Below are 230,686 nucleotides of genomic sequence, written 5' to 3'. Positions count from 1 at the left end.
TGGTGCAGCAGAAATGTACCGTTAAACAGATGCGGCACCGCGTAATAACTAAAGTGACGGCGAAAGCCCCGCGGTGTTTTTCAAGATAGTCCCCCGGAAACTGACTTTTCACATCCACAGGATAATCGGCTGGCCGTTTGCCAACAGGGTAATACATGGCCAGTCGGTGAATCAGATCAATGTCTTCATAGCCATGGCCAGAAAATGCCTGACTTGCCGTCAAGGCGACAGAAGCAAGTCACCGGGTGATGTTCGAAAACCTGACTCATTGCGGCAACAGTGAAAAATTACTTCTTGAGAAATTGCTGCTAGAATAGAGTGGCCATGTAAAGTTATATTTAAATCTATAAACGATATAGGGTAATGGCTCGCCATATAATGCTTATTTCCTCATCCAGGAGCGAATTATGAGTAAGGACGATTATTTAGAGTATATTGAAATTGATCAGGCAAAACGTTTTGGAAAACCTACCATTAAGGGAACCAGAATAACGGTCACTGACATACTTGAAATGCTGGCCAGTGGTATGACGCAAGCAGAAGTATTGGATGAACATCCTAACCTTCTGGCAGAACAGGTAAAGGCTGCGTTGCTTTACGCAGCCAATCAGTTATCTGGTGCTGCCTGATGCTATTACTGGACGAAAATCTTTCACCAAAACTTGTTGCGAGAATCAATGATGCATATCCCGGAAGTCTTCATGTTTTGCATTCAAGGCTCGATAACTCACCAGATATCGAAGTCTGGCGTTATGCGAAAAAACAAAAGTTAACCATTGTCACCAAAGATAAAGATTTTCTACACTATGCAATTCAGCATGGCTATCCACCAAAACTGGTGTATCTTACAACAGGTAATGCGAAACTTTCTGTCATAGAATCCGTTCTTTTAGAGAAAGAAGTGATTATCAAATCATTTATCAAATTAGATAAAGAAAGTGTCCTGAAAATTGGCTGATTGTGCAAAAACTTTTCCCCATACATTATTTTCTTGATCCTATATTCGCTGTATATGATTCGTTCCCACGCTCCAGAGGGTGTCGCGAAACCCAAGACAAACAGGTATCATTGTCTTGATATCTGAGTCCTTGAAAGAAGCACTGACCCATCAAACAGAAGTGTACGACACATTACAGGAGCGTCAGGCAAAGCAAAAACGCAGGGGCAAAAAAAACACATCGGACACAAGGATAAGTCCAACAGAGCCAGAAGCCGCCCGCCACAAAATGAAACGGGGCAGAGGGTATGCACAGGCTTATCTTCCCTCTGTGCTAGCTAATGAAGAACGAGTGGTTCTGGCTGCTGCTGTTGATCCAACCAATGAAGCCGCAGTGATCCCTCAGATGATGGATCAGGCAGAACGCATAATAGGCAAAACACCGGAAGAGCTGCTGGTCGACGGTGGTTACTTTACAGACAGCGTGATTAATGACTCGCTGGCAAGAGATGTCAGCCTACTGTGTCCAGAAAGTGGTAATCCGGGCAAGCCTAAAAAGAATCAGAAATTCCATAAAGGCAGCTTCCGATATGAATCGGAAGAGGATGCGTACATATGCCCGGCAGGTCAGAAACTAACGCTCATCTATCGCCCGAGAAATCCGAGCCACTCGAAGGCGCAATGGACTTATGGCGGTGCAGCCTGCAGTGATTGCCCGTTGAGAAAGCAATGCACCACTAGCAAGGCTGGGCGAAAAATCAGGCGCTTTGCTATGGATAGCGTTAAAGATGAGCTGCGCCGGGTTATGGAGCATCCAGCGGCAAAGAAGGCTTATAAGAAACGTCAAGGGATGGTTGAGCCAGTGTTCAGTTATTTACGAACTGTTCAGGGGCTAAACCGCTTCCGCCGTCGGGGATTAGACTCAGTGAAGCTGGAGTTTAACCTTCACCTTCTGGCTTATAACCTGAGCAGGGCAGTAGCCTTTGCTTTGCAGCGTTTATTTACAGTGATTTGGGAAATATTAGCGATCATCCGCACTCAATGGCTAATAATCGCTAGAACCCAAAATTTAAAATTGTCGCATGGGGGTGGCAAGTTTTTTAGAGTTGCCTGCGCTCATGAAACTGTTTAACGGTTTTGCAACACCCTCTGGAGCATGGGAACCAGAGTTTTGCGACAGCCTCTCCAGCGTGGGAATGCATACCCACACTTGAAATCGGACTCTACAACTTGAGATATCGTATGGACTCAGCATGGGAGCCACTGTGTTGCTCTGCTCGGGAACGAGCCATAATTTCAGGGGTTTTCATGATTTTTCCCTGCCGGGTCTTACCACACGGGTTTCTCCGGGTTTCTTCTTTTGGTTACGCGGCATCAAACCTGACTAGCTGACCTGCCTTATCCAGTTTTTCATGCAAGGTTGTCAGGGTTTGGTGGACTGGTGGCCTCCAGGTTTGTGGGCTGTATTTTTTATTTTTGTATGGATGTCCTTTATATACCCCCGTCGAATAGTGCACATTAAAGCGTTGTGCGATTTCAGCCATTGTATAACCGCCTGAGGGATAGACAGCAGTCATTACCTGTTTCCGACTTGGATAATCAGATTCATAAAAACCCGGGCTTTTGCATACAGGTCGTATGTACTTCACTGAGAACGAACCATTGCTCATCAAGGATGGAAAAGACGCTGCCAGAATATATGAAAGCTACTCCCTGAGTAATTACGCAGTTTTTTACAAGTTCACCACCGCTGAACTATTAATGCTCTTTAACAACCGTACAAACCAGACCGGAATGCTTTTCAATTGCACTGAAGTCACGATCCCTGTGCAGAATGGGCAAACCATTGTTTATGGCTGTTACGGCAATAAGGCAATCAATACTTTTTCGAATGGTGACACCCTGTTTCCGCAAATCACGATATAGCTTTGCCGAATCTTTATAATATGCTTCCGGAATAGTGAAGCAGGTCAGGCTTGACATTAACCGCTCAGTTTGACGGTATTGTTTATCGGTTCTTATGCCTTGCAGCACTTCCATTAGTACGACCGGACATATACAGGCATTACCCGTTTGTAACAGATGTTCAAGTGACAACACATGAGCGTTGTTTGCCCCATTGAAGAAATCAATCCATACACTGGTATCTATCATGGTGTCCATTCAGCGAGTTTCCCTCATGCCATCGAGGTTGCCCTCCCAGTCAATTTTGCCTTTTAGGGAGAGCAGTTCTTTTTGCCGCGCTCTGCGAACTAGCTCCTGTAATGCAAAGTTAACCACTTCTTTGCGGATTTTATGGCCAGTCAGGGCTATAGCTTCTTCCATGAGCTCTTGATCAATAACGATGTTGGTTCTTATGCTAGTGCCAGACATATATACACCTATATCAGTAATTAGGGTGTATAAAGAATATACCCTGAATATTGTGGTCACAAGCTGTCTGTATGACTCGTTCCAACGCTCCAGAGGGTGTCGCAAAACTCTAACCACTCGTTCCCACGCTGGGACCCACAGGGCCTAAAAGCATGGGAACCAGAGTTTTGCGACAGCCTCTCTCCAGCGTGGGAATGCATAGCCACACCTGAAAACAGGCTCTACAACTTGAGGTATCGTATGAGTTCAACACAGGAGCCACTATCTTGCCACACCTTGCCACACGTGAGAACGAGCCAAAGAGCCTTAAAAATAGAACAGAGTTAAACGATGTCAACAATCAAGACCTGACCCTATTTCCGCGAGACCTACCCCTTTTTCCCCAGCTTTTCCGCACAAACACACTATCCCCAAAAAACGCCACCGGATTCAAAAACAACTTCCGCCATTTCCGCCAAAAACCACCATGCTTTTTTCTCACACCGGCCTGAAAGCGAAACAGACCAGGATATTCCCCAACCGGAAAGCCATTCAACGTTTGTTGCTCCCGTAACCAGCAAGGAAAATCAGAAAGTACCGTATCAGAGTCAAAAACACCGTTTTTTAAAACAGTTAACATCTCAGCATCTGCCTGAAAGCCCGGCAAAGGTTCTGGCAATGCCGCCGTGGCGTCCTTGAGAATCTCGGCAAAACGAGCTTCATTCTCCTTTCTTTTACGGTGGTATTGAAGAGAGTGGGCAAGGTATCTTGCAGGGCCCAATAGAAAAGGCAGGGCGGTTAATACTAAAACCAACCCAAAAGGTTTGTATATGAAAGTAAACTAGCTAGACTATAAAAGGTCTTAATTAAGTCTTATGGAGGCTATTTAGTATGAAACTCTCACAACAAGTCAAGCCCATCAGCTACCTGAAAGCCAACGCAGCCGAGGTACTGAACCAGCTGCAAGAAAGCCGGGAGCCGCTGGTGATCACCCAGAACGGTGAAGCTAAAGCCGTTATTCAGGATATCTACAGTTATGAAGCATTGCAGGAAGATATCGCCCTGTTAAAACTGCTGGCCCTGGGAAAACGGCAGCTGGCCGACCATCACACCGTTACGGCAGACAGTGTAATGGCTGATATCGATCAACTCCTGGTGGATGATGCTCCTGATAATAACCGGGACCACAACAACGATGAAGAATCACAAAACAGTACAAGGGAATAATCATGACAAAAGTTATTCTCACTCAGGATGCCCGACAGGACATACTGGATATTATCACCTACACCAGAGACCACTTTGGCAACCCCCGGGCAGTGAAATTAAGGCAGACTTTTAATACCGCCTTGCAAAGCCTCAGGGAGCAGCCCTATAAAGGTGCCATAGTTCCGGAACTGACCCGGTTCGGGAATACTGAATATCGGCAATTGGTAAGGAAGCCTTTTCGTATTATTTATCTGGTCACTGAGGACGCAACAGAAAATAACCAGGACATTAACGTTGCCATATTGCTTTGTGCCGATGGGCGGAGAAATTTCAGCACGTTATTGCAAAAGCGGTTGTTCAGGAGTTGAATCCAATTCAAGCTGACTCGTTCCCACGCTTTTAGGCTCCGTGGGTCCCAGTGTGGGTCGGCACTATTACAGGCTTTCATCCTGCTTGCTAAGGAGGAGTTTTTGGACAAGATTACCGCTACAAACGTTGCTGATTTCTTCCTGAACAAGGTCCATACCCATGGCGACGTGATCACCAATAAAAAAATCCAGAAAATGGTTTACTATGCTCAGGCTTGGTATCTGGCTCTCTATGATGAACCTCTCATCGAAGAAGACTGCGAAGCCTGGGTACATGGTTCCGTATACACAAAGCAGTACCATCGTTTCAAGTCTTATACCTGGAATCCAATTTCTTTCGATCCGGGCAAGCCTGAACTTCCGGTAAAAGTCGAACAACATCTCAACGAAATCTACGACACTTTTGCCAGTTTCACCAGCTATCAGTTGGAAATGATGACTCACCAGGAGCACCCCTGGCAAGAGGCTCGCAAAGGGTTGGCACCTGATGATTTCTCAACAGCCACTATTAGCAAAGAGTCCATGAAGTACTTCTATCGGAAGATGGCAGAAGATAATGGCGAAGAAGCGCAAAATACAACCCACTAAACTCCAGAAAAATTATATTCCGACCACGCCCATTCACGAAAAGCATGTCAGCTTTTCGTTTAAGCATTTAGATTTGGGCAATAATAAGTTCTCTATCACAGGTAAAAACGCACGATATGCAATAAGCTAAACCAGAATATATCAGACCAACTACCTCTCAGCTTCCTTTGCCATTACCAAGCGATATTCGGATTCAAGATTGCTCCAGAAATACGCAGGCACACCGACAACTTGCTCAAGCTGAAGAGCCGTTTCTGGTGTGATAGCCTTATCCCCTCTGAGAATCTCATTGATGGCTTGAGGAGGTCGACCCATTCTACGAGCTAACTCTGCCTGGGTAATATCCATCTCTTCAAGCACTTCCTGCAAATACTCGCCTGGGGGAATGGCTAAATCGGACATGTAAGTCTGTTCAGTCATCATTACGCAGTTTTTTACAAGTTCACCACCGCTGAACTATTAATGCTCTTTAACAACCGTACAAACCAGACCGGAATGCTTTTCAATTGCACTGAAGTCACGATCCCTGTGCAGAATGGGCAAACCATTGTTTATGGCTGTTACGGCAATAAGGCAATCAATACTTTTTCGAATGGTGACACCCTATTTCCGCAAATCACGATATAGCTTTGCCGAATCTTTATAATATGCTCCCGGAATAGTGAAGCAAGTCAGGCTTGACATTAACCGCTCAGTTTGACGGTATTGTTTATCGGTTCTTATGCCTTGCAGTACTTCCATTAGTATGACCGGACATATACAGGCATTACCCGTTTGTAACAGATATTCAAGTGACAACACATGAGCGTTGTTTGCCCCATTGAAGAAATCAATCCATACACTGGTATCTATCATGGTGTCCATTCAGCGCGTTTCCCTCATGCCATCGAGGTTGCCCTCCCAGTCAATTTTGCCTTTTAGGGAGAGCAGCTCTTTTTGCCGCGCTCTGCGAACTAGCTCCTGTAATGCAAAGTTAACCACTTCTTTGCGGGTTTTATGGCCAGTCAGAGCTATAGCTTCTTCCATGAGCTCTTGATCAATAACGATGTTGGTTCTTATGCTAGTGCCAGACATATATACACCTATATCAGTAATTAGGGTGTATAAAGAATATACCCTGAAAATTATGGTCACAAGCTGTAGTCTCTTCCAACATGAAATGAGCCTCACGCTTTTGGATCTTTCGTCCATTATTACTGGATGAAAATCATCATGAACACGAGGCTAATTAGTACCCTCCAGCAGGTTCCTCTCCGGTGATCAGCCTACAGGCGCACTCCGAATGTTGTGTAGGCGGTGTCTGGCGTATAGAAGGCATGACTCAGTATCGGGCTTTCCTATGGAACTGCGGGAACTAGTCGTGCGGATGTTAAGGGAGAATCTCAAGTAGAAACCCCACAAGAGACTGAGTACCGAAGCCGCGCACTGGGGCGGAGCCAGCAACCTGTTGAAGGATCACAACAACCTGACCATGTGGGATGAGGTGTTGAATAAAAACAGGGCAAATCATGATATCAAGGTTTAGCAAGTAATACCTGCTGGAAGACAGGTATCCCCCGAGTAAATTTTGGTTAATGAGGAAGCCTGCCTGATGGGAGCGGTATGAATCGAGAGGTTCACGTACCGTTCTGAGAGGGGCTGGCGGGGAAGTTCCGCCGGTCTACTCACCAGAGTTTTGCGACACCTTCACCGTGGGAGCGAGTTGAAAATAGAACAGAGTTAAACGATGTCAACAATCAAGACCGGCCCCTTTTTTTGGTACGTAGCCAGTACCGGCAATTGCGATTAAAGCGGAGCAAGATAAAGCCCCGGGTTTTTCTTGCCAAATAACAAGAGCTAATTATACTTGTACTTTATCACGTACAGGTATATGGAGAACAAAATGAATGTGGTTTCCTACACAGAAATGAGAAAAAACCTCAAAGCGGTGCTGGACAGCGTTGTTAACGACTCGACCCACACAATCATTCACCGGCGTGACGCAGAAGATGCGGTAGTTATGTCGAAAGAAAGTTACGACAGCCTGGTGGAAACGCTTTATCTGCTCTCGTCACCTGAAAATGCCCGTCGGTTGAAATCCGCCGCTGAACAATTCAAAGCCAATAAGGGCATCCAAAGGGATCTGCCTGAATTGTCACTGAACCCCGCCCTGAAGGACGGGGCTTGAGAAAGCTCCCAATTTGGGGTTAGAAGTGACCAGACTCAGCAACCGCAAGGTTGCTACGTTAAGGACGAATGTATAGTTACCGTGGGATGCTTCACCAGTCCCACGCTCTAAGGATAGTGGTTAAACAGTGTATTGAGGGTTAATCACAGTGCTGCTATCAAGAAACCGTCCATTAACATTGTCGAGGTGAACTTTACTGCCGCAAGGCTAGAACGGTGCGTAAGCACCAAATCTAAGGACAACGATGTATGAACCGAGTGTTCGTATTAGACAAAAACAAAAAGCCTCTTATGCCTTGCCATCCGGCAAGGGCAAGAAAGCTATTAGGCAAGGGTAAAGCGGCTGTCTTCAGACGCTATCCTTTCACGATCATTCTGAAAGAGAGAGAAGGTGGTGTTGTTCAACCGCTGGAACTCAAATTCGACGTTGGTAGCAAAACAACAGGCACAGCCGTTGTTGCTGACTGTGATCGTGGAAAGAAAGTCGTCTTTGCTGCTGAACTCCAGCATAGAGGACAGAGGGTTAAGGATTCTCTTGAGTCTCGGCGTACAACACGTCGAGCCAGAAGAAACCGGAAAACCCGCTATAGAAAAGCCCGTTTCATGAATCGAACAAGACCCGAAGGCTGGCTACCGCCCAGCCTTATGAGTCGAGTTTTCAACACCGAGACTTGGGCAAAGAGATTCTGTCTCAAAGCACCCATCAGTGATGTAGCTGTTGAGCGTGTTAAGTTCGATATGCAACTTATGGAGAATCCAGACATTTCAGGACTCGAGTATCAACGCGGCACGTTGTTTGGCACTGAGTTGAGACAATATCGGCTCAAACCGGATAGGGAATTTGTACATTGCATGTCGTACATGCAATGAAGAGAAAGGCGCTATCCACCCTAAGCAGTGGCTTGAATCTATTTCAAAGAAAAAGAACAAGAACAAGCTGGATATAGCCAGAGTCAGAAATGTGACCAACATCCTGAAAGGAAAAAAGGTCAATTGTCTGAAAGATGCTGCTGCTGTCAATACCACAAGAAACGAAACCGCCAGACGTATTCAGGCTATTGGCCTTCCCACTACCTTTGCTACCGGAGGTAGAACGAAGTTCAACCGCACTCAGCAAGGATATAAGAAAGAGCGCTGGGTAGATGCCGCCTGTGTAGGAGAGTCTGGAGCCAGTGTATACATAGCAGAGAGCACAAAACCCTTAATCATTAAGGCTATGGGTAGAGGCTCACGACAAATGTGTAGAGTGGACAAGTACGGATTTCCCCGTACAAAGGCTAAAGGCTCCAAACAAGTGAAAGGGTTTCAGACTGGAGATATCGTCAAGGCTATCGTTCCAGCCGGTAAACGGCAAGGAGCGTATACAGGACGGGTTGCAGTGAGAACGACAGGCTCATTCAACATCAAGACTGAAAGTGACACCATCCAAGGAATTTCATGGAGAAACTGTCAGAAAATTCAGTCTGTGGATGGTTATGGTTACAGCTTGCTCTAACGAGCAAGTCAACATTCCTCCCCGCACTAGAAGTACGGGGTATCCAGTTGAGGTAAAACGATGAGTACCCCGAAAAAAATCACGTTAAGCTGGGCAGAAGAAGCATGGGAAGACTTCCAATTCTGGCTGGACAACGACAAGCCAAAAGCCAGGAAACTAAGAAAGCTCATTAAAGAATGTATGCGTACGCCCTTTGAAGGTACAGGCAAACCTGAGCCCCTGAAAGGTAACTTTTCAGGATTCTGGTCGCGCAGGATTGACCAGGAACATCGGTTGATATACGCCTACGGTAACGATAATCTGTTCATACTCCAGTGCCGCTTCCATTACTGAAACCCTGGTGTTACAAACACAACCCCGGAGTTCTGGCACTGTCAAACCTGCGGCTGCTGAGCAAGCATCCAGTAATGTAGGCCAAAATAATCGGCAATCGCCTTCTGGGTATAACTGCCGGATCGTGCAGGAGGCCATCTTGCAGCAGCAGGCTCGCAGCGATCAAAAAATGGCCGACATGATCCCACGCTTTTAGGCCCCGTGGGTTCCAGCGTGGGAATGCATACCCACACCTGAGAACGGGCTCTACAACTCGAGATGTCGTATGAGTTCAGCATGCGAGCCACTGTTCTGCCACACATGGAAACGAACCAAAGACCCTTAAAAATAGAACAGAGTTAAACGATATTAACAATCAAGACCTAACCCCGGTTCCGCGAGACCTACCCCTTTTTCCCCAACGTCGCCGTGGCGTCCTTGAGAATCTCGGCAAAACGGGCTTCGTTCTCCTTTCTTTTACGGTGGTACTGTCGAGTCAGTGGCCTTGGGTGCCACTGGTGCAGCTGAAAGGTACCCTTAAACAGATGCGGCACCGCGTAATAACTAAAGTAGCGGCGAAAGCCCCGCGGTGTTTTTCAAGATAGTCCCCCGGAAACTGACTTTTCACATCCACAGGATAATCGGCAGGCCGTTTGCCAACAGGGTAATACATGGCCAGTCGGTGAATCAGATCAATGTCTTCATAGCCATGGCCAGAAAATGCCTGACTTGCCGTCAAGGCGACAGAAGCAAGTCACCGGGTGATGTTCGAAAACCTGACTCATTGCGGCAACAGTGAAAAATTACTTCTTGAGAAATTGCTGCTAAACCCAAACCATCTAGAAAACCGGAGTTTAATGGATTGGTACCTAGCGCACCCCGGTATAGGGAAGGTGCGCAATCACAGTCGTTCATTTACCTGTATGACTACGCCCACTACGACATGCCAAGCCCGTCGCTATAAGTAAGATAGTTTTCATTTTTTCTTGCTTACCCATGGTATTAAAAGTCTCCCCTCAACAGTGGCAGCAGACACAAGATTGTCTGCTCCAGCAGTCCATACATGCAGCTCACCCACGTACACGAGAGCGCTTTTCTGCGCTCTATCAAGTGGCACAGGGTTCTTCTGCAACTCAGGTTGCCAAGCAATTGGGGCGGCATCTCGAAACGGTCACTGACTGGATTCACCGCTACAATTCAAAGGGGCCGGAGGCTATGGTTTATAAGCGGACTGGGGGCCGCCCCCCCTTTTGTCAAATTATCAGTAAAGCTGCTGCTTGCCTGATTGACCGGACACTGGAAAAAGCAGCTAACCAGGAAAGTTCTCTTAACTCACCTCGCTGGACGTTGAAATACTTGGTTCAATGGTGTTGGGATTGCTTTCAGGTACGATGTTGCCGTGAGACCATACGACAGGTTCTTAAACGGCAGGGGTATTCATGGAAGAAAGCCAAAAAACTGCTCAACAAGGCTGACTCGGTAAAACGGGCTACCTTTCTTGAAACTTTAAAGCCGTTGCTGTCAGAAGCCACTTTCCAGAAACGCCTGCTGGTCTACATTGACGAAGCTCATATTCATCAAGATGCCGATATTGGCTATGGCTGGTCCCGTAAAGGCGAAAGACTCTGGGTCAGTTCACACTCTCCAAAGCTGGCTGACAAGATCACCTTCTACGGAATCTATTACTACAATTTTGGTCAGGTCAGAATGTGGCCTTATCCCTGTGGGCGGAAAGAGCACACCGTTAATGTTCTGGAACGAATCAGGCAGGAGAACCCTGACAGGAAAATCGACATTGTGTGGGATGGTGCATCATGGCATACCGCACACTTTGTAAGGGACGCGGGGCTACGCCTGAATTTGAACATTATCCAGATGCCAGCCTACAGCCCTGACTTTATGCCTGTAGAAGCCTTATGGCGCTGGTTCCGGGAAGATGTTACATACCATCACTGCCATAAAACGGCAGAAGATCTGCTCGAAGCCGCAAAAAAATTCGTTGAACGTATAAACCGAAATCCTGAAAAAGTAGCTGACAGACTCTGGGTCAAAGATTCTCTTAATGATGAAGAAGAGCGCCTAAGGGCAAACAATCTGTCAGAGTGGTAAAACTCCGGTTTTCTAGATGGTTTGGGTTTAGAATAGAGTGGCCATGTAAAGTTATATTTAAATCTATAAACGATATAGGGTAATGGCTCGCCATATAATGCTTATTTCCTCATCCAGGAGCGAATTATGAATAAGGACGATTATTTAGAGTATATTGAAATTGATCAGGCAAAACGTTTTGGAAAACCTACCATTAAGGGAACCAGAATAACGGTCACTGACATACTTGAAATGCTGGCCAGTGGTATGACGCAAGCAGAAGTATTGGATGAACATCCTAACCTTCTGGCAGAACAGGTAAAGGCTGCGTTGCTTTACGCAGCCAATCAGTTATCTGGTGCTGCCTGATGCTATTACTGGACGAAAATCTTTCACCAAAACTTGTTGCGAGAATCAATGATGCATATCCCGGAAGTCTTCATGTTTTGCATTCAAGGCTCGATAACTCACCAGATATCGAAGTCTGGCGTTATGCGAAAAAACAAAGGTTAACCATTGTCACCAAAGATAAAGATTTTCTACACTATGCAATTCAGCATGGCTATCCACCAAAACTGGTGTATCTTACAACAGGTAATGCGAAACTTTCTGTTATAGAGTCCATTCTTTTAGAGAAAGAAGTGATTATCAAATCATTTATCAAATTAGATAAAGAAAGTGTCCTGAAAATTGGCTGATTGTGCAAAAACTTTTCCCTATACATTATTTTCTTGATCCTATATTCGCTGTATATGATTCGTTCCCACGCTCCAGCGTGGGAATTGTACAGGGTTGGGTCAATGACTATGGGAAGTTTTACCCATCAGAATTGAAGAAGGTTCTGAACTGCGTGGTAGCAACACGGGTTCGGTGGGCTATGGGCAAATGCAAGAAGTTGAGAGGGCGAAAAAGGCGTGCTTCCCGATGTTTGGGGAGAGTCGCAAAGCGAGCCCCGTGGCTAATGGCACGCTGGCGCTTTGGTTGTGTGTTAGCTGCTGGGTGAGAAGAGCCGGATGAAGGGGGACTTTTATGTCTGAATTTGTGGGCAGCTGAGGGGGAGGTTCACTGGGTTGACTCGACTGGGGGTAGCTGGAGAAAGACCAGCTCTTACCCGATTTAAGCGTATACCCGAAGCTATCAATTAGTAATAAAGGTATCTCTTGCTATATTACCTACTGTATTTGTAGTAACTGAGTCAAATGTACCACCAATAACCCCGCCAATTATAGGAACTGATTTTCCTAAGTTGATAGCTCCTTTCTCACCAAATTTTGTAAGCAGTTTAAATCCTACTTTTTGATTAATTGCTGCAATCGTTTTACCAGAGATATTTTTTATTGCATTTGTAGTCAGCTTTTTACCAACGACAATACCAATGTCTTTTAATATGTCTTTTGCAGCATTTCCTGTTAAGCAAGCATAGACAAGTGATTTTACACGATCATCTTTTAAATCATGACCACCCATATGGGCAATTGCTGCAATCATCCTAATCTGAACATACATGACACTTGTGATATTTGCAGGGATGGAAACAGGTATTGTTATTATGCCTCCAAGACCTGTCAGAAAACCAGATGTGCCAGCTTTAGTATTTTGCCAGCGAATTAACGAATTTGCTTTGCTTTTCAGTGTGCCAGAATTTTTAAGATAATCTGCTGCCATTTCTTGAGCTGAATCAAGCCCCGGCACACCATTAACCGCTTTATCATAAGTCCAATCAAGTGCCTTCATAATTTTGCTTTCTGAAATTTCGTTACTCATCTTTTACTCCTCACTGTTCTGCCACACGTGGGAACGAGCCAAAATAAAAAAGCCGATTTAAATAAATTCAAATCGGCTTCTTTATCTCAGGCTACATATTTCAGGCTACATCTCAAACCGCCCAATCAACCAACCCAACAACCCTGCCATCTTCACCAGTCGCAACAAGACACTTTATATGACTAGCTTTCATAGCATTTTCAGCCTCAGAAAGCATTGCATTCTCGGCTATACAAACAGGGTTCTCACTCATTAAATCATTGGCTTTCAAACCAAGAATATTATCATGGCTAGTCATATAACGACGCAAATCACCATCGGTTATGACACCAGCCAGATTGTTATTGTCATCCATAACAATAGCCATGCCAGACCGAGTTTCAGTCATCGTTAAAATAACATCGTGCATTGGAGTAGATATCGTCACCAAGGGTAAACGATCTTTTTCCATGACATCTTTTACACGAGTCAGGAGTCGACGACCCAGACTGCCGCCAGGATGGAATTTTGCAAAGTCGTGCGGTTGGAAATCACGAGCTTTAATCAGGGCGACGGCCAGCGCATCACCAATAGCGATTGCTACTGTTGTTGAAGTGGTAGGTGCCAGATTGTTTGGGCAAACTTCTTCTTTTATAGAGCCGTTCAACACAACGTCAGCATTTTTTGCCAGTGTTGAATCCATGCCGCCGGTAATGGCAATGATCTTGGTACCAAAGCTTTTCAGCGAAGGAATCAGCTTCAGCACTTCATCCGTTTCACCGCTGTATGAAATTAAAACAATAGCATCGGCTTTTTCATCAAAACGAATCATACCCAAGTCGCCATGGAAAGCTTCACCAGGGTGCATGAAAAAGCTCATGGTGCCTGTAGAGGCCAGTGTTGCAGCTATCTTCTTTCCGATCAGGCCTGATTTGCCCATGCCAGAAATGATAACCCGGCCTTTACAGGCAAGCATTAACTGGACAGCTTGCTCAAAAGAATCATCAACGCGCTCACTTAATGCTAAAAGCGCATTACCTTGTTCACGCAGGGCATTGGCCATTATTTGGCGAATATCAATAGTCATTACTTTTCAAACCTTTTCCTCGTTCCCACGCTCTGCGTGGGAATGCATACGTGTGCCGAGCATGTCACACAGCTTGGGGGTGAAAGTCCCCTGTCCAGCCAGATGAGGGCGAAGGACTAGTGAAGCACAAGGTTTGTATCGTGAGGTGCAGGCTGAAGGCAGTGTGGAGCAAAACCGCGAGCCGACGAACAGAAATCAGATATGAGGCTGTTTGCGTGAGGACGAGTCAGCGTATGATGACGAAGTCCATACTCATCCGGACATTCAGGCAGTAGATCTGGCGGTTGTGCGGCGAAGGCGGTGTGACTTACCTCGGGAGGTCTGTGTGGTGTCTGATATTTCGGACTGAGGTCATCGTAAGGTGACTTGACCGCCACACAGAAGTCAGCAGATGGCATAGTAGCTGGCGTATGTCAGTGAAGGCCTGAACGGTACAGAGTGGTGAGTAGTTTCTGTTATTCGATACACTGGACGCAGACAAATCCAGCAAACACTGGAACTCATGCCAAGTGGTCACGGCGGAACCGGAGGCTGCAAGGCTATGAGAGCTGAGGTCGTGTCGGTATCACAGGATTACGAAAGCCCGGCGGGTGGTACTAGACTGATGGAGCGTATCGCCAACCCCAATAATTTAACAAGAGCCTTTCAGCGAGTTAAACGCAATAAAGGCGCAGCAGGGATCGACCGTATGACAGTGGAAGGGTTGTACACCCATCTACAAGAACATGGTCATGAACTGCGACAATGTCTTTTGCAGGGAGAATGGCGTCCTGCTCCCGTAAGGCGAGTACTGATTCCCAAACCGGACGGAGGAGAAAGGCAGTTGGGTATACCAATCGCCTTAGACCGAATGGTGCAGCAAGCGATACAGCAAGTATTGCAGGCCGAGTGGGAACTAAGGTTCTCATCTTTCAGTTACGGGTTCAGGCCGAACCGGTCAGCTCATCAGGCGATTAATCAGGCTCAGTCGTATATCCGAGAAGGATATAACTGGGTTGTGGACATTGACCTGTCGAAATTCTTCGATCGGGTTAACCATGATCGACTGATGGCAAAACTGGCAGTTCACACAGATGACAAGGATGTATTACGTTTAATTCGACGATTCCTACAGTCCGGAGTGATGGAGAACGGGCTGGTAAAACCGCAGACGGAAGGAGTGCCTCAGGGAGGGCCGCTCTCACCTGTGTTGTCTAACATCGTACTGGATGAACTCGATAAAGAGTTAGAAAAGCGTGATTTACGATTTGTACGTTACGCTGATGACTGTCGGGTGTTTGTGCGAAGCAAGAAAGCAGGCGAGAGAGTGATGGCAAGTTTGACTCGTTACATCGAAAGTAAGCTGAAGCTGAAAGTCAACGTTGCGAAAAGTGCAGTTGACAAGGCATGGAGGCGGGCGTTCCTGGGATACAGCTTTACCAGAGATGGCAGGAAGAAGCTGGCAGATAAAACCTGCAAGCGGTTCAGGGACAAGGTCAAACAACTAACCCGCAAAGGCGGGCGGTCACTGGAGCAGAGATTGGAGTCTCTGAATCGCTATTTACGGGGCTGGAAGAACTACTTTCGAGAAGTTGAAACCCGTTCGGAGTTTGAAAACTTTGACTGCTGGATCAGGCGACGATTGAGAAGTTTGCTCTGGTATCAATGGAAGAAAAGTCCGAAGCGATATGCGGAGCTAAGAAGGCGAGGAGTCAGTGAAGAGCTGACGAGGCAGACAGTAGGATCGAGCAAAGGGTACTGGCGGATAAGCCGGAGTCCTGCGCTGCACTTAACATTGCCGAATAGTTGGTTCGATGAATTAGGTTTGATTAGATTATTGGCTGCTTAACTGACCGAAACGCCCAGTACGGACCCGTATGCTGGGTGTTGTGGGAGGAGCGTAGCTGTGAGGCTACGCCCTATCCCGATCTCCCCTGAAAAGCGGACTCTACAGCGTCTTTAGGTATGGGTTCCGCTGGAGTGGAGCATGGGAACCAGGGTTTTGCGATACCCTCAGACCGGGGAACGAGTTGAAAATAGAACAGAGTTGAACGATATCAACAATCAAGACCTAAGCCCAGTTCCGCGAGACCTGCCCCTTTTTCCCCAGCTTTTCCGCACAAACACACTATCCCGAAAAAACGCCACCGGATTCAAAAACAACTTCCGCAATTTCCGCCAAAAACCGCCATTCTTTTTTCTTACACCGGCCTGAAAATGAAACAGACCAGGATATTCCTCAACCGGAAAGCCATTCAATGTTTGTTGCTCCCGTAACCAGCAAGGAAAATCAGAAAGTACCGTATCAGAGTCAAAAACACCGTTTTTTAAAACAGCTAATATCTCAGCATCTGCCTGAAAGCCCGGCAAAGGTTCTGGCAATGTCGCCGTGGCGTCCTTGAGAATCTCGGCAAAACGGGCTTCATTCTCCTTTCTTTTACGGTGATACTGTCGAGTCAGTGGCCTTGGGTGCCACTGGTGCAGCAGAAATGTACCCTTAAACAGATGCGGCACCGCGTAATAACTAAAGTAGCGGCGAAAGCCCCGGTAATCCCCCGGAAACTGACTTTTCACATCCTCAGGATAATCGGCAGGCCGTTTGCCAACAGGGTAATACATGGCCAGTCGGTGAATCAGATCAAAGTCTTCATAGCCGTGGCCAGCAAACGCCTGACGAAAGCCACCCATCGCCAGAAACCATTCACGATTGATCAGTAAACAGCTGGAGGCCAGGGCGATGCCATCCACTTTACATACTTCACCACGAAACCAGGACTCAAACGCCTCTTGGTATAAAGCCTGCTGCAAAACAGGCTTAAAAAATTCCGCCGTAAAATGGGCAGAATAGAGTTGTGAAAGGTAAAGGCAGGGGTACATGCGAAACGCCAGCGGCCCTTCCACGGTCAATTCCCGAACAAAGCCTGATAGCTGATTAATCATTTTCCGGCTGATCAACAAATCCGCATCAAACAGAAAAATATACTGACCGGTTGCATGGGCAACCGCCGCATTACGTACCTGACCCGGAGCGAATACACCTGGCTGAAACTGATGGAAATAGCGCAGGTTGTCCTGCTGTCCATTAGTCAATTTTAAGCGCGTTGATCGTCGCCCCGTATCAAAAACCACGAGTTCGATATCTGGTTGATCTGCAAAACAGGCAATGGCCTGATCAAGACGCTCAATAGAAGCCCGATCACCTGACCGCTTCCGAAAGGGGATAATAACGGAAAGAAGTGTATTCAAGGCCTATTAACCGTTCAACGCCTTCAATACCTGCTCAACCTTCTCCGCCAACACCTGACAGTGCCGGGTAATTTCCGCCTTATCCTCACCTTCTACCATCACCCGAACTACCGGTTCAGTACCGGAAGGACGCAACAATACCCGGCCACAGCCAGCCAGTGCCTGTTCGCATTCGGTAACGGCACGGGTCACTGCAGGAATACGGGTAAGGTCCCGGCGCTCGGTCATAACAATATTGACCAGATGCTGTGGGTACTTGTTCATGCCCTGCTTCAGTTCCGCCAGGGTTTTTCCGGAATGCTGAACCGCTGCCAGTACCTGCAAAGCGGCCACAATACCATCACCCGTGGTGGTCACCTGTCGGCAGATCAGATGGCCGGAGGATTCTCCACCCAGATACCAGCCATTGGCCAGCAGCAACTCATTAACATAACGGTCGCCCACCGCTGCACGGGTAAACGGAATATTGCGCTGGGCCAGGGCGTGCTCCATTCCCAGGTTGGACATCACAGTGCCCACCACACCGCCCTGCAACAGACCACGGTCTTGCAGTGAGCAGGCCATAATAAACAGCAACTCATCACCGTCCAGCTCGGCGCCATTACCATCCACCATAATCAGCCGGTCACCATCGCCATCAAAGGCAATGCCCAGATCTGCACGATGTTCCAGTACTTGCTGCTGCAAATGGTTAATACAGGTGGAACCCAAACCGTCATTAATATTGGTGCCGTTGGGCTCAATACCGGTGCTGATCACCTCAGCCCCCAACTCAGCAAATACCGCAGGCCCCACCTTGTAACAGGCACCGTTGGAGGCATCCACCACAATCTTCAGACCATGCAGATTCAGCCTTGGTTGTACGGTACTTTTGCAAAACTCGATATAGCGACCAGCGGCATCATTAATACGGCGAGCCTTACCTAACTCATTGCAGGGCACACAGCTGAAGGGTTCTTCCAGCATCGCTTCAATCTGAAGCTCAACCCCATCGGGCAACTTCAGACCCTCACCACAGAAAAACTTGATGCCATTATCGTAATAGGGGTTATGGGAAGCACTGATAACAATACCGGCACTGGCGTTGTAGGTATGGGTCAGGTAAGCGACAGCTGGCGTAGGCATTGGGCCTAACAAATACACATCCATCCCCGCCGCCGAAAGCCCGGCTTCTAAAGCCGACTCGAACATATAGCCGGAGATACGGGTATCTTTACCAATCAACACCCGGTTATTGCCCTCGCGCCTTAGTACACGCCCGGCAGCCCAGCCCAGTTTCTGGACAAAATCAGGGGTAATAGGAAATTGACCGACACGGCCACGGATGCCGTCGGTGCCGAAGTATTTTCTAGTCATGAATGATTTAAGCCAATTATGAGCCGTTAGTTTTATATAAACGTCGAATATCAAATAACAAAGGGGGAGTGAGATAGAACAAGCCTTACTTAGTGCCTGTCCGAAAACCCTCAAGCACTTGAAAACATAGGCTTATAGCCCAATATAAGGAACGAAGATTTTCCACAACGAGCCGTTTCCACTTATGCGCCAAACCATCAACCCACAAATGCAGCTTGGCGAGGTTGACATCTCTGCCATCACATTCAACCTCAGGTCAAGGGACGATATTCCTCGATTACTCTTGGCATTGCAGCATATCTGGACAAATATCGAGTTGAGGAACCAGGTTTTTCACGTGCTTGAGGGTATGATAACTGCCGACCAAGGTAACGGGCGCCCCGGAATGGATCTCTGGAGGGTGTTGGTTTTTGGCACCTTGCGGCTGGTCATTAACTGCGACTACGACCGGCTTCTTGAGCTGGCCAACGAGCATGGAACTCTCCGAAAGATGCTGGGCCATGGACCTTATTGTGAGCATCAGTACAAACTGCAAACTTTGCAAGACAATATCTCGCTGTTCACACCGGAAATCCTTGATCAAATCAATCAGGTCGTCGTCAATGCCGGTCACCAGCTGGTAAAAAAAAAGAAGAGCGGCTATGCGCCCGCGCTGACTCGTTCGTCGTAAAAACCAATGTTCACTTTCCGACGGATATCAACCTGCTCAGGGATGCCACGCGCAAGATGATAGAGTGGGCAACCACTCTGTCTTCGGAGCAGCATGAAAGCCTGTGGCGGCAGAGCCGCTACTTGCAGGAGCGGCATAAGAAGAAATTTAACAAAGCCCGCAACCTGAAACGATCCACCTCAGCCGACGAGGCGCTTCGGGATGCCCGGCAGAATGATATTGAAGCGGCCCATGCCGACTATGTTGCCTACAGCCAGAAGCTTATTAGCAAGGCAGAAGTCACCTTAAAGCTCCTGAGAGCACGTACGCCGGGAGACGTGCGGCTAAAAGAACTGGAACGTTGGATAAAAGATTCAGACTACCAGTGTCAGCTGATTGTCCGTCGTGTATTGAACCATGAAAGCATCCCTCATAATGAGAAGGTTTTTTCTTTATTCGAACGTCATACTGAATGGATCAGCAAAGGTAAGGCTGGCACTCCTATGGAGCTTGGCCTCAGAGTCTGCGTATTGCAGGATCAGTTTGGCTTTACCCTGCACCATCTAGTCATGGAAAAACAGACGGACGACCAAGTGACTGTATCTATTGCGGAAGGTGCCAAACAGCGATTTCCCCAAGTATCACAAGTCAGTTATGACCGAGGTTTCTGGTCAAAAGAAAACCTTGAAAAACTGGAAGAGTTTCTCGACCGAGCCGTGTTGCCGAAAAAAGGCAGGTGGTCAGAACAGGACAGGCTTCGTGAGCGACACCCGGAGTTTATCAGGGCAAAAAGGAAGCACTCCGCTGTAGAATCTGACATTAATGCCCTCGAACAGCATGGGCAGGACCGATGCCCGGATACTGGCATTGATGGCTTCCGTCGTTATGTGTCGCTGGCAGTTCTGGGTACCAATCTGCATCGATTGGGGGCCTTGCTGCAAAAGCAGGCAGTCCAGACAAGTAAAAAAGCCGCCTGAAAAGAGAAACGGGCTTGTTGGCAATCAGGTTCACCCTTGGGTGAGGATGCCCTGTGCCCAAAAATCGGGAAGTTGTTCATAAAATGAACAGAAATTAACCAAAAAGTAGCACCCACAAATGAGTAGGCTAAATTTTAATCAAAAAATTTTGGCTGCTGCCTGCTGAATCGGATTATTTGTGGGTTTTCGGGCAGGCACTACTTATTAAAATATCTTGACTTTATTCAAGAATAAAGACCTGACTCTAGTTTCTATTTTCTATCATGCCCGTGAACTTCTTGCATTATAAAATCTAAATCGATCAGACTTTTGATAACTTCAATAGTGCCTCTTGTAACACAAGAAGAAATTATGGAAATTTTCTTCATAAGAAATATAAAACTCAATTTGTTCGACAAGAAAATCCTTCGTCCAGATAACTTTTCCATCTACTATAGAAAGTATTAATATTCTCATCACCTGTAATGCAATACATCGCAAATAATTGATTTATGTGAGTTATGTGATAACCCCACCTTGCGATATTTGGAAAAGTCATACAGGTGTAATGAGTTAAGTCATATGCAGACTTATTTCCTAAATCATACAGAGGAAGAATTTTTTTTAGTGTTAAAAACCCTTTGTTAAAAAGCTCAGCAGCTTTTGAAACTCCATATTGAGAAAGGTCATATAGTCCAATTAAAGAAAAAATAAAACCATTCAATACAAAGCTTGCTGGCGATGTTGGGTACTCTTCATAAAACATATATTGACCATCCCAATATGTTAAAACTCCACCATCCTCAGACTTAACTTCAAAAGGGTTGAGTCCTGCAATGCACGCATTTAGATATTTTTTATTTCCAGTGATATGGTATACCCGTGTTAGAAAAGAGATTGCTAAACCTTGCCCTAAAGCAGATGACCATCCTGAAGACATTGGGTCTGTTCGCCCTAGGTAAAATACATGTTCAAAATATGATTTCCAGCTACCATCAGAAGCCTGATTGAGAACAAACCAATCTGCTACTTTTAACATTTCTTTGTAACAAGGGTTATTGATAATATCTTTACAAAAAGCAATATTTACACTACCTCTGACTCTTAGGTCTGTTATATTTAGATTCGGATCAAGTTTTTTGAAGTCTTCAAGAGAAAGGTATCTGGCACCTTTAATTAATTTGCTGTCTCCTTCATAAACAATAACAGTCTCTTTATTAGAAAGCTTAATGTGAACCCGAAAAATGGATTCTGGCTTTATTTCAATGGATGAAATCAGAGATCCAAACAGTAGCGGCAAAGAATAACCTGTTACTGTTCCTGCCTTTAAACTAATGTTCCCTCTTTCTATAGAGAAATCAATGGAATGCTCTAAATGCCCACCCATATAACATGTATATGGTTTAATAATTTTACCAAACAGTTGAAGACCGTAATGCGCGATAGTTATTGGATAGTGATGTTGATTTCCAGCATAAGTATTAATCGGTATCCCAAACTCATCATCACTAACAATTCTCCATGATTTTACATCAAGCTCACTGAATTTCAAATAATCTTTTGTATGATCATAACTATCTGTACAATACTTAGGAGTGTCGTAACCATAAGAGTGATTTTTTTTTATCAACTTATTAGAAAATATATAATTTTCTTCAATATACTTTTTTCCCTCAAACTCAACGAATTCAAATTCTTTATTAAAAACTTTAATTTTTTCATGCTTCATAAAAACAAACCGCACTCTTTAGAGATGATTTTTGAAAAAGATAAGTCACAGCTTATAATCTCATTGTTTTTCAAACTCTGACTGCTAAATTTTTCCGGATCATAAAAATATGATTTTATACCTTCACTTAGTTCTTGAAATGATTCAGCTCGAGCAAGAACCCCTAACTTTGTACTTAAAAATTCAGGGATAGCAGCTACGTTACTTGAAACAGCTATCAACCCAGATGATCTTGCCTCATCCCTTGAAACTCCTTGCGTATCCATCCGACTAGGACACAAGAAAATGCCATACTCCTTATGCAAAGCAGCAATCTCAGCCTGATTCAAAAAGCGCTTCTCAATAATCACATTACTGAACCTCCGCAAAGGCTCAAGCGTTTCATCAAATAACGGCCCATCACCCACCATACGAAATTCCAGCTCATTAAAGAATGGCTCTTTACTCAATTCCAAAATTGCTTTTACCGCCAGATCATTTGCATACACTTTGGAAGCATAAGGGCGAATAGAGAGAATTTTTTTCCGCTGCTCCGGTGGCTTTGGTATGTAATTGAACAATTTCGTATTAATCGGGTTAGAAATAATGCTGTACTGATCTTTTGGCAACTGAATCAGCAAATCTTCTTCAACACAATTCTTCAGATAATTGGAGACAAAGACCATATGCAAATTATTCGGCATGCATGTCAGCAAAGATAACCAAAATGCATCCCGCTTCTCTCCAACCGTTTTTGCTTTCTCTTTTTCAGCATCGGTTTCATACAGAAATGCTCTGCGACGGTAGGATTGAACATCAGAACCATGACACCAGACAATAATCTTGGTATCAGCAATATGGTGCTGCAATACCTCCCACATGTTAGCATCCAAAAAATGAACCAGTATCGCCTTGTACTGATGACCTGACAGCAGCGCTGCCAAGACTTCTTTACCACCGGTAACCACATCGACATCTTCAAATTCATGGTAGCTAATGTGGGTGTCCGGTTTAAAGCGGAATACATCGCAGTTTAAGCCTTCTTGTTGGTAAGATTTTACCCGGCTATGGACAAACGCATTTTTATAAAGATCATCGTAGCTGGCGTAGTTATTGGTTAGCACCAGGTAATCTCCACAACCCTGCTTTTCGGGAACAGCCGTTGGCTTGGCTTCCAGGTAAAAGTTGCTAACCTCCGCACTACCACCAGCATAAACTCTTAACCCCGGTCGTAAATAGGCCGTACCTTCTGGGAAGACAATCTCAGCATTTTTATTAGCAATAAAAATGGTATGGTTAAGGCGTTGTTTTTTTGCATCCAGAAACAGAACCACCACTTGCAAATTGAGACCCGGTGTCGATTCCAGATGCAGAGTGACCTTACCAGCCACTGCATTTAATTCCGCAGGGGTAAAGTCTTTGTTGCTATACCAGTATTCATGTTTACCATCCGGCAGCTGTGAGACGATTTGCAGTTTATCACTGGCCAGTGCAGCGTCACAGAGGCTTGCCTGCCCCGGTTTAAAACGCTCTGCCAACTCCGCAGGTTTAATGCTTTTTAACTGACTGATATCCAGTGTCGCCGGAGCCATGGCTTCTGCCTGCGCCTGCAAATGCCTGAGGCTGAGCCCCAGATTAATGCCTTCTGGCAACTGGAACTCTGGCAGTGCTTCACAGTGTTCTGCACCATTCTGGCAATAGTTCAGGCTATCGATACTGAACTCTGACCCATTGCTTTTCCAGGTGTACAGCGTTGTTAGCCAACTGCGGAGGGTAACGGAAGGGAGTACGCTTGCTGCAACCATGCTGTGGCGTAGCGTCAATCCCGTTACTTCCCGATACTCAGCCTGAGGGTAGGTTAGCGCCAAGCCATCCTGCCAGCGATAGCAGGCTTTTTTACCGATGACTCTGTGCTGGCAATACCGTGTCGCCAATGCCAAATCGGTCAGGTAGTCGCTGCCATAGAAGTCTTCTGGGACCATCACCGCCAGCCATTGGTTATTGATCCAATGATCGAGCATCATGCCTTCTGCCTGCTGTGGTGTCAGTAAGGTGATTTGCTCAGTTTCTGGAATCCGGGCAGGCTCAAAGCCGGAATAGATAATGGTCAGTGATTTGTGGGCGTAGCTCTGGCGGTTGAAACTTGCCAGAAGACGCTTAAATGTTTCGGGCGTTTTCACATAACTCAGCACTGTAATAGCGGGTAGCAATGTTAATGGTGCCGTGTTGGAGAGTTTGCTGTAAATATAATTTACCCGATCCTGATAGGTGTGTTCCATCAATACCTTGCGAAGTGCCAGCAAACGAAACTGTTTTAGTTTTAATGGCTCGCCAGTGAGTGGTCGCAGGCGGCGAACAATCTCTTCACCGGAATCACTGGTAAAGACCAGATCACCAAACAATAAACGCAAGCCATGGGAGAAGTTGCTAACAGTGATTGTATTGGATGCCAACAGCTCAAACACCCGCCGGGCAAACATGGATTGCGACTGTTTAATTGAATTCAGGTTAATGGCGTAGTTGTATCCTTTATAGGCTTTATCAATCTGCTCATAGGGCAGAGTACCGACAATATAAGGCTGGTACTCCTCAGGGAACATATAGTTGGGGTCGTTCTTGCCAAAATTACGGTCGTAAATATCAATATCCCGATACTCAGGCAGACTCAGCACAAAGTTATTAAGGTCTTTGGTGCGCTCCGGGTATTTAACGTAGTAAGCACCCGCAAAACAGAATTTATCTTGCCGTTGGTACTTCTCAATGGGATTGTTTATAGTGGGTTGTGCGGCAAAGGGCAGAAAATAAACCTGGTTGTGACCCAGTGCTTTTTTATAGTGGCTGATGCAGTCAATATCAGTGGTAAAAATATAGTCGAACAGTTTGGCTGTATTCAGGAAGGTTTCAAAATGAATGGGATCTTCTTTATTCCAGAATAACGTGATGACGTTATGATTTTTACACCACTCAACAATACTGACCAGCTCCTGACTGGTGTGACCAACCTTACTACCCCATAAGTCATGTTTGCCACGCCAGGCCGATTCGATAAATAAAATTTCCGGCTGGAAAGATTTCAGTTCTTTTTTCCAATTATCGGGTGTCAGTTGCAATAATACTGCTTCGGGCGCATAAGACTCATAGGTGAATGTGTCCATAATGCAGGCGATTTTCAGGCTTTGCAGTTTACTGGCTTCAGAGACGGCTGGCAGGTCCTGCAACTCTCGCTTGAGACTTTCCATATCATCCGGTTTTGACAACATTGGCAGCAAGCGTTGCTGATTCAGTAATGCTCTCTCTTCCATAAACTCTCGTCTGGTTTTGGCATCCTGCCGGATACCAAACAGCTTGCCCGGTAAACTGACCAAGTTTCGCCAGCTTTTGGTGGAGTTGACCAGCGCGTTACCTAATAAATAAGAGATATGGTTTTTAACTTTGAGAATATTTTGCTTTTGTTGCAGCAGTTGCTCATTTAACAGGCTGAGTTCCTGCTCTTTTTCACCTAGGGCAATACGGTTTCTCAGATTGTTTCTTTTTAGTTCGCTTAGTGATATTTCACTGGCTTTCATTCGGGCATTTGCAATATACAGCTCATCTTCTTTCTGACGTAGCTGCCCTTCTGCAAGCTCTTTTTGTTGTTGTATCTGTTCAGTATTTTGAACCAGACTCTGATATTCATTCAGTTGCTGCTTTAGCTCACCGTGGGACTGCGTAACATGGCGATATTTAAGCTGGGCTTCACTAAGCTGTTGCTTAAGTATCAGGATTTCTTTATTTAGATTGTCGCCTTGCAACTGTTTTTCTGCCGGTTGCGGTATTTGTGTATTCATAACGTTGTTTGGGAAAAATGAAGCATTGACAACAGCCGCAGCCTGAAGGCGGGCGTTTCTTTTGGCGATTTTTTTGGCTATACGGGATTTGGTTTTTTTCATCAATTGTTCGCGTTTACGAAATCCAATGTGTTAGCTGGATATTCCAACCCAATAAACTGGCTGTGTTTTACCAGCACTACTACAACATCAGCCTGCTTCAATGCTTTATCCAGTGATGATAATTGGATATTTTCAAGGCTGCTGAATTTAGCTGGCAGTTCATGGATATTGGGTTCTACGGCCAGAATATCAAAACCGGCCAGTGCCAGCTCCGTAGTAATTTCCAGAGCAGGGCTTTCACGAAGATCATCAATATCCGGTTTGAATGCCAAACCAAGGCAGGCAATCGTTGGATTTTCAATGCCGTCTACAGCTTTCTCAACCTGTTCGACGACATAGTTTGGCTTGTAGTCATTAATCAGGCGTGCCTGATGAATTATTTTGGCAGTTTCCGAATTCTGGTTAACGATAAACCAGGGGTCAACTGCAATACAGTGTCCACCAACCCCACAACCGGGCTGAAGGATATCGACACGAGGGTGACGGTTTGCAAGTGAGATCAGTTCCCATACATTGATGCCCTGTTTATCACAGATCAGGGACAGTTCATTAGCAAAGGCAATGTTAACATCACGGAAGGCATTTTCAGTAAGCTTGCTCATTTCTGCAGTGCGGGCATCTGTTGCAATACATTCGCCTTTTTTTACAAATAATTTGTAAACAGCTGTAGCGGCTTCAGTGCTGAATGAATCCATACCCCCAATAATGCGATCATTCTCTACCAGCTCACGGATCACCTGGCCTGGCAATACACGCTCAGGGCAGTGGGCAATCTGAATATCGGACTTTTCACCCTCGCTGACCTGATGAGGAAAACTCAGATCTGGGCGAGCTTCTGCAAGCCAGGCCGCCATTTTTTCAGTGGCACCGACAGGTGAAGTTGATTCCAGGACAACGAGATTCCCTTTTTCCAAAACCGGAGCTAATGCCTTTGATGCAGCTTCAATGTACTTCAGATCAGGTTCGTGATCGTCACCTTTAAAAGGCGTTGGTACTGCCATCAGGAAAGCATCGGCTTTTTGCGGAGTGGTGTAAGCTTTCAGATATTCTTTTTCCACACTGCTTTTTACCAGCTCTTCCAGACCTGGCTCAACGATATGGATTTTACCCTGGTTAATGGTATCTACAGCGTGTTGGTTTACGTCAACGCCTACCACTTTAATATTATTACCTGCAATAACAGCAGCAGTAGGTAAACCAATGTAGCCAAGGCCAATAACAGAGATTTTATTGTAGTTCATGCTAGTTGTTTTAGTGAATGGTGATTTTGTGAATGAAAATTAGAAAGTTGAATGGAATTAAGAGTCAAAAAAACTTAATTATTTATTATGCGATTCTTAATTCCTGTTTCATAAACATGCTCATAGAAACATCTTTACCCAGAACAGCCTGTAAAATACGTTGGCTGGATTTTCCATCTCCATACGGATTACTTGCATTGCTCATAACTTGGTAAGCCATCTCGTTATCAAGTAGGTTCTTGACTTCGTTAACAATAGTCACATCGCATGTTCCAACTAGACGAACAGTACCTGCTGTCACAGCAGCAGGTCGCTCTGTAGTATCTCTCATGCATAGAACGGGTTTGCCAAGTGATGGTGCTTCTTCCTGAATACCACCTGAATCCGTTAAAATCAGATAGCTCCGTTTCATCAGGTAGACGAAAGGTAGATAATCCTGAGGTTCTATCAGGTGGACATTCTCAATATTTTTAAGATGACGATTAACAGGTTTCTGAACAGCCGGGCTTAAATGAACTGGATAAATGATTTGTACATCATCACGTTTAGCGAGTTCTTTCAGCGATTTGCAGATGCGTTCAAAGCCATCACCATGGTTTTCTCTTCGGTGGCCTGTTACTAGAATAAGCTTACGTTCTGGATCTATAAATGAAAACTTTGAATCAAGTTCCTTTTTTATATGACTTTCTGACTCATTTTTTTCCGAAACATCTAACAGGGCATCAATAACTGAGTTACCCGTTACGAAAATAGTTTCAGGAGCAATATTTTCAAGAATTAGGTTTTTAAGTGAGCTAGTCGTCGGTGTATAGTGTTGATCTGCAATATCACCTGTTAAACGACGCATACCTTCTTCAGGCCATGGGGAATAGATATTTCCGGTACGCAGACCAGCTTCTACATGACCAACTGCTATCTGTTGATAGTAAGCCGCCAAGGTTGCAGCAAAGCTGGTTGCAGTATCACCATGAACAAGTACACGAGATGGCATAAAGTCTTTAAGCACATCTCTTAGACCTGACAGAATGGCTGTTGTTACATCTGTGAGATCCTGGCCTCGTTTCATAATGTCAAGATCATATTCTGGTTTGATATCAAAGAGATTCAAAACCTGATCAAGCATTTCGCGGTGTTGGCCGGTAACGCAAACTCGCGTATCTAATTGAGCACAGCTCTTGAACTCTTTTACAATGGGAGCCATTTTGATAGCTTCTGGCCTGGTGCCAAAAACTATTAATATTTTTTTCTTTTCAATCATTCAAATGTACCTGGTGGTTTAGAGTTATTATTTAAATACCTAAATCGGAACGGATCTGGTCAAGTCTATGTTGCCAAGTATGTTTTTCCATAACGGTATTATGTAATGCTTTACTGATTTGTGTTTGAAGCGAGTGGTCTTCAAGTAGTGTTCTTGCTTTTATTTCAGCCTCTTTTGCATTGGTTACCTGTAAAATTAAGTCGCCAAAAAAATTAGACATAGCTAGTGATGGGTTGCTAATAATGCAAGCACCTGATGCTGCCAGTTCAAAAACTCTTCGTGAAAGCATGGTTGGTGAGTTTTCGACGGTGTTAATGTTCAAATAGAGAGAGTGTTTCTTATAGAGTCCTGGTACTTTATCAGCAGAGACTCCTGCCGTAACGTATTCATTAAATTCACTTGGAAAACTTGACTTGTTATGCCTTTCCCAAAAACGATCGTATATTACAAGGTCAAAGCTTCGTAACCCTCTTAGTAGTTCGCATGTTACTTTTGATCTTTGGGGTAGTTCATTCGAATAATAACCCCCGGCAAATGCAACCGATTTATCACGAGTCGCATTATTGGCATTTTTGAAAGTTTTCGGGTCAACTGAAAATGGAAGTACATTTATCTGAGAAGCTTCTTTGCCTGGTAACCTATGGTAACGTTCAAGGCTGTTGGAGTCGGTCGTATATATAAAACGAAAAGGAAGAACGGCTTTGCTAAAACGATCAAAATGTACAGGATCCTCTTTATTCCAGAATACAGTCGGAATACTTTTCTTGTTGCACCATTCAACAAGCTTATAAAGGCCGTAGTAATCGTTATCAGGGTAGCTTGCAATCTTTCTTTTCCACCTGTCTTTATAGCCTCTCCAGGCAGACTCAACAAAAAGTAAATCGGGTTTAAAAAAATTCAGTTGCCAGCGCCAGCCAATAGGTGAAGCATGAATCACCTTTATATTAAAGGCTGAATCTAAATACAGTGCTGTTATATCGTCAACAATGGTAGCTATTTTAAGAGGCTGCTTCAATCAGAGATACCCGAATGCAAACGAGATATTTATACATAAGATCAGCGAGTAATAACTATTTGGGAAAAAGGCAAAAAAGAGATAGAAATGTTTAAATACTGCAATGAATACGTCGAGCGTAGTGAAAAAGCAGCAGGGCACCTGGTGATAGCTGCGGAATAGGCCGTTTCAATTATTGACGACACGAAGATTGCTTCAGTGAACCCGCACGTTGCCGAAAAAAACCTCAGTGACGCTGTCGATGAATACCATAGTATTCACCGTGATTTCGACACCTGACCCAAAACTGACGGGCACTCAAAAACCCTGATACTCTTTAATCAAACTTCCCACGCAGAGAGGGTGTTGCAAAACCGTTAAACAGTTTCATGAGCGCCGGTAACCCTAAAAAACTTGCCATCCCCATGCGACAGTTTTAAATTTTGGGTTTTAGCGATTATTAGCCATTGAGTGCGGATGATCGCTAATATTTCCCAAATCACTGTAAATAAACGCTGCAAAGCAAAGGCTACTGCCCTGCTCAGGTTATAAGCTAGGAGGTGGAGGTTAAACTCCAGCTTCACTGAGTCTAATCCCCGACGGCGGAAGCGGTTTAGCCCCTGAACAGTTCGTAAATAACTGAACACTGGCTCAACCATCCCTTGACGTTTCTTATAAGCCTTCTTTGCCGCTGGATGTTCCATAACCCGGCGCAGCTCATCTTTAACGCTATCCATAGCAAAGCGCCTGATTTTTCGCCCAGCCTTGCTAGTGGTGCATTGCTTTCTCAACGGGCAATCACTGCAGGCTGCACCGCCATAAGTCCATTGCGCCTTCGAGTGGCTCGGATTTCTCGGGCGATAGATGAGCGTTAGTTTCTGACCTGCCGGGCATATGTACGCATCCTCTTCCGATTCATATCGGAAGCTGCCTTTATGGAATTTCTGATTCTTTTTAGGCTTGCCCGGATTACCACTTTCTGGACACAGTAGGCTGACATCTCTTGCCAGCGAGTCATTAATCACGCTGTCTGTAAAGTAACTACCATCGACCAGCAGCTCTTCCGGTGTTTTGCCTATTATGCGTTCTGCCTGATCCATCATCTGAGGGATCACTGCGGCTTCATTGGTTGGATCAACAGCAGCAGCCAGAACCACTCGTTCTTCATTAGCTAGCACAGAGGGAAGATAAGCCTGTGCATACCCTCTGCCCCGTTTCATTTTGTGGCGGGCGGCTTCTGGCTCTGTTGGACTTATCCTTGTGTCCGATGTGTTTTTTTTGCCCCTGCGTTTTTGCTTTGCCTGACGCTCCTGTAATGTGTCGTACACTTCTGTTTGATGGGTCAGTGCTTCTTTCAAGGACTCATCATCAGGTGCCTTTTCTAATCGGGCTTTGCTTTCCTCAACCGCTGCGCGAGCTGCTTCTTCTTTGATCAATTTGTAGTTGGAGCAAGCAGCCTCAATTAAGGTTCCATCTCCAGCGACTGAGTCATTTGCTGACCCTGTGCGGTTGAGTACTGACTGAGTTAATGCCTCGAAAAAGGAGCCATTCAGGGCTTCTTGATGCCGGGTGATAAATCGTCCGATATTGGCATGATCCGGAAATATACCGCCACTGACCCACATACAACCCAAATCCATCCGAGCCATTCGCTCAATAAACCTGAGGGAGGTGACGCCATTAATAATTGCATACAAAATCAATCCAGCCATGCAGCGCGGCGCATAAGGTGGGCGACCGGATTCTGCATAGTCTTGCTCAAAAACAGACCAGTCCTGTTCATCCAGTAAGTCTGAAATAACAAAAGGAGTTTTGTCGTTGGTCATCTCCAGATGCTGACGCAACGGATGGCCGGACAAAAAGATCTCGTCAGCATCAGGATGAATAAATCGCCGTGATGAATGGCGGATTGTGCGTAGCTTTTGTCTCTCGGAAGGAGCAGGAGAAAACATATCCTGCTGGGGAGGCTGGTGCACTTTGATTTTTTGTTTGGTTGTCATTGGTCATCACGGGCAAACAGATATCAAGACAATGATACCTGTTTGTCTTGGGTTTCGCGACACCCTCGCAGAGCGTGGGAACGAGGTAGCTTATTGTCGAGTAAGTAAGACTTGGACCATTTCTTTGATGGCGGCAATGTCAGCGCCTTGCTGGTCTAATCGCTCTCCTTGCTGATCCAATCGCTTGCCTTGCTGGTTCAATAGCTCGCCTTGCTGGTCTACTTTCTGCTCAAGCCGATCAACCTTGCTGTCAAGAACCTTAACATCTTGACTCAGCCGATCAACCTTGCTGTCAAGCACCTTAACGTCAGAGCGTGTTCCACCAACAATTCTGACGACATCCGTTAAAGTGTTAAGCTGGTGATCGTACTCGTTATTTTGTTCTTTTTTTGCCGTTGCGTTCATCGTTTTACCTCAATTATCGAATGAGCTATCAGCGTAGCAGAGATTAAGAAACAGGCGCAAAAATTAATAAGGAAAAGTAAAAAGCCAGACCCGTCAAGCGTATGGCTTTTTTCTGCCTTCTACTCCCGCCCCTGCTGCTCCCGAGCTTTCTGATCCAGCGTTTCCATGTGCTTACGCAACCACTCGATAGATTGCTCAAGCTGCCGATCCGTCAGCTCACCGGCCCGGAAACGGCTTCTGAGCCGTCCCATTTCCTCCCGAATCTCTCTCTGTGCCCGTTGCAGCATAAGCACCTGGATCGCCTGTGTTTATCAATGATCACCACCTAACTGTATACTGTGGAGCTTGAGTAGGTAGGCTTCGATCTTATCAGTGATTTTAATCAGTTCGGGAGCCTCAGCCCATGCCATGTTAAGGGCTTCAGCCCGTTGCGACTCAGCTTCTGGGTAGTCGTGCGAAAATGCCTCCCGAATTTCACGCATTTTCCGCCAGCTGTCGGCAGAACTCAGGATCTGTCGCTTTTCCATCCGTGATAACGTGTCTGCCATGTTCAAGCCTTCTTCGTCTTCCATTCGTAGCAAGTTTCTGAAGAGCTTGTTGCCAATACAGTTTTGCAGAACTTCAAATCGAATCCTGAAAGCGTCAAGTTTTTCAGATAGCGCTTCATCTTCCGTCTTGAGTGCTTGAGCGGTTAATGGGAAGTGCTGTTTAAGCCTGCTGAGGGAGGCTTTCATGCGTTTAACGGCTCTTTGGGATTCAGACCAGTTTTGCTCGAAAAGGGATAGATATTTTTTGTTGAGTGGCATTGTTTGTCTCCAAGGTCAGGAGGCTTTGAACTGAGTAGGCTCAACCAACGCCGGGTTATCAATGGCTGCCGGAATCAAGAGATTTGTTACCCAGATTTTTTAACACCAGCTCCAGTGCCTTGAATTCGGAATAGTACTGGTTGATGATATTTTCGTATAACTTCTGGGCGACTTCTTCCTGATAGGCGTCGTATGCCAGGTTTCTACTTGCGATCATGTTCATCCAAATTTCACCCTGTTCGATAAGCCCTTCTTTGAAGGCAAGACGGGTGGTATCCCGGGAGCCGTACATTTTTACAGCTCCTCGTTCAGTGAAAAAGTCTTTCAGGGTGTTCCAGGCCAACTCGTGGGTATAGCCAAAGAATTTGATCAGGCCCAGAATTTCAAGCTTGTTTAACTTGCGGCTGTGGGCCATCTCTACAGCTGTTTGTAATTCGCTCAGGGCGTGCTGGTAGTTATCGAATCGCTGTTGCCAGCGGGTATTTTGTTGTTTGTTCATTTTCTTACTCTGGAAATTTACTACTCATCGTAGCTTTAGATTTTGAGTAAGGAAAGTTTAGAGGGTGTGGACTTTGAGCCAACCATAAAGATTGTGCCCGGCACCCTTCGACTCCGCTCAGGGTGAACGGAATCAAACTCTGGTTCCCATGCTCCAGCGTGGGAACCCATACCTATCTCGCGCTGTAGAGTCAGCTTCTCGGGGGAGGTATGCATTCCCACGCGCAGCGTGGGAACGAGTGTTTGGAGTTTTGCGACAACCTCTGGAGTGGGAGCCAGGGGTTTACGGATATCACAGCCTGGTTGTGCTAGCTGTGAGAGGATGCAGTGCCACCTTACAAGGTAAGCACCACAGCCGTACTCATAGCTATCTGATAAATCACCTGCATAATATCGCTGGTATACTGCATGGTTTTCTCATCCGCCTGCGGCATAACCAGAATCTCATCGCCGGGTTTAACGTCGTGCTTAGCCAGGCCGCTGCTAAACCAGCCATCGTTATACTCAATGCGTGAAATGGTGCCGTCGCTATGGAGAATCAGCACACGGGACTGGTCAGCTTTTTGAGAGTAACCCCCGGCGGCAGACACGTAGTCGTCAATGGTCTTGGTGTTGTCAAAGACCATGGCATTGGGGAACATGACTTCACCGTGCACCTGTACCAGGACGGATTTATTAGGTATAACGATTCTATCCTGGTCTTTCAGCAAGACATCCATGCGGGTTTCGTTCTGGCCTAACAGTACCTGACCCCGTGGTTGTGTCTTACGGGCTCTTTCTACGAATTGCAGGATGGATTGGGCATCGGCTTTTCTGAGGTTTGCTTCGCCGATGCTTTCACTTCTTGCTGACAGTGCCGCTTGTTCAAGTTGTTTCAACTGAACTTCCAGCATGGCTTTCTGGCGTTTTGCCACAGACTCTCGGAACAGTTGCATTGCTGCCATATTGGATCGGTCGTTAGGGGTGAGCCGGGCCATTAAGTCTTTGATGGTGCTGCCATAAGGGAGGATGTAAACAGCCTGGCCATTGTGTTCACCCTCTACGGAAACGCTGATGGTGCCGGGCATTTTGTCTGATACCACGGTGACTTCATCGCCACTCTCCAGTTGCACGTTGGCTATTTCAGTCAGGGGCAGGTATTCCACATTTCGCTTAGCCATCTGGTTTCTGGCGATGCGAACGTGGGTGGCTTCGGGTAAGACACCAACGAGGTTCAGGGCATCTTTTAAAGCAGTCATGCCGTTGGCAAATTCGATCTGGACCGGGTTTTCTACCAGTCCATCAAAAGAGGCGACCCCTTGTCGTGTGTTAACAACCAGTGTGTCACCGTCGCCCAGTTGCACCTGTTCAATAGTGCCTGTGAGCAGAAAGTCGTAGAGGTTAAAGGTGGCTCTGGTCTTGCCGTTTCGTTTTAGTTCGACGTTCAGGTAACTACCAGACTCTGGACGTATGCCTCCGGATTTTGCCAGAAAGGCCAGAATGGAATCGGATGAAAAGCCGCCATAAAGGCCGGGTGATTTCACAAAGCCGGTTACAAACAGTTTCACCGGTTCTGCTGAGTTCAGGCTGGCGTAGACGTTGACGTTTTTCTGGTAAACACTGCGAACCTTTTTCTCGATCACCTGGTTCAGGTCTTTGTTGGCAACGCCTTGCAGTTGTACCGGCCCTACCTGGGGAATAAAGACATTGCCCTGGGCATCGACGGTGAGCTCAACGGTGACTTGGTAAGCGCCCCACATTTGCAGGGTGACTCTGTCGCCAATGGCCAGCCGGTATTCAGGGTTGAAGCCTTTGAATTCTGCCTGTTTGAAACCTTCAAATAAGTTTTGACCGAATACTGTGTGGTGTGTGACGTCTTCGACCAGTTCCGGGCCCACGGTTTGTGATTCCGTGGATTCGGGGATCGCTGTTGTTGCGTAGGCCGACAGGCTCAACATAAGAGCGGCGGCTGTTGTAATGAGTTGTTGTTTCATAAATGGATAGTCTGGGGTATTCATTATTTGTTAGTCACGATGCTCGCGGATAGTGGCGCGAATCATACGGGCCAGCGCAAAAATCATCAGCAACACCAGCAGTATGTTGATAAGGGTGTAGGCCACCTTGGGGTACTTGGCGTCCTGTGCCTGGTACGGGCTACTGACGACAACCAGCTGCTTTAATTTACGGCTTGCCTCGGTGCGTGTGGTTTCCAGGGCTACCAGTGCCGATGTATAGGCTTGAGTCGCCAGGTCCAGATCCAGTTGCAACTCTTGTTGCTGGGCAGCAAGGTCGTTGAGGGAAGTGCTTTCACTGTCCACCAGTTTGTCTTTTTCGGTGATGATTTGTGCCTTAAGTGCCTCGATCCGTTGTTTTAAGGCAACGACCTGGGAGGAGTTCTGGTTCAGGTAGGACGTCAGGGTTTGCAACTCGGTTTCGTTTCTAACCAGTTCCGCCTGTAGCTCGTTCATAATGCCGCTCAGTGCTGCACCTTGTTGCTCGACGCTCAGCAATCCGGTTTCGTTCTGGAAGTTCAGGAGTCTGCGGGTGAAGTCCTTGAGTCTTTGTTCTGCGCGTTCAACTTCTGAGCGGACAAAGGTTAACTGTTCGTTGGCCAGGTTGTGACTGATTTCATTCACAAAGCTTTCGCTTTTTAAAAGAATCTGGTCGGTGACTTGCTTGGTGTATTCGGGTTCAAAACCTTGAACCTCCATTTCCAGCATGCCGTTGGTATCATCGTAGTGAACGGTGATATGGCTGCGGTAATAATCGAGAAAGTCTTCCTGGCTGGCAGACGGGGAGAGTCTGGAGAGCCAGTCGGCGGAGTCGATGTAATGCTGTCTTATATTCAGCTCTTTATTAAGGTGCTCCAGCATGTCGGGTGACTGAATGAAAGTCTCCAGAATTCTTTGGTCATTGCTGGCTTGTGGCGTTATGCCGAACAGGCTCAGGCCTTCCATAGAGGCGCCACCGGAATCGCTTCTCTCGATAAGAAAGCTGGCTTCAGATACATAACGGTCTGAAGCGATCAGGGTGAAGTATAGGGCGCAGAGTAACCAGGGAATAAGCACAATGCCGGTAAACCAGCGCCTGGCCTGACGCCTCAGAAGCGCGGACTTGAGTTTTTTGGCAAGGTTAAGCTGTTTGAGCTTTTTCTTGAACTTTTTCTGAATCGTGTAAGCAGGCGCCTTAGGAGCTTCGCTTTTTTTTGCTTCCTGTTCTTTTTTAGGCGGTGCTTGAGGCGGTGTTTCAATAGTATCTGGCATATCGAGAGAGTCAGGTAAATTTACATGGAGTTATAGGCGGTAATGGCATCATCTATGCTGTCGTGGACATGGATGGAGCCGTCTTTTATATAGATGCCAATGTCGCATTGTCGCTTTAGTTCGTTGATGTTGTGCGAGACAAACAGAAAGTTGGCGATTCCTTTTTTTGCATCAAAGGTTTCGCGACACTTTTCTCGGAATCGTTTGTCACCTACGGCGGTCAGTTCATCAATCAGGTAGTAGTCGAAGTCAAAAGCCATGCTGACTGCGAATGAGAATTTGGATCTCATTCCGGAGGAGTAGCTTTTGAGGGGCATTTCAAAAAAGTCATTCAGTTCAGAAAAGTTTTTGATGTAGTCGATCTTTTCCCTTATCTCGTCTTTGCTTTTTCCGTATATCCGGCAGATAAATTCAGCGTTTTCACGTCCTGTCATACTGCCCTGGTAGCCGGAAAGGCCCAGAGGCCATGATACGTTGCCTGCTATTTTGATACTGCCCTTGTTGGGGTGATCGACTCCGGCCAGCAGTCGCATAAGAGTGGATTTGCCACTGCCGTTGGCACCAAACACGCCGATGTTTTTATCACCGGGCAAAACCAGGTCGACATTTTTGAGTATGTAGTGGCGGCCTTGAGGGGTCGGGTAGTACTTTGTGACGTTATTGAAAGTGATCACTGGGTCAGCATCCTGCGCCAATTAGCCCGGAGCATCAGCAGGCCTAAAGTTAACGATGTTAAGGCCCACATTTCTACGTATTCAAGGCTGAGCAGGCTGGTATCATAGTGGTATGAAAAAGCTGAGCGCATAAATTCAAACACATGGATCAGCGGGTTCCATAGCAAGAGTTCCTGTGCGGCAGACGGCATCTCGTTGATGGAGAAGAATGTGCCAGAGATGAACATAAGTGGTCTGAGTAAGGCGGGTATAATTTTACCAGGCTCAGGGTAAAGCGTATTGATGACGCCAAATATTAAACCTAAACCGAATGCAATGATGCTCAGCAAAAGGTAGGCATAAATAAAAATCAAAGTGTTGATCAGAGTGACTTCATAACCCACCCACCAGGTGATCAAAATGATCCCCGATAAGACGATAAAAGAGGTAACAAATTCCAGTATAAAGCGAGTCAAAAAGGTATCAAAGACTCTTACCTGGCGGTAGATAAGAAGGTTTTTGTTAGCACTAACCGCACTCAATGACTGTGATATGACTTTCCTGAAATACAGAAATGGCGCTATACCGGTGGCTAGAAAAAGTGGTATTGCAAGACCCCCAACAGAGCTTCTTCCACCGAAATAAAACAGCCCCATGAAAACAGCAATATGTAGGACAGGTTCAATAAAGGCCCAGGCTATACCCAGCCGATAGGCCCCAAAACGGGTTTTGAGTTCACGGATCAATAATGCATGTAAAACAGCATACTGAATTTGTAAGGGAGATCTTGTTTGCATCAGCAGAATTGAAGCTTAGATTTGTATCGATTTATATTTAGGCACGCTACCGCCCCTCGGGTTTTGTTCTGCACTTTGTCATAAGAAAATGCTTGAACACGCATATACTGAAACAGCGTGATAGGAAATTTGGGTGGGTGCTATAAGGCTTGTGTTGTGTTTAGGTATATTTACGCACTTGATTTAAGGGTTAAATGCATTGCCTGCTGCTGTCGTGTTTTTGTACAGGAGCGAAGATGAGGTGGGTGGTTAACCCCTTGTATAAAGTCGGAAAAGTATCGGTGTCTTTATTATCGGTATGCATTTTTTTGTCCATGGAATGCAGTTTTGTTGTATGTTGTTTCCGCAATATATACGGTATTAGCCGTATAGTCAATAGGAGTTATTGCTTGTTGGGAGGGGTGGGTGGTCAGGCAGGATTACTGCTCCGTAGCTCTCACTTCTTTGCTACTTTGAAGCTTTCATCCACTAATTCGGGCGTAAAAAGTAATGGGGTTTGGGGCCAGGCAAGAGTGTATTGACACCACTGTTACTGATCTTGTACGTATTTTTGGAAAGTTGGATAAGAAAATAGACGATTACCAGGGCGAGAATCGTCGAGCGTTTTCTGTGCTTACAGTTAATGTTGCTGCGCTGCAATCTGATGTTGTAGAGCTCAAAGCCGATGTCAACACCCTTAAGTCCGACGTTGCGGAACTAAAATCCGATGTCACCACGCTTAAGTCTGACGTTGCAGAACTAAAATCCGATAATGCTGAAATCAAAACAATGCTTAAAACTCTGATTTCTCGTTGATGGTAAGCTTTTTGCGCTTGAACGAAGGGCGCTCAAGCCGAGCGGAGCTTGGGTGCCGTTGTTAGAGGGAATCCATCAATTACACTGTTCGCCGGACTCTACCTGTTGTTTGAGAAGGTTAAAAAACGCTTCAGTGGGTACGCTATCGTCCTGCTCGATCTGTTGCTGACCGGTCGCCAGAATTTTTAGCAGAGCCAGTAATTCCTGTTGTTGTTGTTGCTGGTAGCTGTCGGCATCAAGAATTACAGCACTGGCCTCGCCGTTCTGAGTAATCACCATGGGCTGGCGGTTTTCCCGGATTTCGTTAATCACTGCTGAGGTGTTTTTTTTCAGATAGCTGACTGGCTTGATTTGATCCATTCGCATTTCGTTCTCCTGATGAAGACTTATAAAGTGCCTCTTAAGGCTCTTTATTATCGTAACCCGTGAAAAAACCCGTACTTTTAGTGCGGGGATGTAAACGGGGAAGCCGCCAGGCTTCCTTGTATCAACAATATCAATGTAGCCATTGGCTTTCTGTAGTATAAATATATGGAGAAAAAGGGAAATCGCGTGAAAAAAAATCGTGTCATTCAAATCAACATAGGCAAGCCAACAGACGGACAGACGCAAGTCCGTCTGGAAGCGGCTCGCCTGTGGAATGACATAGTTCGTTTGCACCGATATATCCGTAAACGCCACTGGAAGTGGCCTACCGAGTCTAAAATGAAGGCTCACATCAAAGGCAAGTATGCCCTGCATTCGCAGACCATACAGAAGCTCGTCGAGAAGTTGTACGACTCTATAGATTCAACTCAAACCAAAAGGGAGAAGGGAGATAAGAAAGCCCGTTACCCTTGGAAGTGCAAGAAGAAATTCCAGACGGTGACTTGGAAGCAGTCAGCCATTCGCCGCAAGGGGAATAGGCTGAATCTGTCCAATGGTCGTGGAGTGAAAGGCTTGTCCATCAAAATTCCACTGGATCAATTGCCGCAAGGCAAGAACAAGAAAATAGCTGGCTACACTCGTCTAATAGATAAATGCGAGCAGGGTTCCCGTCGAAGACGGAAACTCAAGGCAGAAAAGGCCAGATATCTGGCACGATACCACAGGCAAGTTCACAACTTGCTGCATCATACCGCAAACAAGATCATCGACTTTGCCGTTGAACGGCAAGCCGGAACATTGGTTGTTGGGGATGTGACAGAAATAGCACGTAACAAGCGTAAGCAGAAAAAGGGATCAAGACGCAGCAACCAGGAGAACAGCGGGAATCCGCTAGGTCGATTGGTTGAGTACCTGACCTACAAAGGCAAGCTGAGAGGGGTTGATGTGGTTAAGATCAACGAATCTTACACCACTCAAACATGCCCTAAGTGCGGTCACAGGCATAAGCCAAGTGGGCGCAACTATAAGTGTCAGGGTTGCGGTTATGTTGCAGCGAGAGACGAAGTCGGAGCCTGCAACATCCTGAACAAATACTTCCACAATGGACGTATAGTTCCTGGTTCGATTCTGCCTACCGGAAACGTAAAGTATCTACGACCGACCTTGCTACGCAAGTCGCCCGTAGTAGTGGCTTTGAATGAGCCTACTTTGCTTGGTACTACCCTTGAATCAGTTTGGGCGTCCGAGGACGCAGGTTTGGTTGAACCGTCCAAACAGAGTCTTGTGGCTTAACCAAGAAGAATCCCCTTCCTTCAGGAAGGGGAGCATTCAAAGGTCTTAAAAGGCGCTTTTTGGCAAGATTGAATCAAGGTTCTTTTCATGTTGGAAGAGACTCCACGTGGTCATAGTGCAATCCCTAGTCTATGCTGTGATTCGGTCTTTGTTAGAGTGAGTCAAACTTCTCTTGCTTTACAGGACTTTTTAGTAGACCTATTATTAGGTCTTCTTGAGATAGTGAGATAGGAGGACGCACAATGGCTAGCCAAATATTAACTGATACTGCTGCGAGCATTTCTGAATTGAAGGCAAATCCTATGAAAGTTGTTGCTAGTGGTGAGGGATTACCTGTCGCGGTACTGAACAGAAACGAACCAGCCTTTTACTGTGTTCCTGCCAAAGCTTATGAAGCTATGATGGAACTCATTGAGGATTTGGAATTATTAGAAATTGTCAAACAAAGGGAAAATGAAGAATCTGTAAAGGTTTCGCTTGATGAGTTATGAGCTTGAATTTAAAAAATCAGCGCTGAAGGAATGGAAAAAACTTAATCCAGCGGTAAGGGATCAGTTCAAGAAAGTTCTGGAAAGAAGATTGGTCGATCCACATGTGCCTTCTGCGCAGGTATCAGGAGCTCCAAACATGTATAAGATCAAGCTCAGACAATTGGGTTACAGGCTAATTTATTCTGTGTCAGAAAAAACCATTACTGTGAGAGTTCTTGCTATTGGCAAGAGAGATAAAAACGAAGTTTATCAGGTTGCTTTATCTCGACTTTTGCAGTGACTCGTTTCCAGGCTGAAGAGGGTGTTGGTAGTTGGTAGAGCACGAGAGGCATCCCAGTTCGGAAAATGATCAGATTCATGCTCCCGGTCACTACAAGGCTCGAAAGGCAAAAGTACGCAAATGTGTGCGCCAACTTCATATCTGAACAGCAGCCAGTAGCTATGATGCAGTAATGTCCTACTGCGTGAACTACTCGCCCCTAAAGGAGCGAGCTTCCAATACTAAGCAAGCTACCGGAGTAGTTACCGTTCTTTTCTTTTTTGACGTTTCACTGCGAGCTGCGGAAGAGGGCTTGCCCTTTCCCGGCTTACATTTCGCTCCACGTCCTTTAGTCAGCACAGGAATTCCTTTGCCAACCAACTCCGTTCCAGAGTCCATGAAAAACTTAAAGGAACGGGTTTGCGCCAGCATTTCGATCAAATCGTTGAAAAATAATGCCTTCATGCCACAATATCCGATAGTTTTGCAACAGTTGCTGACTGGCAAACGCGGGGTTAATGTTTAAAAAAACGGTACAGAGGATGGAGAGGGTTAATGGAGGTTAAAAAACTGACATTACGTAATGTCGGGCGTTTTTCTGAGTTGGAAATTCCGTTGGCTCCGCTGGAGAACCTGAACACTAATGTGACTGTTTTTGTGGGGAACAATGGTACAGGTAAAACTTCAATCCTGCGTTCCCTGGCAACTTCCCTGAGCTGGCTGGTTTCCCGTATTCAAAGCGATAAGAGTGCGGGCAGCAGCGATTCCCGCACTTAATACGACAATGTAAGTATTTTATTCAAATTCGTGCTCAGGAGTTAGCGGCCAGCAAAAACCCTGCACCCCAGGTACATTAACAAGTACTATTGTCCCCTGAAAACCTTGGCTACATTACTTTTCTATGAAGTGTTAATTTGAACCCTACCAGGCTTTAGGGAAGTGGCGGTTAAGAAACTACCGATTCAGGAACGACAGTCATATCCCACTTTGGTAGTTTCGGATTCCTGATAATGTATGGATTTATATCAGTCATTTCTGATTTTCCAAGTCTCACTCCCTTGGGATAAAACTTGTCCAGCAGATTAACCACAGGACTCATCGCTTTCCATGTCATAGTTTCCGTCCATTTCAATACAGTGCTCACTGTATTCAATAACGTCCCACTCCAATGATTTTCCAGCGAAGACCACCTACGTTCGATGGGGTTGTATTTGCTGTGATAGGGAGGATAGTACACCCCATGAATTTTCAGGCCTTTGCTTTGACTGAAACGCACCAGCCTTGAGAGGTACTGAGTGCGGTGACTATTATTTTCCGGACCATTATCGGCAAAAATAACAATCTCCTCTACCTCCGGATTTTCTTCTTTCACCAGATCCCACCACCACTCGAACGCATCGCAGACAAAATCACTGGTTTTGTTCGAATTGCCGTAGAAAATATGGAGTTGGTCGTTTTCAAGATTGAGAATGCCAAAAGGAATCAGTTTACTCTTCGTAGCCATGTCATGATCAAGTGCTTTAACAGGAGCCTTCCCACGAGATTTACCCCCTCTGGAAAAGTCGCCAAGATTAACTGTTGCTTTGCAGTCTATGCTGACTCGCAACGCTTTTTTGTTGTTTTTAGCTTCTTCGTTTATTCGGTGGACGTTTTCAAAAATGGCATCGGTTTCCGGACTTTTTTGGGGTTTGGTTTTTTGTACCCGACGCAGTTTATAGCCCAGGCGATTGAGAATATCATTAATGGTTCGCACTTTGGGAACCTGATCTTCCGCCCAGCCTTTTTCTTCAATGAGCTTTCGATGAACCGCTTTAGCTGTAATGCGAGTATAGGCTAATGTGTTCTTCATCTGTGGGTCTGCCTGGCTTTCCGGTTCAACCAGACTACGGATGTCTTGTTCTAATTGTGGTAGGTTAATTTCTGAACGGCGCTTGCCACATACTTCATAATGGCCAAAGCACTCGAACCCTGTCCGTAGCTCATTGATACCGAGTTCTACGGACTTTCTGCTCCAACCAAACTCTGACTCCGTTAAGCGGGGACTCTCGTAGCAGAGCTTTTTCGACACCTCAGCCATGAAGATTCTTTTTTTCATGCCAGTGAGTTGTTTGGCTGCAAACTTAATGACGTCTTTGGCTTCTTGAGGAATAGCAACAGAGGTAGACATAGCAATCAATGACATAGGAGTTTAAGCTTGCTGCCTACCATACTCCGGTATGATTTTGATCGCCAGTTCCCTTATGCCATATATGAGCGCATCGAACAATTCATCCCAACCTTCGAGCATCCAGGACAGGAATACCCGTGTAATCACCTTCCATAGGTACGTTCGGACGCCCCTCGCTCGCTCCTTCAGCGCCTTTTTGAATTCCGGGCTGGCCATTTCCTGGATTTGATCAACCATGAAGGCCAGGAACGTCAGGTAAGCCAGGTTGGTTGCCAGGTGCTGCTTCCCGTGACCATAGTTGTGTTCAAGGCTGTAGCCTTGGTTTTTCAGGGTGTTAAACGTTTGGTTCTCGATGTGCCAGCGGCAACGACCTCCTCTCATGACAGCTTCAACGGTATCTTTGGTTAACTCAATATCTGTGACCCAGCACCAGGTGTGGCGTTTGCCTTCACTGTCTGTCTCCACGTAATCAAGGACATTGACATTTTGGGTCAACTTGGAGGCATTCAGCGGTACATCATTAGCGAAACGAAACCAGTGCCTGGTTCCTTGCTCTTCATCAATGATTTTATGATAACTGAGCTGTTCCTGGTCACACAGCGCATCCATCGCCTCGATAAGGGATTTGTGGTTGCCATCTTTAGCCACAATGATGAAGTGCCAGCCATAGCTCTTGATCAACTCAATAGTAGGATTGTCAGCAAAAAGCCCATCCAGGAGTATGACCAGTTTTAAATGAGGGTGCTCTCTCTTGACGTGCGCCAGGTAGCGCTTGATGGCATTCTGTTCGCAGTCATTCTTGTTGTCGCCGTCCTGTTGAACAATCGCCTCTGGGGCAAAGGGCATGACGACTTTTTGATCCGGGTGAACAATACAGCCGCCCAATAAGTTGTGGTAGTAAGCTTCATTGGGTTTCCCTTGTTTTTTACACAACACTCTTGGCATCGGCATTTACCTGAGTAGAAGAGGCCGGTGCCATCAACCGGCATCAGGTACCAGTCTTTCAAGTCACCACACTGGTACTCGAAGGCTTTAAGAAGCTTGTTACGCTGAATCAGGGAGAATAACTTCTTGAAGGGCTTGCGAAACTGTGCAGGCTCAATGGGATCAAGCACTTCTCTCATGCGTGTATCACAGGGTACTTTCTGATCTTGGACGTGATACATAGTCGCCAGGTTATGAAGAATAACCGGGTCGGCACGGTCAGAGTCAAAGGTCAGAAGGGAATCGTACTTCTGATGCATCATGGCAAAAGCGGATTTTGCAAAGTTGGGAAAGGGAATCCCATTAGGGCAATGGTTAGGCCGGTGATCTGGAATCTCATCAAGGCACTTGCAAACCTGATCGATTAGGTTTGCTGCGTTAAGGTGTTTGCTGACTTTGGGCATGGCTGTGATCACAAAAGTACGACAGTGTTTTCATGCCTTCAATATAGAGCTAAAAAGTCTGCGAAGTGTTTTTTTTTGAGTGCGCTGGAGGCTATGCGGCTCAAAGGCTTAAAAAAACAGCGGGAATTGCTGCTTTTTTGCAGCTTGACGGTTATGACAAATCTCTGAGTCAGGGCGTTGACTTCAGGCGCTTTTTTGAATGGTTTCGTGAGCGTGAAGACAGCGAAAATGAGTCCGGATTTTCGGATGATATTCTGGAGCAGCTGCGAGAAGTTCTTAAAGAAGATGCAGATACCTGGAAGCGATTGAATGAGCTAAAGGCTTCATCAAAAGATCGACAACTGACCGCTGTCCGCTCGGCTATCTACAAATTTATGCCAGAGTTTTCCAACCTGCGGGTAAGACGCAAACCAAGACTGCATATGTCCATCGACAAAAACGGTGAGACGTTCAATGTTGCCCAGTTATCTCAGGGTGAAAAATCATTGATGGCGTTGATTGGTGATATTGCCCGACGACTGGCGGTGATGAACCCGGCACTGGAAAATCCATTAGAAGGCGATGGCATTGTTCTGATTGATGAAGTGGATATGCATCTTCATCCACAGTGGCAGCGTAGTCTGATTAATCAGCTGACAGTGACATTCCCTAACTGCCAGTTTGTTTTGACGACTCATTCACCACTGGTGATCAGTGACAGTAAAAATGTGCTGACCTATCTGATTGATGCTGATGAGTTAAAAAAGCTGAAGCCATTGTATGGTGAAGATGCCAACACGGTTCTGCTGGATATTATGGATACCGATATCCGGAACAGTGAAATCAATATTCAGCTGAGTCACTGAACCCCGCCCTGAAGGACGGGGCTTGAGAAAGCTCCCAATTTGGGGTTAGAAGTGACCAGACTCAGCAACCGCAAGGTTGCTCCGTTAAGGACGAATGTATAGTTACCGTGGGATGCTTCACCAGTCCCACGCTCTAAGGATAGTGGTTAAACAGTGTATTGAGGGTTAATCACAGTGCTGCTATCAAGAAACCGTCCATTAACATTGTCGAGGTGAACTTTACTGGCGAAAGCCTAGTTCGGTGCGTAAGCACCAAATATAAGGACAACGACGTATGAACCGAGTGTTCGTATTTGACAAAAACAAAAAGCCTCTTATGCCTTGCCATCCGGCAAGGGCAAGAAAGCTGTTAAACAAAGGTAAAGCTGCTGTCTTCAGACGCTATCCTTTCACGATCATCCTGAAAGAGAGAGAAGGTGGAGATGTTCAGCCACTGGAACTCAAATTCGACGTTGGAAGCAAAACAACAGGCATAGCCGTTGTTGCTGACTGTGATCGTGGAAAGAAAGTCGTCTTTGCCGCTGAACTCCAGCATAGAGGGCAGAGGGTTAAGGATTCTCTTGAGTCTCGGCGTACAACACGTCGAGCCAGAAGAAACCGGAAAACCCGCTATAGAAAAGCCCGTTTCATGAATCGAACAAGGCCCGAAGGCTGGCTACCGCCTAGCCTTATGAGTCGAGTCTTCAACACCGAGACTTGGGCAAAGAGATTCTGTCTCAAAGCACCCATCAGTGATGTAGCTGTTGAGCGTGTTAAGTTCGATATGCAACTTATGGAGAATCCAGACATTTCAGGAGTCGAGTATCAACGTGGTACGTTGTTTGGTACGGAGTTGAGACAATATCTGCTGTATCGAGATGGACACAAGTGTTCTTACTGTAAGGGAGTGAGTAACGACCCAATCCTCAACATCGAACATTTCATATCCAGAGCCCTGGGAGGCTCAAACCGGATCGGCAATTTGTACATTGCATGTCGTACATGCAATGAAGAGAAAGGAGCTATCCACCCTAAACAGTGGCTTGAATCTATTTCAAAGAAAAAGAACAAGAACAAGCTGGATGCAGCAAGAGTCAGAAATGTGACCAGCATCCTGAAAGGAAAGAAGGTCAATTGTCTGAAAGATGCTGCTGCTGTCAATGCCACAAGAAACGAAACCGCCAGACGTGTTCAGGCTATCGGTCTTCCTACCAACTTTGCTACTGGCGGTAGAACGAAGTTCAACCGCACTCAACAAGGATACAAGAAAGAGCACTGGATAGATGCCGCCTGTGTAGGAGAGTCTGGAGCCAGTGTATACATAGCAGAGAGCACAAAACCCTTAATCATTAAAGCTATGGGTAGAGGCTCACGACAAATGTGTAGAGTGGACAAGTACGGATTTCCCCGTACAAAGGCTAAAGACTCCAAACAAGTAAAAGGCTTCCAGACTGGTGATATCGTCAAGGCTATCGTTCCAGCCGGTAAACGACAAGGAACGTATACAGGACGGGTTTCAGTGAGAACGACAGGCTCATTCAACATCAAGACTGAAAGTGACACCATCCAAGGAATTTCATGGAGAAACTGTCAGAAAATTCAGTCTGTGGATGGTTATGGTTACAGCTTGCTCTAACGAGCAAGTCAACATTCCTCCCCGCGGGGTATCCAGTTGAGGAAAAACGATGATTCTCATAAGTCACAGCTGTTGCCTTTGACTCCCTTTATGCCCGAGTGCGAAACCGAGTTTGAGTTCAAGTTGAGCGGGCGGGTTACAGGTAAATCGGATCGGGCTGTGGAGGCGATCAAAGTTCTGAACCTTGGTGACAGGGAGCAGAATAATCGCAGCCTGATAGAAAAAAGAAAGCAGCTGGTACATTCGTTGTTATTTATCAATGGCGTTGATCCGTCTGAAGGTTTGGACGATAACGATCTGATCGAAATGGTAGTAGAAGAATTGTCTGAACCAGAGAATGGCAAATTGGAAGCCTTTGCTCCGGTTGCGGTGAATGTGCTGAGGCAGTGGTTGGAATAATCGACAAAAACGCTAAAACTGCCTGTCCCTCGTTCTCACATTGGTCACAGACTTACCCAAGGTTTGCAAAAAAAGTGTCAAGTTAATAGTGCCCCACATGGATAAGCCTGAATACAGGGTCTAGGCTTCCATATCTACAATTCCTGGAAGTCATAAAAATGATTACATTGAAACATGCTTTAACCCGGCTAATCGCCCCTGTATTCCTGTTACCGGCGCTGAGCCTTCAGGCTCAAACCACGGATCAATCAACTACCACCAAAAACCCTTATTCCCCAACACCCACTCCGACCACGTCCTGCGACGCTCTTTCAGGCCAGACGACAGGGGTTCAGCAACGCCTGGACCAGTATAAACACCTTGTTCGAGGACGACAGTGCATTATTCTCAACGCCGACCCGGCAGAAAATGTCGATCAGTTGATCAATCAGGCTCCTGAAAATGCCGTTATACTGCTCTCCTCCAACACGGCGGCCCCGGCAGTAAGGACGCCTTCCGTTTCGGCTTTCTCTGGCAAAACCCCGGTTGAATACTTTGTTGGTAGCGAAATACATTTGAAAAACGGTCAGGACATTCTTGGGGCGGCGGATGACGGCCTTGAAATCGTGCTCAGAGATCGGCCAGAATTTGCAGGCAAACATCTGATCCGGGTGGGAAGCACTGACAACTTCCAGTTTGTCGAAACAAAAGCAAGTCACATAAAACACCTTACCTTCCAGCCCACTCGGGTGAACAGCCATCCCTCCATTGACACCATTGTTTTCGCAGGGTGCTACAACCGGAGACTGGTGATAGAAGATAACGTCTTTCATCTTCCTGCCCGGGCCACCCTTACCCTTGATTGTAAAAAGCCTCTCGATGCATCGGTCAGTCGTCCGGGCCCGGGACTGCTGTTCGCCAAAAACACGCTCATAGGTACAAGCTTCAAACAATCTGGCAGAGCATTTATTCCCGAGCAAGGCATTGCTATTAACCTGCCTGCTATCCGGAATCAGGAAGGGGCATTAGCGGTTACCGGAAACATATTTCGGGGGAAAATGGCCGAAGCGGGTGCCTATAAACTGGGATCCGGAACCGGTATAAACATCAACAAAAACACGGTTGATATTGCCAATTATGGCAACACAGGTCGCGCCGCTTTTCGCAAAGGGGGGTTCGCGCTTTTAGGTCATACCGATACTCATGTAAAACCGCCTGTTTTTAATCTGGCGGGTAATCAGATCCGGGTGTCAGCAACTGCTATAACAGTCGGTGGACGGGTTGGGTTGGCTCTGGCCTGTAACCACCTGCAAGCCGCCAATACATGGTGGCAAATCCAGCAGGAGTTCAGCTTAAAAGCCATTCCGGTATCTTTTGCAGAAGTTGCAGAAAGGTGCGAAAACAATGCAGGTTCAAAGGATGCAGGTTCAAATATTGCTATGCAAGTTCAAGAGACCCGTATCCAAATTACAAACACCTGGACGGCGACACATTATTCCACCAATACCGCCTGCGCCGGGCTGGTTAACCTTGAAGGTCAGTTCTTCTTTGGCTCAGAAGTCTGCCAGACCGTGAATCCACCCTCCAATTCCAGTACTCCTATTCCTACCACTAGCAATACCACCAGGCCCTGCATGACAGGATCGTGCGCCAGAGATATGACCTTGTTAGGTGTTTTTGCGATCCTGGGCTCCGTGGCTTTGGTGTTGACCACGTGAGTCATGTCGCCAATATTTGATATTTAAAAATAGTATATTTTTATAATTTTTAATTACTTTACTCTATATTCATCCACGATAAAGTAGGGCAGACCATCTTGAGGAGGGATACTGGAATGCCCCGGGTTTATAGTGACAATTCACAAGCCATTGGTCAGACGCCTCTGATTAAACTGAACCGTCTGGCACCAGAACATAATATTTTTGTCAAAACTGAATCACGTAATCCTGCAAGCAGCGTGAAGTGCCGAATTGGTGCCAGCATGATCTGGGATGCCGAGAGTTCTGGCAAGCTGAAGCCTGGTGTTGAACTGGTGGAGCCTACCAGTGGCAATACTGGCATAGCTCTGGCTTTTGTTGCGGCTTCCCGTGGTATTCCTCTGACTTTGACCATGCCTGCTTCCATGAGTCTTGAGCGTCGCAAAGTTCTTAAAGCCCTGGGCGCTCATCTGATTCTGACGGAGGCAGCCAAAGGAATGCCCGGTGCCATTGCCAAGGCCACTGAATTAGCGGCAGAAAATCCCGATAAATTCTTGCTGCTGCAACAATTTGAGAACCCGGCTAATCCGAGAATTCATGAAGAGACTACGGGCCCGGAAATCTGGAATGACTTGGACGGGGCTGTTGATATTTTTGTGGCAGGTGTTGGAACTGGCGGCACTATTTCCGGGGTGTCCCGTTACCTCAAGGAGATTCAGAAAAAGAACATTATTTCCGTGGCAGTAGAGCCGGAAGCATCACCGGTGATTAGTCAGTATCTGGCAGGCCGTGAAATCAAGCCTTCGCCCCATAAAATACAGGGTATCGGGGCAGGTTTTATTCCCGCCAATCTTGATCTGCGGTTGGTGGACCAGGTGGAACAGATCTCGGATGACGATGCTATGAACGTTGCCCACCGGTTAATGAAAGAAGAGGGCATTCTTGCGGGTATTTCCAGTGGTGCTGCGGTTGCAGCGGCTCTGAGAGTTGCCTCTCGGCCTGAAAATAAAGGGAAAAATATTGTTGTGATATTGCCTGATTCAGGAGAACGTTATTTATCCACTGCCCTCTTTGATGGCGTATTTACGGAAACTGAAACTACTCAATAAATTAAAAGATTGAATGCTCCCCTTCCTAAAGGAAGGGGATTCTTCTTGGTTAAGCCACACGACTCTGTTTTGACGGTTCAACCGAACTGGCGTCCTCTGATATGGTAAGAGTTTTCCGGACACTTTTTTACGCTGCCTCGGCAAGTTTCTGTTCATACTTGAACGGTGCCAGGTAGCCATTGGCTGAGTGCTTTCTCTGGCGATTGTAAAACACTTCGATATACTCAAAAATTGCTTGCTGTGCCTCCTCTCTCGTCTGAAAATCTTCATGATGAATCAGCTCTGTTTTCAGGGTATGGAAGAAACTTTCAGCTACTGCGTTGTCCCAACAGTTACCCTTGCGACTCATGGTGCAAGTGAAGTCATTAACCTTCAGGAGCTTCTGGTACCGATCTGAAACATACTGGCTACCACGGTCGCTATGGACCAGCAAGCCTGCACCGGGTCTTCAATTGATCCTTCGGGGCTCATAACTGAGAGCATCACGATAGTCAGTTCAAGTAGTAAGGCTGGGCACGATAACCCGGTCAGAATTCAGGTGTGATTGAGGGCAAATGAACAGTAAGACCATATCTGAAGAGGCTTTCAGCTGGTGAACAACACCTGCTGGAATGGTAAAATTATCTCCTGCAACCACTGGCCGGAAGTTAATGCTGTTAGCGTCCTCTATTTTATCGGGTGCGGCAGTGTAAATAACGCCTTCTCCTGAGAGGATGGAATAGATTTCATCACCTTCAATATGGTAGCGACAGCCGACTTTATGGCCCTTTGGTATCTCAGTACAAAAAAGACAGAAATCTTGACCTGATGAGAGAGTGGCAATGGAGATGCCGACGCTTTCGTCTTTTTTGGCCTGTGCTAATGCTTCTTTGATATTGGTGATACTGCTCATGAACGTAGAACCTGTTGCTTGGTTTTGTTGTGTATTGAAATATTGGTTATAAAGTGAGCAATATCAAGTTGTCAGGTGGTTTTTTTTATTACACGTATGTTTTGGCAGGAGTGATATTCAGATTTTTCGGACCTTGGTGAAGAGGGTGTCGATAGCTCCTTCTGTATTCAGCTCTACATCAGCAAAGATGTCCCTTGTTGACCGCTCCTTTTTGGAGCTACCACCATAAAGACCAGCCCGGCTCAAGAAGTTACACTAATGCAAATTAGCCCGTCAGTTTCCCTCGGTAATCATACTACTACAGCAGCATATGTTTGGTTGACAATGTGAGTCGTCAACAACCTCCAAAGCTTTCGTAAATGTTTTCTCGGTGATAGTTTAAATATTCCTTATGCCTTTCTTCGATTCTTGAGAGTTTCATCGACTCATGCAACCCCAGATTTTGCTGATCTTTCCCTAATAATCTATTTGAAATAATAATTTTCCCTGTATCTTCAAAACTAATGTAGCCTTTATCGACAGCAATTCCCGCTGTTTTTTTAAGCCTTTGAGCCGCATAGCCTCCAGCGCACTCAAAAAAAAACACTTCGCAGACTTTTTAGCTCTATATTGAAGGCATGAAAACACTGTCGTACTTTTGTGATCACAGCCATGCCCAAAGTCAGCAAACACCTTAACGCAGCAAACCTAATCGATCAGGTTTGCAAGTGCCTTGATGAGATTCCAGATCACCGGCCTAACCATTGCCCTAATGGGATTCCCTTTCCCAACTTTGCAAAATCCGCTTTTGCCATGATGCATCAGAAGTACGATTCCCTTCTGACCTTTGACTCTGACCGTGCCGACCCGGTTATTCTTCATAACCTGGCGACTATGTATCACGTCCAAGATCAGAAAGTACCCTGTGATACACGCATGAGAGAAGTGCTTGATCCCATTGAGCCTGCACAGTTTCGCAAGCCCTTCAAGAAGTTATTCTCCCTGATTCAGCGTAACAAGCTTCTTAAAGCCTTCGAGTACCAGTGTGGTGACTTGAAAGACTGGTACCTGATGCCGGTTGATGGCACCGGCCTCTTCTACTCAGGTAAATGCCGATGCCAAGAGTGTTGTGTAAAAAACAAGGGGAAACCCAATGAAGCTTACTACCACAACTTATTGGGCGGCTGTATTGTTCACCCGGATCAAAAAGTCGTCATGCCCTTTGCCCCAGAGGCGATTGTTCAACAGGACGGCGACAACAAGAATGACTGCGAACAGAATGCCATCAAGCGCTACCTGGCGCACGTCAAGAGAGAGCACCCTCATTTAAAACTGGTCATACTCCTGGATGGGCTTTTTGCTGACAATCCTACTATTGAGTTGATCAAGAGCTATGGCTGGCACTTCATCATTGTGGCTAAAGATGGCAACCACAAATCCCTTATCGAGGCGATGGATGCGCTGTGTGACCAGGAACAGCTCAGTTATCATAAAATCATTGATGAAGAGCAAGGAACCAGGCACTGGTTTCGTTTCGCTAATGATGTACCGCTGAATGCCTCCAAGTTGACCCAAAATGTCAATGTCCTTGATTACGTGGAGACAGACAGTGAAGGCAAACGCCACACCTGGTGCTGGGTCACAGATATTGAGTTAACCAAAGATACCGTTGAAGCTGTCATGAGAGGAGGTCGTTGCCGCTGGCACATCGAGAACCAAACGTTTAACACCCTGAAAAACCAAGGCTACAGCCTTGAACACAACTATGGTCACGGGAAGCAGCACCTGGCAACCAACCTGGCTTACCTGACGTTCCTGGCCTTCATGGTTGATCAAATCCAGGAAATGGCCAGCCCGGAATTCAAAAAGGCGCTGAAGGAGCGAGCGAGGGGCGTCCGAACGTACCTATGGAAGGTGATTACACGGGTATTCCTGTCCTGGATGCTCGAAGGTTGGGATGAATTGTTCGATGCGCTCATATATGGCATAAAGCCTGGTAGGGTTCAAATTAACACTTCATAGAAAAGTAATGTAGCCAAGGTTTTCAGGGGACAATAGTACTTGTTAATGTACCTGGGGTGCAGGGTTTTTGCTGGCCGCTAACTCCTGAGCACGAATTTGAATAAAATACTTACATTGTCGTATTAAGTGCGGGAATCGCTGCTTTATCGAATGAGCGTAAAACCCCGTCCTTTTAGAGGCTGACTGTAGCCTGTGAAATCAGAAGCCTCGCCTGACAAGGCGGGGAGTGTCACAAAGTATCCAGGTAAACGAATGTGTGTCCAGTAATGTGACATCATGCCCTAACTCTTCAGAGAGCAAGTTCTTAATCTCTCCCATGATCTCGAGGTATATTGAATAGTTCGTAAACGCCAAATAAACCCACGCCCTTCAGAATCAAAAAACCATTTGAAATGATTAGCCTCCCAATATGAGAGGCCAATATGGCAAAGAAAGGTGTTTCTCTACCGGGAGCCGATTGACTTTCGCAAGTCATTTCGTGGGCTTGCTGTGTTGGTTGAACAAGAGCTGGGGCACAACCCCTTTGACGGCTATTTATATGCGTTTACCAATCGGCAGCGTAATAAAATCAAGTGCCTGTACTGGGAAGATAATGGTTTTGTGCTTTATTACAAGAGCCTGTCTGAGGACAAATTCCACTGGCCCAAACCGGACGAAGAGCTGGTTACATTAACCGGGCAACAATTAAACTGGCTGCTGGACGGCTACGATCTCAACGCCATGCAACCCCATAAAAAAAGGCATTATGAGAGTTGTTTTTAGTCGAGTTTTTCAGGGTTTTATGGTAAAATAGCGACCATGAAATCGACCGTCGACACTCTGATTTTTCAGCCGAAATCCGCACTGAGTTTGCCTTTTCATCAAGCTGAAACTAACCCTGAAATGGTCGCCTTATTTAAGGCGATCCATTCCCAGGAAAGTGTCATTCTTGAAAAAGAAAATGCCCTTCTTGAAAAAGACGACATTATTCAAAAGAAGTCAGAGATCATCGATTCTCAAAAAAAACGCATTGCGCAACTGGAAGAATACCTGAGGCTCTCCCGATCCCGCCTGTACGGAAGAAGCACTGAAAAAAACAACAGCCAGGACGACATTTTCAATGAGGTGGAGCTGGAAGGCTGCACCGGTGAGCAAGACGAAGACGAAGCTGAAGATCAGCCAGAGCAAGAGCTTCCAAAACCACGCAAAAAGAAAACAGGGCGCAAGCCATTTTCAGAGTCTCTGCCCAGAGTCCAGGAACGCTCTGAACTCAGCGAAGAAGAAAAAGCCGAAGCCATTAATACCTTCTTTGTCAAAGTCCGTGAAGAGCTTGATATCGTACCGGCCAAAGTTCAGGTAAAAGAAATTCTGCAAGAGAAAGCAGTCTTTCCGGAAGTCGATGAGCATGGACAGGAGAAGCGGGTCATTAAAGTTGCAGAGCTGCCAAAACACCCACTGCCCAAATCTTCACTCTCTGTTTGCACACTGGCCTGGATCATTGTCTCCAAGTACTGCGACGCATTGCCTTTGTATAGGCAAGAGAATATCCTCAAGCGATACGGTGGCTCTGTCACCCGGACGACGATGGCCAACTCTTTAATTCGGTTGTCTACAGAACTAAAATAACGTGTGGGTTTTCATGTTGGAATCACAGGACCTAAAGCATGGGGGCCAGGGAAAATACCCATGACCTACCGTAAACAGACAGGTGTTTTCAGACTCGCGGCAAACCTTTTGCTAATAAACGGATGCTTTGTCCACTAAGGGTGCTGATAGCGTTGCAAACTGTTTTGCAGCGTCAGCAGTGTCCAATCCTTCATGTGCCGACTATTTGTTTCCAACTTAGAGGTTGCTCTGTAGCTTTATCCTCACAGGCTGGCTGGTTTTACCCACAGATATCCCTGAAGAGATAATTTTTATGGCCACCGCAATCACTAGAGTCATCAGTAAGGCCAGGATCAGTTTGGTGCCGTTCAGTCAGATTGAACCATTGATAGTAAAGCTACGACAGCATTACAGCTCTATATTTCCAGGAAAGTTTTCACAGTAAAAGAAATGCTCCGGGCAACACGACAGCATTGGGAGGTGAAGAATAATCTGTACTGGATGTTGGATATCGCCTTTGATGAAGACGCGTGCCAGACCAAAGATGAACACGCTGGTGAAAATCTGTCCACATTGCGACGCATTGCTCTGAATTTCTTGAAGGCCGACATTAGCATTAAAAGGAGTATCAAAACAAAGCGTAAAATGGCAGGGTGAAGCAATAAATACCTTGCTCAGCTACTGAGGTCGTTCATTGTAGGGCTAAATGAGAATGATTTTTCTGGTGCGTAAGCCCTGACGCTTACGTGGGTCGGTTAACTCGTTGAGAAACATGATTAGCGGTTCAGGATTAATAGGCATCAGACGTAAAATTGGAGTATTTTACAGCTTTTTAGCACTGATGTGTTAGCCATGATCAACTCATGATACGGCAGAACTGTTGCTTTGCGCTTCTAAATGAGAATGATTATTCTCATGCGTAAGCCCTGCCATCAATCCCCCAGTTAAACAACTGGTTGGCACGTTCAAGGCTATTCACGGTGTAAACATTTACCTTGTAGCCTTTGCGTTTGTTTTCATCACTAAACTTTTACCATTTTATAAGCGTTTGCCAGGTTCATCCTGAAACAATAAATTGAGTTGGTCGAAGCAGAAATTCAGGAAGCAAAAACTTGGTTTTCTGACTATTTATCAGATGTCGCACGACTATTTTCGAGTCGTGTGAATAATAAAGTTTTGTATAAAAATTGTTATGATATAAATCAATTGCGAACAAAAAAGGTAATTACTTAATAACCGTAGGCAGAACTACCCACCCGTTAAGCTGATTTTTGACGTATCATGTCAGACAGCTGTGAAATTAACCCGGTTTCTGAGAGTCGATCTTTCAGATATCGAGAGAACGACACGCCATGTCTTACTAAAGGATTGGTTGCGAATTTCTCTTTTCAGACTCGCCATTCAGGGACAAATAATAAAGCCTTCTGCTGTTTTACCAGCAGCAGGCTTTATTAAAACAGAATCATTCAACCCATTTTTGCGAACGATCAACTGCTTTTTTCCAGCCTTTGTAGAGCTCAGAGCGACGTTCTTCGCTCATGGCTGGCTCGTACTCACGATCCACAGATACCTGATCTTTCAGTTCATCAATACTGTTCCAGAAACCGACCGCCAGACCAGCAAGATAGGCCGCACCAGCAGCTGTGGTTTCGATAACCCTGGGTCGAACCACGTCAGAGGCCAGAATGTCTGACTGGAATTGCATCAGGAAGTTGTTTTTAACGGCACCGCCATCAACCCGAAGTTGAGACAGTTTAATGCCTGAATCCTGCTCCATGGCTTCGATAAGATCACGGGTCTGATAAGCAATGGATTCCAGGGTAGCACGAACAATATGGTTACGGTTGGTGCCACGGGTCATACCAACAATGGAGCCGCGGGCGTAGGGATCCCAGTATGGAGCACCCAGACCAACAAAAGCAGGCACGACATAGACACCACCAGTGTCTTCTACTTTGGTGGCAAAATATTCTGTATCCGTAGCATCGCGCACCAGTCCCAGCTCATCCCGTAGCCATTGAACAGAGGCACCCGCCATAAATACAGAGCCTTCCAGTGCGTAGGTCACCTTGCCATCGATACCGCAGGCAATGGTAGTCAGCAGGCCACTCCGGGATTGAACAGGTTCTTCTCCGGTGTTCATCAGCAGGAAGCAGCCGGTTCCATAGGTGTTTTTTGCCATACCTTTGTCATGACACATCTGGCCAAACAGGGCAGCCTGCTGGTCACCCGCAACACCGGCGATAGGAATCCGGGTTCCGCCTTTACCGCCGATGTTGGTCTTACCGTAGATTTCAGAGCTGGATTTTACTTCTGGGAGCATGCTGCGGGGAATCTGCATTGCATCAAGCAGTTTCTCATCCCAGTCCAGTTTATTGATATCGAAAATCATGGTGCGTGAGGCGTTGGTCACATCAGTGACGTGGGCGCGACCACCGGTCATGTTCCAGATCAGCCATGTATCAATAGTACCGAAGAGTAGCTCGCCCTTTTCAGCCTTGGCGCGTGCGCCTTCCACATTGTCCAGGATCCACTTGATTTTGGTGCCGGAGAAGTAAGAGTCCAGAACCAGCCCCGTGGTTTCACGAATATAGTCCTCCAGACCGTCGCGCTTCAGCTGTTCACAGATTTCAGTGGTACGGCGGCACTGCCATACAATAGCATTGTGGACGGGACGACCGGTTGTTTTATCCCATACGACAACGGTTTCACGTTGGTTGGTAATACCAATACCGGCGATTTCGTCAGAGCGAATACCTGACTTGGCAAGTACTTCAGTCAGAACAGAGCTTTGGGTGGCCCAGATTTCCATGGCATCATGCTCAACCCAGCCTGGCTGAGGGTAGTGTTGAGTAAATTCACGCTGAGAAACATCAACAATCGCACCAGCTTTATCAAAGATAATGGCTCTGGAGCTGGTGGTTCCCTGATCAAGAGCAACAATATACTTTGCTTCATTAGTCATTTTTAATTCCTTAATTGGATTGTCAATCGTTCTTAGTGGCCTTCAGTCGTACGAATTTCGCATCCGGGAGTGCCACAGGCAAGCTGTTCCATTTGTTTGGAAAGAAGGTTCAGGTAAGTCCAGGCACCGGCCAGGGCGCCGCAGATTGGTCCTAGAATGGGTACCCAAAAGTATGGGTTGCTGAGGCCGCCAGTGAATGCCACGTCACCCCAACCGGCAAAAAATGCAAACAGTTTCGGTCCAAAATCACGGGCAGGGTTCATTGCAAAGCCGGTCAGAGGGCCAAAAGCAACACCGATGACGGCAATCAGAATGCCAATAGCAATGGCTGCCAGGGGACCTTTGGGAGCACCGTTATTTTCATCACCAATAGCCAGGATGCCAATCATCAGAACGGCAGTGATAAAGAACTCTACCAGGAAGGCTTGGGTATTACTGATTAAGGAATGAGGGTAAGTAGAGAAAATACCTGCTGTAGCCAGACTTTCAGACGTTCCTCTTACGATACCATGGGTGGCTTCAAATCCAGTGAACAAATCGCTGTACAGGAAATAAACCAGCCCCGCTGCACAGAATGCCCCCAGAATCTGGGCAACAATATAAGGCAGCACCTTGTTTTTTCCGAAACCTTTAAACACCGCCAGGGCAATGGTTACTGCTGGGTTGATATGAGCACCGGACACGCCACCGGTAACATAAATCGCTATAGCAACACCCATACCCCAGGTAATCGATATTTCCCATTGCCCCAAATCAACACCGGCAAGAACCAGTGCTGCTACGCAACCAGCCCCGAAGAAAATCAGGAGTGCGGTACCGATAAACTCGGCTACACATTCTCCAAATAATGAGTGACGCATACTAGCCCTCTCAGAACAAAGATGTCAGTTATTGTTGAAACGAATTTTTGCATTTTGGAACAAAAGTGTTCAAGCCTTCTCTATTGACTTGAGTCAAAAGAGTGTTCGTTTGTGATTGCGAGTGTTGTTTTTGCCAAATTTGATCGATTTTATAAGCGACACGAGCTTAATTTTTTTCCTTTGAATATGGGCGAATATAAACGAATATTGACGCACCTCAATATCGCTGAAATGTGAACAATATATAGTTCGATGCCAATCAAGCACAATGCGCAACATTTACGTGCGTTTGTTAACTCCTGAGTCGATATTAGGTATCTGGCAAGATGAGAAATATTGAAACCGATGCAGTCGTAATCGGTGGCGGAGCTACCGGTGCCGGCATTTTGAGAGATTGCGCATTACGCGGAATTAAAGCCATTCTTGTTGAACGAGATGATATCGCCAACGGTACAACTGGCCGAAATCATGGCCTACTGCATTCCGGCGCCCGTTATGCGGTCACAGATGGACGCTCTGCAACAGAGTGTATTGCTGAAAATCGCATTCTGAAACACATTGCCAGTCACTGTGTTGAAGAAACAGGGGGGCTTTTCCTGACATTGCCTGAAGATGATCTGGCGTTTCAGGATACTTTTATCACCTCCTGCACGGCAGCAGGTATTGAAACTAAAAAACTGAGTCGCGATCAGGCGCTGAAACTGGAGCCTAATGCCAACCCGGGTATGCTGGGTGCGGTTCGCGTTCCTGATGGCACTCTTGATCCTTTCCGTCTTAGTTCTTCTAATATTCTTGATGCCGTTGAACATGGCGGTCAGTTGTTGAATTACACAAAAGTGGTCGGTCTGATCATTGAACAGGGTGTCGTTAAAGGCGTTAACTGTGTGGATATGAAGACCGGAGAGGCTCTGGCTATCCGCGCACAGCAAACGGTTAATGCAGCGGGTATATGGGGGCAGCAGATTGCAGAATATGCAGACCTTTCCATTAAAATGTTCCCAGCCAAAGGTTCCCTTCTCATCATGGATTATCGGATTAACTCCATGGTATTAAACCGCTGTCGTAAACCGGCAGATGCCGATATCCTGGTTCCCGGCGATACTGTTTCGCTGATTGGCACCACATCAAAAAAAGTACCCTATGAAGATATCGACACTATTAAAGTGGATGACGATGAAATAGATCTGCTCATCACAGAAGGTGAAAAACTGGCTCCCATTCTGGGGAAAAGTCGCATATTACGAGCCTATTGTGGTGTTCGTCCGCTGATCTCAGTGTCTGGTGATACTTCGGGTCGAAACATCACCCGAGGCATTGTGATTCGTGATCACAAAGAAACAGATGGCCTGCCAGGGTTTGTTACCGTTGGGGGAGGGAAGTTGATGACATACCGGCTTATGGCTGAAATGACAACCGATCTTGTCGCCACGAACCTTGGCAGCACCGCCTGTTGTGTCACATCAGAGAAAAAACTGCCGGGAGCAGCCAGAGGGGAACACTCACTACCCGTTAAAGTCAGCGTACCGGTGAGCGCTTCAGCACGTTATCGCCATGGAGAAAGATCGGATGGATTTCTTAATGAGTCCAGTAAATCACAGGCAGTGATCTGTGAATGTGAGATGATCACCAGAGGTGAGCTGGAGTACGCGATCAACAAACTCAATGCCCGTTCACTGGTAGACCTTCGTCGTCGAACTCGTCTGGGAATGGGGCCTTGCCAGGGAGAAGTGTGTGCTTGTCGTGCCGCAGATGTTTTACAGGAATCTTTATCCGTTAAGGGTGAGGTGAATGTGGCAAATGATCTTGATGAATTTCTTCAGGCACGCTGGAAAGGGGTGCTGCCCGTACTCTGGGGAGATGCTCTCAGGGAAGCAGATTTTACCTACTGGACTTATCAAGGGTTGCTGGGTGCGAGCAGCTTAAAGCAGATCAAACACATGGATGAAGAGGTTCCTGACTATGAAGTTTGACAGCCTGGTTATTGGTGGTGGTCTGGCAGGCATGGTGTGTGGTATTCGCTGCGCTCAGGCTGGATTGAAAACGGGCATCGTTAGCAAAGGGGAAAGCGGGCTCTCATTTGCCTCTGGTACGATTGATGTACTCGGGCATGACACAGATGGGCAGGTGTTATTGAATCCGTTTGAGGGTATTGAGCAACTCATTGCTGAAAAGCCTGATCATCCTTATGCAAAAACGGGGATTGATGCGGTAAAGAAAGCATTGAGCTGGTTTCAGGACTTGTCTGGTGAATTTGAAATGCCCTGTTATCCAGTGAGTGAGGGTGTTAATCATCAACGGATTACTGCTTTGGGGGTATTACGTCCTACATACCTTGCTCCAGACTCCATGACGCGTTTGCCGTTAGTAGACACAGCGCGTGATCTAAGACGAATTGCTGTTGTTAATATTGAAGGATTTCGGGATTTTCAACCGGAACTGGCGGCAATGAATTTGCGCAGGTTGCCGGAATTGGCTGGCGTTGAGATGACTGCTGAAACAATCAGGCTACCTTCATCGGTTATGAATGACCGCGATACCAATGCTATGCGTTCTCTGGAAGTGTCCCGGTATCTGGATAATGACAAAGTTTTATCCGTACTGGCACAGCAAATAAAAAAAATCACAGGCCCGGTAGACCTGGTATTAATTCCTTCAGTATTAAGTTTGCATCACGGTATTGAGCGTACCCGACAATTGTCGGAGATGCTGGGTTGCCGGGTCTGTGAACTTGCCACTCTACCTCCTTCTTTGCCGGGCATTCGCTTAGCTAATCGTTTGACACGGCTCTTTAATCGCCTGGGTGGCGTTATGATGCCTGGTGAGCAAGTGCTCGACGGTGAGTTTGTTAATGATCGGCTCGACTCCCTGAATATGGCTCATAACCGCCAGGTCAAATGTCAGGCAGATCACGTAGTTCTGGCAACCGGCAGCTTTATGAGTGGAGGGCTGGCAGCGGATCGTCAGAGGATTCATGAAGCTGTTTTTGGTCTTGATACTAATACTTCTACTCCTCGTAGTCAGTGGGCAAATCAACATTTTCTGGACGCCCATGCTTTTGCCAGCTTTGGAGTGGTCACTGATCAACAGCTGCGGCCTCGAAGAAATGGTCAGACTATAAAAAACCTATTCTGTGCAGGGGGAGTATTGGGGGATGCTCAGCCGTTAGAGGAGGGTAGTTCTGGAGGGATTTCTATAACCACCGGCTGGAAGGTGGCCGAACAGATTATTCAGATCAAAAAGACTCAACAGGGAGAAAACGACAATGACTGTTAATTTGGCCTTGTTGGATACGACGTTTGACCAATGCATAAAATGTACTGTCTGTACCACTTATTGTCCGGTTGCTGAAGTTCAGCCAGATTATCCCGGCCCAAAGCAATCGGGGCCCGATGGTGAGCGCCTTAGAATGAAAGGGACTGCGTTTTATGATGAGTCCCTGAAATATTGCACTAACTGTAAACGCTGTGAAGTAGCCTGCCCATCTGGAGTGGAGATTGGTTCCATTATTCAAAAGGCAAAAGCTCGCTCTGGCCAGCACAAACCCAAGCTGCGTGATTACATTCTCAGCCATACCGACTTTATGGGGGCAGTGGCGACCCCTGTTGCTCCAATAGTTAACGCTGTCACTAAAGTAAAACCGGTGCGACGTATAATGGCTAAAGTGCTGGACATTGATGAGCGTCCAGTCATGCCTGAATACACTCGCAAGACCTTCCGTCAATGGTATGCCAGTGAGTGCCCGGATCAAACCACTTATGACCGCCAGGTCAGTTATTTTCACGGTTGTTACGTTAATAGTAATGACACCAGCGTTGGCCGTGACCTTGTGAAAGTGCTAAATGCAATGGCTATTGGTGTGAGGCTGTTGCAGAAAGAAAAGTGCTGTGGTGTGCCACTTATCGCTAATGGCTTTTTGGATAAGGCGCAGTCTCATGCCAGACTGAATACAGAACAGTTTGCCAATGCGTTGAATGATACATCAGAGTGCGTTATTTCCACTTCATCCAGTTGTGCCATGACCATTCGTGATGAATACCATAGCCTGCTGGGGGTGGATAATCGCAATCTTTCAGATCGCATTTTTTTATTCAATACCTTCCTGGTTAAGGAATTTGAAAAGGGCAATATGCCGGAATTGAAGCCGGTAAATATTAAAATTGCCTATCACAGCCCTTGTCACTTAGTGCGCGTTGGTGGTGTTGTCCTCACAGTGGAAATACTCCGTCGTATACCCGGTGTTGAGCTGCACATGCTGGATCGGCGCTGTTGTGGTATGGCGGGTACCTATGGTTTCAAGAAAGAGAATTATGAGACATCTCAGGCAATAGCAGCACCTTTGTTCGATGAGATAAGATCCATTGATCCCGATTTTGTAGTAACTGACTGCGAGTCGTGCAAAATGCAGGTGGAGTCAGCAACAGAGTATTCTGTGATGCATCCGCTTTCTGTATTGGCACGGGCTTTGGTTTAGCATTAGGGGCTGTTGAGATTATAGCGATAGCTCAGCTTTACGAACCACCCGAAGGGCTAAAGCTTTCATGTCGTTGTTGCGAGAATGGGGTACAGTTATTTACCTGTAAAACCTGAGGTTCTTGTAGGGCTACGTAACCAGCAAGTTAATTAATGGTTGAAGTAACCCTTTGCCCTGGATTCCGGCCTAATGAAAGAACTCAAATAGACCAAGGTGCAAGGGTAAACTTTCCTGAGAAACACCGAATATGACACTCAAAAAAAGCCCTTTGGGAGCATATGAAGAGTACTCAATTGTAAAAACCAGTCTGTCTCTTATGGACTTGTATTCAACCAGCACTCTTTCAGCCTAAACAAACTGAGTCCCTCTTTTCGAAGCATCATGAATAACATCATGATTCTTTGGATTCCCTATTGTCCAACCCCTTCCCTCAGTGTCATCCGACATTCACCACCTCACCTGTGATATGGCAAGAGTTTTCCGGACACTTTTTTACGCTGCCTCGGCAAGTTTCTGTTCATACTTGAACGGTGCCAGGTAGCCATTGGCTGAGTGCTTTCTCTGGCGATTGTAAAACACTTCGATATACTCAAATGTTCATGACCTTATTTCCGGTCACCCCGCACAATGAAAATGATGCATTCGGGCATTTTCACGGCAAAAATTGCTTGCTGTGCCTCCTCCCTCGTCTGAAAATCTTCATGATGAATCAGCTCTGTTTTCAGGGTATGGAAGAAACTTTCAGCTACTGCGTTGTCCCAACAGTTACCCTTGCGACTCATGCTGCAAGTGAAGTCATTAACCTTCAGGAGCTTTTGGTACCGATCTGAAACATACTGGCTACCACGGTCGCTATGAACCAGCAAGCCTGCGCCGGGTCTTCGCTTCCACATTGCCATCTCCAGCGAGTCTGTTACCAGCGTGGCTGTCATCCTGCTTCCCATAGACCAGCCCACTACAGCCCTTGAACACAGGTCTATAAAGACAGACAGGTAAAGCCAGCCTTCTCGGGTCGGAATGTAGGTGATATCACCTGCATAGGCCCGGTCGGGTTGCTCTTGGTTAAAAGTGTGAGTTGTGAAGCGGAGACTCCCCACGAGCCCTTGCTATTCATATGCTGCGGGCAAAAAGAAACCCGTGCCTCTGGGGGAAGAGTACACGGGCTAAGACCATTAGGAGTTAAGAATAGGAGCTTCTAAAAATGGTCGATACAGGGCTGTTTTTGAAAATTGTTCTTACATTGTTCTTACTTTAAAAATACCCTGTTGACTTTCATAAACATCCTTATGTAATATGAAAAACAAATCAGCAAAATCTGATGTCGGGATAGCAACCCCGGTAAACACTAAACGGTGCCCCAACAAAGACGCACCTTCTAAGCGTCTTTTTTTGTGCATAGACACCCAGATTATCCGCGTTATGGCGGGCCGGGTGGGACCCTTCGGGGGCCGGTATCCGTTTAGGCCGGTTGTTGCTATCCCGCCCGGCTTGCCTCCCATGAGATAGCAACCTCCGGAGTCAGGCCAAGAACCTGAACTAAACGGAGGCAGTCATGCCCAAGATCTACCGCCTGGCTATCCTGGCCAGCACCACCGCACCTGCACACACTAACACCGTCGTGCGCTACACCCGAATCACCGCCTGCAGTCACAAGGAAGCCCGCGCCCTTGCCAAGAAGCTGAATGCCCTGGTGTGTGGCTGGAGGGTGGCCGCATGAACGCACTCACCGCTGAACAGATCCTTGAACACCCATTAACCGGGTGCTTGATGCAAAGCCTGAAGAAAGACGCTGACCTCGGCCTGAATGCATTACGCCAAAATAACATGGCGCTGGCCCGCAACATCGAGTTGCAAGCCAGGGGAGGGTTCTGGTTGTGGGTGGAATTTTTTAAACCGGACCTTAAGCCCATGTCCGGTGATGACCATGAATCCATTTGTAACATCGTCCAGGAGGACATCAATAGACTGGTGGAGTCTATTAGTCAGCAGCTGGAGGAAGACGAATCAGGGAGGTGTGCTTGCCATGAATAAGAACGAGATTCTTACGAATGCCCTGTATGCCGTCAATTTCAGGCTGACTGAAGCCCGGAACCAAGTTAACAGTTCCCGTGACCTGGGTGATAAAAAAGTTATCCAGTACTGGGAAAGAGAAGTTGAGATGGCTGAAGCCACTTACCAGGGCTTGCTGGCGATGTGGTCAGATCATATGGATTCTAACCGGAACGGGGAGGGTTGCCCATGAGCCGGGGCGTATTTGTCACCGACGAACAGGTACGCCTGACCGGATCGCCGAACGTGGCCCGGTTCCTGGCCCAGTGCCTGTACTGGTCCAGCATTGAGCTGGTGAAAAACCGACAGGGGTGGTTCTACAAGTCCCGTGAGGAATGGAAGTCCGAGACCTGGTTAAGTCGCTATCAACAGGAAAAAGCCCGTCGCTGGTTGAGGGATGCGGGTCTGCTGCGGGAATCCCGTGAGCGGCGTCAGACGGGCATACGTTTGTGGTTCTGGCTGGACCAGGCGTTGTACAACCAGATGATCAATAACCTGGCTGAAAAGGATGAGTTGGTTGAAACAGGGGATTGTCCTGGTGGCCCTGATGCATTGTACGATAGTTCATTAATGGATGAGCCGGAAAACAATAAGACTGATGTCGTAGAAGAATGTAAAGAAGTATCGGAGAGTAATGTTATAGAAGAATGAAAAACTATAGTACCAATTACACCGTTAAAAGAACTTAAAAGTTCTTTTAAGCCTGAAATTAGTACTAACGTATCAGATAATAATCAAACTGTTGAGACAGAAAACAGTGATGTTTCCTGTGATGCTGATTTTGAAATTGACCTCGACCTGGAGACCTATAAATCCTGCCACCCCTTCATTTATCAATACATGCAGACCCGTGTGTTGTCGGGTCTTGAACAGGACCAGAAGCTGTTTAAATGTTTTTCAATCGATGGCTTTAACCAGGACGTTGTGAACGATCTTGAGGCGTTCATTAACCGCTATGGCCATAAGATCATTGGTTGGTATAAAGAAAACACACCGGTCCGTATAAAACCCATGACCATGGACGATTTGAATTTTGCCATGCGGGTTTCAATAAAATGGGGGGCACCATGATCCAGCTCTGTTTTGAATTTTATTGTGAGCCTGGTTTGCCTGTAAACGACAATGGGTTAACAAAAAAACCGGAATTAACCTTGGATACCCCGGATGAAATTATCACCCGTTTTTACGGAATTCGATTTCTGTCCGGGTGGTTAAAAGTGAAAAATTCAAGACGGTCGTTTTGTTTTTAGCAGGTTATAAAAGCAGCTGTTTTTAATAATCGAAAGTACAAATTATCAAGTACAGGTATAAGCGAATTAGCGAATTTATATTTTTGGCCGTCCAGCCTTACTGGCACTAGGAAAGGTGGTCGGCGAATTTAAAGTTCGAATTATTAAATTTTCGGAGAATTTAATGAAAAACAGGGATTATATTGAGTACGCTGGTTTTATTATTACCCTTGTTTTGAGTGTGGTTTTATCCGTGCTGCTGTTCACGTCAGTCGCCGAAAACCGGTTATCCTGGGTCTTGCTAATGGGTATTGCCGTTGCCCTGGAACTGGGAAAACTGGTTTCAATACACGACCAGTCCCGTTTATTGGCAGGCCTGTTGATCGTGGTGTCGGTGTTCGGTTCAGCGGGTGGATTGTCACGGGCCATGGCGGTTTCTGACCAGCAGTTCATCCGAATTGATGCCCAGCGCCAGGGCCTGCTGGCTGAAATCGAACAGAACAACCAGGCCATTGACCGTTACCTGCAGCTGGACCGGATCCAGTCCGGTGCCAAGCCCCTGCAGCAACGCAACGAATCCCTGCGCCAGCAGCTGGCTGAGTTGCCTCGGGCTGAGGTGTCCGAACTGGGCAGCCTAATCCAGTTACTGGCCGATTTCCTGTCACTGCCCGTGGACTGGGTCCGGGCATCCGTTATTTTGCTCCTGGCCTGCTTGCTGGACGCGCTCATGGTTAATTTCATCCGTTCAGGGATGTTTAATCGGATCAACACACCTGAATTTGACGATGACCCGGATAGAGCAACCTTGGATGATCCAGACCTGGATCATACTGTTGTGGGCGCAGAACCGGTGACGACCCCAGGCAATCATAAACCCGTTAATGTCGAGGCCATGGCCGACAGCTATCCCGCGTTCCGTCGGATGATGTTAAGCGAAAAAGAATTAGGTAATCAGGTGCCTTCACAACGATCCTGCATCCGGGACATAGGGATCCGGGAACGGTTGGTCAGGCAGTATTTTCAACGACTGGTGAAAGAGGGATTGGTTGAAAAAATCGGTCAGAAGTACCGATGGCGACAAGCTGCGGGTTCGGAAATGATTCGGTTGAAATAATGCTGGATAATAAAAAATTGTCAAAACCTGTCCTATAAACTACCATTTTTAACTAACATGGCAAGTAGCGACGCTACAACGCCGACCCGACTACCCCTAGCCACGCAGAGTGGCTTTTTTTGTGCCTGAATGCATCCCCAAACCTTGCCGAAAAGCAGGCTGCCCGTTGACCACCATTGACGCCAGTGGCTACTGCCACAAGCACCTGCACCTGAAAAAGCAGGTCCATCGTCATCGTCGTGGTCGAGATAAACGACCCAGTGCCTGCCATCGTGGCTACGACCGGAACTGGTCAAAGGCCCGAAAATTGTTCCTGATCGACAACCCCCTGTGCGTCCGTTGCGCCGATCGTGGGCTGATCGTGGAGGCCCAGGTGGTCGACCACATCGAACCGCACCGGGGCGACCGCCTGAAATTCTGGGACCGGGATAATTGGCAGGCGTTGTGTACCCGTTGCCATAACCAGAAAACCGCGTCCGAAGACCGGGTTCCGTCCGAAGCCTGGTACTGATCACAACCCGTTTAGCAGCCTGTCCTGGCTGATGGCATTCCTACCTCTTTTGCCATCGTCGCCAGCGATGGGCTGCGTCTTATTAAAGAGGTAAATTCCATTGTGCTGGCGACGCACGATTATTGCATCCGTTCTTACTGTGCTGGCCTGTCTCCTGATGACAGCCTGTGCCCTGGAACCCAGGGTCTTGCGCGATAAACTGGACGAGTGTGACCGGTACCAGTTCGACGCCCTAGTCTACCGAAGGGCACGGGACGGAGCGGTGGTGAAAGTTTTGTGTATCCCTGACGCTGAAGAGATGGACCTGCAGGTGGAGCAGCCCGCCCTGGTCCCCATGCTGATCAAGCGCATGGTGCCCCTACTCAACCAGTAGCCAGATCATACCCAGCCACAGGCCTGCGCTCAGGCTAATCAAGGAACACACCAGACAGGCCAGTGACCAGTGACGGTTGATGCGCCTCACCGTCCTTGTGCAGTCGCACATAAACCACCCGAATTAATGGATTGATGGCTGGTCAGTGTAGGTCTGGTATCAATCACCTGCAAAAAACCCGACAAAATATACGTAAAAGTACGTATAAATAGCATAAATACTTATTTGTATACGTATAAATACCTAATGGGGTAGGGGGTGCCGAAACCTCAGGTTTCCCAACGTAAACCGCCGCCGTGCCCCAGATTTTTATGCGTGCAACTTCGGGCTTTTTTTGTGACCCGCTATTTCACGCAGGTTAAATGGCTTCGGTCTTTCTTCACGGGTGGCTGATCCAGTCCGGTCTTTCGTTCACCATACTGGATAATGCGCCGGTACAGATCGGTTTGCTGTTCAGCCAGGCTGATCAGTTTGGCCAAGTCCTCCCCTGCCGCACCCATGCAGCCATTCATGTAGTAACCGGGTTCAAAAGCCTTGTGCTTCGCCAGAAACGACAGCTGTTCTTTCATCAGTTCAAGGCGATCCTGGAGCAGCCGGTATAGTGCCAGCTGGTCATCCAGTCGTTGGTGGTAGCGTTCAGAGTGGGTCATGGTTTGGCTCCTGTTGTTAAAACCGTGTAACTGATGTAACCCATGTAACCCTAACTAAAACAGCTTTCAGGGTAAGGCTTACAGGCATTTATCAGGGTTACATAAACTGTTTTTTCCTAATGTAACCCATGTAACCCTTACCCTTTGGTTACATGGGTTACATAAAGGTTTTTCCGCTTATGTAACCCAGACTGCTGCTGGCAGGCATTTACCGGATCGCCAGCAATTCATGGACAGACCAAGGAGCCCTTCGATAAATAAAGGCCTGAATAACAATGGCTGCACCTATTCCATTACCAACAAATTTAAAAGCACTGCGTGGAACCCTACAGCCCTGCCGAGTGAATGATAAGGAACCCAAACCACCCAAGGGCATTATTAAAATGCCCAAGGGGCTGACAAAGGAAGAGAAGAGACACTGGAAAGCCATCGCCAACGATTTGGAATCCGCAGGCATCCTGACTGTGCTGGATGTCCAGGCACTGCGCCTGTATTGCCGGGTCTACACCCAGTGGTGCGATGCAAACACAAAGCTGGAATCATTCGGCCCAGTGATAAAAGGATCCCACGGCACCCCAATGCTGTCGCCTTACTTCAAAGTGTCCCGAACCTGCATCGACCAAATGATGGCACTGCTAAGGGAATTCGGCATGACCCCCTCCAGCCGCACCCGGATCCGTTCCGAAAAAGACGAGCCAGACGATGACTTCGAGGTCTGGCAGAAAAAACGGAAGATGTCCCGTGAAGGGGTTTAATGTCGGTCAGCTGGCAGGTCGGTTATCAGTACGCAGTCGAGGTTGACAACGGCGACATACTAGCCGGGAAATACGTCAGAAAAGCCTGCCGCCGGTTCCTGGATGATTTGGAACACGGCCCCGAACGCGGCCTGGTCTTCGATACCGATAAAGCCCAGGACGTTCTTGATTTCTATGATTACGTTCCCCATATAAAAGGGGAGTGGGCAGGCCAATCCATCGTCCCCAGCCCCTGGGAAACACTGATCCTGATCAACCTGTTCGGCTGGGTCTGGGCCGACACCGGCTTACGGCGATTCCGATCAGCGTATATAGAGGTAGCTAGGAAAAACGGAAAAAGCACTTTCGTCGCCCCCCTGGGTCTGTACATGACCAAGTGGGACGGGGAGCCCGGTGCTGAGGTCTACAGTGCGGCAACCAGCCGTGACCAGGCCCGGATTGTTTTCGATACCGCCCGGGACATGGTGCGCAATTCAAAACTGCGCAATTCCATCCAGGCATTCACTCACAGCGTCTGCCATGAAAGCAGCAGCTCAGCGTTCAAGCCGCTGGCTTCTGATTCAGACAGTCTGGAGGGAAAAAACACCCACCTGGCCATCATCGATGAGCTCCATGCCCACAAAAACCGCCGGGTCTACGACGTTTTGGAATTGTCGTGTTCTGCCAGAAGTCAGTCGCTGATACTGGTCATCACCACAGCAGGCGAAGACCTCACCGGGATATGTTACGAAGTCCGAACCTATCTAACGAAGGTTCTCGACAAAGTCTTCGACGACGACACCTGTTTCGGGATCATCTACGCCATCGATGACCCTGAGCAATGGACCGATGAAAAGGTCTGGATACAGGCCAACCCAAACCTGGGCATTTGCCCCAAGCTCGACGACATGCGTCGACTGTGCCAGAAGGCACAGCAAAGCCCCAGCGCCGCCAGTGAATTCAAGCGCAAGCGGTTGGGAGTCTGGGGTGTCGGGGCGTCCGTTTATTTCAACATGGAAGAGTGGCAGCAATGCCCGCACCTGGCTGACGAACACGTACTAAAAACACTGCCCTGTTTCCTGGGCATCGACCTGTCCAGCAAACGCGACATAACGGCCCTGATCGGTTTGTTCCCTCAACCCGACAGACGCTACCAACTCAAAGGCCGGTTCTGGTTGCCAGAAGCCGTGATCGATCCTAAAAAATCCGGCAAGTCTTACCACATCCAAAAACTTTACGCTGCCTGGGCAGAGCAGGGCTGGCTAACACTGACCCCTGGCCAGATCATTGATTACGAATTCATCAAACGCGATGTTATGGACTGGTGCCAGACCTACGACGTGCATCAGGTAGCCTACGATCCCTGGAACGCCACCCAGCTGGCCACCCAGCTATATGAACTGGGAATCCCCATGGTTGAGGTTCAGCAAAGCGTCAAAAATTTAAGCGAGTCAATGAAAGAAGAAGAAGCCGTGATTATTGACCACCGACTAGCTCATGAGCACAGTCCCGCAATGTCATGGATGTGGTCCAACGTGCTAGCCAGAGTAGATAAAAACGACAATGTGTTCCCACAAAAAGACAATGACGAATCCAAGATCGATGGCCCGGTGGCATCTTTCACAGCCATGAACTGTGCCCTGGTCTTTCAGGATGAGAGCTCGGTATACGATGAAGAAGATCTCCTGGTTGTTTGATGTCTTAGGACTAATCGGTGCGACCCTGTTTTTGTTCGGATTGTACATCGCCCTGGGTCTGTCAGCCCTGTTAATTGCTTCAGGTCTGATATTACTGTCTTACGCGTTCCGAATGAGTTATCTGTGCCGTGGCCATTCTGACTAATCTGTTCAGGGCCAGGCCCGCAGCGACCCCAGCCCCGGATCCATCAAACGTAGGAGGGCTGAACCCCAATATCCTGTTCCTGGACAACAACGACAGCGGCATCCGGGTCAGCCAATGGTCCAGCCTGCAGATGTCTGCCGTCTATGCCTGCATACGACTGTTATCAGAAACCATTGCGCAATTGCCCCTAGTGATCAGGAAAAGAACAGCCGACGGATCAGAACTGGCCTATTCACACCCGTTATTTAACATCCTTCACAACACTCCAAACCGATGGATGAGCAGCTTCAGCTGGCGAAACAGCAGCCAGTTCCACGTTTGCGGTTGGGGAAATGGCTACAGCTACATTGTCAGGAATCAGTTGGGTGAACCCAGGGCGTTGTACCCTTTGTTGCCGGATCGTACTTTTCCGCAGCTCATAGACGACCAACTAACTTACTGGACCACCGTCAACGACGCAGGCCTTGAGCTGATTCCTGAAGATGTGATTCATGTCCAAAGCCTTGGGTTCGATGGTTTGGTGGGAATATCACCTATTCACCTGCATCGTGAAGCCGTGGGTTTGGGCATGGCCGCCCAGAAGTTCGGGGCCAAATTATTCAGCAGTGGCAGCCTGCTATCCGGCATCCTGAAACACCCCGGCAAGCTAAAACGCAAACCCGAAAAACCGGACGATCCCAGCCCCGTTGAGCGATTAAGAAAGCAATGGAAGGAACTTTACACCGGCCTTGATAATGCCAACACCGTAGCGGTTTTAGAAGAAGGCATGGAATTCCAAAAAATTGCCATTAACCCGGACGACGCCCAGTTCATAGAAAGCCGCCGATTCCAGATTTCCGAAATCGCCCGAATTTTTAACGTCCCTGGCTATCTCATCAACGACCTGGAAAAAACCACCTTTAACAACCTGAGCCAGCTATCCATGAGTTTCCTGCGCTACACGATCATGCCCTGGATCGTCCGGTGGGAGCAGGAACTCAACAGAAAGCTGTTCCCGAAATCCAGCACCTTTTTCGTCAAATTCAACCTACAGGGTTTGCTGCGTGGCACATTAGACGAACGAAAAGAGTACTACAAAACCGCGATTGAATACGGCTGGCTATCCCGCAATGAAGTGCGCGAGCTGGAAGACCTGAACCGTGTAGAAGGCCTGGACGAATACTTGCGGCCACTCAACCTGGGCAGCGGCCAGATCCCCCCTGAAGAAGAAATACCCACAGAAACCTAATGGTTATTGGCTATGAATGAATCAAAGGAAACCCGGCTGGGCACCATCGAAGTTAGAAGCGATGACGGTGAAAACCGGATTGCCGGTTATGCCGCTGTCTTTGACAAATTGTCAGATAACTTGGGCGGCTTCCGGGAAAAGATTGCCCCCGGAGCGTTTGATTCCGTGATGAACGATGATGTCCGGGCACTGATCGATCATAAATCCCATTTAATCCTGGGAAGGACACGAGCCAATACTTTGCTACTGGAGATCGATGCCACCGGATTGCATTACCGGATTGACCCACCCGACACCCAGTACGCCAAAGACCTGACCGAGAGCATTAAACGTGGGGATATCACCCAAAGCAGTTTTTCTTTCTGGATCGATGAAGATAGTTGGGATGAAGACGACGACGGTCGGGTTGTCAGAACCATTAAAAAATTCAAGCGCCTATACGATGTTTCGCCTGTGACTTACCCCGCTTACCCGGATACCACCGTCGCTGCCCGTTCAATGGAAGCATTTAAACAGTCAGTTACCAATACAGGCAACGTTCTGGCAGAAGAATATTACTGTTTCACCACAGGCCGTCACCTGCAGGCGGCTTCATCAAAATGACAGGAGAACCGTCATGAAAGAAGAACTCAAACGCCTGCAACAAAAGCGGGCTGAACTGGCAAAAAAAATGTGTGACATGGTGGATAAAGCCACAAAGGAAGGCAGGGGTTTTACCTCAGAAGAACGGACAGAATACGACGCTATTCGAAAAGACCTGGAAGACTTGGACCAGCGGATTGAAGACCTGAAAGAAGCCATCGAACTCCAACGATCCATCGAACAACCTCTAAACCCACTGCCCCCAGAAACCCGGGAATATGAACTGGACGACTTCGGCCAACCCATCCGGCCCAAAAAATCCAAAGATGAACGCCAGGATAAAGAACAGCAATATCATGACACGTTTATAAAACTGCTGCGCTCAGGACAACCCGGGATGACCGATTTGTCCCAGGAAGAACGGAAAATTCTAAGGGATCACTGGGTAGCAGAAACCCGAGAACAGGGCACCAGCCCCAACAGCGCCGGGGGCTATTTGATCCCCGTCCTGTTACAAACAAACATTATCGAAACCATGAAAGCCTACGGCGGCATCCGAACCGTGGCAACCATTCTTAACACCAGTGCTGGTGAAGAATTACAATGGCCTACTAACGACGATACCGAAAACGAAGGCGAGCTGGTTGCCGAGCATGACCAGGTGGCCGAAACCGAATTCGAATTCGGCCAGAAAACACTGGGCGCTTATAAATACAGCAGCAAAGTGGTCAAAGTTTCCATTGAGCTGTTGCAGGACTCAGCGTTCGGGTTAGACAGTTTTATCACCCGGAAATTTGGCCAACGCCTGGGCCGAATCACTTCCAAACACTACGCTACCGGGAATGGAACTACCCAGCCAGAAGGTTTGATGAAGGTGGCCACTGTCGGCCACACTTCAACCAGCACAAGTGAAATCAGCTATTCAGATTTGTTGCGCTTAAAACACAGCGTGGACCCCTGGTACAGGAATTCAAAAGCGTGCCGTTGGCTAATGAACGACAGCACCTTGCTAACGTTCAAAGAAATGCTGGACGTCAATGGCCGCCCACTTTGGAAGCCCTCCATTGCCGATGGCACCCCTGCACTCATCGATGGCGATCCCTACATCATCGACCAGGGCCTGGACAGCATCGGGGCAGGGACTATTCCCATGGCTTACGGCGATATGAGCGAATTCACCATCCGTGATGTCATGGGATTCACCATGCACCGGATGACCGAGAAATACATCGACTATGGCCAGATCGGATTCCTTGCCTTCATGCGCACCGACTCAGGTCTAATGGACACCGCTGCGGTCAGGTCCCTGGCCATGGCCGCATCCTACAAAGGCGGAAGTGGAAAAAAAGAAGCCGCATGAAAATCAAGCTACTGGTGCCCATCATCTATCAGAACCAACTTTGCCGCCAGGGGACTGTCATAGAAGTCAACCCCCTGGACGGTGCCAGGTGGGTTCATGAAAAGATAGCCGTACCGGTAACCAGTACCCCGTTCCGGCAAATCATCACCCCTCAAGAATCCAGGGAAAATGACAATGGGCCGGTATAAATGTGGCTGCTCTGTGGGTACACCTTATTTTTGGAGGGACAAAAAAGGGCGACTAACCAGTGCAGGCAATCTGACTGCGGTTACTACCCAGTGCCGGAAATGTAAAAAAATTTACAGGATGAAACATGACTGACCTGCTAGACCTCACGCTGGTTAAACAACACATCCGGTCAGACCGTGACGACGAAGACGATTACTTAAAAGTGCTGGCCGGGGCATCCATCGAAACTTTTCAGGATTTTACCAACCGAACTTTAGTGGACGGGGATACCCTGCCAGAAGACCTGGTCGACGATGAAGTGCCAATGAACCTCACCATCCAGCAGGGCCTGTTATTGCTCATCGGCCACTGGTACGAAAACCGCGAAATGACAACAGAACGACCCCTGACCGAAATCCCCACCGCCACCCATGCCCTGTGGTCCCCTTACAAGTGGTACCACCTGGGTGATGTTGAGGAAAAAACCCATGATGCGAGCCGGTAAGCTGCGCCACCTTATCACCCTGCAGCGCAATGAACCGGAACGCAACAGCATCGGCGACCCCATACCGAACTGGGTCAACTACGCCACCGTCAATGCAGAAGTATCACCCCTGAAAGGCCGTGAATTTTTCGATGCCCAGCAGATCACTTCAGAACTGACAACACGGGTCAGGATCCGCTGGCTGGATGGTGTCAAGGCAGAACACCGCATCCTGTTCCAGGACCGAACACTGGAAATAGCCAGCCCCCCCATTAATGTTGATGAGAAAAAACACGAACTGGTGCTGATGTGCCGGGAGTTGCAGTAACGATGGTCAACGTCACATTTGAGCTGGACGAAAATCTGAAAAAGGAACTGCGTTATATCGACCGAAACCTGGTCAACAAAGCGACCCTGGCCACTTTGCGAAAATTATCCAAACCCGTGTTAAGTGATGAAAAATCTTTAGCCCCTTTCGACACCCAGGTACTGCGTGATGAACTCAGTATTTCCGCGTTCATTAACAACAAAAACCACGATGTAGCCGTCTGTCACGTAGGCCTTTCCAAGAAAAACCACCCCGCCTGGTTAAAGACACGGGGCCTGGCCATGGAATACGGCAACCTGCGGGTCGACCCTCGCCACTTTCTAGCCCAGGCCGCCGACCAGAACCGGGCACCGACTTACAGAGAATTCAGCCAGTTCATGAACAAACACTTGGATAAATTAGTGGCCAAGTCATGACCGACTTGTTGATTGAAGAACAGATAGCAGCCGCATTAGATACCGTCATCCCTGACCAGGCCTGGCCGGTCATATTGCCCCAGAACCCTGAATACCCGGCCATCACCTACCACCGTCTGAATTACGAGATCAAATCCGACCAGTGGAGCCTGAATCCATTACAACTGCGCAATGCCAACGGTCCCCGTTCCCTGTTCCAGGTCGTGATCTACGCACACCCATACACCCTGTGTGCAAAGCTGTTACGGGAAGTCAAGGCGGCACTGGAAACCGTGCCCGGTATGCAGCTCGACAGTGTCCAGGACGGCTATGAATTTGAACAAAGTATCTATGCCATCATCACCGAATGGACAGTCTGGGGCGACCTGGAAACCCGGATACAAGATGACCCCGGCGACTGGCCACTGGTCAAGCCCTACGCCGACGCCATACTGTCCAACCTGACAGCACACTTCACCGACCGTGTGACCACCCTGCGCTTTCATGACCCAGCGCAACGCCCCCTGGTGGCACCGGCCATAATCCTGGACCTGGAATCTTTCGCACTGGGAGAAGACCCCGGCGATGGCCGTGTCCCCGTGCAAGCCAGCTGGACCCTGCATTGCCTGATGCCCCAGTCGGCTGAAAATTCAGAAATTTTGGTGCGAAGCCTGGCTGCCGAAGTCTTTGCCCTGGTCCAGTTCAACAAATGGCAGCTGGGCAAGGAAACGGATTTCCCGGAAAACCTCGATGCCAGCCAGGGAACCTTGTGGCCAGGAATGCATGGCCACAATCACTGGACGGTCAGCTGGGACCAGATGCTCTACGTGACACTGAAAGCAGACAGCACCCCACCGTTCTGCCCGGATGAATGTTATTCATCCTTTGAACCGGCAACCGGTGAAACCTTTGAAGAGTGTTACGAGCTAATAGAACCCGAAGAAACACCATGAGCGATGACATTCTGGATTTGCAACGTCGCCTGATGTCCATGATCCAGCGGGTAACCGTGGATGCCGTGGATACCAACCTTGCAAAAATCCGGGTTCGTTTCATGAACAACACCACCCACTGGATCCCCTGGTCCGTGGGTCGCGCCGGGGGAGTCAGAAAATGGTCAGCACCGCAAGTAGGTGAAGACCTGCTGATGTTGTGCCCCCAGGGGGATACTGAACAGGCCGTCTGTCTTCCTTCTTTTTATAACGTCGATTTCCCAGCCCCAAGCACAGACCCACACGAACACCTAACAACTTATGAAGACGGGGCAGTCATCAACTACAACGATGAAACCCATCAACTGGATGCAACCCTGCCCGAAGGTGCCACCACAAACCTGGTCAGCACCGGCGGCATTAACCTCACCGGCAACCTGACGATCGATGGCAACACCCACAGCACAGGTGCTATTACCTGCGATGCCGATGTCTCCGACGCGACGGGCACGATACAGGCTAATCGTGACATCTTTAACAGCCACAATCACCCCGGCGACTCCGGTGGTACAACCGGCACTCCTAACCAGCAGCAGTAATCATGTACGGCACGGACAAAAACACCGGTGAATACCTCACCGGTATCGATCACCTACGCCAATCAGTCGCTGACATCATCACTACGCCCCTGAACAGCCGGGTCATGATCCGGGGCTATGGCTGCGGGCTGTTCGACAAGATCGATGCCCCCATGAACGGTGAATTTCAAGCCAGGGCGGTGGAATCGATTCACATAGCACTGACCAGATGGGAGCCCCGGCTAAGCCTTGGGAAAGTAGAGGTCACCGGCCATGCCAGCGGCCAGCTTAATATCACCCTGACCGGCTTTATCACCCAGACCCAACACCCCTACACACAGACCCTGGTTGTTCGTCGTGAGTAGTTATACCGCTATCGACCTGTCCCAGCTGCCACCGCCAAACATCGTTGAGCAGCTCAGTTTTGAAACCATCTATGGTCTGATGAAAGACACCCTCAACGGCCAAAAAATTATGACGTTCGACGGCAACAGTCGTGAGCCCGTGGTCGTCGAAGCCGAATCAGTCACAGATGAAAACGGGGATTTGTATTTTCGGGTACCGGCAGTCGTTGAAAAGCTGTTGTACGTGCAGCTGGAAAGTGACCCATCTGCGAAAATTCTGGCTGTCTGTGCGTACCGTGAAAGTCTGTTGCGTCAACGGGTGAATGAAGCCGCCCTGGCCATTATGCTCGCCTACGCCCAGGGCGCTGACCTCGACCAACATGGAGGCAACTACAACTTGCAGCGCCTGGTCATAGACCCAGGCGACCCCAATGCCACCCCGCCAGTTGAGCCAACGTATGAAAGCGATACGGAATTCCGCCGGCGGATTTTACTGGTGTTCGAGTCACTCAGTGTCGCTGGCCCGGCAGGTGCGTACATCTATCACACCCTCAGTGCTGACCCCCAGGTCCTCGATGCCGCCGTAGGAAGCCCAGTCCCTGGTGAAGTCGTCGTTACAGTACAAAGCCGCGAAGGGGATGGCACTGCCGGGCCTGTCCTGTTGGGCAAAGTAGAACGTTACTTGCGTGATGGCGAGATCCGACCACTGACCGACCTGGTCAAAGTCAATTCAGTGGAACCTATTGAATACACCGTGACCGCAGAGCTGGTCATTTATGAAGGTCCAGACACTCAAGTCGTGTTAGATGATGCCATCAGCCGCATCACCGAATACACAAAAAACCAGCACCGAATCGGGCTGGATGCAACGCTATCAGGCATTTACGCCGCGTTGCACACAACCGGTGTCGAAAATGTACTGTTAACGTCACCCACTGAAGATGTCGTAACAACAGACAAACAAGCACCTTACTGCACCGCCATCAACGTCACTTTACACAGCCCGGACAACAGCAGGTTAACAGTCCATGGCTGACTTTTGTTCCCTGCTGCCCCCCAACGCCACTGAATTTGAACGCACCCTGGAGCAGGCCACATCCCGTGTCGGCACCGTGCCCGTTGAAATCCGCAATTACTGGAACGCCGACCTTATACCCAGGAATCTGATGCCCTGGCTGGGCTGGGAATGGTCAGTCGACAGCTGGGACCCAGACTGGGACATCAAAACAAAACGCAATGTACTGCGTGATGCCTTTCGCTACCACCAATACAAAGGTACCCGACAGAGCGTTGTTGATGCCATCAATGACCTGGGCAGCAACATCGATATAAAAGAGTGGTGGCAGTACAGCAACCCGAAAACCCCACACACGTTCGATGCCTTTGTCGATAGTGTATCCGGATCGGGCAGTGGTGAGTTCCAGTATCAACTGATCCATGCCATCGACAATGCCAAACCGGTCCGCAGCCACTACACCCTGACCGTGGCCACTAATGCCTGCGGTTCCCTCAACATCTACGGCTATGGTCGTGTAGCCAGGTTCCAGCGTTTATACCTGCAGGAACACCTGACCTTCAACATCCTTCTCCACCGTTTTGTTCACGTCGTGTGGCCCAGTTTTTGGAATGAATCATGAGCATCCATGATCGAATCGAAGATGCGACTAAACAGCTAGAAACCGACGTTGATCTCACTCACCAGATTGTCCACGGTGATGAAAATACGGTTGTTGATACAGAAGGGGGTGGTGTACCCAGCCATGCCAAGGTAGCCAAGGACACCAATCTTGAAATCATTGCGCTGTTAGAGCCAACCGTTAGTGACATTAATGAACATGCGGCTTTTGTAGAAGGGAAAGCTACTGAGGCGGCTAATAGTGCCACTGCTGCTGATACTTCAGAAGCTAACGCGGCGGACAGCGAAACCGCCGCCGCAGGGAGCGCCACTGCCGCTGCCACGTCAGAGGGTAATGCCGCAACCAGTGCAACAGCGGCAGCCGATTCAGCCAGCGCGGCGGCGACGTCCGAGGGTAATGCGTCGGCCAGCGAAACCGCCGCCGCAGGGAGCGCCACTGCCGCTGCCACGTCAGAGGGTAATGCCGCAACCAGTGCAACAGCGGCAGCCGATTCAGCCAGCGCGGCGGCGACGTCCGAGGGTAATGCGTCGGCCAGCGAAACCGCCGCCGCAGGGAGTGCCACCGCCGCTGCCACGTCAGAAGCTAATGCTGGAACCAGTGCAACGGAGGCCGCCGGTTCAGCCAGTGCAGCGGCGACTTCCGAGGATAATGCGGCAGCCAGTGAAACCGCCGCCGCAGGGAGTGCCACCGCCGCTGCCACGTCAGAAACCAATGCCGGAACCAGTGCAACAGAGGCCGCCGGTTCCGCCAGTGCAGCAGCGACTTCCGAAGATAATGCGGCAGCCAGTGAAACCGCCGCCGCAGGGAGTGCCACCGCTGCTGCCACGTCAGAAACCAACGCCGCAACCAGTGAGGACAATGCCGCCAGTTCCGCCAGCAGTGCAGACACTTCTGAAACCAATGCCGCCAGCAGTGCATCGTCAGCTCAAGAAGAGGCCGATAGAGCCAAGGCGGAGGCTGATAAGGCGGCAGGCATCGCAGAGGGTTTAGCCCAGTTTCAACCTGGAATGACTATGCCCTGGCCCGGACTGTTTGAAAAAATTCCAGACGGATGGATGCACATTAATGGTCAAATTCTGAATATTGCTGATCAGCCTGCTTTGTTTGACGTGCTGGGCAATACCTGGGGCGGGGATGGTGAAACGACCTTTGCCCTGCCGCCTGCGGATCGTTTTCCGATTATGGCAGGTTCGGACTTTGCAGTAGGTGATGCCGACGGAGCATCGACTGCAACCAGCAGTGAGAATGGCAGTCATAGTCACAGTGTTACGATTGACTCAGCTGGGGATCACAGCCATTCCGTAACCATGGATTCGGCAGGCGATCACAGTCATACGGTGACGGTAAACGCTACAACATTAACAACAGATCATTTGCCCAGTCACGCCCACAATTTTACCAAGCCCAGTTATGATACCAGTGGATCGTATAACGGCGGGGCGAACTGGAATATATACAACAATTATAAATACGGTGATCCAACCGTGACGGTGGATGCCGCCGGTGGTTCGGCAGCACACACCCACACAGCCAACACCGGCAACACCGGCAGCCACAGCCACAACGCAGATACTGACAACACCGGCAGCCACACCCACAACACCAGCACCGCCAGCACCGGCAGCCACACCCACACCGTCGACACCGTTCCACCCTACGCCGCCATGGCCTACATCATCAAACTCTGAAACGTTTAAACAATAACCCATCTTCTTACAGGCTAAGAGGATACCTTTTAATGCCCTTCAAAATCTCAAATTTGGAAAACATAGGCCTACCCCTAATCATCACCGACGCAGGCCGTGAAGCCGCCATTGCCGCCGACGACGCCGGTCTGAAACTAAACCTGATAGAAATCGCCATTGGCGATGGCCTATGGCAACCCGAGGGTGATGCAACATCACTACAGAACGAAATAAAACGGATAGATAACCTCGGCGGAAGCGACTTGTCCGACGACGTCATTCATTTAACTGTCACCGATGACAGCACAGACGAATACCAACTGGGTGAGTTTGGACTCTATTCAGACAACGGTGTACTGTGCGCAATCTACAGCCAACAAAAGGAGTACATCAGCGAAAAAATAGCCGAATCCATATTAATGATTTCGGCGGATATGAAACTGGATACCGTACCGCCCGGATCCGTCACTATTACCGGAAACAACTTCCAATATCCCCCAGCCACACCGGATTCCCTGGGTGTCATCAAAGATGCGCCGGACGATGACGCGCCTTACATCAGGCAATCAATGAAATGGCTGCCATTAGCGCCTTTCGTATTCACAACAGGCATGACCATGCCTTGGCCTTGTTTAATAGAAAAAATCCCTGCTGGATGGATGCACATCAACGGCCAGATCCTGAATATTGACGATCAACCGGCTTTGTTCGAAATGATGGGGAATGTCTGGGGCGGCGATGGAGTCAGCACGTTTGCGTTGCCGCCTGCTGATATTTTCCTGCTGATGGCTGGGTCAGTTTTTTCAATAGGTGACATCGGTGGGGCACCGACCGCAACCAGCAGTGAGAATGGCAGTCATAGTCACAGTGTTACGATTGATTCAGCCGGGGATCACAGCCATTCGGTAACCGTGGATTCAGCAGGCGATCACAGCCATACGGTGACGGTGAACGCTACAACATTAACAACAGACCAGATGACTAGCCATCAACATTATACGGGTGAAACACATCAAACAGGGGGAGATCTGACCGGCGGCTTGTTATATCAATCTATGATTGCTGTCGGTGACCAACAGCATGAAGTCACCGACAGGTTGAATGAGGCAACAGGAGGCTCAGGCTCCCACAGCCACACAGCCAGCACCGGCAGCACCGGCAGCCACAGCCACAACGCAGATACTGACAACACCGGCAGCCACACCCACAACACCAGCACCGCCAGCACCGGCAGCCACACCCACACCGTCGACACCGTTCCACCCTACGCCGCCATGGCCTACATCATCAAACTATGAGACGTCACCATGCGCCTAACCATCGTAAAAGACGACAACCTGGTCATTATTGATAAACGAGCAATCCGCTTCGATCTGTCGCCCTTTAAGCTACCTGATAATTTTCATGCGTTGCAATGGTATGGAAAAGAACTGCCCCCCGCAAAACCAAGTTATACGCATGTAATGAATACCGAAACCCTATCAGGAACATTTAAACCTGGTGAAATAGAATTCAATGACGGAACAAATAATAAATTGATTACTGATGTTGATGAGTTCCAGCCCATCATCGACGAATACATGCGCCTGGCCAAAATCGAAGACAACCCATCCGAACCCACAGAATCCGATAAATACAACAACCTGAAAGCCCAAAGAAACAGCTATTTAAGCCAAACCGACTGGCTAATCATGCGCCACACCGAACAATCATTCCACTACGAAATCAAACCCACACTCTCAGAAATTGAATTCCTTGACCTACTCGTGTGGCGACAACAACTAAGAGATCTACCCGAATTTTATAAAACCAGCGACACCTGGCAATGGCCCGACCAGCCAGGTTTCATGCGATCACTGCCGTTGTTCAATTACCCCTGACCACTGTCTATTTATACACCGCCTTCTGGCGGTTTTTTTTCACCCGGAGAACCCTCATGTCAAGCACCGCCTTCCTCCACGGTGTCGAAATCGTCGAAGTCGACACAGGGCCGCGCCCCATCCAAACCGTCAAGTCGTCCGTCATTGGCGTGGTAGGCACAGCCCCTGACGCGTGCCCTGCCGTACCCGCCACAGCCATCGTCGGCAGCGAGCTGACTAATACATCAGTGCTGATGGTTGCCGCATTACCTGGCGTGGTGGGCAATAACATCCAGGTGGTTCTGGTCGATCCCGGTAGCGCCAGTTCGACACTGGCCATCTCAACATCCGGCACCAGGGTTGAAGTGTCGCTGGCCACCGATGGCGACAGTGCTTTAATTTCTACCGCCATCGAAGTCGTCACACTGATTAATGATGCCGATACTATCGTGACCGCCGCCCACTACGGCACATCCGACGGCTCCGGGGTAATGAAAGCGCAGAACCAATTCCTGTCCGGCGGCGCATCCGAACCTTTCCCCTACAACAAACCCGTATTAATCGCCGGTTCCCAGATCGAGGCCGCCAAACTGGGCGACACCGGCACACTGCCCCTGGCCATGACCGCCATCTTTAACCAGGTCGGTGCCATGGTCATTGTCGTCCGGGTAGAAGAGGGCACCGATGACGCAGACACCACCGGGAACATCATCGGCGGTGTCGACGAAAACGGCCAGTACACAGGGATGCAGGCATTCCTCGGCGCTGAATGCGTCACCGGTGTTCAGCCCAAAATACTTATCGCCCCCGGATTCACCGACGACCAATGCGTCGCATCGGCTTTGCAACCCATCGCTGACCGAATGAGGGCCATTGCACCCATCGAAGGCCCTGACACTACTGACGAAGATGTGATTGCTTACAGAAATAATTTCGGCAACAAACGCCTGTACCTTTCCGACCCCGGAGTACTGGCTTTTGATACAGTGACTTCAGAAGAAATCAAGGTAAGCAATTCAGCGTATATCGCCGGACTCATTGCCCGGATCGACAACCAGCTGGGATTTTGGTGGTCCCCATCCAACCAGTTGATCTACGGCATCAACGGCCTGACCCGTCCCGTCGATTTCACATTAGGCGACGTCAACAGCCGCGCCAACTACCTGAACGAAAACGAAGTCACCACCATTATCCAGCAGGATGGCTATCGCTTGTGGGGCAACCGCACCTGCTCTGACGATCCCAAGTGGGCGTTTATCAATGTCGTACGCACCGCCGACCTGCTTAACGATTCACTGCAACGTGAACACTTGTGGGCCGTCGACCACTGCATCAACAAAACCTATATATCCGACGTACAGGCCGGGGTCAATGCCTACATCCGCTCCCTGATCGCCATGGGTGCATTACTGGGCGGCAAATGCTGGCCAGACCCTGAACTGAACACCCCCGAAAAGCTGGCCGCAGGCAAAGTTTACTGGAATTTCGACTTCACCCCACCGGCCCCTGCGGAACACATGACTTTCCAGAGCATCCTCACCGACGACTACTACAGCATCATCACTGCGGAGGCGGCGTAATGGACAGCATCATCAAAAACACCAACCTGTTTGTTGACGGCGTAAATTATGCAGGCAAGGCCGACACCCTGACGCCGCCGGTTCTGACCCGGCTAACGGAGGAATACCGTGGGGCAGGTATGCCTGCGCCCATCGACATCGACATGGGCCTGGAGCGAATGGAGGCCAGCTGGGTCATGTCGGACTACGAATCGAAAGTGGTCGCACTCTGGTGCGTCGGTGACCCCGTCGCGGTCGTGTTCCGGGGTGCCGCAGTCGGTCAGGACGGCACCACAACCGCCATCGTGCTGACCATGCGGGGTTTAATCAACGTGCTGGACCGGGGCGACTGGACACCCGGCGAAAAACCCACCCTCACCGTCACCACCGGCCTGACCTATTACCAGGAAGAAATCGGCGGCCAGGTGCTGCACGAGATCGATCCCGCCGCCTATATCCAGATCGTCAACGGTGTCGATCGCATGGAACAAATCCGAAACGCACTGGCCATATAAATGAAGAGATAGTCATGAGCCAAACATTCAATCTTAAATACCCCATTAAATGTAATGGCGTTGAAACCAGCACCCTAAAAGTGCGACGACCCACCATCGGCGATATGCTGAACAGTACCCAAAATGGCCGCAGTGACCAGGAAGCCGAAATCTGGCTGCTGGCCAACTTGTCATGCGTCAGTCCCGACGACATAAAAACCATGGACCTGGCTGACTACATGAGGATACAGAAAGGCATGCTAAAGATGCAGGATATCGGGGAGACATCTTAAGAAAGGCCGTCATCACCCTGTCAAAGCAAGTCAATTGGACCCTATCCGAAATACTGGCCATGACCGTTGACGAACTATTTCAATGGATCAAGGCGCTACCTTCAGTAAACCGCCATGCCAAGAAACCTATCCCTAAACATTAGCGTCGGGGCCTTGCTAGACAAAACCGTCGGCAAGGTCTTCAAAGAAGCCACCGAATCATCCGAAGAGCTGGGACAGCAGCAGAAAGAGCTGAACCAGCAGATGAAAAAGCTGAATGCAGTCCGGCGCTTTACTGACCAGCTGGAAAAGCTGAAGAAGGAAGCCGAGGCCAGTGGCGACGTCACCGACACCCTGGCACGTCGCATACGAATCACTGAAGCCCGCCTCAGTGCCGCCAGTGATGACGCACGCAAGATGGGGATCAGCGTCAACAACCTGGGGGACGCCGAAGCCAAGCTAAACAGGCAGTTGGAAAAAAACAACGTAGCCCTGCAACACCGGGAGCAGATCGATGCCCGGTCGGAACGGCTGCGTGGTGCCAGAAGCTTTATCGGGCAGCAGGCCATGGTCGCTGCCCCGTCCCTGGGGCTGGCACTGTCAGCGATTACCCTGACCAACAAGCTGACCGCTGAGCAGGCGAACCTGGCACAGGCGGCGGGCATCAGTGCCAAAGAAATGGGGATATGGTCATCCATCATCAGCCAGGTGGGTGGCGATGCGAACGATGTCAGTGACCTGATCCAGGAGCTTAACAACAAGTTTGGTGAATCCAAGGGCTTGGCAGAACAAACAACCGAAGTCAAAGACGCCATGAAAATCCTAAGGCTGGACTTTGAGCAGTTGAAGCGACTAAAGCCGGATGAACAGTTCAAGGCCATCATCAGGCAGGCCCAGAAAATCGGTGGCCAGGGGGCTATATCCGGGGCTGACATATTACTGGGTGGCAAGGCCAAGGAATTCATCGGTTACATCAACAGCTTGCAAGTGCCCTTTGATGACCTGGTTAAACGCCAGGAGCAGCTTTACATAGGCAGTGTTGAAGCCATCAAAGGCGCACAGTCGTTCGGTATTGCCTGGGGGGAACTTAGTTCTACCCTGGGCCAGGCATTTAAGGAATTGAGTGGCCTGGTCGGCACTGAGCTGGCCCCGCAAATGCGACAGTGGGCCGAAGAGCTGTCGACCTGGTTCAAGCAAAACCGCGACGACATCGGCGAGTTTTCCAAAACCCTGGGCACCACCCTGAAATCCCTGACTGCCGGACTGGTCGCCCTGGCCGTCAGCCTGCCAAAAATCGTCGCGGCCATGACCACCCTGTCAGACCTGGTGATGAAATGGTTTGGCCCCGATGAAGAAGACCAGCAACGGCAACAGCAACTGCAGGAGCATGAAGAAGAACAGGCCAGGCGACGCGCCCTTAGAAAACAGCAGGACGATGCCGGGAAACGTCTCAACCGACCTTACGCACCCTTTAATCGCAAAATGGCACAGCAATTACTGGAAGCGCGACAGCCACTTAATAAGCCTGTAACTACTAATCATGCTGATGCTACTGAACAGAAAACGTTGAAGTTAGAAGCCGTTCTTCATCAGCAGTACAAGGAAAACGAACCCATGCGTCGCACACTGCGACACCCCATAGATAATGAACAACAACAAATAAACCAAAGCGCCCAGGATGAAGCCATGCAATTACTGGAGTCCCGACAACCGTCGCACACTGCGACCGTCAACCAGGACAACCGCGTCACCTTCAACATCACCCAGCAACCAGGCCAAAGCGGTGAACAGCTGGCCAGCGAGATCGAACGTCATATCCGTTCTGTCCAGAGCGACCGGGCAACCGCAGACGGCTTCAATCAACCGGAGGCCGTAGCATGATTATGATGATCCTGGGTGCCACCGTGTTCAGCGTCAATGGCAACACCTATGACAAGCTCACCAAGTCAACCAACTTCAGCTGGGCGTCTCAGACGGTGATCGGACGACAACCGGTCTATCAATACCTGGGCCATGGCGAAAACACCATTAATATCGAAGGCAAAATTTACCCCGGTCAATACGGAAGCCGGTTAGAGTTGATGATTCTGGAACAATCCGCAGGCCTGGGCATTCCCATGCCATTTTTTTGCAGCAGCGGGCTGAGCCTGGGGGCCTGGTGCATTACCAGTTTCAAAGAGGTCGACACCTGTTTTATGGACACCGGCGACCCCAGGTCTATCGATTTTACGATCGGCCTGGTGCAATACGCCAGCCTGGCCGATTACCTGACAGAAGTAGCAGGCAACTTGCTAAAAAGCAGCGTCGACAACCTGGGAATTTAACATCTGCTATGCAATACCGAACCGTCCAGAACGACATGCTGGACCACATCTGCTGGCGACACTACGATCGCACCGACGTCATCTTCGAAGTGCTAAACGCCAACCCCGGCCTGTGCGAACAGCCCGAAAAACTGCCATCCGGGTTAATCATTGAATTACCCGACCTGCCCCAACTCCCCTCCCAAATGATCAACATCCCCCTGCAATGACCCCCGACTTTAAAATTGGCGTGGCCAGCTTTAACGACGACGCCACCAACTTGGTCAAGCGTCGTCTATTTCACCTGCAGGTGAAAAAGAACGTCAAAGGCACCGCCGACAGTTTCGAGATCAACCTCAGCGACATCAATCAGCAGCTCATCATTCCCCCGGTGGGCGATGAGGTCACCATCTACATCGGCTATAGCGAAAAAGGTGAGCTCACCAGCATGGGCACGTACACGGTTGATGAGGTCGGCCTGAAAGGCCCACCGGACGCACTGTACTTCAGCGGCAGCACCGAGAAAACCAGCGCAGGCATGAACAACCAGGTCAGCAAAAGCTGGGACGCTGCCACTTTATTAACCGTGGTAGAAAGCATCGCCCAAAATCGTCGGAACAAAAAGGGCGACACCCTTAAAGCCCACGTTGATAAATCCCTTAAAGATATCTGGTTTGATCACCTGGACCAGGTCAACGAAACTGACACGGCGTTCCTGGTCAGATTGGCAAGACGGGTAGGGGGCTTTTACAACTCCGATGGCCACACCATCGGCATCTATGAAGAAGACCAGGGCTACGCCCGTGAAGACGGCACTCAGGCGGACCCGGTGACGCTGTCCCTGCGCGACCTGAGCAACTGGCAGCTAGCCATCGTTAATAAAAGTGAATACGACCACGTCCGGGTCTGGTCCAGGAACCCAAACAGCTCGACTGATAATTCAGAACCCAAATACCAGGAGACCTACTACCCTGACTACACCCCCCCCGCATCGGGTACCGACACCGGCCTGTCTGACGTGCGAATTTACACCATCCAGGATATCCAGAAAGACACCGAAACTGCGCGAAAAATGGCAGAACATAAATACCGGGATCTCAAGCACCAAAGCCAGCAATTAACCATCACCCTGCCCGGCAGGGCCGACCTGGTAGCCGGTGCCCACGTCCACTTTACCGATGCCCGCCCGGAGCTCATGGGTGATGATGGCCAGAAAGTCTGGATACTGAACGAGGTCAGCCATCGTCTGGACACACAAGGTTACGTCACATCAGGCAGCCTGTGGCAACCGATGGATAGCCAGTATTAGTCCTGATGATGGTTAAGGCATAAAAAGGGTACTATTCAGGTTTCAAGTTTCACTGGATATTGAAATGAAATACTGGTTATTCCTGTTTAGTTGGGTAATAGCAGGCGCTGCGGTCGCCGGGGAGTTCAGAACCTGCTCAATCAATCATGGCCAGGTCAGCCAGTGTGGCGGTAAGTACACTGGCACGGCGGTGATTAAGGAAAATGGGGCCTATCGCCAGTGTGAAATCTTTCAGGGAAAAGTATCCGGTTGTGATCAAAAATACAGCGGGCCAGCGGTTATATTAGAAGATGGCATCTATCGACAGTGCCAGGTTCGGATCGGTTCGATTTCAAACTGTGACTTTAGGTTCAGTGGTTCTGTACCTGTTTATACCAATTAAAACGGTTTACTATGAAAAAAATATTACTTTCCCTGGCACTGGTGACAGCTGCTAACAGCGCATTAGCAGTAGGACATAAAATTGTTGCTGAAAGTTTTGCCTGTCAAAGCAAGGATTTTTACTCAAAAACAGCGTTGTATGCTGCCCAGGGAGACAGGGATGCGTTTGTTAAAAGCCTGGGTGCCGGTATATTGACCGGCGAATGCATCATGCTGGAACCGGGTCAGAAAATCTTTATTTCAGACACTGAACTATTGTCTGGCTTGGTCAGGCTTCGCAAGCCGGGTGAGACTGTTGAGTACTGGACTGATGTGTCAATGACAGAATAAATGATAAGACGTGTATAGAAAATCCGAAAATCTATACACGTCTATGCCTACCTGTTCAAATTTTCCCGATTTCTATACATTTTCATATTATTTTTCAGTGTATCCAGCCGGTAATATTCGTCAGCCGCTTCATAGTCAGGTTCGCCATACAGTCGTCTTAGTTTTTCCTCCATATGCTGTTCATGATGGAATCGATTCCGAACAGTATCACCCTTGTAAGCAGTTTTAAGAGTCCAGTGAGATCCAAACCACAAAGCTGCCAGAAAGCCGATCATGAATTCAGCAGTAGATTTTTCGGTATAAATTCCATCACAAGCTCCTGTTTCCATTTCAACGCAAATGTAACCGGTCGGCTTTGTGTTCATAATAAAATCCTCCAGTTGATACCATAAAAACCGTTTTGTCTAGTGTGCAAAATCAAGTTTTTTTGCTCACCATGGTGCCCACCATGGTGCCCACCATTAAGACTGAATACAGTGAACAAAAACGATCAAGCCCTTGGTAACTATGGCTTTAATCACGTAGACAATCTGACGCTAATCTTCATCTGATTCAGATTTCAGATTTAACGACATTTGTCGTCCCCCCCCTCTCTCCCATTCCTGGGAAACTGCCTTTTAATAGACCGCTTAGGCATCAACCCTTTCTTACGCAATTCATAAGCACGGGTCATCACCACCCCGATCGTCCTGCCCAGTGTCAGGGCGACCTGGTCAGGTCCTATCTTTTCGTACATATCAATCAGGTATTGCTGATCCTGTGACGACCAGGGCAGCTTGTGATTCGGATGAAAGTCCGGGTGGTAGTTCATCCGGCCATATCGGTCATAACTTACTTCAGTGTTCATACCATCACCCACTGTGTTGCCTATTCAACGAAACCATATCCGAACATCCCCATCGATATTATCCAGGCAAGTTTCCAAAAAAATCTTTTCTTTATAGAACTTCAAATCATTATTCCAGCTAGACAACCGACCCAGTGCATTCATAATCGCTGTTCGACTGAAAACCCGGTCTTCATTGATACCACTATGGTTATGATATAAATCTTCGCAATGAAGTAGCTGGTAAATAGTTTTATTCGACGAATCAAATGCAGTCCGTTTGAAATAGGCAATTTCTGTTGGAAACTCATCATTATCCTTCGCCGGGTAAGCATGTATTTCATGGCTCATGATCTGCACCTCTTTAGTTTGTCACGAATGACCCTGATCACAGTGCTGCGCTTCATATGTGCCTGCTCATGCCGCAGCAGGCTGTTGAGGTTGGCAGGGTCTTCGACTTTTCGACGGATGTCTTTGATCGCATCCTCGGCACTGCCCCCAAGGATCCGGTCTTCAAAAGTCAGGTTCATACTATCTGACGCCTGATTGCACTTCTGGAACAGTCCAGGAACAGATCCCCCATCTCTTTTAAATTGTCCAGTTCAAACAGCGCCTGCATCAAAATTTTCCGAACTTCCTGTTGCCCCAGTAGCGTCGACGAAACGACAATCATCAGGGTTAAATTTATCTTGGAACTTGAACAATGTGATTCATTAAACGCATGATTGATCAGGTCGGATTTTGGACACAGGATGACGTCGGTCAATAACGTCAGAAAAACGTTACACATACAATTCACGGCATCTTTTATATATTGATCCGGAAGTGGCTTTAAACCACCGGCTGTTAACATAAAACTGTCAACCAGACGACGGAGTAATTTTTGTTCCTGGTCACTTAAATCATTAAACCGAATATTGCTTGATTCATTGTTTGTCATGATACTTTCCGCTTGTTTCGTTCAATAAAAAGCTCGGCCAACCGCCGTGCCCGTTTCCGGATACGGGCCAAAGTACGGACGCAAAGATCCAGCTGTTGCGCTTTCCGGGCAATCGTGCCGGGCCGTCCATACATCATCACCAACAGGCTGACCCGCTCCCCACCCAGTTCAGCAATCATCTTGCTGTTCAGCTGGGACAGTTCGCTGCAAATGTAGCCGTACCACAGAACCCGGGACCCGAACGGGTGGGAGCTCACCGGGTCACGAAAGTGGGCGATGGGGCTGTCACCCGTGCCTTCATACAGCTCATAGGTAATCCGCCAGCCTGCCCAGGCTTCCAGCAGGGCATCGATGGCGTCAGGACGATGGCGCATTCAGCATCTCCCGGATGATGGCCGTATCACAGGCAATGTCCTGCATGGCCATCCAGACGTTTTCGACATACTCCTGGTTGCAGAATGTGCCGTCGTCGTTCCGGCGGGGGCTTCCCTGGTTATAAGCTGATATCACACTGTTCCAGCCTTCGTCCAGGTATCGGCCTGCCAGCCATTGCAAATGGGCGCAACCCCAGTAAACCCCGTCATCAAAACTGCACAGCTCCGGAAATGATTTTCTGAACCCCCTTTCCCTTGCTACTGCCCCCATAACCTGCATTGGCCCCCAACTACACTGCTGTCCATACCATTCCGTGTCCTGGCTGGAAATCGCCTTGTACCAGGGGAAATCATCCGGTGCAGAGTCCTGGTCCATTTCAGCCTGGGTTAAATCACGAAACGGTTCATCTTGATCGACGTCATATAAATACTGATAAGATGGTTCGGCCCGGTAGGCGTACGGATTGCCGTCGCTTTCCACTTTTATGATGCCCTGTACAATCAGCGGCGGAATTTTGAACGCCTGGGCATGATGCCGAATATCAAACGTCTGTATGTTGTTCATGGCTTAACCTTCATAAAATCAGGATGGGTCAGTAAATGACAGAACAGCTCGATGTCCATGCTGAAGCAGCCCCGTACATCGTTTAGCGGAAAATGTAATTGCGGGTGAATCATGACGCGCCAGCACTGGTAATCGGGACGCCAGGCCAGCACAGGAAGTTTATTTAAACGACCAGCGTTGTTGGCTGCCTGGGTCCAACAGTCCGTGATATCCCTGTCTTTAAACCGTCGCCACCGCTTCACCTCAATGCTGAACTGGTCATGCCCCAGGAAGTCATCACCACCCTCACGGCACTGGTCAAGATTACGTTTAAGCTGGATTTGGCCATGGGTCAGCTTATCGACCAGCTGGATAAACTCACGCTCGCCCGTTGCGCCCTTGTCACGACTGAACTTACCCATGGGATGACCATTCGTTCAGTACACCGAACAGGCTCAGGTTTTCAGGCTCAAACTTTCCCAGTCCCTGGCAGATGCCCTGTTGCAAACACGTCACAACATGACTTTTTTCAAAAACAGCCATGTCTTGTTGCAGTTGTTCACGCTGCTGGTCACGGTCAGCTAGCAAGGCCAGGCCTAATGGTTCAGATCGGGATCGACGCGCCCTGGAATAGGCTGCATCACTGTATTTAAGATTGTCCGTTGAATTAAGTTGCATCCGAACCTCCCGCCCGGATGATTCCGGGCTGATGGTTGGTTAGACTTAGGGGCGTCTGCCCCACGGGTTGAATGTACCTTGTGTACACGATGGTCTGTTTGGTAGACTGGTTCCCGCTCGCTTGACTTGGCTAATCACCAGAACTAAGTCGGGAACCATTATTTCCCGATCAGGACAAGCCGCTTTGCCGGGTGTCCTGACTCATAGAAAACCCTATGGGAAAAGGTCAGGGGGCTGCTTAGTTGGCTTGATTAGCGCCCGGCTCCCTGGTTTATCCTTTATCACATCCGCTTTCCTGATTGCTTGTTCCGACGATGCCTGGAGCGAAGCCTCTGACCAAATTTGTGCGAGGTTAGCGAACAAATATTTCAGGTCATCAGACCCGCAATCGGAATGTCTGATCAGGGTGGAAAATGTATCCTGGTCATTGGCTATTGCAGTCAGGCAGGACTCCGATTCACCATCAAAATAGGGATGGTTATCCAGATGGTTATTCATCTTGAACCTCCATTGAGGTTATCATTAAGGTGCTTTCTGGCTGCTTTGGTCAGTCGGTAGGATGGGATGGTTCGTTTATTTTTGTTGGTGATGGGGTATTGTTCGATCAATGGCGGAATATGATTAAGCAGGTACTCAAGACAAGCCTGGATTTGCCCGGACTTCAATTTTCGGCTGAACCAGTTGTGAATGTCAGTCTTTGTGCATTGGCTTGACTTGTCGCTGATACGATATATAGCAAACAACACTTTCCTGGACAACGAGTACGTGGCTTGTGCGGTTTTCTGTTCGCGGATGGAGTTAAAAATGTACACCACGCTTTGTCGGCTATATTCACACCAGGCCAAAGCAGACTGAATATCTGCGACCTGAATCTCAGTGCGACCATTAATAATGGCAAACAGTGACGCCAGGATCAGGGCGTGTAAACGATGACGACGGGTCAGTATCATCACGGTTTCACAATCGGCGCGGTTCAACAGCCGACCGTACTCCCTTTCCCACAGCGTGATTGCGTCATGACTCAGCGAAATCGGGGTTAGGTTCTTCCTGACCTTTCTCCAGTGGGTTTCATGGCTGCCTTTCCTGGCCATTAGAATCCGACTGGCCAGAGTCTCAGCCATCTGGTCTACCGTGTCCTGGTCGATGGGTTCCGGGAACGCTATTTCTTTAACGGGCTGTTGCCACAGGATCAGGAACCGGTTCAACATACCGTTGTTAGCCAACATATTGAATTGATCGTGATTGGACAGTTCCCTGGCGGTGATATGGGCTATTAGGCAGACATGGGGATCACTGACCCGGACTTTATCTCTTTTGGTCAGCGGTTCGATGTTGACCCCGTCGTAAGCGTTGCGCAGAACCATTATCAGGATATTCCCACTGCGTTGGGCCATATTCATGGAATTGGCAAACTCAGGTTCAAAAATCAGCATACGTTTGTCGGTCACTGAAATGGATTTACCTTCACCCTCGCCATCGTCCAAGGCCGCCGCCAGACCCTCCCCGCTGCTAAGACCACCGGAATGCACTTTTAAAAACGGGTAGTCTTTTAAGCCCTTGCTTTTTCCTAACTGAAATTGATTATCCGACATTCACCACCTCACCTGACATTTTCCTGAATTCTGCTATTTATGAGATAAGCAAATATCAGGAAACCCCCTTATGCCTCCCGTTCAATACCGCAGTCAGGTCATGGATCACCTTGGTTTAGTGGCTGGAATGTGCAAAGAGCTTGGAATTGCCGAACATATCGATAAAAGAGCCCCCAAGGTATCTAATGACTGGCATATATCCCATGGTGAGTCTGTCGTTGCCATGATCATCAATGGTCTGGGCTTTACCGGACAATCTCTGCATATGTTTCCCCGGTTCTTCGCCAATAAACCTCTTGATAAACTGATCAGGCCCGGTATTAAGCCTGAGCATATAAACGACAAGGTTCTGGGCAGGACGCTGGATGAACTCTTTGAACTCAATGCCAGTAAAGTCTATTTTGAACTGGCTATCAAGGTCGTAAAACATCTCAAGCTCCCATGCGATGCCCTAAATCTCGACGGCACCAGCATACACGTCGATGGACGTTATAACAGCGACAGCGAAGAGGACGATGAAGACCTCAACTGCATTAGGTTGTGCAAAGGCTACAGTCGTGATCATCGTCCGGATTTAAATCAGGCCATATTGCTTCTGATGACAGAAAACAAAGCAGGCATCCCCCTGTTTATGAAGGCTGCCAGTGGCAATGTAACGGATAAGACCAGCTTCAAACTGGTGGTATCCGAACATCTGAAAAGTTTCAAAGCGGCTTTGGAATCCAGGTACTTCGTCGGTGATGCTGCTCTGTACACCTCAGAAACGGTTAAGGAGCTTGACCAGCAGGATCAGTGGTTCATATCCCGGGTTCCTCTCAATATTGGGGCTAGCAAAGAACTGGTGCAAAGTGCACCGTCACGCGCCATGAAGGCGGTCGAAGGTTTTGAGCATTACGAAGCTGTGGAAGTGTCGTCTGGTTATGCGGATGTGGAGCAACGCTGGGTCATGTTTCGCAATAAGCAAAGCCAGGAGACAGAACAGAAAGCGCTCACAAGGCGTATGCGGAAAAAATCCACCAAAGAATTTCAGAAGCTGGAAAAGCTCAGCAAAAAGGGATTCCGGTGCAAAGCTGATGCCATGGAAGCCTTTAAACAATGGCAGAAACAATCAGAGCTCTGTCAGGCAGAACCTCAGATTACCTCTAAACCCTGCTATAAAGGCAGAGGTCGCCCCGCTGAAGGGGTAGAACCCGATTACCAGGAATATTACATAAGTGGTTGCTGTTCAGTAACGGTGCAAACAAGGCTGGATGCACAAGCCTCTTTGGGGTGCTTTGTGTTGGCTACCAATGATACCGATACTGACCGGCTGAACACTGCTGAATTGTTGAAGACCTACAAATCACAACAACAGGTTGAAAGAGGTTTTCGCTTCCTGAAAAGTCCGGATTTTTTGGTGTCTTCACTGTATCTCAAAAAGCCGGAACGTATCGAAGCACTATTAATGATCATGACTCTTTGTCTGATGGTCTATGCTGCTATCCAGCACAGAATCCGCTATGAACTGAAAAAGCAGAGTCGAACGTTTCCAGACATGAAGAAGAAACCCGGCCAGAATCCGACAGGAAGATGGGTTTTCAGCTGCTTTGAGGGCATTCATGTTTGGGTCATCGACGGGACGGAGAAGCATGTGGTAGGCATCACGGAAAGCCAGTCGACAATCATTTTTATTTTAGGGTCTACGTACCAGTCGATTTATTCCTGATTGGGGTGGTGAATGTCGGGATTATCCAGGTCCAGTGCCAAATATTCTTCTACCCGTTTAAAAATTCGTTTTGGGCCGTGGTTACTGGCACCTTTTCCCAAACCGCTAGGTCCGACCATTAAAACGAACTCATTCAATAAACGCTTTTCATCACCAATGGGTAGATAGATCGTAGGGCCAACCAAGGCCGATACCCGGATCAAAATATTAATGGCAACCGATACCGGAACAGCTTCAGAACATTGTGTACAGGCGTCGACAATAGGTTGGAGCATCCCAGGGAACATCGCCGGTGTGACAACGGGTGGGCTACGGGTATCGTCCGAATCTTCCTCGTTGTCTTCCAAAGTCGAAGGCATGGGCAGCAAGGCATCAAGGATTTTTCGTATACCCTCCAGGTTAATGACGTTGTCAAAATCGTCAGCCATGGCTTTTTACCCACATATCCGACGCATCCATGCCCAGTGGTGGAATCAAAACTTCATCAAAACAACGGTGTGCCATCAGGACAGAGGCCCCAGGACGCCAGGGTCGGCTTTGAGTCGGTTCATCATTGTCCATGACCGCAATCAATCGGCTATCGCGTAGTTGCTGCCTGAAAAATGGAGCCAGGCTGATAAGGTTGCTGACACTGTAGGCAGCTATTACCATTCGACATTGTTCAAACTGGCAATACGTGGCCAAGGCATCAGCCACCCCTTCACAGAGATACACGGTCCAGCTGCTGGATCCCCAGTGTGGCAGCCACCATTGAAAACCGTTTTTAGTCTGCCCGCCCTTCAAAAAACGTTTCTGGCCATCGCACCCAATAAACTGCAAGTTGACCAGCTGGTAACCTGTGTCATACACTGCGCTGACCAACGAATCCTTGTATTGCTTCAGTTTAATAGGGGGAAGTTTTTTCCTGACCAGGTAGGGATGGTCTGGTCTGGCTGGGGCAGATGATTGCCAGATGTTGTGTGCTTTACCAGCAATGGACGAATGGTGATAACCGTCATCATGATGCCTGGTATCGCGTCGAGTCCCAGTGGTGCAAGTTTTGGTCGTGGTGGTATCGATTTCGTCTTTCTTTAACCCCAGGTACTGTGCCACTTGATTAAGGCATTCACTGAAATCCACACCCAGCCGCTTCATCAGCATGGACCAACCATCCCCGGCACCACAGCCCCTGCATAAATGGTAACCGTCATTCACGCTTTTGAATTCGTACCGGTCATGCCCTCCGCAGTTCGGGCATGGCATACCCACTTTGGTCGGGGTGGTTTCGGGTTCTGACAGGCCTGCCAGGTTTTGCAGCAAAATATCCCACTGGCCAGCCGCAGCCTGTTTAACAGTGTCGGAAAACATAAGGCATCACGCTGACGCTTCTGGGGGGAAAATATCACTGGGGTTAATTTTGTTGGTCTCGCACCAGATAAGGATTCGTCGTACAGTGCGATTCCCGATGTTGCGTTCCAGCCGCGACAAAACAGCCGAGTTAATGCCGATTTGTGACGCCAGGTCGTGCTGGGTGAGCTGGTTCTGCATTCGATAGTCCACTAGAAAATGATTGGTGGTCATAGCAATACAAAATCCTGAAAGACAATATCAATGACTAATTTTTAGTAATTAAAATTAGTTAATGCAAAATATTTTTTTTGTCTAAGATAATCATGTCTAAAAACTGAAAGGTGTAATGAAGATGGACTGGCGTGATCGTGTCATTGATTTGATGCAAAAGAAGGGCATCAAAACACGCGTTGATCTCGGTAACAGGGCTGGCATATCGGGTGGGTCACTCAACATGGCGTTGAACGGCACCCATGAGTTAAAACTGACGACGATGGAAAAATTAGCAACTGCCCTGGGCACAACCACAAGGTGGTTATTGTACGGCGATGAGATGGTAGAGGCTCGCCAGGTGCCTTACCTGGAAACAGGTAAGGAAGTGCTTCAATTCATGACCGCCGAAATATGCCCTGAACCCTGTCGTTACATCCAGATTGTTCACGACCTGAATATCACTAACAGGGCCTTTGCATGGCGTAGCAGGAACAATGACATGGAGCCCGTGTTTGAAGTGGGCGACGTGCTGATTATTGACCTGTGTAAGCAGGACAACATACAGATCAACCGACCCACGTATGTCATGGTGGCTGAAGGCAGAGGGCGTTTAGACAACCAAAACGTTTTGAGGCATGAGGATAATATTGTGTTTTACATCAGGAAGCTGACTGACTCTGCGGGTCGTCTTCATTTTGAACCCGTTGATAAACGGTATCCGGTTATTCCACACAAGCCACTGAAGGGTAATGAAAACGATGAGCCGTTCTCGTTTATCACTGGCATTGTTATTCAAAGAATTACTACGTATATGTACGAGCATGACCATTGATCGCGTTGAATTCGACAATGCGCGGGTAAAATTCGCCGACCACCTTTCCTAGTGTCGCAAGGGCTAGAGGTCAAAAAATAACAATTCGCCAGTTCGCCTATAGGTATATGTATTTTTAACAGTATTAGGTATTAAAAAAAATAATTAAAAGACAATTAAATCATATAATTTTTTTTATCTTGAATTTATAAAAAATAAAAACTATTAATTGTTATCGTTTCATTTACGAGAAACGAACATGACTCATTCAGAAATCAACCCCGACGATTACAAACCCGGCACCCTCATCCACAACCACCCGGAACACAAATACCGTTTAGCCCCCGGCTTGTCTTCGACTGAAGTTAAGACTTTTCACAAACAATCCCCCAAACACTACGAACTGAAATACGTCACCCGGCAACTGGAAACCCCCAAAAGTGACAGTATGCTGCTGGGCACCCTGGTGCATTGCCTGGTTCTGGAGCCGCACGAATTTGCACGACGCTATGAACAGGAACTGGATCCGGAGGATTATCCCGATGCCCTGATCACCGTTGAGGACCTGAAACGTTACTGCAAGGAAAACAGTTTGAAAGTCACCGGCTTGAAAGGTGAACTGTCAAAACGGGTAAAAGAACACAACCCGAAAGCGCAAATCTGGGACGACTTAATGAAGGCCCAGAGGACCAGTAAAAAAACCATTGTTAGCAAAATATTGTGGGAAAAAGCCCAAGCCATGGTTGAGGGGGTTGGGTCCAATCCAGACGCGGTGAATTTGCTGTCAGAAGGAAAATCAGAAGTTTCCGTATGGGGTGTGGTATCAATCCGGATTAATAACGAGGAGGAACGTGACACTGTATTGATCAAATGCCGCCCCGATTGGCTTAGACCTGGAATTTGTATTGACCTGAAAACCTGCGCTTGCTCATCGCCAGACTATTTTGCAAAAGACGTTGCCAAATTAGGGTATGACATTCAGCAAGTTCATTATATGGAAACCTTGAAGTCAGCAGGCATCGACTGTGACGACTTCCTGTTTATTGCTGTTGAGAGCGAGCCACCCCACCTGACCCAGGTATATATGATCCCCGATTCAGACATCAAAATAGCCAGGGAACGCTATTTTGAAATCCTGTACCGGATGGAAGAGTGTCGATTTAGTAACCACTGGCCAGGCTACGCCGACCCGGTCAGCTATCTCAAATTGCCAAAGTGGCATCTTAACCAGATGAGGTTGCAGTCATGAGCGATGTATGTGCTGACGACGTTTTAGAAAAATTACTAGACGAATATTCTGTAAATATAGCCGTTGAAGACCCTGACCTTGATCGTAATACTACAGCTACCATCTTTGCTTTGCTCTACATCGCCGACAAACTGGACAGCATCGATACACGGTTGTTGAAACTTGTTACACAACAGAAACAGCAACCAAAAATCAAAACCGCCAATGCAGGCGACCATGATCTTGTATGCGCCAGTGAATTTCCAAGTGATGAACCTTTGGAACCCCTGCCAGAACCCACCTACACCGATGCAGAAAAACAGGGAGCTTTAAATAAAGTTATTGATGTCACCAAAAACTTGCTAGATGAAGTTCGTGCAGAGGAGAACCAGGATGAATGATTTGGCCTTGAAACAACAGAACGTTCTAGGTGACCTGGACCAGCTGGATCGGCTTGAGCGGTTTGCCAACCTGATGGCCAGTGGCCGTTGCACCATTCCCAAAGAATTGCAGGACAATCCTGGTGATTGTTTGGCCGTTGCACTGCAAGCCATGGCCTGGCAAATGAACCCGTTTCAAGTGGCCCAGAAATCGTTCGTCATCAAGGGCAAGCTGGGCTATGAGGCACAGTTAGTAAACGCGGTCATCACCCGTCACGCCCCCATCCAGGGTCGGTTAGAATTCAAATTTTCAGCAGGCTGGGACAGTATCCTGGGTCGTTTCCGGATCGTCAGTGGGCAGCACGGCGACTACCCGGTACCCAACTGGAACCAGGATAACGAGATAGGCCTATGGTGTGAAGTCAGCGCCACCATGAAGGGCGAGGCCGAACCCCGCACCACCCGTGTCGAAATGGTCCAAGCCTACCCACGCCAGTCTACCCAGTGGGCTACTGACCCCAAGCAACAACTGGCCTACGTCACCGTCAAACGCTGGGCACGACTGCACTGCCCGGACATCATCCTGGGAATCTACACCCCGGATGAACTTCAGAACCGGGAGCCCATCGAAAAAGACATAACCCCCAAGGACCGCATCAACGCTAGGATTTCGGAAGGTCAAAAACCAGCCGCCCGCACGGACAGTGACTCACCGTCCGCAGGGGTAGTCATCGACCCAGCGGACGGAGACCCAGTGCCCACCCCCACAGTCAGTAACTCGCCGGTACATAGAGCACCTCAAGAGATCACCCCCAAAGAAGACACACACGATACTGTTGATAAGGGCGACGACCGCCTGTCGCGTGTGCGAAACATCCTGAGGGATCAAAAAGCAGTGCCAGTGCCGGAACCCACCGACCAGGACCGTGAAGCCCTGGCCATGGCCCTGGACAGAATCAAAAGCTGCAACACGCCAGACCAGCTGAAACAATGCGGACAGGATCTGGAGGGCGTGCTGCATCCCGATCTGGCCGATCAGGTCAGGGAGGCGTATAAGCAGCGGCAGGTGGAGTTGAAAGGGCAGCAGTGATGATTAATGGTGTCTTGGCTTGGATGTGTACGTTTATTTTCTGATTGAATGATCAGCATGGGTGGGTATCATGAATATGGCTTGCAACCACTGGGTTCGACTGAAAAAGTATTGCGAGTTAACGGGTGAGACTGAAAATACTTTGAAGAAAAAACGATCACATAATCAGCATGGGTGGGTATCATGAATATGGCTTGCAACCACTGGGTTCGACTGAAAAAGTATTGCGAGTTAACGGGTGAGACTGAAAATACTTTGAAGAAAAAACGATCAAAGGGTCAAATCATCGATGGCTATCATGCAAAACTTGCTGAAGATGGTGCCCTATGGGTAAACGTTGAAAGGATGTCTGAATGGGTAGAAAAGAGCAGTTACAAAAGGTGAGTTATCCTGGTGTCATAGCTAGAGGGAACTGCATTATGATTCAGTTCGTATGGCCAAAGGGTTCACAAAATCAGAAAAAGGTTACATTAAAAGGAATTGAAATTAATGATAAAAACTTAAAATATGCATATGGTCTGCTCACCACAGTAAAAAAAGAAATTGATCTGGGAGTGTTTGAATGGAGAAAACATTTTCCAGATCATAAACTTGCAAAAACAGAACTGAAGGCTCAGGCAGGCTACACAGTTCACCAGTTGCTTGAGGATTACCTGAAGGACTATGCGAAAGATTACAGAGAGTCTATCACTCTGGACAACTACACATACCGAACGCGGACGTTTCTGCAACCAAAATTTGGACACATCCCCGCAGACCATCTTACCGCAGCTCACATTGTTGACTGGGCTATCGAATCCGGAAAGAAGAATCGAACGACAGTAACACTTAAAAGTTACATTGCACCCTTAAGGTCAGCCTATAAATGGGCAAGATCTACAGCGATTCCCGCACTTAATACGACAATGTAAGTATTTTATTCAAATTCGTGCTCAGGAGTTAGCGGCCAGCAAAAACCCTGCACCCCAGGTACATTAACAAGTACTATTGTCCCCTGAAAACCTTGGCTACATTACTTTTCTATGAAGTGTTAATTTGAACCCTACCAGGCTTTATGCCATATATGAGCGCATCGAACAATTCATCCCAACCTTCGAGCATCCAGGACAGGAATACCCGTGTAATCACCTTCCATAGGTACGTTCGGACGCCCCTCGCTCGCTCCTTCAGCGCCTTTTTGAATTCCGGGCTGGCCATTTCCTGGATTTGATCAACCATGAAGGCCAGGAACGTCAGGTAAGCCAGGTTGGTTGCCAGGTGCTGCTTCCCGTGACCATAGTTGTGTTCAAGGCTGTAGCCTTGGTTTTTCAGGGTGTTAAACGTTTGGTTCTCGATGTGCCAGCGGCAACGACCTCCTCTCATGACAGCTTCAACGGTATCTTTGGTTAACTCAATATCTGTGACCCAGCACCAGGTGTGGCGTTTGCCTTCACTGTCTGTCTCCACGTAATCAAGGACATTGACATTTTGGGTCAACTTGGAGGCATTCAGCGGTACATCATTAGCGAAACGAAACCAGTGCCTGGTTCCTTGCTCTTCATCAATGATTTTATGATAACTGAGCTGTTCCTGGTCACACAGCGCATCCATCGCCTCGATAAGGGATTTGTGGTTGCCATCTTTAGCCACAATGATGAAGTGCCAGCCATAGCTCTTGATCAACTCAATAGTAGGATTGTCAGCAAAAAGCCCATCCAGGAGTATGACCAGTTTTAAATGAGGGTGCTCTCTCTTGACGTGCGCCAGGTAGCGCTTGATGGCATTCTGTTCGCAGTCATTCTTGTTGTCGCCGTCCTGTTGAACAATCGCCTCTGGGGCAAAGGGCATGACGACTTTTTGATCCGGGTGAACAATACAGCCGCCCAATAAGTTGTGGTAGTAAGCTTCATTGGGTTTCCCTTGTTTTTTACACAACACTCTTGGCATCGGCATTTACCTGAGTAGAAGAGGCCGGTGCCATCAACCGGCATCAGGTACCAGTCTTTCAAGTCACCACACTGGTACTCGAAGGCTTTAAGAAGCTTGTTACGCTGAATCAGGGAGAATAACTTCTTGAAGGGCTTGCGAAACTGTGCAGGCTCAATGGGATCAAGCACTTCTCTCATGCGTGTATCACAGGGTACTTTCTGATCTTGGACGTGATACATAGTCGCCAGGTTATGAAGAATAACCGGGTCGGCACGGTCAGAGTCAAAGGTCAGAAGGGAATCGTACTTCTGATGCATCATGGCAAAAGCGGATTTTGCAAAGTTGGGAAAGGGAATCCCATTAGGGCAATGGTTAGGCCGGTGATCTGGAATCTCATCAAGGCACTTGCAAACCTGATCGATTAGGTTTGCTGCGTTAAGGTGTTTGCTGACTTTGGGCATGGCTGTGATCACAAAAGTACGACAGTGTTTTCATGCCTTCAATATAGAGCTAAAAAGTCTGCGAAGTGTTTTTTTTTGAGTGCGCTGGAGGCTATGCGGCTCAAAGGCTTAAAAAAACAGCGGGAATTGCTGCAAGATCTAAAGGGCTTTTTAATAATAACCCGTTTACTGAATTTGAATGGCCAGAAGAAACCAAGGCAGTAAAACGGAAAAAAGCAAAAAAGCGTAAACAAAAGAGATTGGATGTATTTAGCAAGGAAGAGATCGAGACCCTGGTATCGCAATGCAAACGTGAACAAGAGGCCAATTTCATTCAGTTTGGGTTCTGGTCAGGACTCCGCCCTGAGGAACTGTTTGCGTTGCATTGGGAAGATATAGATTTTGTAAAAGGAACCGCATTTATCAGTCGTGCAAAAATATACAGGCGAGGATACAAGATCATAGATTACGAGGTAGATACGACAGAAGAATTGAAAGAGGTAAAGACAGGTGAGCTGGGAGAACGGGATCTGATCCTGTTACCCAAAGCTATTGAGGCTCTAAAGGCTCAGAAACAGTGGACAATGACCAGGAGATCATTTGTTTTCCATAACCCTTACTGGGATAAGCCATGGACTAACACTAATCAGCTGGCTAACCGCTTTAAGGAATGTTGTCTTCAGGCCGGTGTGAGGTATAGACGACCGTACATGATGCGACACACGTATGCCAGCATGATGCTAAAACACGGTGAAGACGAATCTTTTGTCGCCAGGCAGCTTGGCCACGTCGACACAACAATGGTTCGCAAGACGTATCGGGAGTTTATCCCTGACACTGGAACCAACAACGGCTATCAGTTCAGAAACGACTGGGAAAGCTATTCAGATCCTGACAACGTTGAGTCTGCAATGAGGTGATTCACCTGATTCAAGGTGAATCATTGTTGAATCACCTCTTTGCGCAACAGCCCTGTAAGCCTTGGGCTGACTGATTATTTAGGGTCTTAGTTTGTTCTTACTTTGTTCTTACTTTGTTCTTACTTTGAGGCAATGATAAACACCGTTATACACTAACTGGAAAATACCACGAAAATCCCCAGTATGCCGCAAACCCTTGCTATTACTGGGGTTTCCCTCGAATTTCAGGCAAAAAGAAACCCGTGCCTCTGGGGGAAGAGTACACGGGCTAAGACCATTAGGAGTGAAACATAGGTACACAATGCAAGTACCAAGGTCATTTTACTGACCGAGACTGATTGGACGTAGGGGGAAGTCGACCGAATCAGTACGTGTAATTATGGTGCAGAATCTAAATGCGTCCACTGAGTCATAAGATCAATTCGAAATAACTAGCTAATTTATTAAGTTCGATGGATTTTCTGTCTGTGACTGCAGTCGTCACGTGTCAGTTTAAGGTGTTTCTGTTATCGAGATTTTCTGAGCCTGAACCACTACTGAGCCCCATCTGTTGTAGCTCTTTCATCTTGTCAGGGGTGACGTAAAGGTCGCCTTCTTTACCTTCGAGGGCACCGTGGCCATGCCAGGGCAGCAATTTATAATCTGAGTGATGGGTGTAATCCAGGAAGGGGTACTTAATAATCTGGAAGTAGGGGGAATAGTCAAAATCACTCGGTGTGCACAGTTTGGGGTTACGCTGGAACAGTTGGACGCCTTTTTCTCCGTTCATCTTCACCAGAGGCAGAATGGGGAAGTGAATAAAACCGAATGCCTCGGCAATCATACTGGAGCAAACGGTTTTGGTTTCATCTCCGGGCGAATGTTGAAATAAACTGGAACGCCAGCGCCTGGGCATAATGGAATAGGGAAAGAAAAAGCGAGCCAGGTCCAGTACATGGCGCACGTTGTAGTCGAGGCCCAGACGGCTCGCAGCGTAGTGAATGACCTGCTGGCTATCGGAGTAGTTTAATCCATTGGGTCGACAAATTCTCAGGTGATCATTTTCATACCGGCTTAGAGGATGTACAACTGTACCAAAACCAAGTTCACTCTCAATGATGAGTTGATCATCCGGAGAGCCATTGTAAGATTCTTTAATGGTCTGTCGAATACGATTATCTTCTATATCATGCAGGCGGCCAACATACAGCATGGCATGGGACCATGGGCTCTGAGTAATCTGTTTGATGACATTGCTGACTCGGGACTTACCTTCAACGAGCACTACATCGCAGGGTTTGAGCTCGTGCCTGATTCTTTCGAAATCACAAAGAGGACGCTTGTCGTCTTCAGGCTGTTGCATGAGCCATTGAGTGAGTAAGCCAGCGAGTGATTTGAAGAGCTGCATGATTTTTCCCTGTTGGTCCTGATCTCAAACAGTCTTGAGCGCTTTTCCATAGCTTGAGTGCTTCACAATAAAGAGTAGCATCGGCCATATCTTTGATTGGATGATGGGTCGTTTCTGCTATTCATCCACTGTCCGCTAAAGATAAATCAGACGGCCTCCTTATTCAGACGATATAATGACTTTGTTGCGTTTATATTTCATCTAAGTGCTGGTGTGTCGCCAAAACAATGACAACAGGTAGAGGGGCCGAGTTATGAGCGATCAACCTATATCTCCCGGTAAGCTGGCTGAGAGCCTGAAGCCTCTTCAAAAACAGCGGGGTTTGCCTCCTGTGCATTTATGGAATCCCGGTTTCTGCGGGGATATAGACATGAAAATCTGTCGGAACGGTGGTTGGCTCTACATGGGGTCCCCCATCGCTCGAGAGTCCATGGTTAAACTGTTTTCTACGATTCTCAGGCATGACGATGATGGTTGCTTTTACCTGGTGACCCCGGTAGAAAAAGTCCGGATTCAGGTGGAAGATGCTCCCTTTGTAGCCGTATCCGTTGAAAGGAAAGGCGGAGGTCTGACGTTTACTACCAACATGGGCGATGAAGTGATTCTGGATCAGGAGCATCCTTTGTGGGTCAACGTTGATCCTTCGACGGGAGAGCCCTCACCCTACATTAGAGTCAGGGCACAGTTGGATGCCCTGATTCATCGGAATGTTTTCTATCAACTCATTGAGATGGCAGAAGACAAGGCCACGGAGCAGGGCATTGAGCTATTCATCAAGAGTCACGGTCAAACTTTCTCTATTGGTAGCGTGAGTACCTGACCTTAGTGTTCGCATAGGATGCATTGTGAAACTATAATCTTGTCGTACGACGTTGAATGTTTGTTATGCAGCTCATTCAGTGCAATGACATTATTCGGATAATACTTGCTATGTTTCCTGTTCAGATCAGTATTCGTCACCAATGGCTTGCTACGGGAGTAGCAACGAAACACCTGTCTGAGTATTTGGTTTGTGGGCGATACCTTAAGGCTCATTCATTCTCAGAAAAAGGGAGGGGTTAGATCAAGTTTTTATCAGTGTTTAATTTAAACGGTTCCATGCCATATTGCTGTAGGGCAGTTTGGCTGTTATCAGTTTTGCATGGTTTTTTATGCGGTGAGTAGTAATCAGGGTGGTTTTATGAAATTAATTGTCTACTTTCTAAATTGTCTGCTGTTACTTTCTTCGTTTTCTTTGTACGCAGACTCCTTTGTGTTCGATAATCCGGATGAATACACTATAAAAGTATCTGATGAATATTCATTGATATACGGTGGGCATGATAGAAATATTTATTTTGGTTTAAATCCAAAAACCTCTTACTATATAGTACGAGTCGATAAGTTTCCGACGCCTATAAATCTAATATTAAATAGCTCCTTAAATGAAAAGTACTATCACGGCGGTTGTAATTATAGCTTCTCACTGAGTAATAGAAATGGATGGGCTTTTGGTGGCGGTAATTATCCTTGCACAAAAGGTCAGGATAATTTAAAAAGTGATGCCCCTCTATTTATTGTCCGAAACGATTCTAATAATCCGGGAGATCCCACTAAACAAGGAGTCAATGTATATCCAGCTATTGCCGCAGTTAAAAACTCTTTTACTGCTGATACTCAACATGGATTTCTCTATCCTGGAAACTCCAGACCGATTACTGAAGACAATATTGTAGTCATAGATTTGTGTATAAAACGTGGTTCAAACATACAAATAGGATTTTTTGATCCTGGCACTGCTGGCTATATAGCCTGTGGAAATGATGTGATCCCTTATGCGGGTAAATATTTATTCATACTGACAAAAAGTAAAACCTGTATTATTGAAAAAATGTTAACTCAGTGAGGCGTGTAAGCGCTTTTAAAGCAGGCACTTACACGCTGGCAGCAGCACTCACATATTCGGGTAGTTGGGACCACCCGTACCCTCTGGAGCAACCCAGGTAATGTTCTGGGCGGGATCCTTGATGTCGCAGGTTTTACAGTGAACACAGTTCTGACTGTTGATCTGGAAGCGTTGCTCGCCAGAAGCTTCATCTTTGACAATTTCATAAACACCCGCCGGACAGTAACGCTGAGCCGGCTCATCGTATTTTGGCAGGTTGTCTTTCAGAGGAATCGAAACATCCGCCAGTTTCAGGTGGCAGGGCTGATCTTCTTCATGGTTGGTGTTAGACAGGAACACTGAGCTAAGACGATCAAAGCTTACGACACCATCCGGTTTTGGATAAGCGATTTTCTTGCTATCAGCCGCTGGCTGAAGCGTTGCATAGTCTGGTGTTTTGTCGTGCAGGGTAAACGGTAGCTTGCCACCAAAAATATTCTGGTCAACAAAGGCAAAGCCGGCACCGATAAAGTTGCCCCACTTATGCATGGCGGGTCCAAAGTTTCTTTGAGCCTGCAACTCCTTGCCCAACCAGGAATCGGCAAAGGCCTGAGCGTAAGAGGTAAGGTCTTCACCACCTTCAGAACCACTGCTGATGGCTTTGAAAACAGCTTCGGCAGCCAGTGTCCCGGACTTCATGGCCGTATGAGAGCCTTTGATTTTGGCTCCGTTCATGGTGCCTGCGTCACAGCCAATCAGAAGGCCACCGGCAAACGTCATTTTTGGCAGGGACTGAGGGCCGCCTTTGGTCAGAGCGCGGGCACCGTAAGAAACCCGTTTGCCACCTTCAAGGAATTTCCTGATGGTTGGGCTCTGTTTGTAACGCTGGAACTCTTCAAACGGACTGAGGTGAGGGTTGGAGTAGCTCAAGTCGGTAATCAGGCCCAGTACCACCTGGTTGTTTTCAATATGGTAAAGGAAGCCGCCGCCGGTTGAGCCACTTTCAGTGAGAGGCCAGCCCGCCGTGTGCACGACCAGGCCTTCAGAGTGGTTCTCTGGCGCAACATCCCAGAGTTCCTTGATGCCAATGCCATAATGCTGAGGGTCTTTACCTTCGTCCAGGTTAAAACGGTTGATAAGTTCTTTGCCCAGTTGGCCGCGGCAACCTTCTGAGAAAAGAGTGTATTTGGCGTGCAGCTCCATACCGGGCATGTAACTGTCTTTTTTCTCGCCACTGGCGGAAATGCCCATGTCGCCTGTGGCAACTCCTTTAACACTGTCGTCTTCGTTGAACAGGATTTCGTTGGCAGCAAACCCCGGGAACACTTCGACACCCAGGCTTTCTGCCTGTTCAGCCAGCCAGCGGCAGAGGTTGCCCAGGCTGATGATGTAATTACCTTCGTTGTGCATGGTTTTGGGGACAAAGGCATCCGGTACTTTTATGGCCTTTTCCTGAGAACTCAGCCAGTAGATATCGTCAGATACGACAGGGGTATGCAGCGGTGCACCTTTTTCTTTCCAGTCGGGGAACAGTTCGTTCAGGGCGGAGGGTTCGAAGACGGCGCCGGACAGGATGTGCGCGCCTACCTCAGATCCTTTCTCAACGACGCAGACAGAGAGTTCCTGACCTGCTTCCTGTGACAGTTGCATAAGACGACAGGCGGCCGATAAGCCGGATGGCCCGGCGCCTACAATGACCACGTCAAATGGCATAGACTCGCGTTCCAAGATAAATATCCTCCCGTACCGGGTTATCACATGGTGATTTTCATACTTTTCATACAATGTTCTTTTTGTTAACCAGCTTGCTATTTTAGCGGGCCGTCATAGTCAGAAGAATTCTCTGGTATGAAAATCAAACGATTGTTTGAATTTTTTCTGCATTATACTGGCTCATACGTAAATAACCAGTATTTACCGGTGTTTAACACCATAAGATCCCGCCGCCGGGGGGTATCGAGTGCTTTCTGATCATTACTGGCGATGAGTCTCTCTGGCGCAAATAGCGCAAGGCATCATAATAGCGGGTTGTGATGGTAGAAGGCACGGGTCAGATACATAGTTCGTTGCGCCTGGTTGATCCTCATCAATCTTAAACATAGGTTTGAACCCTTATTGACCTGCTGTTAGACTCCTCCCTCAGCAGCGCTGTGAAACAATGATAACAATTGATGCTCCGCGCGATGTTTTCGGAGATTTCATGCCTGCCTCACAACCAAGTATCCAGTCATAGTATAAATAAGGAAGGCTGCGAACCCATGAAAATACTTGTAGCCGTTAAGAGAGTCATTGACTATAACGTCAAGGTTCGTGTCAAGGCGGATCATAGTGATGTCGATCTGACGAACGTTAAAATGGCCATCAACCCTTTCTGTGAAATTGCTGTTGAAGAAGCAGTAAGACTGAAAGAAAAAGGTGTTGCCAGTGAAATTGTTGTTGTTTCCCTTGGTACCAAAGAGAGTCAGGAGCAGATACGCACCGCCCTGGCCCTGGGTGCTGACCGTGGTGTTCTGGTGCAAACCGATGAAAAGCCCGGTTCCCTGTCTGTTGCCAAACTGCTGAAAGCCATTGTTGATGAAGAAAAACCTGACCTGGTGATCCTGGGTAAGCAGGCCATTGACAGTGATAATAACCAGACCGGTCAGATGCTGGCGGCACTTGCAGGTATGCCGCAGGGTACTTTTGCCTCTGAACTGACCGTAGAAGAAGGTAAGGCCATTGTTACCCGTGAAGTTGACGGAGGTCTGCAAACCGTCTCCCTGTCACTGCCAGCCGTTGTGACCACCGACCTGCGTTTGAATGAGCCTCGCTACGCTTCTTTGCCTAACATCATGAAAGCCAAGCGCAAACCCCTGGACGTCAAAACGCCTGAAGAACTGGGCGTTGAAGTGATTTCCTCCCTGAACACCCTGAAAGTTGAGCCACCTGCCGAGCGCAGTGCCGGCATTCGTGTGGGCAGCGTTGACGAACTGATCGAAAAACTGAAAACAGAAGTGAAGGTAATCTAATGGCGATTCTCGTAGTTGCAGAACATGATAATGCAGCCTTGGGCGCAGCCACCCTGAATACTGTAGCGGCTGCCCGTCAAATAGGCGATGATGTTCATGTATTAGTGGCCGGCTCTGGCTGTGGTTCTGTTGCCGAAGCAGCAGCACAGGTTGAAGGTGTCAGCAAGGTTCGGGTAGCTGATAATGCTGCCTACGAACATCAGCTGGCAGAAAATGTCAGTCTGCTGGTGGCTGAACTGGGCAAAGGGTACAGCCACATCCTGAGTGCTGCCTGCACCAGCGGCAAAAACTATATGCCTCGCGTTGCTGCTCTGCTGGATGTTGATCAGATATCTGACATTGTTCGTATAGACAGTGCGGATACTTTTGCTCGTCCGATCTATGCCGGCAATGCCATTGCCACCGTTCAGTCAACAGCGGCTGTGAAAGTGATCACTGTTCGTAGTACTGGCTTTGATCCGGTAGCGGCTAATGGTGGTAACGCTGCTGTTGAACAACTGGACAGTGCCCACGATGCTGGCATCTCTTCCTTCGTTAGCGAGGAAATGGCGAAATCTGATCGTCCTGAGCTGGGCGGCGCAGAAATCGTAGTGTCAGGTGGACGTGGTATGGGGAATGGAGAAAACTTCGAGATTCTCTACAAACTGGCTGACAAGCTCGGTGCTGCGGTAGGGGCTTCTCGCGCTGCTGTTGATGCAGGCTTTGTACCCAACGATATGCAGGTCGGTCAGACCGGTAAGATTGTTGCTCCTAACCTGTACGTTGCTATCGGTATTTCCGGTGCGATTCAGCATCTGGCAGGCATGAAAGATTCTAAAGTGATTGTTGCCATCAATAAGGACGAAGAAGCGCCGATCTTCCAGGTAGCCGACTATGGTCTGGTAGCAGACCTCTTTGAAGCCGTACCGGAACTGGAAGGCAAGCTCTGATTTCAAGCTCTGATTTCAAGGTGTGGTATTGCTGCCATTCTTGTAGCAGAATAAGTCTGTTGCACACTGTTAACGTGTGCTCAGGCTTTTTTCTGAAAGTGATAAAATAGAGTGATTTACCATCAGGGATGTGTGAGGTGGATTAGGAAAATAACAACTATAAAAATGCAGGTTGGAGTGTGTCATGATTCGCGTACTGATTGCTGACGATCATGATCTGGTGAGAACGGGGCTGTCCCGTATGCTTTCAGATGTACAGGAATTAACCGTCGTCGGAGAGGCCAGCAGTGGGGAAGAGGCGATTGAAAAATGCCGTAGCCTGAGGCCACAGGTGGTACTGATGGATGTCCGTATGCCCGGTATTGGTGGTCTGGAAGCCACCCGCAGGATCGGTCGGTCATTTCCTGAAATTCAGGTGATTGCTGTAACCGTCTGCAACGATGAACTTTACCCCGCCAAACTGATGGAGGCCGGTGCGGCTGGATACGTGACCAAAGGTATCAGTATTGAAGAAATGGTCAGTACCATCAAAGCAGTGGTTCTTGGCAAGCGTTATATCAGTCCTGATATTGCTCAGCAAATGGCGTTGAAGTCCTTGCACCCGTCATCCGCTTCACCCTTTGAAAAACTGTCCAGTCGGGAAATGCAGATATGCCTGATGATTGTCAGTTGTGAAAAGGTGCAAATCATCTCAGACAAATTGTGTTTGAGTGCCAAAACGGTAAACAGTTACCGTTACCGTATTTTCGAAAAGCTACAAATAAACAGTGATGTGGAATTGACTCATCTGGCGATCCGGTATGGCCTGATTGAAGTAGGGCAGGATGTCGCTTCAATCTCATAGGATACTTTCTCATGAGCTACTTTGCGGTGCAGTTATCAGTAGGTATGAGTGCTTGTTTGTCAGTATACTGTCGTAAAGCAACTGACACTGTTTGTATTCAATGACTCAGGGTGAAGAAAAAGAGCGCTTCGATCACAAGGCTTTTCTAAAGCAGGCTCCCAGGCAACCGGGCGTCTATGATATGCGGGACAATTTGGGGAATACCCTTTATATCGGAAAGGCGAAAAACCTGAAAAATCGTCTGTCCAGTTATTTTCGTCCTACGGGTTTGACCACCAAAACCATGGCGCTGGTCAGTAAGATTCACAGCATAGAGGTTACCATCACCCGCTCGGAGTTGGAGGCCTTGTTGCTGGAACAAAATCTCATCAAAGACCGCAAGCCTCCTTATAACATTCTCCTCAGGGACGATAAATCCTACCCCTTTATTTACCTTTCAACAGAAGATGAGTTTCCCCGCATCGACTATCAGCGAGGTCGAAGTAAAAGCAAGAAAGGCGTATTTTTCGGACCTTATCCCAGCGGAGGCGCCGTGCGGGAAAGCCTGAACCTGCTGCAAAAAGTGTTCAAGGTCAGACAGTGCGAAAACAGCTATTTCCGCAATAGAAGCCGCCCCTGTCTCCAGCATCAAATTCATCGCTGTAAGGCTCCCTGTGTAAACCTGGTCAGCCCGGAAGAGTATCAACAGGATGTGCGGGATACACGACAATTTCTGGAAGGAAAGAGCCAGCAACTCATCCGTAATCTGATCAAAAGAATGGAGAAAGAGTCCGAGGCATTGAGGTTTGAAGAGGCTGCTGAAATTCGGGATCAGATCAATCAGCTCAGGCAGGTTCAGGAGCAACAGTCAGTCAATCGTGGTACGGGTGATGCTGATATCGTTGGTTACAGCAACCAAATGGGCAAGGTCTGTTTTGCGGTGCTGTTTGTTCGCAATGGTCAGCTCTTGGGGCATAAAAGCTACTTTCCGAATTTCAGGCTGGATCATCAGCCAGAAGAGCATCTTTCTGAATTTCTGGCCCAGTTTTATATCAAGCTTGCCCACAGTCGTAATTTCCCCTCTGAAATTATTCTGCCCATCGATTTCGATGATGGCCAGGTGCTTGAACAGGGAATCAGTCAGTTGTCGGGTAAACAGGTCAGCATCAAGCATCGGGTCAGGGGCGAGCGGCAGGACTGGTTGAAGCTGGCAGAGAAAAATGCGCAGCTCAGTCTTCGGGCTGAGCTGGCCGGTAAAACCCATCAACGTAAACGTACAGAGCAGCTGGGCAAACTGCTGAAACTGAAAGAACCGTTAACCCGGTTTGAATGTTTTGATATCAGTCATACCATGGGAGAGGCAACCGTTGCCTCCTGCGTCGTGTTTAACCAGGAAGGGCCAGATAAAAGCCAGTATCGACGTTTCAACATAGCAGGTATCAATCCCGGTGATGATTATGCAGCCATGAAGAAAGCCCTGCATAAGCGTTACAAAAGCCTGGCCGAGCATCCTGAAAGCACGCCTGGTCTGATCTTGATTGATGGTGGCAAGGGACAGTTGAGTATGGCGGAGGAGATCATGTACGAGTTGTCGCTCCAGCATATTCCCTTGTTGGGTGTTGCCAAAGGGGTTTCCAGAAAACCGGGTCTTGAAACACTGATCTATAAAGGCAGGGAACTGTCCACACTGGAAAAGGATGGGGCTCTGTTGCTGATTCAACATATACGGGACGAGGCGCACCGATTTGCCATTACCGGCCATCGACAAAAGCGCAGTATCGCCAGAAAACGCTCAACTCTGGAAGATATTCCGGGAGTTGGTGCTAAACGTCGCTCTGCATTGCTCAAGTTCTTTGGAGGTCGTCACGGCGTAATCAATGCACCTGTAGATGAGCTGGCAAAAGTCGAGGGGATAAGTCAGCACCTGGCGGAACAGATCCATGCTCATTTGCATGGATCGTAGATTCGGGTTTGTACTCTGTCTCCTGACTGTGTAACTTATGCGACAGTCAATATTTTTAACGATAGTCTGTTGAGCCTCCTTCTATACCAGAGCCACAGGGTTGAATGATTGCTCTGGTCGAAGATCTCGATACTGTTTTTACATCGCGGTTAGTTATCTTTGCTATGAATATTCCAAATGCTCTGACGATGCTACGCATTGTTCTGGTTCCTTTTCTGGTCTTGATTTTTTATTTGCCCATTGAGATGCGTTACATCCTTTGTGCCGCCATCTTTGCAGTCGCTTCGATAACGGACTGGTTTGACGGTTATCTGGCCAGACGCTGGAATCAGACTACCCCCTTTGGTGCTTTTTTTGATCCGGTAGCGGACAAGATCATGGTGGCAACCGCATTGTGTTTATTGGTTGATGAATTCAGGGCGGCCTGGATGACCATACCCGCTACGATCATTATTGGCCGGGAAATTGTTATTTCTGCTTTGCGTGAATGGATGTCCGAGATAGGCAAGCGTACCAGTGTGGCGGTGAATATGATCGGTAAGTTAAAAACAGCCGGACAAATGATGGCGATTACCCTGTTACTGTTTGCTCCTGTTCCCCTGGAGTCGATGGTTGGGTATCTCGGGCTGGCACTGCTTTACGTTTCTGCCATCCTGACACTCTGGTCAATGTATGTGTACCTTCGTGCGGCATGGCCTGATCTGACGCCATTCTCTAAGGCTGAAAACTAATTCGTTGCTCCAACCTGTTGACAGCAGCCGAAATATTCTTAAACTACGCATCATCTTCGACGGACACGAAGCCCAAGTGTTTCAGCTACCAGCGGAGATGAATGCGGGAATAGCTCAGTTGGTAGAGCACAACCTTGCCAAGGTTGGGGTCGCGAGTTCGAGTCTCGTTTCCCGCTCCAGTTAAAAGGCGAGTTAGCAAAGCGGTTATGCAGTGGACTGCAACTCCATTTAGACCGGTTCGACTCCGGTACTCGCCTCCAAATTCGAAAAAGCAGGTTAACAAGCCTGTTTTTTTTCGGCTTAAATAGATAAGCTGTTCCTGTCGCCCGGGTGGTGAAATTGGTAGACACAGCAGACTTAAAATCTGCCGATCATTAAGATCGTGCCGGTTCGATTCCGGCTCCGGGCACCACCTCCCAAAAGTCTTCCAGAAATGGCAGGCTTTTTTTGTATCTGTTTTCCACGTTTTTTTACTCTACGGCTACTGCGCCAAGGCCTTGCGCCTAATCCTCCCTATATAACCATTTCTTTTATTGATCATTTGGTAACTTGCTAAACTTCGCTTGTGCCATTTGTGCCACTCATTTTTGGCACTGGGATTGGCACAGAATTCACGCAGTTTTTGTACTCCTCAGAACCACTCATCAGAACAATGCGGAGGTTGTAATGGCCAGGCTTGAAAAAAGAAAAGCGGGCTGGTTGGCCCGGGTCAGGAAAAAGGGCATTGACCAGGCTCGTACATTCGACACAAAAAAAGAAGCAGCCCAGTGGGCTGCCAGTCTTGAGCGAAAAATCGATGAATATGGGAAAAATGCAGAAGAGGTTGCGCGTCATCGGTTGCATCGAAAAACGCTGAGAGAGACGTTTGTTCGATACGTGGATGAAGTCAGTCCGAGGAAGAAAGGCAGGGAAACCGCATTACGGGAGAATCAGCGGTTTCAGCAGATGGCGACCAACCAGAACCATTCCCCTCTGCCTGATTTGATGGATAAACCCATTTCGTCCATCAAGAGTTTTCACATTGCAGAGTGGAAAATGACCCGGCTCAGTACAGTCAAAGAAAGCTCAGTGGCCAGGGAGAAGAACTTCCTGTGTAATGTGTTTAGCATGGCTCGGGAGTGGGGGTATATCGAAAAGTCACCCTTTGCCAGTGTCAAATTTGCCGACGATCGTTCAGCATCAAGGGATCGCAGAGTTTCAGAAGAAGAAATTGAGCAGATGTTTTTTGCGCTGGATCATTGGGAAGATCAAAAGGCGCCCGAAACACCGGCTCAAACCGTGGCACTGCTGTGGAAGCTGTGCATCGAAACGGCGATGAGGCAACAGGAAGTAAAATATCTGGTAGCCAGTGAAATCGACTTTGATAACCGGGTGATCAACCTGTCGGCAGAAAGAACCAAAGAGAAGAAGAAAAAGACACTGGCATTGTCCAGCGAAGCAATCCGTTTAATAAGGTTGGGGAAGACAGAGGATGACTATTGGTTTGCCAGCTCAAAGCTGAACGTAAGCTCTATATTTAGCATCGCTGTCAGAAAAACTCTGATCGACGACCTTGAATTTCGTGATTCCAGGCATGAGGCACTCACCCGGTTATCTGAAAAACTGACACCGTTTGAGTTGGCCAAGCAGGCAGGGCACACCGATATGAACAGGACGCTGAAATATTTCAGAAAAACGGCAAAGGATTTCTCCTGTAAATTAGCTTGAAAATCAACTGGTTCAGAGTTGAAATTCATCGGAAGTCTTTCTTTTGCGGCCAGGTTTTGCAGGCTGTCTTTCTTCCATTTCAGATTGGAAACAATACTTCTGACTCACCCATTCACTGATTTCTGTATTGAGCCAGCGCGGTTTGCTTTTTTGTTTTTTCCCATTGACCTCGACGATTGAAAATCTTGGTTCGGGAAAGTTTGCCTGCTTCACGATGACATTTCGTGTGTAGTTCACTGAGAGATCAAGGAAGTCAGCAATCCGCTTAATGGACCAGAGCTGGTTTTCAGTGTTCATAATCAATTTCACCTACTGAGTGATGTTTTTGTGCTTGCGGAGTGTGAGCGGAATGGCGTTTGCGCTGACGTCATTCCAGTTATCCCGAACAATTAAGGTGCTTTTGTAGTCCTGCTTGCTGATCCACTGAGCTTCGTGGGCTGCGTCAACAATACGGTTATGCAAATCAATGTAAGAACTGACACCCTGGCGAAGCGGAATAATTTCGTCAGGTGGCTTCATCAAGAACAGGGCAGGGTAGGTTTGTATGTTGAGTGTTGGATTGGGCTGTCTGTCGATACGACTGTCAGGCAAATCAGGAATAAACTCGCCATCAGTAGAAAAGGAAATCAGTTTGAAGCTGTATTGCTGGTTTAATGCCATCAACGTCTGAGCCTGCAACTGACAAAGCCTGCATCTTCCCTGATAGTAAAAAACGAGCCCGGCAATTTTCGCTATTTTCCGTAAAACCTGTTCTCTGGCGTGTTGCACCATGTCGTCACTTATTTTGGCGGCCGCTGGGGGTATAGGTCGACGGACGTTTTCATCCAGCAACGGGTCACTTTCAATCACCTGTTTTCCGACACGGGCAAAGCGTTCTGCCTTTTCTTTTATCAGCCTGTCGAGATAGAGGTAGTTGCTGACGTTTTCTTTGCTGGGCAAGTCGATGGCCTTGTCCAGGTAGTGACCGATGTTATTTCTGATCCAGGCGGTTGTCAGCGGTTGGTGTCTTTCGTTTTGATCATTGACTGTGTTCTCGTCAGCGTCTGGCTCAGCAATGCGTTCATACCAGAACCAACCTTCGGAATGGCGATCAAACCACGGCTGGTCAGCTGAAGCAGCGGTTGAAAACAACCCCATATATAGAAGAAAGAACAGCATCAGACTTTCTTCTGCCAGTTGGCCGTCCACCATCCCAGACACAGCGCGGTCAGCCAGGCTACTCCCGGAATCAGTAAGACCGGGAGTGGCAGGGGAATGATGATCAGGTACAGGAACAATCCCGGAATCCATTTTGATGCCCGTCGGCTCCAGAGGTTTTGCAAAGGGCTGGTGTAGTGAAAATCGTGATAACGGATTTTTCGGATCAAAAGACCGTCGATAATAGCGGCAATAAACATCACACCCCAGAAGGGCAGGCACGCCAGTAACACGGAAATCCGGTAGAACAGTTGTCGTATCAGACTAAGGAAGTTCTTAACCACACCCTGAAAAAGTTCCATGGCCTTTGCCAACCCTTCACCCGAGTTTCGATCCGTAGTTGTATGTTCCATAAGAAAGCTATGAATGCCCGATTTTACAATGGTTGCTGCATATAATTGGTTGCCGGTTCCCATGATCCATAGAGCATTCTCCTGCCCCAGCCTTTGAGCATATTGTTGCTTATCGGTAATAAATTTCTGAGTGTCGGGGTTCTGTGTTCTCAGGCAGATCAGGTGATTGCAGTTGTCGATAAATTGTTGGGCAGCTGCTTTCGAGCCTAACTGAGCTTCAAAATCAGCCAGCGTCTGGGTGGCGACGTATAACCGGAATTTTGCCCCCCGGCCTTTGTTAAGCAGGGATAGAAGTTGAGGGCAAAGCACTTCGGCGGCTTCATCGACAAACAGGTTGATCGGTTTATCACTGTTGTCGGAGTAGTTATAGCGATCCCCGGCCACGGCTGCCAGATCCGCCAAGAGTAATTGTCCAATGGCTTTACCCACCATAGGATCAGACAGGGAATCGAGCCCAAAATACATCACTTTGTTTTGCTCGATCAGGTTTGCGGTATGGGTACAGGGTCGCAGGTCGTCTATGTCGGTCGGGTCAGGCGATAACAGTCGCGCCAGTGGACCACCTGTGAGCATCCCAAGGGCAGGCAACAGGGTTGCAATCATTTTTCCGTAATGCGAGCGGTCATGTTCAAACAGTGAGATCAGCCCTTCCACATCGGTGCAGGGCGATTCAGGCACGACCTTATTTCGATAGAAATCTATCCAGCGTCGTGCTTCAGCTTCGGGGTTAGTCTTGGCCTTTACTTCCTTCGTCCGAATGATATCTGCTGCCTGAGCCTGGTGACGGGTACAGACAATAGTAAGCGCTTTAATCAGCAGTCCGGTCACTCCACCTTCAAGCCCTTGACGAATCATGACAAGGGTAGGGCGCTGACCACAGAGCAGATAGCCCTGAACTACTGCATCAACGGCTTTTTGGGCAAAGGCCTGAAACGGTGCATTGTCACCACCGGAGGGCATTAATCCGGAAATCCGGCTGGCCAGCTCACTGGAACGGTTAAAATTTTGCAGCAGATTGATACGAATAGAATTAGCAGGAAAGCCCGGATGAAACTTCATAAACCGGTATTGGTTGCCCGATAGCCCACAACTTCTGAGAGTGTGGCTGGCAAGATCATGATCGCCTTTGGGATCGACGATAATAACGGGTTCATTGCGCAAAACAGCCTGAGTCACCAACAAATCAAAGAGTCTGGTTTTACCGCTGCCCGGGACACCGATCACCATGGTATGCATCTGAATCTGTTCAAGAGGCTGATATAACCGCTCTTCATGCTCTTCCATGCCGTGAATCCAGCCTGCGCCCATGGTGTTTTCTGACTTGGCTGGCAGGTTATCATTTCGTAATAAGTCCCAGGCCCTTTGCCCATGGAGCCGTTGCCATTCAAAGCCCCAACCTAACCAGACACCCTGTTCCCGGTTTTTTGTTTGCAGTAACTGGCATTGTTTCGAGGTCAGTTCTAACAGAGCCAGCTTTTTCCCTTTCAACCGTTGGTGTTGCTGCCATCTTGGCAGAGCTTGTGACAGCCGGATCACCATCATGGTTGCACAGAAAGAAGCGGTCAGGACAAAACCAATTTGCGGCAGTGAGCTGAAAAACGACAAGGTATAGGCGGTAATCATGGCGAAAAACCAGACGACTGCAGAACTCAACTCATAAACGGGCCGCCAGTTTTGCAGATAAGGGCGATCACTGATCATGCTGCTTTCCTGTCATGGATTCTGTTGACAACCATTGTTTGCACTGTCGGGAAATGTCGGGTTGCAGAGCTATGACCAGATGGCCATTACGTCGAAAAACAATCTGGTTTCCTACAGGTCTGAGCCAGCCTCTTTGGTTCCATTGTCTGAGGAGAATATCCGGCTCCGGCGTTTTCTCTGATTTGACCGCATCAGGCCAGGGCAGTAGCAGGCTTTCCTTCGCCCATTTGATATCCTTTGCGTGGAGTTTTCTTATAATCTGCTCAAGCCAGCTTCGTTCATCATCCTTTTCTGCTTCTGGCTGACCCTTAACTTTCACCGGTCTCGTGATCTGGTTAAGAGCCTCCCCGTGTTCGAAATGTAATTTGATGCTTTTCAAACGGGCCAGCTCAACGGCGTGGATGATTTGTGATACGCCATAACCGTTTTTTTGTCCGGTGAGGGCACTGACAAAAGTCTGCCAGAGCATGCCATTATCGCCGTCGGGTTGCAGGATGTTGCAGAATGCTCTGGGAGTCAGCTGCGGCAAAAGGAACAGATTGATGGCCGTAAATTCTTGCGTTAATGGTTTCACGGGATCGGTATCACACTGTTTCCAGTGGGGCGAGTATTGGGTAATGCGATGTTGCTGCAACCAGCTTCCAAGAGGTTGTTGGAAAGCGGGCCATGGTTCTGTTGATTGTTCTGCGGATGATTGTTGAACAACAAGACAGGAGGTCATTCGCCCGCTGTCATATAAAAGTCCGGCGACGCCTGCCATTAGCCGCCATAGCGGTTCTCTTGCTCTACGTTGATCCGGATATAAGTCGTGATCCCGGTGAATTTGTTGCATAGCTGTAACAGACCAGAAAGCAGTTTCCAGCGCATGGCGGATCGCCCCTGCTGGTTCACAATGATGCTGCGGGTGGGCAGGCAGTAGATGGAGCCAGTGGATGAGATGATCCAGTGTCTGGTCAAACAACTGCTGTAGTTCTGCTGGTAAATTCAGCTGCTCATTAAGCTGTTCCACAAGCTTTTGTTGCTGGTGGAGTATTGTCCCGGTGCCTACCTGATAGCCTGCGCAGCCTGAAGCGGGTTGTATAGGTTGACGTGGTTCTGGAGGGTTATTGGGTAATGGAACTGTTTCATCAGCATGATGCGGATGCAACCAGCCATTGATAATGGTCAAAACCTTTGAAGCGGTCATGGTTACAACCCGAAAATGGAATTAATAATGGTGGGCGTCACCTGCAACCCCACGGCGGCACCGACTCCGGTAGCAAAACCGATCAGCGAGTTGCGAGCCATGCCGTAGGCCAGTCCGATCAGGACAAAAGAGATAGACAGCGTTCGCCCCAGGTCTCCCTTGATCCAGCCCACTAAACGGCCATAAATTTCCGCAAAGTCAGTGGAACCTGTGACATTGACAGGATTTGCTGCCTGTAACTCTTGTGGCAGTAAAGAAAGAATAATCAGGGGTGCCATCGTCAGAATCAGCTGCTGGTGTCTCACAATAAATGGTCGTCTATCAGCGGGAAGTTCAAGCATGGTCAGTGACTCCATTAATCATCGGAAGGTGAATAGACAGGAATGGCAGACTGCCAGTGTCTTGGAGCGATATCCGTCATCACCACTCCGCCACTGTGCCAGTTGCCCTGTTTATCAACCCAGGGCGCAATCCAGATTCTCAGGATTTGAGCCGGTGTGCGATTGGGTACCGCTTCGGGGATTACAAGACGAAGGTTGGGTACTGAATGGTTTTTGGGAGGTGGTGGAGTCAGATTTTCAGCAGGCGGTGAATCAGTATCCTGATAAACCTGTCTTGCTGATTTACAAACACCTTTGCCGGGTTCCGGGCAGGCATACTCAGCCTCGCCAACACCCAAGAGTGAGCAGCCCTGGATAGCAGGTACCAGCGAAACCATCAGAAGCAATGCTCTGGTATCGTGTTTACACATAGGTAAAGTCTCGAAAGATTAGTTTTTCAGACCACGGGTGAGAATCAGGTCCACCTTGCGTTCGGCGCTGATCTCAATGACCGGCACCATCTGGTCAGCCAGCTGCAGGTAAAAATCCGCCAGCTTTTCCAATGCTTTATTACTGCCCTTAATCAGCGAGCTTTGCAGGGCTTCACTGCCTTTTAAGCCGGATTGGAACGGAGACTGAATCTCGCCGTTCTTATTGGGAACCACAGACAGGACCGGGACGGGTTTGATATCAAAGGCTTCACTGACACCGCTGAGAAACCCTGCCATAGCGGCCTTGGCCATAACCTGCCCCTGTTTACTGACCAGCCTGCCACGTAATCCGGCTTTGCCATCTTCCCCGGCGATATAACCCTCCAAAGGTCGTTCAATGACTTGTTCCTTGCTGTTGTGTTTGAAAATGCACGACAGGGTTTCACTGCGAAGATAAGCCCGCTCGGAACTCAGGTCGCCATAGCCCGATGCCAGAACAAAGCACTCTCTGACATTAGTGCGGTAGCGATTGGGCAAAATGGCAGAAGCTTTAATGCGGATAAGGACAGGATAAGGTTCACGTCTTGCTCCTTGCCCTGTCGGAACATCCAGCCCGGTGATTAACTGCCCAGAGAGCAGACTTCCTGCCGGTAAGCGTAAAAGCTTTGGTTTATCTTCTGGTTTTGAATTCAGAGTGGTTGCCCGAGGGTTCGTAGCTCCCAATACCCGGATAGGTCTGGGTGGTTGTGGCGTTGCGTCATGGTAAGTCGCGTTATGGTAATCAGGTTCGTTGTAATCGGTTACTGGTGATTGACTGAACTGGTTCCACTGCAAAACATCCGGAACAGGCTCTGGCGCCGAAGGCTCAGGAACAGAGAATGTGGGTTGAACAGGTTGATTCAGCTGGCTAATTTCCTGCCGCAACCTTTCCATTTCTTGCTGGTGGGCTTCATGCAAAGCTTTTTGTTGCTGGTGGATGCGTTCCAGGTCGCCACTGATACGGTTCAGGGTTAACTCTTTGGGTGGTACGCCGGTAAAGTCCACGGACGAGGTGGTTTGCTCCGGGGTTTGGGTAATACTTGAATCCTGCCGTTTACTGGTCATAAAAATCAGGGCAATCAAAATCACCGCACTACCCAGCACAATGCCATAACGCTTTATTCTTGGCGTCAAATAATGGTTGAGGGTATTCATTGCTTGAGAATTAATAAGTCAGCAGGGAAGGGCGCACTGCAGGAGCCGATTCATAATCAGGCGTATTCAGAAGAATAAACAGTTCCCTGCGCTGGCCGGGATGCAGAGTGTTGTTCGGCCACATGGCGACAGCGGCGGTATGGCTGCCCTGACAATTTTTTTCATGGAACGTAAGCAGCTTTTCAGTGGTATTGCGGACTGTGCCCACCAGAACACTAAAGTGATGCCCCTGAACCTGCTGGCCTTTGGAAAAATCAAATATCAGGCCGTCCTGCTGGCAATGCTGAACATTAGATTGATGCAAAACACTCAGTTCATAACCTTCCGGTATCTGTCCCTTCACCAGCTTAGAAAGCACCTCCGTGATAGCCTGCTGATAGTCAGAGGCTTCTTCAAATCGTTTTGCTAATGCCTTGTTATGGTTGATTTTTTGCTGCCATTGTTTGGATAGTGACAGCTGGATTTCTTTGGGAGGAACATCCAGCGGCGTTACCAGTAAAGAAAGGGCATGAGCCTCATTATCGTGAGGGGTGATATACACGACAAAGGGTTCTTCTTGCTGGGAAGAGAGATAAATCACTGAGCCTTCTATCCGAATGTCTGCCTGATCAATAGTGCGAATCTGGGGGGCTGCAAAAGGCGTAACAATCCGGTTCAGATGTAAACGACTGAGGGTTACAGGTTGCTGCTGACCCGGTGATACCTGCAACTTCACTGGCGCAGCTGCCAGAGTCAATGAGCAATACAAATACACAGCAACAACAAGCGCTTTGTTCATAGAGGCATCTCTGAATATAAGGGAGGGTCACTTCAGATCAGATTCAATCCGGATGGCAGCAAGGACAGGCCGATAACGGATCAGGCTGAACTGAAAGGTAAAAGTCTTCTGCCCAGACAGGTGCTGATGGCCTGATGAGAGGGCACTGTTCCCTGTCACTTTCACCTCATGGGTGTTTGCATCAAATTCAAGCTGCAAGGGCTCAAAGCTCAGGGAAACATTATCTTCCCGTAACTGATGGAACTGTTGATTCAATGTTTCATGGACTTGCCGGTACAAATTAGGTGAGAGCAGACTTTGCAGCCTGGATTCAACAAACGACAGATTCTGTGGGTTCAGATTGCCCAACAGCTCAGCCAGAGACAGCCCCAACCATTCGTAATAATTCTGCGAAGCTTCACCGGACTGAATGCCAATCTGTCCATCCATAAACGGCAAGCTTAACTCAACCGCCGGTTTGCGATTCAGGCAGTGGATCAGCAGCAGTGCATTGGTCAGCACCAATAGCAGCAGAATCAACCTGTCTACACAGAGCTGTTGCCGGCATTGTTTCAAACGACGTAGATAGTCTTGAATGGTCATTTTCGGGAAGGGTAAAAGACCCGGACATAAGGGTTAGGCAAGGTTCTGGCTTTCACAAAATAAAACCCCAGCCAGTAAAGTCGGTGGCTTAAGTGACCGTCAGGGTGGCGATCACGAAACCGGCGATAGACACGAATCGCCACCCAGCCCAGAAACATGCCAAGCAACAGCTGGTCGAACCAGATGCCCCAGATCAGGCCCACGGCTACCGGGTAGATTTTATCCAGAGACCAGAACAGGAACTGGATGGGGTCGTTGATGGTGCGGGGATTTCCATGGAGTTTTCCAGAATGTTTGGATGGGATTCGAATATTTCGTTTATTGATATTTCGTTTATTTCGATTAAGCTGTAGTTAAGGAAACAACTTAGTAAATATTCGATCAGGGAATCCTTATGACTACAAAAGACAAACTGACCTTGCCCACCGCCGAAGAGATTGCGATTGCACAAGAGTGCAGCCGGGAGATTTCAGCCTTTCTTGAGACGGGTTCTGAATCTCAGCAAATTGATATCAGCTCTAAGGATGGGGAAAAGCACGCGTTGTCGATTCCTACCAGAGCATTGAGTCTGCTGGTTGATATTCTGGCGCAACTTGGACAGGGTAATGCGGTAAAAATCATCCCGATCCATGCGGAACTGACCACTCAGCAAGCCGCTGATATTCTCAATGTTTCCCGTCCTTATCTGGTCAGAATGCTGGATGAAGGGGAAATTCCTCATCACAAGGTTGGTCGGCATCGTAGAGTCCGTTATCAGGATTTAATGGATTACAAAGCGGCTATAGACGGTAAACGACTCTCAGCTTTGGATGAGTTGTCAGCTCTCTCGCAGATGAACGATCCGGAGTATTAATGGCTTCTCAATTTACTGCTGTTTTTGATGCCTGTGTCCTTTATCCCTCGGTGTTAAGAGACGTACTGTTAAGGTTGGCGATAACAGACACTTTTCGCGCCAGGTGGACTGACAAAATTCATGATGAGTGGACTCGCAATCTGAAAGCCAATCGTCCAGATATCGATGAAAACTACTTGAACAAAACGCGACAGTTGATGAATGTTCATGTCCGGGATGCATTGGTTGAAGGCTTCGAGCATCTGATTGATTCTGTTCAATTACCTGATCAGGATGACCGGCATGTTGTTGCAGCAGCAATTTCCGCCAACGCTGATGTTATAGTCACATATAATCTGAAAGACTTTCCTGATGAAGCCCTTGCCCCGTATGAGCTTCAGGCTATTCATCCTGACAGCTTTATTCATGACCTGATCGACCTGCACCCGGCAGAATTCATTGGTGTCATTCGTTCAGCGAGAGCTGCCTTAAAAAATCCACCACTAACGGTTGATGAGTACCTGGGTAGATTGAGAAAGCAAAGACTGCCGGAAACGGTCACCTGGCTAGAGTCAATGAAGCTCATTTTGTAAGAGGAAAATAGTAAACTCACAAAATTACTGATGGCGCCAGCACCGAAGGAGTAATCAGAACATTGGAGCCAGACGGGCTTATAGCTTTCATACCTTTATCAGCCGTTAGCAAGTGATATTTTCCTACTACTTTTTTAATAAATTGGTAAGGGTATCAATTTTTTTATGGAGCTCATTAACACTTTCTTGAAGGTTCTCTAGAGTTTGCATGTTCTGATAGTCATGGGGATCTAAAGGCTCTCCTCTAAGGATTCTGTGTTTAAAGTCAAAATCAAAACGATAGGATATATCACTAGTAGCTGCTTCACATAGTTGCCCTGCTACCCACATGGGAGGGACTATATCTTCGTGACGATCACTGCGTTGTGATGCTTTAAAAGCTCTATACCAAGAGTCTGCGATAAGTTCATGACCTACTCTTAACTCTTCATAAAAGGGTCGTGTTGAATCTCCAAAATAACTGGAATTCTCTAAGCAGGAGGTATCAACAAAATGCTCAAATAAATTAGCCCAAACGAAGGTTATCGAGTAATTATGAAGATCACGCCAGTCTTTATCTGTTATTTGGTTATAGTTAGATATTACTGAAAGAGCATTAAGGAAATTATCATGCCATAACAAGAACTCATTAAACACCTTACTAAAAAAATACTCATCGTCTTTAGTTGGGTATTTTATTTTATAGTCGATCCAGTCTGAATTTTCCTCCTTTTGTCTAATTAGCTTTGGCAGTGCAGGCATAAAACCTATTTTGTGTAGTGGTTTAAATAATGTCCATAACCCTATTTCGCTTATAAATTCTTCTAAATGACTTCCTCCACCTTCTGCAAAACCATCCATAAACTCATTAATGAAATTTGTCCATAGTTCGATGTTTTTATCACCCCCAAAAATCTCAAGATTATTTAAATCAGCATCTTCGCTGAGACCAACAGCTAGCTTCCAGTGGTTTTTAAATTTATAATCGATCTTATTTTCTTTTTCCCATTTGGACACTAATGCTTGGCTTACACTCATTTTTTTAGCAAGTTGTGCTTGGGTAAGTCCCGCCTCAGCACGTTGTTTCTTAATAAAACCTGATTCTCTTCTCATGATTAATCTCCATATCATAATATTAAGTATGAATATCATTATAATGAAATATCATGATTACGCAATGAGATATTATAATTTATTTGATTAGCCCAAAGGTTTTGACAATCAGTGTTCTGGGTAGAAAAGTTTATCTGCTTCGAAATCTCAAGACAGTTTGCATCCTCTTCAAGCTCAAGTCAGTTCTTCTTTGCCAACAGGTGTTCTGTCCAATCGCCATCGGTACAGAGCTGCTAGCGAGTGGCATCACTAGACTAGGTCAGCCCCCAGTGCGATGGCGACGCGAATAAGCATCTGTTGGGGTTGATCGGCTTGACTCATTTTGTCAGCCCAAATAGTTTTCCAGCCTGCGGATGGCCAGGTTGGGTTCTCTGGTTGACCCATACGGATGGCATTCACCAGAGCCAGTAACATCTGTCATGATTTAATCCTGAAATAAGGGATCTCCTGGTCGGATAGCAATAGTCGGTTTGCCTGCGGCCCTGGGGCGGGTTCTGGTCATGGTAAGGTTCCGGATCGTAGAATCCGGATAAGCCGGCAGAGCCGACTTAAGCAGTTCTTTCAATGGCGACAGGAAAGGGTATCGGGGGTTAAGCTGATATTCTCTGAGCTTGCCAATCAGGTGACTCACCAGAACACCATCTTCTTCAAGCCGGGCAAGTTGCTTTTGCACGGAGTTTGAAGAAATTCCATAAAATTCGGCAATGGCCTTGCCATAACCGGTGCTACGAAGCATCAGATATATCAGGATTTTTTCCTGACTTTCTGCTCGTAGAATGCCTTTCAAAATGAACATGATGCAATACATTTATCTACCAATATATGGTTTATATATACCACTAAATGGTATATATAAACCAAACTTTCAAACGACGCAGATAGTCTTGAATGGTCATTTTCGGGAAGGGTAAAAGACCCGGACATAAGGGTTAGGCAAGGTTCTGGCTTTTACAAAATAAAAGCCCAGCCAGTAAAGCCGGTGGCTCAAGTGACCGTCAGGGTGACGATCCCGGAACCGGCGATAGACACGAATCGCCATCCAGCCGAGGAACATGCCCAGTAGCAGCTGATCAAACCAGATACCCCAGATCAGGCCCACGGCTACGGGATAGATTTCATCCAGAGACCAGAACAGGAACTGGATGGGGTCGTTGATGGTGCGGGGGATTTCCATGATGCTTTCGACTCATTTACCGCCTATACTCTGTAAGACATATTCTTACAGGAGGTGCAATATGGCTCGAACATTAACCATCAGCCTTGGAGACGAACTTCAGGGCTATGCTCAACAGCTGGTCGATTCCGGTGCGTACTCATCCGTCAGTGAAGTGGTTCGCGAGGCGTTAAGAAACCTGAGAGAGCAGAAAGCTTCCTCAAACCTGGAACAATTAAGGGCAATGATTGACGAAGGTGACAACAGCGGTGAACCGGTTGATCTTAAAGTTGAAAAGTTTCTTGCCCAAATGAAAAAACGGTAACCCTTATGCCCCCAAACAAGCAGTACTTGTTCAAGCCTCGTGCGCAGCAAGATTTGGAAGACATATATGACTATTCCGCTAGTGAGTTTGGAGAAGAGCAGGCAGATCTGTATATCCGAAATCTTTTTGATACCTTTCAGCGACTGGCGGAAACGCCGGGCTTTGCCCGCTACCGGGATGACATCAGAAAAGGACTCAAATCTTACCCTGTGAAGGCTCATATCGTTTTTTTCAGAAAAATGGAGAATGGCGTATTAATTGTCAGGGTGCTTCACCAGTCAATGGATTTTCAATCAAAAAAATACTGATCAATTCTGGGCAATGTTCACTGTTGTCGAAGATTTATAGTCTTGGTGTTTTGATAGTGATTGAGACCTAATGGACTAATGCTGTCATATCGGGTTTCCAATCGTTTTTGGCTGTCTTCCCGGTGCTGGTCGAAATCCAGCCTTGAATCTTTGCCTGTCAGCGTTTCCAAATTGAGCTGCTTCAGTGTGTTGGCATTCAATTCCGGCAGTTTGTTTTGCAGTTTTAAAAGTGCCAGCCATTCGCTCAGATCGATTCGATTCCAGTCTACCGTTTGTAAGATTTCGGGAGTGATGCCAGAGCAATCGGGATGCTTGGCAGATCCCCATCCTGTTTTGAGTTGCTTCCTGATCTGAACTTGCAGGATGCGTGATAGAGGGGAACTGAAACAGCAGTAGCTGTTGTACTCCATGCTGCTCAATCCCAAAAACTTGCTTTCCCTATAACTTCCAACCTTGTGGCAGGTTTTCATCTCTCGCTTTGCAGCCAATTCAAATTCGTCAGCTTCACACTTATTGGTGATCTGGATAATCAGTTTGGTCATGGTGTAAGCCGTGTAGATCATGGTGACGGCACTGATCGCTGAGGTGATGGCTGGGTTCATAATGAGGGTTTGTTGGCTGAGCTGACCACCCTGGGAAGCCAGGTTGTTACCAACCGTTCTAAACAGCAGATTGGTGGCATCCTCGCCCAGAATTTTATGGACGACTTCTGCCATCTTTCGCAACAGTTGTTGCTGCATATTGCCGAGCATTGTCTTCTGAGTTTCCTGCGACAGCTCCCCGGCAATGGGCTTGGCGGTTGCGGTTTGGGTATGAACTTCAGCCGGTGTCGGCCAAAGCTTTTCTGTGAGCTTGTCCCAGCTTTTACTCATGTCTGACCACAGATTCTTTGCGGGCTGGCTGAGCTTGTTAATGCCTTGCATCAGCGGTTCCCTCATCTTCTGATAAGAGCCAGTCAGCTGATTGGGAAAATTACCTTGAAGGTGGATTGCTGATTGATCGAACAGGTAGCCCATCAAAAGCAGGTTCATATAACTGGCAAAGTTCACATTAGTAGGCAGGTTACAGCAGTCCACCATATTGAAAATGCCTTGTTTGCAGGTGCAGGACTTGCCACTGAATACCCTGCAACCTGAACCATCCTGATTACACCGCATATCATGGGCCATATGTTTTGCAGCATGGAGACCGCTGACCGCACTGGCAAAGTCGGTGTTATCCGCATCGGTTACATTGGCCTGGCACTCGCCCAACATGCACTGCATGGGTTGACCTTCGCAGTGGATACTCTCTTCGATACCAATCTGGTTCAGGCTACCTGTGTAGCCGCAGTCATATTGCTCTGCGCGGGTATAACAGATGCCAGATTTTTCTCCTAAACAACGGCTGTCCAGAAATTCACAATTAGGATCGTTGGCGTACTGGGCACAGTGGTCATGAGGATATTGTGATGATGTCGTTTTGTAGTAAAAACAATCGGCTTCAGCCCTGGCGGTTTTGCAGTCGGCTGATAATTGCGATGAGAGACTGGGTTGCAAGGGAATCACTTTACCGTGAAGGGTATGTTCTGCATCGCTCATCGTCTCAAGGCACTGGTAAGTCAGGCGGCAAAGTCCATCTTTTTGCCATTGTCGTATTTCGTTCAGCTGATCCAGTGCGGATGAAGGAAGCCAGCGATCCTCTTCTATCAGCTGGCTGATATCAAAATAAAGTCTGATCAGAGCAAAACCTTCGCCATCGTCGCCAACGGAGGTGCGAATTTTGAAAGTGGCCTGACCGTTTGCTGTATTAAAGACACTTTTATCCAGCGAAACCGGGCTGTGCAGATGAAAATTAGCATCCAGCTCACACCTCCCGCGGCTTTCAGGAGGGAAGTCAGGACTGCTCTGCCAGAGCTTTTTATTGTTGATCCAGACTTGCAGCCGATCATCCCAACGGGCTTTCTGGAGCACTGCACGACTTAAAGCCTGTGGTTTGGGTAATGTCACTGTGAAAGACTCTTCCTTGATACAGCAGCGGCAGTGATAGTAGTTATCGGCTCCCGCATCTTTGCCTAACCGAATCTGCAAACAGCCTTCTTGATCTGACGGGCTTTGACAGCTGTTCATGCCAGCCAGCGCTGAGCCAGAAATGTAGTCTGCAAAGGGTTTAAACCGGATGTTTCGATGCAAGGTTGCACTGTTGTCTGTCACCACAGCCCTTGTGCATTCACGAATATCAGGGCTGTGCACTTGATGATCTTTTTTCAACACCAGCTTTTTCTGATAATCACAGCCTTTAAAGTGCTGCCGTAAGCGGGCGATGGTGGCACTCATTTCACTGTTCTTATCATATATGGGATTGCCGTTAGCATCTGTAGGCCGGTGCTTCTGCTTTGACCAGGTATTGGGATGTTGCAGGGCATTAATACTCTGTTCGACAGGGTGGAGAATCTTGTGTTCGTTAGCATCGGGGTAATACCGGTCCGGTGACTGGTTCAGTAAACGCCAGGCTTCACCTTCCGGGGATGGTTCGTTTTCCAGTTGTTGTGCCCGATGTTCACCAAACGACTGCAAGCCATCGAAATTTTCATTCCGATAATAACTTTCCAGCTTCCGACGGTGAGCACTGTCTGAAGGTGTTTCCATCATCAAGTTGGATTCCTGGTTGGCAATAGACTGAGGGTTTCGTGTAATCGCTTCGGATTGCTGGTCAATCTGGTGGAGCCAGGGTGAGCGGGTATGTTGCTCAAATGTTTGAATGGCTTCCTGAGTGGTTTCTGCTACCACGGTGTGAAAGTGGAAAGCCAAAAAAACACCCAGCAGGTGGTAACAGGCAAGCTTTGTCATTGGCTGGCAGTCTGGCAACAATCCCGATACTGCCAAAGCAGATACATAGCGTCGTCTTTAGCCAATGGGTGACGATGCATTCCCCATGTTGCGGCTGAAGCGCCGATCCAGTGGGCTTTTTGTTTTTCCGGCTCAGGCCAGAACATACTCATTTTGTATTGGCTTTTGGGGAGCCAGGGAGTAATCCGGCTGTGGCATTGCGCCTCTTCCCCTACAGTCTTGCTGCCAAGCCCAATCCGGTGAATTTTGGCCAAAGCCCGTGTTGCCAGCAGACTGGTGTTATCGGCAAAGTGCCCGTAGGTGCTGGTAAAACCCGACAGTGGATAAAGCGAGCCCCAGCTACCAGCACACCAGTGTAGATGATCCATAGGTTTTGAGTTCAAAGCGGCTACCCCATCAGCTGTACAGGCATTTATAGCTGCAGGATTGGCATAAGCAGCCAGGTCTGGAGAGAGCAGGGTGGCTAACTCCGGGTGATTCCACGACGGATCAACTTCTGACAAATTCAGCAGATCAAAATCCACCAGATCGCTGGTGCAGCCGCCAATACCGGTATACATATTCAGCATTTCAATCAGTGGCAGACTGTAAACATGGGCGTGGAGATAGGTTAAACCTTTAGGAATATTGGCAGAACCCAGCGTTCCCCAACGACGCTGGTCAACCATCGGCAGTTTATGACCACCCAGTGCCATCAGGCAACCGGGACTGCGGGTAAGTTCAATCAGCTTTTGAGGTCGCCAGAATCCGGTTGTCACGCCGGGGTGAAACATGCCTGTGCTGTCTTCACACATGCATAGCCCGGTGCTGGTTTTAGCTCTGTCGTCAGGTTCTTTGCCCGACCCCAGTTTTGCCAGTCCGATACGGATAGGAAACAGCTCTTTCCAGGGGACAGAATTAATCAGCTTCTCTGACAGAATCGGTACGTTCTGGCACAGGGCTTTTGATGGGTTGTCTGCGGTTTCCTGTGCAAAGGCAGAGGGTGCTGATATGCCCATCAAAGTTCTTGCCCATGACACCACATCAATGGCAGAAAACGGTGATACTGCTGCTGTCATCACTCGCCAGTGATTCAGGCTTTCTGGTGCCATTAATGCGGGCAGGGCAGTCAGTTGAAAGCGATGAATCAGCTCCGGGGGCATGATGTAGATTGGATGTTGATGCCATAGGTCGGGTAGTTTCTGAAACTGTTGTAGTGAGCCACTGACTACTAAAACCAGTGCATCAGGGTATTGCTGTAACCATGGAATCACAGCCTTCGATTGCTGGTGATCGTTGATATCCACGGCAATCATTGGTGTACGCCAGTGACCGGGTATTTTCAGAACTTTGCTGGATTCCTGTCGGCTGGTCGGGAGTTTTGCTCCAAAAGAAAAGGTTTTAGTCTGTAATCGTTTCTGTGTCTTTTGTTGAAGGAGCTGCCAGTTCTGTTGTTTGAGCCGCAGCAACAAATGCTCCAATAAATCCGGTTCGCTGACAGGGACTGTTGAGCCATAGACACCTATATTGCCGCGTCTGCTGGCATGGTATTGGCGCATCATCCATTCAGGTGAAGTAACACCAAAAGCGATCAATTCAGTGTTGCCTTCTACGACAACAGCCATCGCAGGCACATGATTGATATTCTGCTCCCGGAACAAAACAGGATTGATCTGAATATTATTCCCGACACCGGCCTGCTTTATCCGGTATTGCCAGCGGCTGATACTATGAGCCAGATTAGTATCCTTCGCTCCCATTCCACGCACGATGATATTGAAGTTCTCAAGAAATGCCGTCTCCCTCAATAAATCAACCAGAGCCACTTCACCCAGAGCTTCAGATACAAACAGATTAATGGTGAGGGTAGAAGACAGTGCTGTATTAGCGGCTGGCAATAGCAAAATAATCACCAGCCAGAAGGGTGAGAGAGTCATACGTGTTTCAGTTCATCAATCCGCTGGCGAACCTCAGGGCGGGTTAAGTAATGCCAGACCGCTCGTGTTGCCAAAGTATCGGACAGGGCCCGATGCGCTTTGCCTTCCCATTTGTGCAGCACATACTGACTGGCTTTGTTGAGATTCTGCCATTTGTAATCGCCATACCAGGTATTCCATTCACCAAAGTGCTCAGCAAACAGCAGCATGCAACACCGAACGATTTTCGCTGCTCCCAGTTCTGTGCTCAGGTATTGGCTGTCGTATGCCCTGTTGTAGATCACCACTTCCTGATCCTGAAACAGGGTCCGGACTCTGGCCCGTAGCTCATCATAAGTAGGCGCATGAGCCACTGCTTTCGGGCTGACTCCGTGAATCGCCTGAGCTTCCGGCCAGCAATCGTGGTAGGTTGGTCTGACCAGCGTGTTCAGCAGGGCTTCACCACGATCATTGATAATGGCTATTTCAACAATCTCATCTTCTGCGCTGAGGCCGGTGGTTTCAGTGTCAACGTAGATAGTCATACAGCATTCCTGTCGTTCAGTACCTGCATAATGGCATCGCTCAGGGAAAGCCCTCGAGATCGATAAGCCCGGATCGCACTTTCGTCTTCAGGGTGACTGGAATAGAGTAGCTTTTTAAAGGGATTCAGAATCAAACGACCAATTCCGGATCCCTGTTCTGTGAGCACCAGTGCTTCTGAATACTTGCCTTCAACGGTATGCACGGTTTTCAGCAGTTTGTAACCTTCTGGTGACAAGGGTAAGCGTTGCTGCTTTTCTAATTCATTGATAGTGGACAGCTGTTGCTTGAGCAAAAACTGAGTGGCGCTGTTATCCATTGCAGCCCGCCCGGCAGCAGTTTCGTAAAAGTCTTCGATCCGCTGTGCGGCCATCAGGTTGGCCCCATTAAATCGCCGAAAGCGGCGGAAACCATGTTCGATAAATAGCGCAGCTCCCTGGGTGTCCCGCATCAGGTTCCAGGCTTCATCAACCACTACCAACTTTCGGCGACTGACATCGCCAAAGTACATAATCTGCTGGATCAGGTAGATCAGCTCCAGAATCACCACCCGTTGCAAATGTTTGCGGCTGTCCAGGTGCCGGAGTTCAAGCACGGTAAACGACTGATTGATATCCAGCGTATTGTCTCCGCAGAAAAAACGACCGTATTCGCCTTTGGAAGTAAAGGCACTCAGCTGTACGGCCAGATCGGTTATGCGCTCATCCGGGTGTTGCTGTAGTCGCTCCTGTAACAGATCAATGGAGCTATTGGTACCTTCCTGTTCCCAGAGTTCCCGAATCTGTTCACGCAAACTGGCTTCCTGATAAGGGGTCAATGGCTCCCGTGGAGACACCATGGCGATGATCAGTGCCAGCAGAATATCGCCTTCTTCTTCGTAATCATGAACCAGGGCAAACGGATTCATACCGATCTCACTGCCCTGGTCAAAGTCGAGAAACAAACCATCAAAATGCTGGCACAGTTTTTTGTAACCCTCGCCAATGTCCAGTGCCCAACACTGGCCACCACGGATTAGAATATTGCTGATGACTTCGTTGACCAGAACGGTTTTTCCTGCGCCGGAAGTGGCGGCGATAATGGCGTTGTAGTTGCTGTTGGACTCGAATAACGACAGGTTCATCAGTTGTCCACGGCGGGAGACCAGATTTAGCAACGCTTCCTGATGTCCTGACCAGTCATCGAACAGCGGCAACAGCGACACCGCATGACGGGTAGCCAGTGTCTTTTCATGCAGGGCAAGGTTCTGGGTAGCTTTTTGGGCGTTACCGGGCAGGGTGTTGAGAAACATTGGCAGCATAAAATAGGCATCTTCGTAGAGCATAAAACCCAGTTCCCGGTAATAACTGCTGGCATTGGATGACAACATTTCCGCTTCTTTTCGTGAGTCGCAGTAGAGTACCAGTGTAAAAGTCAGCTTCAGGGGCGCATCACCCTGGTTCAATGCTTCAAACAGCACATCAAAATCTTTCTTGCGTTCCATTAACCGTGGTTCGAAGCGGGTAATCGGGCTGGATGATTGCTGGATGGCAATGCGCTGACGATTATTCAGGGAAGTCTGTAGCTGTCGTACAGGAGGAAAATGCAGCAGCACATGAATCTGGGCGTAGCATTTTATGCCCCGGTGTCCGTTCTGACTATCGCCCATATAGTTAAAAGCCAGACCCAAAGCAGCAAAGGGCGGCAGCTGCTTAGCAACCAGTACTTTTACAAAACGTTGTTTTTGTCCTGTGCCGAATACCAGGTGATCAGGGTGGACTTCCAGCGGCGTATCGGGATCAAACACCTGCTCATTCAATGCTAAATCCGATGCTGCAGTAATCTGACTCAAAGCCCAGCGTCCCTGTTCAGGATGATTCACCAGAATCATACAAAGCCGTAACCATTCGTGGTGACTCATGGGAATGGAGGCCAGATTCGCTGTTTCAATACCGCCGGCAAAGGTTTGTCGTAACCGTTTTACCCTAAGCAGGTCTTCGTCTGAAGGCGACAGTTGTCGGATGGGGACTTTAACCGTCATCCATAAAATCCCCCGGCGCAGTTTCTGCTCATTGGTCATCGTTTGGTGAACACCCGCCTGCAATTGCCGGATATTCTGATCCAGCATGGCGGAAAAGGTATTATCCATATGACCTTGCAGGGCAAGCAGCTGTCCAATGGTCTGCATTAAATCAGGACTGGATACCAGGCCACACTGCATCAGGGTATCGTCGGGCCAGTCCTGATTGAGCAGACCATTCAAACGATCATCCAGCCCATTATCCAGTCCGCTGAGTGTCATGCAGAGAAATCCGAAAAACAGGTGATTGTCGTCGCATAGAAACACATGGCTGTCGGGGTCAAAGGCCCTTGTGGTGATCAGCGAGTCTGAAAATTGCTGGGGTTCCGGTGCAGGTACTGGACGCTTGGCAAACATGATTTTGGTCTCAGTTGTGCTATGTTCACTGGACAGAAAAAAGAGAATCTGTCCGGTCATTTTGGCTGTGTAGAATCTGTTTTCATCCCTGAATGGAGGTCGACGTTATGACTTTCTGGCAACGTACCAAGCGGTTTAGCCGTTCTGTAATGGTGCTGGCAATCAGTTGTCTGGTTCTGGAGCAAGTGTTGTACTCGGTTGTGGTGCCTGGTTATTTCAGGGGTGTGCTGGTATCGCCTGTGTTTTGGGGGGTATTTTCTGGTGTGTGCTTTTATCTGTTGTGGAGGCTCGATTCTGATTTTGTGAAAGAAATCTTTACAGTAGAAGACCCACCTTCAGCAGAAGAATTCTATTCAAGAAGTGATTTTATGAGTCCTAATTATTCCCCCTCTTATCGTCGTCTTGTCAGGGGCTATTGACGACTCTCTCCACGTACTCATTTCTCAGGTCTGATAAGATTAGATAGGTCATCTCTCACTTTTATAGCTGATTTTTTGGTGCTTTCTTGGTAACGGCCAACATCACTACCGAATAGCCACTGATTATTTTCCCTTTCACGAGCCTGCAACTGCTCTTTGACTCCTGAGCCAATATGTTCAGGAGCCATTGAGGTATCAAGGTAGTTTCCTTCTTGAGCGTAAAGCGTCTTCCCTCTGAGCAGGGTGTTCACTGATTGGTCATATTCTTTTAGCTCTGGTTGATAAAGACGGTTCATTTCACCAATCAGGCTTAACGCTGTAGCAGTGTGCTCTGGGTGATCCGCAGCATGAGTCAAATGATTAAAGGCGTGAAAGCCTAGCGTTGCCCCATTCTCTCCCCAGCCACGGCTGACTTCTGCTATAGCCTGTCCTAATCGATGGCTGCGGTCTTCGGGCCTGGCACTGCGCTTATGAATTGGATCACGATCTTTAACCAATGAGGAAAATATTACGGCTTGTTTGTCAGTAAGACCATATTCGATAGCTTTGTCATAGGCTTCGTCTGGCATCATATTCAAACCTTTACCCTCGCTGGATGGGTGTCTTCCGAAACTGGATTGAGTCAACAGCTCTGTAATCTGAGATTTGCTTTGATTTGAGTCCTGATATTTACCCGACAATGATTGACTGCCTCTCTGATATGCACCAGATAAAGATTCTGCTTTGTCAGACTGTAATTTCGCTGTGGAGATACGGTGCTCAGCATTCGATGGGTTGATTAAATTTGGAGTAGTCAGTTTTCCAGTTACATTGTCTGATACATTTGGTAATCCTGTCTCTTTCAGAGGCTGGTTGGTCAGAGGTGTCGGTGACAATTTGTCAGGGTCGGTCAAACCAGCTTGTCCCAATGCCTTGCCCAACCGTTCAAGATTTTGTTGGTCAGGAGTATTGAGGTGGCTACAAACCAGAGCAGCTGCCAGTGTTTCTTTCGAATTCGCAAACTGCCCCTGAAAGCGTTGGAAGTTATGATTAACGGATTGAACAAAGCCGGAATCATAGGGAGCATTTTGCAGAGTAGACATTGCATCATCGGATGATGCCAGTTTATTTGCCCAGACTCCCGGATCAGTACTCAAACCCTGACCTAACTGGTGCTGTAGCTGACTGGCTTCTTCATAGCTTTTCTCTGAACTGAGAGCTTCTTGTGCTGACTTCTGATATTGCTGCCTGTCACTGACTCCCAGCTCTTTCATCCAGCTTTCAGAATGACTGTTACTGGCATCCATTGTCATGGCTTTGTTGATTCGTGAATCCCAACTTTTAGAAAAGCTCTCCCTACTCACATGTGCTAATGCCTTCCCGAAATGAGATTGTTGCATGTTAGAATCGGAGCCTTTTTCAGAATGGGCATAATCAGCCCTTAAACCCGTTAACTTGCCAATAACACTGTTTCCAAGCCCACCGCCAGCTTCTAATACTTTACCAACAGCCACATCCCTGGCTTGCTGTGAACTCAAGCCAAAATCCTTTTTTATATCCCTCGCCATATCATTAACAACCTGAGCCACCTGCCCATCACTGGAAGACAAACTATCACTAAACTGCTTCAGTTCTTTAGCATCAAAACTTTCCCCGTACCGCTGATGAAAGGCATGAGTTGTCGCCTGACTGAACGCCATGCCCGCACTTTTTCTGGCAGCATCTTTGGACTGAACAAGACTGGATAGTTGACTACTGACAGATAATGCCGGAACCACCTGATCAATTTGCCCGCGTGTCGCTCCCTGTTGTGGTGCAAGATTCCATCCACTCTGTTGGGTGATGGCTGAACCCGGCATCAGGATATCCGGTGCAGGAATCTTCTCGTTGACGAAATCCCCACTTTGCATTCTTCCGGCAAGGTGCGTGGCAGTGATCGCACTGCCATACAGCAGCATCAATACCAGAGCCGGAGTCGAGGCTGCCATCATGCCACCGACGCCTAACCAGTATTCCAGTATTGGTCCTGCCTCCATAATGCCGCTAAAGCTGGTGATGGGTGCAGACATATTCGCCATGGCACCCCTGGCGACCATAGAAATATAAAGATTGTTGATGGCGAGAACCGGCATCCAAAGTTGAATCCATAGCAGTAGCATCAGGTATTTAAACGCCAGCCGGACACCGAATAACCCCACACAGACCAGCAGCCCCATCAGTGGCGTTACGGCAAATACAAACCCTTCGATGTAGGCCATCATTGCCCGCATACTGCTCAGGAACAAGTGTTGTTCGCCTGCCCACTGAGAGTTTCTTTGCAACAGGGCTTGCTGGGTCATAACAGCGGCTTGGGGTTGCTGCATTTGCTGGAGCCGTTCAACCGTGGCGTCGTGATAAATAGGCAGTAACGCAGAGGCCATCAAAAAGTTGCGGGAAGATTCAGCCTTTTCGCTTAACGCTCTCAGGGAGTCACCCAGTGAAATACCTTCCTGATTGCCCATTTTTGACTGTAACTGCTGGTCAAAAAAGAGCTGAGTCTGTTGCCTCAGCCACAGAAATGCCAGGTTGCAGGTAACGTTTTCACCCTGTGATTGTGGGGTTTTAAAAATCAATGTACCAAAGACGTCCGATGGATATTCCAGCCCGGACAAGATATTCGGATTATCAAACACATCCTCAATGGTTTTACGATTCTGGTCGAGCCCGATCAGGGTGCATTCCTTGATGTAGTTCAGCCACGACCGGGCAAGATGGCGGTGAGTATGAAACCGCTCCATGGCAAAACTCCGGGCTTCCATCATACGAACCAGGCTGGACATATAACCGTTACGAGTCAGTCGTGTGGCATCAGTCGTATGAAAGGTTTGCTCAAAGGTTTCGGTCAGCTTCCAGGTCAGCGATGACAGCATGGAAGCCGTCAGGGCAATGCCAAATGGCACATCATCCACCTTACGGTTGGTGTCGGTATAGACATCGTAGATATCGACGTCGATACCTTTGTATGTCTTGCCCCCGGTGGGCAAACCAAACAGTGCTGAATAAATCAGCAGGCTCAACAACAGATGCTGAAACGCCGGAAACTTGCCTGCTATTAACCCCTGTAAAGCCAGGTAGAATGCGCCGATGGTGAAGCCAATTTTAATGGTGGTAACAAACTCAGGGTCGGAGACCATCATCACAAGGCCGGTCAGAATGTTGTAGAGAAAATTAGCATCTCCGATGCTGTAAACTGTCTCTATCATGGGCTCAGGGAGTGTGTGCCGGTACGGTACTTATGATATTTTTTCGCTTCATACTGGCTGTTCTGATACCGCCCCTGTTGTGCCACCGCCAGCATATGACGGTAATCCTGAATCAATTCACCCCAGCGACCATAGCGTTGCCCGAGTCGGTGTAACTCCTGCTGGAGCTGTTGCCGTGAACTTCTCAAGGTGGTTTGCAGCTGTTCAGAAAACGGATGCTGATCGCCCTCCATATTCACCAGCGCCTGGACTACCTGATGCAAGTCCTCAATAAATTGATGCACGATGTAGAAGGCAATATGGGGTGCAGCCTGAGCAATAAACTGTTTGGCCAGTTGTACGTCAGCCGTAGTCAGGTTACGAATCATGCCTCCAGTTCCGACAGGCAGGCTTTGCAGGATCGAGAGTGGTCGTACTGAACCGGGGGTTCGGGATAAAGCACTGTCGGCATTTTGATCCCAATGATCAGCCACAGCATTCAACAACCGGATTAATTGCTCTGACAATCCGCTAATTTGCTGACCATCCTGTAGTGACAAGGATAAACACGAGTCCCGGTCTCGACAGCGATACAGCCTTGCTTTCTGGCTACCATAAATCAGGTCTTCCACCTTCAGGTGATTACCGACATAGGGAAATAGGGTAGGGCTACCTTCGGCATTTATGGAGACAACAACGGTTCCGGTCAGACTCATGACGGCCTCCTGAAAATCCGGGGTGCTGATCACCGAGGATTTTTTCAAAGCATTCCAAACCAGATTCCCAATCATCTGCTGCTTGCTCTGTTCACTGGCTGACTGGCTCCAGGCTTTCACCGGATCACGGTTTGCCAGTCCTGTACCCGTAAATGCCTGAAAGGTGTCGGCTACATTGGAACGACTGATATTCAAGGAAGCATCCGTCTGGAACTTCTTCATAGCCGCCGGCATAGGCAGGCTGTTAACGATCCCTTGCCCCATACGACAGGAGTTTGAGAACAGGCTGTTCAGGTGCATGATTTTCTCCTGCAAGGCTTCAATGTGCTGATAGGCTTTTTCATTCATGGCACTGATCGCCAGCCCGAGCAGATAACCGGAAGCATTCCCGGCAATATCCCGGATCAGTTTGTTGAACTGTTCGCTATTGATAAACGAGAACGAACCAGCGTACAGGTCAATCCCTCCACAGCCGGCACTGAAATCCGGCGGTACAAAGCCGGTAAGATGAGTTTCATTGATGGATGTGCGGGCATGGAATGATCCGCCAGTAATAACGCCTCGTCGCTGGCTCTGATAAGCTGCCGGAGAGCTGGAAGACGACAGAGTGTTCAACATCTTGTTCAGTTCCTGCTGAAGAGAGCTGGCAGCAGAGCCGCAGGAAAAACAAAGCAACAGCCATAAAAACAGAAATCGGTTCATATCAGACCAGAGGTAATGCTTCCTGGCTATCCGATGCTTCTGAAGACAAAGCTTCAGCCTGAGCCATGACCTGATGACGTACAGAGCGGTATTTTTTATTGCATTCAAACAAAACTTTGGACACCTTCTGCATCCAGGCCAGAATATTCTGTTGATGTTCCTGACGGGTGATCTCTTTTAGCAGCCACTGCTTATCAAATACCTGAACAATCTGGTCAAAGTGGTTCAACAGTTGCTGACAGCAGAGTAGTTGTGGCGTCGAGCATTCAACCGAGATATTTTTCGGATTGGAATATTTCAGGCTGACATTGTCATAAGGCAGCTTTTTTTGCTCCTGTTCATCAAGACACACCAGCAAGTCATCATCAAGGTCATCAAAGGCTTCAGAGATTTCATTAATGGTCTGGGTGAGGGATGCGTCCAGCTCCGGTTTATCCCTGAACACCACTTCCAGCATATAAAACATGCCGCCAAGATTATGGGTCAGCCAGTTTTTCATACTCTGTGCCTGCCGGGTTTGCAGTTCAAGTTCAAATTCAATGACGGGTCGGGAGGAAGTCATTTGAAAGCTCCTGCACCTCGGGCAGCTTCCCATCGTTCCAAGATGTACTTTCGGGCACGCTACCGCCCATTGCCGACCATAGGCATATTAGGCGAACACAGTCCTGTAGCGTGGGTTGAGAAAAAATAGAAGTAGCCTCAGCTGAATTTCTCAGCGGATTCGAAGGTTAAAAAGCAAAAAGAGAAAAAGCATCCAGAAGAATCTGGTGCCAGAAAATAAAATATTTACACGACAATCGATAAGTACTGTACAGAAGCACAATTACCAGTAAAAACAGGCAGAACCCTTGCCATGCAATAGGTGTAAAGATATTCGCCATGTTGCACCCTACTTGTGTGAACATACCGAAGTCATGAACTCAGCTATATTTAGCTGGGTTTTGGCTTCAACGGCAATTTTGATGAACAGATGTCCAAACTGAACAGGTTAACCGGCTCCACCCAGTTAACTGTGCTTACAACAAACTTCCTGTAGATAGCATTCAGAGTTTTTTAGCACAGCGACTAAACAGAAGCACGGCGAGCAGTACTAGAACTGTCGTCTACATCTGTGATGACTTGGAGCCTGACCGAGAATAGCGCCCGTAGCGAGGACGGTAGAAAACCGAATTTTCAGACCAATTTGCTGCCGCCGCAGTAGGGCAGCTATTCTCGGTCAGGCTCCCAGGGTGAGGGTTATGAAATATCAGCAAGCAGGTTCTCAGGAATCAGAGTCTTTGTTGCCTCTGAAAAAAGATTTTATGCCTGCAAAAGTTGCGGACAGATCAGCAAAGCAGTGGTGCTGGTTTGATTATGCAAGCCTTTGGTCGGGCATAGTGATATGCGTATCGGGCTACAGCATAGGAGCTTTGCTGGTTATAAAATACGGGCTCACGATTCAGCAATCTCTGGTTCTGCTTGTCTTGTGTGGTTTTGCTGCATTCGTACTGAGTCTTATGACAGCAGCACCAGGTTATGAGCACAGGGCCAACACGGTGTCATTTTTGTATCAGGCATTCGGCAGAAAAGGAGTGTTACTACCTGTCATAGTACGAATGATGGTGTGCTGTGGTTGGTTTGGGGTTCACTGCCTCTTTGGTGGAATGGCAATACACCTCATCCTGTCAACGATTTCACCGCTATGGATGGACCTTGGTGGTGCTGGTGAAGTTGCGGGCTATTTTATCTTTCTCCTCCTGAATGTTTTTGTTTTCAGGCATGGTTTCAGATCCCTGATTAAGCTTCAGTGCTTCTGTGCTCCCCTACTGCTTATTGTTGGCGTTCTGTTAATGGTATGGGCAAATCATTTAGTGGATTTCAGTGCACTTGGTGCTAATCAGGCTGATTCTGCCTCAGCTGAAAATATGCTACAGGCTGCGGTTATTGTATGTGGTAGCTGGTTCAGTTTTACTTTCTTCATGTCAGACTTCAGCCGATTCAGCAGAAGTAAAGCAGATTATGTTGTAGGCCAATTTATAGGTTTTTATTTAAGTAAACTACTGTTTGGTGCTTTCGGAGTTTTGCTCGGTGCTGCATCTGTTGAGATGACTGGCTTATATCGGTTTGACATAGTTTCTTTGATTAATGAAATTGAAGTGCCGATAGTAAAACTATTGGGATTAATGATAGTCCTCTTAGCAACTTTAACTACAACAGTAGCCGCCTGCCTTGCTACATCTTCTGTAGATTTAGAAAGTCTGGTTCCACGTATAGAAAGACATCGCGCAATTACCATTGTCTCTTTTTTAGCAACTGCGGTCGCACTGCCTGAGCTTTTGTACAAAATGGAATTTATTGCTTATGGAGGATTGATTTCATTATTTACCGATTTCTTAAAAGTTTATTCAAGCATTATTAATGGGATGATTGTTATTTTTCTTCTGAATTATTATGTGAAAAATAGACAGGGTTATAAGCCCTGTGAAGCAAAGCAAGACTACCACTGGAAAGAATGTATATTAAGCATTCTTCTGGTAGTTATTACGTTGTTTGCATTCATCTCAACCAAGTACAGCCTTATTTGTTTTTACTCTGGATTTCTAAATGTTTTTGTAGTGTTGCTGGGATATCTGTTGTTCGACCTTATGAGTAATAAAAAAACGTTCTTGAGTGCTGGATAAGAGGTTTATGAATAAATTAAAAGAAAATATTGCTATCGAATATTCCGCTGGTTTGCTGAAGGTGCTGGCCTGTGCAGGGGAACCCCTTCCCATACAGGTTAGCTTTTCATTTTCTTTTTCATTTCATGAGAGAGGTTTGAAAGTTTTTTTATGGCCGGTCAATCATACTATCAATATGCAACCTTCCATAAATATCAAGTTCAAAGGGGAGTATGGCAACACCTATGACTGTGAAATGATAATAAAGGTTGATGATGCTGGGTACACTGAATTTAAATTATATCCTAAAGGTGTTAGTGCTGTTAAATACACGTATATAATTGATACTGGAAGTAAAGTTGATTTTTCAGGAGATGTGGAAGCCATGGAAACTATGTATCATTATCTTTACATATCTAAGAATGCATTGAAGCTATACAGCAGGTTTCTCGATAAGGAAACAATATTTGATGGGTTAAACAGTTTGGAGATAAAAGAACTTAGGAGGCTTACGAAAATGCTGCATTGTTCCATTCAGGAAAAAAATATCTCAGAGACGAAAAAAATACTATCTCTGTTGTCAAAGTGGGATTTTAAATTATCATGTATTTGATTTGTAATCCTGTTTGAAGTTAATAAGTTTTTCCAAATTAATTTCTCGACGGAAGTCTTTTATAAGTCTTCCCTCGTCATTGAAAATAGCATCGTTTATCCATAGCTGCTCAGGTCTTGCGATGTACATTCTTCTGGTTGTTTTAAAAGGTTTCGAGTTGCTCATCAACTTTAACTTGTCCGGGGTGAGGGTTTTTTTCATACACTCTTTAGAAAATGCCAGCTCATGGTCATCTGTGATTTCTCTTGCCGAAGCACGAATGTAGAGACCTTTACCCTTATATAAAGCATCAGAGGAGTCAAAGATAACAATGAAGACCTGGTCATTACTTTTAATGTTTACTGAATGTACAGATTCTTTTGTGGACGCCCAGTATAAATTGATATGGTCATCTATTGCTACATGAATGGGAGTGTTCCATGGGGCACAGTCCACTCCTGTTGTAGCTATTGAAGCGTAAGGGACTGAGTCGATTATATTCAAAATGATTTTGTAATCCTCTATATAATCATGCATAACTCTTTTCCTGTAAGGTCTTTAGGTAAATAAAGATACCACTGATTTTGTATAGCCAATTCCTTGAGTTGTTCTTTGCTGCTAACACCCATTTTGAATTTTAATGTGTCAATTTGAGCATATATTGTTCTGATGCTCTTGCAGCGAATATAGGCAATTTGTTTCTCATTAAAACCAATAAGGTATAGAAATAAGCTGGTAAACATTGCATCACCAATGCCTTCGGGTGAGCCAATGGTCATAACCATATCTGTCAGTTTGATTTCAAAGGCTGACTGAATTTCTTTCTGTTTTTTTATAAAAATATTGGGTAATAATTTTGCATGCCCATTAAGCCCAGCCACTAAATCACTTTTTATGATCGGTGAGATCGTACAAATACTCGCACGGTAACCTTTATGATATTTGCAGTAATGAACCCCAAAAGTAGAGACAGCCTCTTTTGATACGATTGTTCGATTGTCCTGAACTTCAAACCGATCAGAACAGCTTTCAAATATTTTGTTTGGTATTGACGAGTAATGCCTGCTGACAGCATCAAACTTCTTTGCATTGAGATCATACCAGTTATACCAGGCAGGGTTTACATAACAGAATTGATGGTCGAGATTAAGAATTGCAAACATATCACCAGAGTGATCCATTCTCTTCCGGTCAGTGGCGTCAATATCCATGTTCGATTCCTCATCGTAAATTCAACGGGGTGCAAGGGCATATGAAACAAGGCTACGGGTCTTGCAAAAGGTAAGCGCGAATAGTTGGACAGTGGTTCTAGTACAAAATTCAGGTAGCTAAATAATGCCTGTGCTAAACATTTACTTGAGGAAGAGCAGACAAGTGGGTGGAGCCACTTGTCTGCGATCAAGCTGATTTCGACTCATCGTTGCCGTCTAAAGCCATTTTTCAGCTCACGCTAAATATAGCTGAAATCTGGCTCTGACATAAATTTCGGAGTGTACATCATGCTGTATTTTAGAACGTTCTGCTCAGTTAGCCAGCTTTTCAATACGAAAGCTGTCGTTTGAACTGAGCCTTATTTTTTCATCTCAGATTTAGCATTTCTACATCAGGTTACTATCAGGGTAATCTGATCTTAATAGATTTCTGTGCGCTCCATGCACACAGTATTCCCATTATCCGACGTCTTTGGTCAGCATAAACACTTCCTCACCACTCCACGAAATAGTAAACCGGCGACTGACCCTACAGGCTACCTTCAGGAAAAACAGCTCAACCTGGAATTATTGCGTCAGCTCATCGGACTACGGGTCACCAAAGACCGCTGGTATGGCGACTGTATTGAATACCCCCTGACCAATACCCAAGGGCAGTTATGTGGCTATGAACGAATTTACGCCAGAGGAGTACTTCACAAGCGATGCCCAGATCGCTTTAGCGAAAAGGACAACAAGAAAGTCACCCGTGATACCAGGACCGCGACGTGTTTTGCTCCGGTCGGTATAGCAGTTGATGAGCTGTCTCAATACAGCGGTACACTTCGCATAGTAGGAGGCATGGCGGATGCCGTCAGTGTATTTCTGGCCACCAACGAACCGGTGATCAGTATTGTTGGCGAAAATAATGCGCCCGCTATTGTGACCCTGCTAACAAAGCAGTGGCCCCATCTGAAGAATCAGATGGTGGTGGCTCTGGATCACGACCTGCCAGGAATTTTTGCTTGCCAGCGTACCGGCCTCCAATGGATTGTACCGGTACAGTACGGTGATGACTGGAGTGATGTACGACAGCAACATGGGATAGAAGCTGTCAAACAGCAACTCAGTCAGCCATTGCGACAGCACATCAGACCTGTAGAGCCGGAGAAGGTTCTGATTCAGCCTCACTGCATCGAGGCCATTCGTTACCAGAACTACCAGCGGGCGATCGGCACATTAAAAAATGTAAGCGACACAGACCCTGCACAGGCCGCAGGTGTCGCACTCAAGTTGATTCAACGGTTCCATAAACAGGTGCCTGCCAAGCTGTCTGAACAACAGTTCATGGAAACAATAGCCATGACCTGCCGATTTTGTCTTCATCCTGACACGCTAAAGGCTTTGGCCCATAAGCTCTATGGCTTCAGGCAGCAGGATTTGGATGTTGTTCGGCAAAGCGACAGCTTCTCTGCAAAACTCATCAAGGCTTTAGGAAAACACTATCACCCGATCTCTGGCACGATCAGTCCCCGAACTATTGATCTAAGCCCTGAACAGCTGATCTTTATAAAGGCTGGACATGGGACCGGGAAAACTAAAACATCGAGAGCTTTGGTACAGGCTCTGAGCCAGAAGAGTCCAGCCCGAATTCTATCCATCAATGCCAACCGTGCGCTGACACAAGAAATCGCTGAGAGTTTTGGGCTGGATCATTACCAGAATGTTCACCCTGACGATGCCGCAATGGTGAACAGAATGGCTACCACCATCCATAGCCTGATCAAACCACAGGTGACCCCGGTTTACCGGGATCCGGAAGGTAAAATCAAAAAAATGGATGTATTGATTCTGGATGAGATCACCCAGATTCTGGCAGCATTTGCCAGTGGCCAGATAAGGCAGCCTGACAGCGTATTGTATGCATTGTTGGATTTGATCGAGAAAACTATAGAAGGCGGTGGTTTAGTTCTGTGCATGGATGCGGATTTGTCTTCAGCAGACATACGACAGTTCAGAGAGTGGTATCCGCATTTAACCGATCGAATGGAGGTTTACGAGAAACCCTTTGAAGAAAGGGGAATCAGGGTCCGATTCGGCACTGGCATCAAAGCCAGAAATGCCGTGATCTCAGACATGCTGGACAGGGTAGGGCTTGGTGAGGTGATTACCGTTGCAGCCGACAGCAAAAATCTGGTGAATGACATAAAAGCTCAGATAGAGCAACGCTTCCCGGATAAAGCCTGTTTAGCTATTCATGCTGACAACAGTAGTCGTCCTGAAGAAAAAGCTTTCCTGCAAAATCCCAATGAGGAAGCGAAGAAGTATTCGGTGATTTTGTATTCTCCCGCGATCGTTGGCGGTTTGTCCGTCACCAGCGTAAAACCGAACCACTGCTATGTATTCAGTTACAACAAACTGGATGCCCCAGCGGTGATGCAGCAGATGTTCCGCTTCCGCAAAACCACAGATTTTACCGTAGTCGCTGATTTAATGCCGCCTACAAAAGACTGCGAGGATTTCATACAGCGTATTCACTGCCTTGAACACATGGAGCAATTTGATCATCCGGGTTCCGGCTATGCCGGAGATTACGTGGGATTTGTTGAGAGAATCAGAGCAGACAAGGCTCGACTGTTGAGCCTGGGAGCCAATGCCCTGTGGGATTATCTGGAGCAAAGGAAACTAACGGTAACGCCACTGTCAGACAGTCTTTGCCTCAACAGCGATTACAGCAATACGGCAGATGACTTAAAAGCTATACGACAGCAACACAGAGATGAACTGCCGAAAAAGCTGGTTCAGGCAAAATGCTTAACTGAAATAGAATTTCAGCAATTAAACGCTTTGCCGTTCAAAACGGAAGCTGAACAAATCAGCTGTCAGCGTTACCGGATATGTGGAGGGCTTGGGATTACCCCGTCAGAGCTGACGGAAGCGGATTGCAACTTCTGGCTGGATACAGGGCTGAACAGCCTGAATTACTTTTCCGCTGCCAGAGGCTTTGACGTAATAGAAGATGATCCTGATAACCCCCTCTGCCATCGAAAGTTCCAGTCAATGCTGCAAAAATACCTGCATTACCTGCTGGAACCTTTGTATCAGGCTGACTATGTATTTCTGGATTCCTGGAGCCGGAAGGAAGCCAACGAAGTCGTTGATCGCATTATGGCAATGGACGAGAAAGACCAGTGGGCATTGCAACGTTTGAAACTGATACCCGGTTCCATGATTGCCGGACGTGGTTGCGACCAGAAAATCATACGACCCAAAAATCCTACTGATTATGTAAACAATTATCTGCTGTCAAAACGGTTGGGAATTCAGCACCAGAGCTATCAGGTGCGGGATGGCAAGAACCGGGAATGGCGATATTCGGTTTGCTGTCGGTCTTTGCAACAGATGGAGCGTTATTCGGCGCAAAGAGCGAGAGCTAATGGGCTTAAACAGGTGTCACGGGTCAAGGGGGAATTAGTAAAGACGGAGGCTTTTGGGCGAGCAGCGGGAGGGTTTAGTGATTGGTACTTGAGGCGTTGGCAGGGTAGGGGTGGGCAAAAGGCAGGCAGAATTGGCTTTGATGGTGAAGATGCTTTATCGGGCTTATGTTTGGGAACTCGAAATAGTTGTTCGGTTGATTCGTCGCCTTTGGGGTCGTTGGGTTGGGCTCTCCCTATGCGACACGGTTGATGAGCTGGAGTAGCTTCTGCCCTAGGCAGTGAAAGTATCTAAAGAATAGATCGTTCAGCCTGGGCTGGCTATGGCGGTGGTTTTCTTGGCGCATACGGTAAACGGATTTACAGCAAACGTCTCGCCATTGTGGAGCTGCCCTTCGGCCATATGCAGGAGATGGGACTCACCCGGTACACGGGGCGCTCCAAAGTCAATGCCCTGTAGCAATTGATGTGCGATTTATAAAATCATAATCGCCGTGTACTGCAACTGGATGAGTGGATATGTCGGCGGATCCGATGCTGTTTTATCAAACAGTGGCGTAAACCGAAAACCGGTTATAGAAATCTGATTAAGCCAGGTGTTGATCATATCAAAGTCGCTTCGATAGCGGCCAGTAGCAAAGGGTATTACCGGTTGGTCAAAACGTTTGCAGTGCAGTAGGTATTGAACGACAGTTTACTTACAAACCTTGGGCTTGTTTCTCTGAAAGACTTATGGATCAGGTTTCACCATCCTTGGTGACTAGCGTAGTGTGGACCCGTATGCTATGTAGGGGCTGGAGGTTAGAATCCTCCAGCTACCCGATTTATGGCTAGGCTTCCAAGTGTATAAAGTTCAAATTTTCAATAATGTCTAGCAGTAATCTTGGGTTTGATAGCCCTTTTTCTCTGAGCATTATTAAAAACCAGACTTGATCGTCATTCCTATCTGGAGAAATTACATACTGCCTTAATGCATGTGGGTACTCATCATTGTCTACATCAGACATTAAGTCAAATCGCTGCAATATTGCCGCATGCGACATAACTTCCTCATCACGTATTCTGAGTCGCGTTCTAATTTCTCTTGGATCAAATTCAAGATAATATTCACCAGATGAGCTTAGTATGCAGTGTGCGAGAAGGCTCCTGGTTTGCCTTGGAACTCTTGCAATAATCTTAATTAGATCGTTGACTGTGTTAATAATTTCATCACTACTAACACCGAATTCATGTGTTGGTAAAACATTAACGTTTTTTAATGAAACCGGTTCATATATAAAGGTGCTATCAATAAAACTTTCGGCATCACTCGATGTTAAACCATTTCCTGAATACGCCTTGCTTTCATGCAATCTTTTAATTTCTTGCATTTTTCTAACAGGGTATTTTTGCACATTATCTGTAACTTCATGGTGTGTTGGGCACATCAAAACCAAGTTAGATATATGTCTTCTTTCTTCATTTGTTTGATTTGGATTAAATCTTTCTCCACCACTTTTTGCCGCTTCGATGTGGCAGATTTCTCCAATGAAGTGACCAAATTGATTAAGCAATATTTGTTCACAACTAGGAAATGCACATTTATTACCTGAAAGTAAAAATAATTCCCTTTTTGTTTCAGGTAAGGGTTCAAGTCTTCTTACTTTTTCCATAATTACTCCTTATTTTTTGTGAGAGCCATAACGCCTGCGTTTGGGACGCCGCGACAAGCAGCCTCCCAGTTAGCTTGCTGGCGACAGCACGAACTTCTTAGGCGTTTGATTTAGACAAACAGGTTGATCTTTCTTTTAGCAAATGAAACTTTAACTTGATTGAACCAATCTTTTATTACTTTGGTCGTTTCTACATTGCTTCGACACGGCTTTAGAGTACCTCTCGGTTGCGGTAAATATTTATCTTCTATAGCCCAGTCAAGAACTCTAATAGGTCTTCTATTTTCAATCCAGCCAGTTTCAGACCCATCGTCTTTTACCTCGTACCAACCACCAATAACCTGAACGAGAGCAATTAACTTTGCACCATTTTTTATAGCGACAATATCATTTACTTTAATATTGTTCCGGAAGGAAGCGATTATATGTTCACCTGCTTCCCAATTTCCCAAGCCAATTATTTTTTGGTGTTCAAGTATTGAGAATACGTGATCTTCACCATATAATTTGTCGTCTGGATGCATTTGCATGTGCCAATAATTTACTTCTTTCATAACCTTCTCGTTTACCTCGATATTTATATTTTTTTGCGCCTAATCGGCATAGTGGCTATTCCGGTGCATTCGGCCACTCAGTCCAGTAACATCCGGCTACCCCCCTTTCGGAGCGCAGCGACGCATCGGAATGGAGTTTAGGACTTATGTTCGGACTTTGCCAGTTTTCCCTCTTTCTTACGGAGTGACTCACCCTTCAGGGGAGCCCTGTGAGCGCTGTGAATCAGCCTATCCAGAATGGCATCCACAAGGGTCGGATCACCGATCAGTTCATGCCAGTGCTCGACCGGCATTTGGCTGGTGATCATGGTGTTCTTGAGGTTATGGCTGTCTTCTACAATTTCCAGTAGATCCCGACGCTGACCTTCCGTAAGAGGAGACAGACCCCAGTCGTCTAACAAGAGCAGGTCAGTCTTGGCCAGCGCTGTCATCAGTTTCGGATAACGTCCATCAGCAAGAGCCAGGTTCAAGTCCTGTAGCAACTTGGGTAGCCTTACATACCGGACAGTGTAACCATCACGGCAGGCTTTTTGTGCAAGGGCACAGGCCAGCCAGGTTTTACCCACGCCAGTAGGTCCGGTAATAACGACTAAAAGGACGCCCTTACATTTGACAAACAAACCAGCCTGCCCACTTTTTTCCTGTCGCTGATTTTCAGTTCCGTCAGGAGAGATTATGACTCGTGCGCGAAGTTCTCTGATGGATCCAAGTTCCACCCCTTATTATCACTGTATAGCTTGATGCGTACGCAGAGCGTATTTGTGTAGAGAGTATCATTTAACGCGCAAAAACTACGAGCACCGTCGGCAGTGGGTTGTAGACAAGCTCAGGGAACTGGTTTCAATCTTTTCTATAGAAGTCTGCGCCTATGCTGTCATGTTGAATCACTATTATGTGGTTTTGCATATCAATCAGATGCCTGCCAGAGAGTGGACACGAGATGAAATTTGGATCGATGGACAAGGCTTTTTACAGGGCCGCTTCTGGTTCAGAGGTATCTTGCTGCTGACCAACTGAGTCATTCGGAACTGGCTCGTGTGGATGAATTTGTTGAAGAGTATCGAAATCGTCTAACGAGTATCAGCTGGTTTAACCAATCATGAAGCCCATTAAAAGCACGCTATCAGCGACAAGCCGGTGGCAGGGTGGTCATGGGTTCACGGAATACTTACGGTTCTTATATTACCCGTATTTATGTGTCCGGAGAACTATAACCACTCCACTGAAGCTTATAACGATACTACCGTTCAGAGATTGTCTTCTACTTCATCAGCCAACTTTTGATCCCACTGGAAGTCAATAGAAATTTTTCCATCCCGGTGGAGTGTGTATCTTGCTCTGTTCCAACGGTTACTACCCCCTTCGGTGGTGATTTTGTGCAATTGGTGAAAGTCGACAATAATCCTGCGATCAAAGTTACGAAATTTAAAAGGAGTAAATACGCCCTCGCCCTTATCGTATCCACCTTCCAGGCTTAATGCATCATCACCAGTTCTTTCTGCCGTAATGTGTGCTGTATTCCAGTCTTCTGTGACGTTAGCAGTAATGTTGTCCGCAATGCTTTGGTACAAATCGTCGATTGTCATATTTAAGCCCTTACCCCATTTTCAAAGGATGAAAAATGCTCTTTCCCATCAACTTCATAGAAGACATCAAAAGATGATGGTCGTTTGCTTCCCTCTTCATAAATGGGACGAATTTCCACAGAAACCTGCTTTGGTGGCTCTTCAGCCAACGCAGCAGCCCACTTGTTCTCCATTCTTTTCCACTCACCACGGTTGAGATTAGATTCCATGGGTAACAGGTTGATTTGCTCACCTGGCCCATTAAATATGGAAGCAATCATGTGGCCGCCATCATCACCCTCACGTCCATCCTTGATACCACCGGCTTCAGCGGATTTAATTTGTTGATAGGTGTTCCGATCCTGAGTACTCAGCTCCAGCTGACCGGTCACTTTTGATACCCGCCCCTCACTTTCTGTCTGATAATCATAACCTCCTACCTGATAAGTATGATCGGGCCGCAAAGGCGGTTCATTCAATGCTTGATTCCAGTTGCCTTTTTCACCAGGTGAGAGCCTGGTAACACTACTATTAACCTCCTTCCCATCTTTTACGACGCTTTCAAATGTTGCATCGACGGTGCCCTTACCCTCTGACAGGCTTTCAGATATAGGCCTGTCGAACGCTTTAAGCTCGTCCGGAGTAAGTTCTATTTTCTCAAAAGAGTTAAAAACCGGTGCCTTTTGCTCAGCCGAGAACTCCTTCAGCCTCTGCATATCGTTCATAAAACAACACTCTTTCTAACGTGGTTATTCCAACCTGCATAGAGCTGAACGTAATCTTCACCTCGTTTGCTTATGTGTTTCATAAGAGCCTGCTCTGTCGTCAAAGCAATCTCTGCAGACAATTCACCAAGCTCTTGTCGCAGCAATTGTTGCATACCTTTGTGCAGCTGCTCCAAGTTAGCGGATGTAGTGACGACCCGATCAATACTTGTGTTGCAGTCCAAAATCGTAGCGACAAGGTCAGAGAGTTTGTGGAAGTTACTGTCCTCGTGTATCGGTATGTTCTTCGAGCATTCACTCTCGCTCAAATACCTTGCCAGATTCAGCTTCAGCTGTGTCGGCATACTGCTTTTCACTAAACCATTTTTCAGAGTCTCCACATCAATCGCTGTACCCTCACGACATCGTGGTGAAACGAGCCAGCTTACGACATCCCTGCGAAACTGCTTTTCATGCCAGAGGTCGGGATCATCGGATTGATAATGATAGCTCTGCTCTTTTCCCAGAAAACGATTGACCTTACACAGCACCGGTTCCAGCCAGTCGTTTTGGTAAACTGCAGCGACACCACGAGGCAGTCGGGCCAGTTCATCCAGCTGGTCATCAGACAGTGCGGCCGATCTGCCTGCCAGCTGACGGTCGGACTCATCAGGCAAACGCATAATGACTTTGGTGTTGGTATTACGTATAGCCGATAGGTGAACCGCCGAAGGCGACTGGTCAGCAATGATAAATCCTTCACCATAAGTGCGCATTTCAGCAATGGCATTGGAAATCATCTCTACCGACTTTTCAGCAATATTACTTCCCTCGCCGCCTGAGCTGGTTGAACTTTGAAGAATATTATGGGCTTCTTCAAGCACTGTGACATGCTTTAATGGCTGATTCATCTCTGCCTGTTCCGCACGATACTCACTGAGCTTAACAATCAGTAGCCCCATGATTAATGATTTGGTTTCCTGAGAACCAACCCGGCTCAAGTCCACAATCACGTTGTGGTCGAACAGAACTTCGTTGCTTAGTTCATCTGAAGAGAAAATTTGCCCATTCAAGCCATTAGCCAGTGATTTAACCCTGGTTAGCAATGCGCCTGCGTAATTGCTCTTCAACTCCTGAGAGTAGGAGGAGCTATCAATCACTCGCTCCAGTTGTAGAAGTAAGTCAGCAAAAGTCGGGAATATAAAGCTCTCTGTTTGAGTTTCAGATGTAATCAGATCCCACCCGCACTGCTCATAGCTTTGCAATATGGCATCTTTCAAAATGGCTGGCATCGCAGCATACATGGGCCAGCAGACGTTAAATATTTCGATCAGACGATCAACATGTTCCAGTACATGCGTATCCGGAGGAAATGAAAACGGGTTGATCTTCAGCAGTTCAGTATGTTTATGGTTAGTACCCAACACCCTCACATCCACATGGTGCCCAAAGACGTGCTTGTATTCACCCTTGGCGGGTTCAATCACCATAAATGGAATATTGTGCTGATTCAGCTTGCTCAATAACTGATAGACAGTGTTGCTCTTGCCAGAACCTGTAGCGCCGGTGACAAAAGTGTGGCCTGTGAGATGGTCAATATCCAGCTCAATTTTCTGTGGCAGGTCACTCCACAAGTGTCTAATATGGCCCAGATTAAGGATGCGCTCTGAGCCTGACGTTTTGATACTATCAACCCGCTGAACCGTTCGACCAAAAGCAGCAGCTTCCTGCACAACTACAGTGGAAGTGGAACGCCTTGGCAGGCTGAGCTGCAAGGCCATCTCTTTCCCCGATACCAGGGTGGCCGGTGTCAGGTACTGAATATGTGCATTGCCCTTAAAAGCCGGACTTAATCGAGGATGCATCAGCTGTGCCAACCATGGCGTAATAGACTTAGCCTGCTGATGACTCCATGTTGTCATGGCAAAATCTTCACTATTGGAGTGACTACCCCGGGTTAACCCAAGAAACAGACTGGCAAGGGACTCCGAAGCTGCTGCGTTATCGCTGATAAAGTATGCCGCCGTATGCCAACCCCCATAGGATTTGGCTTCATTGATCCGGTTCAGGTGATGATCAATTTTATCCAGCATGCCCTGCACAGTCTTATCGGTGACTTCATAACTCAGCTGCTGCGTGCTGCCAACAGTCTGACCGATTGAGTGGCTATCCGTTCTGCTGCGAGTATCTGTTGCTGTGGTGGTACGTGAGTGTGCGGTTGATGCGGACGTGGATGACGCATAGCTATCACTGGATGAAGATGAATCTGACGTTCCGGTGGTATGGGTTTTAGCAAACATACTACCGAGCTGCCCTCCCACTACAGCCCCCAGAGGCCCGCCTGCTATCGTACCGCCAGCCACTGCTGCACCTCCCAGCAATAGCCCCAGTTTATCCGGTGAACTCGTACTATCACTGGTAGTATGGGTATGGCTGGTTGATTTGGTATTGGTCTCACTGGAGCCCTTAGTCTCTGTCAGGCCCAAGCTTTCTCCCAGTGACTGACTCAATCCAAGACTGATGCTCTCGTTAATACTCTGGCTATCCTGAAGACCATAGGAAAGCTGTCGCTTAACAATGCTCGATAACTGGGTTGCCACTTGTTCATAGCCGGTGCGTACGGTGTTCAGTGCAGGCATTGAAATGGGTTCGGCAAGAATTAGCCCTTGATAGGCTCTGCCTTCCGCAGCATCAATAAACCGTTCAAGCCCCTGCATAAAGTGCTCCTGATCTTCAGTGGAGAGGGAGGGAACACTACTTACCGCTGTAACTGTGCCGGATGACTCATTAGGCTCACCATTAAGGCCGTTGAGTAATATATTGACGGCATCAGCGTCCATCGGCTCAAGATGGCTACCGGGAAAGTGACCCTTAAACGCTTCCTGAAGCAAATCACCGGCATTTTTACCCAGCATTTGACCAGGCTCACCCCGTGTGCCTATGTATACCAGGGTGTCTTGCTGGTCAGATTTAAGGTATAAAAACACTGCATAACCGGCAGCACCGAGTGCCGTATAAGTCGCGGTGATGCTTTCCAGTACTGACTGTTTGTTCTCTTGTACCAGTCGCTCTACGCGAAAAATTCGCACATCACCAGCACGATTTAATTGGGTGGTGGTTGAGCTGCCAGTGGGGATAACATCATAGTGTTTCATCTCAGCCAGATAGCTTTTGTTCACCAGATCCCGGGTGTTTTCCAGTGCCTGCTGTGTGCGTCGCTGAAACGCGAGCTGCGTCTTTTCCTGAATGGAAAGTGATCCAACGCCTTGAATAGGGTGATTCATAGGGTCACCGTATACTTGAACTGATTAACATTGCCAGAGCAGCAATAGCACCACCGACAATGAGCGCATATTTAAGCCAGCTGTTGTTATTACTTGGCTGGTGAGACGAATCAGGTCGGGGTTGAGAGGTTTGTCTCCCCTCTGAAGCTCTCTGAGCCGTCGGTTGGATCAATGGCTGCGGGGAAGTTTCGTCAATATCAAACACTTGTGCACGTACCTTTACCATATGACTTAGTCGTTCACAGGAAAAATTGGAGTTCGCGTAAACTTCCTGCAAGCCGTAGTAGTCACGATCCCACTGAGTGGGGTCAAGGTTCATAACACGGGCATTGGCATTTTCTTCATAGGGAACAAACAGGTTGGACTTCTGCTTCAGCACCCAGGCAAAGGCTTGCTTGATCTGAGCCGTAGTCAGTCGTCTGTCGTTCATCTCCATAAACAGGGCGTTACGAATGTTAGAAAGGTCTCCGCTGTCAACATGCTTTTTCAAGGCTGCTGAAGGGGTGTAACCAGTTAAATTAACATTTTTAAATGCATTCACAGCAGTACTACTCTCGGAATTTGCCTGATGTTTGGGATTGTTGGTAAATCCCGCAAAGCCTTGTTCTACAAGGTGGCTTTTGACGGTAATAACGTGCTCAATCCGCTCTCGGCTAAAGTTTTTTTTACACAAATGAGCTTGCTTGAAAAAATAACCCGATAGTGGCCAGACGCTCCTATCTTCACTAATCGCTTCTTCTCCGCTGAGTGGCTGATAAGGCTCAAACAGTTCTGGCTTTTCTTGATCAAGCGTATTCAGTGCCAAACGCAGATATTCAGGTGTGTACTCTGAGTTTTCCAGAGACTGCGCAAAAGCTTTTTTAAGCTCACTTGGTGTTCTGCTGTTTTCCTCGTGTAAATCATTAGATCTGTTCATAGTTTCTCCTTCACCGTCCTCAGAACCCGTCTGAGGAGGGCTTGATGGGATTAGAATTGCAAGATATTGGCTACGTCTTGTTTGATTTTCTTGATTCTGAGTTGCTCTTTTTTCGCCTCTTCAATAGCGGCTTCTAACTGGTCACTATGTTTTATCTTGGTCTCGAGATCATCCAGCAACGCATCAAATTTTGCCATGAATTCCCGCTCCATAAATGACAAGTAGTTTTCTACCAACTTGTCTTTATCGGCGTTAATCCGAGCAAGGGCTAAGTCTCTCAAATCGTTGAAATTGGTACGAATGTAAGTCAGACGGTCATTCCAGATATTTTTTAATTTCACAAACTCAACAGTTTTATATTCAGCAACCTGTTCTGTTTTCCACCATGAGAATGGGTTATACCACTCAGACACACTGACCGTGCGATAACCTGAAACCTCTTCCCTGCTTTGAACTTCATCTTCCTGCAAGTCCAGAACCAGTGAGATCGCACCGATAGACTCTTTAAGCATTTTGAAAGCGGGTAGCTCAAGTGCTTTGCTGTCTGGGAAGAGTGAAGCAACATGTTGCTGATACTCTTCTCTTAGTCGATCTTTGATCAGCTCTTGTGAACGGTCAAACGCCTGCTCATAGTTGTTAATGGTTTTCTTAAATGCAAACTCAACGTCACGTGCAGCTGTATCCAGCTGTTGATGGGCAGAGTCTACAGATGCCTCGCCGTCAAAATCTTCACCCAATGTTCGGATCAGTGTGTAAACAGCCGCTTCTATTTCATCAAGCTCGTGCTGCACACCTTCCGGAAGCGCATGCCCTTCCTGCTTGACTTTCTCCTGGTATGCTTTCGTATTGAACCCGCTATCCCGGCGTTTTTTCAACTCTTTAATATCGCGATGTAACTGATCTAATTGCTGCTGATCCAGTTCCATTTTCTGGGTCAACTCTGCTTCCCGAATACCTTCTTTGATCGCTTCGGATAATGCTTCATGAGCCCGGTGAAGCCTCAGCGGAAACGCATACTTTTTTATATATTCATCAATAGTGGCCTCAACGGCAGGCAACCCGCTGCGAAGCATAGCTACCGATGATGTTTTGGTCTCCATGTCATTACGCACCTTGCTTGGCATGGTCGTGTACATGGGCAGATCCATGCTGGCCTCTTCGAGAAACAGGTCCTCAAAACTGCGTTTGTCTCTTCGCTCAGAACGAGTCAGTTCACCTTGCTCTCGGAGCAAATAAGCAAAGCGTGCAGAAATTGGAAAAATATTTGGTTCATCAATGCCGTTATCTTGCAAGTACTTTCTTACACTACCCAACACAGCACCAATGTCCTCACCTTTCTCTGGATCAAAATCGTCCATTTTGTTAATGACGAAAAGAAAACGGTCTTTACTCTGTCTACCGCTTCGGGACATTTCCTCGGCAACCAGTTTTAATAAGCGTCTATCATCGTTAGTGCATAACTGGGTTCCATTAAGAATATATAGAATTAACGGGTTTCTTTTTGAGTCCTGAATGAATCCCATTGTGGTGCGTTCATGCTCTTCATCCTGACTGTTGTTTGGCCCCGGGGTGTCAGTTAGCACCAGGCGAACATTGTCATTTGGCTCCACGGCACGAATATTACCTGTCAATTCAATGGCTTTGGTTTCAGAATTCGAATTCCACTCTTTAAGTAGCTTAGGGTGAACAGCATCGCTCTCCGCAAGGAGCATCCTGTTTTCACCCAGACGCTTACCAGTAAAGCGATCACCGGTAGTTTTATTATCAATAATATGGGCGATTGTGGCCGTGGTCGCCTCATTGGCCGCTGGTAATAGATCTTGCCCCAGCATGGCATTGATGAATGTGGACTTACCCGATGACATTGTCGCTACCACATATGCATCGAAGTTATTATCAAAAGCGGCTTCGAAGTTTCGTTTTGCCTCTGCTCCACTGCTTTCAATGTATTGGGTGAACTTTGGATCTTTTTGCAGTGTTTCCAGAAGCAGTTTAATCTCATCCAACCGTTCTTCCGCTGGTTTGACTGCCTGCCACTCCAGCTCGATAGACATACCTAGCTGTTTAGCCTTTTCGGCCGCTTCCTGCAGATCAATAAAGTCGGATTCAACGCCCTTAAACTTTACAAAGAAGCTGTTGGCGCCATTAAAGATCTCACTCAAATTGTCAAAAATCTTTTCAACCCAAAGCTGCAAACGCTTATGGCGATAGCCCTGAATTTCCAATGATTCCGGTGGTGTTTCGCCATTGATCTGGAAGAGAGTTTCAACGGTGAATGGGTTGTGCTCGATATATATGTAGTTCACATTCGTTACATTCTGGGTAGTTAGTTGACCACCCTTTTTGGGGTTAGAAAGGTCTTCGCTTTTAACATGCTTTTTCAAGGCAGCAGAAGGGGGGTAATCACTTACATCGACATTTTTAAATGCATTCACAGTAGTACTACTCTCGGAATTTGCCTGATGTTTGAGGTTGTTGGTAAATCCCGCAAAGCCTTGTTCTACAAGGTAGCTTTTGACGGTAATAACGTGCTCAATCCGCTCTCGGCTAAAGTTTTTTTTACACAAACGAGCTTGATTGTAAAAATAACCCGATAGTGGCCAGACGCTCCTATCTTCACAAATCGCTTCATCTCCACTGAGTGGCTTATACGGCTCAAACAGTTCTGGCTTTTCTTGATCAAGCGTATTCAGTGCCAAACGCAGATATTCAGGTGTGTTCTTTTCCAGAGACTTCACAAAAGCTTTTTTAAACTTACGTGGTATTCTGCTGTTTGCCTCGTGTAAATCATTAAATTTGTTCATAGTTTCTCCTTCACCGTCCTCAGAACCCATCTGAGGAGGGCTTGATGGGATTAGAATTGCAAGATGTTGGCTACGTCTTGTTTGATTTTCTTGATTCTGAGTTGCTCTTTTTTCGCCTCTTCAATAGCGGCTTCTAACTGGTCACTATGTTTTATCTTGGTCTCGAGATCATCCAGCAACGCATCAAATTTTGCCATGAATTCCCGCTCCATAAATGACAAGTAGTTGTCTACCAACTTGTCTTTATCGGCGTTAATCCGAGCAAGGGCTTTCTTTTTCAAGTTGTCGAAACTGGTACGAATGTAAGTCAGACGCTCTTTCCAGATATTTTTTAATTTCACAAACTCAACAGTTTTATATTCAGCAACCTGTTCTGTTTCCCACCATGAGAATGGGTTATACCACTTGGACACACTGACCGTGCGATAACCTGAAACCTCTTCCCTGCTTTGAACTTCATCTTCCTGCAAGTCAAAAACCAGTGAGATCGCACTGATAGACTCTTTAAGCATTTTGAAAGCGGGTAGCTCAAGTGCTTTGCTGTCTGGGAAGAGTGAAGCAACATGTTGCTGATACTCTTCTCTTAGTCGATCTTTGATCAGCTCTTGTGAACGGTCAAACGCCTGCTCATAGTTGTTAATGGTTTTCTTAAATGCAAACTCAACGTCACGTGCAGCTGTATCCAGCTGTTGATGGGCAGAGTCTACAGATGCCTCGCCGTCAAAATCTTCACCCAATGTTCGGATCAGTGTGTAAACAGCCGCTTCTATTTCATCAAGCTCGTGCTGCACACCTTCCGGAAGCGCATGCCCTTCCTGCTTGACTTTCTCCTGGTATGCTTTCGTATTGAACCCGCTATCCCGGCGTTTTTTCAACTCTTTAATATCGCGATGTAACTGATCTAATTGCTGCTGATCCAGTTCCATTTTCTGGGTCAACTCTGCTTCCCGAATACCTTCTTTGATCGCTTCGGATAATGCTTCATGAGCCCGGTGAAGCCTCAGCGGAAACGCATACTTTTTTATATATTCATCAATAGTGGCCTCAACGGCAGGCAACCCGCTGCGAAGCATAGCTACCGATGATGTTTTGGTCTCCATGTCATTACGCACCTTGCTTGGCATGGTCGTGTACATGGGCAGATCCATGCTGGCCTCTTCGAGAAACAGGTCCTCAAAACTGCGTTTGTCATTTCGCTCAGAACGAGTCAGTTCACCTTGCTCTCGGAGCAAATAAGCAAAGCGTGCAGAAATTGGAAAAATATTTGGTTCATCAATGCCGTTATCTTGCAAGTACTTTCTTACACTACCCAACACAGCACCAATGTCCTCACCTTTCTCTGGATCAAAATCGTCCATTTTGTTAATGACGAAAAGAAAACGGTCTTTACTCTGCTTACCGCCTCGGGTCATTTCATCGGCAACTAGTTTTAATAAGCGTCTATCATCGTTAGTGGCTAACTGGGTTCCATTAAGAATATATAGAATTAACGGGTTTCTTTTTGAGTCCTGAATGAATCCCATTGTGGTGCGTTCATGCTCTTCATCCTGACTGTTGTTTGGCCCCGGGGTGTCAGTTAGCACCAGGCGAACATTGTCATTTGGCTCCACGGCACGAATATTACCTGTCAATTCAATGGCTTTGGTTTCAGAATTCGAATTCCACTCTTTAAGTAGCTTAGGGTGAACAGCATCGCTCTCCGCAAGGAGCATCCTGTTTTCACCCAGACGCTTACCAGTAAAGCGATCACCGGTAGTTTTATTATCAATAATATGGGCGATTGTGGCCGTGGTCGCCTCATTGGCCGCTGGTAATAGATCTTGCCCCAGCATGGCATTGATGAATGTGGACTTACCCGATGACATTGTCGCTACCACATATGCATCGAAGTTATTATCAAAAGCGGCTTCGAAGTTTCGTTTTTCCTCTCCTCCACTGTTTTCAATGTAATGGGCGAACTTTGGGTCTTTTTGCAGTGTTTCCAGAAGCGCTTTAATCTCAACCAACCGTTCTTCCGCGGGTTTGACTGCTTGCCACTCCAGCTCAATAGACATACCTAGCTGTTTAGCCTTTTCAGCCGCTTCCTGCAGATCAATAAAGTCGGATTCAACGCCCTTAAACTTTACAAAGAAGCTGTTGGCGCCATTAAAGATCTCACTCAAATTGTCAAAAATCTTTTCAACCCAAAGCTGCAAACGCTTATGGCGATAGCCCTGAATTTCCAATGATTCCGGTGGTGTTTCGCCATTGATCTGGAAGAGAGTTTCAACGGTGAATGGGTTGTGCTCGATGTATATGCAGTTCACATTCGTTACATTCTGGGTAGTTAGTTGACCACCCTTTTTTGGAGTGGCCTGAGTGATCAGGTGCTGAATGGTGCTAATACCGCTGTAGGCAATCAACTGCTCCACGTAATGGTCAGTGATCGTCAATTCCGGGTCATCAGACGTCACTTCTGTCTTTGGCCGTTGATCAAGCAATCGACGCATGTCGCTTTTGAGTGGCAGCGGGATAAAGCTGGCATCATTTAGCCGGTGGGGATTCTCCCTGAACCGTTCTAACTCCATTGACAACTCCATCCTTTCCCGCCTACCCAGTACTTCATTATTCAGGTGTTTTTTGGCAATGAGAGCAACACGGGCCATCGTCGGCACTATTACAGGATGCTCGAACCCAAGACTCTTCAGGTAGTTACAGGCATTGTTGACGTAATGCCCGACAGCCTCCCCAAGCTCTTCATCCAATTGATCTGCTTTATTCAGTGCGAAAACGATCTTTGCCTTTGGCAATGACTGTCTTATGGTTGTTAATATTTCTGCATCATCCCGGGTTCCCAACTGAGTAGCATTGAGCACATACAAAATAGTACTCGTCTGCTGCTGTTTCAGGGCATCTATGAACACAAACCTATGTTGCTGGTCCTGGCTGTTATTGGCACCAGGAGAGTCGAAAATAGCGTAATCATTCTGCATTTTTTTCTGCTGACGCACTGAAAGCGGCACCGTAATGTCAATGCGAGCAACATGTTCAGCCTGATTCCAAACCTTCAACTGCTCTGGACATACCCTCATACAGGCATCTACTACCAGCCCTTTGGCGCAATAGCTGGCTGAGGCACTCTGAGCATCCTTCAGGTGATAAATGCGGGTGACCTTGGCTGTCGTAGCCTCATTTGCGGAATGCAGCAATTCCTGACCAATGAGCGCATTGATCAAGGATGATTTACCGGCACTCATGGTAGCGGCAACAAATGTATGATTGAGTAACTTTGTCATTTTTCCGAAGAATTACCGATTTTCAGAGGAAGCAGTCAGCCATGCTTGTACATTTTTATGTATGTAGTCGTTTAGCTCTGCCGGTTCAACCACTCGCATTCTGGGCATCCAATACTGAATCAGGGGAGCGATCTGGGTGAAACTTTGAGCCTGAACAGTGACTATCAAAGTGCCATCCGATCTTTTCTCCACTATTTTCTGCTGTGGCAGTAAAGGTTTGCGTTCAAAAAAGAAGGCGATATCAGACATGATTTCCAGAACTGCTTCAAATGAGGGATGTCCGAACCAGATTGAGTTTTGGGACTTAATGTACTTAAGGGTTTCAGGGTTAAAATCGAAGGTTGACTCTGTGATCGTCAGCAGTTTTATACGTGCAAATGAATAGGTCTTCAGTTGTCTATCGCTCTCCGCTGCAAGATACCAGGCTCCACGACTGTGCACCATCAGGTAAGGGTTAACTTCCCGCAGGGTTTCTTTATAAAGGAATTGCACTGTTTTTCTGGCGCTGATAGCTTTTTCAAAGAGTGAGTGAAAGCTCTCGATATAAGCCAGCTCCAGAGGAGGCTCCTGAAAGTGATAGCAATCGCTGTTCCTTCGATTAATAAAGTCTCTTAAGAACTTGGCTGTCTTATGTGGCAGGGCATTTTTTAGCCCAAAGGCGGTGACCAGGTGAACCAGGTCTTTTTCAAAAAACAAAGCATCTGAGTTGGAGGTGAGTCTGTACCCGCCGGAGTCAGGACATTTCTCAAGTACAGAGCTCAGCCGATGAAAATCTCTCTGAATAGTTTTGTTACTGACGCTATATTTTTCAGCAAGTTCCGAGCTGTCGAGCTTTGTGCCGCTCAATGCCTGGATCAGAATATCCGCCAGCCTGTTGGCAAGTGTTTCATGTGTTGAGGTTTTCATACAGCAATAGTGACAACCTAAGTTAATAAACGGCCGTACTATACAACACTCTCTGGACAGGGTGTGTCCTTTAGCACACGATATTTGCAACATTCGTTCAAATATCGTAACTATTCAGCATCAGCAAAGGGTGATCGCAGTAATTCTTCATGGCTATAAGCAGGGCTTCAAAAACATTCTGACCTACACCCACCACTTTGATATATTGACCGGTCATGGTCGCATATATGGAGAGCCTCCCGAATGGTGGTAGCAAGTACCCTTCAGCAGGAAACTACAGATAATAACTCTCAAAACATCTATTGGTGTGAACACCTGCAAAGGCTGGAGATTGATTGGACAGAAACTCTCGGTTACCCCTGCAAGCTGATTGTAAATAGCTGGGAAAATGGCATTGAGTGGTGGTCGGAGCTGGCGGATGAAACTCATCGCCCTGTACTGTTTGCAGAACCTGGCTTGAATTTATTGGCAGTGACCGATAGCCCAGCTATAAGACAGTGGCAATCTACCGTTCCGGAAAACCTGCTCAGTGCTTTGCAACGCTTCCGCCTGTGGAATTTCTCATTACTGCAAATGGCCTGCCAGTGGCAGGAAATGAAGGACTTGCTGATTTCCAATCCGGTACTGGTATGGCTGGCAAGAGACCATATGGATACCCATAAGGTATCTTACGGAGAGTTCCGCCAGCTATTGTGCCTCAAACAGCATCAGATACTGGAAACGATAGGGCTGACAGGAACAAAATCAGCAATACGTTCACTGCGCCGTGTTCAGATAGAAATCTACGAACCTTGCATGGCAGGGCTGGTGAGAAAGTTTTGGTGTCAACCGTTACTGGTCGCGCGCCTTAGCCATCAACAGAAAATTGATCGCCCGTTTATGCGTCTGGCTCAGAAGTTTCCCTGGATCGTTGGCAGGCCGCTTGCCAAAACTCTGGACGGTATTGATTGCCGCTGGCAATACCAGGAACTGATTCAACTGGTTACGGATAGTTGCCAGATGTCCGGCAACAATCCTGAAAGACGAGAAAGGCTGGCCAACGCACGTAGCTTTGCTGCCGTCGAAAATATTCATAACCGATTAGTAGAAGCTCTCAATGCTCGCCACCGGGGACGGTTAACCTCGGACATAGCTCTGAATGATAATGGTGAGCCACTACCATTTCCTGAACCACCCCACCCCGGAACAGCAGATATTCAACCCATACTCACGCCTCAGGCTCTGACTGATGAGGGGCGTGGCATGAAGCACTGCGTTGCAAGTTATATCCGCCGGGTTCAGGATGGTGAGTATTTTGTCTATCATATGGAGTCACCGCAGTCGCTCACCATTGGGGTGTCGGTCATGTCGGGGCGAATTCTTGGTTGTGACCAGATTTACGGGGTTCGTAATGCGCAGCCAGAGCAAGCGGCTAAAGATAAAGTGCTGGCGTGGATAACTGAAACTCTGACAGGCGGAAAAAGAGGCTGAGGTGAGTAGAGGGAGAGGGGTCTGAAGCCCAGTTGGCTATAGCGGCGCATTCCACCATTCGATCTGTGCTGCCAGTGCTTCTGGGCCACCGCAGTCGCCGCAATAATGGTTGTGGTGGCCTGACCTTTTGAGAGGCCAGCCCAAAACGTCCAGGTGCAGAGAAAAGGTGGTTTCAGCCGTAACCAAAAGGTCTTCTGAAACTTCCCGGGCGTATTCGTGAACCTTCCATTGCAATGTATCGCCATTTTTTTTTGCAGAAAGAAGAGGGGTGTAGTCTGTTTTATCCTGAACGGACAAACTTAGCCATTCGCCAGCATGGGTAACCTGATAGTCTGGAAATTGTCTTGACCGTACAAAGTTCAGGCATGGATTCCAGTGCAGAAGCCAGTAACCGTTATGCAGGTAAAAGTTAATGGCCGGCTTCCACGAGTATTCAGTCTGGAGCTTTATACCATCCAAACCAGCGGCGCAGGCCTGCTCGTAAATTGCATTAAGAGCCTGATCAGCAAGTCCCTGGCGACGAAACTCTGGCTGGACGTACAAGCTTTCGACCAGAAGATAACTCACACCTGAAGAGTCCTTTTTAACAGCAAAAGAACCGACTATCTGAGAGTCGTGAAGAATGAAATATCTGTGAAAATGCCGACCATAGCGCCTGGTATGCGCCAGATGTCCTTTGAGAAAGAAGCGCTTTGTTGCCTCATCAGCCCATTCTGGCTCGTACCAGGGATTTGATGGCGTTTCGCCAAAATTGTCGTCGCATATCAGCCCTTCATAGTGATGCCACAGGTCAACTTCGGTTCGGTTATTTCTATCAACCAGGCGGTATTGGCCGGAGGGCAGGGTAGGCGGCATTGGTATTATCCTGATTTCTTATTTTGATGGTCAGGGGAGGTTAGACAATGATAGATGGTTGCGTCCAGTTAAACACTCGTTATTACCTTGAGGGGCAAAAAATACTGCTCATCAAAGCATAAACAAGAAGTACAAAAGTAGTTTTTATGGATGTCCTCTGTACCCTGATGTCTGTTTTGTGAACCCCCTGTGTCAGCATAGCAGTGATTTGGAGACACTCATTATGAATAAATAGCGTTCAGAAAAAACGTTTTGATTCAAGATCCGCCAGAAAAGTAAACTTCAATAGACCTTCCTTACCAGAATTCAAACTGGGCTTGTGCAACAACAGGATAAGATTGCGGCTGGGCGCAATCTTATCCTTATTCGTTAGTTTTTTTTCATCGCTCGATAGTAGTTGTTTAATATAATCATTACCTTTTGTAACCATATTATCTATCTCTGAGAGCTCATGGTTTAATGATATTCCCTCTTTATGTTCTATGAATTCAGGAAGTGACAGCGTAATGCATTTTTGTATGGGTTTAAATAAAATAAAGCAAACACCTTCACCAATATTATTGATTATGTTTTCATTATTATTCGGAATTTCTGCACACTTTATTACCCAGTTAGCAGATTGGCTAATGTTTAAGTTTAAGACAAGCCCTTTGTGAGTAGGGAAAACAATAATAGTTGTTGCATTTTTATAACCACACAAGCTTTTCAGGTGCTGGTTGTCTTCGTTGAAGGCAGTTACGCCATTTATATTTGGTAGAGGGTCATCTTCTTTATGCCAAAGAGCTTTATTGAGTTCATCCATATAATCGTTTCTTAAGACATCTTCCCCAAGAAGAGAAAATGACACACCGATTGCTAATTTGGCCAAAAATCGTAAATCATATTTTGAATATAAGGAAAATTTGTTTCTACGCTCCTGACGGTTTGTGCACTTTTCAAGGAAGTACTCAATTCTATCATTGTCTATATCATCAGAAACATCAAATCCAATTTTATCTGCTGCAACATCAATCTCATTGCAGATTATTTTCTTGACTCGCCTTCCTTCAAAAGCATTTTTTAGTGATAACCAAGAAAGGTTCAGGTCTTTGCTTGATTGATCAGAAAATAAAAAATATGCTCGTGTTTTCTTTGACTTTACTGTCCTAGGATTTCCACCAGAATACCAGTACAAGCGTTTATCATCAGGTCTTATCCAGATGATTTGTTCACCAAGTGGGCCTATCCATAATTCACAGATTTCACCTTCCACCATGTGTGGGGGGGATAAATCTGTTGTTCCAAAACACCTTAGTGGTAATGCTGTTGGGTTATCTGGGTCATAAAATGCATAAGCTTGTTCTGTTAAATAACTATAAACAAGAAAGCTCTTTTCAAAAGATGCATCGACAAAGAGACCGAGATTGTTATTGCATATTTTACAAACTTGTTTCGTTTTTAGTAAATTAGGAACTCTGGAGCCTCCTAAGAACTGAGGAACTATATGTTCAAGGCTGAACCCAGATTCTTCTTTTACCTTCCTACAATAAATACACTCTTTCATAAGTGGTGTTACTTCGATGTTTCTTGAAAACCTAACGCATCGCATCAGCCGCCAGACCATTCGTGTAGCGAGTGGGATGGTCGGACTGCATGCGCTTGATATGTGTGTTTACGATTAATCTCACAACTTAAATTGCTCTAACAGTTGCTGATTTTCTTTTGAAAGCTTTGAAGTGCTCCAAGTGCCTTTCTCTATCCAAGTTCTATCGGAGATTCGATGTTCAACAATTTCCAATACCTCATCGTGAGGGAAAAGATAAATTTCACCTTTATATATAAAACAAATATAAATTTCTTTACCGATATACTTTCTCGCAAATGAAAGTCTCGCTTTCAGTTGTACTTTTATATCTGTAACGCCGTCCAAATGGACAGCAATGAAATCAGCACCTTGCCAATCGTTGTGGAGCCACATACAGGTAAATCCGTAGTCGGCCAGTTTTGCCGAAACTTTTTGGAAGTTGTACATCTCCTTCGCCTTAGCATTGAGATCGTCGTAATTGACTTTTTCGAGTTTCATTCGCTACAGCACATAACTCTTCAAGAAGGGGCGCGAGTTACGGCGTCCCGCTTGCTTGACTTGTTAACTCTTTGGAACGCTTCGATGACAGGCTTTGGTAAATAGACATATTTAATAACTTCGTCGATTAGCTCCGGATTAAGGTAAAGTGGCGAATTTACCGCATGCATACTTGAGTATGACTTTACATACTTTCGATGCCTAGTAGTAAAGAACACATTCTGCCATATGAGGGCACTTCTAGACGGATGATCTTTCTTCGCTATGATTTTCTCAAGCTCTCCGCCAATTATGTGATATTTATAGAATGGCTCCTTAGACGCACGTTCAATTCTCTCGAGCTCTAATTCGAGCATATTCTTTATTGTTCCGTCGGGCATCTTTTGCTTGTAATCTAGAACTTTACAGTAGCGGCGAATTTCCCAAATAGCCTTATCAAGCTCTACTAACTTATGCCCCATTATCTCGTAAGATATTTCTAGATACCTGTACCTTCCGTAATTATTGAGATGCTCAATAAATTCCATTGTAGATTGGCTTAAGTCCATCTTGAATGGAAGTTTTTTGGAGAGCTTTAATGCAGCAGATAGATCATGATTTACATTCTTTGCCTTAATCCGGTTATACAGAAATATAGCTTTGAAGTACTTCTCTATAGCTTGCAGTGCTTGCCAATGGAACTGTGGATATAGGGAGTTCTTATAGCAAAGCCTTGCTGCGATATAGTCTAGATCCGCAGTATCTCTGAAGCTACGCGTGGCAAAGTCGTTTAAAAGTGCGTCTGTTCGTTGATTCATATTTTGTGGAGTTAACGCCGCCAGCGGGGCTTGAGCAAGCAGTGCGCAAGTCCCTCTGGCTGGCTTTGTTATACATTTAGTGCATCGTGAAAACTCACGTCCTATGGACGTGGTTATGAATGATTGGCTTTGCCTGCCATGAACTACCCATGCTACTCCTTATCTCTGAGTTGTCCCCACAACTACTAGAGATAGGAAGTAGCATGAGCAGATTTGAAAAGTTAACGCATGTCATCTGGCATTGCCAATACCATATAGTTTGGGTGCCAAAGTACAGGTTCCGAGTTCTTACTGGGTAAGCGTTCAAACAGGGGGCAGACTCCCCCTACTTGTCGAGATCGGATTTTAACGGATTGGCCCCGAATTTCTCTTTCCAAATTCGCGGGATTAGCTCTCGGATATCTCTAGCCGGATGGAGACTGATACGCTGGAGTACATCAACGAAGTACTTGTATGGATCAATGCCTGCAAGAAGACAACTGACGATTAACGTCTGGAACACAGCAACATTGTCTGCGCCTTCCTCTGTCCAACAGAACATCCAGTTCTTTCTGCCCATTGGGATACATCTAAGGCCACGCTCCAGGTGATTGGTGTCAATAGCAACATTCGGATCATCCAGGTAGACCCGTAGCTCTTTTTCCCGTTTGTTTACGTAGCCCAGGGCTTTACTCAGTGGGTTGCTTTTCACCAGGTCAAGGCGTTGCAGTTGTTTCTCATGCCAGTTAAAGAACTGGTCAACCAGAGGTTTGGCTTTCTGTTGACGGTATTCCCGTTTTTCTTCACCTTGCAGTTCTGCTTTGCGAATTTCGTCTTCGACTTTATAGATCGCACCTATGCAGTCCAGCGCCTCTTTGGTGGCTTCCGGCTCTGCATCCTGTGACTTGACGAAGTATCTCCTGCTGTGTGTCCAGCACTGGGCATGGGTGATCTGGGGGTATTTTACACACAGGCGGTCGTATTCCGGATAACCATCCGTCAGTAAGGTGCCCTCAAACTCTTTCAGATAGGGTTCTACGACTCTGCCAGAACGACTGGTAGAGAAGGTAAAGGCCATCTCATCCTGGTCACCATAAAAACACCAGAAGTATCCTTTCTGCATCTTGCCTTTGCTTTTACGGCCTGCTTTGCCAGGGGTTTCATCCAGAGCTAGAACCCCGCTTTCCAGGCAGCTGTTGAGTACTTCATCAGCGATGGGCTTGAGCAGGTCTCCGGCGCGTTGTTCAAGGTGTGTCAGGGTTCCACGGCTGATGGTAATACCGCTGGATTCAAGTTTTTGGTGCTGGCGATAAAGGGGCGCATGGAAACGGTATTTTTCGACCAGCAGGCCTGCGATAAAACTGACGTCGGCAAAGCTGCGATCAAACAGGCCGGAGGGGGCGGCTACTGTCGTCAGGGTTTGGCTGGGCTTGTGGCGTACGACTTCGCGCTGGTATTTCAGGATGACGTAACTGGCGGGGCGCTGTGCCGGGCGATAGGTGTATTTGTAATCAATGACTTCGTATTGGTCTGCATCTTCTCCCTGCATTTCGACAGCAGGCATAGGAATGAGTTCAACCGGTACGTCGTCGGTAAAACGCAGACCCTGATCAGTCACGCAGTCTTCGGGGCGACTCTTTTTCCGCCGCTCGTAAGTGATGGTTTCAGTAGGGGCTTCCTGCTCTTCAGGTTTGTCCTGGAGGATTTCACCTAATGACAGCTGGTCGGGGTTCTCAATCAGGCGCTTTTCCGATTTTTCACCGAACAGCTGTTGTTTAAACCAGGCTAACTGCTGCTCAAGGGAGGCGATCTTCTGATCCCGTTCCACCAACTTCTGATCCCGTTCCACTAACAGCGCCTGCATCTGCTGAAGCAGTTGCAGGCTCGAAGGCGAGATGGTGGGAGCAGGTAAATTCATGACGACTAAAGATAGCGGTTTTATGCTTCAGTTGTGTAACCAGACTGTTGATGTTTGTAGCGTTTATATTGCTGAACAGAGCGGGTATCAATGCCTTCAAGAATCAGTTTCAAATCGGTCCATTCCAAGCGCTTCTTGTGGGACTCTCCGGCGTGGGCATGAAACTGTCCCTGTTCCAGGCGTTTGCTCCAGATGCAGTAACCACTGCGGTCAAAATACAGGACCTTGCATTGCGTCTGCTTGCGGTTGATGAACACGAATAGCTGACCACTGAGAGGATCTTCTTCCAGTTTGTTTCTCACCAGTGCAGACAAGCCATCGTATGACTTTCTCATATCGGTGGAGCGGTTATAGAGCCAGACCCGCACCTGTGATTCTGGGTAAAACATGATTAATGACGCATACGAAGAATAACACCACCGGGTAACTCCAGCTCGATATGCCAGTCCGGGCTGGCTGGAGGTTCAGTAAGCTCATTTGGGAGTTCGATCCATTCCTGACCAGAAGTCTGAATGACATTGGCAGAGTCAATGCCAGCATCGCTCTTGAGTTTACGTTTCCAGTTTGTGAAGGTAGCCAGGCTGATGTTTTGAGTTTGGCAAAAAGCTTTCTGGCTTAAACCGCTGGCCATTTGCTGGTCAATAATCTGCTGCCACTGTTCGGGGGTGAGACGGGTAAAGGGTTTTGTTGGTTGATTCATGCTTCGCATCTCCTGCGTTGTTTGCAGGAGAAAGACTGGCAGTCAGGTTGTGATTTTTGAAGACGTCCTCAAATGAGCGCTTACCGCGCGCCGAAGGCGCGTCGGGTGGAGGGGCGAAGCCCCGGAACGAACTGGAAGCATTTGTTAGCCAGCCGATTGTTCAAAACTCAGGGAAAAAGTTTGGTATATTTGTACTTTGTTGAGCAGCTACTGATAAATCCGATAGTACTGACTTAGCAGATAAAGATACCTTTGGTATTTTAATATTTCTTGCATAACCCCAACCATGATCCGTAACTATATTTTCCAGATCCCATACGTATGGTGTATTTGTGAACATTACCCCACTGGCTGGGAAAGGTGACGCTGGGCTACAACGACTCTCTTTAGCGGCTACAAAGCGTTCAATTTCTTGGAACCATTTTGAATCTTCATATTTACCTATAACAGAAGGAACATTGATGTTAACAAAAACAATTAGTGGAATATCAGACTGTTTTTGAAAAGCCTTATTAATTATTCTACGAATGTCTGCGCTTACACTACCTCGCTCTTGCTTTACGCCATTTTGCCCTAAAACCCCGGGTCTGTGACGACTTTTGGCTTCTACAGCGATTAACTCGCCAGTCTTCTTATTTTTAGCAATAAATTCAGGATGTTTTTTAGATCCATCTTGCTCATTCTCAAAAATAATTTCATAACCAGCATGGATAAGGATTGCCGTAACACTTGCTTCAAAAAGAGCTCCCTGAAATTGATTCATATTTTTTAGGCGTTGGACTAAAAAATCTTGAAGCTCAGCATTATGCCTTATTGTATAAAGGTCATACGCTAACTGATACCATGCCTTCATAGCACCGATAGGTTGTGAGGAGGTGATTATCCCAGATTTTACCTTTAGTTTTTCATGATGCTTAGCGATAATGTAATGCCATTTTAAGATTTCGTGTCGTTTTTCAAACGGTTTCCTTATTTCTTCATTTCCCCATTCTGTACCGAGAGTGCCACACAAATAATCACCCAGAAAGTCAGGAAATGTTTTCCACTTTTGACTAAAAGTCAACTCATTACCGACAGCTACAACCTTATAGTTTTTGAAATCGCTATGAATGATCTCTTTAGCTAAACCATATTTATGCTTATAAAATCTTTGTTCATTTTCATTATTAAGTAACTTTATAAAGGCATTATTGATCGAAGGGGCTCTGTGGATTACGTTTCCGCAGCACTTTTTATATTTGAGGTTACTGCCGCAAGGACATACCTGATTTCGACCAATTTTTGCACTCATATAGATATTTCTGTTTTTCTTTGCCTTACCATAGTCTGATATATGTATGCACTTAGGCTGGCTAACGCCTGGTTCAGGTGCGCCGTAGGCGTCACCTGGAACCACTTGTTGAACCAAGCCGCTAACGCGGCAAAGAATACCGTTCATCCCAGCCACCCCACCATTGCCAATACTTCCTGATATCCGCACCACTCCGGCGCGGCTTATATAAGGAAGCAACATGGAACGTTCTGAGCAAATCCGGTTTGACAAACTGTATCAAAAACACCTCATCACCCTGAAACTTCAGGGCAAAAGAAAATCAACCATTGATCTTTACAGCAGGCCGCTGCGGCGGCTGGCAGCCTTCTTTGACCGTTGTCCTGACAGACTCAGCCCTGAGGATTTAAAAACCTATTTTGCCGCCCTGGTGGAAAGCCACTCCTGGAGCACGGTCAAAACCGATCGCAATGGCCTGTAGTTTTTCTGGAAACATGTTCTGGGCAAACACTGGGACTTTGTTGAAATCATCAAACCACCGACCGTCAAGTGACTGCCCGTTATCCTGACGCCTGCCGAGATAGAACGACTGCTCAATACTGCACGAAAACTGCGCTACTACACCATTCTGCTGACACTTTACAGTATGGGCTTAAGGCTGGCCGAAGGTCTTAACCTGACCATTGCCGACATTGATTCCCAACTCATGAGAGTCCATTTGCGCAACTGCAAAGGCGGCAAGGATCGCTATGTTGATCTTCCCAGTCGAACACTCAAAGCCCTGCGCCGCTATTGGGTCACTCACCGAAACCCGAAGTTTCTTTTTCCTGAAGGCCAGAGCGCACAGCAACGGCACCGGGCGACTCAGCCCATGAGCCGCTCCTGCACCCAGAAAGCCATGAGACAGCTGGTTGAAGAATGCAGGATTAATAAAAAGGTCAGCCCTCACAGTTTACGGCACAGCTTTGCCACGCACCTTCTTGAGCAAGGTTTAAGTCTCAGAGCTATTCAGACGCTGCTCGGGCACATGTGCCCAAAAACCACCGCTATCTATACCCAGTTAACAGAAACCGCCCAACTCAACACCAGGAAAGTGATGAATCATTTGATCAATGAACTCAAGCTGAAGGGAGATGATCAATGAAGCTTTCCGATATAGCAACACAATACGGTGACCGGTTTCTGGAAAAATACAGTCAATGTCTTTTACCTGGCCATATCAAAGCACTGCAAGCGATACAGTACTGCCGAACACCGGCAGCCAGTATGACCTTACTGGAGTGCAACAGCTGCGGGATACGGGATCAAAAGCCGATGTCCTGCGGGCATCGCCACTGCAACCGCTGCCAGAACACCGATACCAGCGAATGGCTGCAGCGGCGAAGACAGAAACTGCTGCCCGTTGAATACTTTATGGTGACCTTCACCTTGCCAGCGCAACTTCGAAACCTGGCGTGGCAACATCAACGACAGGTGTACGATTTACTGTTCAGAACGGCAGCTGACACCCTAAAAGAATTCGGCAGTAATTCCAAAAAACTGGATGCAGACCTGGGAATGACCGGCGTCCTGCACACTCATAGCCGACGGCTGGATTATCATCCTCATATACACTTTGTTGTGCCCGGCGGTGGCATCAACACCTGACGAAAAGAGTGGCGCAAACTCAAAGGCAACTATCTTTTCAATGGCAAGAACCTGGCCATAGTCTTTCGAGCCAAACTCCTTCGCGCCCTGGACGAACAGGGACTACTATCACCGAGCCTGAAAACAAGGATACCCAAAGAGTGGGTCGTCAATTGCACACGGGTGGGCAAAGGATTACCAGCACTTGAATATCTATCCCGCTATCTGTACCGAGGCGTGATCAGTGACAACAACATCCTGGCCAGCAAACAGGGAAAGGTGACCTTTTCTTACCTCAATAGTGAAACCGGCAAAAAAGAGGCGCGAACCCTACCAGGAGAAGACTTCCTATGGCTGGTACTGAAACATGTATTACCCAGGCGACTTCGACGATCGCGGGATTATGGATTTTTACACAGCAACGCAAAAAAACAATTATCACTGGTGCAACTGGTTTTAAATGTGATGGTCAAAGCAGTCGAACCCGTCATTCGCCCGAAATTTACATGCAGGCGTTGCGGTGAGTCTATGAAACACATTGCGTTTAGTTTCCTGAAACCGACCTGAGCATTGCCACAGCAACAAACACCGCCATTCACAAGCAGTGAGGAAATGTAAGCTCAGTCAGACAGATCCGACATATGCAAGACTACCGTAATGCAGTGGTCTGGAGACACTCATCCTGAATAAATGGCGTTCAGCAAAAAGGTTTTGATTCAAGGCCCGCCAGAAAAGTAAACTTCAATAGACCTTCCTTACCAGAGTTCAACCCGGGCTTGTGCAACAACAGGATAAGATTGCGGCTGGGCGCAATCTATCCTTATTCGTTAGGTGCGTCTCAAGCATAAGATGGGGATTTTTTAGGACGGTATTTCTCTTTATTGCCGTAATTGCGCTTCGCTGAGTCCATTGCTTTTTCGAGATTTTTCTCTAGTGTCTTACAAGAATCTTGGAATGGGTTTGTTTTCCATTCTTTTGGTACTTGTCTCTTTTTTGTTTCATTTAGCAAAGATTCATAAAGCTTATTAATATAGGCGTAAAATATTATCACCCTATCAATTCTCAGCTCCAATCTCTTAATAACATCACCGTGACAGTTCGAAATTTTTCTACCAAGGTCAGAGAGATTATTCCATGTGGAGTCTTCTGAAATAAAAGTGTCCATCATGATATTCTCTATGAAGGTCATGTTCGAAATTAGTTCACGGACAATATAACCACCAAGTCTACTTGGATAATAGTTGGAATTGAAATTTGGGTTGTCATGACTTGCGGTATGAATGAATCGTAATGAGCATAAATCTGAAAGTGCTTTTAAGGTACACTCATCGGCTATTCCGATAGTTCTCATCACTTTTCTGATTTCTAAGCCGTCTAAATATTGAAAACTTGAGTCAGAACTGTATTTTACAAGTGCTGTCAATATGAAAAATCTAACCATTTGTAAATTAGTTCTGCCAAGCCTAGAATCAAAAGGATTTCCAATTAATGAAAACTCTTCTGAATAAACCGCATGGCTACCAACAAGAATAGCTCTAAGAGCCTCGTGTTTAGGTAATGTGTATTGCCCTTTACTTTTATATGTCTGAACGGCTTTCCCAGGGTTACTATAGCCATGTTCTAGAAAGTGACGAGTCATTCTTAACGCATTTCTGATATCGTCTGCAGCTAAGACTTCTAGTAATCCACCAATCTCTGTTCCTAGTACTGAACTTTGAACCAATTCAATTATCGAGGCTAAATTTTCAACATGGACATTCATTCCATTTTCTGAAAAAAAATCACCAGACTCTCCATCTATTAAGTTTCTAGCCAAAAAAAATCTTTTGGAAAGAACTGATTCAACTTTAGGTGGTTCAATTAAAATTGGATCAAAATCAAAAGCATTAAATGCAGCAGAATTTCTATGCTCAACATATGTTGAACTTCTTATTGATATTACAAGGTTGAGCCTTAACTTTTGAGAGAATGCTACAGACTCTGTAAAAATATTAGATTGTGTGATTTCTTCTAACTGGTCAACGTTGTCTATTACTAGGTAGAAAGGGACCTTGCTTGAGATGTGAGATATTATTGTATCTACATACGGTTTCTTTTTATCATAATCAGACTGGAGTCTTGATGAAATAATCTCATTAAGTTTTTCCTCATTTTTTGCCATTAAAAAAGATGGGCCTCTCTTTATGGCAGTTATTTCTTTGTTATATGCTTTTTTAACGCATTCATTAAAATCTGACAGATACTCATCACTAATAATGTAATGCATTAATGATGAATAAATATAATCTACGGGATTTTCGTCATTTGTAAATCCAAGAAAATCAATGCTAACCCAGTGTGGATGACTATTATCATCTTTTTTTTCAAATACTTTTGCAGCAGATACGTAGCGAGTATAGTGTTGAAACGTTGTTTTTCCTGACCCGACTGTACCTAGTATCACAACAGCAAGCGGTTTGGCTTTCTTGTGAGCATCTGATAGTACTTTCTTAAACGTGTTGTTGTGTCTTTTTTGTAAAGGTCTGACGGGCTGCTTGTTAAATAAACTTTGGCTTTTTGAAATATGCATATTGATCTTTCGATCAAATTTCATTCTATCAGAACTGTTTACATAACACTTTTCAAAAAGACTAGGATCCATATCGGTTACAGTATCGGAAAATGCTGTAGTTATTGCCTCTTCAATAAGCGGATACATAGGGTTCGTGCTTTCATAATAATTAGCTGTTTTATGGTAATTTTTTAATCTTCTTTCTTCTATTTGATCCTCAGTGTAACCGAGCAATAAATTTTCCAAGCTAGAATTAACAACAGCTTTTCTCGATAATAAATCTGAAAATTCTGTGTAATCGTCTTTTAATGCTGACTCTAAGCTATTAAATACAATTGCTGAAGAATCATGAAATGCAACCTGATCAATTCTGTTCGCTGGAAAAATAACCCACTGCTCACCATTTGTAACTACAGCAAATTGAATGCTAAGTTTTCTACAATAATCCCTAGCTTGAACTATGGCATCACCTAGTGAGCCGGATAAATTTCCTTTAGATAGTTTTAATCTTCTATTTAGTGGCCTTGTTTCAAATGTTATGCCAATTTTTTTTGCTTCAACAATTAGTGCTGCATTTGCGGTTCTAATGATGTAGTCAGCGAAAGTAGTTTTACCATCCTCGCTAACTCTTTGCTCAACTGTTACATCTTCATGAGTCCACCCTAGAACTTCAAAAAGTATCTTATCAATTACTTTTAACCGTGTTTCTGCTTCATTTGCATCGAGGTGGGTTAAGTGTTTTGCAACATCCAGAATGTCTTGGATTGTACCCATATTAATAATCTATCTTTCTATATTAAAAATGAAAATGTTAATGTTGAACTCTAAGCACCTAACAGCTATTAGACCTCAAGCGAGCGATATTAGCTATCACGCTCACACGCGGCATATCCCCCCAAATCAGGGGCAAACAACTCACTTGAGATATATCCCAACTTTTCAACCTGTCGAAAGTCATTAATTATCAACAGTCTACAGTTTATTTTACCCAGCGACCCGAATAGGCCGCAAGTGAGTTATTTGCATTTTTGCCATTTTATTCAATAATCCTGTGCAAAAAAACAGTTATTGAACTTACCATGCCATCTCCTTTTATGAGCGAAGTACGCAATACCCTGAGAGTAAAGTGCTATAGCTATAAAACTATACAGTCGTCGTATTGTTACTGGATCAGGTATTTCATTCGCCATCAACATATGAGGCACCCACAGGACTTAGAGCCTGATCATGTCAGACAGGTTCTGCCTTACCTTGCCACTCAGCATCGGGTTGCGTCATAGCAAAGCTTGTCTATCGTTAAGACCTGCTGGAAGTGTGCACCCCGCTTGAAGGCATTGTCCCCGAAGCTTCACACCTCGGATTACTCCACAGCATGCCCTGGCAAGAGCATCTGGATGCACAGAAGCCCGAATCACATCATATGTCTCGATACCTCAACCTTACCCTTGTGAATCGGGCTTATGCGCCCCCGATTCTCTGGTCGCACGTCGGGTAGCAGGATGACATTACTGTCATCCCGCCCCCTAAGAACCGTACGTGCGACTTTCACCGCATACGGCTCAAGCCTTACGGCATTCACTTTTACACCCGTTGCGCAATCCGGCACCATGAATGCACCAATTGGCGGTTTGCTGGCGGAGCTTCCAGACTCAGATAAACAGCATTTTTATCATGTAGTGGGTCTCCATGCAGAAATGGAGCGCCGCATAAAGCACAGCTGTTTTGTTGTCTGAATAGCGCCTCCCGCCGTTCTTTGTAGAAGGATTCTTTCAACTGCCTTCTTCGACATCGCTGCTCCCAATATTCACGACTATCTGGGTTTAGAGGGCTTTGATTCCCCCGAACCTTAATATGCCGGATGATAGGAGTGTGCTTATGTCGATATAGGCGAACGCTGTCGTTCCTGAATATCCAGTCTTGTCCGGGAAAGTACTTGTACTTAACCCAGTGGTTTGATTTGTTTGGATGACGCCGCTTTGCCCATCGCCAGACCAGTTCCCAGACTCTGTGATCGACGTAGCTGAACGTTTTCTTGCTGTTACCGTTGTGATAGTAATTACTCCATCCTCCGATGATAGGGTTTAAACTACATATCACCCCGGTCTGCGTGGCCTGTTTATGTTTAGACAGCAAGTCCTTAATGCGCTTGATATAAGCCAGAATCTTGGCTTTGGCTGGCGTAGCAAGCAGGGTTTTTCCACTGTATCGCCGGATAGTGAACCCCAGAAAATCAAAACCCTGATCCACATGAACCACTTTGGTTTTTGCTTCACTGAGCTGTAATCCTCTCTTACTTAAAAAGTTAGTAATTCTTGGGATTACATAGGATTCAATGACCTCTTTTGAAGGTGCGACGACCACAAAATCATCGGCGTAGCGGATAAGATTAATGCCCTTGTTCTTACCTGAACGCTGTGCAGGACGGAGTTGTCTGCCCTTGGGGCTGGTACAGCCAAAAAGTCTCTCTAGACCGTCCAGAGCAATATTGGCCAACAAGGGGGAAGCTATTCCTCCTTGTGGCGTACCTGCATCTGTTGGCTTCAATTGCTTCCATTCAATAACACCCGCTTTTAGCCACCGACGTATAGTTGTGGCAAAGACCGGGGTTCTGCTCAACATGGCTTCATGCTCAATATTGTCAAAACAGCCCGATATATCCGCATCAAGTACCCAGTGACTGCTATTACATTATATGTGTCGATACCTCAATCTTACCCTTGTGAATCGGGCTTATGCGCCCCCGATTCTCTGGTCGCACGCACGCTACCGCCCGGAGATAAGGTCATAGTTCCAGCCAGAACTGACAGAGCATGGTTCTCAATAGCTCAAAATAGAATTTTCAGCTCTATAGAGTACTGAAAATCGGTTGGTATGTATGTAGTAATAGAGCGCACTGCAAGCAGGCATTTGCGTGTCGTGTAATGGAAAAATAAATCAGTCACAGATAGCAACGCATAATCGAGCCTCATAAGCAGCAGGTTACAACATTAATGCTCTATACTCACGACACTTTCAAAGTTTTGCCGGGAAGAAACCAGCGAGATGGGTACGCTGCTACCGTGGCTCGACAAAGCTCACCCGAGATATTGCCGTGAGGCAACTGTGACTCCCTGCGAGCGACCTACTTGTATGTTCAGCTTTTGAGCTGGAATAACCTCCCCCAGAAGAACTCTGCTTCTGGCAATTTCATTCTCTGATCCCGTTCAGCCTCTCTCATTTTACGTGTCTTCATCAGGTTGAACTTTCGATCAAAAATCAATCTTCCAAGAGACAGATTCCAGGGCTATTGGCACCCGTGCCACACAGCCAGTTCACCGTCGTCTACCGACATCATTCCACCACCACCGCCGCAAAACAGGAGGCAACTCTGCGGTCACCAATGTCAAAAACGCCATACCAAACCCGGTCTTTATACAGAAAGGCAATGAGGTGCGCGTTTTAAACAGCTGGCATCTGTCTTGTTCCATAGAGAGCATCACTGCCCGCAACCCCTGCGTTACAGGGCTGTCCCGCCTGACCAGAGCGTGATCTGGTTTCACATTAAACAATTACAGGGTTATCAGGACGGAAGTTCCCAGTGTACCGGGCAAGGGCGGACGGGTGATTCTATGCCTCGTTATCACAGTAAAACAGATCGAAATTTTGGTTTTGGTAAGCAGTTAAGCTACGCCGGACGTAACGCTTTAAAGACCCTGATGACAGGGCAGTACCACAGCATTGCCACGCACTCAGAACGCTGGCAACGGTTTTGTGACTGGGCAAAGACTCGAAACATCAAAGAAGCCCATCAAATCAGCAACTTCATTCTGAAAGACTATGCGGACTATCTTAAAGCCAGGCTTAACGGGCAGGGCAAAGCTATTGCTGTATCCACCGCACAGAACCGATTGTCCACCTGCAATACGGTTTTAAAAGCACTGCGTGGCAACCCTGATATTGCCATCAATCCCTCTGAAGTCTTGAACGCCAAGCGTTGTCATATCCGTACAGAACCACCGGAACTCAGTCGTGAAAAGCTGACCGCTGCACAGCAGGAATTATGTGGCCATGGGCATAATCGTATCGCTGCCTTGTTGGGCTTGTGTCGTGAATTGGGCTTACGCTCCAGAGAAGCGGCGCTGCTGGATTGCCAGAAGGCACTGATACAGGCAAGAGGGCAGGGTACCATTGATATAGAACGAGGCACCAAAGGCGGCAGAGGCAAATCCACTGTTACCAGCCCCAGTCGGGTTGAGCGATTAGTTCCTGTCAGTGATACGGCTATGAAGGCCCTTGAAACCGCCGCAGCACTCCAAAGCGACAAAGATAACCTGGTGCCAGAACACCAACGCCTGTCAGATTTTCTGTCGGCGGTTCGTCACTACAGTGGTGCGGTTTTGAAACAATATGGGCTGAATAACCGCCACGATTTGAGAGCTGCTTATGCCTGTGAACGGTATCAACAGATTACGGATACAGCTGCTCCTGTTATTGCAGGAAAGCGTGAGTGCCTGAAATCATTGGATCGAAAAGCAAGAGAGCTTATCTCCTGCGAATTAGGGCACGGGAGGAAGAGCGTGGTGGCAAGCTATATTGGCAGCAGCCGTTGAGAGGACTTTTTGCGCCCCTCAAATCTATCAGCAAGTAACGATAAATGCTGGCGCAAAAATCCTCTCATAAGGCTGCCACACGGGGGAGCGTAGCGAGGGGCGGTGTAAGCCCCTTCACCCCGAAGGGGTGATAAAATCATCAACCTTTCTCAAATTCCTGAGTGCAGTAACAATGCCATAAATATTCTGCCAAATAATTTGCCCTGATCTATAATCAGCTACAGCTTATGAGAAGCCAATTACTTAGTCAGTCTTGTTTAATCCAGCACTGCCACTTCTCACCGTGTTCCGTTCATGGCAAATAAACGGTTCTGCACGACAGGTAAAATCTATAAGCCAGTAAACTTCGGTTGAACGCTTGAGCTTCCACAGTGGCCAGCTGAGTCAGCAAACCCGGCAGTCGTGACTTGCGTAACCCTGTGGAGGTGCCTCGGGAAGGACGAGGCGACCGGGTCGATCACCTGAAGATAATGCTTGAAAGGGTGTTATCAGAGGGTCAATCGCTTTTCTATCCAATCAGGCAGTTTTACTGCAAGGTTGTCTTTATCCCTGTGTTGGCTCCGTAGAGAGCGATACAGCGGGCTCCCGCAAACTTGCTGCTTCGGTGGCGGTTTGTCCTCGTGTGTTTTCCATCAGGAAAATACATTTTCTGCATGGCAGAGCTTATCTGTCATGCGACAGTGGAGTTCTGCCCTGTGCTTGTAACAAAGAGCATCAAGAGAGAACTTCCATGACTCACCAAGACGGTGCCAGGGATTTAGTGGCTCGCTTCGCTGAACGCTATGGCTTCAGAGAAGATGAATTGCTGAATACATTGGCTCAGACCGCTTTCAGACAGCAGAACGGCTCGCTTCCTACCCGGGAGCAATTACTTTCATTGTTGTCTGTGGCAGATCAATATCAACTCAACCCGTTCATTCGGCAGCTCTGGGGCTTGCCTGACAGAAAAGGCGCTATTCTGCCTGTGATTTCTGTCGATGGATGGATAAAAATCATGAACTCTTACCCCGAAAGCGATGGAATGGAGTTTATCTATTCAGATCAGATGGTTCGCATGGATGAGGACACCAGGAATTGCCATGAATGGGTCGATTGCGTTGTCTATCGGAAAGACCGGAGTCATCCCGTGAAGGTGCGGGAATATCTGGATGAATTATATCGTCCGGCTCCCATCAAGAATGGTAAAAAATTCCCCGGCCCCTGGCAGACTTGCCCCAAGAGAATGTTGAGGCACAAAGCCCAGGCACAGGGAATCAGGGTGGCTTATGGACTCAGTGGACTGTTTGAACCTGACGAAGCGGAACGCATTCTGGAGACCCAGTTGGGTGAACCGGAGCCTCTGTCTTTGGAAACTGTGGCGGATTGCCCGGTGGTCATAGTACCGGACAAAACTGAAACCGTGCCTCCACAGCCAGTGGAGACAACAGTGATACCGGATTCAGGAGAATCCCAATCCCCGGATATCACAGAAGCCTCTGTTGAAAGGGAAGTGATTGAAATGGAAGCGGTCGATGTGCCTGACGCTTCAGACATTGATCCACAAATCCTGTCGTTTATTGAACAGGTGGTGGGTCGTGCCAGAGACACAGGGGCATATACAGCCGCACAAGGTTTTGCCCAAGAGCGGTTTAAGGAAGATGCCAATGCTCTGAATTATTGTCTGCTCAAGCTGGATCAGGCGCAAGCAGCCAGCAATATACCTGTGTCTTCTGCGGCATAGATGTGTTTCAGGAATGGTAGCCATGAAACAGGTCAATATTGAGCAGCAGTCACAACAGTGGCTGGACTGGCGCAGATGTGGTGTTTCTGCCAGTGATGCGGCGGTGGTTTTAGGTGTTTCACCCTATAAATCCCGTTGGCAACTCTGGGCGGAAAAATCGGGTGTCATGAAAGAACCGGATTTGTCGGCCAATCCTCATGTGCTCCATGGTAGGGAGCAGGAAGACGATGCCCGCAACCAGATGGAACAGGCTCTGAACGACGCGCCGCTGTTGCCAGTGTGTGCCGAGTGGGAGCAGGATCCAGTGCTGAGGGCGAGCTTCGATGGCTTAACCAAAGACGGTTATCCCGTTGAGCTGAAATGCCCAACACAAAAAGTGTACGACGAGGTAAAAACGCTGAAGGATAAGTCAGAGGGCTATCGTCGGGCTTTTTACCAGGTGCAGTTTCAGTTGTTAGTGTCTGAAGCTTCATTGGGCTGGCTGTGTTTTTATCGGCAAGGTTTGCCGCTACTGCCTGTCTGTATTCGTCGTGATGACGCCTTGATACAGCAACTACAGCAGGAGGCGGTCAGTTTCTGGAATAGGGTTGAGGAAGCCGATGAGCCAGACAAAGACCCGAATCTCGATGTGTATGTGCCCACGGAAAAACAGGATCAACTCCAGTGGCAACAACTGGCAATGGCTTACCGCCAACGCCAGAAGTCTCTCGACCAGTTAAAGGATGAACTCGAAGCTGGAAAATTACACCAGAAGCAGTTGCAGCAACAGCTACAGCAGTTGATGGGCGATTTTAAGGCGGGTGAGTACGAAGGTCTGCGTGTCTGCCAGAGTATCTGGAAAGGTTCTGTTGACTATCAGCAGGCTTTGGAAGCTTTGTGTCGGCAACATCAGCTCAACCTTCCTGACCTTGAGCCGTATCGGCGTAAGAGCAGGCATCAAATCAAAGTCACTGTTTTAAACGACAGCGATTCAACCATAGAAACTATGGGCAGCGAATTATTGGTTTTAAACCCGTTAACTGGCTGCCAGAGCTTCTATTTCTGATTCATGTTTTATGAACCCGGATGGGGCAGAGTGTTTCCCCCATCATGGGAATCTTCTGCCCTTTTTTTGTGATTTCAAAACATATGTAACGGCAGGAGATTGATATGCCAGATGAACGACAAGCGCAGGCTGTGAACCCTCAAAGTTCTGGAAGGGTTTTGCAGCCAGCATTTTATGAACTGAATGAAACCTTCGATCTGGACAGTGACCAACTGATCCTGCTGGAAGGTTACACCGATTGCGGACACCCTGCGGTGCCTGCCCAACAACCCTATGTGTTTGACCGGGACAGGCTGCGAAAGCTGCTGGCGTTTCTGGATGACCCAATGGGTGATGCCCTGTATTTGATCGGACCGACAGGTTGTGGCAAAACCAGTCTGGTTTGCCAGGTAGCCGCAAGGTTGCACTGGCCGGTGCAAATGATTCCCGTCCACGGACGTTTAGAGTTGGATGACATGCTGGGTCAGAAGGTGTTGGACAATGGCAGTACTCCCTTTCTTTATGGAGCACTGAGCATTGCGGTCAGGGAAGGTCATATCCTGGTACTGGACGAAATGGACATTGCTGACCCCAGTGAACTCGCTGGTTTGTACGACCTGCTGGACGGTGCGCCCCTGGTACTGGCGCAGAACGGCGGGGAAATGATTCCGGTGCATCCACGCTTTCGCTTTGTCGCTACTGGCAACAGTGCGGGATCAGGGGATGGTTCTGGTTTATATCAGGGTGTGCTTCGGCAGTCGTTAGCCTGGTTAGACCGGTTTCGCTGTATAGACGTCAATTATCCTGATGAATTCACGGAGCTATCGATTCTGGAGCAAGTCGTGCCTGATCTGCCGTTGTTAGTCCGTGAAGGTATGGTGAAACTCGCCAACGAGATTCGTCGTTTGTTCACTGGCTGGTCTGACGAAGCAGGAGAAGGCGAAGCCCAGCTCAGTTGTACGCTGTCCACTCGTGGACTGGTGCGTTGGGCCAAGCTGTCGATGCGGTTTCAAGGTGCTCCAAGAGTGTTTGAATATGCACTGGAGCAAACCCTGACGGCAAGGGTTGAGCCTGCTGAGAGGCAAGCCATTCATCGGTTAGCTGAGGATATTTTGGGCGATTTGTGGCGTGGAGGTGAAGAGTCATGAGTTGTGGTACCTGCAGCGCTAAAAAAAGCGTTACCCAAATCCTGAACCAGATGTCCGTTATTTCGCTGGATTGTTCCATCTGGTCCGGTTCCCGTCGTCTTAAACCAGAAGATCTGGCGTTAGGAGAAGGAGGGCAGTTACCACCGGATGATGTGGTGTCACTGGGTTCCAAAAAACTCTGTAACCGTGAAGTTCTCAAGCCGTTTCTGCGGCTTCGGGAACAGGCTTGCAGAGTATGCTCCCGTGAAGGTGTTCGCTTTCTGGGCAGCTATGCCGTCAGTGATTTACTGGTGGATAGCATCAGCGCTGAACTGGAAAAGGTACAGGCCGACTTTGAACGACAGAAACAGGATTTTCTGGCGCAGTATGACCAGCATATTACGGAATGGGTGTCAGCTCATCCTGATTTTGCGGATGCCATACGTCGTGCGGTTCCTGAAGTCCAACAGGTGGGTCAGCGATTTGGGTTTGATTATACCGTCTACAAAGTCACGGAAGCCCCCAGGCCGGACACCCTGAACCATCAGGTCAACCGGCTTGGGAATACATTAAGGGATGAAATCAGCCGGGATGCCCAGGCACTGTTTGAACAGACTTTTTCTGGTAAACAGAAGGTCAGCCGTAAAGCGATCAGACCCATCCTGAAACTCAGGGACAAACTGAATAGTTTGGCGTTTGTTGACCAGGGGATTGCACCGGTGGTACAGCGACTGGACGCTGGATTAATGCAGTTGCCTGCACAGGGTTCCCTTGAAGGCGAAGCGTTAACCCAACTGATGGAGCGGGTACTGTTGCTTTGTTCTGTTGAGCAGATGCAACGGTGCGCTGAAGGCTTATCGGTCATAACAGAACCTGTGAAGATGCAGGTTGTAGATAAAACGGTACATTCAGTGAATGCGTCGTCTAATGCATTACAGGATGCAGTGGTTCAGGAGAACCCTGTCAACAAACAACCTACTGCAGTTCCGGCAGAGGAAGTGCCTGCTGTAGCCACCTTTTACTTTTAACTCTACGGACTGATCTCAGTCCATTTTCCCAAGCGGGACACAGTGCCTGCCGTGGGAGCTGTGTCTCATTTTTCTCTTCATTCTTACAGGAGGAACGCAGCATGGTTCCCACTTTACAGAGATCGTTACCCATTGTGGGTGCAGCGATTGGCAGAAAACTGGGCGTTCAGGTCGAAGTCTCTGGCAGACAGGCGTTTACCGATGGTCAGCGCATTGTTTTGCCCGCTTTTGACCCTGAACGACCCAGTCAGGAATTAAAATTATGGGGCTTCCTTCATCATGAAAGTGCCCACGTCCGCTACACGGATTTCGAATTGGATCAAAGCGGCTCTGCCTTCCGGCAGCGGCTGACCAATCTCATCGAAGATATCAGGATAGAACGGGCCTTGAGCCGAGAATATCCGGGCACTGCCTATACCTTGTCTGAAGTGGTTCGTCAGTTAGTAGCGGAAGGTCGTTTAGTGGCACCGGCGAAGACTGATCCACCTGTAAAGGTATTGCACGACTCTTTATTGGCAAAGCTGCGATACGAAGTGCTGGAACAGAAAGCGTTCAAGGAACAAGCAGACAAAGCAAAACAGGCAATGGAAGCCTGCTTTCCGGCGCAGCTGCTGAATGCTTTAAATTCTGTACTGGACGATGTTCCAACACTGGACAGTACCCGTGCTGCCCAGGGCATGGCTGATCAGATTATCAGTCTGTTTCAGCAAACACAGGATGATTCAGAAAGCAGCAACCACACAGGGGGCGATGAGAAAACAGATTCACTGTCGTCTGGTCTATCTGACAGCCAGGAACCGGAATTTGATTCAGTATCTGCACAAGGTACTGATGATATAACCGGTTCTTCACAGTCAGAAGAACAGAAAACGGTGAATACACCAGAAGCAATGGAGCAGCAGGAAAAAACAGATTCTACACAGGCTAATGATATGAATCCGCTAACGACACAGGGAAACGGAGACGCTTCAGAGGAGCGCAATGCTGAAGCCCCGGAAAATACTTTATCGGAAAATATCAAAACTGTGCTGGAATCAGACGACTATGACTGGCCTGATGACACGTTTGAGCAATTATCAGAGGAGCTGACCCGTTGGGGCTCAGGGCAACAGGGAGGGCTGTCAGCCATAACCACAACACCTTCAGCAGATCGTGTTGAGGTTGACGACTACGACAGGGAGGAAGGACGAATTTTGCTCCGGAAAACCAAGGCAGAATCAGCTCGGTTAGCAGCCCAGTTAACCGGACTGGTTCAGGCAAAAACCTTATGCAAGGACAGAACTGGCAAACGAGGTAAAAAACTGGACGGTAAACGGCTGCATCGCATGGCTGTGGGTGACAACCGCCTGTTCTGCAAGCGATCTGAAGCTATCACCATTAATGCCACGGTTCACCTCTGTCTTGATATTTCGTCGTCTATGGCTCCAAGAATGGAACTGGCAAGAGAGGCGGTACTGGCTCTGGCTTACTCCCTGAACCAGATCAGTGGGGTCACTGTGTCCGTTTCTGCTTATCCTGGCAGTCATGACAGCGGCGTCTTTGAGGTAATGAAACCGCATGACCGGCTTCAGGATGTGGCTGCGGTTTTGACGGTTCTTAATGACCATGATTCCACGCCCATGGCTACCGGACTCTGGCACAGTGTTCATCAAGTGCTCCGAACCAAAGCAGAGCGTCGTTTAATCATCATGATAACCGACGGTGTGCCCGATTGTGACCATTTTCAACCCGTTATGGAGTTGGTAAAACGCTGCGTGCAGTCAGGCATTGACGTATTTGGTTTAGGAATTAATGTGAACTCGGTGAAGAGTTTATTCCCGCAGAGTGTGGTGATTACTCAGCTGAATGAACTGAAATTGGCTTTGTTTGATCATGCAAGGCTTTGGTTGGTTGCCTGAGTATTGAGGATTAAGGGTTGGCTATTGTCAGCCCTTTTTTCTGACCTATCCGAAAGCAGCAGCTGCTTGAGGTAACCAAAAACCTCGCCTTAAGTCAGCTCAAGCCAGGCTTTGAGTTTCTGATAGTGGCTGCCTTTCCAGTAAACCTGTTTACAGTTTTGGCACTGGAAAAATTCAGAGAAATATAACCGTGTCTGATCCTGAAGCAGAGGGCGGATCTGTTCTGCTGCCACAGGCTCTATAACATCATTGCACAGGCTGCACCGGGTAAAAGGCTTAAACTGATTTTCAAGTTGTAATGCAAGAATGAGTTCTTTCAGTTGCAGGCGGGGCAGGGTGTTCCTCAACCAGTAACCATGAGTTACACGACGATATTTCAGGATGCCTAAATCCCTCGTCAGAATGACTCGCTTTTCGTTCAGGGCGATTTCTACGATTTCCTCGTCTTCGTAATCATTCCTGTACAATGTATCAAAGCCCAGAATCCGCAAATATCTGGCCAGCTTGCCAAGGTGAACATCTGCGATAAAGCAGGGATTTCGTAATGGCGCAGGTCGCAGCTTTTGCAGTCCATAAAGGTCAAGACGCTCAAAGACCGGATAGACAGACACCCGTTCACCACCCGAAATGCATTGGTCAAAGCCGGATGATTGACCATCAATCAGGATTAAATCAACTTCCGTATGGGGAACTTGCTGAGCTTCAATGGCGTCTTTTATGGATGGAGTGCCGATAAAATGATACGTCTTCTGCTGATGGCGGCTATCTATGGGCAAATAGTCGTTCAGTTCCGCGTAGAAGCGGAAACGGGCTTGTCTTGAAATAAAATGGTGAGTGTGTTCAGTTCTCTTTGCCATACTGTGCACCCCTGCGGGGATTCCCCGGAATCAGAGTGGCAATTCTACAATGGCAACTATCAAGACGAGAATAACGAGCCCGTACCAGAAAAATTGATCCTTCCGGGCTCATAACTGAGAGCATCACGATACCCGGTTCAAGTAGTAAGGCAGGGGGCGACAACCCGGTCAGAATTCAGGTGTGATTGAGGGCAAATAAACAGTAAGACCATATCTGAAGAGGCTTTCAGCTGGTGAACAACACCTGCTGGAATGGTAAAATTATCTCCTGCAACCACTGGCCGGAAGTTAATGCTGTCATCCTCCTCCATTTTATCGGCTGCGGCAGTGTAAATAACGCCTTCTCCTGAGAGGATGGAATAAATTTCATCACCTTCAATATGGTAGTGACAGCCGACTTTATGGCCTTTTGGTATCTCAGTACAAAAAAGGCAGAAATCTTGACCTGATGAGAGAGTGGCAATGGAGATGCCGACGCTTTCGTCTTTTTTGGCCTGTGCTAATGCTTCTTTGATATTGGTGATACTGCTCATGAACTTAGAACCTGTTGCTTGGTTTTGTTGTGTGTTGAAATATTGGTTATAAAGTGAGCAATATCAAGTTGTCAGGTGGTTTTTTTTTTCACACGTATGCCTTGGTAGGAGTGATATTCAGATTTTTTCGGACCCTGGTGAAGAGGGTGTCGATAGCTCCTTCTGTATTCAGCTCTACATCAGCAAAGATTTCCCTTGTTGGCCGCTCCTTTTCGGAGCTACCACCATAAAGGCGAGCCCGGCTCAAGAAGTTACACTAATGCAAGTTAGCCCATCAGTTTCCCTCGGTAATCACACTACTACAGCAGCTTATGTTTGGTTGACAATGTAAGTCGTCAACAACCCCTGTAGCACCATCCATTTAATAAAATCCTCGTTAAATATCACCATAAAGTACTTCAATCATCATACTCTCATGTTCTGCAATCACTTCGGGACAATCAGGCCCCCAATCCTCATAACTCATCATGAAAATCTGTTTCAGGCTTTCCACCGTTGTTGCCTTCTCATAATGATCCTTCTTGGCTTTGGGCAGATAGTTACTAAGTTTTGAGTTATTACTTCGGCTGATCAGACAAAGGTTACCAAAGCTGTCTACACCGTTGGGCAGGGTATCACTCTCCTTCAGCTTATTGCCGGTAATGGGATGCTGTGGATAATAGTGCTCAACAGATGTGCGGAAAGTGAAGCTGAAACTATTAAGGCGTTGCCTAATATACTTCATATCAACACCATCAAATGGCACATTGTTAATTAATCGTTTCCAGAGTTGATAGTCCAGCCGGTTAAACAGGAAATTCTGTACATTGGTGCCTAGTGAAAGATTATCCATATCAAACTCATCAGGTAGCTTTGCATCTTTATAGATGAGTTCGTAGTAATCAATGGGCTCCCCACCACTATTTACTCCATACCTGCCATAGAAAAACGAATCGCTTAACCTTTCCAAATGTGCGAGGTAGTCTTTGCCCTCTATTGTCCAATATTCATTATCCATACTGGTTGTACAGAGATATTTCAGAGCAGCATTCAACCAGTGCTTATACACTTGTGCAGGGAATGAAACGTGAAACATGGAAAGGAGCATAATAAGTTGCGTGTTCAGTTTTTCGTCATCACAGCTATTTACATAACCAAAGCTTTTTTGCTTGCCGTTTTTATAAAGTTTCAGCGATTTAAGACTCCAATCCTCCTCGTTCTCCCGTTTGATAATGTAGCTGTCAAACAGCATGCGAATCTTCAGCAGCTCTATCACAAACCACCCGGATGACTTGTCCTTCGGCATGTATTCACTAAAAGATTCCAGAAGGCGCTTGTCATCCAGGGGAACATCGTCTTCGGTTAGCAGCCTTAACGCATGCAGCAGAAAGTTAGGGAACGTCACAATAGTGCTGAAGGTTCCTGCCTCTTCTGATACTGTTTTGGGTCGACTGAGTTTCAATGCAGGCTTTTCAATAATAGCGGCCAAAGATAGCTCTTTGCTGTAGTCAGCGGATTCTGCAAAAGCACTACAGAGGTCATCAAAGTCTACGGGCATATGATTCCAGTCTCTGCCGAAAACTTTTTCACGATAGGCTGAGTTGATCCCCAGCTGCACATACCGGTTCATATCCGCACAAGCATCCCAGATAGCAGCAAAAGCAGTCCGTTCCAAATCCCCCAGATCTTTCATCATCCGGGCTTTAAGGACTTCATGCTTTTCCAGCTGCTCGCCCCGGTTATTCATAATCTCGAAGTAGTGGTTCAGATCGGTATCTTCTGGTACCACCACTCGCAATATTTTTACCTTGTGGAGCAAATAGTTTGTGAAAGCATCAACATCACACTCAGGCTGGGCCAGAAAGCGGCGGGCAACCTCGTAGGCAGAGCGGATTGTTCGCTCTTCCGGTTCGTCGGTAGCTTGCTCCGGATTTTTAAACAACCTTCTAAGGGTTTGGTCTGATTTAGGGCGACTGTCAAAGCCGAGGTTAATATGATCAATGTGATCCAGACTCTGCTTATAAGCATGTTTCAAAACAGAGAGAATAATGCTCAGGGTCGTATGGCGCTGCTGTCCGTCAATCGTTTCATAAACTCCATTTTTCCGTGTGTAGACGACGAGGCTGCCAATAAAATAATCAGAGTCCTTATTTTTAGTGGCGACATCCATAATATCCTGAATCAGCTGTTCAACTTCCGGCTCACCCCAGGCATAGTTGCGCTGGTAGATAGGAATAACATATTGGCCGTTTTTAAACAGTTCAGAGACCGACAGCTCGGTAATGTCTTTATGCTGATCGGAAAGCTGTTTGTTGTCTGGTTCGGATGTTTTCATTACTGCATACACCTTAGGTCTTTAAACTTGGCAATCAACCCCTCTACCTTGGTGCTCTTATTTTTGACAAAGGTTTCTTCAAGTGGGGCGATGGGATAAGACAATACCTGGTTGTGATGTAACGCTCGTTTGATGGTACTGATAAGGCCGTCAGGTTCCCTGGCATGATTATCAATGGATTCAATCACCACCCGATGTTGCTCCAGGCGAATGCGATAACTCCATAAAAAGCAGATTGTTGCGGCACTCTCCAACGCCTCATCGCCAAACCGGTCGTAGTAAAACATCACTGCACAGTAGAAGAGGTTTCGCACATAGTGGTCCCCCTTGCGACTGCGCCCCTCATAGTTATTGATGGTTTTCAGTAGTGCAGCCAATTCAGGCTTATCATCAATAAACAGTGTTTTGTAGAGCGTGATGTAGTGCTGAACATATTCAAAAAAACGTTTGCCATTCAGTAGGGTCTGATTCACTTGGAATGGGTAACCCATCTTATGCTGATCCCACTGACGAACCCGGTCCTGATTGTAATGGTCCACCTGATAATCCAGAGCCCGCATTGCTGCAGCAAGCGGGTATTTGTTCTGATTCAGATTCACGCCCTTGAACACATCAATATGATGTCGTGTAAACCATCGCCCCGGCTGAACGTCAGACCAACAGCGCAGTCGGAACAGATAATCACTCATAATGGTGTGCAGGCTGGGAAGATTCTCCCTCTGTCCTTTATCTGAGACATTATTATCCGGGGTTATGCTGCTCTCCCAATCCGCTACGCAAAGGGTGCGCTCATCCTCGGTATTATCGACCATCTCCCGAAGGTGGAACGCCTTTAGCAGGTCATAGGGTTCCAGGGCTTTGCCCCGGGCATTTTGTGAATCAAAAAACTGAAATGCTTCGCTCAGGTCATTCAAAGTAACCGTAATCAACTGGCATTTCTGTTGCACAAAATCGACCAGAGCCTCACGGTCTGATTCTGACAGCTGTTTTGTACGGCTTTCGATGACGGCCGCATTATGTCGCAGATTTTCCTGAGTCATTGCAGAGTCAAAGGTTTGCTCCAGCAGCTTTGGTCGGAAAGATCTCTCTTTATCTAGTAGCACCGATAACAGGGTGAGGGTCAGGAGCCGTTGTTGGCCATCAACAATATTCAGCTGACCTTCTTGCTCATCCTTATGCAAGACAATGGTGCCCAGCCGGTAGCTGCTTTTGCCACGATGAAAAATGACATCATCCAATAGCTGGTTAACGTGCTTGTCTTGCCATTTGTAGGGGCGCTGATAGCTCGGAATGCTCAGTGACATACTCAGCATTGCCTTAACCGGCAACACCTTCTTGCTGATAATGGACATTTACGACAATGCCTCCTGGCACAGCACATTCGCCAGATGCAGATGGGTTTACTTCTGATGAAATAGGAACTGTGACAAAAGTTGAAAAGGGTCTGCAATATTGTGAAAGCAATGTTTCATATTAAGTGAGTGCATTCCAGCATAAAGTCTGAGTATAGCACTCGCAGGTATCAACAAGTGCCAAACAACCGATTTCCTGTATCTGTCTGCCCCTCTCCCACATAAGAGTTGGTCGACGTACGGCTCACAATAAAATCCAACTCCGGATATTTTTCATCAATCACGGCTTTAAAGCCATCCTGCATAACCACGGCGATAGAGGTTACACTCGCTGCTTCACTGCAGGCACTGATGTATCCCATCAGTGTTTTACCAGAGTCAATAACTGAGTCAACCAATACCACATCACGCCCCTTGATCAGCTGAGGCTTCAAATCATCCGGTTTTTCGCTGAGCACATACAAATGAGCTGACTTCCCAAACAACTGTCTCACGCCCTCAGCAAGATAGAGCCCAGCTCTTAGCAGGCAGACCAGTGTCACATTTGAGCAGTCTAAAGCCAGATCTCCTCCTTCTTTACCTTGAGGGTTCGTTACCGTGATTTCCTGTAGAGGCAGCTTATCCAGGTACTTCTGCCCAAGCACCTTTCCGATTTCTCTGTGTACTTCCGCCAATTCGTTACCATGGATTTCAATGGATCTGGATTGTGCGTTAAGTGTCTTCAAAAAGTGACTGTCATTCGATACAACGTAAAGCATTTAGATTCCTTCGAGCTTTATAAGGTGGAGATCCTTGTGGTCTTCCAATCTGTTTATATGTTTGGGATTAATCTGGTCTGAATAGACATAGTGAGCTTTGTGACTTACGTTGAGCATCCCGATATCAACACTGCCATTACCAAAAGCTGAAACATGAAGATTCTGATCAACCAGCAACTGTGCCAGTAACAATTTGCTCTGGTCTGTGACCAGGCAACCATATGACCCAAAGCTGGCACCACCGATAATAACATCAGCCTGAAACGCACTGGAGTTCCAAGCTTTCGGAAAACCGCACGACACAAATACGATAACGGCGCCATCATTTCTCAGTTTCCGAAGCGTCCGGAGCATTACTGGGTTTATTTCCAGTGATCGGCTGGCGTCTTCAACCATTTTCCTGATCAACGGTTCAGTGATGCTAAAGTCTAGATAGTTGGAGACGTCTATAAACGCATCATGACAATAAGCTGGGTACTGTTTAAAAATGGCAGTTACACTATCAACTACAGGTCCTTCATGAAAAAACTCATACACGTCGTTATGGTTTAACGTCCCGTCGCAGTCGCATAGTACCACCGATTGGTATCCAGAGTCCGCAATGCCCTTACTGATTTTCCGAATAACCAATCCGGAAATGTGTTCAATGAATGCGCGCTCAATACTATCAGCAGAGTTATCACCATTGAGTTGATGCAAGTCAATAGTGTTTGCAGAACACACTGCTTGCAACGATTGCCACTCATACACCTGCCACTGTTCAATTTGCTGTAGGGTAAAATCACGATTTCGGGATACGTCAGACTGGCATTGCAACAAAATAGCTTCCGGTGATTTATGCAGGAAGAAAATCACATCGTAAAAATCAGCATCCGCATCAGTCCAGGCATCTTCAAACCCATCCACTTTCAGAAAGCTGTAATGGCCAGCAATCACCAAATGCTTCTCTGCTTTCACAAAGACACTCTGAAAATAGTCGATCGCCCTGAAACGGTCTTTGGCTTTTTCCTGAAGGCTCTTGCGTTTAAACACTGCCAGCCCACCCTCAGATACAGCATCAATTACCCGGGAGCCATCTATCACCTGTACTGAATGTGAATACTTTTCCAGCCGTTGAGTCAGGGTCGTTTTACCAACACCAGAAACCCCATAAATACCAATACGGAGCGGTTTGGTCACCATTACAGAACGCCCTTCATTGTAGACAAGAAGGACTTACGAGAGTCGCACGAATAATCCGGAGTATGGTATTCCAGCAGACAGTCCCGCACACAATCATTGGCGACGCTGCAGGTCTTGCAATCTTCGCGGGCCGGCCAGTGCCGTTTCATTCGCTCCGGAAACACATGAATGGAGTCGTCTATATTCCCTAGCAGCCATTGCGGTTTACCAAACATACGACCACATGGGTAAACCTCACGGCCCATGTAAATCACAAAATTACTGCCAGCGCCGCAACTGCCGCCAAACATTGTGCAAACCTTGTCTGGCCTGCCTTCAAAGTTCCGGCGGTAAGCTTCAAGGTTGCCAATTTCCACATCATGAAGTCCGGCATCAATAAATTTCTGATGAATATCCTGAAGAAACCGGTAGTACTCCTCGTAGCTAATCTCCATAACGGAATCAGGCGTATCCACAAGCCGGTCAAAAATCACCTTGGTAAAGCTGGAGGCCTTAATGAAAGCAACATAAGCATCCAGACCATCAAGCAGGTCACGGGTTAAGGTCGTATTAATGACCACATCGAAACCTGTACTTCTCAGGATTTCAATGCCCGCCATCACCCGTTCAAATGAACCTTTCCCCTGATGATCCAGCCGATGACGGTCATGGATAACTTTAGGTCCATCCACGGAGACACTCGGCACAATGCCAAGCTGTTTCATTTCTTTCGCAATAGTAGGAGTCACCAGTGTTGCATTGGTCACGGTGTAAAACTTGATGGATTGCTGTTCCGGATAAGCCTTATGGAAGGCGGCAACACCATCCCGGATATTCGTCCAGTGAATCAGCGGTTCGCCACTGCCTACAAAGTTGATTTTGATTTTTTTCTCAAAGCCAAAGTCCAGGTGATACAGCAGGCTCTTTTCGAGAATGGTGAAAATCTCGTCGCCACTTAAGGGCTTGCTTTTTTCGACCCGATTTTCCGGATGGAAAAAGTAGCAATAATCGCAACCCAGATTACAAACGGTATTGACGGAAATACAGATTCTCTCTACTTGCTCCACAACAGAATCCACCGGAATCAGCGGTATCATAGTCGGGTCAACTACCTCAATCACGTTTAAACTTCCTTTAAAAGTTGCACAATACTCTGATGGTTATTTTCGATGGCATAGTCAATCGCGAGCCGGTCATCCCGATCCCGAATCATTACATCGGCTTCCAGTTCCAACAGGTAGCGCACTATAGGTTCATGACCTTTAATGGCTGCTTTTATCAGCGGTGTGAAACCATTGTTATCCGCCTGATTAATGCTGAAAGCGATCTTATCGTGGGAGCAGATATGACGAATCACATTCAGCGCTCCATCCCAGGCGGCAATCAGTAACGGCGAATTCCCCCGGTTTCTGCCTTGAGCTGTCAGATGAGGGTTGGCGCCGCACTCAATCAGCTGATCCATGGTTTTAATCTGTCTGCGCTGGGCGGCATGACAGAAAGCAGTCATTTTCAGCTTCGCCTGATCACGCATATCCAGATCAATAGAAGATTGTTGCAGCAGAAACCCCAAGGCCTTGAACCGCTTTTTCCGGATACAGTCGATCAGTGGCGTATACCCATCCTTAAGGTAGAAATTGAAATGGTTATCGCTACTCTGCCGTATCCAGAGACGCACCGGTTCAAAATCTTCTTCCGTCAGCAGGCGGAACATTCGCTCCCGCTCAGGGGTTAAACGATGACTGCTTTCTGTCACCGATTGGAGGAAGGCTTCTAACGATTCGCTCTCAATACCCATGCCTTTTGCGCGGTTACGCATCCCAACATCGTTAGAAACCAGCAGTAACTGATTATTGCTACAGCATGCCAGCGCCTCGGTCAGAATACGCTCATCATTTCGCTGGCTGCCCTGAGATGCTGCTTGTCTGGCACGTATGTTATTTCTCTCAATATGATGAAGTGCCAGTTGAGCCTGTTCCTGATGCTCTCTTTTGGTTTTACGATAATCCAGCTCATCAAGGATGGTTTTTGGTAGAAATATCCGTTGTGAAAAGCGATTGAGTAGTTCCGGATTTATAAGTAACACATTGGTATCAAAGATTATTTTCTTATAATTCATAAGGTCCTGTAGCCTTAATTTCAAGCTAAAGAGCAACTCCATAGTTCCACGTTATAACCCTTAGGTAATAACTGTCCGGTTAATAGTTTAGTTCAGACTAAGTCATAAGTAAGTGCATTCAAAACCCATGATCTATCACCCTAATCCCTGCTATGAAATCATAAGCCTCCGGTCTACAAGGAGGCAAATATGTCTAAAAGGCACCATCGTTCAGCATCACACAGGACATCGGGTTAATGTTCATCGGCTTTGACCAGACCAATCTGAAGTTTGCACACTCGTTTATCAAAAAATTTGAGTGTCGATCGGCAGAAATCATACGTGACAAGTTGTATATCTAACATGCTATTTAAAAACAAATTTACCCTTTAATGTCATCAAAATACTCTACTAAAGATCAAAATTTTATAGCACAATACACCCTCAAGCTCACCACCAACCACCCAGAAAGGCCTCTCTCTTCATGATCAAGTGTCATCTGTCGCGCATGATGGGCGAAAAACGATTGAAAATTGCTGACGTTTCCAGAGAGACAGGCATCAATCGAGGCACGGTAACGCGTCTTTATCATGAAAATGCTGTCCGGGTAGAGTTTGAGGTGCTGGAAAAACTTTGTCGTTATTTTGATTGTGAAATTGGTGAGTTGTTGAATCTGCAAGACCTGAAGACTCAGCCTGAGGAAGTGAACCATGGATAAAAACTGGCGTCAGCTGACTCGGTCCGAGTTTGTCTGGGAGCGGGAAGCTCTGGCTTATGTTAAGGAACAGCTGCCAGATCACGAACCCTACCGGGCATGGGCTAACTTCGAGTTTATCGCCCAGGACGGCTCCATTAACGAAATCGACCTGATGCTATTGACCCCAAAGGGGCTTTACCTTGTGGAGATTAAGTCACACCCTGGCGAAATTTCAGGCGATTCCGGAACCTGGATCTGGCATAAACCCGACGGTAGTCGAAAGCTATTTGACAATCCTCGTATTCTTACCGACCGTAAAGCCAAGAAACTGGCATCTCTGCTGAAGCTGCAACCATCGGCCAGAGCTGAAGGCATTCCATTTTTGAGTTCACTGGTTTTCCTTTCTGCTGAAAATGTCATCAACAGTCTGGAAGGCCATGCAAGAGCCAAGGTTTACACCCGTAAAGACTTTATCAAAGAGATCACTGAAATAGATGTTGACTGGCGCTGGCCGAGACTGGACAAATCCAGAGCCAAAACAGTTGCAAGAGCCATGGAAGAGGCAGGAATCAAGGAATCTGTTCGCTCACGTCGTGTAGGTCTCTACGTCCTGGGTGAGCTTCTTGATGAAGCCGACCACTATCAGGAATGGCTTGCATATCATGAAGAGCTGAATGTTAAACGACGGGTACGTATTTATCTGACGTACGGCAAGCCTCCGGCAGATGCTGAACGTTTGCAAAGAGCTGCCCGTCATGAATTCAAGATGTTGGAAGGTATTGAACATCCGGGCATCCTGAGGGCAAAGGATTACCAGCAGCATGAACATGATCCGGCACTGGTTTACGATTACGATCAATCTTTCTTGCGGCTTGATCATTTGCTTCTGGAGCTGGGCAATAGCCATCTTCATCTCCAGGATGCTTTCAAGGTTCTTAAACTGATTGCTGAGACTGTGCGGTATGCTCATCGTCATAAACTGTGTCACCGGGTTCTCAGTCCGCAAAGCATTTATATCCGGATAGATGAACTGGAAGGTTATGCCATAAAAATTGCCAACTGGTTTATGGCAGAGCGAACCTACGAAACCGAGACGCAGCAGTTAAGCATCATCAGTCATATGAGTCAGCTGGTACAGGAAGAGGCCGGTCCTTATGTGGCTCTTGAGTGTCACTCTCAGAGTGATACTGATGGAGTTCTGCTGGATATTTTCTCGCTGGGCGCTATTGCCTACCACCTGTTTACTGGGAAAAAACCGGCTGATAATGATATTGAACTTCAGGATAAGCTCGCTCGCACAAACGGTCTGCTGATAACCAACGAGCTTAATGGTGCAGGAACAGAATTGCAGTATCTGATCCAGTACGCCACTCACCCTAATCCAGATAACCGCATTGGTTCTATGGATGAATTCTTTGACCACCTTTTAAAGGTTGAAGAAGAACTGGCCAGACCAGAAACATTCCGCAGCAGCAACCCCATTGAGGCTCGCAAAGGCGATGTGCTGGAAGGTGGTATCGAAATTATTCAAGAATTGGGTAAAGGAGCCAGTTCTAAAGCATTCCTGATTAAACATCATGGCGTTGAGCGAGTTCTTAAGCTGGCCTTAGAACCTGCTCAGAACAAACGTCTTCGCTGTGAAGGCGCAACCCTTGCCAAGCTACGGCATTCAGCGGTTATTGCTCACTATGATACGGTTGAACTGGCAGGCCATACGGGTCTGATTATTCATTATGCTGCGGACGGTACTCTGGCAAAACGCTTGAGAGAGTACGGTGCAGTTCAACTGGAGTTGTTGGAGCGTTTTGGTGATGATCTGTTGGGCGCACTCTGTCATTTAGAAGATCAGGGAATTAATCACCGGGATATCAAGCCAGAAAATATTGGTCTGATTATGCAGGGTAAACAGTTACACTTGGTGCTGTTTGATTTCTCTCTCTCCAACACCTCAGTAGATAATTACAGTGCGGGTACAGCCGCTTATATGGATCCGTTCATTCGTGATCCGGGTCGCCGTCGCTGGGATGACCATGCGGAGCGTTTTGCCTGTGCATTGACACTTTACGAAATGGCCGCAGGCGCATTGCCGGGCTGGACATCCTCCAAAGGGCTGCCAAATCTGATTGAAGGTGAGTTGGAAGTCGAACGTCGTGTTTTTGATCCTGTGGTGCGTGACGCCATGGCCGAATTCTTCCAGAAAGCTCTGGCAAGGGATATCGGTCAGCGTTTCGCCAGCGCTGGTGAAATGCTAAGAGATTGGAAGATGATCTTCCATCTGGTCAGCAAGCAAACCTCGCACCCAACCGGTAAAAAGCAGAAAACCTGTCCAATTGCAGAAGCTCAGCTTACCACCCAGGTGGGTTTGCTGGATTTGTCGGTTCAGGCACTGGACACCCTCAGTCGTTTGAATATCAACAAAGTATCTGAACTGATTCGTCTGCCCCGCAATGAGCTGGTTCGCATGGCAGGTGTTGGCACCAACACCCGTAAAGAACTCTCCGATGCCATCGGCAACCTGCAGGAACGTCTGGGCGCAGAGGTGAAAATCGAAGCCCTGGTGAAAGGCGAAGGTTCCGCACTGGCAAGTGTTGACCGCTTGTTTCGCTTCGTCATGCCAAAAGTAACCAAAGCTACTGATCCAGCCCGTCAACGTTTTCTGAATGAATTTCTGGGACGTCTGGATTCTGAAGCCCCCAGAGGTGTTCGCACTATCCACTGGCCAAACCTCGTGCATTTAAGTGGTGAGGCCAACCTGGACACCAGTGATGCTCGCATCATCCATGAAAAGCTGATGACCAAATGGGGTAAAACCCAGGCCATCACTGAATTAAGAAACGATATCGAAAAGTTTCTGGATGAGCATGGCGGCGTTATGACAGCCATTGAATTATCAGAAGTAATTCTTCTCCGTCGTGGTTCTGTTCAAGACTCTCCCTTGCGTGAACGCTGGTCTCAGGCAGTCTGTCGTGCTGCGGTAGAAACCGAGCTTTCCAAACAGAATCCTCGCTGGATTCTGCGTCGTCACGGTAACCGGATTATCATTGCCGACAACCGTGAAGAACTGGGTGAAGAGCTGGCAGATTATGCGGCTGCTCTTGGTGAAATTGCTGATGAATGCGCTGAACGAGTACCGCTGCTTTCTCCGGTTCAGGCTCTGCGTAAAGTCAGCATGGTGGTTGCGCCATCTTCATTTACTGGTATGAGCAACCAGCGCCTGCTGAGTCTGGCGGCCGCTTCTTCTCAAAAATCCGCACTGTCCAGCCGTGCTGAGTTCTACCCAAAAGAGATGAAGGCTGACCGGACTCTTGAACTGGCTCAGGGCGCACTGCTGGGCAGCAAAGCCCTGAGCGTGGAAGAAGTTCAGACCCGAATTCATGGTCGCTACCCAGAAGCTGAACCTCTGCCAGGACGACCGCAGCTGGACACTCTGGTTCAGGGGCTGGAAATTGGTTTCCAATGGGATAGCCAGTTCATCCGTCCTGATGGCAAAAAAGGCGCTTACTGTCTGCCGCAGGCAGGGCTGACCAGCCTGTCATCGAAAAGCCGTACCGCAACGGAGCACTCACAGCTGGGTGATGTGGATACCACCACTCTTGAGGAAGTAAAACGTCTGGAACAGGAGATAGCAACGGCTATCGAAACCTCCCGTTTTCTGGCACTCACCGTTAAACCTCAGCTGATGGTCACTGCCCGTGACAAGTTGTGTAAGGATTATCCGCTTAAACATATCAGCTTTGATGAATTGCTGTTCCACCATCTGCAAGAGCTGTTCAACGGTATGCCAAAAGCGCCTCGCTGGGATGTGGTGCTAAAAGCCGATGCTGCCCAGAAGAACTCTGTAGACTGGGGGCGTTTGCAAATGCTGGTCAGCAAAGTGCTGCCCGCTATGGCCAACGAAATCAAGTCAGCGGGTCAGCCAGTGCTTCTGACCGAACCCGGACTGATTGCCCGTTATGATCTGGTGAACAGCTGGTTGAATGAACTGCGTCAGCATCTGTTGAATGCTGACTCTGTAAGTCGTGAAGTTCATGGCATGATTCTTCTGGTCGCCGCTGATGCCCAGAGAACCGCTGCGGTTATTGATGGCACTATCATTCCCCGTGGCACTGGCGCTGCTGAATTTGCCCGTATTGCATCCGTCTGGCTGGAAGCTTCTAACGATTCTATACAGCAGCAGGCATAAGTCTGCTGTCGTTTTAATTTTGTGTTTTGCCCCGTTTTTATATAGAGCAACCTTATGATTAACCGTCAGGAACTGCTGAAAGATTTACAGCGTCAACTTCCCAAAATCGAAAAAGATATTTTTGACTACAGTGAGTCCAGAGACGATCTGACCAAGCATCTGAAGGAAGAGTATCAAAAGGCCGTTGACGCCAAAAGAACCGCTGAACACTTTGTCGCCTGGCTTGAAGGCCAGATTACCCAAGCGGCTGTGGCATGGATTCTGACCTGTGTCTTTGTCCGTTTTCTGGAAGATAATCAGCTGCTGGATGCGCCCATGCTGGCAGGCCCTGGTGATCGCCTGAAGCTGGCCAAAGACCGGATCGAGGTTCACTTTAACGAGAACCCAACCCATGGTGAGCGGGACTACCTGCTGAGCCTGTTTGAAGAGCTGGAAAAACTGCCAGCCATTAAAGAACTGCTGGATCATCAGCATAACCCGCTATGGCATATTCCAGTATCGTCGGATGGCGCCAAACTGCTGGTGGATTTTTTCCAGAAGATAGATCCTGAAAGCGGTGAGCTGATTTACGACTTTACGGATCCAGAATGGGACACTCGTTTTTTGGGTGATCTCTATCAAGACCTCTCTATTGCCGTTCAGAAAAAGTACGCATTGCTGCAAACGCCTGAATTTGTCGAGTCCTTCATCCTCGATTACACCCTGGAAAAAGCGCAGGATACCTTTGGCCTGAAAGATCTTCGAATGATCGACCCCACCTGTGGTTCTGGTCACTTTCTGCTGACAGGGTTTGAGCGCATCTTTAATGAATGGTGCCGCCGGGAGCCGGGTGAGCAAACTCGTGTACTGGCTCAGCGCGCGCTGAATTCTGTGTATGGTGTTGACCTTAACCCCTACGCTATCGCAATTTGCCGCTTCCGGTTGCTGATTGCGGCGATGAAGGTGACTCATACCCAATCCATGCGACAGGCGCCGGATTTTCACTTTAATCTGGCGGTGGGTGACTCTCTGCTTCATGGGCGACGGTTTGAAGGTACCAGTGGTATTCAGGTGCATCTGATGGAAGAAGATGATCCCATTAAGCATGTGCTGGAAGTGGAAGATAAGGAGAAGCTGAGCAAGATTTTGGGGCAGCAGTATCATGCGGTGGTTGGGAATCCGCCTTACATTGTCGTGCGAGATAAAGCACTCAATCAAGCTTATAGAGTGAAATACCCCACATGTCATCGACAGTACTCTCTTGGCGTACCTTTTACTGAGCGTTTTTTTGATCTGACAGTTTCAGCTAAAGATGGTCAGCCTGCTGGCTTTATGGGCATGATTACTGCCAATAGCTTTATGAAAAGAGAGTTTGGCACGAAACTAATCCAGGACTATTTGAAGAACAGAGACCTAACACACATCATTGATACTTCCGGTGCTTATATTCCTGGCCATGGTACACCAACAGTGATTTTATTTGCTCGCAATAGGCGAGCAGATCGAAATGTACCCGTTAGGGTTGCCTTGGGGATTCGTGCTGAGCCTGAGACCCCGGAAGATGCATCAAATGGCAAGGTCTGGCGCTCGATAGTTGACCAGCTTGAGTTTGTAGGACAAGAAAACGAATATATTTCTGTTGATGATAAAGATAGATCTATTTTTGAAAAACATCCTTGGAGTCTCTCCGGTGGTGGTGCTGTTGAGGTTAAAGCCACTATAGAGAGCAGGGCAGTCAAAACGCTCAAAGACTTGGATATCGATACAGGATATTTGGTAATCACTGGCGATGATGAGTCTTTTGTCTCTGATCGTCAGTCTGCTTTGCGTCAAGGGTGTAACTTATTTGTAAGTTATGGAATCGGGGAATACTTAAGAGATTGGAGTTTTGAAAGTTCTGAAGTTTGTGTATGGCCGATGGATAATTTCGGTACTCAACTGCCAGATGTAGAACTCACAGGATATATAGCCAGGTTGTGGCCTTACAAGGCTCCATTAAGAAATAGAAAAATGTTTGGAGCGCTCGTTGAGAGTAAGGGTATTCCTTGGTGGAAACCCAGAGAGGTCTATAGCAACAGACTGAATGGAAAACCACTCATAAGTTTTGCTTTTGTTGCGAGTCATAATCATTTTTACCTTTGTGATTCATTAGTGGCATTCAATCGTTCTGCTCCCATCATTAGATTCAAAGATGGTGATGCTAGCAGGGAACAATATGTTGAACTGCTTGGATACTTCAATAGCTCACTTGTTGGTTTCTGGATGAAGCAAGTAAGTCACCAGAAGCAGCTGACTGGGGGGGATGGAGTTCGAGTAGAGTTTGTTTCAAAGGTTCCATATGAGTTTGTAGGTAGTCAATTAATCCACCTTCCTATTCCTGAGGGTTTTAACACTGAAATAGGAACAAAACTACAACAATTTGCTGGAAACATCGAGGAGCTAGCAACAGCACAAAGGCATCTTTCTGTTGCAGAGGCTCTAAAAACAGCACTTTCGACAAATGCAAGAATAGAAAATGTGTGGGACAAGTATCAAAAGGAAAGAAATGAGCTACGTTGCCAGATGGTTCTTCTTCAAGAAGAAATCGACTGGACTTGCTACTGGGCTTTTGGTCTCTGTGATAAAAAACTCCTGGCTGATATCGAACCATGGATGGATGTTGATCTGGAAGCCGGTCAACGACCTTTTGAAATCCTAGCTCAACTGAACCAGGATGGCTTTGAAGTACCTGCTGATATACCTGCTCACTGGCCAGAAGCCATGCAGAACAAATGGCGTCAACGTATGGAAGCCATTAAGTTAATCAAGGATATTCGGGTTATCGAAGACCCTCATTACAAACGCCGTTGGATCGGACGACAAGGTTTGTTCAACAAAGCTGCACGGGCTGATGAACTGAAAACAGCCTGTAAGGAATGGATGCTGGATCGTCTGGAAAACCAGTACTTGAAGCACGATGACCAGCTGATCACCAGTGCAGGTCTGGCTGACCGTGTACGTAACGATTCAGACTTTAGCAAGGTCGCTATGCACTACACCGGCAACGAATTGTTCGATATCCAGAAACTAATTGTTGAGCTGGTGACAGGCGAATCCATTCCCCAAATGGCTCCGGCTCGCTACAAACCTTCAGGTATCACCAAGTTCCGTGCTTGGCAGGAAACCTGGGATAAACAAAGGGCAGAAGATGTTATTGATGCCCGCACCGAACTGCCGGAAGAGCACAAGGATTATCTCAGCAAAGAAGCCGCTGAACACCTGAAGCTGAAGCAAGTTGGTGAAATTCCTGTGCCGCCTAAATACGCTACCAAGGATTTTGCCAAGGCTGCCTACTGGCCTCTGCGTGGCAAGCTGGATGTACCAAAAGAACGTTTCTTCAGTCTGCCTGGGTGTGAAAAGTCCGGTGATACAACCCCTGTCATTGGCTGGGCAGGCATGAACCATCTGCAACGGGCACTGGCAATTGTAGGCTGGTATCAGGCTCGTAAAGAAGAAGATGGTTTTACCGGCCAGCAGCTGATGCCAATGTTAGTGGCCATTGAAGAACTGATCCCCTGGCTGAAACAGTGGCACAATGAGCTGGACCCGGAGTTCGAGCTGAAAATGGGCGATTACTTTGAAGGCTGGCTGAATGAAGAGTTGCAGGAACTGGATATCACGCGGGATGATCTTTTGAGCTGGACGCCGCCTGTCGTAAAGAAAACTCGCAAGCGCAAAACCAAGGCAAAAGCCTGAGCCGGGAAGAAAGGAAGATAAGCAATGACATTAATGAAAGACCTGATCGCCATCCCGGAAAAGGTTCAACGGGGCGATTTTGTACTGAACCTGTCTCAGGGGCTGGCGAGTGATGAAGCCATTAAACAAACCCTGCAGGATTATGTGGTGACACCACAGCTGGCTAAGTCCTTTGACGATGCTCTCGGGTTTGTAAAGAGCGCGGTTGACAACAGTCAGAACCGCCAGAAAGGTGCATACCTGCACGGTAGCTTTGGTAGTGGTAAGTCCCACTTTATGGCGGTGCTGAATTTACTGTTGAATGGTAATGCACAGGCTCGCGCTATTCCTGAGCTGGCTCCAGCTATTGCCAAAAACGATAAATGGCTTCAGGGCAAAAATATTCTGCTGGTTCCTTACCATATGATCGGGGCAGCCAGTATCGAATCAGGTGTGTTGGGTGGTTACGCTAATTATATTAAGAAACAGCATCCTGAGGCTCCGGTGCCTGGCTTTTATATGAGTGACCGTCTGTTTGCTGATGCGGTTAAACAGCGAGAGCTGCTGGGTGACGATGCTTTCTTTAAGGCTGTTAACGATGGAAATAGCAGTGCCGGCGATGATGATGGTTGGGGCGAGATAGCCACTGGCTGGAATGCCATCAGCTTTGATGCAGTGATTAATGGCCAGTCTTCCCCGGAAGATAAAAACCGTCTGGTAGGTGATCTGGTTGGCACTTTGTTTGGTGCTTTTGCTGATCTGGCTAATACCCAAAGTGGCGGCTATGTCACCTTTGATGAGGGTTTGCGGGTCATGACCCAGCATGCCAAAGACTTGGGATACGATGCGGTTATTCTGTTCCTCGATGAGTTGATTCTCTGGCTGGCCAGTCGCCTGTCGGATCAGCAGTTTATCAGTACGGAGATTCAGAAAGTGGTAAAACTGGTTGAAGCCAGTGAGCCAAGAGCGTTGCCTCTGGTCAGCTTTATAGCCCGTCAGCGTGACCTGCGTGAATTTGTGGGTGATCAGTACACGGGTGCTGAACAGGAAGTGCTGAGTGATTCCCTGAAATACTGGGAGGGTCGTTTCCACACCATTACTCTGGAAGACCGTAACTTGCCGGTGATTGCCGAGAAACGCTTGCTTAAGCCAGTGAGTGAACAGGCAAAAAACGAGATCGCTGCCTCCTTTGCGGCTACAGACCGTTATCGCAGGGAAGTTCAGGATATCCTGCTGACCCAACAGGGCGATAAAGAAATGTTCCGTTCGCTCTATCCATTCAGCCCGGCACTGGTGCAGGCACTGGTGGCGCTGTCTTCTGCCTTGCAGCGTGAACGTACTGCCCTGAAAGTGATGCTGATGCTGCTGGTTAGTCAGCGAGAGACTCTGACTCTGGGTAATGTCATCCCGGTGGGTGACCTTTACGATGTTATTGCTTCAGAGGCTGAGCCTTTCTCTGAAGCGATGCGTATGCACTTTGATAATGCCAAGAGCCTGTTTGAGCGCAAACTGATTCCGTTGCTGGAAAGCGAGCATCAGATTGAGCGCAATGCGTTGGCTGGTCTGGATCACTCTGATCCGAGAAAACGTGCCTTCCTTAACGATATGCGTTTGATTAAAACGCTGTTGCTGTCGGCACTGGTGCCAGAGGTGGAGTGCTTTAAAAACCTGACAGCCAATAAACTTTCAGCCCTGAACCACGGCACCATTAAATCACCGATTCCTGGTGGTGAAGTAAAGCAAGTGTTGAACAAGTGTCGTAAATGGGCGGGGCAGGTTGGTGAAATCAAGATCAGTGATGACCCGAATCCGACGATTGCTATTCAGCTGTCTGGTGTGGATACCGAGAGCATTCTCGAACAGGCCAAGATTCACGATAATGAGGCCACTCGGCGTCAGCTGGTAAAAGAACTGGTATTTGATGCCTTTGGCGTAAAAGACGACCAGAGCTTGTTTAATGAGCACAGCCTGCTCTGGAAGGGCACTCGCCGCAATATCGAGGTGATGATCCAGAATATTCGCGAAATCAAGGACCCTAGTATTTTTGAAGCCCGGGACGATGAGTGGAGAGTCATTGTCGATTTCCCGTTCGATAAAGACAACCATTCTCCAGCGGATGATAAGGCCCGTATTGAAGAGTTTGAAGCCAGCAACAATGTGGCTAATACCCTTTGCTGGTTGCCTTACTTCTTCAGCCAGAGCGCCCAGAAAGACTTGGGAACACTGGCCAAGCTGAAAGAGATTTTAAAGAACGACGATACGTTAAGAAGTTATAGCAGTCACTTAAGTCAGCGAGATCGTGCTCAGGCTAAAACCTTACTGGAAAACCAAAGAAGCCAGTTAAAAGAACGTATCAAAGACTATTTGATGGGGGCGTATGGTGCCAGCGAACCTCAGCCGGGTTCATTGGATGACAGTACTCCTCTGGAACAACAGGTGTATTCACTGCAACCGGCTTTTACTCCTCTGTTGCCTGTTGGCAGTAATCTTGGCAGAGCGTTTGAGCAGTTACTGGGTCAGGCTTTGAGCTTCCAGTTCCCTGCACACCCGGACTTTGATTGTGAGGTGAAGGTCCATGACCTTGGCAAGGTGATGGAAGAGCTTCGTAAAGCCATACATGCCAGCCATGGTCGCATTAATGTTGAAACTGCTAAACGGTCATTAATGCGTGCCATTGCTCAGCCCCTGGGGTTGGGTGATATGCATGAAAACCACTTTATCTTTAAGAAGGACTGGTGCCAGCATTTGACCCGTGAGCTGGCTAAAGACGGTGAAAGCGGCAGTATCACGGTTAAACGACTTCGGGCAGCTATGGATTTGCCAAGCCCGAGAGGATTGCCGGAAGCCGTTCAGAACCTGCTGATCAGGGTGTTTGCTGAAGAAGGCCAGTACGACTATAGCCTGCATGGTGGCCCATACACCGATGTGGTACTGAAGGATATTCCTGATGAACTGGTTCTGATCAAACAGAATATGGCAGAACCTGCTGTGTGGAAGGCGGCACTGGAAAATGCCGGAAAGTTGTTTGGTGTTACCGTGAATGCGCTTCGTACTGCTGCCAACCAGAACGATCTTCAGAAACAGGTGCATGATGAAGTGGATATTCATCTGGATGCCTGTAATACGCTGGTCGTTGATCTGGAAACCAAACTGAACAGCCTGAAGCAGAATCTGAAGTGTAATCGTATGAATAATGCCCGTCTGGCAGTTTCTGTTTTGGAAACCCTGCAGGGTAAGACCGACAGTGCTGATCTGGTTAACGCTCTGTCAGAGGTTTCTCCTGAAACCAGTCTGGAAGCATTAGCCAGAAGTATTAAATCAGCGCAATCTGTCAGCCAGACTATTGATGAAAACAACTGGCAATTGCTGGAAGGGGTTTGGGAGTCAGGTGATGCAGAATCGCTGGCTATTCATAAGAAGGTGTGCGATGCGCTGGCAGCTGATGAATTGGTAACCCCTTTGTCTTCAGTCCTGCGCCAGGCTCAGTCTGAAGCTACCGCTATTCTCACTCGCCAGAAGCCAACGCCTCCGCCGCTTCCGGTAAATCCTGACCCAGTTAAGCCTGCGGTCACCCGAGGCAGGAAGGTGGTTCGTGAAGAAACCAAAAATGATATGAAAGCGGTCGAAGCCAAACAGTTACTGAAAGAGCTAGAAGCTCAACTTCAGGAAGGTGACACACTGAGCGTATCCTTTACCGTAGTGCGGGAGGTGCAGCCTTAATGAGTATTCCCAGCCAGGTACTGAACCAGTTGCAGGCGATTTTCGAGCAAGATAGCCAGGCTGACTGCGTAGCGCTGGTCTGGCCAGAAGCCTTGGCTGAGCAGGACATTATTCATGATATGAATGGTTACCGGTTACGGGTTGTTTACTGTTCGTCTGAGCTGGCTATTCGTAAGCAGCTGGTTGACCATGGCAACAGCGGCAGTGATAACAGCTGTCGCCTAGTGTTGCTTTCGGCTTTCGATCACAGTCGTCTGGCGAATGATGTGCTGGCTCGTCTCTGGCGTAACGAGCCTAAAAGAATCAGTCCATGGCGTGCTTTGCAGCAGATTTTAAAGGTGCGGCAGATTGACCCGCGCCTGACTGGATCTAAGTATCGCTGGATTGCCAAAACATTGTTAAGTGCCCACGACGCCTACAAAAATGAAATTCAGTTTGGCGAAGTGCTTGACCAGGATAAAGCTTGGCAGGCACTGGTCTGTGCTTTGCTGGGTTTTCATGCTGAAAATGTTGATCTCCCATCGCTGTTCCAGTGGTCTTTATCAGGGAAGTGCGATACGGCCTATGCTGCTTTGCCTGAAGAGATGAAGACCCATCTTGGCGATTGGCTGAGGGCGGGATTGCCTGATTTTGAAACGTTGGTGTTGCGTATCTGTCAACAGGGGCAGGTCGATAACCTTCTGGCTATTGGTCTGGCCTGCTCAGTGATGTATCACAGGGAGTTGCTGGAACAAAGTAAATCAGCATTAAAGGCCAGAGAAAAGCTGATTAATGAGCAGAACCTGATTGCTTTCAGGGCTGTGTTTAATGAACGCTATCTGGGTGGAAGCTTCGCTAATTCTGAAACACTGGAAATGTTCGGACGTCAGGCTTTGACATTTGTTGAGCAGATGCTCAACGAACAGTCGGTGAAGGGACAGCAAAACCCAATGCTTCATCAGAGTTTCAGTCAGGCTGAGCAAATGCTGGCGTCACTCAATCTGACACCAGCACTGATTTATTCCAACATTCTGCCGGGTGGTTTTCGGTTGCGCTTGGATACTATGGCCTCAGTGCTTGAGAAATGCATCAAAGGACAGTCCATTAATTCAGCAGAGGTGTTGCTCGGCCAGCTTAAGAAACACAACAATGCTCGTAGCGCAGCTGCCGCAGAACAAGTTATGAGGGTAGACATGGCCATTCGCCTTTGCAAGTGGTTGCAGGGTGAAGACGGGAAGGTGCCTGATGCAGCTTTTCTGCTCTCTAATTACATTGATCATGGCAGTTTTGCTGACTGGGGACGAAGTAAAATCTGGCAGGGCGATGTGCATGAAGGTTTGAGCAAGGTTTATCAGAAGCTTTCTGAAGCTGTATGTCAGCGTCGTGAACAACATAATCAGGCCATTACTGCTCTACTACCCGCTATTGCCCGAGGAGACCAACAGAAAGACCTGTTGCCAGTAGAACAGGTGCTTGATCAGCTGGTTGCCCCACTGGCAAAAGGAAATCTGGTGTTATTGCTGGTTCTGGATGGTATGAGTCAGGCGGTATATCGAGAACTGGCTTCTGACGTGGTTCAACATAACTGGTTGGAATTGCAACGAGAGTCAAATCCAATTAAGGGATTACTCTCAACTCTACCTAGTATCACTAAAGCCAGCCGATGCTCTCTGTTTAGTGGCGCTTTGTGTGAAGGGACTGCTGTGGATGAGAAAAAAGCATTTGCCGGTCACAGTCAGTTAAAAAATCTGGCTTCAACCAAGTTTCCCCCCAGGCTTTACCACAAAGCCGATCTTGAGCAGGCTGGCACTGGCGCCCTGGCCAATGAAGTGCGTTCAGTGCTGGCTGGTACTGAACATCGGATTACAGGCGTTGTCATTAATGCCATTGATGACCAGCTCTCCAGTAACGCCCAACTCACCATGAACTGGACAGTTGGTACCATTGCTTTGCTCAGGCAAGTGTTGGAAGCCGCCAGAGAATCTGGTCGTATTGTGATTATGACCAGTGATCATGGGCACGTGCTTGATCATGATATGAAGGGGCAGGGTAAAGATAATGGCGGTGAACGTTACAAGCCAGGTTCCGCAAAAGTTGAGACTGGGGAGGTAAAGGTTTCCGGCGCCAGAGTTCTCGCAGAAAATCAGTCTGTAGTTCTGCCCTGGTCAGAAAAGGTTCGTTATACCTCCCGTAAGATGGGCTATCACGGTGGCGGCAGCCTTCAGGAAGTGGTTATTCCTCTCGGAATTTATGTCAGCGGTGGAGCATTGGGAGTTCCGGGTGGCTGGCGCGAAGTTCCCAGATATGTACCTGACTGGTGGCAGACAAAACTGGGTAAAGGTGGTGTAACTTCCGTTGAAACGCCGGTCGCGCCTCCTGTAACCAGTGTGACAAGCAAAACCAAGAGCAAGAAGGCTCAAGCTAAAGCAGAGGTTATGGATGATATGTTTGCTGTCACTGCTGAATCTTCAGCGGCAACCGATATATCTGACGATTGGAAAGTATTGCTGGACTCTGCTGTTTACAAGCAGGTTAAGAGCCGGGCCGGGCGCACTGCCATCAAAGATGAACAGCTTGTTCAAATGCTGCAATTACTGGAAGTCAATGGCAACCAGTTAATGATGACGGTTCTAATTCAATCACTGGGCATCCCCAAGCTACGTATGCGGGGTTTTTTGGCAGGCGTTCAGAAGTTGCTTAACGTGGATGGTTACCCAATTTTATCGATTGATCGTGCCTCTGAAACCGTCAAGCTTAATGTTGAGTTATTGAAGACTCAGTTCGAGCTGGTGTAAGAGAAGGGAAATATGAGCATTAGCCAACAACGCAGTCAGGATATTATTGACGCTCTTCGCCGGGGAACCGTACCTCAATACGGTCTTGATGCTCTGGCGGTAGGGCTGGGTAGTTTTGAAGCCGCACTGGACGAAGAGCTGCAAAAAGTAACTCGGGGCAGTGCTGTATTCAAGGCTATTCGTGGTGAATACGGTAGTGGTAAGACATTTACCAGCCGGTGGTTGCGGGAAAAAGCACTTGGGCTGGGTTTTGCCTGTGCAGAAGTGCAAATTTCTGAGACTGAAACACCTTTGCACAGGTTGGAAACTGTATATCGCCGACTGCTGGAAAGACTCTGTACTTCAGATGCTCCTTCAGGAGCATTTAGAAATATCATTGAATCCTGGTTTTATACCCTTGAAGAAGATGTCCTTGCTCAGCAGGATATCGATCCTGATGATATTGAAACGCTGGTAGCAGCTACTGATGAGCTAATGGAAAAACGGTTGGGTGAAGTTATGCGCTCTGCCCCTGCTTTTGCTTTGACACTGAGAGCCTACCGAAGGGCTTTGGTTGAAGGTCAGGAAGAAATTGCAGATGGCTTGCTGGCATGGATGGCAGGTCAACCCAATATTTCGGCTCAGGTAAAACGCTATGCCAAGATCAAAGGTGATATTGATCACTTTGGCGCTTTGAGTTTTCTTCAGGGAATTCTGACAATTCTGAAAGACTCTGGTCATCCGGGATTGCTGGTTGTTTTTGATGAAGTGGAAACCTTGCAGCGTATGCGTGGGGATGTTCGAGATAAAAGCCTGAACGCGTTGAGGCAGTTAATGGATGAGGTGGATAGTGGTCGTTTTCCTGGTCTGTATCTGGTGATTACTGGTACTCCTGCTTTTTTCGATGGTCCTATGGGGGTTCAGAGGCTGGCTCCGCTGGCTCAACGTCTGGCTGTTGATTTTGCAACAGATGCTCGTTTTGATAACCCACGGGCAGTTCAGATTCGTCTTAAAGGATTTAGCCTTGAATCACTGGAAGAAGTGGGGCGAAAGGTTAGAGACCTATTTGCCGGGATCAGTAACAGCGAAGCAAGAGTTTTAAGCAGGGCTGATGACAGTTACATTGAGCTTTTGGCCAGAAATGTGACAGGCAACCTTGGTGGCAAGGTGGGGATTGCACCTCGGATATTTCTGAAAAAACTTGTTGGTGATGTTCTTGATCGTATTGATCTCCACGGAGATTTTGATCCTCTTCAGCATTACTCCCTGACCATTGCTGACAGTGAACTGAATGCTATTGAGCGTGATGCCAAAAGTGCGGGGAGTGTCAATGATATTGAGCTGGATCTATGAGTGAGTTTGAAAAGCTTCATCCATCACTTCAGCACCATATTGTAAACAGCCTGGGTTGGAATGGTTTAAGGCCTCTTCAGGAGGCCACCATTGAACCCGTGCTTAATGGTGAAAATGCGATCCTGCTCGCACCTACCGCTGGCGGTAAAACCGAAGCCGCCAGTTTTCCTGTTCTTTCCCGAATGCTTTGTGAAAACTGGACGGGATTAAGTGTCCTTTACATTTGCCCAATAAAAGCGCTGCTCAATAACCTTGAAGAGCGGCTCAGCTATTATGGGCACCTGCTTGGCCGGACTGTTGCGACCTGGCATGGTGATATTGGCCCGTCCGGGAAGGCAAAGATTGTTGCGGAACCACCGGATATTCTTCTGACGACACCAGAATCCCTGGAGGTGATGCTTGTTTCTTCACGAATTGATCATCGTTATCTGTTTGCGGATGTCAGAACGGTAATTATTGATGAAGTTCATGCTTTTGCTGGTGATGACCGGGGCTGGCACTTGTTGTCAGTGCTGGAACGTATTGGCCATATAGCTGGAAGAGAACTGCAACGATTAGGTCTGTCAGCTACCGTTGGTAACCCTCAAGAGCTGTGTGACTGGCTGGCTGGTTCTTGTCAGGCTAGGCGGAGCGTTATTAACCCTCCTGCAGAGAGCAATGTTGTTCCTGATGTTCAGGTGGACTGGGTTGGCTCCCTGCGAAATGCTGCTATTGTCATTTCAAGGCTGCACAGAGGCGAAAAAAGACTGGTCTTTTGTGATAGTCGCTCCAGGGTTGAAGAACTTGCTATGGAGTTGAGAGGTTTGGGTATAAGCACATATGTTTCTCACAGTTGCTTAAGCCTGACTGAACGACGGGCAGCAGAAGAAGCATTCTCCCAGGGCAGTGACTGCGTGATTGTTGCCACCAGTACCCTCGAACTAGGGATTGATGTAGGCGATCTTGATCGTGTGATTCAGATTGATTCTCCTTTCACTGTTTCATCCTTTCTTCAGCGCATCGGTCGTACTGGGCGAAGAGCTGGAACATCAAGAAACTGCCTGTTTCTGGTTACTAAGGAAGATGCATTTCTCAGGGCGTTAGCTCTGTTGCAGCTGTGGCAATCTGATTTTGTTGAACCTGTAACACCACCTGCTGCTCCGCTACATATTTTTTCCCAACAGTTTATGGCTCTGGCACTTCAGGAAGGAGGTGTTGCAGCTTCCGATTGGAAGTCGTGGGTAGGAAATATGACTGGTTTTGCAACATTAAAAGAGAAGCAACTGGATGATGCCGTTCGCTATATGGTTAGCAATGAAATTCTTCACTCTGACTCTGGTTTGCTGGGAATAGGGCGTTCAGGAGAAAAAGCATTTGGCCAAAAGAATTTCATGGAGCTTTTCTCCGTCTTCACCAGCCCTCCGATGGTGAAAGTGTTTCATGGTAAACAGGAGTTGGGAGAGGTTCATCAAATTACCTTCACCATCAAGGATGAAGGACCTGCTGTAATCACGCTAGGCGGGCGTAGCTGGCAAACCAAATACGTAGACTGGCCAAGGAAAAAAGCTTATGTAGAGCCGACAGAAAATCGTGGTCGTTCTCAGTGGTTGAGTGCTGGGCAGCCCATGCATTTTCAGATGTGTCAGGCTATTGCTGAAGTTTTGGATGGAACCTCGACACCTGAAGGCCTTTCAACAAGGGCTGAATCTCTTTTGGAAGACCTGCGGGAGGAATTTGGCTGGGTTGAAACGGGTAAAACAGCCTTGCTGTACGACGATGATGGTAATGCTGTGTGGTGGACCTTTGCTGGTAAGCTTTTCAATGCCTCCATGGCGGAAAGTCTTGCAGGTGAGGCCGATAAGGTAGCTACGGATAATTTGGGTATCAGTTTTACTCGTGTGTATGACGTGAAGGCTCTGTTGACAAAGATTCGGAAAGTGCTGGAAGGCTCTAAAGATCAGGTAATGCTCTCGCTGGAAGAAGATTTTATTCAGGAATTGAAGTTTTCTGAGTGTTTATCTCAGGCGAATATTGACTGGGAGCTGGCGGAAAGGTACCGGGTTGAGGATGTTTTTGATGAGCTTGCGAGGAAGGTGGTAGGAGTATTGAAGAGTTCTTTTGACTAATGCTGGAAAGCCATAATATACACACACCTCAAATGGTGGCCTGATCTGCATCCATTTTTCGCCCCAGCTTTATCAGAAACAGCACGGATGCAGTCAGAACACACCCAGAAAATTGTCCTGCCAGCTCTGGGCTACGAGGGAGGTGGTCTGAGCGAAGGCGGCAATCTTTTGATCAAAAACTTATAACATGGCTGCGTTTATAGTCTACAATCGACTGAGGGAGCATCGTTGCCGTGGATGCGATCCATAACAGAAAACTCATTTCGTGACTAACTTGGATTCTCGTACAGCCTCCGCTTAACGGCACAATAAAGGATGGACTGTGTGGGTCAAATCAGGAATAGTCATGCCTAAAATAAAACCACTTAAAGCTCCGGCGGAGCGACTTGTAAAGAAATTGACTGAATCTGGAACAGTCATTGATTCACTCACATGCCATCAAATAATGCATGCAGCTATCGGCTCTGTCTCACCAGAAATCGCAGCTCGAAATGAAATACCCATTCAGAAACTTCGTTGCCTGCCTGACCGATTACAATACAATCTGTTTGCTGCCGCTCAGCGTGCTGAAAAGATGCTTGGCATCAATATATTTGAAGCAATGGCCGTGGCTGAAGAAATCATCCAACACCTTCGAGACAGTCGCATTGGCGTTAATATGGTTTAGCTTTTACTGGATCAGGGCGTGCCGAGCAAAACTAAGAAGGATGTGTTCAGAGCGCTCTCCAAGAACTTGGAGCTTGACGGAGCAAGTGTGGAATTAGTGCCGACCACAGCCACTCTTGCTATAGTCAAAAATTTAATCGCACAGCCAAAAACGTCCTGGGAATACCGACTTGCTTTAGCGGCATCTTGGCCGCCGCTAGAGGAAAGCGAACTTGTTAAACTCGCATCCAAAGAAAAATGTTATCTTTGGGTTTTTCCTCCATCTCACAGAGATGAGACTTCATGCGCAACGCTAGATGAGTTTAATGGCAGCCTAAAAGCTCCGCGTGCAGTCATGGGCATGGGATTTAGCATCATAACTGATGGTTGGACTACAACACCCCTTTGTGCGGAAAAACGACCGTATACAGCGTTTATACGCCTACTGTCTCATGGCATTCGCGGAAGGGAGGATGGTGCATGAATTTTATTTGATTCAGCCTTGCTGGATGAGTATCACAATTACTCATCTATTCAACAGGCGCTGCCAGCCATCACACAAAAGCTGAACAATGTCGCTACCCAGAATGTCAAAGCGGTTTGTCAGCAGGGACAGGATCATGAACACGAAAGCTATATCTTTGTAGCATTGAACAAGGCGTTGCCACCCATCTTTATTTCCAGTCGCTGTTTTGATTTGGCAACCAAGGGTGAGCAGCTGTCAGAAGAAGAGCGCCATACCCTGAACAATCTAAATGGCATGTTCCCCGGTTTTGAGTTTTCTGAGCCAGTTCTCAACGCTGTGGCCAATTTCAAACCAGTCAGGGAAAAGCTGGATGAGGTTCGACAGAATAAAGAGTCCATTCTCTCAGGTCGTCTTGATGAAATTATACGCGGTGCCAGACGGGAGCAGGTTCGTATTCTCAGGGATATTCAGAACGATATCAGCCATCGCCGGAAAATGCTTGTCGAAGGTGATCTGGAGGCTATGTCGGCACAACAGCAGAGTATTATTGACCGGTTGAAACGGGGTGAGCAACGCATTGTTCATGCGTTTGAGCAACAAATGCAGGTAGCCCGAAATAAAATGGCTGAAACACTGAACGACCTCAAACGTTTTTCTCTGGATGCAAAGCGGGTTGAAACTCAGAGTGGCAGCAGGCAAGAGGCTTATGAAGTCTCAAGAACCGTCAGTGCTTCCACCTGGTATAAGCCATGGAGTTGGGGAAGTACCCGAACCGTGTACAGTACTGAGTACCGGACTGTCAGTTATTCTTATGCCAATGTTCAGGATGCTGTCGATAAGCTGGAACTTTTCGTGTTCGAGACCGAAAAGCAGCTGAACACATCAGTTATCAATGCCGTCAACTTGAAACAGTTGAAGGAAGCTATTAAGGGCATTATCCGGGATATGTTCGACTTTTCCGAAGAGGGTTTTGATCCTCAGGCAGTGATGATGCCACTGGAATCCGCCCTTGGAAGATTAACCATGCCGACGATTGATCTTGATCTGGATCGTCACATTGATACGGTACGTCAGCAGTTTACCTCAACTGAAGTTGAGAATGATGATATCGACCGACTCCGACAGGAGCAGGGGCGTATTGTTGGTGTGCTGGTCAATGAGATGGCTGCGGAAGTCGATACCAGTGTGGCTGAAATCCTGGGTCGTTTATCTGTCGAGAAAGATCAGTTTATTCCGGAATTGACTCAGGATCTGAATGCTCAGGTCGAGCAGCTGAGCCAGGATCTGCAGGACAGCGAGCAGAAAATGACTGAGTATAACCAAGTACTGGAGTTGGTATCTGAGGATCTTGAAAAGCTGGGAGCATGAAGAGCTGGGTGTATGGTACCCAGCTCACAGGATGCGTGAAGTCAGTATGACTATTTCTCGGCTGCCATCAGGTCTTTATTTTTTTTCCAGAAATCTACGGCATCTGGAACCTCTTTCAGGGAAAATGCGAGCTTGGCTTTAACGGTTAATTTGCCGGAGCTGTCTTGGGAAACCGCATAGTCATTGATACCAAGAGACCTTTCAAAGAGCGTTGCCTTTTCTTTGGTATCAAGACTTCTGATGTTTATCTTCTTGCTCCCTTGCTCCATTGAAACGGAAAAACTGCCTTCAGGGGTGTCGTACCAGCTTACACGCCAGTAGTAGTGCCCCATGTTTGGGGTGCCGTCCTTTTCATAAAGTGAATTTCTGAACTCAGCCTGTGCACATTCATTGATGAAATCACTTTTCTTGACGCAACTGGAATAGAACCCGGTAGTCTTGCCCCCCGTGGTCATAACAAGTGGAATCGACTTGCCACTGCTCAGCCCAACCAGCATGTAATCGGATACTTCTGAAATGCCCATAAGGTTGCCCAGTGTGCCAAAATTCATCAGCTCATCCATTGAACCTTTTTCAGGCTCATTACGCTCAACCAGGATATAACCCGTGCTGGCAATATCGCCATTCTGGAATCGGGCTACATGATAGCCATCAGGAGGGGTAAAGCTGGCAAGCTGTTCATTGCCTGCTTCATAGATGAAAATGCTTCCGTTTCTGGATACAGAAAAGCCTTTACTGGTAGGGGTGACTATCTGTCCTCTCAGGTTTTTGCCTGTAACCGTTGTGATGCTGTAGTTGCCGCGACTATATTTTAGGTTGGCCAGTGTCACTGATTTCTGTAGGTTACCGGCATTGGCATATTTTACGACACCAGTACGATCACCCGTTTTTACGAGGTAGGTAAAGTCACCTGTATGATTATTGGCAGTAAAGTCCAGAATCTCACCTTCGGGATCAAAAAATGGCATGTTATTGATGAGCAGTCCATCTCTCTTCCGCTTAAACGCTGCGCCTGACTTATCTCCCAGTTCTGATAGCTGGCTGTTAAGCTCTTCTTCAGAAATTATTTTTATGTTGTCTTGTAATTCTGGCTGTATTGGAGAACTGTGTCTTTGAACAGGTACGGGCTGAGAGCCTTGCTGTAACTGTGCTGTCTTTGCCTTCATCTGTGCGATGTAGGCTTCCATCAGTGCTGTCTGCTGTGCCTGTTGTTCGGGGGTAAGAGGTGTTGGCTTTGACACGCATCCAGCGAGACCTAAAGCTGCAACGGACATGGCAGCTGTACAAATAGACCTGAGTTTCATTGTGGTTCCCAAGTGTTGTTATTGTTTTGTAGTCAGCAAATAAAGGCTTCCAGCCAGTTTGTGCTGAAATTAAAGGCTATCGTACAAAGTCAGGCGCAGCAAGGGGGTAGGGCAGAAGGTTTTTATTCAGTGAGGAGAAGGTGAAGGGTACTGCGCCAGATTTGGCGCAGTACGAGGCTAAGGTTTGAGCTTGTTGCCTAGTCAGCAGTTATACAAGCTGCTGGCGTAACGCAGTCTGTAGAATCAGCTAACTGAATCAAAGAGTTCACCCTTTCGTCTTTTATCCATCAGAATCAGGATCGTTAGGGCTGAAACTCCAATGACTACACCGACCGGTTTGGTCCACTCCGGAGATAACCCGAAACCAATGCTGGCAGTCAGGATATAAGACAGAGTGATACTGGTACCGACTACCGCAGGCAGGCTCACAACCCAGTGAAGAGCACCACGGTCAAACAGATACTTGGTGGCCAGCCAGAGCACACTGGTAGACAGTAGCATGTTGGAGAAGGCGAAGTATCTCCAGATCAATGAAAAATCCACAAAGGTAATCAGGTAAGCGATTGCCAAAATCGGAGTAGCCAGCAGGATGCGATTACGCACGCTTTGTGGAATGTTAAACGCATCAACAATCGTTAGACGCAGTGAGCGGAACGCGGTGTCACCGGAAGTAATCGGGAAGATAGCCACCGCAATAATAGCCATGATACCACCCAATACACCCAGGTAGCTGGAAGCGATTTCGTTAACGACCATACCTGGGCCACCCATATCCAGAATGGCTTTCAGTTCAGCGTAACCACCGGGAAAAGCAGCAATACCTGCCAGTGCCCAGACACAGGCCACCAGACCTTCAGACATCATGGCACCGTAGTAAACCGGGCGAACGTATTTCTCGTTAGTCAGGCAGCGAGCCATGATGGGAGCCTGAGTGGAATGGAAACCACTGATGGCACCACAGGTAATGGTGATGAACAGCAGAGGCCATACAGGCAATCCGGGAAGGTTAGGTGTAAGAATTGCGCTCTGATGTTCCAGGTGACTGTGTGTTATGTAAATGAAGAAATCACTGGCTACTGGCAGGTGAGGGGCATCAATCAGCAGCGCAATAGCGATCAGGGTGGTCATGACAATCATCAGCAGACCGAAGACTGGGTACAGTCGGGTAATGATCTTGTCGATGGGCAGCAGGGTTGCCATGAAATAATAACCCAAAATCAACAGAACCCAGAAAGTATTGTTGGCGAAGATGGTGCCTTCAAAGTAGCTCAAATTACTGAGCAAGCCTGCTGGACTCATAATAAATACTACGCCCACAAAGAACAGTAGCATGGCAGTAAACACCAGCATTACACCCTTAAAGTAAACATTGTAATAATGCCCGGCGATTTCTGGTAAGGACTTACCGTCTTCTTTAATACTCATTACCCCGGAGAAGTAGTCATGCACAGCACCGCCGATAATATTACCCAGTACAATCCAGAGTAGGGCTATAGGACCGTAAAGAGCACCCAGGATGGGTCCAAAGATAGGGCCGACACCAGCAACGTTGAGGAACTGAATCAAATAAGCCTTCACCGGATGTATAGCAACATAGTCGACCCCTTCGTCGAAGCGTTTTTGCGGTGTTTGTGCTTGAAGGTCAATGCCTGCCTGTTTTTCGACGAATGGGCTGTAATATTTATAACCCAATATCAATAGTGCTATGCAGATAAAAAACACGATCATGGTATGGAATTCCTGTAATTTTTCTTGTTATTGTGGTTTTTCTTGTTGCAACCTGCTATCGCTCAACAAAGTCAATGTAGATATCAATGACTATTGATCACTAAGGTGGACCCCACTGTCAAGACACTGAATCAATAAACTTAAGTTAAGTTCTAGCAGTGGTTGAAACTCCCTCGGAGTGATACGTCTTCTGCTGATGGCGGCTATCTATGGGCAAGTAGTCGTCCAGTTCCGCGGAGAAGCGGAAACGGGCTTGTCTTGGAATAAAATGGTGAGCGTGTTCAGTTCTCTTTGCCATACAGTTCACCCCTGCGGGGATTCCCCGGAATCAGAGTGGCAATTCTACAATGGCAACTATCAAGATGAAGTGGTTATAGTTCTCCGGACACATAAATACGGGTAATATAAGAGCCCATTAAGGTGTGTCCAAATGTCTGAAAAGAAAATGAAATCATACACTGCTGAGTTCAAGGAATCCGCGGTAAAGTTGGCAGTTGAGTCAGCTAAACCAGTGGCAGAAACCGCCAGAGAGCTTGGGGTTAACATTACACCCTGCATACTTGGATAACCAAGTATCACCAACCTGAGGCTTCCAGTAAGCCACAGAAGAATGATGAACATATATACGACGAACTGAAACGTTTACGTAAAGAGAACGCCAAACTGAAGGAAGAGCGAGCGATATTAAAAAAGGCGGCCGCCTTCTTTGCCAAAGTCATCTGGTCATGGAAAAATAGACGGACGACCAAGTGACTGTAACTATTGCGGAAGGTGCCAGACAGCGATTTCCTCAAGTATCACAAGTCAGTTATGACCGAGGTTTCTGGTCAAAAGAAAACCTTGAAAAACTGGAAGAATTTCTCGACCGGGCCGTGTTGCCGAAAAAAGGCAATTTCTTTTCTCTCATCAAACTGAATCTGATAACCTTTTCATTACTTCGCTATGCAATGAGAATAAGAATGTATGACATTATTGGAGATATTCACGGTCGAGCTGACGAGCTGGAAGCCTTACTGCTCAAGCTTGGTTATGAACGACGTAAATCGGCATATCGCCACCCCGAACAGAAAGCCATTTTTGTTGGGGACTTTATAGATGGCCAGGGACAACACCGTAAAACCTTTGACATTTGTCGTTCAATGGTCGAGCAGGAAACTGCTCTTGCGGTGATGGGTAACCACGAGTTTAATGCCATCTGTTATTCGATATCGGATGGTGCTGGCGATTTCCTTCGTCCACATAATGAGAAGAACATCAGGGATCATGCGGAGTTTATTGCTGAGTTTCCATTTCTATCCAGCATACATCAAGAAGCTATAAACTGGTTTAAGACACTGCCACTGTTTCTGGATCTGGGAGAATTGAGAATCATCCATGCAGTATGGCATCACACCAGCTTTCCTATTGTCGCCCACTTTCTCGATGAAAATAACTGCCTGACAGCGGATGCTTATGTTCCAGCTTCTGATAAAGCGCACCCGCTCTACCATGCAATAGAGTACCTATTAAAAGGGATAGAGCTGGAACTACCACCAGGCGTTAGTTTCAGAGATAAAAAAGGAAACCTGCGAACCGCTGCCCGCATTCGCTGGTGGGATGAACAAGCGACTCATTGGTCAAATGCAACCATCGGGACTGGTCAGGCAGAATTGCCCGACACTCCACTGCCCGAACAACGTTATCGCTACACGGACACAGTACCGTTATTTGTAGGGCATTACTGGATGAGTGGACAGCCCAGGCCAATGAGTGACCAGGTTGCCTGTGTTGACTACAGCGTTGCACGCCCTGGGGGAAGACTGGTGGCTTATCGTTGGTTGGGTGAGAAGAAGCTTATTCAGGATAACTTTACTTGGATAGACAGACCTTAATAATAACCAGCTGTGTGCAAGGAGTGCAGCATAGGTTTTGTGGTTGATGACGGGAATCTGTTCTCAAAAATCATATGCGGCGTTATTGAAGAAAAATAACCGTTGGCAGCTGTAAGGAACTTTTATTATGGATCTGGAACTGATGTTTAATTTACTCGCTTTGGGATTCTTTCTCTCTGCGGGTTACTTTGCCTTTAAACTTATCATTGGTGGTATCATCAAGCTTGCTGATCAGGGGCTGACTCTTGGGTATGTCATCAAATACTGCCTTTTGACGGGGTTATTTTTTGTTTTTGGGCTGACCTCATTTTTTCTGGGTATAGGGTCTGGGAGTTGGTAGCTGAGAATTCTGCTCAAACAATCACTTGTACAGCATATCATGTATTTGACGTTAGGGGCTGTTTATTCCGGTGAAACTCCGAGTGCAAGAACTCCATCAGCTGAAAGGCCTTTTCAGGACGAAAATCAGATAGAATTTTTCGATATATGTCACATGAAATGGCACTAATCAAACCCAGCCCCCAGACCCCAAGCCAGCCCGATTCCGGCTCCGGGCACCACTCAAAAAGGTCATTGTTTATTCAATGGCCTTTTTTTGTGGCTGTTTTAAAGGGTTAGCTCCTGAGAATCCTGCCTTTCCGGCAACATTTGCAACCACAAAATAAAAGCCCAGCCAGTAAAGCTGGTGGCTCAGATGTCCGTCAGGGTGACGATCCCGAAACCGGCGATAAACACGAATCGCCATCCAGCCCAGGAGCATGCCAAGCAACAGCTGATCAAACTATAATTCAGGATGAACTGGTTAAATGCATTACCCGGTTGCCCCTTCTGAGCACCATCGACAAGCATTGCAAAACAATATTCCTCACGTTCAATGAAGAGAGCTGCATCATTATTAATGTGTCGTTCATTACCCCGTTGACTGATCCAGTGGTAATGCATGGGTAACCGATATACAACTCACCTAAGAGAACGTGGCAAAAGTCATGAGAGGAGCCCGCGCAAAGTGGAAAATTGAAAACGAAACCTTTAACACGCTGAAAACACAGGGCTACCACCTTGAACACAACTACGGGCACGGAAAGCAGCATCTGGCGACCAACCTGGCCTGCCTGACTTTTACCGCTTTCCTCATCGACCAGATAGAGCAGTTGGCTTGCAAGTTCTTCCAGCAGGCTCTTGATGCAAAGAAGTCCAAAAAGCATTATGGCATGCTATACGGGGCTTATTTGACTGGTTCCTCATCGACAACTGGGAAGATCTGTTCACAGTGATTATTGAAGGCAGGAGCGCCAGCTTGGAGCATTTGGTAGTTAATACCACGTAGCGAGGGTGCTGGTAGCCCTGTTTGACCTGTGTTTAGAACTTGCTGATCGTTTGGCTGATTACCCAGTCCGGTGTCGTTCGCCCCGGATAAATGGTGGCAGAAATAATCTATTGGATCGAACATATATTGGTGGTCAGCGGGAATTGCTGGTATTATACCTCTTTAGGATTTTGGATTAAAAGTCCAATGAATACAAAAATCTTTCTTGTCTTTGTCATAACATTAATGACTTCTGCATGCAGCAATCAAATGGTTTACGAAACTGTTCAGCACGATCAGAAATTGGAATGCGTAAAGTTGCCACCCTCACAGCAGCAAGAGTGTTTTGATGCTCATGATGAGAGCTTTGAAGAATATTCGCGCGAAAGAGAAGAAATATTAGATCAGAAAAATTAACTATGACATATTTTTTTTATAGCTGTATTTTCGTGGCTATTTGTTACACCTTTAATTACTTTGTTCCACGAGTTAGGACATGCAATTCCTTCACTGTTATTGGGAAAGAGAGTCGAAGTTGTTTTAGGTGTTGGTGAAAATAAATTTGAAGCGAGGTTGAAAAACCTTACACTAAAAATATCACTGCAATCAACCTATGTAGGCTATTGCTATTGGCAGGCAGACCTTTCAACAAAAGAAAAATTATGGACGTTAATACTGGGGCCGCTAACTTCCTTATCTATTTTTCTTATCAGCACCTTGTTTGTGTTTAAATTATCATATTTAAGTGAAATGCAGTCTGTGTTGATCGGTGTCTCGTCAATATCGTTTTTTTCATTTCTCATGACGGCAATACCCATGCATTATCCTTCGTTTATACGAGGATATGCAAACTATCCCAGTGATGGCTATCAAATTCTGCAACTATTAAAGTCAACAAGCACATAACGAATAAGGACAGATTGTCCGCAGCCGCAATCTTATCCGTCTGTTGAACAAGCCCGGACTTGATAGTCACTCGGTATGATTTACAGGAATAGCTTTTTCTCCGGCAGCCTTGACTGCGGCCTGACCGTGTTCATCTTCAGGATCACTGAACTTTTTTGGTAGTAACGGTCTAAGCTCATGTTTTGGTAGATTCAATTTCATTAGCCAAAGGGGGAGTTATGTCAGATAAGAATCATGCGATGAGTGCTCGTTCCGTTATTCTGTCCTTTTTGATTCTGGTTATGTCTGGCCTGCTGAAGGCAGATGAAACTGTCCAGAATTATCGTAATCTGTTGTCTGATTTCCAGATCGAGATCAGGGATGACCTGAGTTATACCCGTATCGTAACGCTGGAGTATGAGGTACTGACTCCCGCAGGCGCTGAGTCGTTGCAGCAATACCACCAAAGTTTTTTTTCCGAGAATGAAACTCTGAAGGTTTTGGAAGCGTCCATTACCCATCCGGACGGAAAGGTGATCCCGGTTGAAAAAGAAAATATTTTTGAACAGGATCTGGGGGGACGTGATAAAGACCGGCGTAACAGGGAGACAGTAGTGATTTTCTCCCGACTGACACCGGGCAGTATCATGAGGCTGAAGTTTGAGCATGTGGTGAATAAGGAAAGCCCAATGGGTTTCAATATGGCATTGCAGCCCGAGATGGAACTGGAACAGAAAAAAATAGTGGCCTCTATTCTGCTGCCTGAAAACACGCCCATGAAGTGGGGAAGCAGGGGAGAGTTCTCTGTGAAGGAACATCAGAAAGGCAAGCGTAAGCAGCTGCTGGTCAGCCTTGAAAATTTTCCTTATCGGGAGAGGGAGCCGCACATGGTCGATACGGATGATGTGTTGCCCATGTTTGCATTGACTTCTCTGAAAAGTTGGGAAGAGATCGGTGAAATTTACTACAAAAGCAGCCTGGACAGACAGACCGACAATGATGAAATCCGCAAGCTGGCCAGCGAGGTCACTCAAGGGGTCAAAGACTCCCGGGAAGAGGCCGTCCTGATCTATAACTGGGTGGCTCAGAATATTAATTACCTGTCCCATAGCTTTAATCTGGAAGACGAGCTGGTTCCTCACCCGGTGGAAGAGATTCTTCGTCATGGTTATGGCGACTGCAAAGATCAGGTTTTGTTATTGCAGACATTGTTAAAAGCCCGTGGAATTGAGTCAACTCCGGCACTGGTCAGCTGGGATGACAGCTATAGGGATTGGCCAGTGGCGACTTCCATGCAATTCAATCATGCTCTGTTATATATCCCCGAACTGATGACCTGGCTCAATCCTGTTTCTCCATTATCTCCGTTCGGGCTGTTGGATTACAGTCTGTCGGGCAAGCGGGTGGTACTGGCCAGCCCTAAAGGCGAAACTCAATATCTTCCTGTCATAAAACCGGATCAGAACCGTTACTGGGTAAAAAGCCAGTCAGTGCTGTCTGAGAATGGGTTTTTGAAAGGAGAGAGTGAAATCACCGGTACGGGAACCATTGGGGTGCAGATTCGGGGATTCCTGGCATCCAGTGGCAGTGGTGAGTGGAAGGTAAATAACCTTCTGGCTAAAACTCAGACCGGAGGCTTTGGCGATATTTTATCGGGAACGCCCGCTTATGATCTGGCAAAACAGCCAGCTTATCAGGGTAAGTGGCACAGCCCCTACGCTTTTGAGCTCGGTAAGGAAGGCTTTATTACTACGGCTCCGGGGTTGGATTTCAAGGATGTTCTGTCCCTGAGGGACTATCTGGTGGATGGAAAACGCAAGTATCCGTTTACAGTGGGGCCTCGTCATTATCAATGGGAATATCGCATGGAGCTGCCAGAAAGTTACGCAGTAACCCAGCTTCCTGATAGCTTTCAACTCGATAATGAGGCGGGCTCATACAGCAGTCACTACGCAGTGGACAATAATACATTGGTTGTGACACGCAAGTTCGTGGTTAAGAAAAATCTGTACCAGCCCGGTGAATACCCCGAATTCGAAAGGTTAGCCTACCGGGCTATTAATGATCGCCGAGCCATCATTGCCTTGAAACGACGCTGAAACTTCAACTGCTCCCAGGCACTAAAATGAGGTTTCCAGGTATGGCTTTTTACAGATTGGCTCGCCGATGGCAGAGACCTGTATCTTAAACGGACGACCAAACCTCTCATTACTTTGTTCGAGTAAGCCTTGTAAGTGCGGGGCAGACATTGAAGCTGGCGCCCGAACATTAAACGTCAGTGTTTGTCTGGCGGATTGTCCATCGAGCGGGTCGAAACTAAAGTCTACCAAATTGAAGCCCCCTGAGGATTGCAGAATGTTCACTATTTGCTGCAAATGATGAGTTTCCTCACTGACGACTAAGCTGTTGGAATTAAACGTGAAGCTCACTTGAAGCTGGTTTGGGAATTGGGTACGGCTAAGCCTGTAGGTAGCGTAAGGTGTGCAACAAACTTCTGTAGTCAGTGATACGGGTCCCAGTACGGGTATCCCCATTGCAAATCCACTGGCGGTACTTGCTGAGGTCGCGAGAAATAGAGTAAGAATCGCAATTCTTCCGATATACCAGGATGGGTTGAGATCGGAATTACATACATAGCGTCCGTAACGGACGATAGGTTGGAAGCTATGTATTTCGCTAGTTTCCGTGGCAACCAGTCGGGCGAGCGTAAGGACAAACTCTTTCAGTCTGCTCGAAGGAATTTGATAAAACCGGGCAGCGTCACTCGCCACTGCTCTTTCCACCCAGGTTTGCACCGTAGCACTTCCGGTTTCCAGATAGCGGATGGTGGGTGTAGAAGTGGTATCAGGCTGAGTGACCAAGGGTAGGGGAGAAGCATTAGACTTAGTCTCGTTAATAGAAGCCATCAAAGATACTGAAATGGGCGAAGAAATAGCGGCATCTCCCTGAGCGACAGGCAAGCCCCCGACGGCTCCATATTCCTGGTTTTCAGTAGTATCGTCTGATGCCGACTCAGTAGGCGGGCGTTGGGCCGAATGCATCGACTCAGACACTGGCAATCCGCCAATGGTTTCAGGTTCCCTGTTTTCGCTGGATAACAGCTTGGAGGATTGTTCTTGTAGCCCCTGCGCTTCTGATGGTCCATCGGTATCTGTATCAGGCTCAACAGATAGGAATACTTTGACGTTTGCTTTCGGGCTTTTAAGATTAAGCACGTAATAACCTGCTAATGACGTCGTGGGCATCAGCAGGATTGCAACCACAGTAATAAAATTCCACAAGAACTTG

217 protein-coding genes, 3 tRNA genes and 7 pseudogenes (1 of these 227 cut by a window edge) are annotated in these 230,686 nt (G+C 47.4%); 119 read left to right on the top strand and 108 right to left on the bottom strand.

What is annotated here, in order from left to right:
- The first annotated feature begins 407 nt into the window (after nt 1–407).
- From K7B67_RS10605 to K7B67_RS10595, 3 genes are all read left to right on the top strand, one after another.
- Nucleotides 408–629, top strand: a complete 222-nt coding sequence (locus K7B67_RS10605) for a DUF433 domain-containing protein (RefSeq protein WP_252180303.1) — start codon at nt 408–410, stop codon at nt 627–629.
- Entirely contained in the window at nt 629–958 is a 330-nt protein-coding gene (locus tag K7B67_RS10600; RefSeq protein WP_252180302.1) for a DUF5615 family PIN-like protein, read from the top strand. The genes K7B67_RS10605 and K7B67_RS10600 overlap by 1 nt, the downstream gene beginning before the upstream one ends.
- Before the next feature lie 115 nt (nt 959–1,073).
- Nucleotides 1,074–2,069 carry a transposase gene (locus tag K7B67_RS10595; RefSeq protein ID WP_252180301.1) on the top strand — a complete coding sequence of 332 codons (996 nt, stop codon included), beginning with the start codon at nt 1,074–1,076 and terminating at the stop codon, nt 2,067–2,069.
- A gap of 626 nt (nt 2,070–2,695) precedes the next feature.
- On the opposite strand, the gene K7B67_RS10590 is transcribed toward K7B67_RS10595, so the two are convergent.
- From K7B67_RS10590 to K7B67_RS10580, 3 genes are all read right to left on the bottom strand, one after another.
- Nucleotides 2,696–3,100, bottom strand: a complete 405-nt coding sequence (locus K7B67_RS10590) for a PIN domain-containing protein (RefSeq protein WP_252180300.1) — start codon at nt 3,098–3,100, stop codon at nt 2,696–2,698.
- Nucleotides 3,101–3,310, bottom strand: coding sequence for a type II toxin-antitoxin system VapB family antitoxin (locus K7B67_RS10585; protein WP_252180299.1), 210 nt, complete (start codon nt 3,308–3,310; stop codon nt 3,101–3,103).
- Between the two features lie 340 nt (nt 3,311–3,650).
- On the bottom strand, nt 3,651–4,103 hold the full coding sequence (locus K7B67_RS10580; RefSeq protein ID WP_252180298.1) for a hypothetical protein: 453 nt from the start codon (nt 4,101–4,103) through the stop codon (nt 3,651–3,653).
- A gap of 77 nt (nt 4,104–4,180) precedes the next feature.
- Between K7B67_RS10580 and K7B67_RS10575 the strand changes: the two genes are divergently transcribed.
- From K7B67_RS10575 to K7B67_RS10565, 3 genes are all read left to right on the top strand, one after another.
- The gene (locus K7B67_RS10575) at nt 4,181–4,516 is read left to right on the top strand and encodes a type II toxin-antitoxin system Phd/YefM family antitoxin (RefSeq protein ID WP_252180297.1); all 336 of its coding nucleotides are present in this window, start codon (nt 4,181–4,183) and stop codon (nt 4,514–4,516) included.
- 2 nt (nt 4,517–4,518) lie between these two features.
- Nucleotides 4,519–4,866 carry a type II toxin-antitoxin system RelE/ParE family toxin gene (locus K7B67_RS10570; protein ID WP_252180296.1) on the top strand — a complete coding sequence of 116 codons (348 nt, stop codon included), beginning with the start codon at nt 4,519–4,521 and terminating at the stop codon, nt 4,864–4,866.
- 102 nt (nt 4,867–4,968) lie between these two features.
- Nucleotides 4,969–5,454: a type II toxin-antitoxin system antitoxin SocA domain-containing protein gene (locus K7B67_RS10565; protein ID WP_252180295.1), complete on the top strand. Its 486-nt coding sequence runs from the start codon at nt 4,969–4,971 to the stop codon at nt 5,452–5,454.
- Between the two features lie 150 nt (nt 5,455–5,604).
- Here the strand turns inward: K7B67_RS10565 and K7B67_RS10560 are convergent, their stop codons facing one another.
- Nucleotides 5,605–5,877 carry a HigA family addiction module antitoxin gene (locus K7B67_RS10560; RefSeq protein ID WP_252180294.1) on the bottom strand — a complete coding sequence of 91 codons (273 nt, stop codon included), beginning with the start codon at nt 5,875–5,877 and terminating at the stop codon, nt 5,605–5,607.
- Nucleotides 5,878–6,318: 441 nt separating this feature from the next.
- Nucleotides 6,319–6,528: a type II toxin-antitoxin system VapB family antitoxin gene (locus tag K7B67_RS10555; protein WP_252180293.1), complete on the bottom strand. Its 210-nt coding sequence runs from the start codon at nt 6,526–6,528 to the stop codon at nt 6,319–6,321.
- Between the two features lie 808 nt (nt 6,529–7,336).
- Between K7B67_RS10555 and K7B67_RS10550 the strand changes: the two genes are divergently transcribed.
- The 7 genes from K7B67_RS10550 (at nt 7,337) to K7B67_RS10520 (ending at nt 12,213) form a co-directional block, all read left to right on the top strand.
- On the top strand, nt 7,337–7,621 hold the full coding sequence (locus K7B67_RS10550; protein ID WP_252180292.1) for a type II toxin-antitoxin system prevent-host-death family antitoxin: 285 nt from the start codon (nt 7,337–7,339) through the stop codon (nt 7,619–7,621).
- A 248-nt stretch (nt 7,622–7,869) separates the two neighbouring features.
- Complete coding sequence (gene iscB / locus K7B67_RS10545; RefSeq protein ID WP_252180291.1) at nt 7,870–8,490, top strand: RNA-guided endonuclease IscB; 621 nt, start codon at nt 7,870–7,872, stop codon at nt 8,488–8,490.
- A complete protein-coding gene (locus K7B67_RS10540; protein WP_252180290.1) occupies nt 8,462–9,115 on the top strand; it encodes a hypothetical protein in 654 nt (217 codons plus the stop codon). The genes iscB (K7B67_RS10545) and K7B67_RS10540 overlap by 29 nt, the downstream gene beginning before the upstream one ends.
- A 60-nt stretch (nt 9,116–9,175) precedes the next feature.
- Entirely contained in the window at nt 9,176–9,448 is a 273-nt protein-coding gene (locus tag K7B67_RS10535) for a Txe/YoeB family addiction module toxin (protein WP_276576731.1), read from the top strand.
- Between the two features lie 975 nt (nt 9,449–10,423).
- Nucleotides 10,424–11,536, top strand: coding sequence for an IS630 family transposase (locus tag K7B67_RS10530; RefSeq protein WP_252180289.1), 1,113 nt, complete (start codon nt 10,424–10,426; stop codon nt 11,534–11,536).
- A 126-nt stretch (nt 11,537–11,662) separates the two neighbouring features.
- Nucleotides 11,663–11,884, top strand: coding sequence for a DUF433 domain-containing protein (locus K7B67_RS10525; protein WP_252180288.1), 222 nt, complete (start codon nt 11,663–11,665; stop codon nt 11,882–11,884).
- Nucleotides 11,884–12,213 carry a DUF5615 family PIN-like protein gene (locus K7B67_RS10520; RefSeq protein WP_252180287.1) on the top strand — a complete coding sequence of 110 codons (330 nt, stop codon included), beginning with the start codon at nt 11,884–11,886 and terminating at the stop codon, nt 12,211–12,213. The genes K7B67_RS10525 and K7B67_RS10520 overlap by 1 nt, the downstream gene beginning before the upstream one ends.
- Nucleotides 12,214–12,652: 439 nt before the next feature.
- Here K7B67_RS10520 and K7B67_RS10515 read toward each other — a convergent pair whose 3' ends face one another.
- Together K7B67_RS10515 and K7B67_RS10510 are read right to left on the bottom strand one after the other, a co-directional pair.
- Nucleotides 12,653–13,279, bottom strand: coding sequence for an EcsC family protein (locus K7B67_RS10515; RefSeq protein WP_252180286.1), 627 nt, complete (start codon nt 13,277–13,279; stop codon nt 12,653–12,655).
- 112 nt (nt 13,280–13,391) lie between these two features.
- On the bottom strand, nt 13,392–14,345 hold the full coding sequence (locus K7B67_RS10510) for a KpsF/GutQ family sugar-phosphate isomerase (protein ID WP_252180285.1): 954 nt from the start codon (nt 14,343–14,345) through the stop codon (nt 13,392–13,394).
- A 502-nt stretch (nt 14,346–14,847) separates the two neighbouring features.
- Here K7B67_RS10510 and ltrA point away from each other — a divergent pair.
- A complete protein-coding gene (ltrA, locus tag K7B67_RS10505; RefSeq protein ID WP_252176088.1) occupies nt 14,848–16,173 on the top strand; it encodes a group II intron reverse transcriptase/maturase in 1,326 nt (441 codons plus the stop codon).
- A gap of 215 nt (nt 16,174–16,388) precedes the next feature.
- Here the strand turns inward: ltrA and K7B67_RS10500 are convergent, their stop codons facing one another.
- Together K7B67_RS10500 and glmM are read right to left on the bottom strand one after the other, a co-directional pair.
- Entirely contained in the window at nt 16,389–17,570 is a 1,182-nt protein-coding gene (locus K7B67_RS10500; RefSeq protein WP_252180284.1) for a glycosyltransferase, read from the bottom strand.
- Nucleotides 17,571–17,576: 6 nt separating this feature from the next.
- Entirely contained in the window at nt 17,577–18,926 is a 1,350-nt protein-coding gene (gene glmM, locus K7B67_RS10495) for a phosphoglucosamine mutase (RefSeq protein WP_252180283.1), read from the bottom strand.
- A gap of 184 nt (nt 18,927–19,110) precedes the next feature.
- On the opposite strand from glmM, the gene K7B67_RS10490 reads away from it, so the two are divergent.
- A protein-coding gene (locus K7B67_RS10490; protein WP_252180282.1) for an ISNCY family transposase occupies nt 19,111–20,552 on the top strand; the annotation gives its coding sequence in 2 pieces (ribosomal slippage) (nt 19,111–19,555 and nt 19,555–20,552; 1,443 coding nt in all).
- A 382-nt stretch (nt 20,553–20,934) separates the two neighbouring features.
- On the opposite strand, the gene K7B67_RS10485 is transcribed toward K7B67_RS10490, so the two are convergent.
- From K7B67_RS10485 to K7B67_RS10420, 14 genes are all read right to left on the bottom strand, one after another.
- Complete coding sequence (locus K7B67_RS10485; RefSeq protein ID WP_252180281.1) at nt 20,935–22,260, bottom strand: D-glucuronyl C5-epimerase family protein; 1,326 nt, start codon at nt 22,258–22,260, stop codon at nt 20,935–20,937.
- Nucleotides 22,257–26,168 carry a glycosyltransferase gene (locus tag K7B67_RS10480; protein WP_252180280.1) on the bottom strand — a complete coding sequence of 1,304 codons (3,912 nt, stop codon included), beginning with the start codon at nt 26,166–26,168 and terminating at the stop codon, nt 22,257–22,259. The genes K7B67_RS10485 and K7B67_RS10480 overlap by 4 nt, the downstream gene beginning before the upstream one ends.
- The gene (wecC, locus tag K7B67_RS10475) at nt 26,168–27,409 is read right to left on the bottom strand and encodes a UDP-N-acetyl-D-mannosamine dehydrogenase (protein WP_252180279.1); all 1,242 of its coding nucleotides are present in this window, start codon (nt 27,407–27,409) and stop codon (nt 26,168–26,170) included. The genes K7B67_RS10480 and wecC overlap by 1 nt, the downstream gene beginning before the upstream one ends.
- An 85-nt stretch (nt 27,410–27,494) precedes the next feature.
- Entirely contained in the window at nt 27,495–28,667 is a 1,173-nt protein-coding gene (gene wecB / locus K7B67_RS10470) for a UDP-N-acetylglucosamine 2-epimerase (non-hydrolyzing) (protein WP_252180278.1), read from the bottom strand.
- 31 nt (nt 28,668–28,698) lie between these two features.
- On the bottom strand, nt 28,699–29,682 hold the full coding sequence (locus K7B67_RS10465; RefSeq protein WP_252180277.1) for a glycosyltransferase: 984 nt from the start codon (nt 29,680–29,682) through the stop codon (nt 28,699–28,701).
- 356 nt (nt 29,683–30,038) lie between these two features.
- Nucleotides 30,039–31,661 carry an IS1182 family transposase gene (locus tag K7B67_RS10460; RefSeq protein ID WP_252180276.1) on the bottom strand — a complete coding sequence of 541 codons (1,623 nt, stop codon included), beginning with the start codon at nt 31,659–31,661 and terminating at the stop codon, nt 30,039–30,041.
- A 90-nt stretch (nt 31,662–31,751) separates the two neighbouring features.
- Entirely contained in the window at nt 31,752–32,066 is a 315-nt protein-coding gene (locus K7B67_RS10455) for a hypothetical protein (RefSeq protein ID WP_252180275.1), read from the bottom strand.
- A gap of 119 nt (nt 32,067–32,185) precedes the next feature.
- A complete protein-coding gene (locus tag K7B67_RS10450; RefSeq protein WP_252180274.1) occupies nt 32,186–32,353 on the bottom strand; it encodes a hypothetical protein in 168 nt (55 codons plus the stop codon).
- Between the two features lie 24 nt (nt 32,354–32,377).
- Entirely contained in the window at nt 32,378–32,872 is a 495-nt protein-coding gene (locus K7B67_RS10445; protein WP_252180273.1) for a hypothetical protein, read from the bottom strand.
- A 58-nt stretch (nt 32,873–32,930) separates the two neighbouring features.
- A complete protein-coding gene (locus K7B67_RS10440) occupies nt 32,931–33,371 on the bottom strand; it encodes a nucleotidyltransferase substrate binding protein (protein WP_252180272.1) in 441 nt (146 codons plus the stop codon).
- 334 nt (nt 33,372–33,705) lie between these two features.
- Complete coding sequence (locus K7B67_RS10435; RefSeq protein ID WP_252180271.1) at nt 33,706–35,343, bottom strand: polysaccharide biosynthesis/export family protein; 1,638 nt, start codon at nt 35,341–35,343, stop codon at nt 33,706–33,708.
- 30 nt (nt 35,344–35,373) lie between these two features.
- Complete coding sequence (locus K7B67_RS10430) at nt 35,374–36,612, bottom strand: hypothetical protein (RefSeq protein ID WP_252180270.1); 1,239 nt, start codon at nt 36,610–36,612, stop codon at nt 35,374–35,376.
- Nucleotides 36,613–36,632: 20 nt separating this feature from the next.
- A complete protein-coding gene (locus K7B67_RS10425) occupies nt 36,633–37,286 on the bottom strand; it encodes an ABC transporter ATP-binding protein (protein ID WP_252180269.1) in 654 nt (217 codons plus the stop codon).
- The gene (locus tag K7B67_RS10420) at nt 37,283–38,062 is read right to left on the bottom strand and encodes an ABC transporter permease (RefSeq protein ID WP_252180268.1); all 780 of its coding nucleotides are present in this window, start codon (nt 38,060–38,062) and stop codon (nt 37,283–37,285) included. The genes K7B67_RS10425 and K7B67_RS10420 overlap by 4 nt, the downstream gene beginning before the upstream one ends.
- 489 nt (nt 38,063–38,551) lie before the next feature.
- On the opposite strand from K7B67_RS10420, the gene K7B67_RS10415 reads away from it, so the two are divergent.
- Nucleotides 38,552–38,857, top strand: a complete 306-nt coding sequence (locus K7B67_RS10415; RefSeq protein ID WP_252180267.1) for a hypothetical protein — start codon at nt 38,552–38,554, stop codon at nt 38,855–38,857.
- Between the two features lie 75 nt (nt 38,858–38,932).
- Here the strand turns inward: K7B67_RS10415 and K7B67_RS10410 are convergent, their stop codons facing one another.
- Complete coding sequence (locus K7B67_RS10410) at nt 38,933–39,223, bottom strand: type II toxin-antitoxin system Phd/YefM family antitoxin (protein ID WP_252180266.1); 291 nt, start codon at nt 39,221–39,223, stop codon at nt 38,933–38,935.
- 186 nt (nt 39,224–39,409) lie between these two features.
- Here K7B67_RS10410 and K7B67_RS10405 point away from each other — a divergent pair, with 186 nt between their 5' ends.
- The 3 genes from K7B67_RS10405 to K7B67_RS10395 all read left to right on the top strand — a co-directional run bounded on the left by K7B67_RS10405 (nt 39,410) and on the right by K7B67_RS10395 (nt 41,287).
- Nucleotides 39,410–40,516 carry an RNA-guided endonuclease TnpB family protein gene (locus tag K7B67_RS10405; protein WP_252180265.1) on the top strand — a complete coding sequence of 369 codons (1,107 nt, stop codon included), beginning with the start codon at nt 39,410–39,412 and terminating at the stop codon, nt 40,514–40,516.
- Nucleotides 40,517–40,758: 242 nt separating this feature from the next.
- The gene (locus tag K7B67_RS10400) at nt 40,759–41,007 is read left to right on the top strand and encodes a type II toxin-antitoxin system Phd/YefM family antitoxin (protein ID WP_252180264.1); all 249 of its coding nucleotides are present in this window, start codon (nt 40,759–40,761) and stop codon (nt 41,005–41,007) included.
- The gene (locus tag K7B67_RS10395) at nt 40,997–41,287 is read left to right on the top strand and encodes a type II toxin-antitoxin system RelE/ParE family toxin (protein WP_252180263.1); all 291 of its coding nucleotides are present in this window, start codon (nt 40,997–40,999) and stop codon (nt 41,285–41,287) included. Before K7B67_RS10400 ends, K7B67_RS10395 begins: the two co-directional genes overlap by 11 nt.
- 189 nt (nt 41,288–41,476) lie before the next feature.
- Here the strand turns inward: K7B67_RS10395 and K7B67_RS10390 are convergent, their stop codons facing one another.
- The gene (locus tag K7B67_RS10390; protein ID WP_252180262.1) at nt 41,477–41,731 is read right to left on the bottom strand and encodes a hypothetical protein; all 255 of its coding nucleotides are present in this window, start codon (nt 41,729–41,731) and stop codon (nt 41,477–41,479) included.
- 90 nt (nt 41,732–41,821) lie between these two features.
- Between K7B67_RS10390 and K7B67_RS10385 the strand changes: the two genes are divergently transcribed.
- Nucleotides 41,822–42,043 (top strand): ATP-binding protein, encoded by a 222-nt coding sequence (locus K7B67_RS10385; RefSeq protein ID WP_252180261.1) that lies wholly within the window; start codon nt 41,822–41,824, stop codon nt 42,041–42,043.
- 169 nt (nt 42,044–42,212) lie between these two features.
- On the opposite strand, the gene K7B67_RS10380 is transcribed toward K7B67_RS10385, so the two are convergent.
- The 3 genes from K7B67_RS10380 to K7B67_RS10370 are packed head-to-tail and all read right to left on the bottom strand — an operon-like array spanning nt 42,213 to nt 44,821.
- Nucleotides 42,213–43,448 carry an ISAzo13 family transposase gene (locus K7B67_RS10380; RefSeq protein ID WP_252180260.1) on the bottom strand — a complete coding sequence of 412 codons (1,236 nt, stop codon included), beginning with the start codon at nt 43,446–43,448 and terminating at the stop codon, nt 42,213–42,215.
- Between the two features lie 6 nt (nt 43,449–43,454).
- Nucleotides 43,455–44,279 (bottom strand): transposase, encoded by an 825-nt coding sequence (locus tag K7B67_RS10375; protein ID WP_252180259.1) that lies wholly within the window; start codon nt 44,277–44,279, stop codon nt 43,455–43,457.
- A complete protein-coding gene (locus K7B67_RS10370) occupies nt 44,165–44,821 on the bottom strand; it encodes a hypothetical protein (RefSeq protein WP_252177782.1) in 657 nt (218 codons plus the stop codon). The genes K7B67_RS10375 and K7B67_RS10370 overlap by 115 nt, the downstream gene beginning before the upstream one ends.
- Before the next feature lie 137 nt (nt 44,822–44,958).
- On the opposite strand from K7B67_RS10370, the gene K7B67_RS10365 reads away from it, so the two are divergent.
- From K7B67_RS10365 to cysK, 5 genes are all read left to right on the top strand, one after another.
- Nucleotides 44,959–45,666: an AAA family ATPase gene (locus K7B67_RS10365; protein WP_252180258.1), complete on the top strand. Its 708-nt coding sequence runs from the start codon at nt 44,959–44,961 to the stop codon at nt 45,664–45,666.
- Between the two features lie 274 nt (nt 45,667–45,940).
- Nucleotides 45,941–47,281, top strand: a complete 1,341-nt coding sequence (gene iscB, locus K7B67_RS10360; RefSeq protein ID WP_252180257.1) for an RNA-guided endonuclease IscB — start codon at nt 45,941–45,943, stop codon at nt 47,279–47,281.
- Between the two features lie 36 nt (nt 47,282–47,317).
- Nucleotides 47,318–47,680 carry a hypothetical protein gene (locus K7B67_RS10355; protein ID WP_252180256.1) on the top strand — a complete coding sequence of 121 codons (363 nt, stop codon included), beginning with the start codon at nt 47,318–47,320 and terminating at the stop codon, nt 47,678–47,680.
- A 158-nt stretch (nt 47,681–47,838) separates the two neighbouring features.
- The gene (locus K7B67_RS10350) at nt 47,839–49,377 is read left to right on the top strand and encodes a hypothetical protein (RefSeq protein WP_252180255.1); all 1,539 of its coding nucleotides are present in this window, start codon (nt 47,839–47,841) and stop codon (nt 49,375–49,377) included.
- A 116-nt stretch (nt 49,378–49,493) separates the two neighbouring features.
- Nucleotides 49,494–50,465: a cysteine synthase A gene (gene cysK, locus K7B67_RS10345; protein WP_252180254.1), complete on the top strand. Its 972-nt coding sequence runs from the start codon at nt 49,494–49,496 to the stop codon at nt 50,463–50,465.
- A 127-nt stretch (nt 50,466–50,592) separates the two neighbouring features.
- Here the strand turns inward: cysK and K7B67_RS10340 are convergent.
- The 3 genes and pseudogenes from K7B67_RS10340 to K7B67_RS10330 all read right to left on the bottom strand — a co-directional run.
- Nucleotides 50,593–50,913 (bottom strand): annotated as a pseudogene (locus K7B67_RS10340) (IS3 family transposase); the annotation flags it as partial.
- A 48-nt stretch (nt 50,914–50,961) separates the two neighbouring features.
- Complete coding sequence (locus K7B67_RS10335; RefSeq protein WP_252180253.1) at nt 50,962–51,357, bottom strand: cupin domain-containing protein; 396 nt, start codon at nt 51,355–51,357, stop codon at nt 50,962–50,964.
- A gap of 334 nt (nt 51,358–51,691) precedes the next feature.
- A complete protein-coding gene (locus K7B67_RS10330) occupies nt 51,692–51,943 on the bottom strand; it encodes a hypothetical protein (RefSeq protein WP_252180252.1) in 252 nt (83 codons plus the stop codon).
- A gap of 65 nt (nt 51,944–52,008) precedes the next feature.
- Between K7B67_RS10330 and K7B67_RS10325 the strand changes: the two genes are divergently transcribed.
- The 3 genes from K7B67_RS10325 (at nt 52,009) to K7B67_RS10315 (ending at nt 54,963) form a co-directional block, all read left to right on the top strand.
- Nucleotides 52,009–53,358 (top strand): transposase, encoded by a 1,350-nt coding sequence (locus K7B67_RS10325; RefSeq protein WP_252178095.1) that lies wholly within the window; start codon nt 52,009–52,011, stop codon nt 53,356–53,358.
- 435 nt (nt 53,359–53,793) lie between these two features.
- Nucleotides 53,794–54,120, top strand: coding sequence for an IS66 family insertion sequence element accessory protein TnpB (tnpB, locus tag K7B67_RS10320; protein WP_252180251.1), 327 nt, complete (start codon nt 53,794–53,796; stop codon nt 54,118–54,120).
- 36 nt (nt 54,121–54,156) lie between these two features.
- On the top strand, nt 54,157–54,963 hold the full coding sequence (locus K7B67_RS10315) for a transposase (protein WP_252180250.1): 807 nt from the start codon (nt 54,157–54,159) through the stop codon (nt 54,961–54,963).
- A gap of 1,441 nt (nt 54,964–56,404) precedes the next feature.
- On the opposite strand, the gene glpK is transcribed toward K7B67_RS10315, so the two are convergent.
- Both glpK and K7B67_RS10305 read right to left on the bottom strand, forming a co-directional pair.
- Entirely contained in the window at nt 56,405–57,907 is a 1,503-nt protein-coding gene (gene glpK, locus K7B67_RS10310; protein WP_252180249.1) for a glycerol kinase GlpK, read from the bottom strand.
- Between the two features lie 32 nt (nt 57,908–57,939).
- Complete coding sequence (locus tag K7B67_RS10305) at nt 57,940–58,767, bottom strand: MIP/aquaporin family protein (protein ID WP_252180248.1); 828 nt, start codon at nt 58,765–58,767, stop codon at nt 57,940–57,942.
- Nucleotides 58,768–59,093: 326 nt separating this feature from the next.
- Between K7B67_RS10305 and glpA the strand changes: the two genes are divergently transcribed.
- From glpA to glpC, 3 genes are read left to right on the top strand one after another with little or no spacing between them, the layout of a single operon-like run.
- Nucleotides 59,094–60,737, top strand: coding sequence for an anaerobic glycerol-3-phosphate dehydrogenase subunit A (gene glpA / locus K7B67_RS10300; RefSeq protein WP_252180247.1), 1,644 nt, complete (start codon nt 59,094–59,096; stop codon nt 60,735–60,737).
- On the top strand, nt 60,727–62,040 hold the full coding sequence (gene glpB / locus K7B67_RS10295) for a glycerol-3-phosphate dehydrogenase subunit GlpB (RefSeq protein ID WP_252180246.1): 1,314 nt from the start codon (nt 60,727–60,729) through the stop codon (nt 62,038–62,040). The genes glpA and glpB overlap by 11 nt, the downstream gene beginning before the upstream one ends.
- Nucleotides 62,030–63,238 carry an anaerobic glycerol-3-phosphate dehydrogenase subunit GlpC gene (glpC, locus tag K7B67_RS10290; protein WP_252180245.1) on the top strand — a complete coding sequence of 403 codons (1,209 nt, stop codon included), beginning with the start codon at nt 62,030–62,032 and terminating at the stop codon, nt 63,236–63,238. The genes glpB and glpC overlap by 11 nt, the downstream gene beginning before the upstream one ends.
- A 492-nt stretch (nt 63,239–63,730) precedes the next feature.
- Here the strand turns inward: glpC and K7B67_RS10285 are convergent.
- Nucleotides 63,731–64,296: pseudogene (locus K7B67_RS10285) on the bottom strand (IS3 family transposase); the annotation flags it as partial.
- A gap of 494 nt (nt 64,297–64,790) precedes the next feature.
- Here K7B67_RS10285 and K7B67_RS10280 point away from each other — a divergent pair.
- The 8 genes from K7B67_RS10280 to K7B67_RS10245 all read left to right on the top strand — a co-directional run bounded on the left by K7B67_RS10280 (nt 64,791) and on the right by K7B67_RS10245 (nt 68,514).
- Nucleotides 64,791–64,955 carry a hypothetical protein gene (locus tag K7B67_RS10280; RefSeq protein ID WP_252180244.1) on the top strand — a complete coding sequence of 55 codons (165 nt, stop codon included), beginning with the start codon at nt 64,791–64,793 and terminating at the stop codon, nt 64,953–64,955.
- The gene (locus K7B67_RS10275; protein ID WP_252180243.1) at nt 64,952–65,269 is read left to right on the top strand and encodes a hypothetical protein; all 318 of its coding nucleotides are present in this window, start codon (nt 64,952–64,954) and stop codon (nt 65,267–65,269) included. The genes K7B67_RS10280 and K7B67_RS10275 overlap by 4 nt, the downstream gene beginning before the upstream one ends.
- On the top strand, nt 65,262–65,480 hold the full coding sequence (locus tag K7B67_RS10270; RefSeq protein ID WP_252180242.1) for a hypothetical protein: 219 nt from the start codon (nt 65,262–65,264) through the stop codon (nt 65,478–65,480). Before K7B67_RS10275 ends, K7B67_RS10270 begins: the two co-directional genes overlap by 8 nt.
- Entirely contained in the window at nt 65,477–65,938 is a 462-nt protein-coding gene (locus tag K7B67_RS10265) for a hypothetical protein (RefSeq protein WP_252180241.1), read from the top strand. The genes K7B67_RS10270 and K7B67_RS10265 overlap by 4 nt, the downstream gene beginning before the upstream one ends.
- A gap of 204 nt (nt 65,939–66,142) precedes the next feature.
- Entirely contained in the window at nt 66,143–66,358 is a 216-nt protein-coding gene (locus tag K7B67_RS10260) for a hypothetical protein (RefSeq protein WP_252180240.1), read from the top strand.
- 462 nt (nt 66,359–66,820) lie between these two features.
- Complete coding sequence (locus K7B67_RS10255) at nt 66,821–67,630, top strand: hypothetical protein (protein ID WP_252180239.1); 810 nt, start codon at nt 66,821–66,823, stop codon at nt 67,628–67,630.
- Between the two features lie 121 nt (nt 67,631–67,751).
- Entirely contained in the window at nt 67,752–68,141 is a 390-nt protein-coding gene (locus K7B67_RS10250) for an HNH endonuclease (protein WP_252180238.1), read from the top strand.
- Between the two features lie 100 nt (nt 68,142–68,241).
- Entirely contained in the window at nt 68,242–68,514 is a 273-nt protein-coding gene (locus K7B67_RS10245) for a hypothetical protein (protein ID WP_252180237.1), read from the top strand.
- Between the two features lie 344 nt (nt 68,515–68,858).
- Here the strand turns inward: K7B67_RS10245 and K7B67_RS10240 are convergent, their stop codons facing one another.
- Nucleotides 68,859–69,164, bottom strand: a complete 306-nt coding sequence (locus K7B67_RS10240; RefSeq protein ID WP_252180236.1) for a hypothetical protein — start codon at nt 69,162–69,164, stop codon at nt 68,859–68,861.
- A gap of 275 nt (nt 69,165–69,439) precedes the next feature.
- Here K7B67_RS10240 and K7B67_RS10235 point away from each other — a divergent pair, with 275 nt between their 5' ends.
- The 26 genes from K7B67_RS10235 to K7B67_RS10110 all read left to right on the top strand — a co-directional run bounded on the left by K7B67_RS10235 (nt 69,440) and on the right by K7B67_RS10110 (nt 89,968).
- Nucleotides 69,440–69,919 (top strand): phage terminase small subunit P27 family, encoded by a 480-nt coding sequence (locus K7B67_RS10235; RefSeq protein ID WP_252180235.1) that lies wholly within the window; start codon nt 69,440–69,442, stop codon nt 69,917–69,919.
- On the top strand, nt 69,919–71,595 hold the full coding sequence (locus K7B67_RS10230) for a terminase TerL endonuclease subunit (RefSeq protein ID WP_252180234.1): 1,677 nt from the start codon (nt 69,919–69,921) through the stop codon (nt 71,593–71,595). The genes K7B67_RS10235 and K7B67_RS10230 overlap by 1 nt, the downstream gene beginning before the upstream one ends.
- A 128-nt stretch (nt 71,596–71,723) precedes the next feature.
- A complete protein-coding gene (locus K7B67_RS10225; protein WP_252180233.1) occupies nt 71,724–72,968 on the top strand; it encodes a phage portal protein in 1,245 nt (414 codons plus the stop codon).
- A gap of 12 nt (nt 72,969–72,980) precedes the next feature.
- Nucleotides 72,981–73,571 (top strand): HK97 family phage prohead protease, encoded by a 591-nt coding sequence (locus K7B67_RS10220; protein ID WP_252180232.1) that lies wholly within the window; start codon nt 72,981–72,983, stop codon nt 73,569–73,571.
- A gap of 13 nt (nt 73,572–73,584) precedes the next feature.
- The gene (locus K7B67_RS10215; protein WP_252180231.1) at nt 73,585–74,910 is read left to right on the top strand and encodes a phage major capsid protein; all 1,326 of its coding nucleotides are present in this window, start codon (nt 73,585–73,587) and stop codon (nt 74,908–74,910) included.
- A complete protein-coding gene (locus tag K7B67_RS10210) occupies nt 74,907–75,098 on the top strand; it encodes a hypothetical protein (RefSeq protein WP_252180230.1) in 192 nt (63 codons plus the stop codon). The genes K7B67_RS10215 and K7B67_RS10210 overlap by 4 nt, the downstream gene beginning before the upstream one ends.
- Nucleotides 75,099–75,223: 125 nt before the next feature.
- On the top strand, nt 75,224–75,583 hold the full coding sequence (locus K7B67_RS10205) for a head-tail connector protein (RefSeq protein ID WP_252180229.1): 360 nt from the start codon (nt 75,224–75,226) through the stop codon (nt 75,581–75,583).
- Nucleotides 75,567–75,890: a phage head closure protein gene (locus K7B67_RS10200; RefSeq protein WP_252180228.1), complete on the top strand. Its 324-nt coding sequence runs from the start codon at nt 75,567–75,569 to the stop codon at nt 75,888–75,890. Before K7B67_RS10205 ends, K7B67_RS10200 begins: the two co-directional genes overlap by 17 nt.
- A gap of 2 nt (nt 75,891–75,892) precedes the next feature.
- Entirely contained in the window at nt 75,893–76,306 is a 414-nt protein-coding gene (locus K7B67_RS10195; RefSeq protein ID WP_252180227.1) for a hypothetical protein, read from the top strand.
- Nucleotides 76,303–77,238, top strand: coding sequence for a hypothetical protein (locus tag K7B67_RS10190; RefSeq protein ID WP_252180226.1), 936 nt, complete (start codon nt 76,303–76,305; stop codon nt 77,236–77,238). Before K7B67_RS10195 ends, K7B67_RS10190 begins: the two co-directional genes overlap by 4 nt.
- On the top strand, nt 77,235–77,816 hold the full coding sequence (locus K7B67_RS10185; RefSeq protein ID WP_252180225.1) for a phage baseplate assembly protein V: 582 nt from the start codon (nt 77,235–77,237) through the stop codon (nt 77,814–77,816). Before K7B67_RS10190 ends, K7B67_RS10185 begins: the two co-directional genes overlap by 4 nt.
- A gap of 2 nt (nt 77,817–77,818) precedes the next feature.
- Nucleotides 77,819–78,160: a GPW/gp25 family protein gene (locus K7B67_RS10180; protein ID WP_252180224.1), complete on the top strand. Its 342-nt coding sequence runs from the start codon at nt 77,819–77,821 to the stop codon at nt 78,158–78,160.
- Nucleotides 78,153–79,175, top strand: coding sequence for a baseplate J/gp47 family protein (locus K7B67_RS10175; protein ID WP_252180223.1), 1,023 nt, complete (start codon nt 78,153–78,155; stop codon nt 79,173–79,175). The genes K7B67_RS10180 and K7B67_RS10175 overlap by 8 nt, the downstream gene beginning before the upstream one ends.
- Nucleotides 79,168–79,776: a phage tail protein I gene (locus K7B67_RS10170; RefSeq protein ID WP_252180222.1), complete on the top strand. Its 609-nt coding sequence runs from the start codon at nt 79,168–79,170 to the stop codon at nt 79,774–79,776. The genes K7B67_RS10175 and K7B67_RS10170 overlap by 8 nt, the downstream gene beginning before the upstream one ends.
- Entirely contained in the window at nt 79,773–81,464 is a 1,692-nt protein-coding gene (locus K7B67_RS10165; protein ID WP_252180221.1) for a tail fiber protein, read from the top strand. The genes K7B67_RS10170 and K7B67_RS10165 overlap by 4 nt, the downstream gene beginning before the upstream one ends.
- Before the next feature lie 50 nt (nt 81,465–81,514).
- A complete protein-coding gene (locus K7B67_RS10160; RefSeq protein ID WP_252180220.1) occupies nt 81,515–82,759 on the top strand; it encodes a tail fiber protein in 1,245 nt (414 codons plus the stop codon).
- A 9-nt stretch (nt 82,760–82,768) separates the two neighbouring features.
- Nucleotides 82,769–83,341, top strand: coding sequence for a phage tail assembly chaperone (locus K7B67_RS10155; protein WP_252180219.1), 573 nt, complete (start codon nt 82,769–82,771; stop codon nt 83,339–83,341).
- A 56-nt stretch (nt 83,342–83,397) separates the two neighbouring features.
- A complete protein-coding gene (locus tag K7B67_RS10150) occupies nt 83,398–84,900 on the top strand; it encodes a phage tail sheath subtilisin-like domain-containing protein (protein ID WP_252180218.1) in 1,503 nt (500 codons plus the stop codon).
- Complete coding sequence (locus K7B67_RS10145; RefSeq protein ID WP_252180217.1) at nt 84,900–85,394, top strand: phage major tail tube protein; 495 nt, start codon at nt 84,900–84,902, stop codon at nt 85,392–85,394. Before K7B67_RS10150 ends, K7B67_RS10145 begins: the two co-directional genes overlap by 1 nt.
- A gap of 14 nt (nt 85,395–85,408) precedes the next feature.
- On the top strand, nt 85,409–85,666 hold the full coding sequence (locus tag K7B67_RS10140; RefSeq protein WP_252180216.1) for a phage tail assembly protein: 258 nt from the start codon (nt 85,409–85,411) through the stop codon (nt 85,664–85,666).
- Nucleotides 85,667–85,819: 153 nt separating this feature from the next.
- The gene (locus K7B67_RS10135) at nt 85,820–87,526 is read left to right on the top strand and encodes a hypothetical protein (protein WP_252180215.1); all 1,707 of its coding nucleotides are present in this window, start codon (nt 85,820–85,822) and stop codon (nt 87,524–87,526) included.
- Nucleotides 87,523–87,969, top strand: coding sequence for a phage tail protein (locus K7B67_RS10130; RefSeq protein WP_252180214.1), 447 nt, complete (start codon nt 87,523–87,525; stop codon nt 87,967–87,969). The genes K7B67_RS10135 and K7B67_RS10130 overlap by 4 nt, the downstream gene beginning before the upstream one ends.
- Before the next feature lie 8 nt (nt 87,970–87,977).
- Entirely contained in the window at nt 87,978–88,178 is a 201-nt protein-coding gene (locus K7B67_RS10125; protein WP_252180213.1) for a tail protein X, read from the top strand.
- Nucleotides 88,175–89,257 carry a contractile injection system protein, VgrG/Pvc8 family gene (locus K7B67_RS10120; RefSeq protein ID WP_252180212.1) on the top strand — a complete coding sequence of 361 codons (1,083 nt, stop codon included), beginning with the start codon at nt 88,175–88,177 and terminating at the stop codon, nt 89,255–89,257. Before K7B67_RS10125 ends, K7B67_RS10120 begins: the two co-directional genes overlap by 4 nt.
- A 64-nt stretch (nt 89,258–89,321) precedes the next feature.
- Nucleotides 89,322–89,639 (top strand): hypothetical protein, encoded by a 318-nt coding sequence (locus tag K7B67_RS10115; protein ID WP_252180211.1) that lies wholly within the window; start codon nt 89,322–89,324, stop codon nt 89,637–89,639.
- An 11-nt stretch (nt 89,640–89,650) separates the two neighbouring features.
- Complete coding sequence (locus K7B67_RS10110; RefSeq protein WP_252180210.1) at nt 89,651–89,968, top strand: hypothetical protein; 318 nt, start codon at nt 89,651–89,653, stop codon at nt 89,966–89,968.
- Nucleotides 89,969–90,015: 47 nt separating this feature from the next.
- Here K7B67_RS10110 and K7B67_RS10105 read toward each other — a convergent pair whose 3' ends face one another.
- The 10 genes from K7B67_RS10105 to K7B67_RS10060 all read right to left on the bottom strand — a co-directional run bounded on the left by K7B67_RS10105 (nt 90,016) and on the right by K7B67_RS10060 (nt 94,922).
- On the bottom strand, nt 90,016–90,333 hold the full coding sequence (locus tag K7B67_RS10105; RefSeq protein WP_252180209.1) for a hypothetical protein: 318 nt from the start codon (nt 90,331–90,333) through the stop codon (nt 90,016–90,018).
- A gap of 200 nt (nt 90,334–90,533) precedes the next feature.
- The gene (locus K7B67_RS10100) at nt 90,534–90,815 is read right to left on the bottom strand and encodes a hypothetical protein (protein WP_252180208.1); all 282 of its coding nucleotides are present in this window, start codon (nt 90,813–90,815) and stop codon (nt 90,534–90,536) included.
- A 24-nt stretch (nt 90,816–90,839) separates the two neighbouring features.
- Nucleotides 90,840–91,145, bottom strand: a complete 306-nt coding sequence (locus tag K7B67_RS10095; RefSeq protein WP_252180207.1) for a hypothetical protein — start codon at nt 91,143–91,145, stop codon at nt 90,840–90,842.
- Nucleotides 91,142–91,324 carry a hypothetical protein gene (locus tag K7B67_RS10090; protein ID WP_252180206.1) on the bottom strand — a complete coding sequence of 61 codons (183 nt, stop codon included), beginning with the start codon at nt 91,322–91,324 and terminating at the stop codon, nt 91,142–91,144. The genes K7B67_RS10095 and K7B67_RS10090 overlap by 4 nt, the downstream gene beginning before the upstream one ends.
- Nucleotides 91,321–91,734, bottom strand: a complete 414-nt coding sequence (locus K7B67_RS10085; RefSeq protein WP_252180205.1) for a hypothetical protein — start codon at nt 91,732–91,734, stop codon at nt 91,321–91,323. The genes K7B67_RS10090 and K7B67_RS10085 overlap by 4 nt, the downstream gene beginning before the upstream one ends.
- Complete coding sequence (locus tag K7B67_RS10080; protein ID WP_252180204.1) at nt 91,731–92,108, bottom strand: hypothetical protein; 378 nt, start codon at nt 92,106–92,108, stop codon at nt 91,731–91,733. Before K7B67_RS10080 ends, K7B67_RS10085 begins: the two co-directional genes overlap by 4 nt.
- Nucleotides 92,092–92,673, bottom strand: coding sequence for a transglycosylase SLT domain-containing protein (locus K7B67_RS10075; RefSeq protein WP_252180203.1), 582 nt, complete (start codon nt 92,671–92,673; stop codon nt 92,092–92,094). Before K7B67_RS10075 ends, K7B67_RS10080 begins: the two co-directional genes overlap by 17 nt.
- Complete coding sequence (locus K7B67_RS10070; RefSeq protein WP_252180202.1) at nt 92,670–93,074, bottom strand: hypothetical protein; 405 nt, start codon at nt 93,072–93,074, stop codon at nt 92,670–92,672. Before K7B67_RS10070 ends, K7B67_RS10075 begins: the two co-directional genes overlap by 4 nt.
- Nucleotides 93,067–93,330 (bottom strand): hypothetical protein, encoded by a 264-nt coding sequence (locus K7B67_RS10065; RefSeq protein WP_252180201.1) that lies wholly within the window; start codon nt 93,328–93,330, stop codon nt 93,067–93,069. Before K7B67_RS10065 ends, K7B67_RS10070 begins: the two co-directional genes overlap by 8 nt.
- 494 nt (nt 93,331–93,824) lie before the next feature.
- Nucleotides 93,825–94,922, bottom strand: coding sequence for a DUF3987 domain-containing protein (locus K7B67_RS10060; RefSeq protein WP_252180200.1), 1,098 nt, complete (start codon nt 94,920–94,922; stop codon nt 93,825–93,827).
- Nucleotides 94,923–94,992: 70 nt separating this feature from the next.
- Here K7B67_RS10060 and K7B67_RS10055 point away from each other — a divergent pair, with 70 nt between their 5' ends.
- The gene (locus K7B67_RS10055; RefSeq protein WP_252180199.1) at nt 94,993–96,627 is read left to right on the top strand and encodes an IS1634 family transposase; all 1,635 of its coding nucleotides are present in this window, start codon (nt 94,993–94,995) and stop codon (nt 96,625–96,627) included.
- On the opposite strand, the gene K7B67_RS10050 is transcribed toward K7B67_RS10055, so the two are convergent.
- The 3 genes from K7B67_RS10050 to K7B67_RS10040 are packed head-to-tail and all read right to left on the bottom strand — an operon-like array spanning nt 96,618 to nt 98,187.
- Entirely contained in the window at nt 96,618–97,055 is a 438-nt protein-coding gene (locus tag K7B67_RS10050; RefSeq protein WP_252180198.1) for a hypothetical protein, read from the bottom strand. The two genes, K7B67_RS10055 and K7B67_RS10050, sit on opposite strands and share 10 nt — an antisense overlap.
- A complete protein-coding gene (locus K7B67_RS10045) occupies nt 97,048–97,974 on the bottom strand; it encodes a primase-helicase zinc-binding domain-containing protein (protein ID WP_252180197.1) in 927 nt (308 codons plus the stop codon). The genes K7B67_RS10050 and K7B67_RS10045 overlap by 8 nt, the downstream gene beginning before the upstream one ends.
- Before the next feature lie 6 nt (nt 97,975–97,980).
- Nucleotides 97,981–98,187 carry a helix-turn-helix transcriptional regulator gene (locus K7B67_RS10040; protein ID WP_252180196.1) on the bottom strand — a complete coding sequence of 69 codons (207 nt, stop codon included), beginning with the start codon at nt 98,185–98,187 and terminating at the stop codon, nt 97,981–97,983.
- Nucleotides 98,188–98,308: 121 nt separating this feature from the next.
- Here K7B67_RS10040 and K7B67_RS10035 point away from each other — a divergent pair, with 121 nt between their 5' ends.
- From K7B67_RS10035 to K7B67_RS10010, 6 genes are all read left to right on the top strand, one after another.
- Nucleotides 98,309–99,001: a helix-turn-helix transcriptional regulator gene (locus tag K7B67_RS10035; protein ID WP_252180195.1), complete on the top strand. Its 693-nt coding sequence runs from the start codon at nt 98,309–98,311 to the stop codon at nt 98,999–99,001.
- A 238-nt stretch (nt 99,002–99,239) separates the two neighbouring features.
- A complete protein-coding gene (locus K7B67_RS10030; RefSeq protein ID WP_252180194.1) occupies nt 99,240–100,229 on the top strand; it encodes a PD-(D/E)XK nuclease-like domain-containing protein in 990 nt (329 codons plus the stop codon).
- Nucleotides 100,226–100,609, top strand: coding sequence for a hypothetical protein (locus K7B67_RS10025; protein WP_252180193.1), 384 nt, complete (start codon nt 100,226–100,228; stop codon nt 100,607–100,609). The genes K7B67_RS10030 and K7B67_RS10025 overlap by 4 nt, the downstream gene beginning before the upstream one ends.
- A 7-nt stretch (nt 100,610–100,616) precedes the next feature.
- Nucleotides 100,617–101,678 (top strand): RecT family recombinase, encoded by a 1,062-nt coding sequence (locus tag K7B67_RS10020; protein ID WP_252180192.1) that lies wholly within the window; start codon nt 100,617–100,619, stop codon nt 101,676–101,678.
- A 183-nt stretch (nt 101,679–101,861) separates the two neighbouring features.
- The gene (locus K7B67_RS10015; protein ID WP_252180191.1) at nt 101,862–102,062 is read left to right on the top strand and encodes a hypothetical protein; all 201 of its coding nucleotides are present in this window, start codon (nt 101,862–101,864) and stop codon (nt 102,060–102,062) included.
- Entirely contained in the window at nt 102,032–102,589 is a 558-nt protein-coding gene (locus K7B67_RS10010) for a DUF3596 domain-containing protein (RefSeq protein ID WP_252180190.1), read from the top strand. The genes K7B67_RS10015 and K7B67_RS10010 overlap by 31 nt, the downstream gene beginning before the upstream one ends.
- Before the next feature lie 109 nt (nt 102,590–102,698).
- On the opposite strand, the gene K7B67_RS10005 is transcribed toward K7B67_RS10010, so the two are convergent.
- Complete coding sequence (locus K7B67_RS10005) at nt 102,699–103,505, bottom strand: transposase (RefSeq protein ID WP_252177781.1); 807 nt, start codon at nt 103,503–103,505, stop codon at nt 102,699–102,701.
- Nucleotides 103,391–104,047 carry a hypothetical protein gene (locus tag K7B67_RS10000; protein ID WP_252177782.1) on the bottom strand — a complete coding sequence of 219 codons (657 nt, stop codon included), beginning with the start codon at nt 104,045–104,047 and terminating at the stop codon, nt 103,391–103,393. The genes K7B67_RS10005 and K7B67_RS10000 overlap by 115 nt, the downstream gene beginning before the upstream one ends.
- 65 nt (nt 104,048–104,112) lie before the next feature.
- Between K7B67_RS10000 and K7B67_RS09995 the strand changes: the two genes are divergently transcribed.
- Nucleotides 104,113–104,946 (top strand): site-specific integrase, encoded by an 834-nt coding sequence (locus K7B67_RS09995; protein ID WP_252180189.1) that lies wholly within the window; start codon nt 104,113–104,115, stop codon nt 104,944–104,946.
- A gap of 487 nt (nt 104,947–105,433) precedes the next feature.
- On the opposite strand, the gene K7B67_RS09990 is transcribed toward K7B67_RS09995, so the two are convergent.
- Nucleotides 105,434–106,333 (bottom strand): YiiX/YebB-like N1pC/P60 family cysteine hydrolase, encoded by a 900-nt coding sequence (locus K7B67_RS09990; protein ID WP_252180188.1) that lies wholly within the window; start codon nt 106,331–106,333, stop codon nt 105,434–105,436.
- Nucleotides 106,334–106,586: 253 nt separating this feature from the next.
- Here K7B67_RS09990 and K7B67_RS09985 point away from each other — a divergent pair, with 253 nt between their 5' ends.
- Both K7B67_RS09985 and K7B67_RS09980 read left to right on the top strand, forming a co-directional pair.
- Nucleotides 106,587–107,153 carry a DUF1285 domain-containing protein gene (locus K7B67_RS09985; protein ID WP_252180187.1) on the top strand — a complete coding sequence of 189 codons (567 nt, stop codon included), beginning with the start codon at nt 106,587–106,589 and terminating at the stop codon, nt 107,151–107,153.
- 432 nt (nt 107,154–107,585) lie between these two features.
- On the top strand, nt 107,586–108,218 hold the full coding sequence (locus tag K7B67_RS09980; protein WP_252180186.1) for a hypothetical protein: 633 nt from the start codon (nt 107,586–107,588) through the stop codon (nt 108,216–108,218).
- A gap of 48 nt (nt 108,219–108,266) precedes the next feature.
- Here the strand turns inward: K7B67_RS09980 and K7B67_RS09975 are convergent, their stop codons facing one another.
- Nucleotides 108,267–109,910 (bottom strand): electron transfer flavoprotein-ubiquinone oxidoreductase, encoded by a 1,644-nt coding sequence (locus tag K7B67_RS09975; protein ID WP_252180185.1) that lies wholly within the window; start codon nt 109,908–109,910, stop codon nt 108,267–108,269.
- Nucleotides 109,911–110,455: 545 nt separating this feature from the next.
- On the opposite strand from K7B67_RS09975, the gene K7B67_RS09970 reads away from it, so the two are divergent.
- The 9 genes from K7B67_RS09970 to K7B67_RS09930 all read left to right on the top strand — a co-directional run bounded on the left by K7B67_RS09970 (nt 110,456) and on the right by K7B67_RS09930 (nt 117,358).
- Nucleotides 110,456–111,205: an electron transfer flavoprotein subunit beta/FixA family protein gene (locus K7B67_RS09970; protein ID WP_252180184.1), complete on the top strand. Its 750-nt coding sequence runs from the start codon at nt 110,456–110,458 to the stop codon at nt 111,203–111,205.
- On the top strand, nt 111,205–112,134 hold the full coding sequence (locus K7B67_RS09965) for an FAD-binding protein (RefSeq protein WP_252180183.1): 930 nt from the start codon (nt 111,205–111,207) through the stop codon (nt 112,132–112,134). Before K7B67_RS09970 ends, K7B67_RS09965 begins: the two co-directional genes overlap by 1 nt.
- 184 nt (nt 112,135–112,318) lie before the next feature.
- Nucleotides 112,319–112,978 (top strand): UvrY/SirA/GacA family response regulator transcription factor, encoded by a 660-nt coding sequence (gene uvrY / locus K7B67_RS09960; RefSeq protein WP_252180182.1) that lies wholly within the window; start codon nt 112,319–112,321, stop codon nt 112,976–112,978.
- Between the two features lie 100 nt (nt 112,979–113,078).
- A complete protein-coding gene (gene uvrC / locus K7B67_RS09955; RefSeq protein WP_252180181.1) occupies nt 113,079–114,920 on the top strand; it encodes an excinuclease ABC subunit UvrC in 1,842 nt (613 codons plus the stop codon).
- 164 nt (nt 114,921–115,084) lie between these two features.
- A complete protein-coding gene (pgsA, locus tag K7B67_RS09950) occupies nt 115,085–115,651 on the top strand; it encodes a CDP-diacylglycerol--glycerol-3-phosphate 3-phosphatidyltransferase (RefSeq protein ID WP_252180180.1) in 567 nt (188 codons plus the stop codon).
- A gap of 103 nt (nt 115,652–115,754) precedes the next feature.
- Nucleotides 115,755–115,830, top strand: a tRNA-Gly gene (locus K7B67_RS09945).
- Nucleotides 115,831–115,837: 7 nt separating this feature from the next.
- Nucleotides 115,838–115,911, top strand: a tRNA-Cys gene (locus K7B67_RS09940).
- Nucleotides 115,912–115,975: 64 nt separating this feature from the next.
- A tRNA-Leu gene (locus K7B67_RS09935) sits at nt 115,976–116,063 on the top strand.
- A 254-nt stretch (nt 116,064–116,317) separates the two neighbouring features.
- Nucleotides 116,318–117,358: a tyrosine-type recombinase/integrase gene (locus K7B67_RS09930; RefSeq protein WP_252180179.1), complete on the top strand. Its 1,041-nt coding sequence runs from the start codon at nt 116,318–116,320 to the stop codon at nt 117,356–117,358.
- Nucleotides 117,359–117,370: 12 nt separating this feature from the next.
- On the opposite strand, the gene K7B67_RS09925 is transcribed toward K7B67_RS09930, so the two are convergent.
- The 9 genes from K7B67_RS09925 to K7B67_RS09885 are packed head-to-tail and all read right to left on the bottom strand — an operon-like array spanning nt 117,371 to nt 125,100.
- Nucleotides 117,371–117,655, bottom strand: a complete 285-nt coding sequence (locus K7B67_RS09925) for a hypothetical protein (RefSeq protein WP_252180178.1) — start codon at nt 117,653–117,655, stop codon at nt 117,371–117,373.
- 12 nt (nt 117,656–117,667) lie between these two features.
- The gene (traF, locus tag K7B67_RS09920) at nt 117,668–118,549 is read right to left on the bottom strand and encodes a conjugal transfer protein TraF (protein ID WP_252180177.1); all 882 of its coding nucleotides are present in this window, start codon (nt 118,547–118,549) and stop codon (nt 117,668–117,670) included.
- Nucleotides 118,516–120,609, bottom strand: a complete 2,094-nt coding sequence (gene traD, locus K7B67_RS09915; protein ID WP_252180176.1) for a conjugative transfer system coupling protein TraD — start codon at nt 120,607–120,609, stop codon at nt 118,516–118,518. The genes traF and traD overlap by 34 nt, the downstream gene beginning before the upstream one ends.
- A complete protein-coding gene (locus K7B67_RS09910) occupies nt 120,599–121,795 on the bottom strand; it encodes a TraI domain-containing protein (protein WP_252180175.1) in 1,197 nt (398 codons plus the stop codon). The genes traD and K7B67_RS09910 overlap by 11 nt, the downstream gene beginning before the upstream one ends.
- 2 nt (nt 121,796–121,797) lie before the next feature.
- Nucleotides 121,798–122,136, bottom strand: coding sequence for a TraA family conjugative transfer protein (gene traA / locus K7B67_RS09905; RefSeq protein WP_252180174.1), 339 nt, complete (start codon nt 122,134–122,136; stop codon nt 121,798–121,800).
- Between the two features lie 14 nt (nt 122,137–122,150).
- Nucleotides 122,151–122,546 (bottom strand): TraV family lipoprotein, encoded by a 396-nt coding sequence (locus K7B67_RS09900; protein WP_252180173.1) that lies wholly within the window; start codon nt 122,544–122,546, stop codon nt 122,151–122,153.
- A gap of 18 nt (nt 122,547–122,564) precedes the next feature.
- Nucleotides 122,565–123,719 carry a TraB/VirB10 family protein gene (locus K7B67_RS09895; protein WP_252180172.1) on the bottom strand — a complete coding sequence of 385 codons (1,155 nt, stop codon included), beginning with the start codon at nt 123,717–123,719 and terminating at the stop codon, nt 122,565–122,567.
- A 31-nt stretch (nt 123,720–123,750) separates the two neighbouring features.
- A complete protein-coding gene (locus K7B67_RS09890; protein WP_252180171.1) occupies nt 123,751–124,518 on the bottom strand; it encodes a type-F conjugative transfer system secretin TraK in 768 nt (255 codons plus the stop codon).
- Nucleotides 124,519–124,545: 27 nt separating this feature from the next.
- Nucleotides 124,546–125,100 (bottom strand): type IV conjugative transfer system protein TraE, encoded by a 555-nt coding sequence (locus K7B67_RS09885; RefSeq protein WP_252180170.1) that lies wholly within the window; start codon nt 125,098–125,100, stop codon nt 124,546–124,548.
- Between the two features lie 92 nt (nt 125,101–125,192).
- On the opposite strand from K7B67_RS09885, the gene K7B67_RS09880 reads away from it, so the two are divergent.
- The 3 genes from K7B67_RS09880 to K7B67_RS09870 are packed head-to-tail and all read left to right on the top strand — an operon-like array spanning nt 125,193 to nt 126,525.
- Entirely contained in the window at nt 125,193–125,453 is a 261-nt protein-coding gene (locus tag K7B67_RS09880; protein ID WP_252180169.1) for a hypothetical protein, read from the top strand.
- A 41-nt stretch (nt 125,454–125,494) separates the two neighbouring features.
- Nucleotides 125,495–125,953, top strand: a complete 459-nt coding sequence (locus K7B67_RS09875; RefSeq protein ID WP_252180168.1) for a helix-turn-helix domain-containing protein — start codon at nt 125,495–125,497, stop codon at nt 125,951–125,953.
- Entirely contained in the window at nt 125,953–126,525 is a 573-nt protein-coding gene (locus tag K7B67_RS09870; RefSeq protein ID WP_252180167.1) for a PIN domain-containing protein, read from the top strand. The genes K7B67_RS09875 and K7B67_RS09870 overlap by 1 nt, the downstream gene beginning before the upstream one ends.
- A 126-nt stretch (nt 126,526–126,651) precedes the next feature.
- Here K7B67_RS09870 and K7B67_RS09865 read toward each other — a convergent pair whose 3' ends face one another.
- The 3 genes from K7B67_RS09865 to traL all read right to left on the bottom strand — a co-directional run bounded on the left by K7B67_RS09865 (nt 126,652) and on the right by traL (nt 128,791).
- Entirely contained in the window at nt 126,652–127,617 is a 966-nt protein-coding gene (locus K7B67_RS09865; protein ID WP_252180166.1) for a helix-turn-helix transcriptional regulator, read from the bottom strand.
- Nucleotides 127,618–128,041: 424 nt separating this feature from the next.
- Nucleotides 128,042–128,413 carry a winged helix-turn-helix domain-containing protein gene (locus K7B67_RS09860; RefSeq protein ID WP_252180165.1) on the bottom strand — a complete coding sequence of 124 codons (372 nt, stop codon included), beginning with the start codon at nt 128,411–128,413 and terminating at the stop codon, nt 128,042–128,044.
- A 96-nt stretch (nt 128,414–128,509) separates the two neighbouring features.
- Nucleotides 128,510–128,791: a type IV conjugative transfer system protein TraL gene (traL, locus tag K7B67_RS09855; RefSeq protein WP_252180164.1), complete on the bottom strand. Its 282-nt coding sequence runs from the start codon at nt 128,789–128,791 to the stop codon at nt 128,510–128,512.
- A 61-nt stretch (nt 128,792–128,852) separates the two neighbouring features.
- Between traL and K7B67_RS09850 the strand changes: the two genes are divergently transcribed.
- Both K7B67_RS09850 and K7B67_RS09845 read left to right on the top strand, forming a co-directional pair.
- Nucleotides 128,853–129,095, top strand: a complete 243-nt coding sequence (locus K7B67_RS09850) for a type II toxin-antitoxin system ParD family antitoxin (RefSeq protein WP_252180163.1) — start codon at nt 128,853–128,855, stop codon at nt 129,093–129,095.
- A 5-nt stretch (nt 129,096–129,100) separates the two neighbouring features.
- Nucleotides 129,101–129,403: a type II toxin-antitoxin system RelE/ParE family toxin gene (locus tag K7B67_RS09845; RefSeq protein ID WP_256484819.1), complete on the top strand. Its 303-nt coding sequence runs from the start codon at nt 129,101–129,103 to the stop codon at nt 129,401–129,403.
- A 17-nt stretch (nt 129,404–129,420) separates the two neighbouring features.
- On the opposite strand, the gene traN is transcribed toward K7B67_RS09845, so the two are convergent.
- From traN to traC, 4 genes are read right to left on the bottom strand one after another with little or no spacing between them, the layout of a single operon-like run.
- Entirely contained in the window at nt 129,421–132,231 is a 2,811-nt protein-coding gene (gene traN / locus K7B67_RS09840) for a conjugal transfer protein TraN (RefSeq protein WP_252180161.1), read from the bottom strand.
- Entirely contained in the window at nt 132,228–134,147 is a 1,920-nt protein-coding gene (locus K7B67_RS09835) for a TrbC family F-type conjugative pilus assembly protein (protein ID WP_252180160.1), read from the bottom strand. Before K7B67_RS09835 ends, traN begins: the two co-directional genes overlap by 4 nt.
- On the bottom strand, nt 134,144–134,671 hold the full coding sequence (locus tag K7B67_RS09830; protein ID WP_252180159.1) for a 3'-5' exonuclease: 528 nt from the start codon (nt 134,669–134,671) through the stop codon (nt 134,144–134,146). Before K7B67_RS09830 ends, K7B67_RS09835 begins: the two co-directional genes overlap by 4 nt.
- Nucleotides 134,668–137,085 (bottom strand): type IV secretion system protein TraC, encoded by a 2,418-nt coding sequence (traC, locus tag K7B67_RS09825; RefSeq protein WP_252180158.1) that lies wholly within the window; start codon nt 137,083–137,085, stop codon nt 134,668–134,670. Before traC ends, K7B67_RS09830 begins: the two co-directional genes overlap by 4 nt.
- Nucleotides 137,086–137,192: 107 nt before the next feature.
- On the opposite strand from traC, the gene K7B67_RS09820 reads away from it, so the two are divergent.
- Nucleotides 137,193–137,504, top strand: coding sequence for a hypothetical protein (locus K7B67_RS09820; RefSeq protein WP_252180157.1), 312 nt, complete (start codon nt 137,193–137,195; stop codon nt 137,502–137,504).
- 17 nt (nt 137,505–137,521) lie between these two features.
- On the opposite strand, the gene K7B67_RS09815 is transcribed toward K7B67_RS09820, so the two are convergent.
- The 3 genes from K7B67_RS09815 to K7B67_RS09805 are packed head-to-tail and all read right to left on the bottom strand — an operon-like array spanning nt 137,522 to nt 142,684.
- Nucleotides 137,522–140,725, bottom strand: a complete 3,204-nt coding sequence (locus K7B67_RS09815) for a conjugal transfer protein TraG N-terminal domain-containing protein (RefSeq protein ID WP_252180156.1) — start codon at nt 140,723–140,725, stop codon at nt 137,522–137,524.
- Entirely contained in the window at nt 140,722–142,122 is a 1,401-nt protein-coding gene (locus K7B67_RS09810) for a conjugal transfer protein TraH (RefSeq protein ID WP_252180155.1), read from the bottom strand. Before K7B67_RS09810 ends, K7B67_RS09815 begins: the two co-directional genes overlap by 4 nt.
- Nucleotide 142,123: 1 nt before the next feature.
- Entirely contained in the window at nt 142,124–142,684 is a 561-nt protein-coding gene (locus K7B67_RS09805) for a hypothetical protein (RefSeq protein WP_252180154.1), read from the bottom strand.
- A 676-nt stretch (nt 142,685–143,360) separates the two neighbouring features.
- On the opposite strand from K7B67_RS09805, the gene K7B67_RS09800 reads away from it, so the two are divergent.
- Nucleotides 143,361–144,782 (top strand): cytosine permease, encoded by a 1,422-nt coding sequence (locus K7B67_RS09800; protein ID WP_252180153.1) that lies wholly within the window; start codon nt 143,361–143,363, stop codon nt 144,780–144,782.
- A 7-nt stretch (nt 144,783–144,789) separates the two neighbouring features.
- On the top strand, nt 144,790–145,374 hold the full coding sequence (locus tag K7B67_RS09795; RefSeq protein ID WP_252180152.1) for a hypothetical protein: 585 nt from the start codon (nt 144,790–144,792) through the stop codon (nt 145,372–145,374).
- On the opposite strand, the gene K7B67_RS09790 is transcribed toward K7B67_RS09795, so the two are convergent.
- The gene (locus K7B67_RS09790; RefSeq protein WP_252180151.1) at nt 145,363–145,890 is read right to left on the bottom strand and encodes a pyridoxamine 5'-phosphate oxidase family protein; all 528 of its coding nucleotides are present in this window, start codon (nt 145,888–145,890) and stop codon (nt 145,363–145,365) included. The two genes, K7B67_RS09795 and K7B67_RS09790, sit on opposite strands and share 12 nt — an antisense overlap.
- Nucleotides 145,875–146,564 carry a hypothetical protein gene (locus K7B67_RS09785; protein WP_252180150.1) on the bottom strand — a complete coding sequence of 230 codons (690 nt, stop codon included), beginning with the start codon at nt 146,562–146,564 and terminating at the stop codon, nt 145,875–145,877. The genes K7B67_RS09790 and K7B67_RS09785 overlap by 16 nt, the downstream gene beginning before the upstream one ends.
- A gap of 441 nt (nt 146,565–147,005) precedes the next feature.
- On the opposite strand from K7B67_RS09785, the gene K7B67_RS09780 reads away from it, so the two are divergent.
- A complete protein-coding gene (locus K7B67_RS09780) occupies nt 147,006–150,230 on the top strand; it encodes an AAA family ATPase (RefSeq protein WP_252180149.1) in 3,225 nt (1,074 codons plus the stop codon).
- A gap of 577 nt (nt 150,231–150,807) precedes the next feature.
- Here K7B67_RS09780 and K7B67_RS09775 read toward each other — a convergent pair.
- The 11 genes and pseudogenes from K7B67_RS09775 to K7B67_RS09725 all read right to left on the bottom strand — a co-directional run bounded on the left by K7B67_RS09775 (nt 150,808) and on the right by K7B67_RS09725 (nt 165,893).
- Complete coding sequence (locus K7B67_RS09775; RefSeq protein ID WP_252180148.1) at nt 150,808–151,629, bottom strand: hypothetical protein; 822 nt, start codon at nt 151,627–151,629, stop codon at nt 150,808–150,810.
- Between the two features lie 110 nt (nt 151,630–151,739).
- Nucleotides 151,740–152,183, bottom strand: a complete 444-nt coding sequence (locus K7B67_RS09770) for a hypothetical protein (protein WP_252180147.1) — start codon at nt 152,181–152,183, stop codon at nt 151,740–151,742.
- A 137-nt stretch (nt 152,184–152,320) separates the two neighbouring features.
- A pseudogene (locus K7B67_RS09765) lies at nt 152,321–152,773 on the bottom strand (ATP-binding protein); the annotation flags it as partial.
- A gap of 657 nt (nt 152,774–153,430) precedes the next feature.
- Complete coding sequence (locus K7B67_RS09760; RefSeq protein ID WP_252180146.1) at nt 153,431–153,769, bottom strand: hypothetical protein; 339 nt, start codon at nt 153,767–153,769, stop codon at nt 153,431–153,433.
- A gap of 2 nt (nt 153,770–153,771) precedes the next feature.
- Nucleotides 153,772–154,473, bottom strand: coding sequence for a DNA/RNA non-specific endonuclease (locus K7B67_RS09755; protein WP_252180145.1), 702 nt, complete (start codon nt 154,471–154,473; stop codon nt 153,772–153,774).
- Nucleotides 154,470–157,736 carry an ATP-binding protein gene (locus K7B67_RS09750; RefSeq protein WP_252180144.1) on the bottom strand — a complete coding sequence of 1,089 codons (3,267 nt, stop codon included), beginning with the start codon at nt 157,734–157,736 and terminating at the stop codon, nt 154,470–154,472. The genes K7B67_RS09755 and K7B67_RS09750 overlap by 4 nt, the downstream gene beginning before the upstream one ends.
- A 4-nt stretch (nt 157,737–157,740) precedes the next feature.
- Nucleotides 157,741–158,652 carry a hypothetical protein gene (locus K7B67_RS09745; protein WP_252180143.1) on the bottom strand — a complete coding sequence of 304 codons (912 nt, stop codon included), beginning with the start codon at nt 158,650–158,652 and terminating at the stop codon, nt 157,741–157,743.
- A gap of 50 nt (nt 158,653–158,702) precedes the next feature.
- On the bottom strand, nt 158,703–161,456 hold the full coding sequence (locus K7B67_RS09740) for a dynamin family protein (protein ID WP_252180142.1): 2,754 nt from the start codon (nt 161,454–161,456) through the stop codon (nt 158,703–158,705).
- Nucleotides 161,457–161,506: 50 nt separating this feature from the next.
- Nucleotides 161,507–164,731 (bottom strand): dynamin family protein, encoded by a 3,225-nt coding sequence (locus K7B67_RS09735; protein WP_252180141.1) that lies wholly within the window; start codon nt 164,729–164,731, stop codon nt 161,507–161,509.
- A 12-nt stretch (nt 164,732–164,743) separates the two neighbouring features.
- Complete coding sequence (locus K7B67_RS09730) at nt 164,744–165,637, bottom strand: WYL domain-containing protein (RefSeq protein ID WP_252180140.1); 894 nt, start codon at nt 165,635–165,637, stop codon at nt 164,744–164,746.
- A 97-nt stretch (nt 165,638–165,734) separates the two neighbouring features.
- Nucleotides 165,735–165,893 (bottom strand): hypothetical protein, encoded by a 159-nt coding sequence (locus K7B67_RS09725; protein ID WP_252180139.1) that lies wholly within the window; start codon nt 165,891–165,893, stop codon nt 165,735–165,737.
- On the opposite strand from K7B67_RS09725, the gene K7B67_RS09720 reads away from it, so the two are divergent.
- Nucleotides 165,881–167,107, top strand: a complete 1,227-nt coding sequence (locus K7B67_RS09720) for a PcfJ domain-containing protein (protein ID WP_252180138.1) — start codon at nt 165,881–165,883, stop codon at nt 167,105–167,107. The two genes, K7B67_RS09725 and K7B67_RS09720, sit on opposite strands and share 13 nt — an antisense overlap.
- Nucleotides 167,108–167,143: 36 nt before the next feature.
- Here the strand turns inward: K7B67_RS09720 and K7B67_RS09715 are convergent, their stop codons facing one another.
- The 4 genes from K7B67_RS09715 to K7B67_RS09700 all read right to left on the bottom strand — a co-directional run bounded on the left by K7B67_RS09715 (nt 167,144) and on the right by K7B67_RS09700 (nt 170,821).
- Complete coding sequence (locus K7B67_RS09715; RefSeq protein ID WP_252180137.1) at nt 167,144–167,962, bottom strand: GNAT family N-acetyltransferase; 819 nt, start codon at nt 167,960–167,962, stop codon at nt 167,144–167,146.
- A 238-nt stretch (nt 167,963–168,200) separates the two neighbouring features.
- Nucleotides 168,201–169,505, bottom strand: a complete 1,305-nt coding sequence (locus K7B67_RS09710; RefSeq protein WP_252180136.1) for an HNH endonuclease — start codon at nt 169,503–169,505, stop codon at nt 168,201–168,203.
- A 120-nt stretch (nt 169,506–169,625) separates the two neighbouring features.
- A complete protein-coding gene (locus K7B67_RS09705; RefSeq protein WP_252180135.1) occupies nt 169,626–170,024 on the bottom strand; it encodes a hypothetical protein in 399 nt (132 codons plus the stop codon).
- 20 nt (nt 170,025–170,044) lie between these two features.
- Nucleotides 170,045–170,821, bottom strand: a complete 777-nt coding sequence (locus tag K7B67_RS09700; protein WP_252180134.1) for a HEPN domain-containing protein — start codon at nt 170,819–170,821, stop codon at nt 170,045–170,047.
- 203 nt (nt 170,822–171,024) lie between these two features.
- Here K7B67_RS09700 and K7B67_RS09695 point away from each other — a divergent pair.
- A pseudogene (locus tag K7B67_RS09695) lies at nt 171,025–171,111 on the top strand (IS200/IS605 family transposase); the annotation flags it as partial.
- A 35-nt stretch (nt 171,112–171,146) separates the two neighbouring features.
- Here the strand turns inward: K7B67_RS09695 and K7B67_RS09690 are convergent.
- The 4 genes from K7B67_RS09690 to K7B67_RS09675 form a co-directional block, all read right to left on the bottom strand.
- Nucleotides 171,147–172,718, bottom strand: a complete 1,572-nt coding sequence (locus K7B67_RS09690; RefSeq protein ID WP_252180133.1) for an IS66 family transposase — start codon at nt 172,716–172,718, stop codon at nt 171,147–171,149.
- Nucleotides 172,719–172,738: 20 nt separating this feature from the next.
- A complete protein-coding gene (tnpB, locus tag K7B67_RS09685) occupies nt 172,739–173,107 on the bottom strand; it encodes an IS66 family insertion sequence element accessory protein TnpB (protein ID WP_252180132.1) in 369 nt (122 codons plus the stop codon).
- A gap of 2 nt (nt 173,108–173,109) precedes the next feature.
- The gene (locus K7B67_RS09680; RefSeq protein WP_252179135.1) at nt 173,110–173,418 is read right to left on the bottom strand and encodes a transposase; all 309 of its coding nucleotides are present in this window, start codon (nt 173,416–173,418) and stop codon (nt 173,110–173,112) included.
- Nucleotides 173,419–173,578: 160 nt separating this feature from the next.
- The gene (locus K7B67_RS09675; protein ID WP_252180131.1) at nt 173,579–174,931 is read right to left on the bottom strand and encodes an SEC-C metal-binding domain-containing protein; all 1,353 of its coding nucleotides are present in this window, start codon (nt 174,929–174,931) and stop codon (nt 173,579–173,581) included.
- Between K7B67_RS09675 and K7B67_RS09670 the strand changes: the two genes are divergently transcribed.
- From K7B67_RS09670 to K7B67_RS09660, 3 genes and pseudogenes are all read left to right on the top strand, one after another.
- Nucleotides 174,930–175,169 carry a phage integrase N-terminal SAM-like domain-containing protein gene (locus K7B67_RS09670; protein ID WP_252180130.1) on the top strand — a complete coding sequence of 80 codons (240 nt, stop codon included), beginning with the start codon at nt 174,930–174,932 and terminating at the stop codon, nt 175,167–175,169. The genes K7B67_RS09675 and K7B67_RS09670 overlap by 2 nt on opposite strands.
- 72 nt (nt 175,170–175,241) lie before the next feature.
- Nucleotides 175,242–175,832 (top strand): tyrosine-type recombinase/integrase, encoded by a 591-nt coding sequence (locus K7B67_RS09665; protein ID WP_346658275.1) that lies wholly within the window; start codon nt 175,242–175,244, stop codon nt 175,830–175,832.
- Nucleotides 175,829–176,881 (top strand): annotated as a pseudogene (locus K7B67_RS09660) (IS91 family transposase). Before K7B67_RS09665 ends, K7B67_RS09660 begins: the two are co-directional and overlap by 4 nt.
- A 271-nt stretch (nt 176,882–177,152) precedes the next feature.
- Here K7B67_RS09660 and K7B67_RS09655 read toward each other — a convergent pair.
- The 3 genes and pseudogenes from K7B67_RS09655 to K7B67_RS23865 all read right to left on the bottom strand — a co-directional run.
- Nucleotides 177,153–179,639: a type I restriction enzyme HsdR N-terminal domain-containing protein gene (locus tag K7B67_RS09655; protein ID WP_252180129.1), complete on the bottom strand. Its 2,487-nt coding sequence runs from the start codon at nt 179,637–179,639 to the stop codon at nt 177,153–177,155.
- Nucleotides 179,640–180,446: 807 nt separating this feature from the next.
- On the bottom strand, nt 180,447–181,112 hold the full coding sequence (locus K7B67_RS23870; protein ID WP_256484864.1) for a group II intron maturase-specific domain-containing protein: 666 nt from the start codon (nt 181,110–181,112) through the stop codon (nt 180,447–180,449).
- Nucleotides 181,089–181,535, bottom strand: a pseudogene (locus K7B67_RS23865) (reverse transcriptase domain-containing protein); the annotation flags it as partial. The pseudogene K7B67_RS23865 and the gene K7B67_RS23870, both read right to left, overlap by 24 nt.
- A 938-nt stretch (nt 181,536–182,473) precedes the next feature.
- Here K7B67_RS23865 and K7B67_RS09645 point away from each other — a divergent pair.
- The 6 genes from K7B67_RS09645 (at nt 182,474) to K7B67_RS09620 (ending at nt 190,251) form a co-directional block, all read left to right on the top strand.
- Complete coding sequence (locus tag K7B67_RS09645; protein ID WP_252180128.1) at nt 182,474–183,454, top strand: integrase domain-containing protein; 981 nt, start codon at nt 182,474–182,476, stop codon at nt 183,452–183,454.
- 730 nt (nt 183,455–184,184) lie between these two features.
- Entirely contained in the window at nt 184,185–185,174 is a 990-nt protein-coding gene (locus tag K7B67_RS09640) for a recombinase RecT (RefSeq protein WP_252180127.1), read from the top strand.
- 22 nt (nt 185,175–185,196) lie between these two features.
- On the top strand, nt 185,197–186,219 hold the full coding sequence (locus tag K7B67_RS09635) for a lambda-exonuclease family protein (RefSeq protein WP_252180126.1): 1,023 nt from the start codon (nt 185,197–185,199) through the stop codon (nt 186,217–186,219).
- A gap of 104 nt (nt 186,220–186,323) precedes the next feature.
- Nucleotides 186,324–187,346, top strand: a complete 1,023-nt coding sequence (locus tag K7B67_RS09630) for an AAA family ATPase (RefSeq protein ID WP_252180125.1) — start codon at nt 186,324–186,326, stop codon at nt 187,344–187,346.
- The gene (locus K7B67_RS09625) at nt 187,343–188,353 is read left to right on the top strand and encodes a DUF3150 domain-containing protein (protein WP_252180124.1); all 1,011 of its coding nucleotides are present in this window, start codon (nt 187,343–187,345) and stop codon (nt 188,351–188,353) included. The genes K7B67_RS09630 and K7B67_RS09625 overlap by 4 nt, the downstream gene beginning before the upstream one ends.
- A 101-nt stretch (nt 188,354–188,454) precedes the next feature.
- On the top strand, nt 188,455–190,251 hold the full coding sequence (locus K7B67_RS09620; RefSeq protein ID WP_252180123.1) for a VWA domain-containing protein: 1,797 nt from the start codon (nt 188,455–188,457) through the stop codon (nt 190,249–190,251).
- A gap of 89 nt (nt 190,252–190,340) precedes the next feature.
- On the opposite strand, the gene K7B67_RS09615 is transcribed toward K7B67_RS09620, so the two are convergent.
- The 8 genes from K7B67_RS09615 to K7B67_RS09580 all read right to left on the bottom strand — a co-directional run bounded on the left by K7B67_RS09615 (nt 190,341) and on the right by K7B67_RS09580 (nt 199,342).
- Entirely contained in the window at nt 190,341–191,108 is a 768-nt protein-coding gene (locus tag K7B67_RS09615; RefSeq protein ID WP_252180122.1) for a Mut7-C ubiquitin/RNAse domain-containing protein, read from the bottom strand.
- 137 nt (nt 191,109–191,245) lie between these two features.
- Nucleotides 191,246–191,641 carry a cupin domain-containing protein gene (locus K7B67_RS09610; RefSeq protein WP_252180121.1) on the bottom strand — a complete coding sequence of 132 codons (396 nt, stop codon included), beginning with the start codon at nt 191,639–191,641 and terminating at the stop codon, nt 191,246–191,248.
- Nucleotides 191,642–192,017: 376 nt separating this feature from the next.
- Nucleotides 192,018–193,955, bottom strand: a complete 1,938-nt coding sequence (locus K7B67_RS09605; protein ID WP_252180120.1) for a DUF262 domain-containing protein — start codon at nt 193,953–193,955, stop codon at nt 192,018–192,020.
- Nucleotides 193,955–195,307: a DUF262 domain-containing protein gene (locus K7B67_RS09600; protein ID WP_252180119.1), complete on the bottom strand. Its 1,353-nt coding sequence runs from the start codon at nt 195,305–195,307 to the stop codon at nt 193,955–193,957. The genes K7B67_RS09605 and K7B67_RS09600 overlap by 1 nt, the downstream gene beginning before the upstream one ends.
- A gap of 170 nt (nt 195,308–195,477) precedes the next feature.
- Nucleotides 195,478–196,032: a uracil phosphoribosyltransferase gene (locus K7B67_RS09595; protein ID WP_252180118.1), complete on the bottom strand. Its 555-nt coding sequence runs from the start codon at nt 196,030–196,032 to the stop codon at nt 195,478–195,480.
- 33 nt (nt 196,033–196,065) lie between these two features.
- The gene (locus tag K7B67_RS09590) at nt 196,066–197,247 is read right to left on the bottom strand and encodes an ATP-binding protein (RefSeq protein WP_252180117.1); all 1,182 of its coding nucleotides are present in this window, start codon (nt 197,245–197,247) and stop codon (nt 196,066–196,068) included.
- The gene (locus K7B67_RS09585; protein WP_252180116.1) at nt 197,247–198,347 is read right to left on the bottom strand and encodes a radical SAM protein; all 1,101 of its coding nucleotides are present in this window, start codon (nt 198,345–198,347) and stop codon (nt 197,247–197,249) included. Before K7B67_RS09585 ends, K7B67_RS09590 begins: the two co-directional genes overlap by 1 nt.
- Before the next feature lie 2 nt (nt 198,348–198,349).
- Nucleotides 198,350–199,342, bottom strand: coding sequence for an ankyrin repeat domain-containing protein (locus tag K7B67_RS09580; RefSeq protein WP_252180115.1), 993 nt, complete (start codon nt 199,340–199,342; stop codon nt 198,350–198,352).
- Nucleotides 199,343–199,805: 463 nt separating this feature from the next.
- Between K7B67_RS09580 and K7B67_RS09575 the strand changes: the two genes are divergently transcribed.
- The 9 genes from K7B67_RS09575 (at nt 199,806) to K7B67_RS09535 (ending at nt 220,304) form a co-directional block, all read left to right on the top strand.
- A complete protein-coding gene (locus K7B67_RS09575) occupies nt 199,806–200,039 on the top strand; it encodes a helix-turn-helix transcriptional regulator (protein WP_252180114.1) in 234 nt (77 codons plus the stop codon).
- Nucleotides 200,032–204,201, top strand: coding sequence for a BREX system serine/threonine kinase PglW (gene pglW, locus K7B67_RS09570; RefSeq protein WP_252180113.1), 4,170 nt, complete (start codon nt 200,032–200,034; stop codon nt 204,199–204,201). The genes K7B67_RS09575 and pglW overlap by 8 nt, the downstream gene beginning before the upstream one ends.
- A 54-nt stretch (nt 204,202–204,255) precedes the next feature.
- Nucleotides 204,256–207,915 carry a BREX-2 system adenine-specific DNA-methyltransferase PglX gene (pglX, locus tag K7B67_RS09565; RefSeq protein WP_252180112.1) on the top strand — a complete coding sequence of 1,220 codons (3,660 nt, stop codon included), beginning with the start codon at nt 204,256–204,258 and terminating at the stop codon, nt 207,913–207,915.
- A 24-nt stretch (nt 207,916–207,939) separates the two neighbouring features.
- Complete coding sequence (locus K7B67_RS09560; protein ID WP_252180111.1) at nt 207,940–211,614, top strand: DUF6079 family protein; 3,675 nt, start codon at nt 207,940–207,942, stop codon at nt 211,612–211,614.
- Complete coding sequence (gene pglZ, locus K7B67_RS09555) at nt 211,614–214,388, top strand: BREX-2 system phosphatase PglZ (protein ID WP_252180110.1); 2,775 nt, start codon at nt 211,614–211,616, stop codon at nt 214,386–214,388. Before K7B67_RS09560 ends, pglZ begins: the two co-directional genes overlap by 1 nt.
- 12 nt (nt 214,389–214,400) lie before the next feature.
- Nucleotides 214,401–215,720, top strand: coding sequence for a BREX system ATP-binding protein BrxD (brxD, locus tag K7B67_RS09550; RefSeq protein ID WP_252180109.1), 1,320 nt, complete (start codon nt 214,401–214,403; stop codon nt 215,718–215,720).
- Nucleotides 215,717–217,825, top strand: coding sequence for a DEAD/DEAH box helicase (locus tag K7B67_RS09545; protein WP_252180108.1), 2,109 nt, complete (start codon nt 215,717–215,719; stop codon nt 217,823–217,825). The genes brxD and K7B67_RS09545 overlap by 4 nt, the downstream gene beginning before the upstream one ends.
- A 346-nt stretch (nt 217,826–218,171) precedes the next feature.
- Entirely contained in the window at nt 218,172–218,492 is a 321-nt protein-coding gene (locus K7B67_RS09540; protein WP_252180107.1) for a hypothetical protein, read from the top strand.
- A gap of 480 nt (nt 218,493–218,972) precedes the next feature.
- The gene (locus K7B67_RS09535) at nt 218,973–220,304 is read left to right on the top strand and encodes a hypothetical protein (protein WP_252180106.1); all 1,332 of its coding nucleotides are present in this window, start codon (nt 218,973–218,975) and stop codon (nt 220,302–220,304) included.
- 50 nt (nt 220,305–220,354) lie between these two features.
- On the opposite strand, the gene K7B67_RS09530 is transcribed toward K7B67_RS09535, so the two are convergent.
- On the bottom strand, nt 220,355–221,545 hold the full coding sequence (locus tag K7B67_RS09530; protein ID WP_252180105.1) for a hypothetical protein: 1,191 nt from the start codon (nt 221,543–221,545) through the stop codon (nt 220,355–220,357).
- Nucleotides 221,546–221,851: 306 nt separating this feature from the next.
- Nucleotides 221,852–223,336, bottom strand: a complete 1,485-nt coding sequence (locus tag K7B67_RS09525) for a carbon starvation CstA family protein (RefSeq protein WP_252180104.1) — start codon at nt 223,334–223,336, stop codon at nt 221,852–221,854.
- Nucleotides 223,337–223,766: 430 nt separating this feature from the next.
- Between K7B67_RS09525 and K7B67_RS09520 the strand changes: the two genes are divergently transcribed.
- The 3 genes from K7B67_RS09520 to K7B67_RS09510 all read left to right on the top strand — a co-directional run bounded on the left by K7B67_RS09520 (nt 223,767) and on the right by K7B67_RS09510 (nt 225,547).
- Nucleotides 223,767–223,904 carry a transposase gene (locus K7B67_RS09520; protein WP_252180103.1) on the top strand — a complete coding sequence of 46 codons (138 nt, stop codon included), beginning with the start codon at nt 223,767–223,769 and terminating at the stop codon, nt 223,902–223,904.
- 181 nt (nt 223,905–224,085) lie between these two features.
- Nucleotides 224,086–225,207, top strand: a complete 1,122-nt coding sequence (locus K7B67_RS09515; protein WP_252180102.1) for a metallophosphoesterase — start codon at nt 224,086–224,088, stop codon at nt 225,205–225,207.
- 127 nt (nt 225,208–225,334) lie between these two features.
- On the top strand, nt 225,335–225,547 hold the full coding sequence (locus tag K7B67_RS09510) for a hypothetical protein (RefSeq protein WP_252180101.1): 213 nt from the start codon (nt 225,335–225,337) through the stop codon (nt 225,545–225,547).
- Between the two features lie 237 nt (nt 225,548–225,784).
- Here K7B67_RS09510 and K7B67_RS09505 read toward each other — a convergent pair whose 3' ends face one another.
- A complete protein-coding gene (locus K7B67_RS09505) occupies nt 225,785–225,976 on the bottom strand; it encodes a type IV conjugative transfer system protein TraL (RefSeq protein ID WP_256484817.1) in 192 nt (63 codons plus the stop codon).
- 166 nt (nt 225,977–226,142) lie between these two features.
- On the opposite strand from K7B67_RS09505, the pseudogene K7B67_RS09500 reads away from it, so the two are divergent.
- Both K7B67_RS09500 and K7B67_RS09495 read left to right on the top strand, forming a co-directional pair.
- Nucleotides 226,143–226,322, top strand: a pseudogene (locus K7B67_RS09500) (ISNCY family transposase); the annotation flags it as partial.
- A gap of 398 nt (nt 226,323–226,720) precedes the next feature.
- Entirely contained in the window at nt 226,721–226,930 is a 210-nt protein-coding gene (locus tag K7B67_RS09495) for a hypothetical protein (RefSeq protein ID WP_252180100.1), read from the top strand.
- 555 nt (nt 226,931–227,485) lie between these two features.
- On the opposite strand, the gene K7B67_RS23860 is transcribed toward K7B67_RS09495, so the two are convergent.
- On the bottom strand, nt 227,486–227,614 hold the full coding sequence (locus K7B67_RS23860; protein ID WP_256484816.1) for a hypothetical protein: 129 nt from the start codon (nt 227,612–227,614) through the stop codon (nt 227,486–227,488).
- A gap of 23 nt (nt 227,615–227,637) precedes the next feature.
- Here K7B67_RS23860 and K7B67_RS09490 point away from each other — a divergent pair, with 23 nt between their 5' ends.
- Nucleotides 227,638–229,497 (top strand): DUF3857 domain-containing protein, encoded by a 1,860-nt coding sequence (locus K7B67_RS09490; RefSeq protein ID WP_252180099.1) that lies wholly within the window; start codon nt 227,638–227,640, stop codon nt 229,495–229,497.
- A gap of 21 nt (nt 229,498–229,518) precedes the next feature.
- Here the strand turns inward: K7B67_RS09490 and K7B67_RS09485 are convergent, their stop codons facing one another.
- Nucleotides 229,519–230,686, bottom strand: partial view of a hypothetical protein gene (locus tag K7B67_RS09485; RefSeq protein ID WP_252180098.1) — the 3' portion only. It continues 161 nt past the right edge of the window; 1,168 of the gene's 1,329 nt are visible here — the last part of the coding sequence; the start codon falls outside the window, past its right edge; its stop codon occupies nt 229,519–229,521.

It is taken from the genome of Endozoicomonas sp. 4G (assembly GCF_023822025.1).
Classification (GTDB): Bacteria; Pseudomonadota; Gammaproteobacteria; order Pseudomonadales; family Endozoicomonadaceae; genus Endozoicomonas_A.
Note: the sequence above shows the minus strand (reverse complement) of the source record. Positions and strands in the feature narration are given on the sequence as shown.

What these genes read in the sequence shown, in the direction of transcription:
- K7B67_RS10215 (WP_252180231.1), top strand. Translation starts at nt 73,585, where the DNA reads ATGAAAGAAGAACTCAAACGCCTGCAACAAAAGCGGGCTGAACTGGCA.
- K7B67_RS10040 (WP_252180196.1), bottom strand. Translation starts at nt 98,187, where the DNA reads ATGACCACCAATCATTTTCTAGTGGACTATCGAATGCAGAACCAGCTC.
- K7B67_RS10235 (WP_252180235.1), top strand. Translation starts at nt 69,440, where the DNA reads ATGGCTGCACCTATTCCATTACCAACAAATTTAAAAGCACTGCGTGGA.
- pglX (WP_252180112.1), top strand. Translation starts at nt 204,256, where the DNA reads ATGATTAACCGTCAGGAACTGCTGAAAGATTTACAGCGTCAACTTCCC.
- K7B67_RS09690 (WP_252180133.1), bottom strand. Translation starts at nt 172,718, where the DNA reads ATGAATTTACCTGCTCCCACCATCTCGCCTTCGAGCCTGCAACTGCTT.
- K7B67_RS10275 (WP_252180243.1), top strand. Translation starts at nt 64,952, where the DNA reads ATGAACGCACTCACCGCTGAACAGATCCTTGAACACCCATTAACCGGG.
- K7B67_RS10120 (WP_252180212.1), top strand. Translation starts at nt 88,175, where the DNA reads ATGACCCCCGACTTTAAAATTGGCGTGGCCAGCTTTAACGACGACGCC.
- K7B67_RS10380 (WP_252180260.1), bottom strand. Translation starts at nt 43,448, where the DNA reads ATGTCATTGATTGCTATGTCTACCTCTGTTGCTATTCCTCAAGAAGCC.
- K7B67_RS09635 (WP_252180126.1), top strand. Translation starts at nt 185,197, where the DNA reads ATGAAACAGGTCAATATTGAGCAGCAGTCACAACAGTGGCTGGACTGG.
- K7B67_RS09810 (WP_252180155.1), bottom strand. Translation starts at nt 142,122, where the DNA reads ATGAACCGATTTCTGTTTTTATGGCTGTTGCTTTGTTTTTCCTGCGGC.
- K7B67_RS10395 (WP_252180263.1), top strand. Translation starts at nt 40,997, where the DNA reads ATGAGTTATGAGCTTGAATTTAAAAAATCAGCGCTGAAGGAATGGAAA.
- K7B67_RS10550 (WP_252180292.1), top strand. Translation starts at nt 7,337, where the DNA reads ATGAATGTGGTTTCCTACACAGAAATGAGAAAAAACCTCAAAGCGGTG.
- K7B67_RS09745 (WP_252180143.1), bottom strand. Translation starts at nt 158,652, where the DNA reads ATGAACAGATCTAATGATTTACACGAGGAAAACAGCAGAACACCAAGT.
- glpK (WP_252180249.1), bottom strand. Translation starts at nt 57,907, where the DNA reads ATGACTAATGAAGCAAAGTATATTGTTGCTCTTGATCAGGGAACCACC.
- K7B67_RS10415 (WP_252180267.1), top strand. Translation starts at nt 38,552, where the DNA reads ATGGGGTTTGGGGCCAGGCAAGAGTGTATTGACACCACTGTTACTGAT.
- wecB (WP_252180278.1), bottom strand. Translation starts at nt 28,667, where the DNA reads ATGATTGAAAAGAAAAAAATATTAATAGTTTTTGGCACCAGGCCAGAA.
- K7B67_RS09770 (WP_252180147.1), bottom strand. Translation starts at nt 152,183, where the DNA reads ATGAAAGAAGTAAATTATTGGCACATGCAAATGCATCCAGACGACAAA.
- K7B67_RS10375 (WP_252180259.1), bottom strand. Translation starts at nt 44,279, where the DNA reads ATGCCCTTTGCCCCAGAGGCGATTGTTCAACAGGACGGCGACAACAAG.
- K7B67_RS10170 (WP_252180222.1), top strand. Translation starts at nt 79,168, where the DNA reads ATGGCTGACTTTTGTTCCCTGCTGCCCCCCAACGCCACTGAATTTGAA.
- K7B67_RS09835 (WP_252180160.1), bottom strand. Translation starts at nt 134,147, where the DNA reads ATGACTCTCTCACCCTTCTGGCTGGTGATTATTTTGCTATTGCCAGCC.
- K7B67_RS10600 (WP_252180302.1), top strand. Translation starts at nt 629, where the DNA reads ATGCTATTACTGGACGAAAATCTTTCACCAAAACTTGTTGCGAGAATC.
- K7B67_RS10240 (WP_252180236.1), bottom strand. Translation starts at nt 69,164, where the DNA reads ATGACCCACTCTGAACGCTACCACCAACGACTGGATGACCAGCTGGCA.
- K7B67_RS09885 (WP_252180170.1), bottom strand. Translation starts at nt 125,100, where the DNA reads ATGACCATTCAAGACTATCTACGTCGTTTGAAACAATGCCGGCAACAG.
- K7B67_RS09990 (WP_252180188.1), bottom strand. Translation starts at nt 106,333, where the DNA reads ATGCAGCTCTTCAAATCACTCGCTGGCTTACTCACTCAATGGCTCATG.
- K7B67_RS09560 (WP_252180111.1), top strand. Translation starts at nt 207,940, where the DNA reads ATGACATTAATGAAAGACCTGATCGCCATCCCGGAAAAGGTTCAACGG.
- K7B67_RS10045 (WP_252180197.1), bottom strand. Translation starts at nt 97,974, where the DNA reads ATGTTTTCCGACACTGTTAAACAGGCTGCGGCTGGCCAGTGGGATATT.
- K7B67_RS10090 (WP_252180206.1), bottom strand. Translation starts at nt 91,324, where the DNA reads ATGAACCTGACTTTTGAAGACCGGATCCTTGGGGGCAGTGCCGAGGAT.
- K7B67_RS10430 (WP_252180270.1), bottom strand. Translation starts at nt 36,612, where the DNA reads ATGCCAGATACTATTGAAACACCGCCTCAAGCACCGCCTAAAAAAGAA.
- K7B67_RS10455 (WP_252180275.1), bottom strand. Translation starts at nt 32,066, where the DNA reads ATGAACGCAACGGCAAAAAAAGAACAAAATAACGAGTACGATCACCAG.
- K7B67_RS09925 (WP_252180178.1), bottom strand. Translation starts at nt 117,655, where the DNA reads ATGAACACTGAAAACCAGCTCTGGTCCATTAAGCGGATTGCTGACTTC.
- K7B67_RS10220 (WP_252180232.1), top strand. Translation starts at nt 72,981, where the DNA reads ATGAATGAATCAAAGGAAACCCGGCTGGGCACCATCGAAGTTAGAAGC.
- K7B67_RS10195 (WP_252180227.1), top strand. Translation starts at nt 75,893, where the DNA reads ATGGTCAACGTCACATTTGAGCTGGACGAAAATCTGAAAAAGGAACTG.
- K7B67_RS10210 (WP_252180230.1), top strand. Translation starts at nt 74,907, where the DNA reads ATGAAAATCAAGCTACTGGTGCCCATCATCTATCAGAACCAACTTTGC.
- K7B67_RS10585 (WP_252180299.1), bottom strand. Translation starts at nt 3,310, where the DNA reads ATGTCTGGCACTAGCATAAGAACCAACATCGTTATTGATCAAGAGCTC.
- glpB (WP_252180246.1), top strand. Translation starts at nt 60,727, where the DNA reads ATGAAGTTTGACAGCCTGGTTATTGGTGGTGGTCTGGCAGGCATGGTG.
- K7B67_RS09520 (WP_252180103.1), top strand. Translation starts at nt 223,767, where the DNA reads ATGTCTGAAAAGAAAATGAAATCATACACTGCTGAGTTCAAGGAATCC.
- K7B67_RS10560 (WP_252180294.1), bottom strand. Translation starts at nt 5,877, where the DNA reads ATGATGACTGAACAGACTTACATGTCCGATTTAGCCATTCCCCCAGGC.
- K7B67_RS10005 (WP_252177781.1), bottom strand. Translation starts at nt 103,505, where the DNA reads ATGCCCTTTGCCCCAGAGGCGATTGTTCAACAGGACGGCGACAACAAG.
- K7B67_RS09655 (WP_252180129.1), bottom strand. Translation starts at nt 179,639, where the DNA reads ATGGGTACAATCCAAGACATTCTGGATGTTGCAAAACACTTAACCCAC.
- K7B67_RS09865 (WP_252180166.1), bottom strand. Translation starts at nt 127,617, where the DNA reads ATGAGAAGAGAATCAGGTTTTATTAAGAAACAACGTGCTGAGGCGGGA.
- glmM (WP_252180283.1), bottom strand. Translation starts at nt 18,926, where the DNA reads ATGACTAGAAAATACTTCGGCACCGACGGCATCCGTGGCCGTGTCGGT.
- K7B67_RS09815 (WP_252180156.1), bottom strand. Translation starts at nt 140,725, where the DNA reads ATGATAGAGACAGTTTACAGCATCGGAGATGCTAATTTTCTCTACAAC.
- K7B67_RS10185 (WP_252180225.1), top strand. Translation starts at nt 77,235, where the DNA reads ATGAGCGATGACATTCTGGATTTGCAACGTCGCCTGATGTCCATGATC.
- K7B67_RS09645 (WP_252180128.1), top strand. Translation starts at nt 182,474, where the DNA reads ATGCCTCGTTATCACAGTAAAACAGATCGAAATTTTGGTTTTGGTAAG.
- K7B67_RS10075 (WP_252180203.1), bottom strand. Translation starts at nt 92,673, where the DNA reads ATGAACAACATACAGACGTTTGATATTCGGCATCATGCCCAGGCGTTC.
- K7B67_RS10400 (WP_252180264.1), top strand. Translation starts at nt 40,759, where the DNA reads ATGGCTAGCCAAATATTAACTGATACTGCTGCGAGCATTTCTGAATTG.
- K7B67_RS09735 (WP_252180141.1), bottom strand. Translation starts at nt 164,731, where the DNA reads ATGACAAAGTTACTCAATCATACATTTGTTGCCGCTACCATGAGTGCC.
- K7B67_RS10515 (WP_252180286.1), bottom strand. Translation starts at nt 13,279, where the DNA reads ATGAGTAACGAAATTTCAGAAAGCAAAATTATGAAGGCACTTGATTGG.
- K7B67_RS10385 (WP_252180261.1), top strand. Translation starts at nt 41,822, where the DNA reads ATGGAGGTTAAAAAACTGACATTACGTAATGTCGGGCGTTTTTCTGAG.
- K7B67_RS09740 (WP_252180142.1), bottom strand. Translation starts at nt 161,456, where the DNA reads ATGAACAAATTTAATGATTTACACGAGGCAAACAGCAGAATACCACGT.
- K7B67_RS09755 (WP_252180145.1), bottom strand. Translation starts at nt 154,473, where the DNA reads ATGAACGATATGCAGAGGCTGAAGGAGTTCTCGGCTGAGCAAAAGGCA.
- K7B67_RS09750 (WP_252180144.1), bottom strand. Translation starts at nt 157,736, where the DNA reads ATGAATCACCCTATTCAAGGCGTTGGATCACTTTCCATTCAGGAAAAG.
- glpA (WP_252180247.1), top strand. Translation starts at nt 59,094, where the DNA reads ATGAGAAATATTGAAACCGATGCAGTCGTAATCGGTGGCGGAGCTACC.
- K7B67_RS09610 (WP_252180121.1), bottom strand. Translation starts at nt 191,641, where the DNA reads ATGAGCAGTATCACCAATATCAAAGAAGCATTAGCACAGGCCAAAAAA.
- K7B67_RS10105 (WP_252180209.1), bottom strand. Translation starts at nt 90,333, where the DNA reads ATGAACACAAAGCCGACCGGTTACATTTGCGTTGAAATGGAAACAGGA.
- K7B67_RS09800 (WP_252180153.1), top strand. Translation starts at nt 143,361, where the DNA reads ATGAAATATCAGCAAGCAGGTTCTCAGGAATCAGAGTCTTTGTTGCCT.
- K7B67_RS10205 (WP_252180229.1), top strand. Translation starts at nt 75,224, where the DNA reads ATGACTGACCTGCTAGACCTCACGCTGGTTAAACAACACATCCGGTCA.
- K7B67_RS09775 (WP_252180148.1), bottom strand. Translation starts at nt 151,629, where the DNA reads ATGGAAAAAGTAAGAAGACTTGAACCCTTACCTGAAACAAAAAGGGAA.
- K7B67_RS10115 (WP_252180211.1), top strand. Translation starts at nt 89,322, where the DNA reads ATGAAATACTGGTTATTCCTGTTTAGTTGGGTAATAGCAGGCGCTGCG.
- K7B67_RS10230 (WP_252180234.1), top strand. Translation starts at nt 69,919, where the DNA reads ATGTCGGTCAGCTGGCAGGTCGGTTATCAGTACGCAGTCGAGGTTGAC.
- K7B67_RS10010 (WP_252180190.1), top strand. Translation starts at nt 102,032, where the DNA reads ATGGGTAGAAAAGAGCAGTTACAAAAGGTGAGTTATCCTGGTGTCATA.
- K7B67_RS10370 (WP_252177782.1), bottom strand. Translation starts at nt 44,821, where the DNA reads ATGCCCAAAGTCAGCAAACACCTTAACGCAGCAAACCTAATCGATCAG.
- K7B67_RS09850 (WP_252180163.1), top strand. Translation starts at nt 128,853, where the DNA reads ATGGCTCGAACATTAACCATCAGCCTTGGAGACGAACTTCAGGGCTAT.
- K7B67_RS10200 (WP_252180228.1), top strand. Translation starts at nt 75,567, where the DNA reads ATGATGCGAGCCGGTAAGCTGCGCCACCTTATCACCCTGCAGCGCAAT.
- K7B67_RS10605 (WP_252180303.1), top strand. Translation starts at nt 408, where the DNA reads ATGAGTAAGGACGATTATTTAGAGTATATTGAAATTGATCAGGCAAAA.
- K7B67_RS09720 (WP_252180138.1), top strand. Translation starts at nt 165,881, where the DNA reads ATGGTGGTAGCAAGTACCCTTCAGCAGGAAACTACAGATAATAACTCT.
- K7B67_RS09785 (WP_252180150.1), bottom strand. Translation starts at nt 146,564, where the DNA reads ATGGATATTGACGCCACTGACCGGAAGAGAATGGATCACTCTGGTGAT.
- traC (WP_252180158.1), bottom strand. Translation starts at nt 137,085, where the DNA reads ATGTTTGCCAAGCGTCCAGTACCTGCACCGGAACCCCAGCAATTTTCA.
- wecC (WP_252180279.1), bottom strand. Translation starts at nt 27,409, where the DNA reads ATGAACTACAATAAAATCTCTGTTATTGGCCTTGGCTACATTGGTTTA.
- K7B67_RS10270 (WP_252180242.1), top strand. Translation starts at nt 65,262, where the DNA reads ATGAATAAGAACGAGATTCTTACGAATGCCCTGTATGCCGTCAATTTC.
- K7B67_RS09670 (WP_252180130.1), top strand. Translation starts at nt 174,930, where the DNA reads ATGGAACGTTCTGAGCAAATCCGGTTTGACAAACTGTATCAAAAACAC.
- K7B67_RS09985 (WP_252180187.1), top strand. Translation starts at nt 106,587, where the DNA reads ATGAGCGATCAACCTATATCTCCCGGTAAGCTGGCTGAGAGCCTGAAG.
- K7B67_RS09790 (WP_252180151.1), bottom strand. Translation starts at nt 145,890, where the DNA reads ATGCATGATTATATAGAGGATTACAAAATCATTTTGAATATAATCGAC.
- K7B67_RS10190 (WP_252180226.1), top strand. Translation starts at nt 76,303, where the DNA reads ATGACCGACTTGTTGATTGAAGAACAGATAGCAGCCGCATTAGATACC.
- K7B67_RS09900 (WP_252180173.1), bottom strand. Translation starts at nt 122,546, where the DNA reads ATGTGTAAACACGATACCAGAGCATTGCTTCTGATGGTTTCGCTGGTA.
- K7B67_RS09930 (WP_252180179.1), top strand. Translation starts at nt 116,318, where the DNA reads ATGGCCAGGCTTGAAAAAAGAAAAGCGGGCTGGTTGGCCCGGGTCAGG.
- K7B67_RS10030 (WP_252180194.1), top strand. Translation starts at nt 99,240, where the DNA reads ATGACTCATTCAGAAATCAACCCCGACGATTACAAACCCGGCACCCTC.
- K7B67_RS09890 (WP_252180171.1), bottom strand. Translation starts at nt 124,518, where the DNA reads ATGAACAAAGCGCTTGTTGTTGCTGTGTATTTGTATTGCTCATTGACT.
- K7B67_RS10555 (WP_252180293.1), bottom strand. Translation starts at nt 6,528, where the DNA reads ATGTCTGGCACTAGCATAAGAACCAACATCGTTATTGATCAAGAGCTC.
- K7B67_RS09605 (WP_252180120.1), bottom strand. Translation starts at nt 193,955, where the DNA reads ATGAAAACATCCGAACCAGACAACAAACAGCTTTCCGATCAGCATAAA.
- K7B67_RS10440 (WP_252180272.1), bottom strand. Translation starts at nt 33,371, where the DNA reads ATGAACAAACAACAAAATACCCGCTGGCAACAGCGATTCGATAACTAC.
- brxD (WP_252180109.1), top strand. Translation starts at nt 214,401, where the DNA reads ATGAGCATTAGCCAACAACGCAGTCAGGATATTATTGACGCTCTTCGC.
- K7B67_RS09830 (WP_252180159.1), bottom strand. Translation starts at nt 134,671, where the DNA reads ATGACTATCTACGTTGACACTGAAACCACCGGCCTCAGCGCAGAAGAT.
- K7B67_RS10095 (WP_252180207.1), bottom strand. Translation starts at nt 91,145, where the DNA reads ATGAGCCATGAAATACATGCTTACCCGGCGAAGGATAATGATGAGTTT.
- K7B67_RS10325 (WP_252178095.1), top strand. Translation starts at nt 52,009, where the DNA reads ATGCCCAAAGTCAGCAAACACCTTAACGCAGCAAACCTAATCGATCAG.
- K7B67_RS09910 (WP_252180175.1), bottom strand. Translation starts at nt 121,795, where the DNA reads ATGACCGCTTCAAAGGTTTTGACCATTATCAATGGCTGGTTGCATCCG.
- K7B67_RS10080 (WP_252180204.1), bottom strand. Translation starts at nt 92,108, where the DNA reads ATGCGCCATCGTCCTGACGCCATCGATGCCCTGCTGGAAGCCTGGGCA.
- cysK (WP_252180254.1), top strand. Translation starts at nt 49,494, where the DNA reads ATGCCCCGGGTTTATAGTGACAATTCACAAGCCATTGGTCAGACGCCT.
- K7B67_RS10130 (WP_252180214.1), top strand. Translation starts at nt 87,523, where the DNA reads ATGATTATGATGATCCTGGGTGCCACCGTGTTCAGCGTCAATGGCAAC.
- traF (WP_252180177.1), bottom strand. Translation starts at nt 118,549, where the DNA reads ATGGTGGACGGCCAACTGGCAGAAGAAAGTCTGATGCTGTTCTTTCTT.
- K7B67_RS09680 (WP_252179135.1), bottom strand. Translation starts at nt 173,418, where the DNA reads ATGAATCAACCAACAAAACCCTTTACCCGTCTCACCCCCGAACAGTGG.
- K7B67_RS09615 (WP_252180122.1), bottom strand. Translation starts at nt 191,108, where the DNA reads ATGGCAAAGAGAACTGAACACACTCACCATTTTATTTCAAGACAAGCC.
- K7B67_RS10435 (WP_252180271.1), bottom strand. Translation starts at nt 35,343, where the DNA reads ATGAAACAACAACTCATTACAACAGCCGCCGCTCTTATGTTGAGCCTG.
- K7B67_RS10510 (WP_252180285.1), bottom strand. Translation starts at nt 14,345, where the DNA reads ATGACTATTGATATTCGCCAAATAATGGCCAATGCCCTGCGTGAACAA.
- uvrY (WP_252180182.1), top strand. Translation starts at nt 112,319, where the DNA reads ATGATTCGCGTACTGATTGCTGACGATCATGATCTGGTGAGAACGGGG.
- K7B67_RS10015 (WP_252180191.1), top strand. Translation starts at nt 101,862, where the DNA reads ATGAATATGGCTTGCAACCACTGGGTTCGACTGAAAAAGTATTGCGAG.
- K7B67_RS10315 (WP_252180250.1), top strand. Translation starts at nt 54,157, where the DNA reads ATGAAATCGACCGTCGACACTCTGATTTTTCAGCCGAAATCCGCACTG.
- iscB (WP_252180291.1), top strand. Translation starts at nt 7,870, where the DNA reads ATGAACCGAGTGTTCGTATTAGACAAAAACAAAAAGCCTCTTATGCCT.
- K7B67_RS09730 (WP_252180140.1), bottom strand. Translation starts at nt 165,637, where the DNA reads ATGAAAACCTCAACACATGAAACACTTGCCAACAGGCTGGCGGATATT.
- K7B67_RS09975 (WP_252180185.1), bottom strand. Translation starts at nt 109,910, where the DNA reads ATGCCATTTGACGTGGTCATTGTAGGCGCCGGGCCATCCGGCTTATCG.
- glpC (WP_252180245.1), top strand. Translation starts at nt 62,030, where the DNA reads ATGACTGTTAATTTGGCCTTGTTGGATACGACGTTTGACCAATGCATA.
- K7B67_RS10525 (WP_252180288.1), top strand. Translation starts at nt 11,663, where the DNA reads ATGAATAAGGACGATTATTTAGAGTATATTGAAATTGATCAGGCAAAA.
- K7B67_RS09590 (WP_252180117.1), bottom strand. Translation starts at nt 197,247, where the DNA reads ATGGTGACCAAACCGCTCCGTATTGGTATTTATGGGGTTTCTGGTGTT.
- K7B67_RS09580 (WP_252180115.1), bottom strand. Translation starts at nt 199,342, where the DNA reads ATGAATTATAAGAAAATAATCTTTGATACCAATGTGTTACTTATAAAT.
- K7B67_RS09495 (WP_252180100.1), top strand. Translation starts at nt 226,721, where the DNA reads ATGAATACAAAAATCTTTCTTGTCTTTGTCATAACATTAATGACTTCT.
- K7B67_RS09805 (WP_252180154.1), bottom strand. Translation starts at nt 142,684, where the DNA reads ATGACTTCCTCCCGACCCGTCATTGAATTTGAACTTGAACTGCAAACC.
- K7B67_RS10530 (WP_252180289.1), top strand. Translation starts at nt 10,424, where the DNA reads ATGGTATTAAAAGTCTCCCCTCAACAGTGGCAGCAGACACAAGATTGT.
- K7B67_RS09965 (WP_252180183.1), top strand. Translation starts at nt 111,205, where the DNA reads ATGGCGATTCTCGTAGTTGCAGAACATGATAATGCAGCCTTGGGCGCA.
- K7B67_RS10255 (WP_252180239.1), top strand. Translation starts at nt 66,821, where the DNA reads ATGGGTATTGCCGTTGCCCTGGAACTGGGAAAACTGGTTTCAATACAC.
- K7B67_RS09710 (WP_252180136.1), bottom strand. Translation starts at nt 169,505, where the DNA reads ATGAAAGAGTGTATTTATTGTAGGAAGGTAAAAGAAGAATCTGGGTTC.
- K7B67_RS10110 (WP_252180210.1), top strand. Translation starts at nt 89,651, where the DNA reads ATGAAAAAAATATTACTTTCCCTGGCACTGGTGACAGCTGCTAACAGC.
- K7B67_RS10155 (WP_252180219.1), top strand. Translation starts at nt 82,769, where the DNA reads ATGCGCCTAACCATCGTAAAAGACGACAACCTGGTCATTATTGATAAA.
- K7B67_RS09620 (WP_252180123.1), top strand. Translation starts at nt 188,455, where the DNA reads ATGGTTCCCACTTTACAGAGATCGTTACCCATTGTGGGTGCAGCGATT.
- ltrA (WP_252176088.1), top strand. Translation starts at nt 14,848, where the DNA reads ATGCCAAGTGGTCACGGCGGAACCGGAGGCTGCAAGGCTATGAGAGCT.
- K7B67_RS10085 (WP_252180205.1), bottom strand. Translation starts at nt 91,734, where the DNA reads ATGACAAACAATGAATCAAGCAATATTCGGTTTAATGATTTAAGTGAC.
- K7B67_RS10055 (WP_252180199.1), top strand. Translation starts at nt 94,993, where the DNA reads ATGCCTCCCGTTCAATACCGCAGTCAGGTCATGGATCACCTTGGTTTA.
- traA (WP_252180174.1), bottom strand. Translation starts at nt 122,136, where the DNA reads ATGCTTGAACTTCCCGCTGATAGACGACCATTTATTGTGAGACACCAG.
- K7B67_RS10280 (WP_252180244.1), top strand. Translation starts at nt 64,791, where the DNA reads ATGCCCAAGATCTACCGCCTGGCTATCCTGGCCAGCACCACCGCACCT.
- K7B67_RS09510 (WP_252180101.1), top strand. Translation starts at nt 225,335, where the DNA reads ATGGATCTGGAACTGATGTTTAATTTACTCGCTTTGGGATTCTTTCTC.
- K7B67_RS09780 (WP_252180149.1), top strand. Translation starts at nt 147,006, where the DNA reads ATGCACACAGTATTCCCATTATCCGACGTCTTTGGTCAGCATAAACAC.
- K7B67_RS10570 (WP_252180296.1), top strand. Translation starts at nt 4,519, where the DNA reads ATGACAAAAGTTATTCTCACTCAGGATGCCCGACAGGACATACTGGAT.
- K7B67_RS10485 (WP_252180281.1), bottom strand. Translation starts at nt 22,260, where the DNA reads ATGAAGCATGAAAAAATTAAAGTTTTTAATAAAGAATTTGAATTCGTT.
- K7B67_RS10000 (WP_252177782.1), bottom strand. Translation starts at nt 104,047, where the DNA reads ATGCCCAAAGTCAGCAAACACCTTAACGCAGCAAACCTAATCGATCAG.
- K7B67_RS10165 (WP_252180221.1), top strand. Translation starts at nt 79,773, where the DNA reads ATGAGCATCCATGATCGAATCGAAGATGCGACTAAACAGCTAGAAACC.
- K7B67_RS09705 (WP_252180135.1), bottom strand. Translation starts at nt 170,024, where the DNA reads ATGAAACTCGAAAAAGTCAATTACGACGATCTCAATGCTAAGGCGAAG.
- K7B67_RS10520 (WP_252180287.1), top strand. Translation starts at nt 11,884, where the DNA reads ATGCTATTACTGGACGAAAATCTTTCACCAAAACTTGTTGCGAGAATC.
- K7B67_RS09625 (WP_252180124.1), top strand. Translation starts at nt 187,343, where the DNA reads ATGAGTTGTGGTACCTGCAGCGCTAAAAAAAGCGTTACCCAAATCCTG.
- K7B67_RS10145 (WP_252180217.1), top strand. Translation starts at nt 84,900, where the DNA reads ATGGACAGCATCATCAAAAACACCAACCTGTTTGTTGACGGCGTAAAT.
- K7B67_RS10100 (WP_252180208.1), bottom strand. Translation starts at nt 90,815, where the DNA reads ATGAACACTGAAGTAAGTTATGACCGATATGGCCGGATGAACTACCAC.
- pglZ (WP_252180110.1), top strand. Translation starts at nt 211,614, where the DNA reads ATGAGTATTCCCAGCCAGGTACTGAACCAGTTGCAGGCGATTTTCGAG.
- K7B67_RS10060 (WP_252180200.1), bottom strand. Translation starts at nt 94,922, where the DNA reads ATGTCGGATAATCAATTTCAGTTAGGAAAAAGCAAGGGCTTAAAAGAC.
- K7B67_RS09540 (WP_252180107.1), top strand. Translation starts at nt 218,172, where the DNA reads ATGCCTAAAATAAAACCACTTAAAGCTCCGGCGGAGCGACTTGTAAAG.
- K7B67_RS10150 (WP_252180218.1), top strand. Translation starts at nt 83,398, where the DNA reads ATGTCAAGCACCGCCTTCCTCCACGGTGTCGAAATCGTCGAAGTCGAC.
- K7B67_RS10035 (WP_252180195.1), top strand. Translation starts at nt 98,309, where the DNA reads ATGGACTGGCGTGATCGTGTCATTGATTTGATGCAAAAGAAGGGCATC.
- K7B67_RS09575 (WP_252180114.1), top strand. Translation starts at nt 199,806, where the DNA reads ATGATCAAGTGTCATCTGTCGCGCATGATGGGCGAAAAACGATTGAAA.
- K7B67_RS09490 (WP_252180099.1), top strand. Translation starts at nt 227,638, where the DNA reads ATGTCAGATAAGAATCATGCGATGAGTGCTCGTTCCGTTATTCTGTCC.
- K7B67_RS10480 (WP_252180280.1), bottom strand. Translation starts at nt 26,168, where the DNA reads ATGAAAAAAACCAAATCCCGTATAGCCAAAAAAATCGCCAAAAGAAAC.
- pglW (WP_252180113.1), top strand. Translation starts at nt 200,032, where the DNA reads ATGGATAAAAACTGGCGTCAGCTGACTCGGTCCGAGTTTGTCTGGGAG.
- K7B67_RS09525 (WP_252180104.1), bottom strand. Translation starts at nt 223,336, where the DNA reads ATGATCGTGTTTTTTATCTGCATAGCACTATTGATATTGGGTTATAAA.
- K7B67_RS09600 (WP_252180119.1), bottom strand. Translation starts at nt 195,307, where the DNA reads ATGTCCATTATCAGCAAGAAGGTGTTGCCGGTTAAGGCAATGCTGAGT.
- traN (WP_252180161.1), bottom strand. Translation starts at nt 132,231, where the DNA reads ATGACAAAGCTTGCCTGTTACCACCTGCTGGGTGTTTTTTTGGCTTTC.
- K7B67_RS09640 (WP_252180127.1), top strand. Translation starts at nt 184,185, where the DNA reads ATGACTCACCAAGACGGTGCCAGGGATTTAGTGGCTCGCTTCGCTGAA.
- K7B67_RS10590 (WP_252180300.1), bottom strand. Translation starts at nt 3,100, where the DNA reads ATGGACACCATGATAGATACCAGTGTATGGATTGATTTCTTCAATGGG.
- K7B67_RS09820 (WP_252180157.1), top strand. Translation starts at nt 137,193, where the DNA reads ATGACTTTCTGGCAACGTACCAAGCGGTTTAGCCGTTCTGTAATGGTG.
- K7B67_RS09675 (WP_252180131.1), bottom strand. Translation starts at nt 174,931, where the DNA reads ATGTTGCTTCCTTATATAAGCCGCGCCGGAGTGGTGCGGATATCAGGA.
- K7B67_RS09870 (WP_252180167.1), top strand. Translation starts at nt 125,953, where the DNA reads ATGGCTTCTCAATTTACTGCTGTTTTTGATGCCTGTGTCCTTTATCCC.
- K7B67_RS10160 (WP_252180220.1), top strand. Translation starts at nt 81,515, where the DNA reads ATGCCCTTCAAAATCTCAAATTTGGAAAACATAGGCCTACCCCTAATC.
- K7B67_RS10535 (WP_276576731.1), top strand. Translation starts at nt 9,176, where the DNA reads ATGAGTACCCCGAAAAAAATCACGTTAAGCTGGGCAGAAGAAGCATGG.
- K7B67_RS10390 (WP_252180262.1), bottom strand. Translation starts at nt 41,731, where the DNA reads ATGAAGGCATTATTTTTCAACGATTTGATCGAAATGCTGGCGCAAACC.
- K7B67_RS09630 (WP_252180125.1), top strand. Translation starts at nt 186,324, where the DNA reads ATGCCAGATGAACGACAAGCGCAGGCTGTGAACCCTCAAAGTTCTGGA.
- K7B67_RS10460 (WP_252180276.1), bottom strand. Translation starts at nt 31,661, where the DNA reads ATGACAACCAAACAAAAAATCAAAGTGCACCAGCCTCCCCAGCAGGAT.
- K7B67_RS10180 (WP_252180224.1), top strand. Translation starts at nt 77,819, where the DNA reads ATGTACGGCACGGACAAAAACACCGGTGAATACCTCACCGGTATCGAT.
- K7B67_RS09860 (WP_252180165.1), bottom strand. Translation starts at nt 128,413, where the DNA reads ATGTTCATTTTGAAAGGCATTCTACGAGCAGAAAGTCAGGAAAAAATC.
- K7B67_RS10140 (WP_252180216.1), top strand. Translation starts at nt 85,409, where the DNA reads ATGAGCCAAACATTCAATCTTAAATACCCCATTAAATGTAATGGCGTT.
- traL (WP_252180164.1), bottom strand. Translation starts at nt 128,791, where the DNA reads ATGGAAATCCCCCGCACCATCAACGACCCCATCCAGTTCCTGTTCTGG.
- K7B67_RS09795 (WP_252180152.1), top strand. Translation starts at nt 144,790, where the DNA reads ATGAATAAATTAAAAGAAAATATTGCTATCGAATATTCCGCTGGTTTG.
- K7B67_RS10420 (WP_252180268.1), bottom strand. Translation starts at nt 38,062, where the DNA reads ATGCAAACAAGATCTCCCTTACAAATTCAGTATGCTGTTTTACATGCA.
- K7B67_RS10025 (WP_252180193.1), top strand. Translation starts at nt 100,226, where the DNA reads ATGAGCGATGTATGTGCTGACGACGTTTTAGAAAAATTACTAGACGAA.
- K7B67_RS09715 (WP_252180137.1), bottom strand. Translation starts at nt 167,962, where the DNA reads ATGCCGCCTACCCTGCCCTCCGGCCAATACCGCCTGGTTGATAGAAAT.
- K7B67_RS09700 (WP_252180134.1), bottom strand. Translation starts at nt 170,821, where the DNA reads ATGAATCAACGAACAGACGCACTTTTAAACGACTTTGCCACGCGTAGC.
- pgsA (WP_252180180.1), top strand. Translation starts at nt 115,085, where the DNA reads ATGAATATTCCAAATGCTCTGACGATGCTACGCATTGTTCTGGTTCCT.
- K7B67_RS09845 (WP_256484819.1), top strand. Translation starts at nt 129,101, where the DNA reads ATGCCCCCAAACAAGCAGTACTTGTTCAAGCCTCGTGCGCAGCAAGAT.
- K7B67_RS09545 (WP_252180108.1), top strand. Translation starts at nt 215,717, where the DNA reads ATGAGTGAGTTTGAAAAGCTTCATCCATCACTTCAGCACCATATTGTA.
- K7B67_RS09970 (WP_252180184.1), top strand. Translation starts at nt 110,456, where the DNA reads ATGAAAATACTTGTAGCCGTTAAGAGAGTCATTGACTATAACGTCAAG.
- traD (WP_252180176.1), bottom strand. Translation starts at nt 120,609, where the DNA reads ATGATCAGTGATCGCCCTTATCTGCAAAACTGGCGGCCCGTTTATGAG.
- K7B67_RS10125 (WP_252180213.1), top strand. Translation starts at nt 87,978, where the DNA reads ATGCAATACCGAACCGTCCAGAACGACATGCTGGACCACATCTGCTGG.
- K7B67_RS09760 (WP_252180146.1), bottom strand. Translation starts at nt 153,769, where the DNA reads ATGACAATCGACGATTTGTACCAAAGCATTGCGGACAACATTACTGCT.
- uvrC (WP_252180181.1), top strand. Translation starts at nt 113,079, where the DNA reads ATGACTCAGGGTGAAGAAAAAGAGCGCTTCGATCACAAGGCTTTTCTA.
- tnpB (WP_252180132.1), bottom strand. Translation starts at nt 173,107, where the DNA reads ATGTTTTACCCAGAATCACAGGTGCGGGTCTGGCTCTATAACCGCTCC.
- K7B67_RS09875 (WP_252180168.1), top strand. Translation starts at nt 125,495, where the DNA reads ATGACTACAAAAGACAAACTGACCTTGCCCACCGCCGAAGAGATTGCG.
- K7B67_RS10065 (WP_252180201.1), bottom strand. Translation starts at nt 93,330, where the DNA reads ATGCAACTTAATTCAACGGACAATCTTAAATACAGTGATGCAGCCTAT.
- K7B67_RS10410 (WP_252180266.1), bottom strand. Translation starts at nt 39,223, where the DNA reads ATGCGAATGGATCAAATCAAGCCAGTCAGCTATCTGAAAAAAAACACC.
- K7B67_RS10575 (WP_252180297.1), top strand. Translation starts at nt 4,181, where the DNA reads ATGAAACTCTCACAACAAGTCAAGCCCATCAGCTACCTGAAAGCCAAC.
- K7B67_RS10265 (WP_252180241.1), top strand. Translation starts at nt 65,477, where the DNA reads ATGAGCCGGGGCGTATTTGTCACCGACGAACAGGTACGCCTGACCGGA.
- K7B67_RS10070 (WP_252180202.1), bottom strand. Translation starts at nt 93,074, where the DNA reads ATGGGTAAGTTCAGTCGTGACAAGGGCGCAACGGGCGAGCGTGAGTTT.
- K7B67_RS10050 (WP_252180198.1), bottom strand. Translation starts at nt 97,055, where the DNA reads ATGGCTGACGATTTTGACAACGTCATTAACCTGGAGGGTATACGAAAA.
- K7B67_RS10445 (WP_252180273.1), bottom strand. Translation starts at nt 32,872, where the DNA reads ATGCCACTCAACAAAAAATATCTATCCCTTTTCGAGCAAAACTGGTCT.
- iscB (WP_252180257.1), top strand. Translation starts at nt 45,941, where the DNA reads ATGAACCGAGTGTTCGTATTTGACAAAAACAAAAAGCCTCTTATGCCT.
- K7B67_RS10335 (WP_252180253.1), bottom strand. Translation starts at nt 51,357, where the DNA reads ATGAGCAGTATCACCAATATCAAAGAAGCATTAGCACAGGCCAAAAAA.
- K7B67_RS10350 (WP_252180255.1), top strand. Translation starts at nt 47,839, where the DNA reads ATGATTACATTGAAACATGCTTTAACCCGGCTAATCGCCCCTGTATTC.
- K7B67_RS10450 (WP_252180274.1), bottom strand. Translation starts at nt 32,353, where the DNA reads ATGCTGCAACGGGCACAGAGAGAGATTCGGGAGGAAATGGGACGGCTC.
- K7B67_RS10305 (WP_252180248.1), bottom strand. Translation starts at nt 58,767, where the DNA reads ATGCGTCACTCATTATTTGGAGAATGTGTAGCCGAGTTTATCGGTACC.